Source organism: Streptomyces sp. NPDC086549 (genome assembly GCF_044746205.1).
Lineage (GTDB): Bacteria > Actinomycetota > Actinomycetes > Streptomycetales > Streptomycetaceae > Streptomyces.
On record NZ_JBIVBS010000004.1, the window covers coordinates 219,711 to 446,474 of the forward strand.

The following is a 226,764-nucleotide window of genomic DNA, read 5'->3' on the forward strand; positions in this document are numbered from 1 at the left end:
CCCCGCCCGTACCGCCTTCCGCCGCTTCTGGCCGCTGACCAGAGGTCTGCGCCGCTGGCTGGTGGTCGTCTGGGTGTGCACGGTGATCGCCGCGCTCGCCGAGACCGAGGCCATCCTGCTCTTCAGCGAGCTCACCGACCACGCCCTGCAGAAGGGCTCGCTCAGCGCGTTCTGGAGTCCGGCCGCGAAGTGGCTGGGTGTCGCGGTGGTCGGTGCGGTCGTCGCGTACGGGGGCAACTCCCTCGCCGCATGGGCGACGGAGCGCTTCGTGATGAGATTGCGCGAACACGTCTTCGACCATGTGCAGCGGCTGCCCCCGCACTTCTTCCAGCGTCACCGCCAGGGCGACCTGCTGTCCCGCCTGACCAGCGACGTCGATGCGATCGAGACGATGGTCGTGTCCGGTCTCGTGGGCGCCGCCTCGGCGGCCTTCTCCGCCCTCTTCTACGCGGCCGCCGCGTTCTGGCTGCGCTGGGACCTGGCCGCCGCCACCTTCGTCCTCGCCCCCCTGTTCTGGCTGGCGGCCCGCCGCTTCTCCGGCTCTATCAAGGACGTCTCGCGCGCGGGCCGGGTCGCCGACGGCGCGATCACCTCCGTGGTCGAGGAGTCCCTGGGCAACATCGTGCTGACGCAGGCGTACGACCGCCGGGACGCGGAGCGGCGGCGGCTGAGCGAGGAGGCGAACGCCTGGTTCCGCGCCTCCGTCCGCTCGGCGCGCCTCAACGAGGCGTATGAACAGCTCGTCCAGGTCATCGAGACGGTGTGTGTCCTCGCGGTGATCGGCATCGGCGCCTGGGAGATCTCCACCGGCCGCATGACCCTCGGCCAGCTCCTCGCCTTCTCCGCCTTCCTCGGCTACCTCTACCCGCCCGTGCGCGGCCTCGCCCAGCTCGGCCTCACGATCACGGCGGCCACGGCGGGCGCCGAGCGGCTCATCGAGATCCTCGACGTGAAGCCGTCGGTCACCGACCCCCGGCACGGCGCGGAGACCGGCCGCCCCGACGGCACGGTGGAGGTCCGGGACGTGGCGTTCAGCTACCCCGGCTCCGACACGACGGCCCTGGAGGGCCTCTCCTTCACGGTCAACCCGGGCGAGCTCGTGATCATCACCGGCCCGAGCGGCGCGGGCAAGTCCACGGTGTCCAAGCTCCTGCTCCGCTTCTACGACCCCGACGCGGGCGAGATCCTCCTGGACGGCGTACCGCTGCGGGACTTCCCGCTCGCCCGCCTGCGCGAGTACGTGACTCTGCTCCCGCAGGAGACGCTCGTCCTGCACGACACGGTCCGCGCGAACATCGCCTGCGGCCGCCCCGGCGCCAGCGAGCAGGCGATCATCGAGGCGGCGAAGGCGGCCGACGCGCACGACTTCATCGAGCGCCTCCCCGACGGCTACGACACCAAGGTCGACCCCAACTCGGCCCGCCTGTCCGGCGGCCAGCTCCAGCGCCTCGCCATCGCCCGGGCGATCCTGCGCGACGCGCCGGTCCTCGTCCTCGACGAGCCGACGACCGGTCTGGACGCGATGGCCGCACGCAGGGTGGTGAAGCCGCTCCGCCGCCTGACGGCGGGCCGTACGACCATCATGATCACCCACGACCTCAACCTCGCCCCCGACGCCGACCGCATCCTCGTCGTCGACCGCGGCCGCATCGTGGAGACGGGCCGGCACGAGGAACTGCTGGCGCGGGGTGGGGCGTACTCCCGCCTGCACCGTTCGCAGAACAACGCGGCGATGGACACGGGGGAGCTGCGGCTGCCGCTGTTCGTGGAGGGGGCCGCGCCGGTTCAGGTGCCGGTTCAGGTGCCGGTTTCGGTCCCGGTTTCGGTACCGGTTGCGCAGGAGGCGGCCCAGATGGCGTACGGCGACGGCTACGGGCACGGCAACGGGTATGGCAATGGGCACGGCAACGCGTATGGCAACGCGCATGGCAACGCCTATGGCTACGACCAGGGGCAAGGACCGGAGTACTACAGGTACGACGCCTACGCCGCCGCGGGGCTCTGGGTGCAACCCGCGCCCACGTACGAAGCTCCCGCGACCGTCCCGGGCACGATTCCCGACGGTCTCCCCGACGGTCGTCCCCTGTTCCGTGACGAGGAGCCCTGGCCCGGCATCTGATCTCAGCATCCAGGACAGTTACATAAGTGGTTCACACTCCTGACGAAGTCTATTACCCTGGACTCGGTAGTACATCACGATGAACACACCTTCATCCGAGCCAGCCACCAGGACCGCCCGTGACCACCTCCAGCGCCAGCGCCGGCGCCACCACCCCGTCGTCCTCACCCACCTCCACGACGGACCACGCGCCCACCCCCCTGAGCGGCGCGCCCCGCCGGTTCGGCTCGCTGGGCTCGCTCGGGCCGGTCGGGCTGGTGCTGGCCGGAGGTATCTCGGTCCAGTTCGGCGGAGCGCTCGCCGTGACGCTCATGCCACGGGCCGGCGCGCTGGGCGTGGTGACCCTGCGACTGTTCGCGGCCGCGCTGATCCTGCTGGTGGTCTGCCGCCCCCGCCTGCGCGGCCACTCGCGGACGGACTGGGGCACGGTGATCGCCTTCGGGATCACCATGGGTGCGATGAACGGCCTCTTCTACGAGGCCGTCGCGCGCATCCCTCTCGGTCCCGCCGTCACCCTGGAGGTTCTGGGCCCCCTGGCCCTCTCGGTCCTGGTCTCCCGCCGCGCGGTCAACGCGGTCTGGGCGGGCCTGGCCGTGGCCGGCGTCTTCCTCCTGGGCGGGGGAGGCTTCAGCGACCTGGACGCGGTGGGCGTCGCCTTCGCACTGGGGGCGGGCGCCATGTGGGCGACGTACATCGTTTTCAGCGCCCGCACGGGTCGCCGCTTCCCGCAGGCCGACGGCCTGGCGCTGGCCATGGCGGTGGCCGCGCTGCTGTTCCTCCCGCTGGGGATCGCCGAGTCGGGCACCAGGCTCCTGAACCCGACCACGCTGGCCCTGGGTTCCGGGGTCGCGGTCCTTTCCTCGGTCCTCCCCTACACCCTCGAACTCCTGGCCCTGCGCAGCCTCCCCGCCTCCACCTTCGCCGTCCTCATGAGCCTGGAACCGGCCCTGGCCGCGACAGCGGGCTTCCTCATCCTGCACCAGTCCCTCTCCACCACCCAGACGATCGCGATCGCGCTGGTCATCGGGGCGAGCATGGGGGCGGTGCGGACGCAGGTGGGGCGGGGGAAGACGACGGGGTCGGTGGGGTCGACGGGGCCAGCGGGGTCGACGGGGCCAGCGGGGTCGACGGGCGCTTCCTGACGGTTCCTGACGGTTCCTGCGGCAGGGCCAGGCGTGTGGGGACTAGAGCCGGCCTCGTGCCCTGAACCCGAAGGCGTACCACCGAGCCGAATACCTCGCCCATGTCGCGACCGAGCCGGACGAGGCACGCGAGCATCTGACCACCGCCAGCGGCATCTGTCGTGCCGCCGCCAAGGCGGCGCTCGCGGAGTGACCTGAAGTTGGGAGTACGTCCCGGACGAGGAGACGGCGGCAGCCGGAGCGCCGCCCGGGTTTGTCGCCGAAGTCGAGAAGACAGCGGACGAACTGGTCCGGGCGGCCGAGGCGCTTTACCTTCTCGGCCCCAGGTATCAGGGGGCCGACGAAGGGGCGAAGCACGCGTTCGTGGCGGGCGGATTCTTCGTGTACATGGTCACGCCACGCTCGGAACTCGTCAGTACCTGGCAGATCATGCCCGACCCGCTGTCGTGACCATCGCCAGATGTCGTCGCACGGCGAGGTGAGGCCTCCGCCTCAGGAGGCCGTTTCCACCCACTCCTCGAACGTCGGCCCCGCCAGCCGTGCCTCCGCTCCCGGCAGCAGCCCGCCGTTCTCGAACAGGTCCCGCTCCGGGTTGGCCGGATCGCTCACGGCGACCACCTTCACCGCCGGGTCCCGGTGGGACATCAGCAGCCGCGCCGCCTCCTCCAGGCTCTCCTCGCGCGGGCCGGCCACCTCCGGGAACGGCGACCGCGCCCCCGGTGCCTCGTCGGCCTCCGCCAGGTCCACCAGTGCCTCCGCGACGGCCCGGGCCGCGACCAACTGCGTCCGCATCTGCGGGACGTACACCGTGTCGCCCTGCCGTCCCCACTGCGTCAGCTGCTCCACGAACTCATGGAACTGCGCCGCCCGCAGCACCCGCACCGGCACCGGCCCGGCCAGCACCGCGCGCTCCTGCTCCAGCTTGGCCGCGTTGTAGCCGGCGACCGACCCGTCGATGCCGATGATCGACACGACGACCATCCGGCCGACCCCCGCCTTCGCCCCGGCCTCGTGCAGATTGCGGGCCGTCGCCGTGAAGAACTCCGTCGCCACCTGCTGGTCGGGCGAGGGCGTGCTGGCCGCGTCGATCACGACGTCCACGCCCTCCAACGCCTCCGCCAGCCCCGCACCGGTCACGATGTCGACCCCGGTGGCCCGCGACATCGGCACCACGTCGTGCCCCCGCTCCGTCAGCACGTCCACCACATGCCGCCCGAGCCGCCCGGTCGCCCCGGCCACCGCGATCTTCTTGGCCTCGCTCATCGATGTCTCTCCCTCGGTTTCCGTCCCGTGATTGCGTTGTCATGGGTCTGACGGACGGGAGGGAGGAGATGTGACAGGGGCCCGGGGCTTCGGCGGAGGAGATGTGCCAGGCGCGGCGCCCGGGACTTCGGCGTAGGCGATGGGGTCGGACAACCGGTGGCTGAGTGGTTGCCGTGGGGCCGCCCGCTTCTTTGTCAGTGTCGTGTTTCCGCGCCCCGAGTAAAGGGCGCTCCGCTGTCGCTCCGCGTCGGCTTCGCCGATGGCCCTGCGGGCCACCCTTGACTCGGGCCGCTCCAGCCCGGGTGAGAAGCGAGCGGGCAGCCCGGGGAAAGTGGCCGGCTTGGGGTGTTTGCCCTGGGGTGGGCTGCGTTCTGGGCCGGGGTGGTGGGGGCGCATCGACCGAGTGGCGGCACGCCGGGTGGGTTTGGCGGCGATCGGTTGGTGGTGGGTGGGGGCGGGGTGGCGGCATGCCGGGTGGGTTTGGCGACCTGCGGATGGTGAGTGAGACGGGGGTGCGTCGGCCGGGTGGGCCGGGTCCGGGGCGTTTCGTCGCGTGGGCGCCGCTGAGGGGTGCTGGACGCTCCTCAGGTGGTGAATTGGTCGGTTTGGGTCAGGGATGGAGGCGAGCATGCAGGTGAAAGGGGTGGGGTCTTCTCTGCGGTGGTCCAAAGCGTCCAATTGCTGGTCGACCTGTGGTGGGTGAGGCCGATGTGGCTGGTGGGATGACCGGTCCGTCCGGCCTCCGGGCACCGAGAGTGGCTGGGTAATCGCAATCGAGTGACAGGTTGTGGGAAAACAAATTCATGCAAGCATGCTTGATTGTTTTCATGGCCCCTGCCATGCTCCCCCCATGTCCGATCCGACGCCCGTGTTCGATGATCTGCGTGACGAAAGCGAAGAACTCGACCGGCTCGTGGCCGAGTTGAGCCCGGAACAGTGGGCGCTCGCGACCCCCGCCCCCGGCTGGACCGTCGCCCACCAGATCGCCCACCTCACCTGGACCGACCGCTCCGCTCTACTCGCCGTCACGGACGTCGACGCCTTTCACGGCCTCGTCGAGAAGGCCCTCGCGGCGCCCGAGACGTTCGTGGACGAGGGTGCCGGGGCAGGAGCCCAGCTCCCCTCCTCCGCACTGCTGTCGACGTGGCGCGAGGGGCGGGCCGCGCTCGACCGGGCCCTGCGCGAGTCCCCGGCCGGCGCGCGCTTCCCCTGGTACGGGCCGCCCATGTCCGCCGCCTCCATGGCCACCGGCCGGCTCATGGAGACCTGGGCCCACGGCCAGGACGTCGCCGACACCCTGGGTGTGGTTCGAACCCCCACCGACCGGCTGAAGCATGTGGTCCGCATCGGTGTGCGCGCACGGGACTTCGCCTTCGGGGCGCACGGGCTGCCCGCGCCCGTCGAAGAGTTCCGCGTCGAGATCCTCGGCCCCTCCGGCGACATATGGACCTATGGCCCCGGTGACGCCCCCCAGCGCGTCACCGGCCCTGCCCTCGACTTCTGCCTCCTGGTCACCCAGCGCGCCCACCGCGCCGACCTCGCCGTACGCGCCGAGGGCCCCGACGCCGACCGCTGGCTCGACATCGCCCAGGCCTTCGCGGGCCCGCCCGGCGCCGGACGTCCTCCGAAGGGGGACGCGGAGTGACCCTGCGCATAGGCAACGCCTCCGGCTTCTACGGCGACCGCTTCGACGCCATGCGAGAGATGCTCACCGGCGGCGAGCTGGACGTCCTGACCGGCGACTACCTCGCCGAGCTGACGATGCTGATCCTGGGCCGGGACCGGCTGAAGGACCCCGCCGCCGGATACGCCCGCACCTTCCTGCGGCAGCTGGAGGACTGTCTCGGCCTCGCCCACGAGCGGTCCGTGAAGATCGTGACGAACGCCGGCGGCCTCAACCCGGCCGGACTCGCCGACGCGGTGCGGAAACTGGCCGACCGGCTCGGTATCCCCGTGCGTGTCGCCCACGTCGAGGGCGACGACCTGACCGCCGCGCACCCGGGCAGCCTCGCCGCCCACGCCTACCTCGGCGGCTTCGGTATCGCGGAGTGCCTGCGGGCGGGCGCGGACATCGTGGTCACCGGGCGGGTGACCGACGCGGCCCTCGTCACCGGGCCCGCCGCCGCCCACTTCGGCTGGCAGCCGGGGGAGTACGACCGGCTCGCCGGCGCCGTCGTCGCCGGGCACGTCCTGGAGTGCGGGACGCAGGCCACCGGCGGGAACTACGCCTTCTTCGGTGAGGGGGACGTCCGCCGGCCCGGCTTCCCGCTCGCCGAGATCCAGGCCGACGGCAGCTGCGTTATTACCAAGCACCATGGCACCGGCGGGTTCGTGGACGTCGGTACGGTCACGGCACAGCTGCTGTACGAGACGGCCGGCGCCCGGTACGCCGGGCCCGATGTCACCACCCGCCTCGACACCGTGCGGCTCACCCAGGACGGTCCCGACCGGGTGCGCATCGAGGGGGTGCGCGGGGAGGCGCCGCCGCCCACGCTCAAGGTCGGGCTCAACCGGCTCGGCGGCTTCCGCAACGAGGTCGTCTTCGTGCTGACCGGGCTCGACATCGAGGCCAAGGCAGCGCTCGTGCGGGAGCAGATGACCGACGCGCTCGCCAAGTCGCAGCCCGGTGAGGTGCGGTGGGAGCTGGTCCGGACCGACCGGGCCGACGCGGACACCGAGGAGACGGCGAGCGCGCTGCTGCGCCTCGTCGTACGGGACCCCGATCAGGGAGTCGTGGGGCGTGCGCTGAGCGGGGCCGCGATCGAGCTGGCGCTGGCCAGTTACCCCGGGTTCCATGTGCTGGCGCCACCAGGGAAGGGTGCGCCTTATGGGGTCTTCGAGGATGTGTACGTCCCCCATGGTGCCGTCGACCATGTGGCGGTCCTTGAGGATGGGCGGCGCGTTCATGTGGCTTCGCCCCACGACACCGCCGTACTCACTGACGTACCGCAGCCGCCCCTGCCGGACCCCCTCCCCCCAGGCCCCACGCGCCGCGCCCCCCTCGGTCTGATCGCCGGTGCCCGCAGCGGTGACAAGGGCGGGAACGCCAACGTGGGCGTCTGGGCGCGCACCGACGAGGCCTGGCGGTGGCTCGCCCACGAGCTGACAGTCGAGCGCTTTCGACAGCTGATACCCGAGAGTCGCCCGCTCCCCGTGGTCCGCCATCTCCTGCCCGACCTCCGCGCCCTGAACTTCGTCGTCGAGGGAATCCTCGGCGAGGGCGTCGCCGCCCAGCACCGTTTCGACCCGCAGGCCAAGGCCCTCGGCGAATGGCTGCGCTCCCGCCATCTGGACATCCCGGAGGTCCTCCTGTGACCGTCCTCTCCTCCGCCCTGGACATCAACGGCCAGGACTACCGGGCGAACCGCGAGGCCATGCTCGCCAAGCTCGCCGACCTCGACGCCGAGCACGCCAAGGCCCTCGCGGGCGGCGGCGAGAAGTACGTCCAGCGGCACCGGGGGCGCGGCAAGCTGCTCGCCCGCGAGCGCATCGAGCTGCTCCTGGACCCGGACACGCCGTTCCTGGAGCTGTCGCCGCTGGCCGCCTGGGGCAGTGATTACGCCGTCGGCGCCTCTCTCGTCACCGGCATCGGGGTGGTGGAGGGCGTCGAGTGCCTGATCACCGCCAACGATCCGACCGTGCGCGGCGGCGCCAGCAACCCCTGGAGCCTGAAGAAGGCCCTCCGCGCCAACGACATCGCGCTCGCCAACCGGCTGCCCTGCATCAGCCTCGTCGAGTCCGGGGGCGCCGATCTTCCGTCCCAGAAGGAGATCTTCATCCCCGGTGGTGCCATCTTCCGGGACCTGACCCGGCTTTCCGCCGCCGGAATCCCCACCGTCGCCGTCGTCTTCGGGAACTCCACCGCCGGCGGTGCCTACATCCCCGGCATGTCCGACCACGTGATCATGGTCAAGGAGCGGGCGAAGGTGTTCCTCGGCGGGCCGCCGCTGGTGAAGATGGCGACCGGCGAGGAGAGCGACGACGAGTCCCTGGGCGGTGCTGAGATGCACGCGCGCGTGTCGGGGCTCGCGGACTACTTCGCCGTGGACGAGCAGGACGCGCTGCGGCAGGCGCGGCGCGTGGTCGCCCGCCTCAACCACCGCAAGGCGTACGACGACCCGGGCCCGGCGGCCCCTCCCAAGTACGACCCGGAGGAGCTGCTCGGCATCGTCCCCGGCGATCTGAAGATCCCCTTCGACCCCCGCGAGGTCATCGCACGGATCGTCGACGCCTCCGACTTCGACGAGTTCAAGCCGCTGTACGGGACGAGTCTGGCCACCGGGTGGGCGTCCCTGCACGGCCGTCCCGTCGGGATTCTCGCCAACGCGCAAGGCGTGCTGTTCAGCGAGGAGTCGCAGAAGGCCGCCCAGTTCATCCAGCTGGCCAACCAGCGCGACATCCCGCTGCTCTTCCTGCACAACACCACCGGCTACATGGTCGGCCGGGAGTACGAGCAGGGCGGCATCATCAAGCACGGCTCGATGATGATCAACGCGGTCAGCAACTCCCGCGTCCCCCACCTCTCCGTTCTCATGGGCGCCTCGTACGGAGCCGGGCACTACGGCATGTGCGGGCGGGCCTACGATCCGCGCTTCCTGTTCGCCTGGCCCAGCGCCAAGTCCGCCGTGATGGGCCCGCAGCAGCTCGCCGGCGTGCTGTCGATCGTGGCCCGGCAGTCGGCGGCGGCCAAGGGGCACCCGTACGACGATGACGCCGACGCCGCCCTGCGCGCCATGGTGGAGCAGCAGATCGAGTCCGAGTCGCTGCCGATGTTCCTGTCCGGCCGGCTGTACGACGACGGCGTCATCGACCCGCGCGACACCCGCACCGTCCTCGGGCTGTGCCTGTCCGCCATCCACACGGCGCCCTACGAGGGCGCGCGCGGTGGCTTCGGCGTCTTCCGGATGTGAGGCTCATGATTTCGACTCTGCTCGTCGCCAACCGGGGCGAGATCGCCTGCCGGATCTTCCGTACCTGCCGTGAGTTGGGTATCCGGACCGTCGCCGTCCACTCGGACGCCGACGAGAACGCCCTCCACGCGCGCGTGGCCGACACGGCGGTACGGCTGCCGGGTGCGACGCCCGCCGAGACGTATCTGCGCGGCGACCTGATCGTGAAGGCCGCCGTGGCGGCCGGCGCGGACGCCGTGCACCCCGGCTACGGCTTCCTCTCCGAGAACCCCGACTTCGCGCGCGCCGTCCTCGACGCGGGCCTGGTCTGGATCGGGCCGCCTCCGGAGGCGATCGAGGAGATGGCGTCCAAGACGCGCGCCAAGCAGCTGATGGGGATCGAGCCGCTGCGCGAGGTCACCGAGGCCGACCTGCCGGTGCTGGTGAAGGCGGCGGCGGGCGGCGGCGGGCGCGGGATGCGGATCGTGCGCCGCCTGGAGGAGCTCGACGGCGCGCTGGAGAGCGCGCGCTCCGAGGCCGCGAGCGCCTTCGGGGACGGCGAGGTCTTCGTCGAGCCCTATGTGGAGCGCGGCCGCCACGTCGAGGTGCAGATCCTCGCCGACACCCATGGCACGGTCTGGGCACTCGGCACCCGCGACTGCTCCCTGCAGCGGCGTCACCAGAAGGTCATCGAGGAGGCCCCGGCGCCGGGTCTGACATCCGAACTCACCGATGACCTCTACGGGATGGCCCTGCGCGCCGCCCGCTCCGTCGACTACACCGGCGCCGGCACCGTCGAGTTCCTCGTCGCCGACGGCAAGGCCCACTTCCTGGAGATGAACACCCGCCTCCAGGTCGAACACCCCGTCACGGAAGCCGTGTTCGGCATCGATCTGGTCGCCGAGCAGATCCGGATCGCCGAGGGCCACGCCCTCGCCGCCGACCCCCCACGCGCGCGTGGCCACGCCATCGAGGCCCGCCTCTACGCCGAGGACCCGTCCCGCGACTGGGCCCCGCAGACCGGCACCCTGCACCGCCTCGCCGTACCGGACGGCGTCCGCCTCGACACCGGCTACACCGACGGCGACGAGATCGGCGTCCACTACGACCCGATGCTCGCCAAGACGGTCGCCCACGCTCCCACGCGCGCGGAGGCCCTCCGCAAGCTCGCCGGCGCCCTGGAGCGGGCGCAGGTCCACGGCCCGGCCACCAACCGCGAGCTACTGGTCCGCTCCCTGCGCCACCCGGAGTTCACCGCGGCCCGCATGGACACCGGCTTCTACGACCGCCACCTCAGCGACCTCACCGGGCCCGCTCCCGACCCGTACGCGCCGCTGGCCGCCGCCCTCGCCGACGCCCACGGGCGCTCCCGCTTCGGCGGCTGGCGCAACCTGCCCTCCCAGCCGCAGGCCAAGCGCTACCTCATGGCGGGCGAGGAGCACGAGGTCCACTACCGGCACACCAGGGACGGCCTCGCCGTGGACGGGGTCCGGGTCGTGCGCGCCGACGCGCGTCTGGTCGTACTCGAAGTGGACGGCGTACGGCGGAAGTTCGACGTGACCCGGTACGGCGACCGGGTGCACGTCAACGCCACCACCCTCACCGCCCTGCCCCGCTTCCCCGACCCGGCCGCCCACCACGCCCCCGGCTCCCTGCTCGCCCCCATGCCCGGCACCGTCGTCCGCGTCGCCGACGGCCTGGCCGTGGGCGACGCCGTACGGGCCGGAGAGCCCATCGTCTGGCTGGAGGCGATGAAGATGCAGCACCAGATCACCGCCCCGGCCACCGGCACGCTGAGCGCCCTGCACGCCGCCCCGGGGCAGCAGGTCGAGGTGGGTGCCCTGCTCGCAGTCGTAGAGGAAGTACAGAAGGAGGTTCAGGACCAGTGAGCACCACTCTGGAGACCGAGGAGCACAAGGCCCTGCGATCGGCCGTCGCCGCCCTCGGCAAGCGCTACGGCCGCGAATACCTCGCCCGCGTCGTCGCCGAAGGCGGCCAGCCCACCGAACTCTGGGCGGAAGCCGCCAAGCTCGGCTACCTCGGCGTGAACCTCCCCGAGGAGTACGGGGGCGGAGGCAGCGGTATCTCCGAACTCTCCATCGTCCTCGAAGAGCTGGGCGCCGCGGGCAGTCCCCTCCTCATGCTCGTCGTCTCCCCCGCGATCTGCGGCACCGTCATCTCCCGCTTCGGCACCCAGGAGCAGAAGCGCGCCTGGCTCCCCGGACTCGCCGACGGCACCCGTGTCATGGCCTTCGGCATCACCGAGCCCGACGCCGGCTCCAACTCCCACCGCATCACCACCACCGCCCGCCGGGACGGCGACAGCGGGGACTGGCTCCTCACCGGCCGCAAGGTGTTCATCTCCGGCGTCGACCACGCCGACGCCGTCCTGATCGTCGGCCGCACCGAGGACGCCCGCACCGGCAGCCTCAAGCCCTGCCTGTTCATCGTCCCGCGCGACGCCGAAGGCTTCGAGCGGCGGCAGATCGACATGGAACTGCACGGCGCCGAGAAGCAGTTCGAGCTGGTCCTGGACGACGTACGGCTGCCCGCCGACGCGCTCGTCGGCGACGAGGACGCGGGGCTGCTGCAGCTGTTCGCCGGACTCAACCCCGAGCGGATCATGACGGCCGCCTTCGCGATCGGCATGGGGCGCTACGCCCTCTCCAAGGCGATCGAGTACGCCCGCGACCGCTCCGTCTGGAAGACCCCCATCGGCGCCCACCAGGCCATCGCCCACCCCCTCGCCCAGGCGCACATCGACCTCGAACTGGCCCGCCTGATGATGCAGAAGGCCGCCCACCTGTACGACGCAGGGGACGACATCGGCGCGGGCGAGGCCGCCAACATGGCCAAGTACGCGGCCGGGGAGGCCTGTGTGAAGGCCGTCGACCAGGCCGTGCACACCCTCGGCGGCAACGGGCTCACGCGCGAATTCGGGCTCGCCTCCTTGATAACGGCGGCACGCGTGGCTCGTATAGCACCGGTGAGCCGGGAGATGATTCTCAACTACGTCTCCCACCAGACCCTGGGCCTGCCCAAGTCCTACTAGGCCTTGCCGGTCGTACCAGGCATTGTCGGCGCACACCGTCGTGCGAGGAGGAACCGTGTTCCGCAGTGAGTACGCAGACGTTCCGGCCGTAGAACTCCCCATCCACGAGGCCGTCCTGGGCCGGGCCGCCGAGTTCGGCGAGCTGCCCGCGCTGATCGACGGCACGGACGGCACCACCCTCACGTACGAACAGGTGGACCGGTTCCACCGGCGCGTCGCCGCCGCGCTCGCCGACGCCGGCCTGCGCAAGGGCGACGTCCTCGCGCTGCACAGCCCGAACACCGTCGCCTTCCCGACCGCCTTCTACGCCGCCACGCGCGCGGGTGCCGCCGTCACCACCGTGCACCCGCTCGCCACCCCCGAGGAGTTCGCCAAGCAGCTGCGCGACTCGGCCGCCCGCTGGATCGTCACCGTCTCCCCACTGCTGGAGACGGCCCGCCGGGCGGCCGAACTCGCGGGCGGCATACGGGAGATATTCGTCTGCGACAGCGCGCCGGGACACCGCTCCCTGATCGACATGCTCGCCTGCGACGCGCCCGAACCGGACGTCTTTGTCGACCCGGCCGAGGACATCGCCGCACTGCCGTACTCCTCCGGCACCACCGGCATCCCCAAGGGCGTGATGCTCACCCACCGCCAGATCGCCACCAACCTCGCCCAGCTCGAAGCCGCCGTCGACGCCGGCCCCGGCGACCGCATCCTCGCCGTCCTGCCCTTCTTCCACATCTACGGCCTCACCGCGCTCATGAACGCGCCCCTGCGCAAGGGCGCCACCGTCGTCGTCCTGCCCCGCTTCGACCTGGAGACGTTCCTCGCGGCCATCGAGAACCACCGCATCACCGGCCTGTACGTCGCCCCGCCGATCGTCCTCGCCCTCGCCAAACACCCGGCCGTCGCCCGCTACGACCTGTCCTCCCTGCGGTACATCATCAGCGCCGCCGCCCCCCTGGACGCCCAGCTCGCCGCCGCCTGCTCCGAGCGCCTGGGCCTGCCGCCGGTCGGCCAGGCCTACGGCATGACGGAACTCTCGCCCGGCACCCACGTCGTCCCGCTCGACGCCATGCACCAGGCACCCCCCGGCACGGTCGGCAAACTCATCGCGGGCACCGAGATGCGCATCGTCTCCCTCGACGACCCCGGCAAGGACCTGGGCACCGGCGAGCCCGGCGAGATCCTCATCCGCGGACCCCAGGTCATGAAGGGCTACCTGGGCCGCCCCGACGACACCGCCGCCATGATCGACGCCGACGGCTGGGTGCACACCGGCGACGTCGGCCATGTGGACGCCGACGGCTGGCTGTTCGTCGTCGACCGCGTCAAGGAACTCATCAAGTACAAGGGCTTCCAGGTGGCACCCGCCGAACTGGAGGCCCTGCTCCTCACCCACCCCGGCATCGCGGACGCCGCCGTCATCGGCGTCTACAACGAGGACAACAACGAAGTCCCGCACGCGTTCGTGGTCCGCGGGCCCGGCGCCACCGGCCTCACCGAGGGCGAGGTCATGATGTACGTCGCCGAACGCGTCGCCCCCTACAAGCGCGTCCGGCAGGTCACCTTCATCGACGGCGTGCCCCGGGCCGCCTCCGGCAAGATCCTCCGCCGGGAACTGCGGGAACAGCGCGAACCCAAGGAGCGGCAATGACGTTGATCGGACGCACGCGCGCGCGTGGCATCGAAACCCTCAGCCTGGACTCGGCCGACACCCGCAACGCCCTGTCGGCCGCGCTCGTCGGCGAGCTCGCGGACGCCCTGACCGACTGCGGCAAGGACGGCGACGTACGGGCCGTCGTCCTCACCCACACCGGCAACACCTTCTGCGCCGGAGCCGACCTGCGCGACCCTCCGCACCCCGACGCCCTGGTCGGCCTGCTGCGGCAGATCGTCGAGCTGAGCAAGCCCGTCGTCGCCCGGGTGACCGGGCACGTGCGGGCGGGCGGCCTGGGGCTGCTCGCCGCCTGCGACATCGCGGCCGGGTCCGCCGAGTCCAGCTTCGCGTTCACCGAGGTACGGATCGGGGTCGCGCCCGCCGTCATCTCGCTCCCGGTGATCCCGCGCACCGACCCGCGCGCCCTGGCCCGCTACTACCTCACCGGCGAGCGCTTCGACGCGGCCGAGGCGGCCCGGATCGGCCTCCTGACGGCGGCCGGGGGCGCCGGCGAAGACGTGGACACCGTCCTGGCCCCCATCCTGGACGGCCTGCGCCGATCGTCCCCCCAGGGCCTGGCCGAGACGAAGCGGCTGCTCACGGCTAGGGTGCTGGAGGCCCTCGACCGGGACGCGGCCGACCTGACCGCGCTCTCGGCACGACTGTTCTCCTCAGCGCAGGCACGCGAGGGGATGACGGCCTTCCTGGAACGACGGGATCCCTCATGGGTGATGTGAGCGCAAGATGAGTGTGAGTACGGCCGAACGAGACCGCCTCCCCAAGCAGGAACGCAGCCGGGCCACCCGGCAACGGCTCCTGGAGGCCGCCGTGGCCTGCCTCGCCGAGTACGGCTGGGCAGGCTCCACGGTCTCCGTCGTCGCCGAACACGCCGGCGTGTCCCGGGGCGCCGCCCAGCACCACTTCCGCACCCGCGAGGACCTCTTCACCGCGGCCGTCGAGTACGTGGCCGAGGAACGCTCCACCGCCCTGCGCGCCCTGTTCCCCGAGGGCACCACCGACCGCCGCGCCGTCGTCACCGCCCTCGTCGACCTCTACACCGGCCCGCTCTTCCGCGCCGCCCTCCACCTGTGGGTCGCCGCCTCCAACGAGGAACAGCTGCGGCCCCGCGTCACCGAGCTGGAGGCCCGCGTCGGCCGCGAGACCCACCGCATCGCGGTGGACCTGCTGGACGCGGACGAGTCCCGGCCCGGCGTACGGGAGACCGTCCAGGGACTGCTCGACATGGCCCGTGGCCTGGGCCTGGCCAACCTCCTCACCGACGACGCGGGCCGCCGGGAACGGGTGGTCGCCCAGTGGGCGGCGCTGCTGGAGGAGACGCTGGGCTGAGGGAGGAGACGCCGGGCCGAGGAGGCCGCAGGGGGAGGGCGGGCCGGCGGTGCAGGAGCCGGCCGGGAGCATGAGGTGCGCCACAGTCGTTTCCGCGGACCCGCAGTACCCTTGCCGCATGCTTCCGATGCTCGTTCGACGCCGTCACGTGGACTACGTGCGCGTCACGAGCATGGGCTGTCGGCTTTCGGCCTGAATCAGCCCCTTTCTTCTCCCCTTTCTTACGGCATTCTGGGCGCCGCCCCCTACCCTCGGCGGCCTGCCCGTGGCCCACACACCCTGTGGACGCACCCATGACGACGCACCCCGCGACGACCCCGTCGTACGAACAACTCCCGATCATCGACCTCTCCGCCGCGGACCGCGGCCCCGAGGCCCGCGCCCTCCTCCACGCCCAGCTGCACAGCGCCGCCCACGACGTCGGCTTCTTCCAGCTCGTCGGCCACGGCGTCACCCGGGCCGACACCGACGCGCTCCTCACCGCCATGCGCGCCTTCTTCGCCCTGCCCGAGGCCGACCGCCTCGCCCTGGACAACGTCAACTCGCCCCACTTCCGCGGCTACACCCGCACCGGTGACGAACGCACCCAGGGCGCCCGCGACTGGCGCGACCAGCTCGACATAGGCGCCGAACGCCCCGCCCACGTCCCCGCGCCGGGCGAACCCGCGTACTGGTGGCTGGAGGGCCCCAACCAGTGGCCCGCGGCCCTCCCCGAACTGCGCACCGCCGCACTCGCCTGGATCGACAGGCTCAGCGGCGTCGCCGGCCGGCTCCTGCACGAACTGCTGGCCGCCATCGGCGCCCCCGCCGACTTCTACGACCCGATCTTCGGCGACCGCGCCCACCCGCACCTCAAGCTGGTGCGCTACCCCGGCAGCGCCGGCGACGGCACCGACCAGGGCGTCGGCGCCCACAAGGACTACGGCTTCCTGACACTGCTGCTCCAGGACACCATCGGCGGACTCCAGGTCCAGCGCGAGGACGGCCTCTTCCACGACGTGCCGCCGCTGGACGGCGCCTTCGTGGTCAACCTGGGCGAGCTGCTGGAAGTGGCGACGGACGGCTACCTGATCGCCACCAACCACCGTGTCGTCAGCCCGCCCGGCGCCACCGAACGCTTCTCCGTCCCGTTCTTCTACAACCCGCGCCTGGACGCGCGTGTGGAGCCGCTGTCCTTCCCGTACGCCGCCACCGCCCCCGGCATCACCGAGGACCCGGCCAACCCGCTGTTCGCCGAGTACGGTTACAACGAGCTCAAGGGCAAGCTGAGGGCGCACCCGCTGGCGGCGGAACGGCACCACACGGACCTGCTGGCTCCGGCCTGATCAGCGCCCCCCGCACGAACCCTCAGTGGGCGATGTCCGCGTACCCTTCGATCTCCCGAGGGTTGCGCGGACCCGGCCCCACATACCGAGCGGACGGCCGCACGAGCCGCCCCGTCCGCTTCTGCTCGAGAATGTGCGCCGACCAGCCCGCCGTACGGGCACACGTGAACATCGACGTGAACATGTGCGCCGGAACCTCGGCGAAGTCCAGCATGATCGCCGCCCAGAACTCCACGTTCGTGGCCAGGACCCGGTCCGGACGGCGGTTGTGCAGCTCCTCCAGGGCCGCCTTCTCCAGCGCCTCCGCGATCTCGAACCGCGGCGCGCCCAGCTCGCGCGCCGTGCGGCGCAGCACACGCGCGCGTGGGTCCTCGGCCCGGTACACCCGGTGCCCGAAGCCCATCAGCCGCTCGCCCTTGTCCAGGGCCTTCTTCACGTACGCCTCCGCGTCCCCCGTCCGCTCGATCTCCTCGATCATCCCGAGGACGCGGGACGGGGCGCCGCCGTGCAGCGGCCCGGACATGGCGCCCACCGCACCGGACAGCGCGGCCGCCACATCGGCGCCGGTCGAGGCGATGACCCGGGCGGTGAAGGTGGAGGCGTTCATGCCGTGCTCGGCGGCCGACGTCCAGTAGGCGTCGACGGCCGCCACGTGCTTCGGGTCGGGCTCGCCCCGCCACCGGATCATGAACCGCTCCACGACCGAGTGCGCCTTGTCGATCTCCCGCTGCGGCACCATCGGCAGGCCCTGCCCGCGCGCGGACTGGGCGACGTACGACAGCGCCATGACGGCCGCACGGGCGAGATCGTCACGGGCCCGCTCCGCGTCGATGTCGAGGAGCGGTTTCAGGCCCCACACCGGGGCGAGCATGGCGAGCGCCGACTGTACGTCCACCCGGATGTCACCCGAATGGACGGGAATCGGGAACGGCTCTGCGGGCGGCAGCCCCGGATTGAAGGCGCCGTCGACCAGCAGCCCCCACACGTTGCCGAACGAGACATGACCGACGAGGTCCTCGATGTCGACGCCCCGGTAACGCAGGGCGCCGCCCTCCTTGTCCGGTTCGGCGATCTCCGTCTCGAACGCGATGACTCCTTCGAGCCCGGGTACGAAGTCGGACATCAGGCGGCTCCTAGATGATGTGTGCGGCGCGGCGGACTACCAGGAAGCGGGGTGTCGCAACGGCTCCACGGTCGCTCTCAGGACTCGCGGTCCGAAACGGTCATCCCGGTGATGCCCCGAGCGGCGGGTGGTCACCCCACCGGAACGGCACCACCACGTTAACCCCGAGTGCCACCTTTGGGGAGTGCACACGGCACTCAGTGCCACACAAAGTCGTACGTGCATACGGCAAGATGACCGCGTGACCGACCGTGATCCCATTCTCGACCCTGCCGCCATGCGCAAGCACTACCGGGTCGAAGGCTTCTACGAGAGCGACCTCGCCGCACACCCCATGGACCAGTTCACCCACTGGTTCGAACAGGCCGCGCGGGCCGCGGCGGGCGGCACCATCTTCGAGCCCAACGCGATGATCGTCTCCACGGCGGACGCCGAGGGCCGCCCCAGCTCGCGCACGGTTCTGATGAAGCAGTACGACATCCGGGGCTTCGTCTTCTACACCAACTACGACTCCCGCAAGGCCCAGGACCTGGCCGCGAACCCACACGTCTCCCTGCTCTTCCCCTGGCACGCCGTCGCCCGCCAGGTCATCGTGACCGGCACCGCCCTGCGCACCGGCCGCGACGAGACGGCCGCGTACTTCCGCAGCCGCCCCCACGGCTCCCAGCTGGGCGCCTGGGCCAGCCCCCAGTCCTCGGTGGTCTCCCGCGCCGAACTCGACGCCTCCTACGCCGAACTCGCCGCCCGCTACCCCGAGGGCGAACAGGTACCGGTCCCCCCGAACTGGGGAGGCTTCCGAGTCGCACCGCAGGCGGTGGAGTTCTGGCAGGGCCGCGAGAACCGCCTGCACGACCGGTTGCGCTACACGGCGGAACCGGACGACACCTGGAGAGTGGAACGCCTCAGCCCCTGACCTCCCGGACGGCCGACGCAGCCGCTTCCCGGGCGACCGACGCACCCGCCTCCAGGGCCGCCGCGACCGCCCCCGGAATGTCCGTGACCGGGAACTGCACCTGCCGCACCACGCGGTCCCGGTCGACGACCAGGACCGCCCGCTTCAGCCGCAGGGCCTGCCCTGCCCGGAACGTCGGCAGCCGCAGCGCGGCCGACAGCCGCAGGTCCATGTCCGACAGCAGCGGGAACGGGATCCCCTCCACCGCCGCGAACTCCCGCTGCTCGTCCGGCCGCTGGGTACTGACCCCGCGCACCGCGACCCCGGCGGCCGTGAAATCGGCGTACGAGTCCCGGAACAGCCGGTTCTCCAGCGTGCAGCCGACCGTCCCCGGGATGTCGGACCAGCCGTCCGGCAGCGGAGAGGGGCGGCCGGTCGCCGGGTAACAGAAGAGCACCGTCGCTCCGGCCACCGGGTCGAGGTCCTCCCCGGTGTGCGCGGGCAGGGTCAGTGACGGCAGCCGGGTGCCCGGCAGCGCCGCCATCCTCCGCGCCTCCGCGCTGTCGTCACCGGCCGACGCGGTCAGCGTGCCGTCGCCCAGCAGCCAGCGGTCGGCCCAGTCCTGCATCGACACCAGCACCGGCAGCAGTGCCCGGCCGGTCGGGGTGAGCCGATACTCGTGGCGCACGGGTCCGGTCTGGTACGGCACCTTCTCCAGGACCCCGCTGTCGACGAGTTGCGCCAGCCGTTCCGCGAGCACCTTGCGGGAGACGCCCAGCTCCTCCTGGAGCCCGTCGAAACGGTGGTGCCCGCGCGCCACCTCCCGGACCAGCAGCAGACTCCACCAGTCGCCGATCACCGCCGCCGCCAGTGCCGCGCTGCTGGCCGCGGCCGCCCTGATCCTCCGCATCGGCGAGGCCCGCGCCCGGCGCACGGGAAAACTGAGCCTGGCCTGAAAACGCAGACGACCCGCGAGCTCGGGTCCCTCCGCCTTGCGGCGGGGGAGCCGGCCGGACGTACCGGCGAGCTCGCGGGTCGGGTGACTGCGTTGGATTAGGCCGGCTGCGTGTTTCTCGCACACGCTGGTCCGGCACCGCACTCGGTGTGGTGGCAGGCCGCTAGCCCGCAGCCACCTCTTCCGTCCGGTATGCATACATCTGCCGAACCACCTCCTCTCCGAAGTAACAGCCACTCTAGGAAGCTGCCTGCGATGGCTCAACTGTTTTTCGGCGATGTTGATGCAAGGCATTCCGGCTCGACGCTGTAGCCGTACCTGTCGCCCCGCTGCAGGAGCCGCAGATTCCGGTGAGAGACGTTGAACCGGCCGACCGATGTGGTGAGGCTGTGCTGTCCCATGGCCCATGTTCCCCGCCGGTGCCCCGCGCGGTGGCGGGGTGTCCGTGAGCCGTTTCGTCCCTGCTCCCGGGGATGTCTGCTCTCACGGATTCCAGTGCAGGCTGCTGAGGAAGCACAGCCTGGTGGGTCTGCTCGCCTGCGGGAAACGTAGTCATCGGGGGCACCTCCTTGATCAGTTGATCGTGATGACTTGGGCTGGTCACTCGACAGCCTTGGGGCTGGGGAGCGAGTGACCTCCCTTCTACGTGTGAAGGCGACGCTAGTGATCGAGAGCTGAGCTGTTGCCTGGATCAGCCACAAGTCGCTCGGTCATGCGAATCTGACAAGTTCTCCGAACGTGTAAGTGATTTGGGTGGTATCGACTGACCGGCAGGGGCAGGGCAACCTCAGGCGGCTTTCGTGACGGTCGGCAACGGGTTCCTCGCGCTGCGCATCGAGATCGAGGTGTATGCGCGACGGCCCGCGCGGGCCGTCGGGGCCTCGTAGTGTGCCGGTGTGACTACTGATCTTCGGGATCTTCGGATAGAGGTCGTGGACGGCGACGCCATGCTGGAGCAGTGGCGGCACGTTCATAACGTGATCGTGCCGCCTGCCGCGATGGATCTGGACGACGTTCGTGAGCGGGCGGGGCGTTATCGGCTGGAGAACGCGTACGTGGGGGACGTTGTCGTGGGCTGCTCCACCGTGCGGCCGCCGCAGGGGGAGGAGGCAGCGGCGACGGTGATCGCGCGGGTGCTGCCCGAGCACCGGCGGCGCGGGTACGGGGCCGCGTTGTACGAGAACGGTCTGGCGCACGCGCGTGTGCTGGGGGCCCGGGTCGTCGAGACGTGTGTGCTGGCGGTCAACGAGGACGGGTTGCGGTTCGCCGGGAAGCACGGGTTCGTCGAGGTCGAGCGGTATGTGCTGGACGGGGAGAGTGACCTTTGGGTCGATCTCAGGCTGGCGGCCGACGGAGCCTAGGTTGCGGTCGGCTCGTACAACGATTCCTTCAATCTTGTGGGAACCAAGTGTGTGATGCGTCACGTTCGAGTTGAATGAAGGGGAGTGAGCGAACCTTCGCGTCGTACATGTGGACGCAGCCTGCAGGGGGTCCAGGTGAGTGCTTCCCGGCGTAGTGGGACCACTGATGAGCTGGGGCCCGACGAGCCCGAGCCCGGACGGGGCCATCCTGTGGCCGACGACGGCCCGGACGGCCCGGACCCGGGCGGTTCCGACCTGCTCGCGGCCCTGCTGGACGGGATGGACGCGGCCCTGTGCGCCTTCGACGCGGACGGGGTGGTGACGCACTGGAACCGGGAGGCGGAGCGCATCCTGGGGTGGACCGCGACCGAGGCCGTGGGGCGAAAGGGGTTCGCCGGGTGGGCCGTGCGCGAGGCGGACGCCGAGGAGGTCGAGGGGCGGCTGCTGTCCGTCATGCACGCTCCCGGGCGGCAGGTGCACGAGTTCGCGCTGGTCACCAAGGACGGCGGCCGGGTGCTCGTGCGGACGCAGTCCGCCGCCGTGCGCGGGCCCGACGGGAAGCCCGCAGGGGTGTACTGCGCCTTCAGCGAGGTGCACGCGCAGATCGACCTGGAGCGGTCCATCGCGCTGAGCGAGGCGCTGTTCGAGGACGCGTCGTGGGGTGTCGTGCTGGTCGACGCGGATCTGCGGCCGGCCGTGGTGAACGCGCATGCGGCCCGGGCGCTGGGCATCGGGCGTACGTCGGTGCTGGGGCGGCCGCTCGGCGACCTGCTCGCCCAGGGTGCCGAGGAGCTGGAGAGCGCGCTCACGCATGTGCTGGCCGAGGGTGCTCCGCCCGCGCCCGCCGAGATGTGGGTGAGCGTGCGGACGCCGGAGGGCGACAAGCGGCGGTGCTGGCGGAGCGGGTTCCTGCGGCTGGCCTCGCCGCTGGCGGAGGAGCCGGTGCCGTTGGGGGTCGGCTGGCTGTTCCAGGACGTGACCGAGGCCAAGCAGGGCGAGCAGGAGTCGGCGCTGCTGCGCTTCCGGGCCAACCAGTTGCACCGGGCGGCCCGTGCGGCGGCCGAGTGCGAGGATCCCGCGGAGGCGGCCACCGTCCACCTCGACTTCGCGCTCGCCGGTTTCGCCGACCACGCGCTGATCGACCGGGTGGCGGGCGGCGCGCGGGCCGAGGAGGAGGCGGGGCCGGTACGGCTGGTACGGGCGGCCGCGACGCCCGCCGGGATGCCGGGGCCGAGTCAGCTCACCGGACAGGCCGGGCTGCCCGTGCGCTACGAGGAGGGGCATCCCGCCCTGCAGTGCGTGGAGCGGGCCGGGACGGTGCGGGCGGACGCCGGGTCGGTCCCGGCGGAGCAGGCCCGGGAGTGGGCGCTGGCCCGGCAGTGGCCGGACGACTCCGTGCACGCGCTGTGCGCGGTGCTGCGCAGCCGGGGGCGGACGCTGGGGGTCGTGACCTTTCTGCGTGGGGCCGGGCGGAGCCGGTTCGAGCGGTCCGACGCGACGTACGCGGAGGACGTGGCGGTGCGGATCGGGGTGGCGCTGGATCTGGCCGGGGTGCTGGGGGAGAAGTAGCCCGCCGTAGACCCCGCGGGGGTCCGCGGGGTCTACGGGGTCCGCGTGGGTGGATGGTCAGTGCTGGTAGAAGATCCGGTCGCGGTACTCCTCCATGATCCGGCGGTTCCACTCGTGGCCGCCGTCGACGTTTCCGGAGCGCAGCAGCGGGGGTTCGAAGCCGCGGTCCGCCAGGGTGCAGGCCGTGGTGGCCATGACCGCCTGGAGGAGGGCGGCGGTGACGACCGTGGAGGCGGGGGCGAAGGGTGCCGGGATGGCGTCGAGGGTGAGTTCCGCGTCGCCGACCGCGATCTTCGAGTCGAGGACGATGTCGCAGTGGTCCTTGAGGTACGTCCCGGAGGCGTGCCGGGACTTGGTCTCCGAGGTGTACGCCACCGAGGTCACGCCGATGACCTTGACGCCCAGGGCGCGGGCGTTCATCGCCATCTCCACGGGGAGGGGGTTGCGGCCGGAGAGGGAGATGATCACGAGGGCGTCACCGGAGCGGATCGGCGAGGTGTCCAGGACGGCGGAGGCGAGGCCGTCCACGCGTTCGAGGGCGGAGCCGAGGGTGGCGGGGATGACGTCGACGCCCACGGCGCCGGGGACGGCGAGCAGGTTCATCAGGGCGACGCCGCCGGCGCGGTAGACGACGTCCTGGGCGGCGAGGGAGGAGTGGCCGGCGCCGAAGGCGAACAGGCGGCCGCCTGCTTCGACGGTGTCGGCGAGGAGGGTCCCGGCGGCCGTGATGGTCTCGGACTCCTCGTCGCGGACCCGTCGCAGCAGGCCGATCGCGGCGTCGAAGAACTGGTCGGCCGGCGTGCCGTCGCTCATGCGGTGCCCCTTCGCTGCGTCTGTGTCGCGGATCACCGTGCGGTCTGGACCAGTGTGCTGTCAATACGGCCGGAAGCGCGATGGCCCGCAGCTGTGCGTGGCCGGCGGCCGACGCGGCTGCGGCGTCCCAGGGGTGCGGGGCTGTGTCGATGTGCGGCTCCGCCGCGTGGGCGCGACCGGCCGCATACTGCCTGCAGTCCTCAAGACCGCCGTAGTCCCCGTTTTCCCGGTACCGTCCGCTTGTCAGTGGGGTACGGCAGAATTGGTGCCAGGGCCAGCGCACGCGCCGGGCTACCGGCAGAGGTAATCGAGGGGCACGTATGTCCGGACTGATCGACACCACGGAGATGTATCTCCGCACCATCCTCGAACTCGAAGAGGAAGGCGTCGTCCCCATGCGCGCCCGCATCGCGGAGCGGCTCGACCAGAGCGGGCCGACGGTGAGCCAGACGGTCGCGCGGATGGAGCGGGACGGTCTCGTGTCGGTGGCGAGCGACCGGCATCTGGAGCTGACCGGCGAGGGCCGCCGGCTGGCCACGCGGGTGATGCGCAAGCACCGGCTCGCGGAGTGTCTGCTGGTCGACGTGATCGGTCTGGAGTGGGAGCAGGTGCACGCGGAGGCGTGTCGCTGGGAACACGTGATGAGCGAGGCCGTCGAGCGGCGCGTCCTTGAGCTGCTGCGTCACCCGACCGAGTCGCCGTACGGCAACCCGATCCCCGGCCTGGAGGAGCTCGGGGAGAAGGACGGTGCGGACCCGTTCCTCGACGAGGGCATGGTGTCGCTGGCCGACCTCGACCCGGGCTCCGACGGCAAGACGGTCGTCGTGCGCCGGATCGGCGAGCCCATCCAGACCGACGCCCAGCTGATGTACACGCTGCGCCGGGCGGGTGTGCAGCCCGGTTCGGTGGTGAGCGTGACCGAGTCGGCGGGCGGTGTGCTCGTGGGCAGCGGTGGCGAGGCGGCCGAGCTGGAGGCGGATGTGGCCTCCCATGTGTTCGTCGCCAAGCGCTGATCACTGCCGATCGCCACTGATCACCGCTGATCGTCGCTGACCGCCACTGACCTCAGAAGTCCCCAACTCCTGTGACGTGAGCGGGAGTTGAGGCGTCCCGTGGGGCGCGACGAATCCAAGATTCAGTGCGCCGAATCGCAGCGCTCGGGCGCTTCGCGTGCCAGGCTGTCGCGAGAGGCATATGACCTGAGGGGGGCGGGGAGAATGTGCCGCAGACATGGGGATGGCCCCGGCGCCTTATGGCGCCGGGGCCTGTCCTCCCCTGTGCTGACCCGGAGCCCCGAGCTCTCAGGGTCATCCCCCTCGGACCGTTTTCCCCGAGCGGTCCGCCTCCCGCTGAAGAACTCCCCTCGACGGCGGCGATCAACCCTCGAAAGCTGTCACTCGATTGAGGGGTGTTGCCCACGGAGACAGCTTTTTCGAATGGGCATTCGATAATCTGAGGTCGGAGCAACGGCAACGCAGCGGTACGACGGCAGGATGGCAGCGGTCAGAGCGGAGCTAGGGGGGTGCCAGGCCCATGGCACGGCGCATCGACGTGACGGGAGCGGGTGGCGTACGCCTCGCGGCCTGGGAGTTCGCCGACCCGCCCAAGACGGATCCGGACAGGGCACAGCCCGGCGTGCTGTTACTGCACGGCCTGATGGGCCGCGCCTCGCACTGGGCGTCCACCGCCCGCTGGCTCTCCGAGCGGCACCGCGCCGTCGCCCTCGACCAGCGCGGCCACGGCCAGAGCGAGAAGCCCCCGCAGGCCGCGTTCACCCGTGAGGCCTACGTCGAGGACGCCGAGGCGGCCCTGGAACAGCTCGGCCTCGCCCCGGCCGTCCTCGTCGGACACGCCATGGGCGCGCTGACCGCCTGGCAGCTCGCCGCGAAACGCCCCGACCTCGTACGGGGCCTGGTCATCTGCGACATGCGGGCCTCGGCGCTCGGCGCGGCCTCGCAGCGCGAGTGGGCCGACTGGTTCAAGTCCTGGCCCGTTCCCTTCGCCACGCTCGCCGACGTACGCAAGTGGTTCGGGGAGGGCGACCCCTGGGTGGAGCGCCCGAACCCGGCCCGCGGCGAGTTCTACGCCGAGGTCATGCACGAGTCCGCCGACGGCTGGCGCCCCGTCTTCGAGCCCGAGCAGATGCTCAGGTCCCGGGAGACCTGGGTGTACGACGCGCACTGGGAGGAGCTCGCGCAGGTCCGGTGCCCCGCGCTCGTCGTGCGCGGCCTGGACGGGGAGCTGGGGCGGGCGGAGGCGCAGGAGATGGTGCGGGTGCTGCCGCTCGGCGAGTATGCCGAGGTCGCGGACGCGGGGCACCTTGTTCACTATGACCAGCCGGAGGGCTGGCGAGCCGCGATCGAGCCGTTCCTTGACGGGGTCCTTGCCGGGTGACGCCGGGCGCCCATGAGCTCAGGGGGTTCTGTTGCGTGGCGGGTGCGGGTTGTGCGTGGCTGGTCGCGCAGTTCCCCGCGCCCCTTCGGGGGCGTTGCAGGACCCTGTGCCACGAGGTTCCCTCAGCCTTTGCTCACCGCTGCCAGGATCTCCGGGAGGCGGGCCGAGGTGCGCGGGGCCGCCAGGCGTAGCCCGATGCCGGTGATGCCGGCGCCGTACGCCGCCCCCACCGGCAGCAGCGCCCAGCTCCACGCATCGCCGCCCGCGCTCACGTTCAGCCAGATGGTCAGGGTGATGACGGGCGCGCACAAGAGGGCCGCCGCGACCATGCCGCCGAAGATCGAGATCCAGGCGAGGCCCGCCTGGCCGGGTGCCACGTTCTTGTGGCCCTCCTGGGGGATCGAGTAGGGGAAGCGGGCCGAGGTCCACGCGCCGGTCGCCAGCATCGCTCCGAGCAGGGCGAAGGACAGCCCGAGCGCCTCGGGCAGCCGGGCCCAGTCGCCCAGCAGCGCCGTCGTCAGCACGGTCACGAGCATCGCGTACGGCAGGGTGATCACCAGCAGGGCCAGCGCCCGCCCGCGCAGCTCGACGTACGCGTCCCGCGGCGACGAGATGGCCATCGCCACCATCCAGAACGCGGACGTGTCCTGCCCGAACTGGTTGTACATCTGGATGCCGAGCATCCCGGCGGCGAAGCACGCGAAGTAGATCGAGCCGGTGCCCTGCAGCGCGTTGAACACCGGCACGATCAGGCCGATGGCGAGCGAGGTCACCCACGCGGCCTTGGTCTTGGGGTCGCGCCAGACGTAGCGCAGGCTGCGCTCCATGACCGTACCGGTGCGGCTGGGGGTACCTCCCAGGCTTTTGGCTCTGGGGGAGGGCAGCAGCCGCCCGAGGCCGCTCGACGGGCGGTCCCGGATGCCGGCGTCGGCGGCCTGGAGGGTGGACCCGTCGGGGGAGGTCATCAGCCGGGTCAGACCGCGCGCCCACACCCCGACCAGCAGGGCCGGCGCGGCCACGGACACCAGCAGCTGGGCCGTCGCGACGCCGTACGCCCCCTCGCTCACCGAGTGCACCGCGCCCACGGCCGATGCGGGCGGCAGCCAGCGCAGTACGTCGGCCACCGGGGTCAGCTGTCCGAGCCCGGCCGAACCGAGCCGCTGGGCGCCGAAGTTGACCAGCTGCGCCCCGATCGCGATGACCAGCCCGCTGAGCACGGCCAGGTCCCGGCCCTTGCGGCTGGTCAGCAGGCGCACGTTGGCGGTGGCGACGGCGCGCGCGAGGGCCACGCAGACCAGCAGCGCGAGGGCGACGGCGGCGACGGCGGTGAAATACGCGGCCGTCCCGTGCGCCAAGGAGAGCACGCAGCCCGTCAGCAGGAGCAGGGTGAACAGCGGCCCGATGCCGACCAGGGAGGCCGCCAGCAGGGCCCGCACCAGGGGGCGCGGCCGCAGCGGCAGCATCACCAGACGGGTCGGGTCCAGGGTCTCGTCGCCGCTCGGGAAGAACAGCGGCATCACCGCCCAGCCCAGCGCCAGCACGGACGTCGCCAGGACGGCGACGGCGTCGGCGTGCGCGTTCCCGCGCAGCGCGGTCAGGCCGATCAGCTGCAGGGCCGCGAACAGCAGCGCGACGACGGCCGACGCGACGAACGCGGCCCGCCGGCCGCCCGACTGCCGCAGTCCGTTGCGCAGCAGTGACAGCTTCAGCCGTACGACGGTGGAGGTGATGTCCGTCATCGGGCCCCGCCCCCGAGCCAGTCCAGGTCCGAGGCGGCGTCGCGCCCCCGCGCGCCCACCAGCTCAAGGAACGCGTCCTGGAGGGTGGAGTGCGCACCGCGCACCTCGGCCAGGGGGCCGGTCGCGCGGATACGGCCCGCCGCCAGCACGGCGACCCAGTCGCACAGCGACTCGACGAGCTCCATGACGTGGGAGGAGAAGACGACGGTGGCGCCGGACGCCGTGTACCGCTCCAGGACGCCCCGGATGGTCTGCGCGGACACCGGGTCGACCCCCTCGAACGGTTCGTCGAGGAAGAGGACTTCGGGATTGTGGAGGAGAGCGGCCGCGAGTCCGATCTTCTTGCGCATGCCGGTCGAGTAGTCCACGACGAGCTTGTGCTGGGCCCCGGCCAGATCGAGCACGTCGAGGAGCTGGGAGGCCCGCTTGTCGGTCTCGTCGCCCGGCAGTCCGCGTAACCGCCCGCAGTAGCCGAGCAGTTCCCGCCCCGACAGCCGCTCGAAGAGCCGCAGTCCCTCGGGCAGGACGCCGATGCGCGCCTTGACCGCCACCGGGTCCCGCCACACGTCGTGGCCCACCACCTCGACGGATCCCTGATCGGGCCGCAGCAGCCCGGTCACCATGGAGAGGGTGGTGGTCTTCCCGGCTCCGTTGGGTCCGACGAGCCCGATGAACTTACCCGCGGGCAGGTCGAGATCGATCCCGGCGACAGCGATCTGCTGCCCGAACCGTTTCCAGAGCCCCCGCACACGCACTGCCTCGGTCATGCCAGAACACTATGGCCCCGGGGATTCCCCCGAGAGGGGCGCGTGGACTTACCTGGACCGCCCGCAGGCGTAGGCGAGCGGGGAGATCAGCTCCTCCGCGTCCGGCAGCCAGCGGTTGGCCGGAGTGGGGCGACGGGCCCACTGGACCGCGCCGTTGGAGCCGTAGCGGGTGGGGGGCGCGGCGACGTAATTTCCTTCGCCGAGTGCCACCAGGTCGAGCGACGCCAGGGCCCACCCGAGCCTGCGCACCGAATCCGGCATCTTCGCCGAGGCTCCCGGCAGTACGAAGAAGTGCATCCGCCGGTCCGGGGTGAGCGTCACCGGTCCCAGCGTCAGCTCCATCCGTTCCATCCGGGCCAGCGCGAGGAACCCGGCGGTCTCCGGGACGGACAGCGCGTCGAACGTCCGCCCGGTCGGCAGCAGGATCGACGCCGCCGGCTGCTTCTGCCACATCCGGCGCGCGACGGTCGCACTGCCGGTCGCCTGCGTCTCCCAGTCGGCGCGCGTGGGATGCGCGCCCGGTACGGCGCACGCGGCGTCGTCGCAGGAGCAGCGCTGCACCCCGTCGACGGCTTCCAGCCAGGTGCCCGGGAACACGTCCCAGTGGCGCTCCTCGGCGTAGCGTACGGCGGTCTCCAGCAGCGATTCCCCGCGCTGCTTCGGAATCTGGGCGGCTTCGGTACCTGCGATCGTCTCGTCCACGTTCCACTCAACTCCCGCGCTCACCTGGAGTTACGGGCGTAGCGTGCGCGGGGGAGGAGCATCGATTCGGCGGCTGGGGCGCATGGGTGCACGTGCGGGGGCGCGCGGGAGGAACCGTGGCGTGAGCTGGGTAGCCACGTGTGGGGGTGGCAGCAGCCTTTACCCCGGCAATCCTCGCATGTCCCGCATTTTCGGTATGTACGCGGGGCATCGATCTTCACGGCCGGATCTTTCCGCTTCAGGGGTTCGCAGGGGGTTATGCCATGGCCGCGAGGCCTCTCGTCGCGCGACAGCCGAACGAACGGCTGCAGGCGCTCATCCAGGAGGCGGGGTGCTCGAACGCCGGGCTCGCCCGCCGGGTCAACATGTGCGGCGCCGAGCACGGTCTCGACCTGCGCTACGACAAGACGTCCGTGGCCCGCTGGCTGCGCGGCCAGCAGCCGCGGGGCCGGGCACCCGCGATCATCGCCGAGGCGCTGGGCCGCAAGCTGGGCCGTACGGTCACGATCGACGAGATCGGCATGGCCAACGGCAAGAACCTCGCGTCGGGCGTCGGTCTCCAGTTCTCGCCGACTGTACTGGGGGCCATCGAGCAGGTGTGCGAGCTGTGGCGCAGTGACGTGGGCCGCCGGGACTTCCTGTCCGGCTCCTCCGTCGCCGCGTCCGCACTGGTCGAGCCGAGCCGTGACTGGCTGATCTCGGCACCGGACTCGCAGGTGGCACGCCAGGCGGGACCGCGCGTGGGGCAGTCCGACGTGGCGGCCGTGCGCGCGATGACGCAGGCGCTGACCGACCTCGACCACCAGTTCGGCAGCGGGCACGTGCGCCCGGTCGTCGTGCACTACCTCAACAGCGTCGTCTCCGGGCTGCTCGCCGGCTCCTACCGGGAGGCGGTGGGCCGTGACCTGTTCGCCGCGGTGGCGCGCCTGACCGAGCTGGCCGGGTACATGGCCATCGACACCGGGCAGCCGGGGCTCGCCCAGCGGTACTACATCCAGTCCCTGCGCCTGGCGCAGGCGGCGGGCGACCGCGGGTACGGCGGCTATGTGCTCGCCGCCTCCATGAGCCACCTCGCCGCGCAGCTCGGCAACCCGCGGGAGATCGCGCAGCTGGCACGGGCGGCGCAGGAGGGGGCGCGCGGGCGCGTGACCCCGCGCGCGGAGGCCATGTTCTTCGCGGCCGAGGCGCGCGGGCATGCCCTGCTGGGCGATGTCCGGGCCGCCCAGACGGCGTCCGGGCGGGCGATCACGGCCATGGAGTCGGCCGAGGCCGACTCCGGGGACGACCCGGCGTGGATCGCGCACTTCGACGAGGCCTACCTGGCCGACGAGCTGGCGCACTGCCACCGCGACCTGGGACAGGCCGAGGCGGCGGCGCGGTGCGCCGAGGAGTCGCTGGCCGGGCATCCCGAGACGCGGGCGCGCAGGAGGGCGATCGGCTATGTGCTGCTCGCCACGGCGCAGGTGCAGCAGCGGGAGATCGAACAGGCCTGCAACACCGGGATGAAGGCGGTCGAACTCCTCGAGACGGTCCGCTCCAACCGTGGCGCCGAGTACCTGGAGGACTTCCAGCAGCGGCTGGAGCCGTACCGGGACGAGCCCGTGGTGCGGGAGTTCGGGGCGCGGCTGGACCTGCAACAGGCAGCGTGAACAAGAGCCCCGTCGGTGCGTGAACGGGCGGGAAACGGTCCGTTCACGCACAGGAGGCGCACAGGAGGTGACATGATCAGCGCCCCGCGGGGCGGTTTTGTTACTGCTGTCACAGGAGGGAAGATCACGCCCTGAGCTGCGTGGCACCCGGCTCGGGGGACCCGGTAGCGTGACCCGACGATTCCGAAAGTCCCCCATTCGTAGGAGTCCCGGTGACGCAGAGTGGACAGGGCGAGCCCGCGCGCGAAGGCATCGTGCTGCCCTCCGACGGTGGCGAGCCTGTGCTGCCGGGCATGTCGGGCGGGTCCGCCCCGCTTCCCCCGGCCGCTCCGGCCGAACAGTCCTCCGCCACGGCCCCGAGCGGCGGCCAGGCCTGGGGCCGACCGTGGGGCCCCGAGCAGCAGCAGGCGCACCAGCCCGGCGAGGGCTGGCCCCCGGCCGCGGCCCAGGCGTGGGGCACCCCGGAGCAGCAGCCCGAGCAGTGGAGCCCGCAGGGCGCGTCGACAGCGCCCGGCGCCGGTCCGCTGCCCCCGGAGGGCGCGCCCGCCACGTACGGCGGCCAGAACCCGGCGTACGGCCCCGGGGACCACGGCGCGGGCAGCACGCCGTACGCCTCCGGCGCCCCGCAGTCGCCGTACGGCTCCGACCCGTACCAGCAGCCGTACGCGCAGACCGGCCAGGCGGCCGGGCCTCTGCCGCCCGCCGTGCCCGACGCGTACGCCGGAGCGGGCGGCTACCCGCCGGCCGGCGCCGACGGTGCGACCCAGTACATCCCGCCGGTGCCCGCCGCCCCCGTGGACGAGGGGGCCACCCAGTACCTGCCCCCGGTCCCCGCGGCCGGCCCCGCTCCCGTGGACGAGGGTGCGACCCAGTACATACCCCCGGTGACGCCGGGTTCGATGCCGTCCGTCGGCGGTTCCGACGCCGATGCCACGCAGTACATCGCGCCGGTTGCCGCGCAGTACGGCGGTGGGGACCGGCAGCCGCCGTCCGAGTTCGACAACCTCTTCCGCAGCGGGCCCGGAGCCGAGAGCGCGGCCGGATCCACGCAGCAGCTGCCGCGGGTCCCGGAGGCCCCGGGCGCCTACCCCGGGTACCAGCAGCCGTCGTACACCCCGCCGGGACCCGGCGGAGGGCGGCGCCAGGCACAGGACGGTGACGGTGGCGGCCGGGGCGGCGGCCGTACCGGCTCGAAGCTGCCGCTCATCGCGGCCGTCGGCGTGGGCATCGCCATCCTCGGTATCGGCGCCGGCGCGCTCCTCGGCGGCGGCGGTGGCGGCGACAACACCGACGCCAACAAGAACGTGGCCGCCTCGGCCCCCGCGACGGACGGATCCGCCTCCGCGGCCGCCGATCCGGCCAAGCAGCAGGCCGTCGAGCTGGACAAGCTGCTCGCCGACAGCGGCAGCAGCCGCGCGTCCGTGATCAGGGCGGTGGCCAATGTGAAGGCCTGCAACAACCTGGACTCGGCCGCCTCGGACCTGCGTGACGCCGCCAAGCAGCGCACCGAGCTGGTCACCCGCCTGTCGAAGCTGTCCGTCGACAAGCTGCCGGACAACGCGGCGCTGACCACGGCCCTCACCAAGGCCTGGGAGGCGTCCGCGTCGGCCGACAACCACTACGCGGCCTGGGCCGACCAGAGCTCCGGCAAGGGCTGCAAGAGGGGGCAGGCCCGTTTCACCGGCCAGACCCGGGCGGGCAACAACGCGAGCGGCACCGCCAGCACCCAGAAGGTCACGGCGTCGCAGCTGTGGAACGCGATCGCCGGGAAGTACGGCCTCACCCAGCGCCAGCCCACCCAGCTGTGAGCCGGCGCGCCCCGGGGCCGGTCCGGTCCCGGGGCGCCGACAGGCACTGGCCGTGCCCTATTCGACGTCCGCGTTCGCCAGCGTCTTCGTCACGTCCACGACCCCGCCCTTCCTGGCCGACACCAGCCGGCCGCCCTGCACGACCTGGAGGGTCACGTCGGTGTTGACCATGCGGGAGAAGCCGACGGAGGCGAGCTTGCCGTGGTAGGGCTGCCACTCAAGGGTCGGGGTGAGGCCGTTCGTGCTGACCTTGAGACCCTCGTCGAGCGTCCGCCGCACCGTGTCCGCGCTCACGTCGTCGTCGCCGATCCTCTCCAGCACGGACTTCAGGACGGTGTACGCGATCCACGTGGTCTGCACTCCGGCGTCCGCGGGGTCGATGCGGTTGTCGCCGAAGGCCTGCTCGTTGATCACCTTCTTCATCCGGTCCCAGCGCGCGTCGGAGGCCACCGGGTACCAGCCGGTGATGTACGCCCCCTCGTACGGCCCGCTCGCTCCGCCCGTCGAGTTGATCACGGTCTGGTCGACGCTGCCGAGGACGGTCGCGGTCCGCACCGACGGGAAGCTCTCGCGGGTCCGCCGGAAGGAGTCCATGAAGGTGTCCGTGCGGTCCCCGAGCGCGGGGATCACGCACCCCTTCTTCGCCGGGTCCTTGCTCGCCGCCTGCAGGGCCCGCTCCGACGGGGCGCTGTACTCGGTGGAGTCCTCGGCCGCGAGCTGGTCGTCCGCGGGCGCGTGTCCGCCGGACTTCAGGCCCGAGTCGAGCAGCGGGGCCAGCTCGTCGCCGGCGATGCTGTCGGGCCGGACCAGCGAGACGGGGCCGCAGCTCGCGGCGAGCGCCTTGCCGAGGCCGGCCAGGAGCGTGGGCTGGCCGCCGTTGACGGGGTAGGACGTGCGGCTGGTGAACTCGTCGTTCGTCACGCCGTACCCGCCGATGTACGGGATGCCCGCGCTCTCCAGCGGGGGCAGGAAGGAGTCGCCGAACTGGCTGTAGGAGCCGACGACCGCGACCACCTTCTCGTCGGCCGCGCGCTGGGCGCACTTCGCGGCGTAGACGGTGTCGTTGTGGTCGTTGCAGTACAGGACCTTGAGCTTGCGGCCGTTGATGCCGCCATGGGCGTTGATCCAGCGGGCGTACGCCGCGGCCATGGCGGGCATGCCCGGCTTGTTGGTGGCGTTGGTGTCCTCCGGTGCCCAGGTCATGACCTTGATCGGGTCATCCCCGGAGCCCCCCGTGGCACCGGGGATGACCCCGCATCCGGCGGTGAGCGAGACACACGCCACCAGTGCGCCTAGGGAAAGCGCGGTGGTTCTTCTGGCGGGCCGGGTGAAGGTGGGGAGGAAGGTGCTGCGCGTGAGTCTCCTGCCGGTCATGGACACGCACGATTCCGCCACATCCCTAACCCGGGAGTGATCCTTGGTTAGCCGAGGGTGACGTAAAGGTGAATTAGAGGGGTCGGTGTGACTCCCGGGGCGGGGAACGTACGATCGGTGACCGTGCAAGGTTCGGAGAACTCTTCCCGTCGCGGCCGTCGCTCCTCCACCATGGGCGGCATGCCACTCAACGACATGCCGTGGTGGCGCTGGCGCAGCAATGTGCGCTCCGCGCTGCACATGCTCTCCGATCCGGTGTTCCAGCGGGACGTCTGGCTGGCAGGCGTGGACGGGTACGGCGACGTCACCGACGCCGTGTACCGGCTGGTGGAGGACACCTGGCTGGACAGCTGGTCCGCCGAGAAGTACGTCGGCACGATCTTCCGGGACTCGCAGGAGGCGGCGCTCGTCGACACGGCCGTGCTGCGCGTGCTGCGGATCATGCACCAGGTCGGGCCGGACGCACCGGTCCAGGCCTACCTCGACCACCACGGGTGGCCGGAGGCGGTGCGGGCGGCGCGGGACGCGCACATACGCCTCGCGGCCAGCGACGGCGAGGACCCCGACACGCCGCCGCGGACCCTTGAGGTGCTGCGGATCCTGACCAGGTCCGCGTAGCGGACGACCGCCCGCGGGGCGGGGTTCGTATGGGACGCTGTGCTGCATGAACGAGCAGTCCACGCGAGCCGCGGCCCCCGCCGACCAGTACGTCCTGACCCTTTCCTGCCCGGACAAGCAGGGCATCGTGCACGCCGTGTCGAGCTATCTGTTCATGACCGGCTGCAACATCGAGGACAGCCAGCAGTTCGGCGACCACGACACCGGACTGTTCTTCATGCGCGTCCACTTCTCGGCGGAGGCGCCGGTGACGGTGGACAAGCTGCGGGCGAGCTTCGCGGCGATCGGTGACTCCTTCCAGATGGACTGGCAGCTCAACCGGGCCGACGAGAAGATGCGCATCGTGCTGATGGTCAGCAAGTTCGGGCACTGCCTGAACGACCTGCTGTTCCGCGCCAGCATCGGGGCCCTCCCCGTGGAGATCGCGGCCGTGGTCTCCAACCACATGGACTTCGCCGAGCTGGTGGGCTCGTACCACATTCCCTTCCGTCATATCCCGGTGACGAAGGACACCAAGGCGCAGGCCGAGGCGCAACTGCTGGAGATCGTCCGCGAGGAGCACGTCGAACTGGTCGTCCTCGCCCGCTACATGCAGGTCATCTCGGACGACCTGTGCAAGGAGCTCAGCGGCCGGATCATCAACATCCACCACTCCTTCCTGCCGAGCTTCAAGGGCGCGAAGCCGTATCACCAGGCGCACGCGCGGGGTGTGAAGCTGATCGGCGCCACGGCGCACTACGTCACCGCCGACCTCGACGAGGGCCCGATCATCGAGCAGGAGGTCGAGCGCGTCGCCCACGACGTCACTCCGGACCAGCTGGTCGCCATCGGCCGCGACGTGGAGTGCCAGGCGCTGGCGCGGGCCGTGAAGTGGCATGCGGAGCGCCGGATTCTGCTGAACGGGCGACGGACGGTCGTGTTCGCCTAGCAGCTCGGGGGGTTCTGTCTCGCGGGCGGCTGCGGGTGAGTGGGGGCCGTTCGCGCAGTTCCCCGCGCCCCTGCAGGGGCGCGGGACTGTATCGATATGCGGCTCCGCCGCGTGGGCGCGACCAGCCACCGACTACCCGCAGCCGCCGACGAACCGGACCGACCCCTACATCCGGCTCATCGACGCCGCAGCGAAGAGCACATCCTTGATCGCCTCACGGTCACCGACCTGCCCCGCCGCAGCCTCCGCAGGAGACACGTGGCCCGCGGCCAGCCGGCAGAACTCGACGCCGTCCAGGGCGACATGGGCCACCTCGTGGTCGGCGGAGCCCACCGCGCCCGGGGCGTCGAGCGGGATCAGCCACTCGCCGCCGCCGGAGCCCTCGATCTCCAGGCGGAGAGTGCGTCCCGGGGCGCCCGCGGTGACCAGGTGGCGGGCCGCGCCGGGCGCGGCCAGGCCCGCCCGCCGCCGTGCCGCGAGGACCGCCGGCAGCATGCGGGCCGCCAGGTCGATCATCCGGTTCAGATGACGCGGCGAGGGCGGGTCGTACGGGTAGTCCACCGCCTCCGCGATGTCCTCCGCGTGCACCCAGCACTCGAAGGCCCGGTCGAGCATCGCGTCGTGCAGCGGCAGCTCGAAGTCGCCGTAGGGCACGGCCAGTTTCCCGTCGCCGCCCGTGAAGGACACGGTCCGTACGATGCCGTGGCTCTGCTCCCGCCAGGGTGCCCGCACGGAGCGGGTCGGCGGGAAGTGCGAGGCCCGCCAGAACGCCTCGGTGCGCACGGCCGGTCCCCGTACGGCCCCTGCTCCGGCCTCGCCCAGGGGGTCCTCGAGTCCCAGCGCGACCGCGACCAGCCCGTCGACCGACACCAGGTGTGCGATGACTCCGGCGACGGTCGTGCGGCGGCTCGTCGCCGCGTCGCCCTCGAACCACCGCAGCCGCACCGGCGCGTGCCACTCGGCGTCCCCGATGTCCTGGAGCAGTGCGTCGAGACGCGCGGTCTCGGCGTCGTACGGCGCCGCCCACCCGGGTACCGGGATGCTCGCCGGACGCCGGTCGAGGCAGCTCTCCAGGACCCGGGTGCGCAGCGTCGGGTCGAGGTCGAGGCTCTCGGGCTGGTGCAGCAGGCCGACCGCCTCGCGCAGGCGCAGCGCCTCCTCCGCGCAGGTGCCGCACTCGCCGAGGTGCTCCTCGACGGTCGCCGTCTCCGCGGCCGAGCAGGCGGCCAGCGCCCACGCCCCGAGCAGCGACTTCAGGACGTCGTGCGGCAGGACGAGCGGCGGGTCGGGCAGCGGCAGCCCGGTGTCCTCGACGGAGGCGCGGGGCATCGGTATGCGGGCCGGCCGGTCCGGCCCCTCGCCGCGCCCGCCGTTCCCGTTCCCATTCCCGTTCCCGGGACTGTCGGGTCCGTCGGGTCCGAACGGGCCGCCGTGCCCCTCGTGCCCCTTGTGCTCGTCGTACGCCTCGAAGTCTCCCGCTCCGCTCACGCCGCACCCCCGTATCCCGGCGGCTGCCCGGTGTCGTGGGCGGTGGACAGCAGTTGCAGGCCCAGACGGAGCCGACGGCGGGCCTCGTCCTCGGTGACGCCGAGATCGACCGCGGCCTGGCGGTAGTCGCGGCGCTGGAAGTAGGCCAGTTCGAGGGCGGCGCGCAGCGGGGCGGGCATGGAGTGGACGATGAAGTCGGCGCGGCCGGCGACCGCGGCGTGCCGCACCTTGCTCTCCAGCTCCTCCGTGGAGCCGGCCTCGCCCCGGGTGAGTGCGGCGGTCTCGGTGGCGCGCAGCCGCTGCACGGCGAGCCGGTGGGTCAGCACGGCGATCCAGGAGCGCAGGGGGCTCCGCTGGGGGTCGTAGGCGTCCGGGTGCTCCCAGACCTGGGCGAAGACCTCGCGGGTGATGCCGTCGGCGGCTCGTTCGTCGCCGAGCACGCGGTGGGCGAGGCTGTACACGAGCGAGGCGAACCTGTCGTAGAGCTCACCGAGAGCGGCCGCCTCGCCGCGTGCGAGCCGCTGCTGCATCCTGTGGTCCCAGCGGGGTGGTGCGTCCTTCGTCGCCATACGGCCCCCTCCCCGTGCCCGTGCCCAGCCTGTGTCCACCGTCTCCTCGAATGTAGTCGGCACCATCGGCAGCGCACGCTCCTTTGTGCCAATGTGCGCCCCCTGGCAGGTCGGGGGTGGTAGTGGAACCTGCTCTGCTCTTCTCTCGCTTCCCATCTGTTTCCCGTCCACTTCAGATCGAACAGGATCGACAGTGACCGAAACAAGTCCCTTGGTGATCACTCTCTGTTTGTCGTCCAGGGTTTCAGGGAACCGCCGCTGGGCAGCCGCGCGGAGAGATACGTAGGAACCGCTTCCGTTTCCAGGCGGTTGCGGGAGATCCGGCGAGCGGAGGGCTGGGCCGTGGCATTCAAGGTGACCCGCGTCGAACGCGGCGAATGGGCCGTGCTCCGGGTGGCGGGCGAACTGGACCTGGTGACCTCGCCGACGCTGCGCCAGCGGATCCACGACGTGGTGGCCGAGGGTCACCACGACCTGGTCCTGGACCTCTCGGAGGTCTTCTTCTGCGACTCCAGCGGCGTCGGCGTGCTGATCGCGGCCCGCCGGCTGATCCGCTCCTGCCGGGGCAGACTGCGCCTGATCCTGCCGGCCCTGGGCGCCGCCGACGCCTCCCACGTCAACCGGGTGTTCACCGCGCTGGGCGTGCGCCGCCTGTTCGACGTGTACCCCGACGTCGAGACGGCGGTGTCCGAAGGAACGGAACCGCTGTCGGCCTGAGCGGGCCCCCGGGGTACGCCCGCTCAACGGACCGCAGGTCGTACCGCCACTGCCACACTGTTGTCCCGAAATTCCCCCGGTCTTGGCACAAGCGTCGATTTCCCGGCCCGGACCGGCCCCGGCGTCGTACGCTCCGTGGCGGATGCACCCCCCACATGAGGTAAGGCGGCCCGAAGACATGGTCAGCACCGAGAACGAGCGCAGGATCGCCGCCCGGTTCGCCACGTTCGACCAGGACGGCAACGGCTGGATCGACCGGGAGGACTTCAACGCGGCCGCCAAGGCGCTGCTCGCGGAGTTCGGGACGGCGGCCCGGTCCGCCAAGGGGCAGGCCCTGTACGCGGGCGCCGAGGCCTTCTGGCAGGGCATGGCGGGGATCGCGGACCGGGACGGCGACCAGCGCATCACCCGCGGGGAGTTCGTGAACGGTGCGGTCAAGCGCCTGCACGACAACCCGGACCGGTTCGCCGAGATCGCCCGCCCCTTCCTGCACGCGACCCTGGACCTCGCGGCCACCCCGGACGGCACGGCCACCGTGGCGGACATCACGCGCGTGCTGACGGTCCTCGGCGTCCAGGAGGACATCGCCCGGGCGGCCGTCGACGCGCTCGACACCGACGGCGACGGCAGGGTGGGCGAGGCGGAGGTCGTACCGGCCGTCGCCCGCTACTTCACCGTGCCCGAATAGCGTTCCCGCAGCTTGTACTTGAGCACCTTCCGTAGCGTCTCGTTCCGCGGAAGGGCGTCCACCACCTCCAGCTGCTCCGGCAGCTTGTGCACCGACAGCCCTTCCGCGCGCAGATACGAGGTCACCTTCTCCAGGGTCAGCTCCCCGGCCCCTTCCGGTTGTGCGGCCGGCTCGATGACCGCGCACACCCGCTCCCCGCGCTCGGCGTCCGGCAGCCCGATCACGGCCACGTCCCCGACGCCCGGGTGCCGGTGCAGCACGTCCTCGATCTCCTTCGCGGAGATGTTCTCGCCCTTGCGGATGATCACGTCCTTGGACCGGCCCGTCAGCACCAGGTGACCGCTCCCGGTCACCTGCCCCAGGTCACCGGTGCGCAGGAAGCCGTCCGCGTCGAAGGCCTCCGCCGTCTGCGCCGGGTCCAGATACCCCTGGCAGACGGCCTCCCCGCGCAACCGCACCTCCCCGTCCACGATCCGTATCTCCATCCCCTCCGGCGGCCGCCCCTCCGTCGTCGCGAGGTTCTCCGCCGTGTCGTCCGGTGACCCCATGGTGATCATCGGCACCTCGGTCATCCCGTACCCGTGCGTGAGCTGCACGCCCATCTCGCGGACCACCGAGTGATAGACCTCAGGCGGCTTGGGCGCCCCGCCCCCGGCGAGCAGCCGCAGCGTCGGTATGACCTTCTCGCCGGGCTGTTTGCGCTGCTCGGCCAGGAACATCGAGTAGAACGCCGTGGACCCGCCGGCCACCGTCACCCCGTGCCTGCGGTATTCCTCCAGTGCCCGATCCAGCGCGAACTGCTCGAACAGCACCGCCGGGAAGCCGTAGAGCAGGAGCATCACCGTGTAGTCGGGCCCGGCGATGTGCGCGTACGGGAAGGCCATCGAGCCCACGTCGTCCGCCGACAGCCGCAGCGCGTGGGCCAGGCAGGAGCCGCCCGCGATCAGCGAACGGTCGGTGTGCAGCACGCCCTTGGGATCGGAGGTGGTGCCGGAGGTCCAGTAGATCCAGCGGACGGAGGTCCCCTCGGAGGGCGGGGCGGGGAGCACTCCCGGATCGCCGTCGGGCAGCTCGTCGTACGCCTCGAAGACCCCCTTCGCGCCCAGCCGCCGCGCCATCTCCGTGTGGTCGAAGCCCCGCCAGGTGCCCGGTACGGCGAAGAACTCCGCCCTGGACTCCCGCAGCGCGAAGCCGACCTCCCGGTCCCGGTAGAAGGGGATGACCGGGGACTGCACGGCGCCCAGGCGGGCCAGCGCGAAGGAGAGCAGGGCCGTCTGGATGCGGGTGGGCAGCTGCCAGGCGACGACCGTGCCGGGGCGCACGCCCATGCCGTACAGGCCCGCCGCCACCCGCTCGGCGCGGTCGCGCAGCTCCCCGAAGGTCAGCGCCCGGTCGTCCTGGAGGAACACCGGGCGGTCGGGGGTGAGTCCGGCGCGGCGGACGGCCAGGTCCCAGAGCGTGCGGGACGTGCTCAGTTCGTGTGCGGCGGCGTTCATCCCGGCACCCTCCTCAAGCTGACGAAACGTCAGTTCGTGCGGAGAGCGTAGGGCCGGGCGCCTTGCCGGTCCAGAGGCGCGGGGCTAGCCTGCCGGAGGATCTGACGAAGCATCAGATGGTTGGCCGGGAAGGGACGAGGGACCGAGAAGGGGCGAGTGACCGGGAATGGACCTGTCGTACACGTCCGAGGAGGAGGACTTCCGGGCGCGGCTGCGGGAGTGGCTGGCGAAGGTGCTGCCCGCCCTGCCGCCGAAGCCGTCCCCCGACGACTGGCCGGGGCGGCGCGCGTACGACCTCGGGTGGCAGCGGATGCTGTACGACGCCGGGTACGCGGAGGTGCACTGGGACGGATCACCGAGCGTTCGCCTGATCTTCCTGGAGGAGACGGAGAAGGCGGGCGCGCCCTATGTGGGCGCCAACTTCGTCGGGCTGCTGCACGCCGGGCCGACCATCGCCGCCGAAGGGACCCCGGAGCAGCGGGCGCGCTGGCTGCCGCCCGTGCTGCGCGGCGACGAGGTGTGGTGCCAGGGCTTCAGCGAACCGGACGCCGGATCCGACCTGGCGTCGCTGCGCACGCGCGCGTGGCGGGACGGCGACGACTACGTGGTGAGCGGGTCCAAGATCTGGACCTCGCACGCCGAGGTCGCCGACTGGTGCGAGCTGCTGGTGCGCACCGACCCCGCGGCGCCCAGGCACCGGGGCATCACCTGGCTGGCCATGCCCATGGCCGCACCGGGCGTCACCGTACGGCCGCTGCGGACCCTCGCGGGGTCGGCGGAGTTCGCCGAGGTCTTCCTCGACGAGGTGCGGGTGCCGGTGGCCAACCGGGTGGGCGCGGAGAACGACGGCTGGCGCGTGACCATGGTGACGCTGTCCTTCGAGCGCGGCACGGCCTTCGTCGGCGAGGTGGTCGCCTGCCGCCGTGTCCTGGGCGAACTGGCCCGCGAGGCCCGCGAGAACGGCCGCTGGGACGACCCGGCGCTCCGGCGCCGGCTGGGGCGGCTGAACGCCGAGTTCCGCGCGCTGTGGCGGCTGACGCAGTGGAACGTGAGCGAGGCGGAGGCGAGCGGCGGGGTGCCGGGCACCGGGGGTTCCGTCTTCAAGCTGAGGTATTCGCACGCGCGCCAGGAGCTGTACGACGCGGCGGCGGACGTGCTCGGCACGGAGTCCCTCGACCTCGGCCGGCCCTGGGTCCTCGACCGGCTCTCCTCGCTCTCGTACACCATCGCCGCCGGCACCTCGCAGATCCAGCGGAACATCGTGGCCGAACGGATCCTCGGACTGCCGAAGGGACGGTGACCTGCCGTATGCGCTTCCGACTCACCGAGGATCAGCGGGCGCTGCGAGACGGCGTACGGCAGCTGCTGGCCCGGCGCTTCGACGCGGACGCGCTGCGGGCCGCGGTCACGGAGCCCGGCCTGGACCGTGCCCTGTGGCGGGAGCTGGGCGAGGCGGGCTTCTTCGCGCTGCGCCTGCCGGAGGCGGACGGCGGGGTCGGGCTCGGCCTGCCCGAGGCCGTGCTGGCCTTCGAGGAGGCCGGGCGGGCGCTGCTGCCGGGGCCGCTGGTGGCCACGCACCTCGCGGCCGGGACCGTGCCCGGGGCGGCCACCGGGGAGACGGTCGTGACCGCCGTCGACGGCGGGCCGGTGGAATGGCTGACCGGGGCCGACGTCGTACGCGGGGACGCCTCCGGCGCAGTGCCGCTGCGGTCGGTGGATCCGCTGACACCCCTGCACCGGGTGCCGGACGCCCGCCCGGCCGCCCCCGACCCGCTCGCCGTACTCCTCACCGCGGCCGAACAGCTCGGCACGGCCACGCGCGCGTGCGAGCTGGCCGTGCGGCACGCCCGGACGCGTGAGCAGTTCGGGCAGCCGATCGGGGCGTTCCAGGCGGTCAAACACCTGTGCGCGGACATGCTGGTGCGGGCCGAGACGGCCCGTGCGGCGGTCTACGCGGCGGCCGTCACCGCCGATCCCATGGACATCGCGGCGGCCCGGCTGCTCGCCGACGAGGCCGCCGTGCGCGGCGCCCGCGACTGCCTCCAGGTGCACGGCGGCATGGGCTTCACCTGGGAGGCCGAGGTGCACCTGCACCTGAAGCGGGCCTGGGTCCGGGCGCAGCGTACTGGGGGAATCACGGAGAGTGAGGAAATGCTCGCCGCCGACCTGGTGGGCTGAGTGGCTCGCGACCCCTCTGGGCTGCGGGAACCGTGGTCCGATCGTCGCCGATGTCGCGGATCGTGGCATACCGGAACTACGGAGCGTTGATACCAGGTTGTGTCCAACGCGTGACTCGTCACGGCCTGGAGTCGGCTGTCCGCTCCGGTACCTTCTGTGGGATGCGAGTGGTTCCGGGCACGAGCCATGCCGGAGTCGCCTCTGGGGCGACCCCGCATCCGGCGGTGCGCACGGCCGCACGCGGGGCGGTAAGGGCTTGTGTCCCCGCCTGTTCGACTCCCCGCAGCGAGCGTCGCACAGTATGCCGCACGCGTACTCCTTCGCGCTGGAATATGCCCGAAGCGCTTGTTGGGGTGACTGTACGTCAACCATGCTGTCTCGTAAGGGAATCACGTTCCGTGACCCTTGCTCTGGCCGTTGTTCTGGCCATGCAGAAAATGGCTACGATCGTGGCTCTCGTCGTGGTGCTCGTTGCGACCCTCGTCGTGGCGTTCGCATGGCGTGGGGTCATGTGTCCGCCGGTTCGGATGGTGTGAGCGGTGCAGGTGCTTCAAGTGCAGCTGGAGATCCGGCCCGACCCCGCGGAGGTGGGCCGGGCCAGGCGGTGGGCCCGCTCGCGGCTCGCCGGGTCCGGGATAGGGGCCGACGAGCCGCTGGCCGAGACGCTGATCCTGCTCGTCTCCGAACTGGTCACCAACGCCGTGGTGCACACGGGCTGTCCGGCCGTGCTGCGCCTGTCCCTGCCGGGCGCGGAGGACGGGTCGGCGACGGTGCGCCTGGAGGTGGCCGACACGAGCACCCGCGCCCCGGTGCCGCGGTGCGCGGACGGCGACGCGACCGGGGGGCGCGGGCTGGCGCTCGTCGACGGCCTCGCCGACCGCTGGGGCTGGAGCCCCGACGGCGCGGGCAAGCGCATCTGGTGCGAACTGGACCGCTGTACGCAGCGCGTGGAGAGCACGGCGGCGGCGTACGGGGGCGGGGTCCCCGCATTCGACGGACTGGCGTTCGAAGCCGTGTAGTTCCGGTGCACGGTGATGCGCCGGGTGTGCATCCGTGCGCGTCGGCCACGAACGGGATCTAAGTAATAAATCACCTTACCGGTGTTGACGCCAAGTGACCGTCTGATCACGCTTGTGTTCAGCGATTCGCCGTGAGGGGACGGCGAGGGCCCTGGCGACGGAAGCCCTCGTCGAGTGTGGGTCGAGCCGGATGGCGGCGCGCGGGACCGCGCCCGCGCCGCCAACCGGAGTTCACAGGACGGCCACCGGCGCCACCGGAGTTCCCGTCGCTCCCACGAACGGTTCGGGCATCGCCGACAGCAGGAACGCGTACCGGCCTTCTTCTCCACAGGCTGTGGACAACTCTTCGAGATTCCAGTTCTGCCCCTGGAGCATCCCCATCTCCACCAGGTCCAGGGCGTGCACCGGCAGCCACAGATCCTCGATCTCGGGCGGAAATATCTCGAATGTGAGGGTGTCGTTCGCGACGGCCGCGACATCGCGCGAGTGGAACCACTCCGGAGCCCGCACCGACAGGCCCGGCGACGGATAGCCGTACCCGTGCTTGTCCCCGGCGAGATACACCTGGACCTGCCCGGTCCGCACGAGCACGATGTCGCCGGCCCGCACCCGCGTACCGGCCAGCTCCTCGGCCGCCTCCAGGTCCTCCGGGGTGACCGCGTGCCCGCCGTCCAGCCGGTCCACGCCACGCGCGCGTGCCACGTCGAGCAGCACCCCGCGCGAGACGATGTGCCGCGCCTTGTCGATCCCGCTGAACTCGGCGCCGCCGTGCGCGGTGACGGTGTGGGCGGGGCGGCCGTTGTAGAGCTTGCCGGAGTGCGAGACATGCGTCAGCGCGTCCCAGTGGGTCGCCGCCTGGAGCCCCATCGTCACGGCGTCGTCGCTGCACGCCACCGTGCCCGGCCCGAAGATCTCCTGGTTGATCTGCACCATCGCGTGCAGCGGATTGACCCGCCCCGGGATCATCCCGGTCTGCACGCCGTCCTCGCGCAGCGGCAGCGCGAGCGGCACGCGGCGGCCGGTGCGGACGCAGGCCGCGGCCTCGCGGACCACCTCGTCGGTGATCAGGTTCAGGGTGCCGATCTCGTCGTCCGCGCCCCAGCGCCCCCAGTTGTTGACGCGCTTGGCGATGTCGTGGAACCGGTCCGGCAGTGACATCGGGGCCTCCCCGGGGCTTGTCCTTCGCGGTCTGACGCGCCATAAAATCTAACGGTCCGTCAGAAACCGCGGGAAGGGGCCGGGCGTGGGGAACTTCTTGGCAGGCAAGGTCGTCGCCGTGACGGGCGCGGGACGGGGCATCGGCCGGGCGGTCGCCCTCGCCGCGGCGGCCGAGGGAGCGCGGGTCGTCGTCAACGACTACGGGGTCTCCACCGACGGCACCTCACCGACCAGCGAGGTCGCCGAGTCCGTGGTCAAGGAGATCGAGGCGGCCGGCGGGGACGCGGTCGCGGTGGCCGACGACATCTCCACGATGGTGGGCGGCCAACGCGTCGTCGACACTGCCCTTGAGGCGTACGGCCGCCTCGACGGGGTCGTCTGCGTGGCTGGCATCCTGCGCGAACGGATGCTGTTCAACATGACCGAGGAGGAGTGGGACCCGGTCGTCGCCACCCACCTCAAGGGCACCTTCACGGTGTTCCGCGCGGCCTCCGCGGTCATGCGCAAGCAGAAGTCCGGCACGCTCATCGGCTTCACCAGCGGCAACCACCAGGGCTCGGTGTCCCAGGCCAACTACAGCGCGGCGAAGGGCGGGATCATCTCGCTGGTGCGGAGCGCTGCGCTGGGCCTGAACAAGTACGGAGTGACCGCCAACGCCGTGGCGCCTGTGGCTCGTACGCGGATGTCGGCGGGGGTGCCCATGGAGCTGAAGGAGATCGGCGAGCCGGAGGACGTGGCCGCGATGGTGGTCTATCTGCTGTCCGAGCGGGCTCGTGAGGCTGGGATCACCGGGCAGGTGTACACGGTCGCCGGGCCGAAGATCGCGGTGTGGGCCCAGCCGCGGGAACTGCGTTCGGCTTACGGGGAGGGGGCCTGGACGCCGGAGCGGATCGCGGACTTCCTGCCCGGGTCGGTGGGGGTGGATCCCATGCCGATGCTGGCGCAGCTGGAGGCGATGGAGCGGGCCGCTCGGGACGGGTCTCGGCCCAACGCCCAATAGTTCGGGGGCGCCTCACGTCTGGCGGCTGCGGCTTGTTCGTGGCTTGTCGCGCAGTTCCCCGCGCCCTTTGGGGGCGCGGATGTCGGCCGGTGATTTCAAGGGAGGCCTCATGGACTTCGGGTTCACTGTGGAGGACGACGCGTTCCGTACAGAGGTCAGGGCGTGGCTGGCCGCCCATGCCGATCGTGCCTTGGACCGCCGCACCTGGGAACGCACCCTCGGTCAGGCGGGATGGATAGGACTGGGCTGGCCCGAGGACGGCCACGGCAACCGCACCGCCACCCTCACCCAACAGGTCGCCTGGGCCGAGGAGTACGCCCGCTCGGCCGCACCCCCGCGCTCCGGGCACATCGGCGAGAACCTCCTCGCCCCCACGCTGATCGCCCACGGCACCGACGCCCAGAAATCCCGCTTCCTCCCCCCGGTCGCCGCCGGTGACGAACTCTGGTGCCAGGGTTACAGCGAACCCGGCGCAGGCTCGGACCTGGCCGGCATCCGCACCACGGCCGTACGCGAGCCGCATGAGCCGTACTACCGGATCACCGGCCAGAAGATCTGGACCTCGCTGGCCCACGAGGCCGACTGGTGCTTCGTGCTGGCGCGCACCGACCCGGACTCCCGCCGCCACCACGGTCTGAGCTTCCTGCTGGTCCCCATGGACCAGCCGGGCCGTATCGAGGTCCGCCCCATCCGCCAGATGACCGGCACCAGCGACTTCAACGAGGTCTTCTTCGACGGGGCACGCGCGCGCGTGGAGCACGTGGTGGGTGGCGAGGGAGCGGGCTGGAAGGTCGCGATGAGCCTGCTCGGCTTCGAACGGGGCGTGTCCACCCTCGCCCAGCAGATCGGTTTCGCCCAGGAGCTGGAGCGGATCCTGCGCACGGCCGTCGAGACCGGTGCCGCGTCCGACCCGGTCGTGCGCGATCTGCTCGTGTGCCAGTGGGCCGAGCTGCGCGCCATGCGCTGGAACGCCCTGCGCACGCTGGGCGGTTCGGGCGACCCGGGCGCGCCCAGCGTGGCCAAGCTGCTGTGGGCGGGCTGGCACCAGCGGCTCGGGGAGCTGGCGGTGCGGGTGCGCGGGGCGGCGGCGGGCGTGGGTCCAGCGGACTGGTCGCCGTCGGCGCCGTACGAACTCGACGCGGCGCAGCAGCTGTTCCTGTTCTCCCGGGCCGACACCATCTACGGCGGCTCGGACCAGGTGCAGCGCACGATCATCGCCGAGCGTGTGCTCGGTCTGCCGAGAGAGCCCAAGGGGGTCGTTTGATGCGCGGCGTGGTGTTCGACGGCAAGCAGGTGCAGGTCGTGGACGACCTGGCGGTACGGGATCCGGGGCCGGGCGAGGTGCTGGTCGCGATCTCGGCGGCCGGGCTCTGCCACAGCGACCTGTCGGTGGTGGACGGGACCATACCCTTCCCCGTTCCCGTGGTGCTGGGGCACGAGGGTGCCGGGGTGGTGGAGGCGGTCGGCGCGGGTGTCACCCATGTCGCGCCCGGCGACCACGTGGCCCTGTCCACGCTCGCCAACTGCGGTACGTGCGCGGAGTGCGACCGGGGCCGCCCGACCATGTGCCGGCAGGCCATCGGCCGCCCGGGGAAGCCCTTCAGCAGGGGCGGGCGGCCGGTCCACCAGTTCGCGTCCAACTCCGCCTTCGCGGAGCGTACGGTCGTCAAGGCCGTGCAGGCGGTCCGGATCCCGAAGGACATCCCGATGCCGTCGGCCGCGTTGATGGGCTGCGGTGTGCTGACCGGTGTGGGGGCCGTGCTCAACCGGGCCCGGGTGGACCGCGGGGACACCGTCCTGGTCATCGGCACCGGCGGGATCGGCCTGAACGTCATCCAGGGCGCGCGGATCGCGGGCGCCCTGCGGATCGTGGCGGTGGACGCCAATCCGGCCAAGGAGCCGGTGGCCCGGCAGTTCGGCGCCACGGACTTCCTGACCTCGGCGGAGGGCGTGAAGGACCTCCTGCCCAGCGGCGCCGACCACGCCTTCGAGTGCGTCGGCCGGACCGAACTGATCCGCCAGGCCGTCGACCTCCTCGACCGGCACGGCCAGGCGGTCCTGCTCGGGGTCCCTCCGGCGACGGCGGAGGCCTCCTTCCTGGTCTCCTCCATGTACCTGGACAAGTCCATCCTGGGCTGCCGCTACGGCTCCTCGCGCCCCCAGCGCGACATCGCCCTGTACGCCGAGCTGTACCGCCAGGGGCGGCTGCTGCTGGACGAGCTGGTCACGGAGACGTACCCGGTCGAGGACTTCGAGAAGGCGCGGGCGGACGCGGAGGCGGGGCGGGTGGCGCGGGGGGTGCTCACCTTCTGATCCGCGTGTCCTGATCCGCGTGGCCCGATCCTATTGAATGCTGGCCTTCGGGCCACTCGAACGGAGGACGCGCAGGCCCGAGGCTTTATGTCGTGACCCAGACAACGGAAGCCCCCGCAGACATCGCAGATCCCCTGTCTCCCCGCCGGCCGCGTATCCACCGGGCGTGGTTCGTCGCCGCCGTCACCTTCGTCACGATCATCGGCGCGGCCGCCTTCCGGTCGCTCCCCGGCCTGCTCATCGACCCGCTGCACCGGGACTTCGGCTGGTCACGCGGCACCATCGGCGCGGCGGTCTCCATCAACCTCGCGCTCTACGGGCTCACCGCGCCCTTCGCGGCCGCGCTGATGGACCGCTTCGGCATCCGCCGGGTGGTCGCCGTCGCGCTGACGGTGATCGCGGTCGGCTCGGGCCTGACGGTGTGGATGACGTCGGCCTGGCAGTTGATGCTGTGCTGGGGACTGCTGGTTGGTCTGGGCTCCGGCTCGATGGCGCTCGCCTTCGCGGCGACGGTCACCAACCGCTGGTTCACCACGCGCCGCGGCCTGGTGAGCGGCATCCTGACCGCGGCCTCGGCCTCCGGCCAGCTGATCTTCCTGCCGCTGCTGTCCTGGATGGTCGAGTCGTACGACTGGCGCCCGGCCGCCGTGACGGTCGCCCTCGCCGCCCTCGCGGTCGTCCCCTTCGTCTGGCTGCTGCTGCGCGACCACCCGGCCGACGTGGGCCTGAAGCCGTACGGCGCCGAGGAGTTCGTACCGAAGCCGGAGCCGGTCACCGGCGCGGCCCGCCGGGCCGTCACGGTCCTGCTGTCCGCGGTCCGCACCGGGCCCTTCTGGCTGCTGGCCGGCACCTTCGCGATCTGCGGCGCCTCCACCAACGGCCTGGTGCAGACGCACTTCGTGCCCGCGGCCCACGACCACGGCATGCCGGTCACGGCGGCGGCCTCGCTACTTGCGGTCATCGGGGTGTTCGACGTGGTCGGCACGATCGCCTCCGGCTGGTTCACCGACCGCTTCGAACCGCGCCGGCTGCTGGCCGTCTACTACGCGCTGCGCGGGATCTCGCTCCTGTTCCTGCCGATGCTGCTGGCGCCGAGCGTGCACCCGCCGATGATCTTCTTCATCGTCTTCTACGGCCTCGACTGGGTCGCCACCGTCCCGCCCACCCTCGCCCTGTGCCGGGAGCAGTACGGCGAGGACAGCGCCATCGTCTTCGGCTGGGTGCTCGCCTCCCACCAGGTCGGCGCGGCCCTCGTCGCCTTCCTCGGCGGTGTGGCGCGGGACGTCTTCGGCTCGTACGACATGGTCTGGTACACCTCCGGCGCGCTGTGCGCGGCGGCGGCCCTGATGGCGCTGGTGATCCGCCGGCGTCCGGCGGTCCCCGCAGCGGTGCCGGGCCAAGCGGTGGCGGCTTAGAGAAAGCGTCCCTTGTGGAACAGCAGGGGAGCCGTGTCCTCGTCGGCCGTGCCCAGCGCGTCCACCCGTCCCACGACGATCAGATGGTCACCGCCGGTGTGCACGGCGTGGACGGTGCAGTCGATCCAGGCGAGCGCGCCGGCCAGGCGCGGGGAGCCGGAGACGGGTGCCGCGCCGTACTCGACGCCCGCGAACTTGTCCGCACCCCGCACCGCGAAGCCACGGCACAGCGAGCCCTGGTGGGCGCCCAGGACGTTCACGCAGAAGACTCCCGCGCGGGCGATCCGCGGCCATGTCGTCGACGTACGGCCCACCATGAAGGCGACCAGGGGCGGGTCCAGGGACAGGGACGAGAAAGACTGGCAGGCGAAGCCGGCGGGGCCGTCCTCGCCGTCGGCGGCGGGTGCCGTCACCACGGTCACGCCGGTCGCGAAGTGCCCCAGCACGCGCCGGAACTCGCCCTGGTCCACCGGCGCCCGCTCGTCCTCCCGGACACAGCGCAACTGCGGGCGCGGCAGCGCCTCGACGGGCCCCGAGGGCGGGGCGTCGACCGACCTGAGGTAGCGGACGGCGGCGGCCGCCATCCCTGCGTGTCCCATCACACCGTCCATTGAAGCTGACGGTACGTCAGATGGGAAGGGGTGCGACGGGCGCCGGAAGGGCCGCGCGTACGCTGCCCGGATGGGGTGGGGAAAGATACGCCGGATCACCGGCCTGACCTGGTCGTCCGGCGACCTGAACGCGGCCGCGTCGCTGTGCGCGGCGCAGCTCCCGGCGGTCGGCCTGCTGGCGTGGATCGCGAGCTTCGGCGGCGACGACTACGGTGTCGGCTACGGCGGCGCCCCGGCCGCCCTCGGCGTTCTCTGCCTGCTCGTCTTCGCGCCTCTCCTGCTGCCGTTCCTGGGAGTGGTGCAGGCGCTCACCCTCACCCTGCCCTCGGCGGTGCTCGCCCGACTCGCCGCCCGCCGGTTCGGCGGCCCCGGGTGGGCCTGGAACCTGGCGGCCCCCGTGGTCCCGGCGGCCGCCTGGGGCGGGCTCACGGCGCTGCTGTGGGACTGGCCACCGGTCACCACGGTCGTGTCCCTGACGGCCCTGGGAGCCCTGCCCGCCCTCGGGGTCGGCTACGTCCGCACGCGCGCGTGGCGGCCGTGGGGCGTCTGGTGGCGCTCGGCACTCGCCTCGGTCCCCCTGTTCGTCCTGGCCCTGGGAGGAGGCATCGCGGCCACCGCCGCAGGCCTGGTCCCCGAGTACGAGCCCCCGAAGCTGACCGCCGCCCAGCTGGCCGGGGTCTGGCGCGGCCCGAGCGGGGCGGAGCTGCGGCTGCGTCCCGGCGGGCGGGCCGAGGCCACCAGGCTGGCGACCGAGCCCACCTTCGAGGAGTTCCGCACCAAGGACTTCGTCATGTGCGGCGGCTCCGGTACCTGGGAGCCCGACTCCGACCCGGACAACACCGGGCGGGACGGCGTGCTCCTGCGGCTCGACGGCGACTGCGGCGAGGACACGCACTGGTCCATCGGCGGCACCGAGGACGCTCCCGAGTTGTTCGTGCTCTTCGGCGACCCGGACGCGGGCGAGCTGTGGATCCTCAAGCCGGCGGCGGCCGGCTGAGAGCCTCACCGCCCCCCGAACTCCGGACTCCTGCGCTCCACGAAGGCCCGCAGACCCTCCCGGGCGTCCGCCGTCGTCATGTTGATCTCCTGCGCGGCGGCCTCGGCGGCGAAGGCGGTGGCCCGGTCGCCGTCGAGGGACGCGTTGACGAGCTGCTTGGTCAGGGCGAGCGCCCGGGTGGGACCGGCGGCCAGCCGCGCCGCCCACTCCCGGGCCGTCTTGTCCAACTCCCCGTCCGGTACGACCCGGTTGACCAGCCCGAGCCGCTCGGCGTCGGCCGCGGCGAGCGCGTCGCCGAAGAACATCAGCTCCTTGGCGCGCTGCGGGCCGATCAGACGGGGCAGGAGGTAGGCGCCGCCGCCGTCCGGCACGAGCCCGCGCCGCACGAACACCTCGATGAACCGGGCGGACTCCGCGGCCAGCACGAGATCGCAGGCGAGCGCGAGATGGGCGCCGAGACCGGCCGCCGTGCCGTTGACGGCGGCGATCACCGGCTTCTCGCAGTCCAGTACGGCGGAGAGGAGCCGCTGGGCGCCGAGGCGGAGCGTGCGGGACACGTCGCCCGGGATGCGCTCCCCGCCGGGTGCACCGCCGCGCAGGTCCGCGCCCGCGCAGAAGCCGCGTCCGGTGCCGGTGAGGACCACAGCCCGTGTGCCCGGGTCCGCCGACGCCTCCTCCAGCAGGCCGATCAGGCGGTTCCGGTCTCCGGGTGTCAGGGCGTTCAGGGTCTCGGGGCGATCGAGGGTGACGTACGAGACCCGGCCGTGGGCTTCATGGCGTACCGCGTCACCGCTCACCTGCACACCGCCAACGCGTCCAGTGCCACCGCGCCCTGTCCCCGGGGCAGCACCATCAGCGGGTTGATGTCGAGCTCGGCGAGTTCGTCCCCGAGCTCCAGCGCCATGCGCTGCACCCGCAGGACGACCTCGACGAGCCCGTCGAGATCGGCGGGCGGCCGCCCCCGCACTCCGTCCAGCAGCGCCCGCCCGCGCAGTTCCGCGATCATGTCCCGCGCCTGTTCCTCGCCGAAGGGCGGCACGCGTACGGCGGCGTCCCGCAACACCTCCACCAGCACTCCGCCGAGACCGACGGTCACCGTCGGCCCGAACAGCTCGTCGTGCGTGACGCCGACGACCATCTCCACGCCCCGCTCCACCATCTGGCACACCAGGACGCCGTCCAGCGAGACGCCCTCGTAGCGGGCGATGTCGGTCAGCTCGCGGTAGGCGTCCCGGACCTGGCTGGCCGAGGTCAGGCCGATCTTCACCAGGCCCAGCTCGGTCTTGTGGGCGATCTGCGCGCCGGACGCCTTCATGACCACGGGGTAGCCGACCTGCCCGGCCGCGCGTACGGCAGCCGCCGCGCTGGTCACCAGCTGCTCGCGCGGCACCCGGATCCCGTACGCGCGCAGCAGCTGCTTCGCCGCGTGCTCGCTCAGCTGCTGCCCCGGCCGCATCAGCGCCCGCGCCTTCTTGAAGGACGGGGAGGGGGTGCGGGGTGCCTCGTCGAAGGGGGAGCGGTAGGAACGGACGAAGCGGTGGTGGTCGAGGTAGGCCCGGACGGCGGTGAGGCAGTTGCCGACGGTACGGAAGGTGGCCACGCGGGAGGAGCCGAGCAGGACCTCGCGGTACGCCGGCTCGGTGCCGACCGGCGATCCCCACACCACGCACACCAGCTTGTCGCTCGCCTCGGCCGCGTCGACCAGGTCCCGCACGAGCCGGTCGCTGAGGGGCGGGAAGGGCCCGGTGATCGGGCAGATGAGGACGCCCACCTCCGGGTCGTCGAGGATCGAGTCGATGATCTTCCGGCCGCGCCGGTCCCCGACCGGGTGACCCCCGTTGTCCACCGGGTTGGCCACGTTCAGGTACTCGGGTATCCACTGGTGCAGCTCGGCCTGCCTGTCCTCGGACAGGACCGGCAGCCTGAGCCCCGCTCCCGCGGCCAGGTCGGCGACGTGCGCGCCGGTGCCGCCGGAGATCGAGTAGACGACGACCCCGTCGGCGAGCGGCGCCCGCGCGCGGGCCAGCAGGGCGGCGGTGTCCTGGAGTTCGTCGAGGCCGTCGACCCGGACGATCCCGAACTGCCGCATGGCCGCGTCCACGACGTCGTCGGCCCCGGTCAGCTTGCCGGTGTGTGAGGCGGCGGTACGGGCCCCGGCCTCCGTGCGCCCCACCTTGACGGCGACGACGGGCACCTTGCGGCGGGCGGCGCGGTCGGCGGCGAGCAGGAAGGCACGGCCGTCCTTGAGGCCCTCCACGTAGCAGGCGATGGCGCCGACCTCGGGCCGCTCGGCGAAGTAGGAGATGAAGTCGGCGGTCTCCAGGTCGGCCTCGTTGCCGGTCGGGGCCCAGTGGGAGAGCCGGATGCCCAGCTCCTGGAGGGCGAAGACGGGCCGGCCCTGGTGCCCGGACTGGGTGATCAGGGCGATCGCCGGCCCCTCCAGGTCCTCGCGGAACCGCTCGAAGGCGTTGAGGTTGGTGTTCGGCCCGAGCAGCCGGAGCCCCGACCGCCGTACGGCGGCCGCGAGCCGCGCCTGGGCCTCGGCCCCCTCCTCGCCCGTCTCCGCGAACCCGGAGGCGAAGGCGACGGCGAACTTCACCTTGGCCTCGGCGAGTTCCTCGACCACCGGGAGCGGATCGGCCACCAGCAGCACGGCGAGGTCGACCTGCTCGGGCAGATCGGCGACGCAGGCGACGCAGGGGACGCCGAAGACCGACGGCCGGGCGGGATGCACCGGGTGCACCCGCGCCCCGACCCGCTCGGCCCAGGAGAGCAGTTGCCTTGTGATCCCGGTGTTCGGCCGCCCCTCGGTGTCCGAGGCACCGATCACGGCGACGGACCCGGGCCGGAAGAACCGGTCCAGATCCGGTACGTCCGCGTACAGCGGCCGCCCGCTCACGTCGAGGTCGTCCACGTCGGCGGCCCGGCCGTGGACGGCCGGCCCGGGACGCAGCTCACCGCAGGCGATGACCCGGGCCCGGCGGGAGTCGGTGGTGAGGGTGCCGTGGGTTGATCCAAGCATCGTTCCGCCCGCTCCTGTGTGACAGCACATCCAACTGACGCAGTGTCAGATTACTGAACTGACGCAACGTCAGGAACTGTCCTGCACGCAAAGGTTGACGAACGGGGCGATGCCCGGCCCCCCGGCCCCCCGACCCCCGGAGTCCGCCGTCGGCCCCTACAGCTCCGCCAGCACCTCCTTGGCCGCCCGCTCGCCCGACCGCACCGCTCCGTCCATGAACCCGTTCCAGTACGTGGAGGTCTCGGTCCCGGCCCAGTGGATCCCGCCCACCGGCTTGCGCAGCGCGGCCCCGTACTCGGTCAGCACCCCGGGCGGAGCGTAGGCGACCGGGCCGCCCCGCGAGAACCCCTCGTTGTCCCACCGCTGCAGGACGAAGGAGGCCGGGGACTTCGCCTTGTCCCCGAAGTAGTTCGCGTAGTCCTTCAGCACGGCCGCCTTGACGTCGTCCACGCTCGCGGAGTCGTACGCCCGCATCTCGTCGGCCTCGATGAAGCCCATCAGCGCGCCGTACGACCCGTCGGGCGGCGAGTTGTCGAACGTCGAGCGGACCACGCCGGAGTCGCTGACGGCCTGCCCGTTCAGCCCGTCGGCCCGCCAGAACGGGGTGTCGTAGACGGCGATCGCCTTCCCGATCGACCCCATCGGCATCCGCTGGCACAGCTGGTCGCGCTCGGCCGGCAGCAGCGGGTCGTACGCGATGCGCGCGGCCAGCGGCGGCGGCAGCGCGACGACCACCCGGGCCGCGGTCACCGTGATCCCGTCCGCGGTGACCACGTACTGGCTGCCCGACTGCGCGATGGAGCGCACCGGCGCGCCCAGCACCACCCGGTCCCCGAGCGTCGCCGCCAGCTTGATCGGCACCTGCTGGGAGCCGCCCACGAAGCGGGATTCCTGGGCGCCGTTCGCGGTGTCGGTGAGGCGCTCCAGGGTGCCGGGGTTGGCGGCGTTCCCGGCGGCGGCGATGTAGTACAGCACGTACAGGAGGGACAGTTCGCGCGGCTGGGCCGAGAAGACCGACGTGCAGGCCAGGTCGAGGAGGAACTTGGCCGAGGGGATGACGGCGTTGGCGTTCAGCCAGCTCTCGAAGGTCTGCTTGTCCCACTCGGCGGCCTTGGCCGCGGTCCACGGCGCGTCGACCGGCACCTGTTTGGCCATGCTGTCGAGCTGGGACTGCACGATCGCGGCGTTCGCGAGCCCGGCCGCGTCCACCGGCGGCACGGAGCCGAGCAGCCCGCTGGTGTCGTACGGGGTCCTCTTGCCGTCCTTGTAGAGGAGATTGTTGCCCGTGTTGTAGGTGGTGAAGGTCGCCACGCCGAGGGAGTCGGCCAGGGCCTTGATGCGGTCCTGGGTGGGGCCGATGAACTCGGCTCCGCCCTCCGTGACCCCGCCGTTGGCCAGCTTCAGGTTCACCACCCGGCCGCCGACCCGGTCCCGGGCCTCCAGGACGACCACGGACCTGCCGCCGGCCACCAGGTCGCGGGCCGCGGTGAGGCCCGCCAGCCCGCCGCCGACGACGGCCACGTCGACGGTGCGGGCGGTCGCCGCGGACGCCGTGCCGGCGGTGGTGGCGGTGAGGCCGACGGCTCCTGCGGCGGCCGCCGCACCGCCGAGCAGGGAGCGTCGGGAGAGCTGTCTTTCACGTGCCACGTGCATCCTCCGTCGATGAGCGAGAGGTAGTGAGCTGGAAAGTTGAGCAGTGCTCACATTCTGGCCCCGCACGACGGCGGCGTACAGCTCTTCCGTCACATCTGACTCTCAAGTAACAGGAGGCGTACGTAAGTGAGTTGAGGCCCGCTGTGTCAGCCCGGGATTCGGGAGAGCTTCCCCGCCGAACTCCTGGCTACGGCCTTGGCGATCTTCTCCGCGTCGATCGCCAGCTCGCGGAACATGCCGCTGATGGGGTTGGTGAAGCCGGTGAAATAGAGGTCGGGGGCGTTCTTCGGGGCGCGGGCGCCGTGCACGACCGGTCTGCCCCGGCCGTCGAGCACGTCCAGGTGGCCGACGAGGCCATCGAGGCCGCGGAGGTAGCCGGTGGCGGCGACGACCGCGTCCGGCTCGATGCGGGTGCCGTCGGCGAGGACCACCTTGCCGCCCTCGAAGCTGTCCACGGCGGCGACCACCTCCACCCGCCCCTTGCGCACGGCGTCGATGAGACCGACGTCCAGGACCGGGACCGCGCCCGCCTTCGCCCGGGAGTACAGACCGGTGTCGGGGCGCGGCAGCCCGTGGTCGGCTAGGTCCGGCACGCTGAGCCGGGCCATCGGCCGGGCCAGCCGGTCCACCAGCCCGACGGGCAGCCGCCGTATCAGCACGGACGAGTACTGGGCGGCCCACCCGGCGGTCGACCGGCGCACGATGTGCGGGGTGGTGCGCACCGCCAGCCGCACCCGGGAGGCGCCCCCCTCCACCAGGTCCACGGCGATCTCGGCACCCGTGTTGCCCACACCGACGACGAGGACGTCCCGCCCGGTGTAGGGCTCGGCGTTGCGGTACTCACCGGCGTGCACGAGCTTGCCGTCGTACTCCTGGAGCCCGGGCCACTCGGGTACGCGCGGGGTGTGGTTGAAGCCGGTGGCCACGACCACCGCGCCGCCGGTCAGCTCGCGCCCGCCGGAGGCGTGCAGCAGCCAGCCCGTGCCGTCGGCCCCGCGCTCGACGCGCGAGACCTCGACTCCGGTGACGATCTCCAGTTCATGGTGCTCGGCGTACTTCTCCAGGTACCGCACCACGTTGTCCCGCGACACCCACCGCCCGAACCGGCGCGGCATCGGCAGCCCCGGCAGGGCCGACAGGCGCCGGGTGGTGTGCAGATGGAGCCGGTCGTAGTGGCGCCGCCAGGACGCCCCCACCCGGTCGGACTTCTCCAGGACGATGGCCCGTACGCCCCGGGCGCGCAGCGCGTACGCGGTGGCCAGGCCGCCGGGACCACCGCCGATGACGTAGACGGGACGATCGGCGGTGCGGTCGTCGGTGTGGTCCGCGGGTTGTGCGGGGGGTCTCGCGGGCGTGCTGGAGTCGCTGGAGTCGGCCATGAACGCGAGCGTAATCACATCCCACGTTGATGGGTCTCGGTCAAGACCGGAATTGGTTGCGGATCGATCACGCATGTACGAGGAATAGGGGGAACCGGTGACGTAGAAGACCTGGTTGTGGCCCGATCGTGGGAAAGACCGCGCCGCCGCCCCACAGCCCCATGGCCGTTCCGCAGCCAATTCCGGACCGGGTCTCGGCATTCCCCAGGAACTGACGTACCGTCAGATTCATGGATGCGATCTGGCTCAGTGGCGCGGAGTGGCTGGCGGTGCTGCGCATCGGCCTCGGCCTGTGGTGGCTGGAGAGCTGGCGGCACAAGGACAAGAAGGCCTGGTTCACGGGGAGCGGGATCGCCTGGGCCGCGGACATAGCCGGGAAGCACCGCTGGAACGCGGTCCGCTCCGGCTTCGAGATCGTGGTCAAGCCGCGTCCGAAGGCGATGGCGTACGTCGTCGCGTACGCGGAACTCTCCCTGGGGCTGGGGCTGATCGCGGGCTTCCTCACCCCGGTCGCCCTGCTGGGCGGCCTGCTCCTGAACCTCGTCTACTTCGTCCTCATGATCCACGACTGGGCGGAGCAGGGGCAGAACTCGATGATGGCGCTCATCTCGGTGGTGGGGTTCGGCGGAATGGCGTGGCAGTCGTGGTCGGTGGACGCGGCTCTGGGGTGGTTCTGATGGGCGCGGCGAGGTTCGACCTGCCGGAAGTGGACGCGTTCACCAGGACGTACTGGGAGGCGGCTGCGGAGGAACGGCTGCTGGTACGCCGTTGCGGGGCCCCGGGCTGCGGCCGCGCCCACCACTACCCCCGCGAGTTCTGCCCGTACTGCTGGAGCGAGGACGTGACCTGGGAGGAGGCGAGCGGCCGGGCGACCCTCTACACCTGGTCGGTGGTCCACCGGAACGACCTCCCGCCCTTCGGGCAGCGCACGCCGTACGTCGCCGCCGTGGTCGACCTCGCCGAGGGGCCGCGGATGATGACGGAGGTGGTGGGGGGCGCGCCGGGGGAGCTGCGGGCGGGGGCGGAACTGGTCGCCGCGTTCCGGGAGGGGACACCGGTGTTCCGGCTCGCGGGCGAGTGACACGCGCCGGGGGATTGAATGGGGCCATGGCTCCCGAACATGAACGCATCCCCGCTCGGCGGCGTTCCGAGCTCCACGGTCACGGTCTGCGTCTGCGCCGCTGGGACGCGGGCGCGGACTCCGACGTGGCGGTCTGGCTGCGTGGCCGGTCCGATCCCGAATTCCGGCGCTGGAACACTCCCCTGGCGACGGTGACCGACCTCGACGGAGCACGCGCCTCCCTGCGCAAGCAGGCGGAGAACGAGGCGGACGGCAACTGCGCGCACTTCTGCGTCACGGACGCGGACAGCGGCACCCCGCTGGGGCACATCGGCCTCAACATGATCGACCGCGTCACCCGAGCCGCCCGTGTCGGCTACTGGGTCCTCCCGGAGGCCCGCGGCCACCGCGTGGCCACGCGGGCGCTCACCCTCGTCTCACGCTGGACATTCACGGAACTGGAGCTGCATCGCCTGGAGCTGGGGCACGCCGTCGGGCATGACGCGTCGTGCCGGATCGCGCGGAAGTGCGGGTTTCCGTACGAGGGGACACTGCGCGGCGCGATGTTCGACACGGGACGGTACGACGCGTTCCGGGACGTACACCTGCACGCGCGGATAGCCACGGATCCCGATCCGTACGAGGGTTAATTCGCGGGCGCGGCCCACGTGCTTGCCGGGATCATGAGGCATGGCCCCCGCATACGACTGGCAGCTCACCGAAGACCTGGACGACTTCCTCGCCCGCGCGGGCGGCTTCCTGCGCTCGCGCCCCGCCCTGCACACCGTGCCGCTGACGGTGACGGACGCGCTGCGCGAGCGTGGGCTGCACCTCTACGGTGACCAGGCGCCGCTGTTCGGATTCCTGGGCGAGGAGGGGAACGGCGGAGTCCGCGCGGCGCTCATCCACACACCCCCGCACCAGCTGAACCTCACCCCTCTCACCGCGGACGAGGCCGACTCCCTGGCGGCCCGGCTACTCGCCCTCGGCCACCCCGTCCCCAGTGTCTCGGGCAAGACCGCCACCGCGGCCGCCTTCGCCGAGGCGTGGGAGCGGCGGGCGGGAGCCACCGGGAGGATCCACCAGCGGCAGCGGCTCTACCGGCTCGGCAAGCTGGAGGCACCGGAGCCGATGCCGGAGGGGCGGGCGAGAGTCGCCGGGCCCGCCGACCGGGACCTTCTGATGCGCTGGTTCAAGGAGTTCGGCGAGGCGAGCGGACAACGCGGCTTCATCGCCCCCGGCGAGTGGGCCGACGCCCGCATCGCCTACGGCGGGGCCACCCTCTGGGAAACCCCCGACGGCACCCCCGTCTCCCTGGCCGGCGTCACCCGCCAGGTCGCGGGCCAGGTCCGGGTCGGACCCGTCTACACCCCGGCCCACCTGCGCGGACGCGGATACGCGGGCGCCGCGACCGCCGCGGTGAGCCGGGCCGTGCTGGAGGCCGGGGCGAGTGAGGTCCTGCTGTTCACGGACCTCGCGAACCCCACCAGCAACGCGCTGTACCAGCGGATCGGCTATCGGGAGGTCGCCGACTTCACGGTCTACTGGTTCGGGGACTGAGCGGGCCGGGGCGCGGCCACATGGCTCACGGCCACAGCAGTTCCCTGCTCCAGCCCTCTCCTTCGTGCGCGCGCCGGTAGAGCAGGCGCACATGCCTCCGGTCGGGGTCGCCCTGGAAGAACTCCACCTCCTCCGGCCGCAGCCGGTAGAGCGTCCAGGTGGGGGAGAGGGCGGTCGGGTTGCGGCGGGCCCGTTCCCAGGCGGCCTCCGAGGCCTGCCTCAGCTCCTCCACCGACCCGAGGACCTCGCTCTGCCGGCCGGTCAGGGCCGCCGCCAGCGCCCCCGTCGAACGGGCGTGGAGATCCGCCTGGCTCTCCTCGGAGGGGGCCGACGTGACCGGGCCGCGGACCCGGACCTGGCGGCCCAGGACCGGCCAGTAGAAGGCCAGGGCAGCGTAGGGGTGGGCGGCCAGCTCATGGCCCTTGCGGCTCGTGGCGTGCGTCGCGAAGGCCCAGCCGTCGGCGTCGGCGCCGTGCAGCATCACGATCCGCACGTCCGGGTGGCCGTTCTCGTCCGTCGTCGCCAGCGACATGGTGTGCGGCTCGTCCTGGCCCGCCGCCACCGCCTCCGCGAACCACGTCGTGAAGAGCGGGAGGGGGCTCGCGGGTGCCGTGGCCGGGTCGAAGGGGGGTAGCTCCGTGACACCGGGGGCCCAGACCCGCAGCGACCTCAGGAGTTCATGGAGATCCGTTGCTGCCATGGAGCGAGTATCCCCGGGCGGGCTTCAGTCCCGCCCCAGCACCACCGTCCCCGAGGAGCAGAACCACCCCCCGGTCCCCGAGGCCACCCCCAGCCGCGGCAACTCGCCGCCCTTCACCCGCACCTGCCGCTCCCCGCCCTCCCCGCGCAACTGCCGCACCGCCTCCACCAGCAGGAACAGCCCCCGCATCCCGGGATGTTGGGCCGAAAGGCCACCCCCGTCCGTGTTCACCGGCAGCTCTCCGCCCCGCACCAGCAGCCGGCCCTTCTCCACGAACGCCCCGCCCTCCCCCTTCCCGCAGAACCCCAGGTCCTCCAGGGTGACGAGGGTCATGTAGGTGAACGCGTCGTAGATCTCGGCGAAGTCGATCTCGGCCGGTGACACCCCCGCCCGCTCGAAGGCCAGCCGGCCGCTCACCGCCGCCGGTGACACCGTGAAGTCCGGCCACTCGGACATCGCCGCGTGGGAGACGTGCTCACCGGTGCCGAGGATCCATACGGGGGCCGAGCGGCTGTCCCGCACGTACTCCTCCGCCGCCAGCAGCACCGCCGCGCCCCCGTCGGAGCGTATGCAGCAGTGCAGCTTGGTGAAGGGGTCGGCGATCATCGGGCCGGAGAGGACGTCGTCCGCGGTGATCGGGTCGCGGAACATGGCCTCCGGGTTCAGGGCCGCGTTGGCCCTGGCCTGCACCGCCACCTCCGCGAGCTGCTCGATCCGCGTCCCGTACTCGATCATGTGGCGGCGGGCGGCCATCGCGTACTTGGCGATGAGCGTGTGGCCGTACGGGACCTCGAACTGAAGCGGTCCCCGGGCGCCGAAGGACAGGTTCCCCGTGCGCCTGCCCGCCCGGATGTCCGCCCGTGCCGTCGAGCCGTAGGCCAGCAGGACGGCGTTCGCGTGTCCCGCCGCTATCGCGTCCGCCGCGTGCGCCGCCATGACCTCCCAGGCCGAGCCGCCGACGGAGGTCGAGTCGACCCAGGTCGGGCGCAGGCCCAGGTACTCGGCCACCTCCACCGGTGCCAGGGTCCCCAGGCCCGCCGACGCGAAGCCGTCCACGCGGTCCCGGTCCAGGCCCGAGTCCGCCAGGGCCCGGCGGGCCGCCTGGGCGTGCAGGGCGTACGGGGTGGCGTCGTCCACGCGGCCGCAGTCGGAGAGGGCGACGCCCACCACGGCGACTTTCCTGCTGCTCCCTGGTGACATGAATCTGACGGTACATCAGATCCGGCGCCACGCGGCAGGTGTCGAACCTCTGGGCATCCCGACCCCGCCGCCCTAATATGACGGACCGTCAGATCGGGTGTTCGCAGTGGTCGGATCGGATCGGATCGTCGGATGTCGGATCGGATTCGGATTCGAATTCGGATCGGATTCGGATCGGATTCGGATCGATCGGGCCGGAGGAGAAGAACCATGGACACGCGCCTCACCGCCGAACAGGACGAGATCCGCCGCACCCTGCGCGAACTGCTCCACAAACGCTGCGGCCCGGAGGAACTCCGCACCGCCCTCGACACCCCCGCCGGACACGACCCCGCCCTGTGGACCGCCCTCGCCGAGCAGCTCGGCCTGCCGGGGCTGGCCCTCCCGGAGGCGTACGGCGGGGTCGGCTGCACGGCCACCGAACTCGCCCTCGCCTGCGAGGAGACGGGCCGCGCCCTGGCCCCCACCCCGCTGCTCGCCACGTCCGTCCTCGCCGCGCCGCTGATCCTCGCCCTCGGCACCGAAGCCCAGCGCGCCGGCCTCCTGCCCGGCCTCGCCTCCGGTGCGCTCACCGCCACCCTCGCCGTGCCCGGCACCGCCCTCGCCGCCGTCCTCACCCTGACCGGTGACAACGACGGGGAGTGGGCGGGCGGCGGCCGTGCGGGAGGCGTGCAGGCCAGACGGGCGGGGGACGGGTGGCGGCTGTACGGGGAGGTGGGGCAGGTGCTCGACGGGCACAGCGCCGGGCTGCTCGTGGTGGCCGCCCACACCGGGGGGTTCGCCCGGTCGAGGATCCTGCTCTTCCTCGTGGCGGGGGACGCGGCCGGGCTGGTGCGGGTACGGCAGACTGCCCTCGACGCCACCCGGCCGCAGGGGCGCCTGCAACTCCGCGACGTCGAGGCCCGGTTGCTCGGATCCGCCGACTCCGCCGACTCCGCCGAATCCGGCGAATCCGACGTGCTCGCCGCCCTCTCCGCCCTCGGCGACACCGCCGCCGCCGTGCTCGCCGCCGAAGCCGTCGGGGCCGCCGGCCGGGCCCTGGAGCGGACCGTCGAGTACATGAAGCAGCGCGAGCAGTTCGGCCGGCTGATCGGGTCCTTCCAGGCGGTGAAGCACCGGCTGGCCGATGTGTACGTCCAGGTGCAGGCCGCTCGCTCGGCCGCGTACTACGCCGCCTGGGCGACGGCCGTCCACGGGGAACAGGGGGAACGGGGGGAACGGGTGGGCGGAATCGCTCTCGCGCAGGCCCTGGAGGCGCTGCGGACGGCCGCCGCCGAGGGGATCCAGCTGCACGGCGGGATCGGGTTCACCTGGGAGCACGAGGCCCATCTGTACTTCAAGCGGGCGGCGGGGGACGAGCTGCTGTTCGGGCCGGTGCACCGGCTGCGCGCCCGTGCGGCCGACTCCGCGCGGCTGTTCGAGCAGCGGGAGGTGGCGGTCTGATGGCCGGATTCGCCGGATTCGGAGTGCGCCTGGTGCAGAAGGTCTCCTCCACGCGGGGCTTCGCGAAGGTCGCCCCGCACGTCGTTCCCGCCCTCGACCGGGCCGTCCACCGGATCACCCGCGGCAAGGTGCTGCTCAGCGCGCAGTTGCTGCCCGGCGTCGTGCTGACGACCACTGGCGCCCGCAGCGGGCTGCCGCGCCGGACGCCGCTGGCCTGCATGCCCGAGGAGGGCGGGCGCGGCTGGATCCTCGTCGGGTCCAACTTCGGGCGTACCGACCATCCCGCCTGGACCCACAACCTCCTCGCGCATCCAGATGCCACGGTCAGCTGGAAGGGTGAGGACATTCCCGTCACGGCCACGCTGCTGGCGGGGGAGGAGCGGGCGGCGGCCTGGAAGGCGCTGCTGGTGTTCTGGCCGCCGTACGCGACGTACCAGGCCCGGGTGGAGCGGGAGATCCGGATCTTCCGGATCGTACGGAGGTAGGGCGCGGCAGGCCCTGGCTCACAGCGTCGCCAGCCGCTCCACCAGCAGGAACGCGCCGATTCCGAGCATCGCCGCGCCCGAGGTGCGGGTCACCGCGCGGGCGGCCGCGGGGCGGGCGGCCAGCAGTGCGCGGGACAGGGTGCCGACGGTCAGGTACACGGCGGCACAGCAGGCCATGTGGAGCAGGCCCAGGGCGGCCGTCTGGGCCGGTACGGGCAGATGGGCGCCCCTGAGGGTCAGGAACTGGGGGAGGATCGAGAGGTAGAGCAGCAGGCCCTTGGGGTTGAGGCCGCTGATCGTGGCGCCGCGCAGGAAGACGCCGGAGCCGCGCCCGTCCTCCGCCGCGGCCCCGGGCGCCGCGGGCCTGCGCAGCACTCCCCACCCCAGCCACACCAGATAGCCGGCCCCGCCCACCGTCAGCGCCGTGAGCAGCCGGGGCGAGCCCGCGACCAGGACGGCGAGGCCCGCCGTCGCCAGCGCCGTGTGCAGCGCGTAACCGGAGACCAGGCCGGCCACCGCGCGCAGTACCGAGCGGCCGCGCAGCCCGGCCGCGATCACATACGCCCAGTCGGCGCCCGGCACGCACACCAGCAGCAGGTCCAGGGCCAGGAAAGAAAACAACGCTCCCGCATCCATGGCAGGGACATTAGGCGTGAATGGCCCGAAAGTGTTCCTGAAATTTGCCCATGATCGCGGATTCTGAGCAAATATCTACTTCATGGACGACGTGGACCAGAAAATCCTTGCCGAGCTCCAGCAGGACGGGCGGCTGACCGTGACCGAGCTGGCCGCGCGGGTGCGGCTGAGCGTCTCGCCCTGCCACCGGCGGCTGCGCGAGCTGGAGCGGTCGGGGGCCATCCAGGGGTACCGGGCGGTGGTGGACGCGGCCGCCCTCGGGCTGAACTTCGAGGCGCTGGTCTTCGTGTCCATGAGGCAGGAGGACCGGGACACGGTCGCCGAGTTCGAGCGGGCGGTGAGCGAGGTGGAGTACGTGCTCGACGCGCAGCGGCTGTTCGGCGAGCCGGACTACCTGCTGCGGGTGGCCACCGCCGACCTCGCCGCCTTCCAGCGGCTGTACGACGAGCGGCTGGCGACGCTGCCGGGGGTGCAGCGGCTGACGTCCACGCTGGTGATGAAGCACGTGGTGCGGGACCGGCCGTTGCCCGCATAGCGCGGCGGTGTTGCTCGCATGGCGCGGTGGCCGGTGCCCGTACAGCACGGCGGGCGGTGGCCCACCTGGGTGAACCGCCGCCCGCCTGACAGGACTTGGTACCGGAAAGAGGACGCGAGTGGCCCTTGTTACTTCGTCGGCTTCTTGCCGGTCACGCCCAGGTGGACCAACAGGGCCAGGTTCGGCTTGAGTTCGGCCTGCTTGACACCCCAGGTCTGGAAGCCCTTCTGGTGCCCTGCCACCGCCGCGAGCATCGCGACCAGCGAGCCCGCGATCGCCGCCGGGTTCACGTCCTTGTCGATCCTGCCCTTGGACTGGAGTTCGGCAATCGAGTCCGAGAGGGAGTTGTTCACCGAGTTCAGGATCTTCATGCGGATCTTGTAGAACCGTTTGTCCCCTTCGGCGGCGCCGAGATCGACGACGCGCAGGATCGCGTCGTTCTTGCGCCAGAACTCCAGGAACCCGTCGACGAGTTCCTGAGCGGTCTGCCAGCCCGCCTTGCCGACCCAGGACCGCCCTTCGAGCAGCTCGGTCAACCCGGCGCCCTCGGCGGCCATTTGCTCGGCGATCTCCAGGACGGCACCCTCGACGTCCGGGAAGTACTGGTAGAAGGTCGCGGGCGAAGTGCCCGCCTTCCGGGCGACATCGATGACCTTGACGTCCCGGTAGGGGGAGGAGCTGAGCATCTCGCTGAGGCAGTCGAGCAGCTTCTGCCGGGTCGCCTGCCCACGCCGGCCGGCCACGCGGCCGTCGACGGTACGCACTTGTCCTGTCATGCCGTCAGCTTACCGAGGGGTGATGGGAGCGCGATTCGGCCGACTGCAAATGGGGTGCATGGGGGTGCGGGGGGTGGTGTGCCTGGTCTGCGGGGTGCGCGCGACGCAGTTACTTTGGCGGCATGGCCGAAAACAGGGCATCGGTGTACGGAGAGGGCGTCCCGTGCTGGGTGGACGCGCAGCTTCCCGACGTGGAGGCGGGCAAGCGGTTCTACGGTGAGCTTTTCGGGTGGACCTTCGACGAGGACGTCACGGAGTACGGCTCCACCGTATTGGCCCGCAGGGACGGTGCCGCCGTCGCCTCGCTCGCGCACAAGACGGACGGCCGTATGCCCACCGTCTGGACGGTGTACTTCGCGACGCCGGACGCGGAGGCGCTGTGCCGGCGGATCCTCGCGACGGGCGGACAGGTGATCCTGACACCGCTGCGGGTGGACGACCTGGGCACCGCCGCCCTCGCCACCGACCCCGAGGGCGCCGTCTTCGGGCTGTGGCAGCCGGGCAGCCACCCGGGCTTCGGCGAGCGGCACGCGCCGGGCACCTTCGGCTGGGTCCAGCTGTACACCCGCGACAAGGAGGCGGCCAACGCCTTCTATGGCGGCCTCTTCCACGAGGCCCTGTTCGGCGCGGGCACCGAGCCCGACTTCGGCCGCGCCCTCGTCTCCGAGGTCTTCCCGGCCGAGATGCCGTCCCACTTCCTCGTCCACTTCCGGGTGGCGGACGTGGCGGCCTCGGTGGAGGTAGTGCAGCGGCTCGGAGGGCGGGTGCAGGCGCCGCCATTCGAGACGTCGTACGGCACAGTGGCCGTCGTCACGGACAATCAGGGGGCGTCGTTCGCGCTGCTACGGCGCTGAAATGTCTCACTTATCACGAGACACCCCGATTAATCACCGGGTTCGCAACCTGTGCCCGGGCCAGGAAGAATCAGGGTGCGTGCCGCCATGGCGGTGCGGTGGTGAGACGCTGCACGGGGTCGCGTACATATCTGGGTGACGTGGCCCGTACGGGGAGGTGGCAGGCAAGTGGTGGATCAGCTGACGCAGCACGATCCTCGGCGGATCGGGCCGTTCGAGGTGCTGGGACGGCTGGGTGCCGGTGGCATGGGGCTGGTCTATCTCGCGCGCTCGGCGTCCGGCCGTCGCGTGGCGATCAAGACGGTCCGTACGGAGCTCGCCGAGGACCAGTTGTTCCGCGTCCGCTTCACACGTGAGGTGGAAGCGGCCCGCGCGGTCTCCGGCTTCTACACGGCCGCGGTCGTCGACGCCGACCCGCGCGCCGCCGTGCCGTGGCTGGCCACCGCGTACGTCCCCGCGCCCTCCCTCGAAGAGATAGTGAACGAGTGCGGGCCGCTCCCGGCCCAGGCGGTGCGCTGGCTGGCCGCGGGCGTGGCGGAGGCCCTGCAGTCTATCCACGGCGCCGGACTGGTCCACCGGGACCTCAAGCCCTCCAACGTGCTCGTCGTCGAGGACGGTCCCCGTGTCATCGACTTCGGCATCGCGTCGGGTGTCTCGAACACCCGTTTGACGATGACGAACGTCGCCGTCGGCACGCCCGCCTACATGTCCCCCGAACAGGCGAAGGACTCCCGCAGCGTCACCGGCGCGAGCGACGTCTTCTCGCTCGGCTCGATGCTCGTCTTCGCCGCCACCGGACACCCGCCCTTCCACGGCGCCAACCCCGTCGAGACCGTCTTCATGCTGCTGCGCGAGGGCCCCGACCTGGAGGGCCTCCCGGACGAGCTGCGCCCCCTGATCGAATCCTGCATGCAGATGGAGGCCCCCGGCCGGCCCAACCCCGCCGACCTCCAGTCGCAGCTCGCCCCCCACCTCTTCGGCTCCGGCTCCGACGACAGCGGTACCGCGTCGGCATGGCTGCCCGAGAAGGCGGTCGCCCTGATCGAGTCCCGCCGCGGCGGCCGCCCGGCGGTCAGGCCCGCGCCCGCCGGCCCACGCAGCGGCGGCCGGGCCGCGCTGCCGCCCCCGCCCTCGCACGACCCGGTGATCCCGGCCCCGTCCGTTCCGGTCGGCGCGCCGACGGGGGCGCCCGACACCGGCCCCGTCCGGCTGGCCGGCGCCAAGGTGCCCATCGGTCCCGGCCCACGCGTCGCCGACGCCCGCGCCGCCGCAGTCAAGGCGCCCCCGCCGGAGGCCGGCCTGGTCGCCAACTGGTCCCGCCCCCGCCCCGGCGTCAACGGCACAGACCCTGCCGTAGGCCCGGCCGTACCGGCGCTCCCGCCCGCGCCCCCGGAGGCGGCGGCCGGCTGGCGACCCTGGCGCTTCCGCATGTCCAACGACGTCTGGGGCACCCCGTCCGTCGACGGTGACCTCGTCTACGTCACCTCCTTCGAGGTGCACGCCCTGGACGTGGCCACCGGCCGCCGCCGCTTCAAGACCCGCGACGTGGCCTGGTCGATGGCGGTCGCGGACGGCCGTATCCACGCCTCCGACGGCCCCACCCTGTTCGCCCTGGAGGCCCGTGAGGGCGCCGACCTGTGGCGGCTGTCCACGGACGCCTGGGTGTACTCCCTGTACGCCGACCGGGGCACGGTCGTCACCGGCACCCGCGGCGGCGGCGTCCAGGCCTGGGAGGCCTCCAACGGGCAGAAACTCTGGGAGATCAGCGGCTGCCAGACCGACTTCGAGTCCCCCGAGGCCGGACCCGCCGTCCACGACGGCACGGTCTACGTCTGGCAGGACGCCCGGCTGCGCGCCCTGGAGGCCCGCACCGGCGAGGAGCGCTGGTCGTACCCCATCGGCGACGCGGCGTCCTGCGGCGGAGTCCCCATCCGGCTCACCCACGCGCCCGACGGCAACGTCTACCTCTCGGCCGGCAGCCGCGTGCTCGCCGTCGACGTGGCGAGCGGCATGGTGCGCTGGCACTTCGAGGCCCCGGCGGTCTTCCTCTGCCCGCCCACCTTCGTCCCCGGCCCCGCGGTCACCGGCGGCGGCATCTACCTCGCCGACTACCTCGGCACGGTGTACGCCCTCGACGCCGCCGACGGCCGCGACCGCTGGCGCATCGCCACCGAGTCCCGCGCCTCCATCGAGCCGGTCCTGGTGGCCGCGGGCCACGTCCACGTCGGCAGCGGCAAGGGCCTCTACACACTGGACGCGGTCACCGGCACCCCCAAGTGGCGCTTCCAGTCCGGCGGCGACATCGTGGGCACCCCGGCGGTCGCCGAGGGCCGCATCCACTTCGGCTCCACCGACCACCTGCTCTACACGCTCAAGGCCGACGACGGCCGCCTGAGATGGAAGCTGGCCACCGGCGGCGAGATCACCGGATCGCCCGTGGTGAAGGACGGGGTCGTGTACGCGTGCAGCAAGGACCGCTGTGTCTACGCCCTGGACGCGGAGAAGGGGACGGGGACCGCGCGTACGACGTGATTCCTCAACGGGATCTCACAGTGGGATTCCTCAACGGGGTCCTCAACGGGACTCCTCGGGGACGGCCGCCGTGCCAGTAGTCGCACGGAAGGGGCTGCGGACGGCGGCCGTCGCTCCGGGGAGAGCTCCTCGCTCTCACAGCAGACGCTACGCCCGGCGGACGGTGCCCGCCACGCGTACGGGTGGTGACTCAGCGTGTACGGTACGTCGGTCCGTCTCCGTGGTCCCCGCGGGCTGAGCGGTCCGTCCGGTCCCGCCCGGCGAACAGTTCCGCCTGCCGCTCGCCCGGCAGGTTCCCCAGCGCGATCAGATGCGGCGCCTGCGCGTACCCCTGCGCCCGTGCCGCCTCCTTGGCCGCCCACAGCGCCCGCACCGTCCCCTGCACGGCTTCCGTCGGATACCCGGCGATGACGGTCGCGCACCGCACGGCGGCCCCCAATGCCCCGCCCGGCTCGGTTACTTCGGAGACAAGCCCGATGTTGTGGGCCCGCTCGGCCCCGATCCGCTCGGCGTTCCCCATCAGCACCATCCGCGCGACTTCGCCGTACGGCATGCGCTGTGCCATCAGCACGGATTCATAGGCGCTGACCATGCCGTACGTCGTGTGCGGGTCGAAGAAGGTGGCCGTGCCGTCGGCGACGACGAAGTCCGACTCCCCGAGCAGATAGAAGGCGCCCCCGCAGGCCATCCCGCACACGGCGGCGACGACGGGCTTCCACAGGTCGTTCGCCTTCGGCCCGATCGCGATCAGCGGATCGTCCTGCATGTACGGCGACGAGGGCTGCGGCACGACGGCGTCCCGGTCGAGGCCGGTGCTGAAGGCCCGCTCTCCGGAGCCCGTGAGCACGATGGCCCGTACGGAGTCGTCGAGCCGGAACGCCCGCCAGGTGTCGGCGAGTTCGGCGGCCATGGCGAGGTCGATGGCATTGAGCCGCTCCGGCCGGTCGAGGGTGACGACGGCGACGCCGGTGTCCTTGTCCGCGGTGACGCCGACGCGCGGGGTGCCGCTCATGGCCGCTCCAGGATCCACTGGGGAAGCCCGCTGCCGGGATCGAACACCGCCTGCACCCGCGCCCCGATCCGGATCCGGCTCTCCGCGACGGAGTCGAGAGGGGCCCCGGGCCCGCTGACGAGATTCCCCACGAGCCGTATCCGGGGCAGCCCGTCGAGCTCGACGAGGACGACGTTGTACGGCGCCTGCTCGGCGTAGCCGGCCAGCAGTGGCGGATGGGGACGGACGTACGACCAGATGCGCCCCCGCCCGTCCGTCCGCCGCCACTCGCACGCGAAGGACCGGCAGTGGGGGCAGCAGGGCCGGGGAGGAAAGCGGGCCTCGCCGCAGTCGGCGCACGCCTGGACGCGCAACTCGCCCCGGGCGGCGTACTGCCAGAAGGGTGCGCCGTCGGCGTCGATGACGGGAGACAGCAGGTGCGGCGGGTGCGGCATGTGCGGTCAACTCCTCAGCAGCAGAGCGGACGTGGGGACTCCCTCGCCCGCGGTGACCAGGCAGGTCGAGGCGCCCGGGACCTGGGCGGTACTGGTCCCGCGCAGTTGCTTCACGCCTTCGTTGATGAGGTTGAAGCCGTGGACGTACGCCTCGGAGAGCCCGCCACCCCCGGTGTTGATCGGCAGCCGCCCGCCGATCTCCAGGGCACCCCCCTCGGTGAACGCCCCGCCCTCGCCGCGGCCGCAGAAGCCGTACCCCTCCAGGGAGAGCGGTATGAGCGGGGTGAACGCGTCGTAGATCTGGGCGACGTCCACGTCCTCCGCAGTGAGGTCGGCGTGCTTCCACAGGTGGCGGGCGGCGGTCCAGGCCGGACCGGTGAGGGGATCGTCGTTCCAGTAGTTCACCATGCCGTGGTGCTGGGCAGGCAGCCCCTGGGCGGCGGAGTGGACGTACACGGGCGGTCGTCGGCAGTCCCGCGCCCGTTCGCTCGACACGACGACACAGGCCAGCGCCCCGTCGGTCTCCAGGCAGTTGTCGAAGAGGCAGAGCGGCTCGCTGATCCACCGGGAGGTCATGTACATCTCGCGGGTGAGGGGCCGCTCGTACATGATCGCGTCCGGATTCTGGTTGGCCCGGTTCCGGCAGGCGAGGGCGACGTTGAAGAGGTGATCGCGGGTCGCGCCGTACTCGTGCATATAGCGACGGGCGAGCATGGCGATCTCGTCGGCCGGCCGGAGGAGCCCGAAGGGCCGGGTCCACTGGGCGGGGGTGGGTAGTTGGGCGGTGGTGTTGGTCCAGGGCCGCGGGCCGGATCCGCGTTTTCTCGACCGCCAGGCGACGCCGACCGTGGCCTGCCCGGCGGCGATGGCGGCGGCGAGGTGCGCGACGGTGGCGCAGGATCCGCCGCCTCCGTACCCGATCTTGCTGAAGAAGGTGAGGTCCCCGAGCCCGAGGGACTTGGCGAGCTCTACTTCTTCCGTCTCCTCCATGGTGAAGGAGGCGAGGGCGTCGACCTCGCCGGGGTCGATCCCGGCGTCGTCGAGGGCGGCGAGGACGGCACGGCAGGCGAGGGTCCGCTCGTCTTCCGGGAGGCGTTTGGCGAAGGCCGTCTGTCCGATGCCGACGATGGCGGTGGCGTCCTTGAGCCCCGAACTTCCCATGCCGCGCGCACCTCCGGGCTGAGGTCCATCTGCTGATGGTCTGCTGAAAGTCCTGACGGTCCTGACATTCCGTCCTGACAGTCCGTCAGGTTACAGCTAATCTGACGGTCAGTCAGCTACGTGTGGGTGGGGAGGCTGGTTGGTCGTGCGCGGTGACGTGGAGTGGGGCACCATCCCGGGCCTGGTCCGGTCGGCGGCGGAGCAGCACGCGAACGCCGAGGCGGTGGTGGAGGGCCGTACGAGGATCTCGTACGCGGAGCTGGGCGCGCGGGTGGAGCGCGCGGCGGCGGCCTGCATCACCGGCGGGCTGGAGGTGGGCGACCGGGTGGCCATCTGGGCCCCCAACTCCCTCGACTGGATCGTCTCGGCACTGGGAGCGGTGTCGGCGGGAGCGGTGCTGGTCCCCTTGAACACCCGCTTCAAGGGGACGGAGGCGGCGGACGTACTGCGCCGGAGTGGGGCGCGGTTGTTGTTCGTCACGGGGACGTTCCTGGGGACGTCGTATGTGGCGTCGTTGCGGCGGGCGGCTGGGGAGGGATCCGGTGCCTCCGGCCCGCTGTCGGGGCTTCCGGCACTGGAGCAGGTGGTGGTCCTGTCGGACGACGCGCCGGCCGACTTCCGGACGTGGAAGGACTTCCTGGCGGCAGGGGAGGGCGTGGGCGCGGCGGAGGTACGGCGCCGGGCGGGCGAGGTGGACGGCTCCTCCGTCTCGGACATCATCTTCACGTCGGGTACGACGGGCCGTCCGAAGGGCGCGATGATCACGCACGGGCAGACGCTGAGGGCGTACGAGATCTGGGCGGACCTGGCCGGCCTGCGCTCGTCCGACCGGTACCTGATCGTGAACCCCTTCTTCCACACCTTCGGCTACAAGGCCGGCGTGATCGCCTGCCTGATGCGGGGCGCGACGATGATCCCGCAGCCGGTGTTCAACGTGGACACGGCGCTGGCGAACATAGCGGCGGAACGGGTGTCGGTCCTGCCCGGCCCGCCGACCCTGCACCAGCAGCTCCTGGACCACCCGGCCCGGGACGCCCACGATCTGTCGGCGCTGCGCCTGGTGGTGACGGGCGCGGCGGTGGTGCCCTTGCGGCTGGTGGAACGCCTGCGGGGCGAACTGGGCGTGGACACGGTGCTGACGGCGTACGGCCTGTCGGAGGCAAGCGGAATCGTCACGATGTGCCGCCGCGGAGACGACCCGACGGTGATCGCGTCGACGTCCGGCCGGGCGATACCCGGGACGGAGGTGCGGGTGGTGGACGGCGAGGGTGAGGGTGAGGGCGAGGGCGAGTCGGTGCCTCCCGGCACCCCCGGGGAGGTCCTGGTCCGCGGCTTCAACGTCATGCGGGGCTACTACGAGGACGAGGCGGCGACGGCGGAGACGATGACGCGGGACGGCTGGCTGCGCACGGGTGACGTGGGCGTTCTGGACGAGGCGGGCAATCTGAGGATCACCGACCGCATCAAGGACATGTTCATCGTCGGAGGCTTCAACGCGTACCCGGCGGAGATCGAACAACTCCTGGGCCTGCACCCGGAGGTGGCGGACGTGGCGGTGATCGGCATCCCGGACGCCAGACTGGGTGAGGTCGGCAAGGCGTTCGTGGTGCGCAGGGCGGGGGCCGTACTCACCGGGGACGACCTGATCGCCTGGTCCCGCCGGGAGATGGCCAACTACAAGGTCCCGAGGGCTGTGGAGTTCGTGGCGGAGTTGCCGCGGAACGCGAGCGGGAAGGTGGTGAAGGGGGAGTTGCGGGGGCGGTGACTTGGGAAGTGACCGTGGGGGCCGCCCGCTCCTTGCCAGTGTCGTGCTTCCGCGTCCCGAGTAGAGGGCGCTCCCTCCGGTCGCGTCGCCTGCGGCGATGGCCCTGCGGGCCACCCTTGACTCGGGCCGCTCCAGCACGGGTTGGAAGCGAGCGGGCGGCCGGGGGGAAAGTGGCCGGCTGAGGGCGTTGGCCCTGGGGTGGACTGCGTTCGCGTCCGGGGTGGAGGGCGCGCGGCAGCTGGGTGGCGGCACGCCGGGTGGGCTTGGCGGCTTGCGGTGGGTGGGTGGAGGGGGCGCGGTCGCGTCTCGCCTGCACGCCGGGCCGGTTTAGCGGCTTGCGGCGGGTGGGTGGGGGCGGGATGGAGAAGTGGATTTGGCCCGCCCCCTCGGGCAGGGCGGGCCGCTGGCGGCAGCTCGTTCTTCTGCAACGAAGGAAACAGCGAGAGTGGGCCCCGAGTCCGCGGGTTACCAGGCCGCGGCGCCCCCAGACGCATGGGGTTCCCAAAGCATCAGGTTATTTGCTGCGGCCGATACCCAGCCGTTCGGCAAGCAACCCGAATACGAGGCCGGCCGTGGCCACGGCAAGCGCCGGCGTCATCGAGTGGGCGTGCACTCCCGGTGTCCAGGCCAACAACATCAGACCGACGATAAAGTACGTCACCCAACTGAAAGCAGCCGGGAATCCCACGGGACCGACTCAACCCCGGTCGGCAGTGACGTCCCGCTGTTCCAGTGCGGCCAGCGTCGCCAGCACACCCCGGATCTCCCCGATCATGTGCGCGGGCCGGTGGAAGACATCCTCGGCGTTGTAGCGGAGGAGCCTTCTGATCTCCGGACACTGGTGGAGTTGGTTATAGCGGGCGATGTCCCGTCGGTGGGAGTCGCGGGTGCCGTGATAGGCGTAGCCCTCGATCTCCACGGCAAGGCCTGCCGCCCGGAAGAGGAAGTCGACGAAGCGGCGGCGGCCGTCCGGGGTGTGCACCTCGCCTTGGCTCTCGGGGTGGAGCCCGGCGTCGTACATGCGCAGGCGTACGATGGTCTCGGCCGGTGAGCCTGCGCGAGGGTCGCACAGCGCCAGCCACCTGAGGGCCCTGACCGTACCGCGTGAGGGGACTTCGAGCGCGGCGACGATCGAGTCGAGCCTCGTGAACGGGGCGCGGCGGACGCGTCCGACTGTGCGGTAGGCCAGGGCGGAGTCCACGGCGACGACCGCGTCGTCCCTGGGCCCGTCCCGGAGCAGGTCGATGAGGGTACGGCTGGGCACGGTGACCCGTAGGCCCTGCCGCTCCACCACCTCGGCCGCGGCGAGGGGGATGCGGTGCACGCGCACGCCCGCCCCTCCCCGGCGGAGGGTGAGGGACGGATCGGTGCACTCAAGCGGTCCCTCGGCGGCCGGGGCGAGGGTCTCGATCCGCCAGAGGGCGGCCGCCGACCGGTGGCTCACGACGAGCCGTGGCCTGACGAGCCGCGCAGCCCGGAGCCGGGTGATCAGGTTCGGGGAGCGCCCCGGCTCGATCCAGGTGCCGTTCTGGAGCTGGGCCCACCCCTCGGCTCGGAGGGTCCGGCTGAGCCGACGCGGATGCCAGCCGGCCGTGAGGGCACGCGAGGTGAGGAGGACACCGTCCTCAGCCAACTCCCGTAATCCGATCCGCTCCACCCCGCCAAGATCGCAGACCCGCGCCGGTGAGCGTGGCCCCTGTGGATAACCCCGCCGTCCCCTGGTCGGGCGCGTGGATTGGCCGGTTTGGGACACTTGTGGGGGCGGAATGGATGGGTTTGAGAGGTCAGGGGTGTCCTGAAGCGGCCTATTGCTGTGCCTGGGAAGGGGTTAGTGCCTCAGGGAGGTGACGAACGTGGTCCAGGCGAGTGGGCGGAAGAGCAGTACGGGGCCGTCCTGGGGCCGCTTCGAGTCGCGGACGGGGACAAGGTCGGGGTGAGAGACGGCGACCTCGACGCATTCGCCGCCCGTGCCGTTGCTGTAGCTGCTCTTGCGCCACTGGGCGGCGCTCAGGTCAATCTCGTGGCTTGCCATGTCGATAGTCCTCTGCCGCAGCCTCGATCATCGCAAGGGTCACCTCAGGCGGCAGTGCGGTGGCCCTGAGCAGATCGTACGACTCCCGGTACTGCTTCACGAGCGCCGGATAGTCGATGAGTTGGCCACTGTGCAGGGCTTCGGTGTACACCACGGGAGGCGCTTCCGAGAAGGTCATGAACCTCGTCGTACCCATCATGAACGGGTGCGCGGCGGTGGTTTCCGGGACGATCTGCAAAATGGAGTGCGTGGTCCTGACTAGTTCCGCGATGTGATCCAGCAGCTCAGCCATTTGAGGATTGGGGAGTACCGGTCGACGGATCAGCGACCCGTCGAGGATCGCCCAGAACTTCGGGGGGTTCTCCGAGTCGAAGAGTGTGGCCCGCTTCATCCGGGCAGTGACCTTCTCCTCGACCTCTTCCTCGGTGGCTCGGGGCATGGCTGCTCGTACGATGGCGCGCGTATAGGGCGCTGTCTGCAACAGCCCGGGCACGAGCATCGGAGCCCAGTCCTCAATGGACTCCGCATGCTGCTCCATCTCCGCCACATCCGCGAAGTACTCCGCGTGCCCCGACTGCCGTGCCCTGCGGGCATCTTCACAACGCCGCTCGAAAAAGCCGTCCGTCTTCAGGACCTTGTCGACGTGCCGGGCCAGATCCGCCGGCATGCGCCGCTCACCCCGCTCGATCTGGCTCAGGAACGGGACGCCCCGGAAGCTTCCCTCCGCCAGCTGTTCGAGCGTGAGGCCGGCCAGCTCGCGCTGGTAGCGCAACTCGGCGCCGTAGAAGGAGGGGACGTTCGCTGACGCGTCGGGGTCCTTGCGTGGGGGCACAACTCATCACCGCCGTTTGCCAGATGCGTTTGCGCAGCCGAAACGGCTTCAACGCTACGCGGCTCGACGCCATGGTGTGACTGTTCCGTCACAGAACGCACTGGAAGGTGTAAGCGACCGTGCCCCCACAGCCGTCCTCCCCTGGTTTCGGCGTCTACGACACGACCCTCTGCGTGGAGGGACTGCGCGACGCCCTCGCCGTCCACGGCATCACGCTGCCGTCACTCCGAGTGGACCTGCCGAGCTTCGCGGCGGCGCCTCAGGCATCCGCGGGCCTGGTCGCGCTCGGCAACTGCAACACCGCGACCGCGCGCCAGCTCGCCGCGGCATTGTCGCGGGGGGAGGGCCTGGTGCCGAGTCCGCCGCCTCTGGACCTGGATCTCCTGGCCGTATCCAAGGCGGTGCCGTGCCTGCGCCGTACCGTGCGCCGGTATCTCGGCGCTCCCTGTGCCGACGTCCAGCTCTGTGTCACCGAGCTCGTCACCAATGTCGTCCGGCATGTGGGGGAGGGACCCTCGTCCGCGTACGGGTGGCCCGCACGGACGGCGACCGCATTCGCGTCGAGGTCACAGACCCGGACACGGGTGCCGTCCCGGCGCCGCAGCGCGCCAGGGATGACGCGGAGGCGGGACGGGGGCATCTGCTGCTCGATGCGGTGGCGTTGAGGTGGGGAGTTGAGCAGGGAAGTGCGGGCAAGACGGTGTGGTGCGAGCTGGCGGAGGCGGAGGCGGAGTGAGTGGTGGGCCGATGATGGAGCGGTCAGTCCGTATGTACGAACACTGCGGCCAAGCTCAGTCGCGCTGCTTTCTACGCATACGTCGAGGGGGCCGAGTTTGGTCTCGGCCCCACTCAAGTCGTGCTCACTTCGGCTCCTGTCGAGGAGGGGAGTCCCGGGCGCGAGCCACGCTGGCTCTGTAGGGGCGAATGTTCGATTGGCTCGAACGGTTCACGCCACAGATCGGCTTGGATCTTTCTCCCGACATACCTCGGCCGCGGCGGCTCCCCTCCGTGCCGTCGCGGCCGATCCCGTTGGGAATGAGGCTTACTTGCCGCCCAGATCCAGGGCCGGCGGGACGGGCGCGTGGTTCTCGAGAGTGGTGATCTCCTCGTCGGTCGACGGAGTGGACGTCTGGGTGTCCTTTGCCGTGGTGGCCGTCTTGTCGAGAGCCGGCGGCATGGGTGCGTGGTTCTCCATCGTGGTGACGTCCGTCGTCTGCTTCTCGCTGCTGCTCATGTTCAGGCTCCCCCTGGGAGTGATGTTCAAGTGGTGAGATGCCTCTGTCCGGCGACTCCCCCGAGTATCGCCGGACAGAGGACATGAGCCGGACCCACCCCCCGTGGGCTCGGTACGGCCCTCATGTCCCCCGACACGACGAACCGTTGAGTCGACTCTGTCAGGCGGTCATAAACGTTCGATGAACGCCGCCGACGGCGAGCTCATGGTGCGTCCAGCGGCGCCAGCAGGAGGCGCACTTCGGAAGCCTCGGGTGCTCCCGACTGTTCCAGGAGGAGCAGGGCCTCGTGCCAACAGGCCCGTGCCCGGTCCAACTGGCCCAGTGCGTGAAGGCTCTTGCCCAGCGTGTTCAGCACACTGCCTCGGATTAGATCACCGCCGATGAATCCGATCGCCAGAGCCTGTTCGGCGTGTTGGGCCGCCTGAGCCGGGCGCCGAGCGGCCAGGTGAAGCTGTGCGATGCGGAAGTGTGCCGTCCCCTCCCAGAGGCGTTGCCGGTTGTTCCCGAACATCACCAGTGCATCGGTCAGTTGCACGAGACCCTCGGAGAGGCGTCCGGCTTGGATGAGTGCGACGCCGAGGGCGTAGCGGCCATTTGCGAGACGCAGAGTAAGGCCGAGTTGCTGAAAGATGTTGACGCCCTGCTGCGCCAAAGTTACCGCGTCGGACGTGCGGTTCATGCGCTCGTAGAGCCGCGACAGGTTGCAGAGCGCGCTGGCCTCACCGGGCCGGTTCCCGTCCGCTCGATAACCGTCCCTGGCGGTGGTGAGAAACTCCTCGGCCTCTTCGTAGCGGCCCTGACTGAGAGCGATGATCCCCCGGTCGGTGGAGGCCCAGCTGATGGGTGCGGCGTCTCCCGCTGCGGTGGCTAGTGCGACGGCGCAGCGAGCCTCTTCGTCCGCCTCGGAGTAGCGTCCGGCGGCCAGGTGAACATTGGAGAGCGCCGTCCGGGCATGGCTTTCCGCTCGGACATCGGTGTCCTCCTGCGCGGCATCCCGCAGGGCCACGGCTGCCGATTCGTACTGCTTCGCGTTCGCTCCCGACTCCGCCAGGTCCTTCGCGGCCCACAGCAGATCAACGGCTCGACCGAGCCCGCTGCCGGTCGTCTGCTGCCTGGCACAGGCCAGTAGGCACTGAGCCTCCGCGAAGAGCCAGTCGAGGGCTTCCGCCCGCCCCGTGAACGAAAGGCCCCTGTAGGACGTCGGCGCCAAGTGGACGACCATGCGGTCCCCAGGCCGCTCAATCGCATAGACGCCCGCCGCCGTCGCCAAATAGAAGTCCAGCAACCGCGACATCGCCGCTTCCCGCTCACTCGGCGGCTGCTCATCCCTCTCCGCACAAGCACGCGCGTAGAGCCGGACCAGATCATGGAACCGGTACCGGCCGGGCGCCGCCGATTCCAGCAGCGAGGTGTCGACCAGGGCCTCCAGGAGGTCCTCCGTCTCCTCCACCGGGAGGTTCAGGACCGCTGCCGCCGCCGCCAGTGACATGTCCGGCCCGTCGGCCAGGCCCAGCAGGCGGAACGCCCTCGCCTGGGCCGGTTCCAGCTGGCCGTAGCCCAGTTCGAAGGTCGCCTTCACCGCCAGGTCGCCGGCCTGGAGTTCGTCCAGGCGGCGGCGCTCGTCCGCCAGCTTGGCCGCCAGTACCGACACCGTCCAGGTACGGCGGGCCGCAAGCCGAGACGCCGCGATCCGGATCGCCAGCGGCAGGAAGCCGCACGCCGCGACCACGTCCAGGGCGGCCTTCCGCTCGCTCGCCACCCGCTCCTCGCCCACGATCTTCGTGAACAAGGACAGCGCCTCGTCCGGGGACATCACGTCCAGGTCCACCAGGTGGGCGCCGGCCAGGTCCACCATCCGGACCCGGGAGGTCACCAGCGCCGCGCACCCCTCCGTCCCGGGCAGCAGCGGCCGTATCTGCGCCGCGTCCTTCGCGTTGTCCAGCAGGACCAGGACACGGCGGCCGTCAAGGACCGACCGGTACAGCGCCGCCCGCTCCTCCATGGAGTCGGGGATCGCCGAGTCCGCGGTGCCGAGGGCCCGCAGGAACGAGCCCAGCACCGTCTCCGGCTCCGCCGCCCGAGGCCCCGCGCCCTGCAAGTCCACGTACAGCTGCCCGTCCGGGAACGCCGCCCGTGCCTGGTGGGCCACATGCACCGCCAGCGTCGTCTTCCCGACGCCGCCGATGCCCGCCAGCGCCGATACGGCCATCACCCGGCCCTCGGCCGAGGCCAGCACCTCGCTCAGCTCGGAGACGAAGGACGAACGCCCAGTGAAATCGGGGACCGTCGCGGGAAGTTGCGCCGGACGCACCGGCACCACCGCCGGCTCCGCCACCGGTGCCGAGGGCTCGGCGAGGGCCGGGTCCGCCTGCAGGATCCGTTTCTGGAGCTCCCGTAGGCCAGGGCGCGGGTCCACACCCAGTTCCTCCGCCAGCAGGCGCCGCGTGTCCGCGTACACCGCCAGCGCCTCCGCCTGGCGGCCGCTGCGGTACAGCGCCAGCATCAGCAGCTCGCGCAGGCGTTCCCGGAGGGGGTGCGCCGCCGTCAGCGCCGTCAGCTCCGAGACCGCCTCCGCGTGGCAGCCCTGTTCCAGGTCCATGTCCAGGCGGGACTCCAGCAGTTGGAGGCGCCACTCCTCGAGCCTCACCCGCTGCGCGTCCGCATAGGGACCCGGCACCCCGGCCAGCGGCTCCCCGTCCCACAGCCCCAGCGCCCGCTTCAGCACATCCCGCGCATGGCACAGATCCCCGGAGTTCCGCGCCTTCTCGGCGTCCGCCGCAAGCTCCTGAGCGACCGCGAGGTCCAGCGCACCCTCGCCCAGCGAACGCACCGCGTAGCCGCCCGACTCGCTCACCAGGATCCCGGGGTCGAGGATCTTCCGCAGCCGTGACGCGTACGTCCGTACCGCCGCCAGCGCCTGCGAGGGCGGCTCGGCGCCCCACAGGGCGTCGATCAGCTCGGCCGCGGTCGCCGTCCTGCCCTCGCGCAGCAGCAGGGCGGCGAGCAGGGCGCGTTGCTGCGGGGAGCCGGTGTTGAGGGCCTCCTCGCCGTGCCAGGCGCGCACCGGACCGAGCACGCTGAAGCGCAGCGCCGCCAGCTCCTCCGAGGAGCCAGGGCGCCGCTGCTCCGGTACCCGCGGTACACCGTCCATGCCCGTCCCCTTAGACATCCCGAACCACTCCGTCAGTTTGCCTTGTTCCGGGCTGATGCGTCAGCCGGGCGAGACGCCGATCACAGAGCGGCGCACGGGAGTGCACAAGGCCCTCACAGGCTCTCCGCACAGTTCCGCACAGACCCGGCCATCACGGGCGGCCATGCGTGGTAGGTGACAGGTGGCCGTCAGATAGCTGACGGACCGTCAGATCAGCGCTACCGTGAGCGCCATGGACGCCAACGACACCCGGACCGAACTTCCTCGGATCATCTCCGTCGACGACCACACCGTTGAGCCCGCGAACGTCTGGCAGGACCGGCTCCCCAGGAAATACCGGGACACCGGGCCCCGTATCGTCCGCGCCCCGCTCAAGGAAATGACCTTCCTGGGCGGGCGCTTCAAGCCAGTCATGGGAAAACAGGGCGACGACGGGCCCATCGGCGACTGGTGGGTGTACGAGGACCTGCACCGGCCCATCACCCGCCTCGACACCGCCGTGGGCTACTCCCGCGACGAGATCAAGCTGGAAGTCATCACGTACGAGCAGATGCGGCCCGGCTCGTACGACGTGCCGCAGCGGCTCGCCGACATGGACGTCAACCACGTCCAGTCCGCCCTCTGCTTCCCCACCTTCCCCCGCTTCTGCGGCCAGACCTTCACCGAGGCCGAGGACCGCGAGCTCGCCATGCTCTGCGTCCGTGCCTACAACGACTGGATGGTGGAGGAGTGGTGCGGACCGGACGCGCGCGGGCGGCTCATACCTCTCACCCTCATTCCCCTCTGGGACGCCCGTCTCGCCGCCGCCGAGGTCCGCCGCAACGCCGCCCGTGGCGTCCGCGCCGTCGCCTTCTCCGAGATACCCCCGCACCTCGGGCTCCCCTCCGTCCATGCCGACGACTGGGACCCGTTCCTCGCCGCGTGCGACGAGACCGGCACCGTCGTCGCCATGCACATCGGCTCCAGCAGCCGTATGCCCTCCACCTCCGCGGACGCCCCGCCCGCCGTCGGCTCCACCATCACCTTCGCCAACTGCTGTTTCTCGATGGTGGACTGGCTGATGAGCGGGAAGTTCGAGCGTTTCCCCAACCTCAAGGTCATGTACGCGGAGGGACAGATCGGGTGGATTCCGTACATTCTTGAGCGCGCCGATGTGGTGTGGGAGGAGAACCGGGGATGGGGCGGGGTCGCCGACAAGGTGCACCGGCCGCCCTCCGAGCTCTTCGCCGAGCACGTCTACGGCTGCTTCTTCGACGACGCCTTCGGGCTCCGCAACCTCGACGCCATCGGTGTCGGGAATGTCCTGTACGAGACCGACTACCCCCACTCCGACTCCACGTGGCCGAAGTCGAAGGAGGTCGGCGAGGCCCAGATGGGGCATCTGGCGGCGGACGTCGTCGAGCGGATCGTGCGGGGGAACGCGATCGAGTTGCTGGGGCTGACGGAGGACGGGCTGTGGCCCGGGGGCGGCGCCGGTTAACGATCTGGAAACACCCGCCATCTTCCAGGGCAACCCTGCCGCCACCAGGGGAGTCGTACCGGGCGACGGCGGGAGGATCTTGACTCCTCCGTTGGGCAGGTGCTCTTCCATCGCAGGAGTTGGGTTCCCTATGAGCAAGCGCAGTTTTCGTTCCCGCCTCGGACTCGTGGCCGCCGTGGCCGTCGCCGGAGCCGTCGTCGGCCCGGTGAGCGCGCACGCGGCCGGTACGGGGAGTGCCGGGGCGCAGAGCGTGCGTGCCGACTTCAACGGCGACGGGTACGCGGACCTCGCCGTCGCCGCCTCGTGGGGCACGGTCGGCGGGTACGGCCGCGCGGGGTACGTGAGCGTCGTGTACGGCTCCTCGAAGGGGCTGGACACCACGCACCGGCAGGTCATCAGCCAGAACACGGCCGGCATACCTGGCGCCGCCGAGACCGGCGACTGGTTCGGCTGGGGCCTGTCCCTCGGTGACCTGGACGGCGACGGGTACACGGACCTGGTCGTCGGCGCGCCGGGCGAGGACGTCGGGTCCGTGCAGGAGGCGGGCACCCTGACCGTCGTCTGGGGCGGGAAGACGGGGCTGTCCGGCGGCAAGGTCGTGGCGACCGGCTCCATGCTCGACCAGGTGAGGCCCCGGCACGCCACCGTCGGTGACTTCAACGGAGACGGTCACCTCGACGTGGCCACGGACAACCACCTGCTGACCGGCCCGTTCACCCGCACCGCCGGCGCCGCGGCGTCCGTGGACCTCGCCTTCGACCTCAGCAATGAGGACGCCGGCTTCGCCATCGACGACGTCGCCGCCGGGGACGTCGACCACGACGGCATCACCGACCTTGTCGGGATCATCCACACCTACGACGAGGAGGGGCCGGGCATCGGCTACCGCGTCGCCTACCTCCACGGCACCACGCAGGGGCTGAGCGCCCCGGTCGTCCTGAAGCAGACCGACGGCACCAACGTGCCCGGCGGCTCCAGCCTCGGCATCGGCGACGTGAACAAGGACGGGTACGCCGACCTCGTCATCGGGCGCCCCGTCGACGGCCACGGTGAGGAGTCCGTCGAGCCGGCTCTCCTCGGCGGGCAGGTCGGTGTGGTGTACGGCTCGGCGAGCGGGCCCGACACCTCCCGTACGACGGTGATCAACCAGGACACGGCGGGCGTGCCCGGAGTGTCCGAGAAGGGCGACGACTTCGGCCTGGGCATCTCCGTCGGGGACGTGAACGGCGACGGGTACGCGGACGTCGCCGTCGGCTCCCCGGGTGAGGCCATCGGCACGGTCGCCTCGGCGGGCGGCGTGGCCGTGCTGCGCGGCGGCGCGTCCGGCCTCACCGGCAGCGGCGCGGTGTCCTTCAACCAGAACGCCACGGGTGTGCCCGGCACCGCCGAGAAGAACGACCTCTTCGGCGGGCGCACCGCGCTGGCCGACACCAACCGCGACGGCCGCGCCGAGCTGTACGTCTCCGCGTACGGCGAGAACACCTACGACGGCGCCGTCTGGGGCTTCCGCTCCACCAGCACCGGCCCGACCGCCTCCGGCTCGTTCTCCTTCGGGCCCGCCAACCTCGGCGCGCCCGTCACCGACGCCTGGTTCGGCTACGGCTTCGCCCGCTGACACACCCCACGGGCCCTCTCCCGAGCAACAGCCCCGGCGGACATGTTCCGCCGGGGCTGCCTCTTGTCTGACGGTACGTCAGGCGCGACGATGTGCGAGTCACGGCCTATCTGACGGACCGTCAGTCGACAAGGGGGTCGTCGTGCCCGTCCCGTCCGAGGAACGCCTCGCCTACGGCATCCAGCTACCCGTCCAGTCCCAGAGCACCATTTACACGGAGCCGTGGGAGGCCTCCGCCGGGCCGGCCGACCTCGTCGAGATCGCCCGTACCGCCGACCGCGCCGGGTTCGACTACATCGCCTGCTGCGACCACGTCGCCATCCCGCGCCGGCTGGCCCAGGCCATGAGCACGGTCTGGTACGACCCCGTCGCCACCCTCGCCCACCTCGCCGCCGTCACCGAACGCGTCCGGCTGCTCAGCCACGTCGCCGTCGTCGGGCTCCGGCACCCGCTCCTCACCGCCAAGCAGTACGCCACCCTCGACCACCTCGCGAGCGGCCGCCTGATCCTCGGGGTCGGCGCCGGGCACGTGGAGGAGGAGTTCGCCGCGCTCGGGGCGGACTTCCGGCGCCGGGGGGCCGTGCTGGACGAGACGGTCGATGCGCTGCGGGCGGCGCTCGGGCCCGACGAGTACCCCGAGCACCACGGGAAGCTGTACGACTTCGAAGGGCTCGGGCAGCGGCCCCGGCCGGCCCAGGAGCACGTCCCCCTCTGGATCGGCGGGTCCTCCGCCGCCGCCGTGCGCCGGGCCGCGCTCAAGGGTGACGGCTGGCTGCCGCAGGGGGATCCGCGGGACCGGCTGCCCGCCCAGATCGCCACGCTCAGGCGCCTGCGCGAGGAAGCGGGCCTCGTGGCGTCCCTGACCATCGGCGCCATCACCGAACCCCTGTACATCGGCACACCCTCCTGGGACGTCGGCCGCCGCACCCTCACCGGCGCCCCCGAGGCCCTCGCCGAGTCGCTGAACGCCTACCGGGCCATGGGCGCGCACCAGATCCAGGTGCGGTTCCGCTGTCGCGGCCGCGCCGAACTCACCGACCAGATGACCGCCTTCGGGGCCGAGGTCGCGCCTCATCTCGATTAAGGAGAGCCATGGGCAAGCTGGACGGACGCGTCGTGATCGTCACCGGTGCGGCGCGCGGGCAGGGCGAGCAGGAGGCGCGGCTCTTCGCCGGGGAGGGCGCCAGGGTCGTCCTGGCCGATGTACTGGACGACCAGGGCGAGGATCTCGCCAAGGATCTCGGCGCGCTGTACGTCCACCTCGACGTGGGCAGCGAGGCCGACTGGACCGGTGCCGTGGCGGCGGTCAAGCGGGCGTACGGCCGTGTCGACGGGCTCGTCAACAACGCCGGCATCCTGCGGTTCAACTCCCTCGTGGACACGCCCCTCGACGAGTTCATGCAGGTCGTGCAGGTCAACCAGGTCGGCTGTTTCCTCGGTATGAAGACCGTCGCGCCCGAGATGGCCGACGGGGGCACGATCGTCAACACCGCCTCGTACACCGCGCTGACCGGGATGGCCGCCGTGGGGACGTACGCGGCGACCAAGCACGCCGTCCTGGGGCTCACCCGGGTCGCCGCCCTTGAGCTGGCCGGGCGGAGGATCCGGGTCAACGCCATCTGCCCGGGGGCGATCGACACGGCGATGGCCAACCCGGCCCGGCTCGACCCGGACGCGGATCCCGAGGAGATGACCCGGGCCCTGGACGAGCTGTACCGCAAGCTCGTGCCGCTCGGCCGGATCGGGCGGCCGGAGGAGGTGGCCAGGCTGGCCCTCTTCCTCACCTCGGACGACTCCTCGTACATCACCGGGCAGCCGTTCGTGATCGACGGCGGGTGGCTGGCGGGAGTGTCGGTGATCTGACTGTCGTGATCCGACCGTCGTGATCTGACAGTCCGTCAGCTATTGACGGTGCATGCGGGCGGTGCGACAGTCGGGCGCAGATGAATCTGACGAACCGTCAGAAATTCGTGAAGGCAGACCTGGGACGGTGAACCGCCTTGGAATTCGGGCTCTTTGTACAGGGATACGTGGGCAAGCGAGCCGAGACCGACCCGCTGGCCGAGCACAAGGCACTGATGGAGGAGACCGAGTACGTCATCCAGGCGGACAAGTCCGGTTTCAAGTACGCCTGGGCGTCCGAGCACCACTTCCTGGACGAGTACTCGCACCTCTCCGCCAACGACGTCTTCCTCGGCTACCTCGCCCACGCGACGGAGCGGATCCACCTCGGCTCGGGGATCTTCAACCCCCTCGCCCAGGTCAACCACCCGGTGAAGGTGGCCGAGAAGGTCGCCATGCTCGACCACCTCAGCGGCAACCGCTTCGAGTTCGGCAGCGGGCGGGGGGCCGGCAGCCACGAGATCCTCGGCTTCCTGCCGGGCGTGACCGACATGAACTACACCAAGGAGATCTGGGAAGAGACCATCGCCGAGTTCCCGAAGATGTGGCTCCAGGACGAGTACGTCGGCTTCCAGGGCAAGCACTGGCAGCTGCCGCCGAGGAAGGTCCTGCCCAAGCCGTACGGGAAGTCGCACCCGGCGATGTGGTACGCGGCCGGTTCGCCGCCCTCGTACGCCATGGCCGCCCGCAAGGGCCTCGGCGTGCTCGGCTTCAGCATCCAGAAGGTCTCCGACATGGAGTGGGTCCTTGAGCAGTACAAGACCGCGATCGTGAACGCCGAGCCGGTCGGGGACTTCGTCAACGACAACGTGATGGTGACGACCACCGCGATCTGCGCGCCGACGCACGACGAGGCGATACGGATCGCGGCCGGCGGCGGTCTGCACTACCTGCCCTCGCTGGTGTTCCGGTACCACGACACCTTCCCCCGCCCCGAGGGCTTCCCGGTCTGGCCGGAGACCCTCCCCGAGTACACGCCCGAGTTCGTCGAACTCCTCGTCGAGGAGGAGCTGCTGATCTGCGGCGACCCGGACGAGGTGCTCCGGCAGTGCAAGCGGTGGGAGCAGGCGGGGGCCGACCAGTTGAGCTTCGGGCTGCCGGTGGGGGTGCCGAAGGAGGAGACCCTCCAGACCATCCGGCTCATCGGCGAGCACGTGATCCCGAAGATCGACACGGATCCGGTTCACCGGACTACGCGTTTCCGCCAAGCCGCCTGATCGCCGTCGCGGGGTGCGGGCCGTCTGTGGCTGGTCGCGCAGTTCCCCGCGCCCCTTCAGGGCGCCCCCGGCGCACCGGAACTCAAGGAGGCAACCGGCATGCTCGATCACGTCATCAAAGGCGCGACCGTCGTCGACGGGACGGGCGCGCCCGCGTTCACCGCCGACGTCGGTATACGGGACGGCCGTATCGCCGCCGTCGGATCCGTCACCGAGGAGTCCCGTGCCACCGAGGACGCCACCGGTCTCGTCCTCGCCCCCGGCTTCGTCGACCCGCACACCCACTACGACGCCCAGCTCTTCTGGGACCCGTACGCCACCCCGTCCCTGAACCACGGCGTCACGACGGTCGCGGCGGGCAACTGCGGGTTCACCCTCGCGCCTCTCAACCCGGCCCGCCCCGAGGACGCCGACTACACCCGCCGCATGATGTCCAAGGTGGAGGGCATGTCCCTGGTCGCCCTGGAGGAGGGGGCGCCCTGGGGCTGGCACACGTTCGCCGAATACCTGGCCGCCCTTGAGGGGCGCATAGCCGTCAACGCGGGCTTCATGGTCGGGCACTGCGCGCTGCGGCGGTACGTGATGGGACCGGACGCGGTGGGCGGACAGCCGACGGAGCAGCAGCTCGCGGAGATGCTGCGGATCTTCCACGAGGCCATGGAGGCAGGCGCGTGGGGCTTCTCCACGACCCAGTCCACGACCCACTCGGACGGCGACGGGCAGCCGGTGGCCTCGCGGCACGCGCTCCCCGCCGAGCTGCTGGCCCTGTCCAAGGCCGTCGGGGAGCACGAGGGCACGCAGATCGAGGCGATCGTCGCGGGCTGCCTGGACCAGTTCGGCGACGACGAGATCGACCTGTTCGTGGAGATGAGCGCGGCCGCCGGACGCCCCCTGAACTGGAACGTCCTGACGGTCGACGCGGCGGTCCCCGAGCGGGTGCCCAGGCAGCTGACGGCGAGCGAGCGGGCCCGGAAGGCGGGCGGCCGGATCGTCGCCCTCACCATGCCGATCCTCACGCCGATGAACATGTCCCTCGGCACGTTCTGCGCGCTCAACCTCATCCCCGGGTGGGGACCGGTCCTCGGCCTCCCCGTCCCCGAGCGGATCGCGAAGCTCCGTGACCCGCAGGTGCGGGCGGAGATGCTGCGGCGCGCCCAGTCGAAGGAGGCGGGCGTCTTCCGGCGGTTGGCGAACTTCGGCCGGTACGTCATCGGCGACACCTACAGCGAGGCGAACGCCGGACTGACGGGCCGGGTGGTCCGGGACATCGCGGAGGAGAGGGGCCTGGACCCCTTCACCTGCCTGGTGGAGATCTGCGCGGCCGACGAGCTCCGTACGGTCCTGTGGCCCATGCCGACGGACAACGACCCGGCCTCCTGGGCGCTTCGGGCGGAAACCTGGCAGCACGAGGACGTCATGCTCGGCGGCTCCGACGCGGGCGCGCACCTGGACCGCATGTGCGGAGCCCCGTACACCACCCGCTTCATCGGCGACTGCCTGCGCGGCCGGAAGCTGGTGGGCCTGGAGCAGGCGGTGAAGATGCTGACGGACGACCCGGCACGGCTCTTCGGTCTGCGCGAGCGGGGCCGGATCCGGGAGGGCTGGCATGCGGACCTGGTCCTCTTCGACCCGGACCGGATCGACGCCGGCCAGGCCAGCCTGGTGCACGACCTGCCGGGTGACAGCCCGCGGCTGGACTCCAGGGCGATCGGGGTGCGGGCCGTGTGGGTCAACGGGGTCGAGGCGATCCGGGACGACGTGGTGAGCGGGGCCGTACCCGGGAGGGTGCTGCGTTCCGGGCGGGACACTAGGACGGTGAGCACCAGGTGAGTGCGTCGTCCGGGAGCGCGTCGTCCGGGAGTGCGTCGTCCGACGGGCAGCGGCTGTTCATCGGCGGTGCCTGGGTGGAGCCGGAGTCCGGCCACTACGAGGTGGTGGACCCGGCGACCGAGGAGACCGTCGGCCTGGCGCCGGAGGCCTCGCGGCATCAGGTGCGCGCGGCCTGTGCCGCGGCCCGCGAGGCCCTCGGCTCTTGGTCCCGGAGGACTCCGGAGGAACGGGCGGCCGTCCTCGCCCGGGCCGCGGACATCATCCGCGGCCACCTGGTCCCGTACGCGGAGCTGGCCCAGGCGGAGACCGGTGCCACGACGGGGACGGCACGCGGGATGCAGGTCGGGGTGGCGGCGGCCCGCTTCCGGCGCTACGCGCGCGTCGAACCGGCCGAGTGGGCCGTCCCGCCGCAGATCAACGAGGCGGGCCCGATGGGGAGGGCGGGCGTGATGGGCGCGCTGGCGGTCCGCCAACCGGTCGGGGTTGTCACCTGCATCACCTCCTACAACAACCCGTGGGCCAACCCCGTCGGAAAGGTCGCCCCGGCGCTGGCGATGGGCAACACGGTGGTCGTGAAGCCGGCACCGCAGGACCCGCTGTCCGTCTACCGGATGGCGGAGGCACTGGAGGCGGCGGGCGCCCCGCCCGGGGTGGTGAACGTCGTCTCCGGCCGATCGGTGGAGGTGGGCGAGGAGGCCGTGGCGTCCCCCGACGTCGACATGGTGAGCTTCACCGGCTCCACGGCGGTGGGGCAGCGCATCGCCGAGGTGTGCGGGCGGCAGATGAAGCGGCAGCTGATGGAGCTGGGCGGCAAGGGCGCGGCGGTCGTCTTCGCCGACGCGGACATCGGCTCGGCGGTGGCCGGGATCGGGACGACGTTCTCCTTCTACAGCGGCCAGATCTGCACGGCACCGACGCGAGTGCTCGCGCAGAGGGCGGTGTACGACCGCCTCGTCGAGCAACTCGCGGCCTACGCGGGCAGGTTGAGGGTGGGCGACCCGAGGGGGCCGGACACGGTGGTGGGCCCGGTGATCTCGGCGGAACACCGGGACCGGGTGGAGTCGTACGTCGAACTCGCCCGGAAGGAGGGCGCGACGGTGGTGACGGGCGGCGAACGCCCGCCGCTCGACCGCGGTTTCTACGTCTCCCCGACCCTCCTCGCCGACTGCACGAACGACATGCGGGTGGCCCGGGAGGAGATCTTCGGCCCGGTGGTGTCGGTGATCCCCTTCGACGAGGAGGAAGAGGGCGTGGCCCTCGCCAACGACTCCGACTACGGCCTGATCGACTACGTCTGGTCGGGCGACGTGGCGAAGGCCTTCCGGGTGGCGAGGCGGCTGCGGGCCGGCGGGGTCGGGATCAACACCGTCGGCCGCAACATGGAGGCGCCGTTCGGGGGGTTCAAGAAGAGCGGGGTGGGCCGGGACGTGGGCGTCTACGCCCTGCACGCGTACAGCGAGGTGCAGGCGATCGTCTGGCCGGGGTGAGCGGCGTCCGGGCCAACCGGCCCCTGGGGCGCCCGGACCCCCGGGTCGCCCGGCGCCCGGTCGCCTGGTCGTCCGGGTCACCCGGCCCCCGGACCGCCCGGCCCCCGGACCGCCCGGCCCCCGGCCCACACCTGCCCGCGGCCCACACCGGCCCGCGGCCCACACCGGCCCAGGCCCACACCGGCCCCGGGTCACGCCGGCCCAGGCCCACGCCGGCCCCCGGGTCACCCGGTCGTCAGATCCACCCGCACCGTCAGCAGATCGGTCCCCAGTGCCCGTACCGCCGTGCTGTTCATCCGGGGCAGGCTGCGCAGGCGGGCCACGGCGTCGTCCTCCGGCAGGAGATGCGCCGTGCCCTGGTGCCAGCGGCCCCGGATGCGGACGCGTACCGCCGGGTTCGCCTGGATGTTGCGGACGTACTGCGACTTCACGCCGAACTCCGAGACCAGCCAGAACGAATCGCCGATCCGGCGCCCGCCCAGCGGAGTCTGGCGGGGCAGTCCGGACTTGCGTCCGGTGGTCTCCAGGACCGTCTGGAGCGGGATCCGGCGCAGGACCGGATTGCCGACGTGGCGCTGGAAACGGGTGACGGCCCGGTGCTTCAGGTCGGTGTAGCGGGACATGCGGTCGGAGCCTCTCGCGGCGGGTGACTTCGGTCAATGGGAAGGTACGCCCATGAGTCTCATCGGAGCCCAGCCCATCCGCACTCCCAGGCTGGACCTGCTGCCGCTCCTGGTCGAGCACGCCGAGGAGATGGCCGGGGTGCTGTCCGACCCGGCTCTGCACACCTTCATCGGCGGCACCCCGGACGCACCGCAGGCCCTGCGTTCACGCTACCGGCGCATCACCGCCGGCTCCCCCGATCCCGCCGTCACCTGGCTGAACTGGGTGATCCGGCTCCGCGACGAGGACTGCCTGACGGGCACGGTCCAGGCGACGATCGGCCCGTCCGACGGTGGCCGGGTCGCCGAGATCGCCTGGGTGGTCGGCACCCCCTGGCAGGGCAACGGCATCGCCTCCGAGGCGGCCCGCGCCCTCGCCGACTGGCTGGCCCGGCAGCGGGTGACCGCTGTCGTGGCCCACATCCACCCGGACCACCACGCGTCCGCCGCCGTCGCCACCGCGGCCGGGCTCACGCCCACCGAGGAGTGGCAGGACGGCGAGGCCAGGTGGCGCCGGGGCATCGGCTGAGCGGCACGGGGACCTGGTGACGCCTGCGCGTCAGCACCGCTCACCGGATGCGACCGGGTGTGCGTAGGCTACGGGCGAACAGCGATAAAATTACCCAAATCGGGGAGCGGGGAGCGGCACGGTGGCGAGGTCTCCTGAGGAACGCGGAGTCCCGCACGGCGGTGGTGCGCGGGGCAGGCTGCTGTCCCTGCTGCCTGCACTGTTGCTGATCATCGGCCTGCTCGTCGGCCTCTTCACACCCCGCGATGTCAGGCCGGACGCCTTCCTCGCCACGGCCATGATTTCCGCCGCCGCACTGTTGCCCCTGTGGGGGACCGTGCTCATCGGAGTGGGCGCGTGCGCCGTCTTCGTCGGCCTGACGGTGTACTTCAACGCGCTGCGGGATGCGACCGCCTACTCCGAGCTGGCCACCCTCGTGACGGTCGCGGCGTTCGCCGTCTTCTTCAACCGCCTGCTCGGCCGACGCGCCCATCAGCTGGTCCAGGTCCGCTCGGTGGCCGAGACCGCCCAGCTGGCGGTGCTGCATCCGGTACCGCGACACCTCGGGCACGTCACGCTGGAGAGCCTGTACCTGGCCGCCGCGGCGGAAGCCCGGATCGGCGGCGACCTGTACGAGGCGATCCGCACCCCGCACGGCGTACGGCTGCTCATCGGCGATGTACGCGGCAAGGGCCTGCTCGCGATCCAGACGGCCGCGACGCTGCTCAGCGCCTTCCGCGAGGCCGCCCACGACGCGCCCGACCTGCCCCACCTCGCGTGCCGCCTGGAGACGAGCATGAGCCGCCACGCCTCCCACCACCCGGGGGTCCCGGGCTCGGAGGTCGCCGAACGTTTCATCACCGCGCTGCTCGCCGAGATCCCGGACGACGAACCGGTCGTCCGGACCGTCACCTGCGGCCACCCGCCCCCGCTGCTGCTGCACCGCGGCGACGTCCGGGAGCTGCAGCCTGCCGCCCCCTCGCCACCGCTCAACCTGGGCATGCTGGTGGGCGCCGGGTACCACGTCGACCTCGCCCCCTTCCACCCCGGAGACCAGCTCCTGCTGTACACCGACGGGGTCACCGAGACCCGAGACCGCTCCGGCGTCTTCTACCCCCTCGCCGAACGCATCCGCTCATGGAGCGGCGAGGCGCCCCACCAGCTCCTCGACCATCTCCACCGCGACCTGATCGCATACAGCGGCGGCGAGCTCGACGACGACATCGCGGCCCTGGTCGCCCGCCGGCGCCTGAGCCTCTGATCCTGAGACGGCGCTCCGACCCGCGCAGGCTCGTCATCCTGTACGTCCATCACCCACGCCCCAGAAAGATCGGGTTCGTGAAAGCCGCCAGCGCCCCCGGCACCGGCCCCGCCGCCGTCTCGTGGCGCAACTCCGCCCGTACGTAGGCCGCGTACGCCGGAGTCGTCCGCCACTCGACCACTCCCGTCCCTGACACCGGCAGGGGGTCGCTCGTGAACAGCACCCCTTGGTCGGTCACGAAGCGGACCGCGCAGCGCGGGGCGCCCGAGGCCTCCAGGCGTACGGTCACCTGCGTGTCCTCGTCCGACTCCAGGCGCTCGCCGATCCCCGCGCACCGCGCATCCCCTGCCGTCGCCGTGAAGTCCAGCGTCACGTTCTTCGACTCGGCCACGTAGGAGCGGCCCGAGCGGAGGCCCGTCAGGATCGCCTCTCTCGTCAGGTCGTCGGCCAGGACGACCGTCTGGGGCATGCCGAGCACGTCCGGATCGCGGTGGGCGTCGCTGTTGCCCATCGCCGGGAGCCAGCTCACCGGGCCCGAGCGCGCCGAAGCCACCAGCCGTGCGTCCCAGGCCGCCAGTGCCACCTCGTCGTCGGGTGTGTAGGGGCCGTTCCACACCTCCACCGCGTCCGCCTCCGCGAAGCCGAACTTCCAGGCGCAGCCGACGCAGGTGGCGTGCGGGTGGGCGGGGACCGCCAGGCCGCCGGAGCGGTGGATCGTCCGGGCGAAGCGCGCCCAGTGGTTGTCCCGCGCCCGGTAGCGCCAGTCGACGAATGTGCCGGGGTCCGTGCCCACGGCCAGGACGTGGCCGTTTCTTGTCGTGACCTCCTCGCCCAGGAGGACGAGAAGGTCGTCGCCGGCCGCGTCCGCCCAGTGCGCGTGTGCCGCGTGCGTGTTGTGTTCCGACGAGTTGATGAAGTCCAGGTCCGCCGCCCGCGCCAGCGCCGCGATCTCCGCCGGGGTGCGGCGGCCGTCGGAGTGCCAGGAGTGCAGGTGGCCGTCGCCCCGGTACCAGGCCCGGCCCCGGCCCCCGGCGCGGGCGGGCGGGTACACCGGCGGTGCGGCGGTGCCCGGTTCGCCGTACGTCAGGGTGACCGTCAGCTCGTAACTCAGGCCCTGCGGCGCCACCGTGTAGGGGCCGAGGGCGATGTGCCAGGTGCCCTCCCGCAGCGGGCCGGGGAGGTAGCCGGGTGTCGCCTCGTCCGCGCGGACGAAGAACTCCGTGCGGGCGCCGCCGGACCAGCCCCGGAAGCCGTCGCCGCCCAGCTCGGTGCCGCGTTCGTCGAAGAGGCCGATGTCGAGGGCGTTGCCGGGGGTGCCGGGCGGGACGGCAGGCTTGTCGTAGGTGTAGGAGACCTTCAACTCCGATACGCCTGGGGGGACTTCGACAGGAACGTATACGTAGTCGGGGGAGCCGGGCAGCAGGGTGCCGCGTATCGTCCTCACCCTTCCCAACCTAGACGCGGCGCTCTGTCCCGTCATCGGCGCGCGACTGCCGGAGCGGTGCCTACCGGTCGGTATGGACACGTGGTGCGGGGCTGGGTACACCTGGGACATGCGAATCGCCGTCACGATCTTCCTCAGCGACGAGACCATCACCCCCGTCCGGCTCGCCCGTGAGCTGGAAGAGCGCGGTTTCGCCGGGCTGTACCTGCCCGAGCACACCCACATCCCCGTCGAGCGCACCACCCCGTACCCGGCCGGCGGCGAGCTGCCGCGCGAGTACGGCCGTACCCTCGACCCGTTCGTCGCGCTCGGGCAGGCCGCCGCGGTCACCGAGCGGCTGGGGCTCGGCACCGGCATCACGCTCGTCGCCCAGCACGACCCGATCGATCTGGCCAAGCGGATCGCGACCCTCGACCACCTCTCCGGCGGCCGTTTCACCCTCGGCCTCGGCTACGGCTGGAACGTGGAGGAGGCCGCCGACCACGGCGTGGAGTGGCGTACGCGGCGGGAGCTGGTCCGGGACAGGATGGGGCTCATGCGGGCGCTGTGGTCCGAGGAACCGGTGGGACATGACGGGCAGTTCGGCAGTGTTCGGCCCAGCTTCGCGTTCCCCAAGCCGGCGCAGAAGCCGCGCGGGCCGGTCGTCGGCCCCCGCACCCTCGTCGGCGGGGCGGCCGGGCCCAAGCTGTTCGCGCACATCGCCGAGTACGCGGACGGCTGGCTGCCGATCGGCGGGCGCGGGCTCACCGAGGCGCTGCCGGTGCTGCGCTCGGTGTGGGCGGACGCGGGCCGCGACCCGTCAGCCCTTCAGGTGGTCCCGTTCGCCGTCCTGCCCACTCCTGGAAAGCTCGCTCACTACGCCGAACTGGGCATCGAGGAGACGGTGGTCCAGCTGCCGTCGGCGGGGGAGGCGGAGGTGCTGCGGCTGCTGGACGAGTACGGCGATTTTCTGGCCGACGGCGTGGCAAAAGCCACGCGGCCGCACTGATCAACCCGAACGTATGCTCAAAGAATGACGACTTCCGCGACCTCCGGAACCGGCCCGACCGAGAACTCCATGCGTCGCGCCCTCAAACGCGCCCGGGACGGCGTCGCCCTCGACGTGGGCGAGGCGGCCGTTCTCCTCCAGGCGCGCGGCGAGGCTCTTGACGACCTCGCCGCGTCCGCCGCCCGGGTGCGGGACGCGGGCCTTGAGGCGGCGGGCAGGCCCGGTGTCATCACGTACTCGAAGAGCGTCTTCATCCCCCTCACCCGGCTGTGCCGGGACAAGTGCCACTACTGCACCTTCGTCACCGTCCCCGGCAAGCTGCGGCGCGCAGGGCACGGGATGTTCATGTCCCCGGACGAGGTCCTCGACATCGCCCGCAAGGGCGCCGCGCTCGGCTGCAAGGAAGCCCTGATCACCCTCGGCGACAAGCCCGAGGACCGCTGGCCGGAGGCCAGGGAGTGGCTCGACGCGCACGGCTACGACGACACCATCGCCTACGTCCGCGCCATCTCCATCCGGATCCTGGAGGAGACGGGGCTGCTGCCCCACCTCAACCCGGGCGTCATGACCTGGACCGACTTCCAGCGCCTCAAGCCCGTCGCGCCGAGCATGGGCATGATGCTGGAGACCACCGCGACGCGGTTGTGGTCCGAGCCCGGTGGCCCCCATCACGGCTCCCCGGACAAGGAGCCCGCCGTACGCCTGCGCGTCCTGGAGGAGGCCGGCCGTTCCTCCGTCCCCTTCACCTCGGGCATCCTCATCGGCATCGGTGAGACGTACGAGGAGCGCGCCGAGTCCCTCTTCGCCCTGCGCCGCGTCTCCCGTGCCTACCACGGCATCCAGGAGCTGATCATCCAGAACTTCCGCGCCAAGCCGGACACGGCGATGCGCGGCATGCCGGACGCGGAGCTCGACGAGCTGGTCGCCACGGTGGCGGTGGCGCGCCACATCATGGGCCCGGCCGCCTGCCTCCAGGCGCCGCCCAACCTCGTCGACAGCGAGTACGAGCGGCTGATCGGCGCCGGTATCGACGACTGGGGCGGGGTCTCACCGCTCACCATCGACCACGTCAACCCCGAGCGCCCCTGGCCGCAGATCGAGGAGCTCACCGAGCGGTCCCGGGCGGCCGGGTTCGAGCTGCGCGAGCGCCTGTGCGTGTACCCGGAGTTCGTCCAGCGCGGCGAGCCCTGGCTGGACCCGCGGCTGTGGCCGCACGTACGGGCGCTGGCGGATCCGGAGACGGGCCTGGCGCTGCCGGACGCGGTCGTCGAGGGGCATCCCTGGCAGGAGCCCGAGGAGGCCTTCGTCGCCACCGGCCGCACCGACCTGCACCGCACCATCGACACCGACGGCCGTACGTCCGACCGGCGCGACGACTTCGACGAGGTGTACGGCGACTGGGGCGCCCTGCGCGAGGCGGCCGCCCCGGGGATGGCGCCGGAGCGCATCGACACGGACGTACGCCAGGCCCTCGCGACCGCGGCCGACGACCCGACGAAGCTCACGGACGCCGAGGCCCTGGCCCTCTTCCACGCGGACGGCCCGGCGCTGGACGCGCTGACCCGGATCGCGGACGATGTGCGCCGGGCGGCCGTCGGGGACGACGTCACCTACATCGTCACCCGGAACATCAACTTCACCAATGTCTGCTACACCGGCTGCCGCTTCTGCGCCTTCGCCCAGCGCCGTACGGACGCCGACGCCTACACGCTCTCCCTGGAGCAGGTCGCCGACCGCGCCCAGCAGGCCTGGGACGTGGGCGCGGTCGAGGTGTGCATGCAGGGCGGGATCCATCCGGACCTGCCGGGCACGGCGTACTTCGACATCGCCAAGGCGGTGAAGGAGCGGGTGCCGGGGATGCACGTGCACGCCTTCTCGCCGATGGAGGTGGTCAACGGCGCGACCCGCACCGGCATGTCCGTCCGCGAGTGGCTCACGGCGGCCAAGGAGGCGGGCCTCGACACCATCCCGGGCACGGCGGCGGAGATCCTCGACGACGAGGTCCGCTGGGTGCTGACGAAGGGCAAGCTGCCCGCGGCCACCTGGATCGAGGTCGTCACGACCGCCCACGAGCTGGGCATCCGGTCGAGCTCGACGATGATGTACGGCCATGTCGACCAGCCCCGCCACTGGCTCGGGCACCTCCGCACCCTGGCCCGCATCCAGCAGGAGACGGGCGGCTTCACGGAGTTCGTGACGCTGCCGTTCATCCACACCAACGCCCCCGTCTACCTGGCGGGGATCTCCCGTCCCGGCCCGACGACGCGCGACAACCGGGCGGTGACGGCGATGGCCAGGCTACTGCTGCACCCGCACATCCCCAATATTCAGACAAGTTGGGTGAAACTGGGCGCTGAGGGCGCGGCCGAGATGCTCCGCTCCGGTGCGAACGACCTGGGCGGCACGCTCATGGAGGAGACGATCTCCCGGATGGCGGGCTCGTCCTACGGCTCGTACAAGTCGGTCAAGGAGCTGGTCGCGGTGGCGGAGGCGGCCGGCCGCCCGGCGCGGCCGCGCACGACGCTGTACGGGGAGGTGCCGCAGGAGCGGCAGCGGGCGGCGGAGGTGTCGGACGGGCACCTGCCGGAACTGCTGCCGGTGCTGGACTGAGGCATCCCCCGAGGGCGCTCACAGTACGATGATCCGACCCCTGTTCGATGGGGGACCCGGAGCTGAGGAGATGAGTGCCCGTGCCTGCCCGACTGCCCTCGTGGGCCTGGGTCACCGGCCTTACGGCGGGGGCCACCGCGGCCGTCGTCGCCCTCGCCCTGCAGGCGGACAAGGGGCCGCACCCGACGGCCGCGGCCGTCAAGCCGAGCGCCTCGGCGTCGGCGGGCGCGCACGGGTCCGCCCCGTCGAAGCCGAAGGCGACGTCGAAGCCGAAGACGTCCGCCGCCCCCGCGATACCGGCCGCCTCGGGCACGGGCCGCCGTGTCGTCTACTCGGTCGGGCAGAAGCGGGTGTGGCTGGTCGACGCGAGCGACAAGGCCGGCCGCAGCTTCACGGTGTGGCCGGGCACGGTGAGCCCGGACCCCGGTTCCTACGTGATCTCCAAGACCCTGGCGTCCACCACCGGCTCCGACGGCGTGCAGATCGAGCACATCCTGTACTTCGCCGCGAAGTCGGGCCTGTCGATCGCCTTCTCCAACGCGGTCGACGGCGCGTCCCCGCCGCCCGCCGAGGCTGGCAAGCAGACCGCCGGCATCCGTATGCCCAAGGCGGACGGCACGGCGCTGTGGACCTTCGGCACGGAGCCGAACACCAAGGTGACGGTCGTCAAGTAGCCGACTTCTCGTGCAGCTGCACGACGATCAGGCTGATCCCGGTGAGCACGAGGACCCGGGTCGCCGCGTCCAGTCCGTTCCACGTCTTCGACTGCCACATGGAGAACCACTCACCGCCGATGGCTATGAACCCGGCGCCGAACAGCAGCATGAGCATCAGCAGACCGTAGGTGGAGAGCTGCCGGGCGCGGTCGTGGTCGCGCCGCACCCAGAACCAGGTCCCGGCGAGAAGCACGAGCGCCGCGACGGTCTCCCACACGATGATGGCGATGTACGCGGCGTCCTGAAGCCCCTTGCTCGTGATCGCCCGCCACATCAGGTCGTCGTCCTTGAACGTCGTATCCATGGCGAGAACATGCCGCACGAACTGCTGGTTGGTGCCGAAGTCCGTGATGTTCCCCAGGGCGACGAGGGAGATGTAGAGGGCGACGGTCGCGGTGAGCAGGGCGGCGGTGAGGCGAAGGGCGCGCGAGGCGCCTGAGGTGGGGGTGGCCATAGAGGCGATCTTTCCCCGCCCGGCCCGCCGTGTGCCGCTCGGATTGAGCCAGAATGGAGGGGCGTTGGCTCCGGAGGAGGGGACGGACGGATGGCGCAGGCACGGCCGTCGATGCAGGAGCTGATCGGACGGCGCAGGCGGGCCGGTTTCGTAGGGCGGGGGGCCGAACGGGCCGCGTTCCGGGGGAACTTCGGCATCCCGCCAGAGGACGAGCGGCACCGGTTCCTGTTCCACGTGCACGGCAACGCGGGCGTCGGAAAGACCTTCCTGGTACGGGAGTTGGAGCAGATCGCGAGGGAACGCGGGGCGCTGACCGCGTATGTCGACGAGGGTGTCGGGAGCGTGCCGGAGGCGATGGCCGCGATCGGCCGCCAACTCGCCTCCCAGGGACACCGGTTGAAGGATCTGGACCGGATGCTGGCCGCGCACCGGGAGCGGCGGCACGAGGCGGAGGCGGAGGCGGCCGCCGTCGCCGTACCGGAGCCGGACGAGCCGTCGGCGAGCAGCCTGGCGGTGGCACGGGCGGGTCTGGTGGGCCTCGGCCTGGTCCCGGTCGCCGGTGCGTTGGCGTCGGCGCTGGACGCTGACCGGATCGCCCAGGGGGCCGACCGGCTGCGCGCCGGGCTCAGCGCACGCTTCCGCAACCAGGAGGACGTGCAGCTGGTGCTGTCCCCGGAGCGAGTGCTGACGCCCGTGCTGCTGGGCGAGCTGGCCGGGGTCGCGTCCACGGTCCCGTACCTCGTCCTGTTCTTCGACACGTACGAGCGCACCGGGCCGTTCCTCGACGGCTGGCTGCACGAGCTGATGACCACCGACCGGTACGGCGCCCTGCCCGCCAACGTCGTCGTGGTGACCTCCGGCCAACTCCCCTTCGACACCGCCCGCTGGGGCGGCTTCGCGGACTTCATGACCGACGTGCCGCTCGGAGCGTTCACGGAAGGGGAGGCGCGGGGGCTGCTGGCGGACCGGGGCGTGCGGGACGAGCCCGTCGTCGCCGAGGTGCTGCGGCTGACCGGCGGACTGCCGGTACTCGTCTCCACCCTCGCCGAGGCCCGGCCCGCCGATCCGGACGACGTGGGGGATCCGAGCGCGGACGCCGTGGAGCGGTTCCTGAAGTGGGAGAGGGATCCGGTGCGCCGGGGTGTGGCCCTGGCCTGCGCGCTGCCCCGGCGGCTGGATGCGGACGTGTTCCGGGCGGTGGTGGAGTGCGAGGAGACGGAACTCGACGCCCTGTACGACTGGCTGAGGGGGCTGCCGTTCGTCGACGCGCGCGGTGAGCGGCTGCGGTACCACGATGTCGTCCGGGCGCCGATGCTGCGGCTGCAGCGGACACGGTCGCCGCGGGGGTGGGCCGAGCGGCACGGACGGCTCGCGCAGGTGTTCGGGCGCTGGCGGGAAGAGGCCGAGGCCGGGCTGGACCTCCTCCGCCGGTGGGCGGACGGTGACTGGCGGGAGCTGCGGCTCGCGGAGTCGTACCACGCCTTGTGCGCGGCGCCCCGGGCCGCCCTGCCCGCGGTCCTGGCCGATGTCGTCCACGCCTGCGGGCAGGGCGACGAGGTCGCGCTGCGCTGGGCGCGGGCCTTGGCCGAGGCGGGTGAGGACGCGGACGCGGAGACCGTGCGGGCCTGGGGGAGCGGGCTGACGGAGACGCTCGCGGGGAGCGGGCCGGCCGAGGCGCTCCGGCTACTGCTGAACCGCGCGCGGGGCGACGAGCCGTGGCGGGCGGAGGCGGTGGCGCTGCGGGGTGACGCCTTCGCGCGGGACGGCGACTACGAGCGGGCGCTGGAGGAGTACGACCGTGCCCTCATCCTCGACCCGGACCTGGTGCGGGCGCATCGCGCGAAGGCCTCGACCCGGGGCGGCCTTGGGGATTACGAGGCCGCGGTCGCCGGCCTCGACCGGGTGGTCGCGTTGGAGCCTGACAACCCGTACAACGTCATCCTGCGCGGCGAGTACCACCGCCTTCTGCGTCACCACGACGAGGCGCTCCGGGACCTGACCGAGGGCATCCGCCGCGACCCCACCAGCGAGTTCGCCCGGGCTTCCCGCGGCGCCGCCCAGGAGCGTGCCGGCGACCTCGACGCGGCGCTCGCCGACCTCGACCGCGCGTTGGAACTCAAACCGGACTACGCCTGGGCGCTCGGCCGCCGGGCCCGGGTCTGGCGCGGCCTCGGCGACCACACCCGGCAACTGGCCGACCTCGATCGCGCCCTCGTCCTCTGGCCCGACTGGGGCTGGGGCCACTGCGAACGCGGTGACGCCCTGCGCGTGGCCGGCCGCGACGAGGAGGCCCTCGCCGACTACGATCGCGCGCTCACCATCGACCCCGAGTACGCGTCGGCGTACGCGAGCAGAGGCACCGCCCTGTCCAACCTCGGCCGCTATGAGGAAGCGCTGGCCGACCTGGACCGGGCGGTGGGGCTGAATCCGGAGTACGCCTGGGCACTGTGCCAGCGTGCGAAGGTGCGACTGGAGCTCGACGCCACCGCACAGGCGTTGGAAGACGTTTGCCGGTACCGCGACCTGCTGGAGGGCAGGCGTCCGGAACAGGAGGACCTCGGCCGGGTGCGAGCCGCGCTTGACACCGTGTTCGACGGGATGACGGAGAGGCTCGAAGAGCTGCTCCGCGTTCCGGGAGCCGACAGAGCTCACATCGCCGCGATCCAGGCCGAGCTCAGCGCTGTCCGACGGATCCGCGACCGGCTCGCCTGACCGCTCGGTGCTGATCAGGCGACCTCCTGGGCCCGGACTCCGGCATCGATCCTTGTGCGTGCCGAGGGGGCACCACGCCAGTTCCTTCCCTACGGAACTCGGCGCGGCGCCTGTGCGGGCTAATCGGTGTCTTTGCGGCGTGGAGCACCCTCCGTATCGAGGTGACCGATGCCCGGGGTGACCGGATCCCGCGACTCCCGGACCCGGCGGCCGAGGACGCGGAGACCGGGCGGGGATTACGGATCGTGGCGGCGTACGCGGACCGCTGGGGTGTCGACGAGGCGCCCGCTCACGGCAAGACGGTCTGGGCCGAACTCGTACCGGAGAGCCCGGGTCGCGGGGAGTCGTGACCCGGCGGGTCCCGACGTCAAAGACCAAAGAACCGGGGAAAGAACCGAACCCACCCCCACCGCCCCCGTCGATCACCCGCCGGGGTGAATATGCCCAACTCGGCTGGCGCGGCGAGGCGCTCGTGGTGCAGCGTCAGCCGTGACAAGCCCACACATGCATCGGCCCCCGCCGGGACTGGCATCCCAGTGCGAGGGCCTGATCACCTAGGAAGACAACCCTTCCCGATGACTGACAAGCAGCGTAACGCGCCCAAGCGCGCGAAGTCCGCCAATGCCGCCCATTCCCAATCCGGTGTCATCCACGTCAACGAACCGCACCACGACAACTTCACCGTGGTCGGGAACCACTTGGCCCAGCACCCGGAGCTGTCGCTGACGGCGATCGGCCTGGCGATCCACATCCAGTCGCTGCCCGCCGGAAGCCCGATCGGGATCAAGGCGCTGGCGGCGAAGTTCCCCGAGGGCGAGATCCGGATCGCCGCCGCCTTGCGGGAGCTGGAGGAACACGGGTATCTCACGCGTGCCAGGGAGCGTCTTCAATCGGGGCGAGTGACGACCCGGACGACCTCGTACAACAAGCCCCGGCTCGCGATGGCTGCCGCAGCCGCTCCGCCCTCCGAGTCTCACCCCCCGGCCCCGAAGGCCCCCGCTCCCACCGCCCCGCCGTCACACCGCACGGCCGCCGACCTGCTCTCCGGCCTGCGCGCTGACGACTCGCGCCTGCTGCTCACCGAACGGGACGTGAAGCGCCTGGCCCCCGCCGTGGACACCTGGCTGGAGCGGGGCGTGCCCGTCACCGCCGTACGGCGAACCCTGACGAGTGGCCTGCCCGAGGACCCGATCCGGCACCCGGCGGCCTTCCTGGAGCACCGCCTCGCCACGCTCCTGCCCCCACCCCTCCCCGTCGCTCCACCCCCACCAACCCCTCTTCGCCCGGACCCCCTCCAGAACTGCGACGGCTGCGACCTGGCCTTCCGGGCTCCCGCGCCGGGCCGGTGCCGCAGATGCCGGGCGACCGTGGGAGAGGTGGCGTAGGCATGCCGGGGACGAGTCGTGTGGCCCGTACCGTCCCGGGGGTGCGCCATGGCCCTGATCCCCAGGCCTGAGCCGACTCCGGACGCGCTGAGGACTGCGGTGTCACGCATCGCCCCCAGTCGGCTCCCAGCTCTCACACAGCACCTTTTCGGGGCCACGACCAACGCCCAGCAGACGCAGAGCCTGGCCCCCCTGCTAGCTTTCGTGCATTCCTGGGCTGTGTTCATCGCGATCGAACGCCACCCCGCGCGCGCCGAGCGCCTGCGCGAGCTGGAGCGGATCGTGGACGCCGGAGAGCAGGACCCCTGGGAATATCGCCTGGTACGGCTGACAAGCGGCCTCACCCGCTGACCGGCGCCCCGATCACCACCGGCCGGACCTGTGTCGGTCGGGCCCGACCGGATCCTGGACGGGGTCGAGGCCCTCGTCGCCGCCCGGAACCGACCACTCGGTTTCACCTGGTCCACACCACGCATACAGATCCGCTCCCTGAACGGACCGTTCCCGGTCGAATACAGTGCTGTGCTGTCGTACGTACGGACGGTGCCGTGAGGAGGTCTTGGTGGGTGCGACATCCGGTGCCGTCTGGGGCCGTGCCGAGCAGCAGGACTTCCGCGGCCGGGTACGCGGCACCCTGCTCGGGGCCGCCGTCGGGGACGCGCTGGGCGCTCCGGTCGACGGGCTCACCATGGAGGAGATCCGGGCGTCGTACGGCGTGGAGGGCCTCGCCGACCTGGCCTTCGGGTACGGCAGACGCGGCGCCGTCACCCACCACACCCAGCTCACCCTGTTCACGGTGGACGGGCTGATACGTGCCCAGGTCCGCCGTGACACCGGCGCCTGGCACCCGCCGACCGATCTGCACCGGGCCTATCTGCGCTGGGCGGCCACCCAGCGGGACTGGGGCCCCGACGAGCGCCGCAAGGACGACGGCTGGCTGGCCCGGGAGGAGTGGCTCTACGCCCGGCGTGATCCGTCCCGCGCGCTGCTGGTCGGCTTCGGGGACGAGAACATGGGCACGCTGGAGACGCCGAAGAACCCCGGCGATCTGGGGCCGGAGGCCGTCGCCCGCTCGGCGCCCTTCGGCCTGCTGGTCGGCTGGGAGCCGCAGCTGGTGATGCAGCTGACGGTGGAGTGCGCGGCCCAGACCCACGGCCACCCCACCGCGTATCTGTCGGCGGGCGCGTACGCCGTGATCGTGCACGCGCTGGCCCGCGGCGACAGCCTGGACGGCGCCGTGCAGCGCGCGCTCGCCCTGCTCGCCGCCCGCCCGGGGCACCAGCCCGTCTCGGACGCGCTCCAGTACGCGCTGGGTGCGGTACGGCAGGGGATGCCGGGGCCGGCGCGGGTGGAGGAACTGGCGGGCGACGGGGCCGCGGACGGGCTCCTGGCGGCCGCCGTCTACTGCGCCCTGGTGGGGGAGGACGTACGGCACGGTCTGTGCCTGGCGGTCAACCAGGCCGGCCCGTCCGGCGCGACGGGCGCCCTCACCGGCGGTCTGCTCGGCGCCCTGTACGGCGAGACGGCCCTCCCCCCGGCCTGGCTGACCGAGCTGGAGGGCCGCCCCACGATCCTGGAGCTGGCCGACGACTTCGCGATGGAGATGACCCAGGGCCCCGCGCTGCACGGGCCGGCGGGGGCGTCGCCGGGATGGCTGGCGAGGTACCCGCGGGCCTGAGCCGGGTGCACGACCGCCCGCGGCTGCGCGGGCTCGGTCTCCGCCGCAGCTACGCGGGCTCGGTCTCCGCCGCCGGTACCGGGACCGCCGCCGCGTCGTCGTCGGTGTTGATCTTCTCGATGACCGCGAGCCGCTCCGGGGTGTCCTCCGGCTTCAGGAAGCCGATGAGGATGTACAGGACCAGGGACACGGCCAGCGGTACGGACACCTGGTACTGGAGCGGGACCCCGCCGTCGACGTTCCAGTTGATCGGGTAGTTGACCAGCCAGAAGGCGAGGAGACCGGCGGCCCAGCTGGTGAGCGCGGCCGTCGGGCCGGAGCGGCGGAACGGGCGGAGCAGGCCCAGCATCATCGGGATCGCGATCGGGCCCATCAGACCGGCCACCCACTTGATGACGACGGTGATGATGTCCTTGAACGCGGGCGAGTTGACCTGCGTCGCCACCGACATCGACAGGGCGAGGAACACGACCGTGGTGATACGGGCCGCGATCAGCCCCGACCGCTCGTTCCAGGACCGCGCCCGCGCCGACACCACCGGGGCGACGTCCCGGGTGAAGACCGCGGCGATGGCGTTGGCGTCGGAGGAGCACATGGCCATGGTGTGCGAGAAGAAGCCGACGATGACCAGGCCCAGCAGGCCGTGCGGCAGGAGCTGTTCGGTCATCAGGCCGTAGGAGTCGGAGCCGTCCGGCTTCTGCGCGTGGACGAGGAGCGGGGACATCCACATCGGGAAGAACAGGACCACCGGCCAGATCAGCCACAGGGCGGCCGACAGGCGCGCGGAGCGGGTGGCCTCCCGCGGGCCGGCCGTCGCCATGTAGCGCTGGGCCTGGTTGAGCATGCCGCCGTTGTACTCGAAGAGCTTGATGAAGAGGAACGCGAGGAGGAAGACGGTGCCGTAGGGGCCGACCAGCGGCTTGCCGTGGCCGTGCAGCGCGGGCTGGTCCCAGGCGCCGAAGAAGCTGATGCCCTTGTCGTTCAGCTTCAGCACGACCGCGACGAACATCGACAGTCCGGCCAGCAACTGGATGACGAACTGGCCGAGTTCGGTGAGCGCGTCCGCCCACAGGCCGCCGATCGTGCAGTAGACCGCGGTGATCGCGCCGGTGATGAGGATGCCCTGGTTCAGCGAGATACCGGTGAAGACGGACAGCAGCGTCGCGATCGCGGCCCACTTCGCGCCCACGTCCACGATCTTCAGCAGCATGCCCGACCAGGCCAACGCCTGCTGGGTGGGCAGGTTGTAACGGTTCTTCAGGTACTCCAGCGGGGACGCCACATGCAGGCGCGAGCGCAGCCGGTTGATGCGCGGCGCGAACAGCTTCGAGCCGACGGCGATGCCCAGCGCGATCGGGAAGGACCAGGTGACGAAGGAGGTGACGCCGTAGGTGTAGGCGATGCCCGCGTACCCGGTGAACATGACCGCGCTGTAGCCCGACATGTGGTGCGAGATGCCGGACAGCCACCACGGCATCTTCCCGCCGGCCGTGAAGAAGTCGCTGACGTTGTCCACGCGCTTGTGCGACCAGACTCCGATCGCGACCATCACTCCGAAGTAGCCGATCAGCACGGCCCAGTCGAGACTGTTCATGTGCTCGATCGTGGGTGCGGTCACATGAACACGACAAGCAACCGTAAGGTCAAGTCAGAGTAAAGATGTTCGGTGAGATGACTTCTGTTCATCTATATGAACAGCTATCGCATCAGCTCCCCCGCGTTGACCAGCAGCGACTGTCCCGTGATGGCCCTGGCCCGGTCCGACGCGAGGAACACCGCCGTGTCCGCCACGTCCCCGTCCGTCGCCAGCTCCGGCAGCGCCATCCGGTCCGTCAGCCGCTTCAGCACCTCGGCCTCCGGTACGCCCTCCGTGTGCGCCGTGAACTGGACGTACGCCTGCACCGGCGGGCCCCACATCCAGCCCGGCAGCACCGTGTTGACCCGGATCCGGTACGGCCCGAGCTCCCGGGCCAGCGAGTACATCGCGCTGGTCAGCGCCCCCTTCGAGGCGGCGTACGCGGCCTGCTTCACCTGTGAGGGCGCGGCCACCGCCGACTGCGTGCCGACGAAGACGACCGATCCGCCGCACGACTTCAGCGCCGGCAGACAGGCCCGGGTCATCCGGAGCGTCCCCAGCAGGTTCACGTCGATCACCGACTGCCAGGTCGCGAAGTCCGCGTCCTCGACCCCGCCGAAGTAGGAGTCCCAGGCCGCCACGTGGACCACGGCGTCGATCCCCCCGAACCGCTCCCGCGCCAGCCCCGCGAGGGCCTCGCACTGCCCCTCGTCCGTGATGTCGGTCGCCCGGTACGCCGTGCGCGCCCCCTTCGGATCGATCTCGGCCGCGCTCTTGGCGAGGTTCGCCTCGGTGCGCGCTCCGAGTACGGCGTTCCCCCCGTCCCGTACGACGGCGGCCGCGACCTGGTGCCCGAGTCCGGCCCCGACTCCCGAGACGACGACGGTCTTGCCCGCGAGCAGTGACATTGCGGTCCTCCCGGCCCTGGCGTTTCATCTGACGGTCCGTCAGAGTATGGGCGTCCGGAAGAGGAAGGAAGAGGGAGGAAGGGGAACGGCATGAGCGAGGAGACCCGCAGCGAGCTGTACGCCGAGCTGGCCGCCGCAGGCCCGTACACGGTCCCGTTCGGCCACGCTCTGATCACCATGGTCGAGCCGCACCCCGGCCACGAGTACGCCTACAACCGCTGGTACGAGGACGACCACTACTACGCCGGCGCGATGGCCATGCCCTGGATGTACGCGGGCCGCCGCTGGGTGGCGACCCGGGACCTCCAGCTCCTGCGCTACCCGGAGAAGTCGGCGATAGCCCAGCCCGTCACCGCGGGCTGCTACATCTCCACGTACTGGATCACCGACGGCCGCTACGACGACCACATGAAGTGGACCGTGGCCATCAACAGGCGTCTCAACCGCGACGCCCGTGTCTACCAGGACCGCACCCACGTCTTCACGGCCTTCCAGGACCATGAGGCGACGGTCTACCGGGACGGTGCGGCGGGTCCCCGCGACTTCCACGCCCTCGACCACCCGTACGCCGGGCTCGTGGTCGAGGTCGTCGACGCCGAGTCGGCCGGGCAGCGCGCCGAACTGCTGGAGTGGCTGTGCTCGCGTCATCTGCCGAAGCGCGTCGCGGGTTCACCGGCGGCGATGGTGACCGTCTTCCGGCCGACGCCCCTGCCCGGCGACCGGATGACGTATGTCAAGCAGGTCGAGGGCGTCGACACCCGGCTCACCCTGCTGTGGTTCCTGGAGGCGGACCCGCGGGAGTGCTGGCAGGGGCACTTCACGGGCCTGGACGAGCAGGTGGCGGAGTCGGGGCTGGGCCGGGTCGAGCTGGTGGCACCGTTCATCCCCACGATCCCGGGCACGGACCGCTATGTGACCGAGTTGCGCGTTCCCAGCCCGTCCGGCGATTGAGGACGAGGCCGTTCAGGCCGAAGCGGGGGTCTGGGGGCGGCAGCCCCCAGCAGGCTCGCACCGGCCGACGGTCACTTGAGCTCGTCCGGACACGGAGTGCCTCGCGGCAGCTGGTAGGGCGCGGCCAAGTGGTACGTACCGGCCTTGGGCGCCAGCAACATCGTCCACTTGTCCCCCTTCGCGTCCTCCGGCGTCTCCATCAGGCAGCCGTTGACGTTGTCGTACGTCTTCGGCGTGCCCTCGTCGCGGTGCTTGGAGGCCCGCGTCTCCTGGGGCGGCTTGAGGCTCTTGCCCTGGGCGTCGACGATGCTCAGCCACGGCGAGTACGGGATGCGGATGAGGACGTGGCCGGCCCTGCGGACCTCGATCGTCAGCTCGCCCTGATCGGCGCGGTCGACCACCGCGTTGGGCTCGGCGAGCGGCGCCGGGTCGGTCACCTTGAACAGCTGCCAGTTCGCGTCGCCCCAGACCTGCTTCAGATACGGCATCCCGCGCTGGACGAGGGCCCGCTCACGCTCGCCGCCGTCCCCGTCCGGGTCGTCCTTGGGTACGACGACGAAGTGGACGGCCCAGCGCTGGAGCCATTCGTGGTAGTTCGCCGAGTTGAGCGTGTCGTCGTAGAAGAGCGGGTTGCGCTCCATGTCGGCCTGCCGGTTCCAGCCGCGGGCCAGGTTGACGTACGGCGCGAGCGCGGAGGCCTCGCGGTGCGAGCGGGCCGGGACCACCTCGACGCGGCCCTTCTCGGCGCCGACCTCCTGCAGCTCGTTGACGAGCGGGGCGAGCTCGCGCGCCCAGGACGCGGCCGGGGTCGTGTGGATGATGTCGTCGACCGCCTTGAAGCCGACCCAGCCGACGCTTCCGAGGAACGCCAGCACGATCACGTACCACTTGCGCGAGCGCGGCACCGCGAACGGCAGCGCCGCGATCAGCGTCACACCCGCGAACAGCATCGGCAACCGCGAGATGTTCGACCCGATCTGCGAGCTGACCAGCCAGACCAGCACCACCCCGAGGCTGAAGACCGCCGCGGTCAGCCGGACGGTCGTCCACTCCTTGGGGACGAGGAAGAGGCACAGCAGCCCGTACGACAGGGGAAGGACGACGGAGCCGATCGTCATCGGCTGGGTGCCGGAGAAGGGGAACAGCCAGGCGGAGACGGCGACGACCGCCGCCGGGGCGAGGCCCAGCGCCCAGGCGCCCGGACGGCGCTTCTGCAGGAACAGCGCCGCCGCGATCAGGCCCACGAAGAGGCCCGCGACGGGGGAACCCATGGTGGCGAGCGCCGCGAGCGGGGCCGCGACCAGCGCCTTCGCCCACCGTTTGTGCCGCCAGCGGTAGGGCCAGCAGAACACCGCCGCGACCGCGCCCAGCGCGAACACCGTGCCGAGGCCGAAGGTCACCCGGCCCGAGATCGCGTTGCAGATCAGCGCGAAGACACCGGCCAGCGCGGCCCACAGCGGGTTCTTCACGACCCTGCTGCGGATGAGGACCATCGTCAGCAGGCCCCCGGACACGGTCCCCGCGATCATCATCGTCGTACGGACGCCGAGGACGGACATCAGATACGGCGACACGACGCTGTACGACACCGGGTGCATACCGCCGTACCAGGCGAGGTTGTACGCCGAGTCCGGGTGCCGGCCGACGAACTCGGCCCAGGCGTCCTGGGCCGCGAGGTCGCCGCCGCTGTTGGCGAACGTGAAGAACCAGATGATGTGCAGCACACCGGAGAGCGCGGTCATGGACAGCACGGGGTGCAGCAGCAGCCGCTGCCGAAGGGGCTCGACGGGGGTGAGCAGCCGGGCCCGTCTGCCGGTGCGGCCCTCGTCCTGGCCCTGGTTCCGGCGTTGGTCCTGGTCCCGGCCCTGGTCATGGGCCTGGTCACGGGCCTGGTCATGGCCGTACGACAGGTCGCCGTGACCGTCCGTGTCAGCTTCGGACAGGCGTATTCGCGGGCCGGTCTCCGGGCCCGGATCTGCGTTGTCGGCGCGTGTCGGCTCCGTTGTGGCCACCTGAAGGCACTCCCCGTGTCCCGTCTTCTGTTCTCGGCCGCGTTCCTCGGTGTTCCCGGCCTTTTCCCGTCCAGTTCGCGGCCGAGTCCCTTGACCGGCGACCTGCCCCGATTCGCGACGCTAGCACGCACCCCGCCGCGGGGCCCCCGGGTGGGGCTCCGTCAGCGGGGTGCGGTGACGGATAGTGTGCGGGTCAGCCGAGGCGGGTCAGCTTGCTCGTGAGGACCGGCTCGGCGAGGTCCTTCTTGAGAGCCACCGGGACCTGTACCGCGCCGTTCTTGCCGTCACCGACGGTGAGGGTGCCGACCTTGGTTCCGGCCTTCGCGGTGTGCGGTACGTCATTCGGGGCGAAGGACAGCTTCACCTTGAGCCCGGCCCAGCCGACGGCGGTGACGTCCTTGGTGACGACGACGGGGGTGTGCCCGCCGAGGCCGTCGTCCACGTACCCGACCACGTCGCCCTTCTTCACGATCTTCGCCGACGTCAGCGCGTCCTGGGCGGCGAGCAGCGCCGTCTTGCTGACCGCGTTGACCGTGTCGAGGATCTTCGGCTTGTGCTGGCCGAGGATCGCGCCGACGAGGGTGACCGTCTCGTCGCCGATCTTCTTGCGGGAGGCGAACAGCAGGTTGCCGCCGGCCTTGGTGGTGCTGCCGGTCTTGATGCCGATCGCGCCGATGAGGTAGGGCAGGGTGTTGTAGTTGGTGTGGTTCTGTCCGTGAGGATCGTTCCAGCTGGCCGCGCTGGTGATCGCCACGAGGGCCGGGATCTTCACGACCTCGTTGCCGAGCTTCACCTGGTCCTGGGCCGAGGAGACGGTTGTCTCCTTGAGACCGGAGGGGTCGGTGTACGTCGTGTTGGTCATCCCCAGCTCCTTGGCGGTGGCATTCATCTTCTTGACGAACGCCGCCTCGGAGCCGCCCGCGTCCCAACGGGCCAGCAGACGGGCGATGTTGTTCGCGGATGGGATCATGACGGCCGACAGGGCCTGCTTGAGCGTGAGCTTGTCGCCCGCCTTGACGTTGTTGAGGGTGGACTCGTCGTCCTTGTCGTAGCCGCCCTCCTTCTCGGCGGTGGGGTCGACGGTGATGCTCGGTCCCTCCTCGCCCGGCTTGAGAGGGTGGTCCTTCAGGACGATGTACGCGGTCATCGTCTTGGCCACGGAGCCGATGGCGATGGGTGTCTGCTTGCCGAAGCTGCCCATCGTGCTGATGCCGTTGACGTCCATCCAGCCTTGGCCCTCGGAAGGCCAGGGGAGGGAGAGTTGGTCTCCCTTGAACTGGTACGACTCGTCGGCGGTCAGCGCGAGAGTGGGGGCGGGCAAGGGGCGCAGAGCCTGCGCGACCGCAAAGACGATCACCAGCAGGAGGGCCAGCGGGGTCCAGATCTTGACCCGGCGGACGATCGTGCGGACCGGGGTCTCCGGCGGCGGTGGCGTGTTCGTCAGCTCGGCGAGCAGGTCCAGCGGGGGCTTGGGCGGGAGCGGCTGCTGGGTGGTGCGCTCGGGGCCGACCTGGGGGACGAGGGCGGTCGCCTCGGCGGAGGACGCGGAGGGTGCCTTCGGCTTGCGGGCCGACGAGTCGTCGAGGGGCTTGAGGGCGACGAACTTGCTGGTGCGCTCGGGGTCGGCCGCGGGGGTCTTGGGGGCGGCGGGGGCCTTGGGGGTCGCGGGGGTCTTGGGGGCAGCGGGGGTTGCCGGGGTCTTCGGCTTGGCCGCGCCGCCCAGCTTGAGCATGGTGGTCGGCTGGTCGACCTGGGGCTTGGGCTTGGGGGCCTTGAAGACAGCGGTGGGCTGGTCGACGGGTCCCTTCGGGGATTCAGGAGCGTCGGCCTCGGCTTCGCCTTCGGCCTTGTCGTTCCCACCCGCACGGGGTCCCTGCGGGGGCTTGGCGGCGTCGGCCTCGGCTTCGCCTTCGGCCTTGTCGTTCCCACCCGCACCGCCCGTGCGGGTCTCGTCGTCGGGTGCGGGTGGCCCCTGTGGGGCGTCCTCGGCGTCGGCGGCTCGCGGGTCGGGGGTGGTGGTCTTGGGGGCCGGGGCTGCCTCGGGCGCCGCGCTCGTGTCCGCGTCGGCGTCCGGCTCCGCGTCCTTCTCCGCTTCCGGCTCGGCGTCCTGCTCCGCGTCTGTTTCGGCGTCAGCTTCGCTGTCGGCAGCCTTGGGAGCGGGCTCGTCGGCAACGGTGTCATCGCCGTCGGGCTCGGCCTCGGGCTCGTCCTCCGCGCTGCCGGCGGCCGCGACCGCGTGCTCGTCCTCAGCCTCGCCGTCGGCATCGCCCTCCGCCTCGGAGCCGATCTGCGTCTCAGCGTCGGCCTCGGAGTCGGCCTGCGTGGCAGCCTCGTCGATGTCGTCGTCCGTCCGGTCGGCCGCCTCGTCGGCGTCCGCCTGTGCCTCGCCGTTGGCCTCCGCCTCGCCGTTGGCCTCCGCCTCGCCGTTGGCCTCCGCCTCGGCGTCGGCCTGCGCCTCGACGTCGGTCTCCGCCTCGCCGTCGGTCGCGGAGTCGCCCGAGCGGACCCACGCCGCCACGGCCTCGCGCAGGCGGCTGTCGTTCTTCGTGTCCGGTTCGGCCGTGTCGTCCGTGTCGCCCGTATCGGGGTCCTCGGTACGGGAGTCGGCGGCAGCCACCGCGTCCCGTACCGAGAGCACCCGGGTAGCGGTGTCCACGTTGCCGCGGGACACCGCGAGACGCGGGTCGCGGGCCTCGGGAACCGGACTCGCGCTCCCCGACGTCGGTTCTGCCGACGACTCGCGCTGCTTCGACCTGTCGGGGGACTCGCCCGCCACCGATGCCTCCTCCATGTGCCGCACGTCTTCCGTGCGTCCGCCGAACAACCCGCTAACCGCCGCCCGGACCGCGCCTCCCCGACGCTGTCCGAACCATGTACCAGTGTCCTGTGTGCGGGCTTAACCCCTCCGGTAGACGAGAACGACATACCTGCCGGTTCCCTCACGAACCGGTCACGCCCTCTCGACAGACCAATGTGAGAGGGGTCACCCTGTCATTCATCCACGCGGGGAGGCATGGATGGGCAGGAGCCGCAGAACACTTCCGGAGGAGCTTCTGCTGCTGGCATTGGACCCGGCTACGGGTACCACTGCGCAGCCGCAGTCGCTCGACCTGGGTCTGGCCGGAGCACAGCTAGTGGAGCTGGCGCTGGCCGGACGGATAGCCCCGGACGGGGATCGTATCGCCGTGGTGGCACCACGGCCGACTGGAGATCCGACTCTGGACTGCGCGTTGGAGTTGCTGCGAAGGCGCGGCGCCCCGGTACGCGCCGTCCACTGGATCGGCGGGCCGCGTCTTGGGCTTCGCCAGACCTACCTCTCGCATCTGGAGCGGTGCGGCATGGTTGCCGCCGTGCCGGGGCAGATGTGCGGAGTGCTGCCGACGACTCGTTACCAGGCGACGGACACCGCCATCAGCCGGGAGATCCGTGCCCGGCTGGATTCCGCGATCCGCACCGGCGTACCGCCGGACCCGCGGACCGCGGCGCTCGCCGCCCTGGCGCACGCGGTCGGCCTCGGCAAACACCTGTACCCGGGTAACGAGGGACGCTCCTCTCGTTCTCGGCTGCGGGATCTGATCAGGCACGATCCCATGGGCGGACTCGTCGCGCACGCCGTGATGGACGTCCAGAACGGCGCTGTGGCCCAGCCGCGCCGCAACCCTGCCCCCGTCGGCCGCCAGGCCGGGCCGGGAGTCAGGGCCGCAGCGGAACCCGCTCGTGGTGTTCCGATGCAGCCGCGCCGTGGGTCCATGGCGCGTGCCGTGGTCCACTGAGCCGCAGCCCCACGGCATCGCAAGGCGACGCAACGCACGACAGCCGCGCCGTCAGTCCCCAGACCCGGTACGGGAGCCGCTGGTCCGAGCGGGGCGGTGAGACCCTGTGTCTCACCGCCCCGCTCGGCTGCTTGTGCCCGAACTGACGCGTACCCGCCGCATATCCACCGTTTCCCAGCGGTAGTAAGCACCTTGGTGGCAGTCTGCTCAACAGCAGATACACAAAGTGTCAGGTACAGGCAGGCAGCCGGAGGTGCACGTCCCGTGGCGTCCAATGTCAATCCCACCGTCAGACGGCGCCGGCTGGGCCAGGAGCTGCGCAGGCTCCGTGAGCTCAAGGGCATGACGGCCGAGGAAGTGGCGGAACGACTGCTGGTGTCGCAGTCGAAGATCAGCCGTCTGGAGAACGGCCGGCGCAGCATCAGCCAGCGTGACGTCCGGGACCTGTGCGGGGTGTACGAGGTCGAGGACCAGCGGGTCGTCGACTCGTTGATGGAGATGGCCCGTGACTCGCGGCAGCAGGGGTGGTGGCACGCGTTCGGGGACATTCCGTACAGCGTCTACATCGGCCTGGAGACCGACGCCGAGTCCCTGCGGGTGTACGAACCCCAGCTCGTCACCGGACTGTTGCAGACCCGGGCGTACGCGGAGGCCCTGGTGCAGGGCGCGTTGCCGGAGACCTCGACGTCCGACATCGAGAAGCGTGTCCAGGTGCGGATGCGGCGACAGGAACGTATCGCCGCCGAGAACAACCCGCTCCGGCTGTGGGTGGTGCTGGACGAGGCAGCGCTGCGCCGGGTGGTGGGCAGCGCACTTGTCATGCGCGAACAGCTGGAGCACCTCATCGAGATGTCCCAGCTGCCCCATGTCACCGTGCAGGTGCTGCCGTTCGAGGTGGGCGCGCATCCCGGGCTGAACGGCCAGTACGCGATCCTGGAGTTCGCCGACGCGGCCGACTCCAGTGTGGTGTACCTGGAGGGCGTCACCAGCGACCTGTACCTGGAGAAGGCGCACGACGTCCAGAAGTACGCGGTGATGTACGAGCACTTGCGGGCACAGTCCCTGAATGTGGAGCAATCCCGGCAATTCATCGCAAGTGTGGCAAAAGAGTACGCCCGCTGAGCGGGATCCGCGTGAAGCGCCGGATCTTACCTCGGTGTAACGCTCCAGCGGAAGGCCCACTGGAATATGCCACCCGGTTGAGTGAACGGCCTCTCCAGGAAGGGATGTTGCCGAGTAGCGTCGATCGCGCCAATCGATCGTCAGGGTTGGCGTGAATCGCACTACAGCAACTCGCTACAGGAGTGGAAATGGCACTGCTTCAGGGCGCCACGGAGACGTGGACGAAGTCCTCCTATTCCGCAGGGAACGGGGCATGCGTCGAGGTCAGGTCGGCCGTGACCGTGGAGCTCGCCGTGCGCGACTCCAAGGTCACGGAGGGCCCGACCCTGGCCTTCCCCGCCGACGCCTGGAACGCCTTCGTCGCATCGGTCAAGGCGTAAGGGGGCCTCCCTGACCCTCGCCAATAACACAACTGCACAAGCACCAACCCAGAGCCCTCTCGACCAGCCCGCCGTCCTAGCCGAGGGGGCTCGCCCCTTTATTTTTTGGCTCGGTTCGCCTCCGGGGCGCCAAAGCTCGTGTCGAGAGGGCGATCGTGCTCAGCCCTTCGGGCCTCCGCGCGTTCGCCCTCTCGACACGAGCGTGCCGCTACGGCTCACTCGCCGTAGGTGGCCGTCGGACAGCGCACCGTAGAAGCCGTCGGGCAGCGCACCGTAGAAGCCGCCGCCCCGCCCGTTCTCACTTCACGGGAAACGCCACATCGCACACCGGATCCTCCGCCCCCGACGCCTCCCAGTCGGCGAAGTACACCTCCCGGCAGGGCCCCGCGATCTCCAGGCCCTCCCCGGCCATCCACTGCTCCACCGCCTCGAAGGCGGCCAGGATCTGCGGATGAGCCACCTGCGCCTTGGTGATCCGGGTGAACGCCAGCCGTCGCGCCGGCTCCACCCGCACCTCGGTGTCCCAGGACCGCCCGTGCCGGGCCGCCCACTCGCGGGCGGCCCGCTCGTCCGCGACCGGCACGCACGACTCCGCGGGCCCGTCGCTCTCCATGGACACCTCGGCGTGGTACGCGACGAACGGGGTCCCCGCGACACCCCCGCACTCCCGCGCCGCCGACTCCAGCCGCCCCAGCGACGCCCCGATCCACGCCGGCAGCTCGTCGGCCAGTGTGTGCCGCTTCTCGGTGATCACCACCTGCTCGGGCACGTCCACCGTCTCGACCACGAACTTCCCGTACATCTCCGCACTCCTCCCGGACAGCCGTCCACGGAGGTACTCGGCGAGCGTCCGCTGCCCCGCCACCCGCGCCTCGACGTCCGCCCAGTACGCGGCGATCCGGTCCGCGGCCTCGGCGCCGTCCGCCTCGCCCGCGTCGACCACCTCGGCGATCCGCGCGAGCGGCATGTCCAGCTGCCGCAGCAGGGCCACCAGCCGGGCACGCTCCACCTGGCCGGCCCGGTAGTAGCGGTAACCGCTGGCCTCGTCGACATGCGCCGGGGCCAGCAGTCCGAGGCGGTCGTACAACCGCAGGGCCTTGGCCGACAGCCGGGCCCGCGCCGCGAACGCGCCGATGGTGAGCAGTTCCTCGTCCACGCCCACATCCTCCGTCACCGGGCGCCTTCCGCCCGGTGACAAGGACACTCATCCCTGCCCCAGGGGCAAGGTCAACTCTCGGTCAGGACGACAGGTCCTGGGCGTGTCCTAGGCGAGCTGGGCCTCCACCGCCGCCACCAGCTCCGCCGCCTCCGGCTCCGTCTGCGGGGAGAAGCGGGCGACCACCGTGCCGTCCCGCCCGATCAGGAACTTCTCGAAGTTCCAGCGGATGTCCCCGCTGTGCCCCTCGGCGTCGGAGAAGCCGACCAGGCGGTCGTACAGCGGGTGCCGGTCCTCTCCGTTGACCTCGACCTTCTCGGTGAGCGGGAAGGACACGCCGTACGTCGCGGAGCAGAACTCGGCGATCTCCTCGGCGGTGCCGGGCTCCTGCCCCAGGAACTGGTTGCAGGGCACGCCCAGCACGGTGAAGCCCTGCTCGGCGTAGCGCTCCTGCAGCCGCTCCAGACCGGTGTACTGCGGGGTCAGACCGCACTTGGAGGCCACGTTCACGATGAGCACGGCCTTGCCCGCGTACTGCGGCAGGTTCGCGGAACCGCCCCGGAGGGCGTCGATCTCGATGTTCAGCACGGAGCCGTTGTTGTCAGTAGTCGTCATAAACGGATGCTAACTCCGCTAAGTGTGCCGGAGGTGATCGGAGTGGCGGCGGTCACCGGCCTCGACGAGCACCTGGCCGGCCGCGGTGCGTGAGTACAGCACCGACCGGCCCGCCCGCCGCCGCTCCACCAGCCCCGCGTCCAGCAGCACCTTCAGATGCCGGCCGACCGAGCCGAGTCCCTGCCCGGTCAGCGCGGTCAACTGGCTCGTGCTCATGGGGGAGTCGAGCAGCACCAGCACCCCGGCCCGGGCCGCCCCGAGCAGGGCGCCCAGGCTCGCGGGCACGGCCCTGCCGTGGGCGTCGGCGAGCACGCCCGCGCAGGGGTTGGGGACTGCTGCCGCTCGACCGCACTCAAGTGTGTTGTAGCGAGCATGAGTGACTATCGTCCGTCGGCGGCCCGGAGCCGCGCGGGCGGGCTTTTCGCGGGGGCGAACGGCAGTTTGTGTTCCGAATGCGTGACCTTTGCGGGCGGGGCTGGTTGGTTGCCGTGACGGGATCTTTGGCGCCGGTTGGGGGTGTGGGGTGGGCGGGCTGCGGGAGGTGGCGGAGTCGTTCGTGGTGCCCGCACCGGGTCACCGCCGACCGGGCCGTGGCCTACCGCATCCACCACGACGTGCTGCGCGGCCGCTGGTACGTCACCGCCTCCTGGCAGCGCGCCCCCATTCCGGTGCTGCCGCTGGAGGCGGCCCTGGCCCGGGGTGTGGTGGCGGTGGACATGAACGACGACCACCTGGCCGCCTGGCAGCTCGACCCGCACGGCAACCCGCTCGGCGAGCCCCGCGGCTTCTTCTACGACCTGTCCGGCACCACGACGCACCGCGACGCCCAGATCCGCCACGCCCTGACCCGGCTGCTGCACCACACCCGCCGGTGCGGGGCCGCGGCCATCGCGATCGAGGACCTCGACTTCACCGACGGCAGGACACGCGAACACTTCGGGCGCAGCAAGCGTTTCCGCCGGCTGGTCTCCCGCTTCCCCACCGCCCGCCTCAAGGCCCGGCTGACGGCGATGGCCGCGGAGCAGGGCATCGCGCTCGTCACGGTCGACCCGGCCTACACCTCCCGGTGGGGCGCTCAGCACTGGCAGCAGCCCCTCACCACCACGACCCGTGAGACGACCCGCCACGACGCTGCGGCCGTGGCGATCGGACGACGCGCCCTCGGGCACCCGATCCGGCGTCGGGCGGCACCACCCCGTATCCACCAGAGCGATGGGTACGGGCATCGGACCGTCCAGGCCGGACCAGGTACCCCGGGGCGTGAGGGACCCCGCCCCCGCATTCCCGGACCACGCACGAGATGCGTGCCGCCCGGACGCGGAGCGAACGCGGGCGACCAGCGTGCCCAACACCGCTCGGGGCACACGGCTGAGCAGCAGTCCTGGCACCAGGACTCACTCCCACTCAGTCCCTAGGAACGGTAGATCAGCGCGTACCGGTCCCACCCAGCTCACCTCGCCCGCGCGCGATGACGCTCATGGCGCTCGCGTCACTCGCCGTGACGCTGACGCTGGCTACGGCTGCTCGACGGGAGCGGACGGCTCCGGTGCCGGTTCCTTCGGGGCGGTGAGCTCGGCGGCCGGACCGAACTTGTCGGCGACGGCCGCTATCTGCTCGATGCCGGCCTTGAGCGCGTCGGCGTCCGGCGCGCTCCTGCCGGACTCGTTGCCCTCGATCTCCTGGTCGAGCCGCTTGGTCGCCCGGTCGAAGTACCGCAGCAGCTCCACCGGGAACGGCATCACGAGTGTGGAGTTCTTCTCGGCGGCGACCTCCACTACCGTCTGGAGCAGGCGCAGCTGCATCGCCTCGGGGCTGTCCGACATGATCCGGGACGCGTTGGCGAGCTGCTGCGCGGCCTGGAACTCGCCGTCCGCGGTGATGACCCGGGCCCGCCGCTCGCGCTCCGCCTCCGCCTGCCGGGACATGGACCGCTTCAGCGACTCCGGCAGCTGTACGTCCTTGATCTCGACGCGGTCGATGTGGATGCCCCACCCGGCGGCCGGGCTGTCGATCATCAGCGCCAGCCCCTCGTGCAGCCGCTCCCGGTCGGTGAGCAGGTCGTCGAGGTCGCTCTTGCCGATGATGGACCGCAGGGAGGACTGGGCGACCTGCCCGATGGCGAACACGTAGTCCTGCACCTCGATGGCGGCCCGCACGGGGTCGGTCACCCGGAAGTAGACGACGGCGTCGACCTTGACGGACACGTTGTCCTTGGTGATGCCCTCCTGGGTGGGCACCGGCATGGTGGCCACCTGCGTGTTCACCTTCCGCATCCGATCGACGAACGGGATCAGGAAAGTGATGCCCGGCTGCCGGTACGACGGCAGCGCCTTGCCCAAGCGGAACACCACCCCGCGCTCGACCTGGTTGACCACTCGCATCCCACTGCGCAGCACGAGCAGGGCCAGCCCGACCACCAGCACGACTGCTACGACGGTGCCCTCCATGGCACTCCCATTCTCCGACGTGACTGAGACACCGGTGAGGACACCGGCCGGGGCCGGGCGGATGCGGTGGAGCGTGTTAGGAGTGCGTAAAGAAAAATTCCGAGGCCGCGGCTGTGTCTGGCGCGAACGGCTCCGGTCGCCGCACACTGCGCTGCCGTAGCACAAGGGGGGCCAGGGATGAGCGAGTTGCACGTGTTGGTGGCGGAGAGAACCGCCGAGTCCGGCGGATCCACCGGACTCTTCCTCGTGGCCTGGGGCGTGGGTGCCACGGCGATGGGCCTGACCCTGACGACCGACTTCCGGGGCGCCGCCGGCCGCCTCGCGGCCATGGCGGCCGAGCAGAGGCACCGCCCGCGCCGGAGGCGGGAACCGAGCCCGCGTTCCCGTCGGCGAATGCTCCGCGTCATGGGCGGGGCCTTCGCCCTGTCCGGCCCGCCGACCCTGATCGCGGGCGTCGTACACATGGCGCACCACGGCACGGCGGGGATTCTCCAGGGCAGGCCGGGCGGCATCTCCCTGCCGTTCGTGGTGGCCATGATGCTCGTCGTGGGTTTCGGAATGGTCCAGCAGTGGTCCCCGAGGGGCATGCTGCGCCGGGCCTGGACGACGGGCGGCCCCCTCCGGCGCACCGCCGCCGTGGTGCTCACCTTCTCCATCGCCGGCTTCGCGGCGACGGCGGCCCTCGGGTACGACACCCTCAACGTCCTGTTCTGGCTGGCAGGCGCCCCGGCGGGGGTCGCCCTCCTGCTGTCCCCGGAGTCCGAACGGGCCGACGGACCTACGGAGGGTGGCGGTCCGGCAAAAGACGGCGGTCCGGCAGAGGGTGGCGGCATATATCGGTAGCCGGTATATGCTCGCCCCATGACCGAGCAACCGCTGCGGGAGCCGACGCTCCTGCTCCTGACCGCGCTCGCCGATGCCCCCCGCCACGGCTACGCCCTGATGCAGGAGATCGAGAAGATCTCCGGGGGCCGGGTCCGCCTGCGGGCCGGCACCCTGTACGGCGCGCTGGACCGCCTGCTCAAGGAAGGCCTCGTCCGCGTCGAGCGCGAGGAGATCGTCGACAGCCGGCTGCGCCGTACCTACGCCCTCACCGACGCCGGTTCCGTCCGGCTCGCCGCCGAGGCCGAGCGGCTGCGCGCCACCGCCGACGAGGCGGTGCGCCGCCTGGGTGTCCATGTCGCCCGACCGGACGGAGCCACCGCATGAGCACGCCCCCGCCGCACTGGACCACCCGTGTGTACCCGGCGGCCCACCGTCGTGTGTACGCAGCCGAGATCAGCGACTTCATCGCCCGCGTCACGGCCGACGAGGGGCGGCGGGCCGGCGCCCTGGAGCAGGCCGCCGTCCTCGGTCACGCCCTGCGCCTGCGCACCGGCCTGGACTCCGCCCGCCCCGGCGGCCGCCTGCTGGCGAGGCTGCTGCCCGTGGTCGTGCCGGTCGCCGCGGCCCTCTCCCTGACCCTGCTCGTCGTCCGGTGGATTCCCGCGCTGCCCTGGGACGGTGAGCGCGCCTACACCCCGCTCGCCTACGCCCCCTGGCTCGTCGTCCTCGGCTGCGCGCTCGCGGGCCGCTGGACGGCCGCCCGGACAGCCGCCGGGGCCGCACTGCTCGGGGCTGTCATGTCCCTGCCGCTGGTGCGCTGGACGGACGGAGCGGAGGGGCTCGCACAGAACCGGGCGACACTCGTCGGACTGGCCCTGGCCGCTCTCCTCGTGCTCGCCGCCCCGCCCGACCTGCCGCCCGCCACCGGCGCCGCCCGGCGGACCATGGCGCTGATCGCCCTGGCCCTGGGGGTTCCGCTGCTGGTGGGGTCGGTCACGGTTTTCCAGGCCGTCTCCGGGCCGCACACCACGACGGACGCGCGCGCCGACCCGCTGCGACTGTTCCTCTTCCTCACCCCGCTGGTCCTCGCGCTGCCAGCCGCCCTGGCGATGGCCCGCGCCCGCTTCGGCCCCCTCCTGGCGGCCCTGCTGATCGGCGGGTCGGTGCTCGCGTTCGTCCCGGTCGGATGGCTGGGGGAGTTCCCCTACGCCGCCGGGGGCCTGCTGGCCGAGGTGGTGTTCCTGACCGGCGTGCTGGCCCTGGCCGGATACGCCGTCCGCGCCGTCCGCGACCGACGACGGGCCGCCGCGACCGGCTGAGCCGGAGTCGGCCGAGCCGGAGCCTGACGCGCCGACAGGAAGACAGGAAGAGGTGTCAGGCGGACCGGGGCACGATGCTCAACGCGCGGTATTCGTAGCCGTCCTGTTTGAAGCCGGGGGCCTCCCACGTGAGGTCCACCCGCTGTCCGGGCGACAGGGTGCGGAAGCCGGTCATCTGGATGTCGGAGTAGTGGCCGAAGCAGCCGCCGGGGGTCTCGGGGGAGTCGAGCACGCCCCACCCTTCCTCGTCGCGCCACTCGCGGACAGTCGCAGTCACCATGGGCGGAACCTTACGGGTCGGGGGTGGCGGGAGCTCAGTAGGCGCCGGTGCCCGCCACGACGGCGCGCACCGTGTGAACGAGAACGGCGAGGTCGCCGGCCGGGGACCAGTTGTCCACGTACCTGAGGTCCAGTGCGACCGTCTCGTCCCAGGAGAGGTCCGAGCGGCCGCTGACCTGCCACAGGCCGGTGAGCCCCGGCTTGACGGCCAGCCTGCGCAGCTCCACCTCGTCGTACCCGGCGACCTCGTCGGGCAGCGGCGGTCGAGGACCGACCAGGGACATGTGCCCCTGCACCACGTTGAACAGCTGGGGCAGTTCGTCCAGGGAGGAGCGGCGCAGCACCCGGCCGACGCGGGTGATCCGCGGATCACGGCGGATCTTGAACAGTCGGCCGTCCTGCTCGTTGGTCCCGGTCAGCTGGTGCCTCAGCCGCTCCGCGTCGATGACCATGCTGCGGAACTTGGCCATGGTGAACGGTTTCCCGTAGCGGCCGATACGCGTCTGCCGGTGCACGACCGGGCCCTGGGAGTCCAGTCGTACGGCGAGGGCCACCGCCGCGAACACCGGGGCGAGCAGCACGATCAGCAGCGCCGCGCCCAGCCGGTCCGTCACCGACTTGAGCAGCATCGCGAGGCCACGCCGCAGGGGCGGGGCCACGTTCAGCATGGTGAGTCCGGCCACGGAGTGGACGCCCACCCGGCGCCCGGCAACCTCGGTCAGGCCCGGTACGACCACGAGTGGGCGCTCCTCGCCGTGCAGGGCCCAGGACAGCCGCCGCAGGCGCGTTCCGGTCACGTGCGCTCCCGGCACGACGACCACCACGTCCACGTCGAGCCGCCGGGCCGCCTCCAGCACCGGGGCTGAGTCGGCCGACGGGCGCGACGGTGCCTGCCTGCCGAGGCGGGCGGCGACCGGGGCCAGTGCGTGCGGGTCCTCGTCGCCGACCGGGCACACCCCGACGACGACGAGTTCGTGGTCGGTCCGCTTCGCGAGGTGGCTCACCAGAGCGTCGACAGCGTCCGCCTCCCCGATCACCAGGGCCCGGCGGACGGCCCGGCCGTCGCGGCGCCGGGCGAGCAGATGACGGTGGATCAGCTTGTGCACGACGGCGCTCGTCGGCGCGCAGGGCACCAGTGCGGTGAGTGCGACGAGGAACGGGGACTCCTCGCCGGTCGCGGCCCGCACCACCGCGAGCAGGCCGACCAGTACCAGCCAGTCCTGCAGCGCGGGACCGGTGCTGTCGCACTCACCGAGACGGCTTTCGGCGTAGCGCTTGCGCGAGGCGCGCACGAGCAGCCATGCCACGGCCGCCACCATCGCGTACACCAGGGCGTTCGCGCCGTCGACCGGTGCGAAGGCCAGGAGTACCGGCACGGCGGCGCCGGCCATGTCTCCGATGACGGCGGCGGGCGCGTACCAGGCGGGCTTGCCGGTGCGGCGCCCGGTCGGCGGCTGCTCCCGGACGACCTGTGTCTGCGCAGGTCTTGCCACCGGTACGTGGGGCATCGTGTCCTCGAACAGCCACATTTAGACTCCAAGTGCGTCGAAAAGGACTTGTCGAGTGTGTATGGCTGTCCGATGAAGGGCGGGGCGCGACGCGGGCCGCGGACAACTCTCACCCGATGAGCAGAACTCCCCGCCTCGAACATGTGCGGACGCCGGGCGTGCCGGGTTGTGGCAGAGGTCGCGTTGGTGAGAACGTCAAACGCCGCATATCGGCCAAAGCTGGCATAGCTGGCACAAGTCCCCTTGTGTGGACGAAAGAGCGAGGTACGGGAAACCGCATGCACATCGCCATGATCGGGACGCGAGGCGTTCCGGCGCGGTACGGCGGTTTCGAGACCGCGGTCGAGGAGGTCGGCAGGCGCCTCGTCGCGCGCGGTCACCGAGTGACCGTCTACTGCCGCAACGAGGGCCAGACGATGACCGAACACCTCGGCATGCGGCTCGTGAACCTGCCCGCGCTGCGCAGACGGTCGCTGGAGACACTGAGCCACAGCGCGCTGTCGGCACGCCACGCGACCAGGCCGCAGAACCGCCCGGATGTCGCCGTGGTGTTCAACGCGGCCAACGCGCCGTTCCTCGCCCGGATGCGAAAGCGGGGCATCCCGACCGCCGTTCACATGGACGGTATCGAGTGGAAGCGCCAGAAGTGGGCCGGCGCGGGCGCCGCGTACTACAAGTGGGCCGAGAGGAAGGCCGCCACCGAGGGCCTGGCGCTGATCGCCGACGCCCAGGGCATCGCCGACCATCTGTGGGACACCTACCGTCGGCACTCCTACGTCATCGCGTACGGTGCCCCGATCCTCCACCCCGAGTCGGACCTGCTGAAGCGGTACGGCCTCGGGACAAGTGAGTACCACCTGGTCGTGTCCCGCATGGAGCCCGAGAACCACGTCCACATGATCGTGGAGGGCTACGCCCTGTCCGGCTCGGAGATCCCGCTCGTCGTGGTGGGCGGCACGCCGTACGGCGACCAGTACATCGACCGTGTGAAGCGGCTCGCCGGCCGGTCGGACACCCGGTTCATCGGCGCGGTGTGGGACCAGCGGCTCCTGAACCAGCTCTACGGCAACTGCCGCAGCTACCTGCACGGCCACTCGGTCGGCGGCACCAACCCGTCGCTGCTGCGCGCGCTCGGCTGCGCCGCCCCGGTCTCGGCCTTCGACGTGAACTTCAACCGCGAAGTCACCGCGGGCCACGCCCGGTTCTTCCGTACGCCCAAGGAAGCGGCCGGCGCCGTCCGGGCGGACGACGCCGACGTGGAGGGGGCGCTGCTCCGCGGCAAGGCCGGCCAGGTCCACGCATCGGTGGCCTACCGCTGGGAGGACGTGACCGACGGTTATGAGCGGATGCTGCTGGAGCTCGCGGTGATGGACGGCAATGGATAGCTTGGACGTCTGCTGCCTGCTGATCGCAGGTCTTCTGGTGCACGAATGGATGCTGCGCCGTCGACGCCGCCTCGTCGCGGGGGTCGGGTTCGCGCTCTTCATGACCTGGCTCGGGCAGCAGGGATCGCTGTCGTACCTGGGCGTGCGAGATCCCTCGCCGGAGAGCTGGTACGGCGCGGTGGCAGCGGCCGCGGCCGCGTCCCTGGTCAACCTCGTGGTTCCGGAACGGCGGACTTCGCGCCGCGAGGCGTTCCCCGAACGCCTGCGGGGGCCTCATCTCCGCGCGGCTGTCGCGGTCGGCCTGGCCGGCTCGGCTCTCATGGTGCTCAGGTACGCACAGTACGGAGCCCCTCTGCTCGCACACTCCAGATCCGAGACGGTCGGCTCCGTGTCGCCTCTGCTGTCCTTGACGGCGGCGGCCTGCCTGGCTGCCTCGGTGGCCATGTCGGGCATCCCGTCGGGCAGGCTTCCCGCGGCGACTCGTCTCCTGATCGCGACCGAGCTCGTCCTGGTGGCCCTCAGCGGATCCCGCCTCCTCCTGCTGGCCATGGTGTTGATGTTCGCAACGGCTCGCATGCGGTCGGGCGCGTGGCGACTTTCCCCGAAGGGCGCCACGTGGGCAGGACTGGCGGCCGCCGTCATCGCGTTCGTGGTGCTGCCCGGCGTCTACTCGCTCAGGGCGACTCACGCGGACGGGACCGCTGTCCTCGCTCAGCGCACGCTCTCGGACCCCCGCCTGAGCGAGAACCTCATCCGGATCATCGGTCCCGGCACCTACATCTCGGCCCGGAACGGGGCGGCGGTCACCACTCGACTCGTCGCCATGCGCGCCCGGCCCCGGCACGGGTACGTGGGCGCCGCCGAACTCCACCTTGCCTCGATCGCTCCCGGCACCCCGTACGTCGAGGACCCGGAGATCTTCCTGACCGAGTCGGTGTTCGGCCTCGACCGCTCGGTCGTGGGCAGTACCGCGCTGCCCGTGACCTCGGCCGTCTACCTGGATTTCGGCCTCTGGGCGTGTGCCCTGTTCGGTGGACTCGGGGTCGTCGTGTACGACCGGCTCGGCCGCTTGAACTTCTTCGTGGCGAACTGGTTCGTGTTCGGCCTGGCCATGTCCGCGTACGGCATGTACCTCTTCTCCCCGCAGTTCGTCGCCCTCCTGGCCGCCTTCGGGCTCCTGACGCCTTGGCTGCGCAGGATCGGCGCGGCGGGAGATGGCCGATGAGAGGGATCGGCCTGGGGAGCGCCCGAGTCGGTTACCTGGTGATGTCGGGAGCCGCGTTCTTCGTGGCCGCCCTGCGGGCCGACCCTGCCGAGATGGGCCGCTTCGCGCTCGCGAGCGCCTACGCGGGGATCGCAGTGGTCGTACTGGACATGGGCCTGAGCCGGGTGGTCCTGATGAAGTTCGCAGTCCGCCCCAGGGGGTCGGACGCGATGGCACAGATCGTGCGGGTACGAGCGCCGGTCTATGCCCTGCTGGCCGCGCTGCTGCTCGTCCTGGCCCGGGCCGTACCCGACCTGACCGGGGCGGCCGGGCTCGTGGCGAGCCGGCTCGCCCTGGGCGACGTCGAGGCACTCAACATCGCGGGCCGGCGGTCCACGGCAACGGCGATCGCCACGTTGGTCAACGGGCTGATCACGATGGCCGGCCTCGTCCTGGCAGCCCCCCACGGTGTGGCGGCGATGCTCTGGGCCTCGGTGCTCGGCAACCTCGTGGCACTCACGGTTCTCGTCGTCTCGGCATGGGACGCGCGACCGGATGCCCGGGCAAGTACCGAGCGTCTGCGCTGGCAGGATGCCTGGGCGTTCGGCCTGATGGCCGTTGTCGGCGTCGTCTACCTCCGGTCCAGCATCGCGGTGCTCGGTCCGATCGGGGTACTCGCGGTTCGCATCGCCTCCTTCGCCGTCGCCTTCAAGCTGTTCGAGCTGATCGTCGCGATGCGCGGAGCACTCGTTCAGCGCCTTGCCGTCGACCTGGCCACGACGGCGGATCCAGTGCCGCTCATGCGGCAGTCGATCCTGCAGATCTCGGTGGTCTCCGGCTCGGCAGGTCTCCTCGCCGTGCTCGTCACCCTCGGGCTGCGCACCGGGTCACTGTTGGGCGGCTACCCGCAACTGTGGGACCTGGCCCTGGTCGTCGCGGCCTCCACGCCGCTGATCATGTCCCACTGCGTGACCTCGGCCTGGGTCTATTCGCGTTCGGGTTCCGTGGCGGCGCTGCTGGACAGCGTGCTCCTGGCCCTCGTCGCGTTCACCGGCGCGGCACTCGGCGCACTGGTGGATCTCCGGCTCGTCATGTTCGCCACGTGCGTCATGGAGTACGTGTCGTTCCTGGCCTTCTCAAGACGGGTCAGACCGACATTTCTCCGGTCGACTCGAACGTGGATGCCGCCCCTGCTCACCTCACTGCCGGGACTCGTCGTGGCTTCGGTGGTGATCCGATGACGGTCGCTCTTGTGGGGATGCGCTGGTGGGGGCCCGGGCCGGATGACTTCACCCGGCTGGTCCGCTTCCATTCGATCCGCCCCGTCGTCGTGGCCGATCTCGGACGGCCGGTGCAGCGGCGGATGCTGAGAAGCCGCATGGCATCGGACTCCCTGATCGCGTCGCGTCTCATGGCGCGGGGGAGAGGGGCCGAGGGCTTCATCGTCCTCGCGCCGCATCGCATTCCGCCCTCCCTCCTCGGCTGGATGAAGAAACGGGGCCCGGTGACGGCCTGGCTGGGGGACGAACCCGTGGGGGCGCGAGCGGTCCGCTTCCCGATGTCCGCCTTCACGAGAGTCGCTTGCGCGGATCCGCGATGGGTTCCCGGATCGGCGTGGCTTCCATGGCCGCATCTGGTTCCGCAACCGTTGACCGAGCGGATCTCGGAGGGCACGTCGGACACCTTCGTCATGGTGGGCACCGCGTATCCGGACCGGGTCGAGCTGGCTCGCTCCGTTCACAGAACGGGCCGCCTGAGCATGTGCGTGGGGTCGGGGTGGCCCGACGACCTGCCTGCCGTGCCCCCGATGGGACGCGTCGAGACCCTCGCCTGGTTGAAAGGCCGCGAAGTCACCGTCCTGAACGTCCCCCATCGGCAGATGCTGCGGACCTACAACCCCTTCTTCTTCGACCTGGCGGCAGCCGGGATCCCGCAGATCGTCATGGCGCCCCCCGGTCCCTTCCGCAGCGCACTGGACGTGGCCGATCGTCGCGTCCGCCCAAAGGAGCTTCGAGACGCCCGGGTGGCGCCTTCCGTCACCAGGCAACTGCAGGCGGAGGTGCTGGCGCACCACTCGGTCGACACAAGGCTGGAGACATTGCTGTGAGCAGTACGCCGCTCCCCGTCGCCGTGATCACCTACGGGCACCCTCCGGACATGGTCCGAGAAGCGCTCTCGCCCGCCCTGAAGCTCCAGGCGGACGGCTTCGCGCTGACTCCGTGGATCGTGGACGACTGTTCGGGCCGGGCTCCGCGGCTGCCGGGAGTCAACACCGTGACAACCCCCGGGAACGGCGGCTACGCGGCCGCGGTCAACTTCGCGGCCACCACGTTGGCGGCCGACGCCGAGCGGATCGTCTTCGTCAACCCCGACGCGTCGATGGACCTGGATGCGTTCCGGGCGCTGGTCACATGCCGGTCCAGGGCGGCGGTCGTCGTGCCCTCGATCCCCCACGGCCCACGTCTTGAGAACGTGCGCCGCGTACTCACCGCGTCGCAGGTCCTCTTGATGCTCGTCCTGCCGCGGCTTGCGCGACAGGCCCTGCTCCCGAGGGCCGAGGTGCCCTTGCGAACCGACCTCGGGTCGGGCTGGGTCCCCGCCGGGACCATTGCGTCGTTCGACGCCGCTCACCTTCGCGCGCATCCTCTGCGGCCCGAGATGTTCTGGATCGAGATGAGCTCATGGGCGCGGGACAATCCGCGGGCGGGAGTCGAGGTACTTCCGGTCGTTGCCTCACACACCGGTGCGAGCAGCAAGGAACAAGCGGCCGCGAAGGTCACGGCCAGTCAGCTGGCGGCATACACGGCATACCTCCACGCGTACGGCAATCCGATGGAAAGAGCTCTGCTCCCCGTCGCGTTCGTCCTCGGCCGGCTGGTGCAACTCGCGTGTCGGCGACTGTCGGTCCGCGGAACGGCCGAACTGTTCCGCCTCTACCGGGGGGAGTCGTCGTGGCAGTCGATCCGCACATTGCGCTGATCACCGAGGCGTACTCGGGTCACAACCTGGGAGACCGTGAACTCGTGCTGGCGACCGTCGACGTCGTCCATGAGGCACACCCGTCGATGCGGCCGGTTGTCGTCGCGCTCGAGCCCGAGACCTTCCGCGACGCGCTTTTGCACGCGGATGTTCTGCCGCGCCTGTTCGACCGCCGCAGGCTTGCCGAAGCCACCGCCGTCCGTCGGGCGTGCATGCTTGCCGCCTGGGGCGTGTTCGTCCTGGTGGAGACCGTCCTGGTGGCGTCGAGGACTCCCGCCCGCCTCCGACGCCCTGTCGCTCGCCGGTTGCTGGGCGCGTCCGCCCTGCGCACCTACGACGCGTACTGCCGGGCCGGCAGGCAGTACGCGGTGGGCGGCGGGTACCTCGGTGACCGCTATGTCAAAGAGTCGGCACTGACCTTGTGGACCTGGTGGTGGGCAGTGCGCAGAGGTGTGCCGGTGGCCACCATGCCCGTCAGTGTCGAAGCTCAGGGCCCCACGATGAAACGACTGCTTCGTGGCCTGCTCCCGGGGGTCCAGGTGGCCGTTCGTGACGAGTCGAGCGAATCGGTCCTGCGCGGTCTCGGACTTCGATGCCGGCGGTTCCCGGATCTGGCCTTCCGCAACGCGTTCCGGCCCGCGGAACTTCGTCCGGCGGCCGGTGACCGATGCGTCGTCTTCCCCGTGGGCTCCGACTACTTCGACGAAGCGCTCTGGCGAGCACGGTGGCCGGAAGTGTGCGAAGCGGCCGAGGCCGAGGGCCTGCCGCTGTCGGCGTACGCCATGCACGAGCCGATCCGTGGAGCCCTGGCGGGCCATGACTCGGAAGTGGTCGACCTGCTCGTCGAGCGACACGGCGCGAAGAGACTCGCCGGCGTGGCCTCGTACCAGGACCTGTGTGCGGTCATCGGCAAGGAGGCGCGACTTGTGGTCACGGCCCGGATGCACGCGGCGATCGCCGCGCTCTCCGCGGGCGTTCCGGCGGTTGTGCTGGGGTACGAGGAGAAGCACCGGACCCTCATGCAACTGCTCGGGCTCGCGGACCTGTACATCCCCTTGGACCGGGCGAGCCGGCCGACCGTCGCGAGAGCGATGTCGACCGCCCTCGCGCTGGACCGGACCGACCTGATGAGGCGCGTCCAGGCCTATGCCGCTCCGCTGGAAGGTCTGGTGGCCGCGCTGTGAGGGTCTTGCTGGTCTCGAAGTACCTCCGACAGCTCGGCGGGGTCGAGACATACGTGGGATGGCTGAGTGCCGCGCTGGCCGACGCGGGCCACGAGGTCGCGCTCCTCGGCATGGACGAGCCGGCCGGTTCGTCGGCGCTGTGGAGGCAGGGACAGCGCGTCTGGTTCTCGCCGTCGCGCGACTTCCACGGTTCCTTGTCCCAGAAGGTCGGCGGGGCCGCTCTCTCGGTCTACGCACCGGGCGTTCGCCGTCTGCTGGACGCGGCGCTGCGGGAGTTCCGTCCCGATGCCGTGCACTTCCACGGAACGTGCTACCAACTGACCCCGAGCGTGTTCGCGAGTGTGCGGGCCCAGGGAGTCCCGGCGCTGCTGACAGCCCACGAGTACAAGTTGGTGTGCGCCAATCAGCGCCTGTGGGACGACTCGCGGGGCCAGGAGTGCTACGCGTGCGTGGGGCTGTCCCCGCGTGCGAAGGCCAGGGAAGTGATCCGGAGAAGATGCGTCAAGGCATCCGCCGGTCCGAGCGTCCTGGCGGCTCTTGAGCAACCTCTCTCGCAAGCACTCGTCAGGAAGGCCGGCATTCGCTTCCATGCTCCGTCCCGGTACATGGAGAGCGTGCTTCGGGCGGACGGCTACTCGCCCGAGTCGGTGCACTATGCGGACCTCCCCTGGACCCCGGCGAAACCGGCCGGGAACGTCCGGGCGCGGACCTCGATCGTCTACATCGGGCGGCTCGCCGTGGAAAAGGGCGTCGACCGGCTGCTTCGGGCCTGGCCGACCGTGGCCGCGACGTGGCCCGGTGTCAGACTCCGGGTCGCCGGAGACGGGCCCGAGCGGCCCGCACTGGAGTCCCTCGCCGGGCGACTGGACCTCGACGGAGTCGAATTCACCGGGCGGTACGAGCCGCACGAGCTGGACAGCCTGTTGAGCGACGCACTGGCGACCGTCCATCCGTCCGTCTGGGCCGAGAACAGCCCCTTCACCGTCAGGGAGTCCCTGATGCGGGGCGTTCCCGCTCTCGTCTCCGACCGTGGCGGTCTGCCCGAGATGGTCAGCCCTGCCACGGGATCGGTGGTCGACCCCGACGACGTCGCACACCTGGCTGCCGTCATCGCCCGGGAGATCGCGACGCCGAGGGCGGGGTCGGAGGAACTGGCGGCCGCGGTCGAGCTGCGACGGGTCACCGCGGAGCGGCATCTCGACTGGCTGACAGGACGCTACGCGAACCTGGGTGCCTCGGGCTGACGTGCCGCCCGTCCGTCAGGCCGGAACGAACACCACTTTGAACATCTTGGGCCAGAACTTCCCGGTGATCAGGAACTGATCCGTGCCGGGGACCGCCGCGATGCCGTTCAGCGTGGACCCCGGGACGAGTTCGTCGGCGCGCAGCAGACCGGAGGCGTCGATGCTCGCCGTCACCGCTCCGGTGGCCGGATCGATGCGCACGATGCGGTCGGTGAGGAACACGTTGGCGTACACGGCGTCGCCGACGCACTCCAGCTCGTTCAGCTCCGTCACCGGCCGGCCCCCTTCGGTCACGGCGACCTCGCCCGTCCTCGCGAGCGTCCCGGGGTCGCGGAACGTCAGCCGTGCCGAGCCGTCGCTGGTCACCAGCCGGTGCCGGGCCGGCTGGAGGCACACGCCCCAGCCGTCGTCCGGGTACGGGACGCGACGCAGCTCCGCGAGCGTCCTGGCGTCGCGTTCGATGGCGATCCGGTTCTGCCAGGTGAGCTGCCACAGGGTCCGGCCGAGCACGGTGATGCCCTCACCGAACAAGGGCGCGGGGAGGGCCACGCGGACGTTGGGCTCCTTGCCCGCGGGCCCCGCCCGTACCGAGGACCGGCCGGAGATGCCGGTGCCTTCGTAGAGCGTGTCACCGGCCATCTCCAGTCCCTGGGTGAACGCCTGCGGGTCGTGCGGCAGCGTCTTGAGCACCTTGACCCGCAGGCGCTCGACCCGGTGCGCCGCGGCCTGCCGCCCCTCCAGGGCCCGGCCCGCCCGGGCGTCGGGGGCGCGGTCCGCCGGCGGGCGTGCCGCGAGCAGCAGCACGGCCGCGACCACGGCTCCCGCCGCCCGGCACAGGCGTTCAGGCACGGCAGGCACCTCCCGGCCTGATCGTGGTCCGCAGCGGCCTCACCAGGGACTGCCGCAGCAGGGTCGGCGTGCCGTCCGCGTGCGGCTCCAGCAGGTGCAGCACCAGGGTGCGGCGGGAGCCGGCGGGCAGCTCCAGGTCCTTCGTGAACACGGAGTGGCCGCGTTCGAGGCCGGGCGCGAGCAGCGCGCGGCGGCCGTCCAGGGTCGCGTCCACGAGGGTGGCTCCGACCCCGGCGTAGTACGACACCCGGAGGCGGTTGTCACCCGGCCGGGTGCGGTAGGGAGGGGAGTCCGCCCTGATGGTCACGTATTCGGGCAGGCCGGAGGACGGCGCCCGGTTGGCCAGGGCCATGGTCACGGTGACCGTACGGCCGCCGCCGGAGCAGGCGCCCGCTTCCCAGGTCAGGCTCCGGTCGAGGTAGTAGTCCAGTTTGCCGCCGGCCGCGTTGTTCACCACCAGTCCCGCGAAGGGGCCGGGGGTGTTCGGGAGCGTGCCCGAGTAGGGGCGGGACTCCAGGAGGCGCTGCTCCGCCGCGTGGGCGCTCCAGACCTTCAGCCGTCCGTCCCGCTGGACGTCGTTCACGGCGACGAGCAGCGCGGGCAGCCGGCGTGTGTCGTCGAGCGCCTCCATCAGCCGCCCGGCGGCGGCACGGGCGGCGTCGACGAAGAACGCCTTGCGCCGGGCGACGTCGTCGTACTTCGCGTAGCTGGTCCGCTCGGTGAGGTCCACGACGTTGTCGGCGCTGAGCTCGGTGCCGTCGGCCATGCGGGCCGGGCCGGTGACCCGCAGGAGACGGCTCAGCGTGACCGGATCGACGGCGATCGCCCCGTCCACGCGCTCGCCGGTGTGCTTGCGCCATGCCGCCGCCCAGATGCGGGCCGCGTAGGGGAAGTGCGGGCTCATGTTGGAGTTGGGCCACGTGTGGATGGGGTCGCTGCCCGCATAGCGGGTGCTGAACTCGGCTCCGAGGTCGATGTCCGGTGTCGCCGTCTCCATCTCGGTGTTGTTGCCGAACCGCTCGAAGGACAGCCGGCCCCGGTCGGCCCGCAGCACGGCGAAGGCGCCCGGAAGGCCCCCGGTGCCGCGTGCCTCGGCGAGGTTCTGGAACGCGAGGAAGTAACGCCGTTGTCCTTGCGTGCCGAGCATGGGCGGCAGGACGCGAGCCGCCAGGGAGGCGTCGTCCATCACCGGGGCGAGGCGGTCCAGCTGCCGCTGCAGCCCGGCACGGGCCCGGTCGGCCGCCGGCAGCCAGGTGAACCGGGGCAGACCGCGCACGTCGCTCCGCACCTCGGCGACGACGTCCGCGGCCCGGGCGATTTCCGGCCCGTGCTGCCGCAGTGCCGCGAGGGCCTCGGACATGCCGCCACCGCTCCCGTGCGGTGCGGACGGCGGCAGGACGCCGGTCAGCGGGGGCAGCACGTCGCCGGCCAGCCGGTCCGCCGCGTAGGCGGCGCCGCGCACGGTTCTCACGGGATCCCCGAGAAAGGGCAGTTCGGCGGCGGAGTACCAGACCGGCCCGGTGGTGAGACGACGCGCCCGAGCCGCGTGGAGGGCGGCCGAGCGCACCGCCTGTTCCGCTATGCGGGCGGGCGCGGCCGCCCTGCCGGAGGCGGAGCCGGCCGCCACCGAGTGCCGCAGCGCGTCGAGGTCCCGCTGGGCCGCGAGCAGCTCCCGGCGGGCGAACAGCCCGGTGACACCGATCCAGACGGCGCCGGCCAGCGGGAGCAGCGCGATGGCCAGCAGTGCTGTCCTGACCAGGCGGCGGCGACCCGATGTCCGTGCGCCGGAGCGGTCCGCCCCAGGCATGCGGATGGCGTCCCGGCCGGGGCCGGGACGCCGTTGTACCGCCGTACGGATGTCCTGCTCCGTCATGAACTGCCCGTCATGAGGTGCGGCGACGGCGCACGGCCAGTGTCGTGCCGGCGCCCGCCACGAGCAGCGCCGCCGCGGTGCCGCCGACGGTCAGGGCCTTGTCGTTGCCCGTCTCCGCGAGGCTGTCGGAGCTGTGCTGCTGAGTGGGGTGCTGGTAGCTCACGGGGTCGTCAGCCGCGCCGCCTCCGTGGGATCCGTTGTTTCCGTCGTCACGTCCGTTGTGCCCGCCGGGGTTCTCGGGCTTCTCCGAGTGGGTGGGCCGGCCGGTCGGGCCGTGGGTCGGTTTCGGGGGCTTGGTGGGTTTCGGAGGCTTGGTGGGTTTCGGGGGTCTGGTCGGAGTGGGGGTCGGCGTAGGAGTCGGGGTGCCGACGACCCCGCCCTTCACGTAGACGGTGACGCCGACGCTGTAGTCGGGGTTGTCCCCGGTGAGCCGGAAGACGTGCCAGCCGTGAGGGGCCGACTCCGGGATGTGCACCGTCCCCGCCACCGATCCGTCGGACAGGACCGAGAAATGGCCGAGGACGATCGGCGTCGATTCCAGCAGCGCCGTGATGCTCTGCCCGGGAACGAAAACTCCCGGGGCCGTGTCGAAGCTCAGCGGTCCTCCGGCCGTCACCGTGTTGGTGTTGACGTTCAGGGGCGGAGGCGACCCCGGGTATGGCTGTGCGAACGCGGCCTGCGCCCCCATCAGGGGCGCCGCGACAAGCATGGCGGCCGATGCTGCCGATGCCAGGGCAACCCGCCATCTGGGCGACGTCGTCATCTGCTTCACTCTCCTCGATTCGACTTCAGTCCGGGCCAGGCTGCAGCGCTGGCCGTGATCAAGATTTCGGGTACCAAGCTCTTGATACCTGGAATAAATGGGACATATCGACATCCGCTGGTGTGGCGGCACGGGAAGCCACCGGATGGTGGAGCGGTTGCCCGCCGATGGCCGACGCCGCCGCGTCGAGTGGCGGGACGGTCTGCGGGGGCGGTCTGCGCCACCGGTGTCGTCCGACGGCCCGATGTAGGGGTGGCTCCCCCGGTTCGAGCGCACGAGTCCCTATGTTCGGCTGTGCACAAAGGGAGCAGGACATTTCATTTCGGATGGATCCCTCGGTCTGCGAGGGGTCATGAGGGGTGCAGCTTGGATCTCCACGGATTCCTCAGAGCTCTTGCCAGACGCTGGCCGGCCGTCGTGGCCTGTCTGGTTCTCGGGACCGGGGCCGCGCTCGCCGTGACGGGCCTGAGCGCCCCCGTCTACGAGGCGAGGACCCAGCTCTTCGTCGCCACCCCCACCAGTGAGGACACCGCCCAGCTGAACCAGGGGCAGAACTTCTCGCAGGCGCGCGTGCAGTCGTACGCCTCGATCGTGACGACCCGTCAGGTGACCGTGCCCGTGGTGAAGGAGCTGGGGCTGCGCACCACACCGGAGGAACTGGCGTCCCGGATCGACGCCGTCGCCCCGCTCAACACCGTGCTCATCGACATCACCGTCCGGGACACCGTGCCCGCGCGGGCGGCACGCATCGCCAACGCCGTGGCGGAGCGGTTCAGCCGGGTCGTCGAGCGGCTGGAGACACCCAAGCGCACCGCCCGGCACGCGGGCGACGACCCGCCCGCCTCGCCCGTCTCCCTGGGCGTCACCCAGGAGGCCGTCGCCCCCACCGGTCCGGTCTCGCCCCGCCCGCTGCTGAACCTGGCCGCGGGCGTGCTCGGCGGCCTGCTGCTCGGTGCCGGACTCGTCGCCCTGCGCGAGACCCTCGACACCACGTTCAAGACGAGCGAGGCACTGGGCGAGTTCACCGCGCTGCCGGGTCTCGGCACCATCCCGTACGACAAGAACGCCCCCAGGCAGCCGCTCGTCAGCACCGACGGGCGCTCCAACCGCGCCGAGGCCTTCCGCAAGCTGCGCGCCAACCTCCAGTTCTCCCAGGTCGACAACCCGCCGCGGATCATCGTGGTGACGAGTTCGCTGCCCGGCGAGGGCAAGACCAACACCGCGGTGAACCTCGCCCTCTCGCTCGCCGAGGCGGGCGTGTCCACCTGCCTGGTGGATGCCGACCTGCGCCGCCCGTGCGTGGCCAGGACCTTCGGCCTCGTGCGGGACGCCGGTCTGACCACGGTGCTGATCGGGCAGGCCCGCTTCGAGGACGTGATGCAGCAGGTCGGCGGCCGGCTCTCGGTGCTCGCCAGCGGCGCCGTACCGCCGAACCCCACGGAACTGCTCGCCTCGGCGCGGATGAAGGAGGTGCTGCGCGAGCTGGCGGACACCTACGAGGCCGTGATCGTCGACACCGCGCCGCTGCTGCCGGTCGCCGACACCGTCGGACTCGCCTCGCTCGCCGACGGCGCGCTGCTCGTCGTCCGCGCCGCGAAGACCAGCCGGGAACAGGTCCGCTCCGCCGCGGGGTCGCTGGACCGCCTGGGCGTCCACGTCCTCGGCACCGTCTTCAACATGGCTCCGGCCCCCAGGGGCGACCGCTACGGCGCCTACGGGCCGTACGGCGAACTGCCCGCTCCCCGTGTCTCGGATCGCAGGAAGGAGGCCGCAGAGGCCGCGGCGACGCGTCTCGCGGGCGAGAAATGACCCGGGTCCTGTTCGTCTGCACGGGCAATGTGCACCGCTCGGTGCTCGCCGAGCGTCTGCTGGCCGCGAGGCTTCCGTCCGGCTCGGCCGTGCGGCCGGAGAGCGCCGGCACGCAGGCGTGGCCCCGGCCCGGCATGGAGAGCTCCACCAGGGCGGTGCTGGAGAAGCTCGGCGGTGACGGCTCCGGCTTCGTGGCCCGCCCGCTCACCACACAGCTCGTCGCGGGATCGGCACTGGTCCTCGGGCTCGCGCGTGAGCACCGGGAGGCGGCCGTGCGGCTCGCGCCGTCGGCGATGCGGCGCTGCTTCACCCTGAAGGAGTTCGTGCGTCTCGCCGTGGGAGGAGCCGGCGAAGCGCGGGGCGGGGGAGTGGATGGGGAAGGTGCGGCGACCGTGCACGGCGGCGTACCGGACGGGGCGGGCCCGGGAGCCGTGGACGGCTTCGACGCCGTGGTCGCGGCCGCGGCCGGCCGCCGGGGAGCCGCCGCCCCGGTCCCGTCGGCCGAGGACGACGTCGCGGACCCCTGGGGAAGGCCCCACCGTGTGCTGGACGAGTGCGCCCGCGAGATCGACGGGGTGGTGAGCACGCTGGTCCGGCTGCTGGGCGGCGGGGCGAGCCGCTGAACCGGGGGTCCCCGGAGGCTTCCTCTCCGGCGTGATCACCGTCTCGTACACCGCCGTCGTGGCGTACGAGACGGGACTGATCACCCCGCCCCCGCTGCCGAGCTCCAGCCGCCCGCCGGACACGATGTCGAACGTCGCCGCCATGTTGGCCGGCACCGCCGGATGGCGGTAGTGGATGCCGGTGACCGGCGTGCCGATCCGCAGCCGGCTGGTCGCCTGTGCCAGTGCTGATCGCATGCGGCTACGTGACGTGGCGTCGGCCGTATGCGTCAACTGTTCCGCGAGTACGTGTACTTGGCGAGGACGGCGGCGCCGGCCCCACTCATCGCGCCCGGCGAAAGCCGTCGGAAGAAATCTGCCGGGGCAGGTCGAACGCCTCGAACACGTGCGGATCGGCGAACACGACGTTGCGCGCGACCCGGCCGCCGGTGACCGTGAAGACCTGCAGTGTGTGCAGCCGATGCCCGCCGCCGGGCTCCGGCGCGTACGCGGCGAGCGCGGGCTGCCCGTTGGCGGTCAGGGGCGTCATGGCCCAGCCCGCCCCCCGCATCCGGAACACACGCTCCATGAACAGGCCGTAGTCGCGGCTGCCCCGGTACCACAGCGGCACCGGCGGCATCTCCAGGACCGCCTCGTCCGTGAGCAGCCGCACGAGCGCGGGGACGTCGGCCGCCTCGAAGGCCCGCACATACCGCTGGATCACCGCGCGCACCCCGGGATCGTCCGGCTCCGTGACCTCGTCCACGCCACCCACGCCGGCGAGGGCGGCACGGGCCCGCTGCAACGCGCTGTTGACAGCCGCGGCCGTGGTCCCCAACTGCTCGGCGACCTCGGCCGCGGTGAACTCCAGGACCTCGCGGAGCACCAGCACGGCTCGCTGCCGCGGCGGCAGGACCTGCATCGCCGCCACCAGCGCGAGCCGCATGTCGGTCCGCACCTCCGCATCGAACCGCGCGTCGGGGAACGGTTGCAGCCAGGGGATGTCGAGAGCGGGAGTGAGCGGCGCCCCGGGGTCCTCGCTCGGCGCACCCAGCCCGGACGGCAACGGCCGCCGCGCCCGCCCCTCCAGCGCCGTCAGGCACGCGTTGGTCGCGATCCGGTACAGCCAGGTCCGCACGGACGCGCGTGTGCGGTCGTACCGGTCACGGGCCTTCCAGGCGCGCAGCATCGTCTCCTGCACCAGATCCTCGGCCTCGTCGAACGAGCCCAGCATCCGGTAGCAGTACGCCACCAACTCACCCCGGTACGGCTCGAAGTCCACGGGCTCATCATGGCGCGCTTTGCGGCAGCACAGCCAGCAGCGCTGCCCACACGCCCCTCCTCCACGGCGGCACCGGCGGCGGGGCGTCCGGCGACGATCCGGCCATCGGCCACTACGCCTGCACCCTGCCGATGTGGGCCAAGCCGGACCTGAAGGTCGGCTTCCCGTTCCAGCTGCGCATCGACCGGGGTCGTCCCCGACGCGACGGGCCGCGTCGTCGCCAACGAAACCGCGGTTGGTGCGGGTGACCGCTCAAGTCGCCCGCACCGCCCGGAACCTGGCCGGCTCCGCCGTCGCCCGGTGATCAACCGCCGAAGCGGCTGCGCAGATCCTCGGCGATCTGCGACATCATCCCGACCGCGTCTTGCGGCGGCGTCTCTGCCAGCGGACGTTCCACCTGGGGATCGTAGGCAGTCAGCCCAGTCTCCTTCTCGACGACGGCCGCAAGGGCGAAGACCTTGCCGAGCACGACCGCGGCGTCGTGCCCCGTATGCCAGTAGGGCACGGTGATGCTCACCTCGTCACCGAACAGGGACAGGTGGATGCCGGTGTCCGAGCGGCTCAGATCCCGCGACTCCTGCTCATACTCCGTGAGCTGCACCTCGCCCAGCAGGGTCCGAGCCTGCGGCACTATTCGGTCCCAGGCCTCAAGGAGGCGGGCAGGGATCGGCTCGCTGTCCTCGGCCGCGTCCTCCATCGCCTCCAGGGCCTCATCCCAGGACTGCCCGTCGCGTCGGCTCAGGAAGTAGATGTCGTAGCTCACCGCGCGATCGTAGACGCACGTTCCGCGGTCAGGGCTTGGGGCCCGATTGCCGTCGGCGGGGAGCAGTAGGTGCAGCCGTCGGCCGTGGCCTGCCGATCCGCATGGCCACGGCCGTGCTCGGTCACCTCGTACTCACTCTGTTTGTCCGTGGTTGCTGCTTCTGCCCGCGGGCTATGAAGCATTCATGGGTCTGACTGGTCAAGTGGCGGCGTTGCTCGGAGTGGCGTTGGGCGCCGTCCTGTCGATGGCGACAACCATGATCGTGGAAAGGGCGCGATGGCATCGCGAGCAGTCCGTCCGGTGGGATGAGCGTCGACTCGCCGCCTACGCCGAGTACGCCCACGCCGTGAAGGAACTGGCACACCGCTACAGGCGTATCGCGGTCGCCAAGGGGATGGCTGCGAGCGGAGCCGCGCCGCTGGAGCCCACTGACGAGGTTCTCGCCGAAGCGGCGGAAGCCGAGGTGAAACGCTCGGCGCTCGCGGAGACAGTGTGGCTGCTCGGGGACGTCAAGACGAACACGGCCGCTGTCAGACTGAACCACTGTCTGTGGCATCTGGAGTGGTTGGCCCGTGAGCTTCCGACAAGAGAACAGGGTGGCTGGGACCAGGCGTACGAGGATTTCCGACGGGCGCGGCAGCAATTCCTTGAACTGGCTCGCGCCGGCCTCGGCGTGCGGGGGACGCGCATAGCCGAGGCATTGCCGTGGCCACCCGCTTGGAGGGGCGATCTTTCACAGGGCAGGTAGTCGTCACCGGTCGTTGCCGGCCACCGCCGAGCAGCCTCGGACGGCCCGGACAGCACGCGCTCCGTCTTCGCTACTCGATCCCCTTTTCGCTCCACCGCCCTTCCTCTGGCTCCCGTGCGCCCCTCCGTCACTCTTCCGGGACCGTAACCGGCGCCTCAACAATGGCCCTTCATGCCGCCGCTCGTCGCAGTGGTGGGGTCTGCTCGGTGCCGGGGGGAAAATCGGCACCGGGCAGCAGTAGGCAGACTACGACCGCCCCGACGTCGCCGAAGCCAACCTCCACTGGCTCAAGCAGTTCTACGACGACATCTTCCCCGGCAAGTCGCCCGACCAGGCGTACCAGAACTTCCCCGACCCGACGCTGAAGAACTGGCGGGAGGCCTACTACGGCACGAACTACCCGCGACTGGTCGACGTGAAGCGGAAATACGACCCGACCGGCTTCTTCGACTACCCGCAGGCGATCGGTACGAGGTGAGCCCGGGCGGCGAGGCGGACCGGACTGCCGTCACCCTTCTCGTCCGGGTAGCGGCAGGCCCGTTTCGTCGTCGCTGAGCGCGGTGTAGACGGTAAGGCAGGATGCGACGACATCGACCTGCGAAGGCCCTACGATCCGGAGCCGAACCAGCTCGGGGAGTTCGGCCGAGCGTTCGACGAGACCGATGGCATCGGCAGGCCAGGCATGTGGCAGCCGCGGGAGATGGTCCAGCAGGATCTCGTCGATGAAGGAGCCCCATACCTCGGCCGGTTCAGGCGTATCGACGTAATGCAGATAGGTGAGCGAGACCACGACGTCCGGCTTGTGCGGTCCTTCCCTGAGGAAGACATCCACACAGTCACCGTCGTCCACGGCGCCGACCGAGACGCGCTCGACGAAATAGCTCACGCACGGGGCAAGCATGCGACCGGCCCTCAGACAGCGGTTCCTGAAGGCGTCTCCTGCTTCGAATGCGTCACTCACGGTGTGAGGCTATGGCTCACTGAGGGACCCCGAGGGCCCGTAGTGGCACGTATGTGGCGCGACCTCTGAAACGCCGGAAGGCCGGCCCCGGAGAAAAACCTCCTGAGCCGGCCCTTTTTCTGTGCCCCCGGCAGGATTCGAACCGCACGTGAGCACACCTGGCCGCCGCCCCTAGTCGACGTCCACCGGACCGTCGTTCGACTTCCTGCCCTTGCCGGTGGGCAGCTGGAGCAGGCTGTTGCTCTCGCTCTCGCTCTCCGCGGGGCGGTGGCCGTCGGTGTCCTGGCCGCCGTTCAGGTTCTGTCGGACCGAGTCGAGGATCGTCAGGCCCTGGGACACCAGACCGGCGGCGATCTCGCCGAGGCCGTCCGCACCGTTGAGGACGTTGACGTTCGCGCCCGCGAGGCCGCCGGCGGCCTCCTTGACGATCTGCGGGAGCTGGTCGATCAGCATCCGGTCGAGCGCGACCCGGTCGTACGAGGCAGCCGCCTCCGCCTGGATCTTCATCCGCTGCGCCTCCGCGGCCGCGAGGATCCTGACCCGCTCGGCCTCGGCCTCGGCGGGCTTCACGACCTCGGCCACCAACTGCTGCTGGCGCAGCTTGGCCTGGCGCTGGGCCAGCTCCGTCTGGGCGGCGAGTACCTCCTGCTGGGCGTGTGCCTGCGCCAGCGGTCCGGCCTGCCCGGCCTGCGCCTGGGCACGGTCCACCTCGGCCGAGTACTCGGCCTTGACGATGGCGGTCTGCCGGGCGTACTCCGCCTGCTTGCGGGCCGCCGCCTGTTCCGCCTCGACCGCGGCCTGGGTGGCCTGTGCCTGGGCGATCTGCGCCTGCCGCTGGATGGCCGCCTTGTGCGGCGCGGACATCGCGTCGATGTAACCGGTGTCGCCGTCGTCGATCGACTGGATCTGCAGCGAGTCGACGGTCAGACCGATCTTCGCCATCTCGGTCTTGGAGGTGTCCAGGACCTCCGCGGCGAGCTTCTGCCGCTCGGTGACGATCTCCTCGACCGTCATCGAGCCGATGATGGCCCGCAGGTGACCGGCGAAGATCCGGCCGGTGAGCACCGACATCTGCTCCTGGTCGGAGAGGAACCGCTGGCCGGCGTTGATGATGCTCTCGTGGTCGTTGCCGACCTTGAAGGCGATGACCGCGCGGACGTGCAACGCGATGCCCTGCCTGGTCACACAGGTCTCGGTGACCTCGGACTCACACATGGAGAGAGTGAGGAACCGGACCTTCCGGAACACCGGCAGCACGAACTTCCCGTGCCCCGTGACCACTCGGAACGGCGCGCCCCCCAGTCCCCGCCTGCCCCCCGAGATCAGCATCGCCTCGTCGGGAGCGGGTACGCGGTATCCGAACATTCCTGTTACTCCTCAGCCGGCCTCGGCGGCATCCCCGCCGAGCGCGTCCAATGGATCCACCCACTCGATGACGCCGACCTCGCGGCATCCACGTGATTCGATCACGAGCACCGTCGTGCCCACGGGCAGGGGGGCGTCCGACCAGGCGAGGAAGGTTTCGGAACCGCCTCTGACGCGCACCAGGACTTCGCCGGGGCCGGTGGAACCGCGAGTTCCGATGAGTACCTTCCCCGTGCAGCCGATCACGGCCTCGTCCTGCGGCATCACCGGCCGTCCTCCTCTGCCTGGCCCCATGATTCCGACGATAGACCCAGTCCGGCCGGGACCCAACGGGCGGGAGGGGCTCGGCCTGCGCCACCGGGACGCGGGGGCCCAGCGGCGTCCCCGGGCCATGCGGCGTCCCCGGGCCATGCGGCGTCCCCGGGCCATGCGGCGCCCCCGGGGCCTGCGGCGCCCCGGGCCATGCGGCGCACCTCAATCGCCGGTGGGCACCCACTGACGCGCACCGTGGCTGTTCGTGCCGTACCAGTAGTGGGGCAGGCCCTTGATGCTGCTGGTGCGGAACGGGCGGCCGTGGTCGTCGATGCGGACCGTGCCGGTGCGGCCCTGGGAGGACCACTCGAGTTCCAGGTACCAGTTGCAGTCGTAGGCCTCGGTCGTCGCGGTGACCAGCAGCACCTCCGGGTCCTCGGCGGAGACGCGGTAGGGGAACCGCACCGCGGGGACGGGTTTTCCGGTGTCGTTGCCGGGGCGTGCGTGGGCGATCGGGCGGTCGACGTCCAGGTTCACGGAGAAGGCACGGGGCTCCAGGCCGCCGCCGCAGCCCTCGCCCATGGCGTACGCGTTGCCGGTGACCGGGGTGCCGCGGCTGACGATACGGACCCGGAGGGCCTCCAGGACCACGGCCGTGGACGACTTCCCCTGCACCGAGATCTGCACCATCGTCTGCCGCCCGGGCACCGCCCCCTGCGTCGCCGCCCACACCCCGGCGTCCTGCTCCACCGGCGGCGGGGGCACCTGGGGCGGCTCCTTCCCGATGACGTAGTCGTGCCCGCAACCGTGGTCCCAGATCTGCGAGTCGGCGGTCCAGGCGAGCGGCACACCGGTCGGCACGGGGGCGTCGCTCTTCGTGTCCGCCGACGGTCCGCCCTTCGACTCGGGGCTCCCCGAAGCCCGTACTCCTGCGGAGGGCGAGGCCGACGAACGGCTGGGGGAGGGGCCGGCCGCACTGGCCGAGGGGTGGGGTGACGTACCGGTTCCTGTCGTGCGGGACTGACCGGGGGCCTTGGCGGAGTTGTGGTGAGACCGGTCGGCCGACAGCGCCGACACACTGCCCAGCGTCACCAGCAGCACGGTCGCGGCGGCGGCGCCGACGACGGTGCGGCGACGGCGGTACCAGGGCCGTCCGGTCGAGCGGGCCGCATCCCACTGGCCCGTCGACTCGGGACTGCCCGGTCCGGGAGCGTCGGTAGCGGGCAGTCCGACGTCGGGTGGGCCCGCGTCCAGTCGCTGCGGTGCACCGCTCTTGCCGCCGACTCCGTCACCACCGATGCCGACTCCGTCACCACCGATGCCGCCCGTGTCGCCGCGCATGCTGCCCACACTGCCCGTGTCGCCACCCGCGCCCCGCGCCGTCCGGCTGTCCGGACCCGAAGCCCGCTCGCCCCCTGTCGGCTCCAGCGCCCCCTTGGCCTTTGTCGGCTCCGCCGCCTCCTCGGCCTTTGTCGGCTCCGCCGCCCCCTCACCCGCCCTCGGCCGCTGTCGTGCCGTCACCGCGAGCAACCACAGGCGGTGCAGTTCGAGGCGTTCCTCCTGCGTCGCCCCGCAGAAGGCGGCCAGGCGCTCCACCGGGGCGTAGTCCTGCGGGACCGCCTCGCCCGCGCAGTAGCGGTGCAGCGTGGAGGTGTTCATGTTGAGGCGCCGGGCCAGGGAGCCGTAGCTCCGGTCCGTGCGGTCCTTCAGCCGGCGCAGCAGCGCCGCGAACTGCTCGACGTCGTCCCCGGTCGACACCGTTCCCCGTCCTCCCACGTGTCCCCGTATCCCAGGCGGTCCATATACCTGCACGTCAGATGGGCTGGGATGGTTCCACCGTCGCCGGACGGGCTTTCGGCGTTGCGCCGGGCCGCCGCGGCGCCCGATGCTCTTGGTGTCGCACCGACCAGGGCCGGACCGGCCGGACCGACCAGCCGGCGGCGGGCGACCGACGACACCCATGCACTCATCCACGGGGGACACCCATGCCCAAGCGCACCCGAGCCGGCGCGCTTCTCGCGGACGACCGTCACGGCCGTGAACGAGCTCCGCTGACCGCATGACCGGGGCCGTCCTCCGCCACGGGGGTGGGGAGGGCGGCCCGGCGACCGCCGACAGCGCCATTCGGCGCGATTCCACACGACTCAGAAACGCGATTCCGCACGACCCGGAAAAAGGGGAACACACATGAACAGCAAGACCCGCACCGTCCTGACCGCCGGCGTCCTCGCCCTCACCCTCGGCCTCGGCGCCACCGCCCAGGCCTCCGCCGGCGCCCCGCGCAGCGTCAGCGGCAAGCCGTCCGACAACATCACTCGCATCGCCGACTTCTACGGCACCTACATCGACGCGGTGCTCGACGAGGACAGCGGCCACCTCGGAAAGGCCCTGCGCAGCCACTACCTCACCCCTGCCTTCCAGAAGGAGCTGGCGGCCTGGGAGGACCGGGAGCACGCCGACGGCGTCCTGCGCGCCCAGAACGTCCCGCTCGCCTGGAAGGTCACCGACAACGGCACCACCCGCAACCACACGGAGGCCGTCGTCACCCTCACCTGGAGCCGAGGCGTCACGACCAAGCTGGTCGTCGACATGACCCGCGGCAGCCACAGGATCTTCCACATCGGCGAGAAGAGCGTGGGACACAAGTAGTCACTCCGGCCGCAGCCGCAGCGTGAGGATCTGGAACGGTCGCAGCTCGTAGGCCAAGTCGCGTTCGCGCAGCGGCCGTTCCGGCAGGTCCGTCCCCTCGGCCCGGCTTTCCGAGGGTTTCCGGAGGACGATCCGGGGCGGTGACTGAGCAGGTCTCCTGGCTGGCACTGCAGGACTTCGCAGATTCGGGTGAGGGTGGTGAACCGGATCGCCTTGGCGCGTCCGTTCTTGAGCACGGACAGGTTCACGTTGGTCACGCCGACGCGGTTGGCGAGTTCGGTGAGGGTCATGCCGCGCTCGCTGACGTCCCCGCCCTCATGGCGCGGCAGCACGTTCCCGTCGCCCGTGCCGCGGGCTCAACCTGCATGAGGCCGGGCCAGGCCGTGGTCGTAGGCGAAGATCACCGCCTGGATGCGGTCGCGGGCGCCGATCTTGGACAGCACGCGGCCGACATGCGTCTTCACCGTGGACTCCGACAGGACGAAATGCGTGGCGATCTCACCGTTGGTCCAGCCCTTGCCGATGGCGACGAGGATCTCGCGTTCGCGGTCGGTGAGGGCACTCAGGCGCGGATCCGCGGCGGAGCCGTCGCCGCCGGGTGGCACGAGACGGGCGAACTCGTGCAGCAGACGGCGGGTGAGCGCGGGCGCGATCACCGCGTCGCCGACGGCCACGGCACGGATGCCCGCGAGAAGTTCCTCGGGACGGGCGTCCTTGAGCAGGAAGCCGCTGGCCCCGGCGCGCAAGGCCGCATAGACGTACTCGTCGAGGTCGAAGGTGGTCAGGACGAGGACCCGGGAGCGGTCGCCTGTGGCGACGATGAGGCGGGTGGCCTCGATTCCGTCCATGCCAGGCATGCGTACGTCCATGAGGACGACGTCGGGGCGGAGTTCGGCGGCCTTGCGTACGGCCTCGGCCCCGTGTGCGGCCTCCCCGACCACCTCCGTCTCCGGTACGGAGTCCAGAAGCATGCGAAAGCCGTACCGCTGGAGCGGCTGGTCGTCCACGACGAGCACGGTGGTCACCCGGCAGCACCGCCCTGGGGAGCGAGGTCGAGATCGGCGCGCACCGTCCATCCCGGGCCCGCGGGACCCGCGCTGACGTGTCCGCCGTAGAGAGCTGCTCGTTCTCGCATGCCCACCAGGCCGTGTCCTTCCTCGTTCGCCGTGCCGGGACGCTCGGCCGGTGCGGGTGGGCCGGAGTCCTGGACGGTGATGGTCAGCCGTGTGTCCTCGACGACGATCGCCAGGTTCGCACGGGTACCCGCGCCGGCATGTTTGAGGGTGTTCGTCAGGGCCTCTTGCACGATGCGGTAGACGGTCAGCTGCACCCCGCTGTCGAGGGCGTCGACGTCACCGGCGCTACGGTAGACGACCTCCAGGCCGGCGGCGCGCACTCCCTCGCACAGCGCGTCGATGTCCGCGAGACCGGGCTGCGGGCTCAGCTCGGGCTCGCTGCGCGGGCCGTCCGCCTCGCGCAGCACGCCGAGCACCCGGCGCAGTTCGCCCATGGCCTGGCGACCGGTGTCGCCGATGAGCTGCAGGGCCTCCTTTCCCCGCTCCGGGGCGGCGGCCGTGGCGTAGGCTCCCGCGTCGGCGAGCGTGATGATGACGGACAGGTTGTGGCCGACGATGTCGTGCATCTCCCGGGCCACCCGCGCCCGCTCGGCCGCGACGGCGAGCCTGCCACGCTGGTCCCGTTCGATCTCCAGCCGGGCCGCACGGTCCCGCAGCCCGGCCAGCTGAGCCCGCCGGACGCGGATCATCAGGCCGAGCGCGAGTGCCGCGGTCGCCGTGCTGAGGAGGAAGAACAGCGCGTCCCAGACCGACATCGCCGCCGAGACCCGCGCCGCGACGAGGCCCAGGACAGCTGCCGTGACCGCGCAGGCCCACGGCAGCTGCCGCAGCCGCCCGTGCAGGGCGAGGCTGTACAGGGCGATGAAGAGGGCGACGTCCGCGCGGAGCGCGGCGCCGAGCGACCACTGGAGGACGAACACGGCCGTGACGGCGCCGAAGGCCACGGCGGGCGCCCGGCGTCGCCACAGCAGCGGCAGCACCAGCCCGGCCTGGAGGGCCAGCATGCCCGCCACGGGCAACCGGGTGAACACCAGGCGGAAGCGGCGTGGGCCGTCGCCGTCGCCGTCCCGGCCGATCACGCCGAGCGCGTGCAGCAGGTCCGGCAGACAGAACAACAGGAAGACCAGGAGTACCACCGCGGTGTCCAGCACCCACGGACGGGACCGGTCGGCATGCCGGAGCCGCTGGCCGGCCCGGCCGAGCCGGGCGACCAGCGGCCCCATCCCGCTGAGGTCGTCGGCGGTCACGTGAGGTCGTCGGTGGTCACGGAGGTCACTGATGTCACCAGCCCATGATGCGGGTGGTTGCCGCTCAGACGTCGCTGCGCACCAGCCGGTACGCCGCACCGGCCAGCGTCAGTGCCGTCCAGCCGAGGAAGACCAGCAGCCCGGCGCCCGGCGACAGGGTGGTCGAGTCGTGAGTCAGGGCGAAGACCGACTCTCCCGCGTTGCTGGGGAGGTAGGGGGCTATGTTTCCCTGCCACGAGCTGGGCAGCAGGGAGATCAGCCCGGGTACGAGCATGAGGGCGGCGACGAGCACCGAGATGCCGCCGGCCACCGAGCGCAGCAGCGCGCCCAGGGCGGTGCCGATCACGCCGACCAGGCCGAGGTAGAGCCCGGCGCCCAGGAGGCTGCGGATGACGCCGCTGTGGTCGAGGCCCATGGCGGCGGGCGTGTCGGACACGATCCGGCTGCCGACGAGGAAGGCGACGAACGCGCCGACGGTCGCGATCACCAGGGCGACCAGCCCGTACACCGCGGCCTTCGACCACAGCACGGGCAGCCGGCGCGGCACCGCGGCCAGGGTCGAGCGGATCATGCCGGTGGAGTACTCGCCCGCCGTGATCAGGACGCCGAGCACACCGAGGGCCAGTTGCGCGAAGTTCGTGCCGAAGAGGGACAGGCTCGCGGCCGTCGCCGTGGCGAAGTCGCGGTCCATGTGCCGGCCGGAGTCGAGACTGGACTTGTAGTGGCTCGCGGCGATGACGCCGAAGGCGACGAGGAACAGCAGACCGAGGCCGAGGGTGATCCAGGTGGAGCGCAGGGACCAGAGCTTGGCCCACTCCGAGGCCAGCACGCGTCTGCCGGTCACCCGGTAGGCGGGCCGGACGGGAGCGGCCGGGGCCGCCTCGGGGGTCTCGGGGGTTGCCGTCAGGGTGCTCATGCCGCGCTCCCGGAGGTCTCGATGCCGGTCGTGGAACCGTGGTACTCCACGGCGTCCCTGGTCAGTTCCATGAATGCCTCCTCCAGCGACACCGCCTTCGTGGTCAGCTCGAACAGCGGGATCCCGTGCTCGGCCGCCATCAGCCCGATCTCGCGGGCAGACACCCCGGTCACCTGCAGTTCCTCGGAGCCGATACGGCCGGTGATCTCTACGCCGGGTCCGGCCAGCACGTCCCGCAACCGCGCGGGCTCGTTCGTCGCGACCTTCACGCTGTCGCCGCCCGCCTCGCGCACCAGGTCCTGCACGGTCGTGTCGGCCAGCAGCCGTCCCCGGCCGACGATGATCAGGTGGTCCGCGACCAGCGCGACCTCGCTCATCAGGTGCGAGGAGACGAACACCGTGCGCCCCTCGTCCGCGAGGGAGGTGAGCAGGTTGCGGATCCAGAGGACGCCCTCGGGGTCGAGCCCGTTGACCGGCTCGTCCAGCATCACGGTCTGCGGATCGCCGAGCAGGGCCGCCGCGATGCCGAGCCGCTGGCCCATGCCGAGGGAGAAGGCACCCGCCCGCTTCTTCGCGACGCTGCCGAGACCGGCGAGTTCGACGACCTCGTCGACCCGGCGGCGCGGAATGCCGTGGGTCAGCGCGAGCGCCCGGAGGTGGTCGTAGGCCGAGCGGCCCGGGTGGATCGACTTCGCCTCCAGCAAGGCCCCGACCTCCTGCAGCGGCGCCTGGTGACGGGCGTAGCGCTGTCCGTTCACCGTGACGGAGCCGCTCGTCGGTGCGTCGAGCCCGACGATCATGCGCATCGTCGTGGACTTGCCTGCCCCGTTCGGGCCGAGGAATCCGGTCACCGTACCCGGCTTCACGGTGAAGTCCAGGCTGTCGACGGCTGTCTTCTCCCCGTACCTCTTGGTGAGCTGCTGTGCCTCGATCATTCGCGTTCTCTCTCTCGGACTCCGGCGCCCGACACGCCCGACGCCTCCTCCGTCACGCTAAGACCGCGATCTCCCGGATCCGGTGGTACCGGGGCCTGAAGCCTGCGGGGCAGGTGGTACCGGGGTACTACGACTACGACGCCCCGGCGCTGTGCGCATGGAGCGATGGTGAGGTTGTGCGGCCGACCCGATCGCCGGTCGGGCGGACTGGGCCGGCGGGCGCGAGCAGTGGGCGCGAGGCCGCCGGGGCGTCAGGTCTCAGCGGGCGCGCAGCTCCGCGGCCTGCCGGTACGCCGTACGAGGGCTTTGCATCGCGCCGGCTGGTTCGAGGTCCGGCCGGTTTCCGTCGAAACGGCAATCCAAAAGGGCGTCGCTTACGTAACCAGAATGCAGCCGATGCCTGACCAGAGACGTATGCCCGGTTGGCCTTGGCCGCGATGATCAATTCTTTCCGTAGAGACCCGACGAGCGCGGTGCACCCCCTCGCACTTCGCAGGGGTGGGCAGCGGCCGAATCCCCCCTCGTTGCGCGCGGGAGTGGCGTCGGCGTGAGGGTCTGCAGGCTCCCACTTCCAGTGGAGGTCGGGGTGAAAGTTGTCGTTGATCTTTCCCGATGCGTGGGGTACGCGCAGTGCGCGTTCCTGGCTCCGGAGGTGTTCCGGATGCACGGCGAGGAAGCGCTCATGTACGACCCGAACCCCGACGACGCCCAGCGCGACCAGGTGCTGCGCGCCGCGGCGGCCTGCCCGGTCCAGGCGATCCTGGTCGACCGGCTGGAGGCGTGGCACACTCCGGCGGAGGCGCCGCCGTCATGACCGGTGCCGACAACCTGCAAGCGTTCAAGCGCGATGGCCGCATCGTGGTCGTAGGGGCGTCACTGGCCGGACTGCGGGCCGCGGAGGCACTGCGGGACGAGGGCTTCACCGGATCGCTGACCATGATCGGCGACGAGCTGGGCGAGCCCTACGACCGGCCTCCCCTGTCCAAGCAGGTACTGGCCGGGTGGGTGCCGGCCGGGGGCACCGTTTTGCCCCGCCGTCGTGGCATCGATGCGGAGTGGCTGCTGGGCGTGCCGGCCAGCGGGCTGGACCTCGCGACGAACCACGTGCGACTCGCCGACGGACGCGAGGTTCCCTTCGACCGGGTGCTGATCTCCACCGGGGTACGGGCCCGGCCGTGGTTCGTCGAGTCCGAGGCGGCCCTGGACGGAGTGTTCGTCGTGCATACGCGCGAGCATGCCGAGAGCCTGCGGCGGGCCCTCGCCGCCGGGCCCTCCCGCGTGCTGGTCATCGGTGCGGGATTCACCGGCTCCGAGATCGCCTCCATCTGCCGGGAGCGGGACATCCCGGTGACCGTCGCCGAACTCGGGGCGGCCCCGCTGGTCGGGGCGCTGGGTGCCGTGATCGGTGAGGTTGCGGCCGACATGCAGCGCGCTCACGGCGTCGACCTGCGGTGCGGTGTCGAGGTCACCCGGCTGGAGGGCGACGCGCAGGGGCACTTCCGCCGTGCTCACTTCGACGACGGCAGCACGATCGACGCCGATGTGGCGGTGGTGGCACTCGGGGGCATCCGCAACACCGAGTGGCTGCGGGAGTCGGGACTGGCGGCGGGCGTGTGGGGAATCACCTGCGACACGGGCTGCCGCGCCCTCGACATCAATGGCCGCGTCACCGACGACGTCTTCGCCGCGGGAGACGTGGCACGTTGCCCGAACCCCATCTACGAGTACCGGCTCATCTCGCTGGAGCACTGGGCCAACGCCGTGGAGCAGGCAGAGACCGCAGCACACAACATGGTCAGCGCCCAGGCGGACCGTCGGTCCCACCTGTCCATCCCGCTGTTCTGGTCGATCCAGTTCGGCGTCAACATCAAGTCCGTCGGCGTGCCGACCTTCGCCGACGAGGTGGTCGTCACCCATGGATCGCTGGACGACCGCCGTTTCGTCACCACATATGGCTATCGGGGCCGCGTCACGGCTGCCGTGAGCTTCAACAACGCCAAGTGGCTGGACCACTACCGACGGCTGATCGAGACGGCCGCACCTTTCCCGCCTCCCTGCCCCACGCCGGACCAGCCGGCCGACATGAAACCGGTGCCCGTCGACTTCCCCGGCCCCGCCCTGCTCGCTCAGGGCGCCACCGTGGTCGTCACGGGCCATGACCCGGGTGAGCGCCGCGTCACGGCCGTGCACCGGCATCGGCAGGAGGAAGGCCGGATGGCCACGACCGAGACGCCCGGCACGCTGCAACGGATCTTCGACTACTCCGCTCGGGCCGACCCGTACCCGCTGTATGCCGAGTTGCGCGAGACGCCGGTGGCCCGGCAGGAGGACGGCAGCTACGTCATCAGTACCTATCGTGAGATCACGGACATACTGAATGACCCGCATCTGAGCTCCGACGTGCGCAATCTGTCGCGTCCGATGCCCTCGGCCGAGGGAGCGGCCATGTCGTCGTTCATCCACATGGACCCGCCCGAGCACGATCGCCTGCGGCGTATGGCGATGCGTCACTTCGGCCCCCCGCACACCCCGGGGCTGGTGACCGGTATGGAGGGCGACCTGACCGCCGCAGTCGGCAGCCTGATCGACGGTTTCGCGGGCAAGGAGCAGATCGACATCGTCGACGATTTCGCCTCCCCGCTCCCCGTAACCGTGATCTGTCACCTGCTCGGCGTGCCACGCGAGGACGAGCCGAGGTTCCACCTCTGGGTGAACGACATCATGAACTCGATCGACTACGACCCCGAGACCGACCGGAAGGAGAAACTGGACAAGGGCGTACAGGCCCGCAAGGACTTGCGCCAGCGCCTCGGCGGCCTGGTGGAACAGCGCCACGGCCGGCCGGGCGACGGCCTGTTGAGCCGGCTGGCCAACGACGACGGGCCCGACAGTCGGATGGCCGACGCCGACATCGTCGCCACCGCCAAACTGCTGCTGATCGCCGGCCACGAGACCATCGTCAACCTCATCACCAACGGCATGCTGACGCTGCTGCGCCACCCGCAGGTGCTGCAGCGACTGCGCGACGAACCGGACCTCGTCGTCCCGCTGGTCGAGGAACTGCTGCGCTACGAGCCGCCCGTGCAGATCATTCCCTGGCGAGCGGCGTACAGCGACATCACCGTCGGCGACACCGTCATCCCCAAGGGCTCGCAGATCATGCTCATGCTGGCCTCGGGCAGCCGCGATCCGAAGCGCTTCCGCGATCCCGACCGCTTCGACCCCGACCGGACCGACAACCAGCACCTCGGCTTCGGCAGCGGCATCCACCTGTGCTTCGGCGGCCCGCTGGCCCGACGGGAAGCCCAGATCGCGCTGACCGGGCTGGTACGCCGCCTCGACCGCCCCAGGCTGGTCGCCGACCCGCCACCGTACCGGCGAAGCCCCGTTCTTCGGGGTCCGATCCATCTGCACATCGAGCAGGGTGACGGTTGACGCGGCAGCCGAGGGCAGTCGCAAGGTCGCGCCGCGGACGACCCGGCCGTCAGTGACCGCCCGCGTTGATCTCGGAAGTGCCCCGATCGTTGCCGTGCACCACGTCGTCGGCGCCAAAACCTCCCCTCTCCCGCACAACCCTTCAGGCTCACCAAAGGTCATCTCTGAGTCCGCACGTATGTCCTGGAGAGGAACCCATGTCCCGGCCTCACCACAAGCGTTCCCGGCGTCCCGTCGTCCTGGGCGCCACCTTCGTCGCGGCCGCCCTGGCCGGTGGCCTGCTCATCACCCTGCCCGGCGGCGCGAGTGCCGCCGCGTCGGGCCTCGCCGACGACTTCAACGGTGACGGCTACCGCGATCTGGCGACCGGCGCCCCGGGTGCTGTCGCGGGCGGGAAGGCGAAGGCGGGGGCCGTGGTCGTCAACTACGGTTCGTCGAGCGGTATCAGCGCCGCGCGCCACAAGACCACATCGCAGAGTTCCTCCGGTGTGCCGGGCACCTCGGAGACCTCTGACCGCTTCGGCACCGAACTCGCGCACGGCGACCTCAACAACGACGGCTACGGCGATCTCGTCGTGGGCACACCGCTGGAGGACGTCAGCGGCGATGCCGACGACGGTTCGGTCACGATCCTGTGGGGCAGCTCGTCCGGCCTGTCAGGCGGCACGACGATCAGCGACCCGAACGCGTCCGGCCACGACCGGTTCGGCCAGTCCCTCGCGGTCGGCGACTTCACCGGTGACGGGAAGGCCGATCTGGCGGTCGGTTCCACCGGCAAGGACGTGTGGATCTTCAAGGGCGGCTTCACCAAGTCCGGCGGCGCGGCCGGGAAGCTGCGCTTCGACGCCCAGATCGAGTCCGGCTCGTACCCCAGGGGCGCCGTCCAGCTGGCCGCCGGGGACTTCGACAACGACGGCGTGGACGACGTGGTGGTGGGCTCCTCCGCGGGCAACTTCGTCTACCGGGGCGGCTCGACCGGGCCCACGCTGCAGACCGAGGCGGGCGCGGGGTACGCGGGCGCGCTCGCCGTGGCCGACTTCGACCGGGACGGGCACGACGACCTGGTCGTCGGCTCCGACTTCGTCTCCGTCACGGACCAGACGGCCATGGGCGGCTACGTCACCGTGTTCTACGGCGGTACGGCGGGCGTCGACACCAAGCGCAGCGCCGTCTTCAGCCAGGACACCGCGGGTGTGCCGGGAACGGACGAGTCCAACGACTCGTTCGGCGGCGCGCTCGCCGCGGGCGACGTGAACGGTGACCGCTATCCGGACCTCGCCGTCGGCGCGAACTTCGAGACCATCGGCTCGGCGGCCCAGGCCGGCAACGTGTGGGTGCTGCGCGGCGGCGCCTCCGGCCTGACGGGGACCGGTGCCCAGTCCTTCAACCAGGGCACCTCGGGTGTACCGGGCGCCAACGAGTCGTCGGACATGTTCGGCGACGCCATCCACCTCGCCGACCACAACAAGGACGGCCGCGCCGATCTGTCGGTGGGCGCGGCCGGCGAGAACAGCGACGACGGCGCCGTGTGGGTCCTGCGCGGCTCCACCGGAGGCGTGACGACCACCGGCGCGGTGAGCTTCGGTGCGTCGTCCGTCGGCATCGGGAACTCGGGGGACGACCCCATGTTCGGGCACGCCATGTCGGGCTCCTGAGCACGTGGACAGACAACCGGAAGTGGCGGCACCGGAGGCGCCGGAGCACAGGTGACCGTGCAGCGGGCCGGCACGGGAAAGCCCACAACCGCCCGGCGGGGGACCACATCGGTATGGCTGGGCGGCTTACGTGGCTCAAGCTTACGGAGGCCTGGTCAGAGGGCGTCGACGCCGCTCACCTTCCAGCCGTCGGAGGTGCGGGCGAGCGTCATACGCACCCGGTTCAGGTCCAGCCGGGGCTCCGGGACCTGGGTGCTCCGGGTGACCTGGTTGACGAAGAGCAGGACGACGGCCCGGTCCGGTGTGGCCGACACGACGGAGACCGCCGGGGCGCCGCCGTCGGCGGGTGTGGCCACGGTCGCCTTCACCACGCCGTGGTACTTCGTCGCGGTCGGCTCGACCACCGCCTTCGTGGTCTTGCCGTACTGGTCGCGGAAGTGCCCGGTCAGCAGGGCGCGGGCCCGGGAGAAGTCCCGGTCCAGGTGCCGGTAGTCGTACGACAGCACGACCGGCGCCGCCTTCCGCGCGGCCGCGAGGGCCTCGCCGCGGGCCTGCTCCGCCTGCCGCCCCTGCCGGTACTGCCACCCGAGTACGGCGGCCGCGGCCAGGGCCGCCACGAGGACGACGCCCAGTACCGCGGTGAGCATGCCCCGCCCGGCCTTGCGCGGGGGCGTGCCGTCCTCCGGCTCCCCCTCGAACGGCTCGAACGGCTCGAACGACTCGGGCTCCGGCGGGTCCTCCCAGCCGTTCGCCGGGGGCTCGACGAGCAGGGTGCGCCCGGAGGGAGTCCGCTCTTCCTGGCGGGCACCGCGCTCGGGGCGCGCGGGCCGCCCGGCGCGCTTGGCTGCCGCGCGGGCGGCCGCGGTCATGGTGCGGCGGGCCGGTGAGCCGGTGCCGCGGGTGCGGGAGGTCGGGTTCGCCACGGTGTCTCTCCTGATCGATGGCTTCACGGCTGGGTCAGCCCACGAACGCGACGTCGGAGGTCAGCCAGCGGCCGTCCACGTGCGCGAGGTCGAGCTGGAGCCGGTAGGTGCGCGCCTGGCCCTCGGGCGCGGCGGTGTTGGTCACCTTGCTGTCGGCCACGACCAGGACCCGGGCCGAGCGCGCGTCGGACCGCACGATGCCCGCTTCCAGGACCTGCCCCTCGGACACCGACTTGTTCTGCGCGACCAGCTTCGTCAGTTGTGCGGTCTGCGCGGCGAACTCCTTCTTGAACTCGCCGGTGGCACCCTTCAGCACATTGCCGCTGTCCCGGCCGTAGTGCCGGTAGTCGAGCGAGGTGAAGCTCAGCGCCGACTGGCGAGCCGCCGCCAGGATGTCCTGACGGCGCTGTTCCGCCGCGTGCTGGTCGGACAGCTTCAGGCCCAGCCAGACACACGGCACGGTCGTCAGCACGGTCGCGGCGACGAGCCCCGCCGACAGCAGCCTCATGCGTCCGCCTCTCACACCATCGGTCCCACGAGCAGCCATTGCCACGACTCCTTTCCGAACACCGTCTGTTCCCCGCCCGTCGAGCCGATCTCGACGGGCGTTCCGTCCGGGCCGGTCACGGTGCCGGTCTCCGGGTCGTAGGGGGCCACGAACGCGGCCTGGCCGGCGCTGTACCGACCGGTCGTCGCGCCGGGCGCGTTCTGCGCTCCGCGCACCGAGGTCTTGCTGCCGCGCGGTGCCGTGCAGCGCGCGTCGGTGTTCGCCGGGCGCGTGCCGGTGTCGGCGGGGTCGCGCCGCTGGGTGCCGTAGCCCTGGGTGCATGCGGGAGGGCTGTCGGCGTTCACGGTCAGCCCGAAGTGGGTGGTGCCGTCGCCGGGGATGACCGTGTAGCTGCCCGCGACATTGAGCGGGAGCGTGACCAGGGCCTGTTCGACGCCGGGCAGCCGGGCCACGGTGATCTGGGCGCCGCTGATGAGGTTGCCCAGCATTACCGGCACGTGCGGCCGCGTGGACTTCAGCAGGGAGTCGATCTCCTGCGCGGCGGGCGCAGTGGTGCCGATCAGCCGGCGCAGATCGCCGTCGCTCGACTTCAACTGCTCGGTGAGCTTGGCGAGATCGCGGGAGAACGACTTGATGGCCGAGCCCTGGTCGGCCTGCGTCTTGAGCACCTTCCGCGAGTCCTCGATCAGCGAGACCGTCTGGGGGAGCGACTCGGATGCCGACTCCACCAGCGCGTCGCCGGAGTCCACCAGCCGGCTCAGGTTCGGTCCGGTGCCTGCGAACGCCTTGCCCAGCTCGTCGACGGTGACCTGCAGATCGTCCTTGCCGACCGAGTTGACCAGCCGGTCGAGGCTGAGGACCAGGTCGGTGACCGGCAGTGGGGTCCGGGTGCGGCTGCGTGGGATCGGGCTGCCGTCCTCGAGGTACGGCCCGCCCGACCGACGGGGCTGGAGGTCGACGTACTGCTCGCCCACCGCCGAACGGTCGGCGATCACCGCGAGCGTGTCGGCCGGGATCCTCGGGGCGCCGTCCTGGATCTTCAGCGCCACCGAGATCCCGGACCCGGTCAGCCGCAGATCGCCGACGCGGCCCACCGGCACCCCCCGGTAGGTGACCTCGGCGCCGGGGAAGACGCCCCCGGACTCGGCGAAGTCGGCGCGCACGGTGTAGCCGCGGTGCAGGACGTCGTCCACCAGGCCCGTGTACCGGGCGCCGACGTACGACACCCCGAGGGCGGTTACGGTCGCGAAGGCGAGCAACTGGGCCCTGACCGTACGTGTGATCACGGCAGTATCCCCTTCAGCATCAGCTCGGCGAGGCCGAGGTCGACCCCCGGTGGGAGGCGACGCGAGCCGCCCTTGGTGCCGTAGGCAGCGGTGCACACCGGCGGGCACAGCAGGGTGCTGCCGTCGGAGGGCGTCGAGGGCACGGTGGGCGCGGAGGGCACGGAGGGCGCGGAGGGCACGGACGGGGTGCCCGGCAGGGACGGGATGGACGGGAGAGGGGTGGGAGTGGGGACGCCGGGAAGATGCGGTGTCCCGGGGGCCGGGGACTTCCCGCCGTTGCCCGGCTTGCCGGTGACGTTGCCGTAGAGGTCCGCCAGGTCGAGGTCGGCAGTGATCTTCAGGTTGACGTAGTCGCCCTTGACGGCGTCCGTCGCGTTGCGCGGGAACGGGTAAGTGGTGAGGATCTCCAGGGAGTTGGGCAGGTCGTCGCCCGCCTTGTTCAGCTCCATCAGGATGGGCTGGAGCTTCTTCAGGTTGGCGACGGTGTCGTCGTGGGAGGCGTTCACCACCTTGGTGCCGGTCCTGCCGAGCCTGGACAGGGCGGTGAGCATCCTCGTCAGGTCCTTGCGCTGGTCGGCGAGGGCCTTCAGGGCGGGCGGCATGGTGTCGACGGCCAGGGCGATCGTCTTCTTCTCCTTCTCCAGCCGCTTCGCGAGCCGGTCGACGCCCTTCAGCGCGCGCACGATCTCCGCCCGCTGGTCGTCGAGGCCGCCGAGGAACGTGTCGAGCTGCTTCAGCAGGGACCTGACCCGGTCCTCGCGGCCGCTGAGTGCCTTGTTCAACTCGACGGTGATCGTCTTCAGCTGGGCCACCCCGCCGCCGTTGAGCAGCGCGGACAGGGCCGACAGCACCTCCTCGACCTCCGGGTTGCGGCCGCTGCGGGACAGTGGGATGCGGTCGCCGTCGCGGAGCCGTCCGACGGGCCGTGTGCCGGCCGGCGCGGACAGGGAGACGTACTTCTCGCCGAGCATGCTGGTCTGCCTCAGATCGGCGACCGCGTTGCCGGGCAGCTTCACCGAGTCGGCGATTCTGAGCCGCACGCGGGCGTGCCAGCCGTCCAGTTCCACCTTCTCGACCGTGCCGACGGTGACGTTGTTGACCTTGACCGCCGACTGCGGCACCAGGTCCAGGACGTCCCGGAACTCGACGGTGACGTGGTAGGGGTGACCGCCCGAGGCGGCGCCGCCGGGGAGCGGGACGTCGTACCAGCCGTTGAACTCGCAGCCGGTCAGCAGCAGCGAGCCGACCGCCATCCAGGCGGCCACCCGCCCCTTGCGCTGCACGCTCATGCCGGTGCCCCCAGAATTCCGCCGAGGGTCTTGTCGACCGTGCCCGTCGAAGCCGGGGCCGACGGAACCTCGGGCAGGGAGTCGAAGAGCTTCTTCAGCCCGGCGCAGTTGTCGTGGTCGTCGCCGGTCGTCTTCAGGACCGAGCAGAGAAGGGATGACGGATCCTGCGAGGCTTGCCCGTTGTTGCGGGTGTCGAGGGTGCCGGCGGCGGGGTCGTAGGCGTTCTGCAGGTTCGACAGGCCTGTGGGGGCGACGGTCAACAGCTCCTCCAGAGCGGCCCGTTGGGTGACGAGGACCTTGGTGACCTTGGCCAGGCCCTGCACGTCCGAGGTCAGCGTCTTCTTGTTGCCCTTCACGAAGCCGGACACGTCGCCGAGTGCGGTGGCCAGGTACTTCAGCGCGGCCGCGAGATCCTTGCGCTCCCCGGCGAGCTGCCCGGCCACGTCGGCGAGGTCGGTGTCGAACGACCGCACGCTGGTGTCGTCCGCCGCCAGCGCGGCCGTGAACACCTGAAGGTTCCGCACGGTCCCGAACAGGTCGCCGCGCCCGTCGGACAGTGTGGTGACCGCCTGGGACAGGTCCTCCACCGTCTGGTTGAGGTTCTCGCCCTGCCCGTGGAGGTTGTCCGCGCTCACCCCGAGCAGCCGGGACAGAGAGCCCTTCTCGTTGGCACCGTTCGGGCCGAGCGCCTCGGCGGTGGTGTGCAGGCTGTCGAAGATCCGGTCCAGCTCGACGGGGACGGCCGTACGGGACTCGGGGATGACGGCTCCGTCCCGCAGCACCGCGCCCTTGCGGTACACCGGCAGCAGCTGCACGTAACGGTCGCTGACCACCGAGGAGTTGACGATGGCGGCCTGTGCGTCGGCGGGGACCTTGCGGCCCCGGTCGTATTCCAGCTCCACCCGCACCCGGTCGCCCTCCGGCGTGATCTTCCTGACCTCGCCGATGCGGACGCCGAGGACGCGGACGTCGGAGCCGGGGTAGATGCCGACGGTGCGCGGGAAGTACGCCGTGACGCGGACGGGGCCGGGGCCCGGCCACAGGACGACGGCGAGGCCGACGACGATCGCGAGCGCGGTGAACAGGCCCAGGAGTCTGCGGGTCATCGGGTGCCTCCCGTCCGTGGCGTGACCGGGGCGGCGACCAGGTTCTGGATGTAGGAGTCGAACCAGCGGCCGTTGCCGAGGGTGTTGGTGAAGAGCCGTACGTAGGGGGCGAGCAGCCGGACGCTGCGGTCGAGGCTCGCCTGGTTGCGTTCGAGCATCGTCACGAAGGTGTTCAGGTTCTTCAGCGCGGGCCCGATCTCCTTGCTGTTGTCGTCGACCAGGCCGGACAGCTCGATGCCCAGCAGCGCGGAGCTCTTGAGCAGCTTGTGGATCGCCGCGCGCCGCTTGTCTATCTCCTTGAACAGGGCGTCACCGTCCTTCACCAGCGCGGAGAAGTCCTTCGTGTGACCGGCCAGCACCTCGGTGACTCCGTTCGCATGGTCGAGGAGCCCGCGCAGCGCCTTGTCACGGCCGGCGACGGTCCGGGAGATCCGCGACAGCCCCTTGACCGACGCCCGCACCTCCTCGGGGGAGTCCTGGAAGGTGACGGAGATCGTGTCCAGCGCCTTCGCGAGCCGGTCCGTGTCGACCTCTTCGGTGGTGGTCGTCAGGTCGCTGAAGGCCTGGACGACGTCGTACGCCGACACGGTCCGCCGGAGCGGGATCCGGCTGCCCGGCTTCAACTGGCCGGGCCCCTTCGGGTACAGGGCCAGGTACTTCGCGCCGAGGATCGTCTTGACCCGGATCGACGCACCCGTGTCGGTACCGAACGCCGGGTTGCCCTTCACTTTGAAGGTCACCTTGACGTGGTCGCCGTCCAGGTCGACGCCCTCGACCTTGCCGACCTTGACCCCGGCGATCCGTACCTCGTCGCCCGGCTTGAGCCCGCCGGCCTCCGAGAAGGCCGCGCTGTAGGTGTCGCCGCCGCCGATCAGCGGCAGGCTGTCGGCGTTGAAGGCGGCAACGGTGAGCAGCGCGAGGACGGTGAGGCCGACGGCGCCGACGACGACCGGATTGCGCTCGCGGAAGGGCTTCAGGCGTGGCCGCTTGAGCCGGATCCTGGGCAGCTTCGGCGGCAGGACGCGTACCTTCACGAGGGGTTGGGGGCGGGGTGTGCGCTTGGGCAGCAGCCTGGGGAGTCTGGGCAGCCGGGGCGGCAGGACGTGTACCTTCACGAGGGGTTCGGGGCGGGGTCTGCGCTTCGGCAGCAGCCTGGGAAGTTTCGGCAGCTTCGGCGGCAGGACCCGGACCCTCACCAGCGGCTCGGGGCGGCGGACAGCGCGCCGCCTGATGCGCATGCTCATCCACCACACCTCGCCCGCGCCACGTGCAGCTCCGGGGTGATCACCTGCTTGGTCTTCGGCAGCACGATCCGGCCGTCGAAGTCGCAGAGGTAGAAGTTGAACCACGAGCCGTACGAGGCGGTCCCCGTCAGCTTCTCGAGCTTGTTCGGCAGCCGCTTCAGGACGCCCTCCACGGTGTTCTCGTTCTTGTTCAGCGTTCCGGTGAGATCGCCGAGCCCGGCGATGTCGTCCTTCAGCGGTGGACGCGCGTCCTTCAGCAGCCCCGACGTGGCGTCCGTGAGGTCGCCGATGCTCACCAGCGACTCCCCGATGGGCTTGCGGTCGGCGGACAGCCCCGAGACCACCCGGCGCAGCTGAGTGAGCAGCCCGGAGAAGCGGGAGCCGCGCTTGTCGAGCGTCTCCAGGACGGTGTTGAGGTTGTCGATCACCGATCCGATCAGCTTGTCGCGGTCGGCGAGGGTGCTGGTGAGCGAGGCCGTGTGCGCGAGCAGGCTGTTCACCGTGCCGCCCTCGCCCTGGAGGGTCCGGACGATCTCGGTGGCGAGCTGGTTGACGTCGCTCGGGCTGAGCGCGGCGAACAGCGGCTTGAAGCCGTTCAGCAGGGCGTTGAGGTCCAGCGCCGGCTGGGTCCGGGACAGCGGGATGGTGCCGCCCGGCCGCAGCCGGGCGGTGATGTCGCCCGTGCCCTCGGTGAGCGCGATGTACCGCTGCCCGACCAGGTTGCGGTAGCGGACGACCGCGTGGGTCCCGGCGAGCAGCGGCCGGTCCGCGCTGACGGTGAACGTGACCTCCGCCAGGGTCCGGTCCTTGATCCGGATGCCGTCGACCTCTCCTACCCGCACTCCGGCCACCCGGATGTCGTCGCCGGTCTCCAGGCCGGTGACGTCGGTGAACACCGCGTGATAGGTGTCCTTGGGGGTGAAGGAGACGTTGACGATGGTGGCGGCGAGCAGCGCCGTCGCCGCGATCGTGACCAGCGCGAAGAGGCTGAACTTGACCAGCGGGGCCGCGGTCTGCCGGGCTCCTGACCTGCTCATGCGACACTCACCGCCGTTCCGCGCGCGAGCGGCCCGAACAGCAGGGTCGCCACGGGCGGCACCTGGTCCGCGGGGACGCCCATGACGGGGGCCACGAGCGAGCCGACGGCCCGCTGTTCGGCCCGGGTGGCGGACACGTCGACACCTCCGGGGAGTGCGCCGCCGGAACCTCCGGCCGACGTACCGTCGTCGAGATGGGGCTTCGGCCCGGGCACCTGCGGATGCGGCAGGCCGCGGCAGTTCGGGCCGGACCGCTCGCCGTACACCGGCTCCTCACCGGGCCGGTACCCTCCCTGCGGCCGGACGACCTCAAGGGTGATCCGCATCTCGCCGCCCCGGAACGCGTCCTCCGACGCCTTCTCCTGCCGGGCCAGGCCCTGGAACAGGCACGGGTACTCGGGGGAGTAGCGGGCGAACAGCTCCAGCGTGGGGCGGGAGACCCGGCCCAGGGTGATCAGCCGGTCGCCGTTCTCGGACAGGAAGTCGTTCGCCGTGTCCGCCACGGAGGCGGTCGCGCGCAGAGCCGAGGCCAACTGGTCCCTCTTCTCGACGATCGTCCGGCTGGTGGTGACCGTGTTGCGCAGGATCCGCATCAGGTCGGGCGCGGCGTCGCCGTACACCTCGGCGACGTCCGCGAGCCGTGTGATGTCCTCCTTGAGGGAGGGCATGTGCGGGTTGAGGCGGCGTAGATAGCCCTCGACCCGGACGAGGTTGTCGCCGATCCGGTCGCCGCGGCCCTCCAGAGCCGTGGCGAACGCTGAGAGCGTGGCGTTGAGTTCGCCTGGCTGGACCGTCCGCAGCAGCGGCAGCAGGTCGTTCATCAGCTGCTGTACCTCGATGCCGACCGTGGTGCGGTCCTGCGTGATGACGTCCCCGGCGCGGATGGGCCGGGCGGACGGCCTGGCGGGCGGCACGAGATCGACGTACTTCTCGCCGAAGAGTGTCTTGGGCAGCAGCCGCGCGTGCACGTCCGAGGGGATGTCCGTGACGTACTCCGGCTTGAGCGCGATGTCGAGCGTGGCCTTCGTCCCGTCCGCGTGCACCCCCCGGACCTCGCCGACCAGCAGCCCGCGCAGCTTGACGTCGGCGCGCGGTTCGAGCTGGTTGCCGAGCGTGTCGGCCTGCAGCGTGATGCGCACGACCGGCGTGAACGCCTGCTCGTAGACGGCCACGGCGAGCGACAGCAGCAGCGCGAGCACGGCGACGAACGCGACGCCGTACAACCTGAGTCCCAGTGCTCTCATCGGCCTCACCCCGCGATCCGTACGGTCGTGGTGGCGCCCCAGATCGCGAGGCTCAGGAAGAAGTCCAGGACGTTGATGGCGACGATCGAGGTCCGCACCGCACGGCCGACCGCGACGCCGACGCCCGCCGGGCCTCCGCTCGCGTGGTAGCCGTAGTAGCAGTGCACCAGGATGATCAGGACGGCGAAGACGATCACCTTGCCGAAGGACCAGAAGACGTCGACCGGTGGCAGGTACTGGTGGAAGTAGTGGTCGTACGTGCCCGTCGACTGCCCGTAGTAACCGGTGGTGATAGTGCGGGCGGCGAGGTACGAGGACAGGAGCCCGATCACGTACAGCGGGATCACCGCGACGAAGCCGGCGATCATTCGCGTCGTCACCAGGAACGGCAGCGACGGGACGCCCATCACCTCCAGCGCGTCGGTCTCCTCGCTGATCCGCATCGCACCGAGCTGCGCGGTGAACCCGGCGCCGACCGTCGCGGACAGGGCGAGTCCGGCCACCAGCGGGGCGATCTCCCGGGTGTTGAAGTACGCCGACAGGAACGCGACGAAGTTGGAGGTGCCGAGCTGGTTGAGGGCCGCGTAGCCCTGGAGGCCGACCTCGGTTCCGGTGAAGAAGGAGAGGAAGGCGATCACGCCGACCGTGCCGCCGACGACGGCGAGGGCGCCTCGGCCGAAGCTCACCTCGGCGAGCAGCCGCAGGATCTCCTTCTTGTAGCGGCGCACCGTGCGGCCCGTCCAGGCCAGTGAGCGCCCGTAGAAGGAGAGCTGGGATCCGAGCTCTTCGAGAGAGTCCAGTGGACGGCTGAGAAGTCGCATTGGCTAACCCCTCTGCGGGACGACCTGGAAGTACACCGCGGTCATCACGAAGTTGGTCACGAACAGCAACATGAAGGTGATCACCACCGACTGGTTGACCGCGTCGCCCACGCCCTTCGGCCCGCCCTGCGCGGTCAGCCCCTTGTAGGAGGCGACGATCGCGGCGATCGCCCCGAACACCAGCGCCTTCAGCTCGGCCGCCCACAGGTCGGACAGCTGGGCGAGGGTGGTGAAGGACGCCAGGTAGGCGCCCGGCGTGCCGTGTTGGAGGACGACGTTGAAGAAGTAGCCGCCCGCGACACCGACCACCGAGACCAGGCCGTTGAGCAGCACGGCCACGACCATCGACGCCAGCACCCGCGGTACGACGAGCCGGTGGATCGGGTCGATGCCGAGCACCTGCATCGCGTCGATCTCGTCCCGGATCTTGCGCGCCCCGAGGTCCGCGCAGATCGCCGTGCCGCCCGCGCCCGCGATCAGCAGCGCGGTGACGATCGGCGAGGCCTCCCGCAGCACGGCGAGCACGGACGCGGCACCGGAGAAGGACTGCGCGCCCAACTGCCTGGTCAGGCTGCCGATCTGCAGCGCGATGACCGCCCCGAAGGGGATGGACACGAGGGCGGTGGGCAGGATCGTGACGCTCGCGACGAACCACGCCTGCTGGATGAACTCCCGCGCCTGGAAGGGCCGTCGGGGCAGGGACCGGACGACGTCCAGTGCCATCGCGAAGAGGTTGCCCGAGTGCCGGAGCGCACCCGTCGGGGAGAGCCTCATGCGTCCGTCACCCCCGTCCCGTGCAGCTGTGCCTCGCGTCTGGCGATCGCCTCCCAGCGGGGCGGGCGGGTGATGCCGGGGCCGGGGAGCAGGCGGGGAGTCAGCGCATCGGCCGCGCCGCCCTCGTCGATCTGGGCCAGCTCCTGCTCGACCTGGGCCGCGTCCTTCTCCTCCGCCATGCCGATCGGCCCCTGCATCCGGCCGTTCAGGAACTGCCGTACGACGGGCTCGTCACTGGCCAGCAGCTCCTCGCGGGGCCCGAACATCACCAGCTCGCGCCGGAACAGCAGCCCGATGTTGTCCGGGACCTGGCGGGCCGAGGCGATGTCGTGGGTGACGATCAGGAAGGTCGCGTCGATCTGTGCGTTGAGGTCGACGATGAGCTGATTGAGGTAGGCCACGCGGACCGGGTCCAGGCCCGAGTCCGGCTCGTCGAAGAGGATGATCTCCGGGTCGAGGACCAGGGCACGGGCGAGCCCGGCCCGCTTGCGCATACCGCCGGAGATCTCGCCGGGCAGTTTCCCCTCGGCGCCGATCAGCCCGACCATGTCCATCTTTTCGAGGACGATCCGCTTGATCTCGCTCTCGGACTTGCGGGTGTGCTCGCGCAGCGGGAAGGCGATGTTGTCGTAGAGGTTCATCGAGCCGAACAGCGCGCCGTCCTGGAACAGTACGCCGAACAGCTTCCGCACCTCGTACAGGTCGTGCTCGCGCAGGCGGGTGATGTCCCGGCCCGCGACCTTCACCGAGCCCCGCTCCGGCTTCAGCAGCCCCACGAGCGTCTTGAGGAACACCGACTTGCCCGTCCCCGAGGGGCCGAGCATCACCGAGACCTCCCCGGCGGGCAGCGTCAGCGAGACGTCCTGCCAGATGACCTGGTGGCCGAAGGACTTGGTGAGCCCTTCCACACAGATCTCGACACCCATCCGGTTCCACCCTTCGCCTGTGGAGCAGCTCCGACATCTGCTCTACGGGGAGGGGAGGGGCGTCCGTCGCGGCGGACGAAGAATTTTTTACGGACGCGTGTACGGGGCGCTACGGCAGCTTCGGCGACGGCGTGCGCGAAGTCGTCCTCGGGGCGGGGACGGGGACGGGGACGGGGACGGGGACGGAGAGCGGAGCGGCCGGTACGGCTGAGGCCGGCGGGAGCGACGGGACCGACGAGGCGGCCGACGTCGTCGGCAGGCCCGGCACCTTCGGCAGCTCTGGCACCTGCGGGATCTGCGGCACCGACAGCTCCGGGAGCGGGGGCGCGGACACGTCCGGCAGGGAGGGCACGTGCGCCGGCAGGGACGGCACGTGTACCGGTAGGGACGGCACGTGCACCGGCAGAGACGTTTCCCCGGTGGGTGAGGGTGTCCGGCCCCAGGTCCCGGGCGCCGGGGGCGAGGGGGCGGGCGTTCTGGGGGCGCGCCCCCGGCCCGTGGCCCCGCTGCCCAGGACCTGCGCGTCGCTGGAAACGGCCGGCTGCGGCGTCGGACCGTTCCCGTTTCCGCCCGCGTCGAGCGCGTACGGCAGCACGAACCCCGCCACCGCCAGCGTCACCGCCGTCGAGGTGGCCACGACCGCCTGGGCATTGCCGCCCCCGCGCAGCCGCCCGCGCCCGACCAGGAACAGCACCAGCCCGAACGTCCCGGCCAGCGAGGCGCGCAGCGTCCGCCGGGCCCGGGCGAGCAGCGACTCGACGGTCCGGTAGCTGAGCCCCATCCGCACCGCGACCTGGCTCACGTCCAGGTCCTCGGACCTCAGCCGAAGCGCCTCCGCCTGCCGGGCGGGCAGCTCACCGCTGCGCACGGCGAGCCACTTCGCCTCGGCCCGGTCGCACACCGCCTCCTCGACGGGTACCGGGCCCGGCGCGACGAGTGTGGGGCGGCTGCCCACCTCGGCCTCGCGGTTGACCTGCCGGTGCCGGTCGACGCACAGCCGCATCGTCACCGTCGTCAGCCAGGCGCCGAGCCGCTCGTCGTCGAGGTCCGGGCGCTCCGCGGCCCGCAGCATCGCCTCGTGAACGGCGTCCTCGGCGTCCTCCTGGCTCATGGACCGCCGCCGGGCCACCTTGAGCAGCTGCTCGCGATGGCTCCACATGCGCTGCCAACGCTCCTCGGAGGCCGCTGTGTCCGCAGGCATGTCCGTCGCCATGAGGGCCCCTTCGCACTCACCCGCCGGTCCTGTGCTTCCGGCGGGTGGCGACATTACCGCCGGGTAGTGGCAGTTGTGGAGGGGGAGACGCCCATCGTGTTCCAGCCGTTGCCGGTGGTCAGCGGACCCGCGTCGGGCAGCACACCGCCGCTGGGCAGCGTGAGGGTCGGTTCGGGGACGGGAACCAGCGGCGTCCCGGACTCCTTCGGGACGCCGGCCCTGGGGGACGGGCTGGGGGAGGGTGAGGTGGGCGGCGTCGACGACGTGCGCGAAGGACCAGGGCCCGGCTTCCGCTCGTCCGACGGCTTCGGCGACGAGGGCTTCGGCCTCTTCGGGCGGGACGGCTCCGGCCGGTCCGAACGGGATCCGTCGGACGCGTCCGGCACCACACGGTGTCCGGTCAGGTAGTACGCGTACCACGCCTTGACGGTGCGCAGATAGGCGTCCGAGTGGTTGTAGCCCAGGATCGCCCGGTCCAGGTCGGCGGGGTTCGACAGGTCCCGGCCGCCCGCGCACAGGTAGCGGCCGGCGGCGAGCGCCGCGTCGTAGACGTTGTTCGGGTCCGTACGTCCGTCGCCGTTGCCGTCCGCTCCCCAGCGGGCCCAGGTGGACGGGATGAACTGCATCGGGCCGACCGCGCGGTCGTACACCGTGTCCCCGTCGTACGCGCCGCCGTCGGTGTCCTCCACGACGGCGAAGGCGCCGCCGGTCAGCCGCGGGCCGAGGATGGGCGTCACGGTCGTACCGTCCCGGGTCACCCGGCCGCTCCGTGCCTGCCCGGACTCCACCTGGCCGATCGCGGCCAGCAGCTGCCAGCGCAGCCGGCAGCGTGGCGCGCTGCGCGCCAGCTCCTCCTCGGCACGCCGGTACGCGGCGAACACGCTCGCGGGCAGGGCGCCGCCGACCGGCACTCCCTGTGCCGAGCCCTTCTTCCGCGTTCGCAGCGGGGGAAGATCGGTGCGGTACGGGGTGTCGCCGGACACGCCGAGGCCGTGCTCGGCGGGTGCCGCCTTCCGCGCGGGCTCCGCGGCCTCGGCCGATACCGCCCTCGGCGCCTGCGACGCGGTCAGCACGGCCATCGCCGCCGCCGCGATCGCCGTACCCCTGGCACCCCTCAGTGCCCCCTTGCGTGCACGCGCTATCACTGTGCAGTCCCCTCCGTGGGTGAATCCGTCGTCTGCTCTACGCGGCCGGAGGGCAGGTCCGTCGCGCGGAACCGGGGGGATCGGGCGGGCGCCTCTTCGGGAGATCCAGACCAAGGTCGCCCAGCTGGAGCCAGCACGCGGGAGCTGATGACCCGCATGGGCCACAGCAGCTCGCGCCGCAAGCGCGTACGAACTTGGTACGTCGCTCGTCGCTGGCCCCCAGAGCACGGAAGTTCCTTCGGGCTGCCGTGAGGCTCAGCGCATCACGGCAGCCTGCCCTGCCGCCGATCGCGAGCGAGCGCATAGGAACACATATGCTCTTGCGCTCTTAGAGGGATTGGCGCTGTTTGTCAAGCCACGAGATGCCGGAACGTGATGAAACAAGAGCGGCAGGGCTTAATTGAGTCATGAGGTCAGGCGGAAATGAATGACTCGCCGTTGGGAATGGATCTGGCGGTGAATTTCCAGGAACCGTCCTCACTGTCGAAAGGCTCGCGGTTCACAAGTCTTTCGGTATTCCGCTCAAGTCTTTCTCATTGGAGATGAATCATCATGGCTGGCATCTTCGCGAAGCGTATGGCGCTGCTGACTGCATCGACCGCTCTGGCTGCTGGAGGCGCGCTTCTGCCTTCCGCCGCCTTCGCCGCCTCGGCACCCACCGGTGTTCATGCGATGGCGCATGCCCACGGCAACCACGGCCATAACAAGGGTCATGGGAACGGTGGTACGCGCATCGTGATCATCAACAACAACAATAACAACAACAATGGCGGTGGGGCTGCGAACAACAACAACAACAACAATAACAACAACAACAACGGCGGTGGGGCTGCGAACAACAACAACAACAATAACAACAACAACAACGGCGGTGGGGCTGCGAACAACAACAACAACAACAATAACAACAACAACGGCGGTGGGGCCGCGAACAACAACAACAACAATAACAACAACAACTGAATTTCCAGTCCGGCCGGGTGGTGTCCGCCACCCGGCCGGACTGTCGCGCGTGCGCATCCCGCGGCCTTGAGGAGTGCCGCCGCCTGTCACTGCCAGGGGGATGCTCGCGCGGTCGGCGGTCGGCGGAGCCTCGATGACCGAGCCAAGACGTCAAGCGACAGGGTCGTAGCGCTTAAGTGCGGTCTGATCCGACAGCCCGAGCCGCCTCGCCGTCCATCGGGCATGGCAGGGGCACAGCCCTTCGGCTACTCGTAGACGACGGCCGCGCTGAGAGCCCGCGCAAAGAACGTCCAGTCGCCGTCCGGCGGCATCTCTTCGCCGAGGTACCGGTACGAGCCGGGCGAGTCCGTGATCCACGCGGCGAGCGCACCGAGGTAGTCCTCCAGAGTGCGGTTCTCCCACTCCTCGCCCCGTCGGTGAAAGTCGGCACAAAGGCTGCGGATCACGGCGGCGAGGGACTCTCGCGTCATGACTTCCTTGAAGGGGTCGGGCGCATCGTTCGGCATTGCTGGACCGTAGCGTGATCGGCCCAGTGCCGTCCGTCAATTAGTGCGGCTCCACGCCAGGCTTGACGCGCGGCTCCTGCTGCAGCCTGGGCAGCTTGGCAGGCGCCGGCGAGGTTGTGGCATTCCACGGCGTGGTCACCCTCGCAGCGATCGATGCGAACTACGGGCGGGAAGGTCGCTGAGGTCTCCTGACCTGGTCACGGGGTCCCTATCGGCTGAGGGTGGTCACCTGCGGTCACCACATTTGCTGTACTTCTGTGCTGTACCGCAGGCGGGACATCTCAGTGGTTCCTCAACTCTGCTTCATGGCTTATTGGCTGCGCCGGTGCCCATCGCACTGCCTCTGAGCAGAGGGAGAGCCTTCGTCGTCTGGCATCGTCTGTCGCCGTTGGCTGCTCCGGGACGGCTCACAGACGGCCCGGCGGAAGGGCATCGGGCACGCGGCTGATCAATACGCATGACCTACGCCTGAGGCCTGTCTTCAGTCCCTGATCACCGATGCGTACACTGCCTGCATTTATCGGCGGCCTGCTGAACGGGGCGGGCCTGACCTTCGGGAACGCAATGCGAAGATGGACGTTCGGCTCTGCTCTGCTTGGCTCTCTGGCCATAGCCGCGCTCCTCGCGCCAGGTGCCCAGGCGACTCAGGGCGACCTTCATGTCAGTGACTTCCGGATCACTGGCGGAGGCGGCTCGGGCAACGATGTGGTCCTGGGCATCACCGACTCAAGGACGATCACCGTCAAGCTGACAGTCAGTGACGACTCGGGTATCAAGTCCGCGGATTTCACGCTCTTCCATGGAAGCAGCCTCAGCAAGGCCGACGCGGTGCTGAAGCCCAGCGAAGCGGCGGCGGTGTGCTCAGCCGACGGAACCACTTCCGTCTGCACCAAGCACTACACGATCGAACCCCGGCGTGATCTGAAAAACTCGCTGGCCGGCATCTGGAAGCTCAGCGTCGCAGCCCAGGCCAACGACGGGGAGTCCATGGATGCGGACGGCCTCACCACCTTCTTCATGAAGCGCTACGGGAAGCTGACCGCCAACGCTTCTCCCGAGCCTGTCGCCAAGGGCGGCACCATCACCGTCACGGGCAAGCTCTCCCGGGCCAACTGGGACACCCACGACTACCGCGGCTACACGAACCAGCGCGCCTACCTCGAGTTCCGTCAGCCGGGCGTCAACTACTACGAGTCTCTGGGCTACGTCACCACGAACTCCACCGGGGTCGCCACCGCGAAGGTCACCGCAACCGCCGACCGCTACTGGCGTTATGAGTTCAGAGGGACCATGACAACTAGTGCCGTCAAGGCGACGGGTGACTTCGTGGACGTCCGTTAGGCGTGTCGGGCTCGGTCGATCGGCCGGGCCCAGTGCCCCCTCACAGCGCGGGCGGCGTAGCGACTTTGGCCGGGAGCTGCTTCGGCGCGAGTGATCACGGCCCCGTAAGCTCCCGGCGCGTCGGGGAGTCTGTGGACCCGTCTGTGGACCTGCCCGCTAAAGCACGCTTGTAGGCGATCGCAAGCACGTAGCTCAGGCGCTGCTCGGCCGGCCAGCCACGCAGGACTGGGTCCTGGCCGCTCTCCCCGAACGGTCGGTACCTCGTCTCGGAGCACCTCGCCTTCGACCTCCAGTCGAAGAAGGGATTCTGCTTCGAGGAGACTGACAACAGCAAGCCCCTCAGCTTCGTCTCCGTCACCGACGACGGCATCGCCTACGGCACCTCACTCACGAAGGACAGCAGCCTGACCGGGGCCACGGCACCCGTCCAGCTCCCGTTGGCTACAGGTACCCCTAAGGCCCTGACCGGAGTCGAGGAGGTACCGATCGCCGACTTCGATGGGGTCGGTGTCTTCGCCCACGATGTGGGCAATGTGCCGTACATGGTCGTCTACCGACACAAGGACTAGGGACCATGCCGTTGCTGTACGAGAACTGGGCCGTCACGGGCCCTGCCGGATCTTCTGGTGCTCCCCGGAGGAGGTTGCGGTCCACACCGTCCGAGCGCGTCCGACTTGCACACCGAAGGGCCCGAACCAAAGTGGCTCCGTAAAGCCGTGGAGCTGACCGCCCCAGCCACGACGTATCCCTTCTCTGACGTCAAGCGGCTGATTGCTGTGCGTGCGGCACGGGCGCCGGCCGGGCTGGAGCGGGGCGGAGGCAGGAGCGCAGGCCCGGCCGGGGGCCGGACCGCGCGCGGGGAGCGGAGCGAGCCGCCTTGAACCAGTAGAGACGCTCCCACCATCCCTACGCCTGTACGCCTTCCGTCGCCCTCCGCAGCTCCTCGAACAGCTCGTCGTACCTGCGGGCCTGCTCGAGCGTCCAGCCGGGCGTCTCTGGCCGGCCGCTGTGCTCCTTGCCCCATTCGGTGCCCTCAAGCCACCCGGGGTGCGGCTCACGAGACCACGGGAGCGTCTTCTGGTAGACGTGGAGCAGCAAGTACAGCTCGGCGGCCTTGCGCAAGAACGCGCGCTCCCTGCTCACCAGCGCCCAGGCCGTCTTGGACGCGCACCAGTGGCCGGCATCCTCTTCCTTCGCCGCGCCAAGGCTGATGGGCATCGCGCGCGAGGGGGATGGCAACGCCGGCACCGTCCCTGACGGTGGTGCCGCAAGAGACACGCGCTAGAGGCCGACCCCGGCTCGGGGGCGGACGGTCATCCGCAGGTTGCGCGGCCGTACTGTGAGCCGGGCGACCTGGCGGATGACCTGGCCCTCGGCGAGTTCCAACCGTACCGAACGCAGCATCGTCGCGAGCGCCGTGACCATCTCGGTGAGGGAGAAACGGTCCCCCATGCACTTGTGCTTGCCGTCCCCGAAGGGCACGAACGCGCCCGGCGGAGGCTCCTGAGCGGCGTCGGTCCACCGGTCCGGGTCGAAGGTGAGCGGGTCGGGGAAGCGCTCGGGGTCGCGGTGCAGGGCGTGCTGGCAGTAGGCCAGCTCGGTGCCGGCGGGCAGCGTCCACTCGCCGAGCCGGGTCTCCTTGGTGGTGCGGCGGGTGATCAGCCAGCCGGGGTGGTGCAGCCGCAGGGTCTCGGTGATCACCCGGTCCAGGTACGGCAGCCGGATCATGTCGTCGAAGGCGACCGGCCGTTCGCCGAGGACCTCGTCCAGCTCGGCCAGGACCCGGGCCTCGATGCTGGGGTTGCGGGCGAGCTCGTACAGGGTCCAGGACAGCAAGGACGCGGTCGTCTCGGTGCCCGCCACGGCCAGGAGGAAGATCTCGGAGCAGATCTGATGCCCGGTCAGCGGCTCGCCGGTCTCCTCGTCGATGGTGCGCAGCAGCATGGAGAGCATGTCCCCGGTGTCGTGCCCGGAGGCCTGCAGTTCGTCGACGGCGGTGCCGATGGTGGCGCGCACCCCGGCCCGGGCCCGGTTGAAGCGGCGGTTGAAGGGCAGCGGCAGGTGCTCGGCCCAGTCGGGCAGCATCATGCGCAAACCGACGCCGCTCATCACCACCGACACGTCGCTGCGCAGCCGGCGGAAGACGGCGTCATCGAGGCTACCGGCGAACACCGTCTTGGCCAGCATGTCGAGACTGAGCCCGACCATCGCCTCGTGTACGTCGAGGGGCCGCCCGCGCTCCCAGGCGGCGACGGTGGCCGTCACCTCGGCGCGCATGAGGTCGACGTACCGGCTGATCTCGGTGTGGGCGAACGCGGGTTGAAGCTGGCGGCGTTTGCGTACGTGGTCGCGGCCGGTGGCGGTGACGACGCTGTCGCCCAGCAGCTGGCCCAGCTTGTCGTAGAGCCGGCCCTTGTCGAGGCTGGGTCCCAGGCCCTTGAGCATCTGGTGGATCAGGGCCGGGTCCTGGACCACGATCGTGCGCGTCCCGGGTTGCAGGACGATCTCGACGAGTGGTTCCCGTGTCTCGCGCAGCGAGTCGATGAAGCCGAGGTTGTCGCGCATCTTCAGTGCGTGGCCGATGAGCGGAAACGATCCTGCGGCTCGGGGTATGGGGGGAGGCGCAGTGGACGTCACGGGTCACCCCTTCACGGCAGTCATGGGCGCCTCCAAGACTTCCCTGAACCTTCCCAGCGCAATCCTGTCATGAACGTGTCCTGCGCCACGTGGGACAAGGAGGCACACGTCCGGCTCTACCTGGTGCCCCTCCTCGGCGCCAAGCGGCTCGAATCCCTCGGCGTCGCCGACGTCCGACGCTTCCTCGTCCGCCTGGAGAAGGAGGCCACCGCCGCAACCGCCAAGGAGTCGCACCGAGTTCTGCGCTCCGCACTGTCCTCAGCCTGCCGGGAGGAACTGATCACGCGCAACGTCGCCAAGCTCGTCGAGCCGCCCCGCACGGACACCCCCGAACTGCGCCCCTGGACCCTGGACGAGACGCTCGACTTCCTCGCCGCCGCCCGTAAGGACCCGTTGTACGCGGCCTTCGTGCTTGCCATCGCGATGGGTCTGCGCCGGGGAGAGATCGTCGGGCTCCGGTGGTCTGACGTCGACCTCGACAACCGCGTCCTCTACGTCCGTCACCAGGTCCAGCGCCGCCGTGGCGTCCTGTACGACGACGATCCCAAGAGCCGCCGTCGCCGAGCCGTCCCGCTGCCCGCTCTCTGTATCGCGCCGTTGCGCTGGCACCGCATGCGGCAAGCAGCCGCCCGGACCAAGGCTGGGGAGAGGTGGCAGGCGTCGGACTGCGTCTTCGCCACCCGCACCGGTCGCCCCGTCGAGCCGCGTAACCTCTACCGCTCCTTCACCCGCGTCGCTGAGTCCGCCGGCCTCCGAGTCATCCGGCTGCACGACGCCCGCCACGGCACCGCCACTCTCCTCACGGCGGCAGGGGTCGCGCCCCGCGTCGTGATGGAGATCCTCGGACACTCCCAGATCAGCATCACCATGGACGTGTACACGCACGTCGTGCAGGACACCCAGCGCGAAGCCATGAGCCACATGGACCGGCTGCTGAGGAACAGGAAGAGGCGCCCTGGCCGGGACTGACCGCCCCCGTTGATGTCAAAACTGGATGTCAAAGGCCCCGGACCAAGATCGGTCCGGGGCCTTTTGCCTGGTGCCCCCGGCAGGATTCGAACCTGCGACACCCGCTTTAGGAGCGAGGTGAGGTGAGTGCGGCTCTGACCTGCGAAACAGCTACGTGGGCGGAGAGGGGTATCAGATGCCTGCTGGCCCCGCCGTTCCTCGTGGCTCCCCGCTGGATCTGCCACGGCTGTGGCACGGGACTGCTTCGTCCCGAAACAATGCCGACGACCGCGCGGCCTGAGGCGCCGCGCGTCACTCAGCGGACGTCAACGTAGTCGCCAGCAGCCTTGACCTCCGGAGTGGTCGTCGTACCGGCGAACCAGTAGCGCCAGTAGCCGTCCACGGAGGCCCTCACTGTGGTTTTCAGGTTGCCGGAGGAGTCGGTATACGTCGTCTTCACCGTGGTGTAGGTGGCTGTGCCCGCTTTGCGGAACTGGAGCTTGACTGGCTGGTTGGCATAGCCGTGGTACTCGAGGTCGTCCCACCAGCTCGCGCGGCTCAACTTGCCGGCAATGGTGATTGTCTTGCCCTTGCCGACTGGCTCCGGCGATGCGTTTACCGTCAGAAGGGATTTGCGCTGGATGCGGACACTGGAGTACGGGTCAGCGTCTGCCCAGCTGCCGTCCTTGGCGACGACTGAGATGTAGGCCTTCCAAGTCCCCGCTGTGGCATTCTTCAGCAAGGTCGGATTTCCGCTGATGGTGAGCTTGCACGTGGAGGTCGTGCCGTTGACCGTCCGGCAGTCGGCCTGGTTCGAGGTCGGATTCAGAACACCGTCGAAGTCATCGGTGTTCAGATGGGTTCCGTGGAAGAGCACCAGCGACACGTTCTTGATGTTGGACGGAGCGGTCGACGTCACCGTGGCCGTTATTGTCTTGGTGGTCGTACCGATCACTATGTCCTTGCCACCGTTGACCGTCGCGCTCAAGATCCTGATGTCGCTGCTGCCACCCACGGTCGCATGGGCGGTGGGCGCGATCAGCGCGGTCAGGGCCAGTGCGCCGACGGCGCTGATCAGGGTGGATACGCGCATGAAGTTCCCTGGAACGAGCTGGGGATCGGTGCACCTAGTGGTGATCACCGATTGGCCCGCTGAGTTTAGGTCAGCAGTCGTCAACACAGGGCAAAGCGAGGGTAGTCAGTGCCGAGACATGCTGACGTAGCGCCGGCATCTGGCTAGCGACTCTTTGGCCAACACGCCGTACCTCGGCTTGGTGGTGAAGGCGTCCGGCGCCGTTGTCCGGGTGTTCGGCCTCACGTTGATCGACCTGGCTGACCGGAGCCGCGGCGCCGCTGACCCTCTGCCTCAGCCCGCCACTCTCCCCAGCTGCTCGTCCTCCTGGCAGCTTTCACCACCCTCCGCTTCGGCGAGCTGGCGGCCCTGCGGCGCAAGGACGTCGATATGGAGGGGCGGACCGTCACCGTCCGCCGTGCACGGGCCGAGTTGCAGGACGGGTGGCTTCTCGACAAGGCGCCGAAGTCCGCGGCCGGCGCGCGCGGCCTCGTTCCCCGCCGAGCTGCTCGACGAGATCACGAGCCACCTGGAGGCGTTCGCCGCACCTGGTCGTGATGGTCACGTCTTCGTCGGACCGCAGGGAGGCCAGTTACGCCGTAGCAACTTCCGGGACGACTGGGTCAAGGCACGGAAGGCTGCGGGCGTCACGGCCGAGCTGCACTTTCACGACCTGCGGCACACGGGCGACACCCTCGCCTCCACGGCCGGAGCCAGCACACGGGAGCTGATGACCCGCATGGGCCACAGCAGCTCGCGAGCCGCGCTGATCTATCAGCACATGACCAGCGACCGGGATCGGGCCATCGCGGATCGGCTCGGCTCGATGATCCGCAAGACACGGGGAGGGACGGACGCCTAACTAGGGCCTGCCCGGCGGATCATGATCAATTCTGGGTAGCGTCAATGGAATTTGGCCGGTGGCCACCCAGGACCTGATGGCCAGCTCGGTGGGTGATCCGAAGGCGCCCGCCAGCAGGATGTGGAGCAGGAGCTCGACGGCCGTCGCGAACAGCACCGGGGAGGACTCCTTCTCGTAGCCCGCTCGGTCAATCACCAGTCGGCCGGCCGGTAGGGCCCCTCTGTTGAGCTCTGCGTGCAGGCCGTCCAACACGCCATGATCCACCAGCCTTTCGGGCAGGCCCGGCAGCAGCGCACCGCGCAACAGCCCTTGCTGGAGCGTAGGCCGGACCGTCTCCCAGAACCTGACTCGCCAGGCCAGCCGGTCGCCCTCTCCCGGCGCGAACTCGCCACCCACCAGAGCCGTGAACCGCGCGCGGCCGCGGTTCTGCTGCAGTTCCAAGACCGCGCGGGACCGGACGCCCGTGGCAACCGGGCGGGCGAGCACCAGCCCGCTGCTCTGGCGCTTGCCCAGGAGAGTGAACTCGCGGCGGTCGTCGTCGACCGCCGCGCTTCGGCCGAACGCCCTCACCACGAACACGCAGAACTCCTCCGTCTCACGCAAGGCCGGAATCCGTGACGTGAGCACGCCTTGCAGTCACATGATCTGCCGGACAGAACCTAGTCGGGCTTGTGGCACGGGCGTGGCACGGCCGTGATCACAGCGAAGGGCCAGTTCGAGAGGATCAAGCCTCTGAACTGGCCCTTCATCGTGTGCCCCCGGCAGGATTCGAACCTGCGACACCCGCTTTAGGAGTGGGATCGAATCCTTGCCGGGTAGTGCCGGAGACTGCCGGGTGGAGCTGTTGCACCTGGTCAGCGCCACGCGGCCTCGTGCTCAGTCCCGCTCGTTGACACCTCGTGCCGGACTGTTCGCTCACGCATCGCTCACGCGCCCGGGTGCTTTCGCCCACGGTGGAGCGGGCACTGACGCTCGCGAGCCCAGCAAGATCCACAAGGAGCCGGCTAGCTGCGTTGACGCAGCTGTTGGACTACCGGTACCACGGCGAAGCAGAGCAGCGCGGTTCCTCCGAACGCCGCACCTGCCGAGAGCAGGGCTCCGGAAACCGGGGTGCCGTCGAGGACCTTGAGAAACCCGACGCATACCGCGACAAGGGCAGAGCACAGCGCCATGACCAGCAGCCAGGGAATCCAGGAACTGTTCGCGGGCTCCGAGGCCGACGTGGTAGGGGTTGTCGGAGCGGACGATCGGTGCTGGGCGTTCACAGTGACGCTTCCTTCTCGAATCGGCGGCGAGCGATGATGCCAGGGGAGGGTTCGGTAGACGGGCCCAGCAGCGCACCGGCCAAGGCGATGCGGGTGTGCCGCACGGAGGCAGCGACGGCCAGATGTGCGCGGTCCAGCTCGTCAAGGCCGTTCAGCGCGGCCACGATCTTCTGCTGCTCGGCCAGTTCCGGCAGTGGAATGCGCAGCGACCCGAGGGATTCGGATCGGAGTGACGGGGCAGCGGTGGCGGCGGCCCGGTCCCGCATCCAGGCGACGGACTCGTCCAGGCGCAGATAGTGGAGCAGGTACTCCGGCAGTACCCGTTTCTCCTGCGGCTCCGACACGCGGAGCCGGATGACATTGGGGCTCATCAGCCAGCCGGCTTGATGCTGCTGCACCAGCGCCGGCGGAACGATCGCACCGGAGCGGACACACACGATGTCCTTGTGCCACAGCTCGAAGTTCCTCAGCCGACGGGCCGTCTCCTCTGTCACTCGCTCGTCCGCCTCGTCACTGATGCACCGGTCCTTGAGATGCCGCGGGAACACGACGGGAACGGGGCCGCAGGTGCTGCGCTGCTTCTTGCCCAGCTTGGAATAGGACGGTCCGGCCTGGATCTCGCACAGCGAGTCGAGGCTGGCCAGGGAGGCCGGCTGGTTCCTCCGGCGCAGCGGTCCCTGGTCCCCGACGAACGGCAGCTGAGCGGCGGCGTCCCGTACATCCCGTAGGTGCTCTTCGGCGTCACTCAGCCGCTCCCGGGCGGACACGAGCTCGTGCTCGATGCCTTCTCCTCCGTCGCTCCGGCGTTCGACATGGTCAAGAGGGTTGAGCGAGTAGTCGCTGCGTCGCAGTTCCTCCCGGGATACCAGGGCGGTAGGCACGTGGTGCTCCGTGGTCGTCGTCCCGAGGGGAGGAGCGGCCCCTGCCGCGTTCCTGTGAGCGCGGTAGGCGTCGAGAAGAGATTCGGCGTCCAGGGCGCTGAGGACCCGACGCGATCCGTTCTTCGCTCCCATGTGCCGTGCGTCGAGGAACAGTGTGCTGTCGCAGGGGTTGTCGGGGTGGCGCAGTATCCACACAGAGACCGGTACGGCAGTGCCGGTGAACAACTGGGCCGGCAGGGCGACGACACAGTCGACGACTCCGCGCTCCACCAGATTCCGCCGAATGCTCTGCTCGGCTTTGTGACCGGAGTTGCCTGCCTTGTTGGGCATGATGATCCCGGCTCGGCCCCCCTCGCGCAGCTTCGCCAGACAGTGCTGGACCCAGGCAAGGTTGTCGTTGTCGAGCGGCGGAGCCCCGTACGCCCACTGCCCCTCGCCGCGCTCCCCGCGGCCGGGGTCGCTCATGTTGAACGGTGGGTTGGTGAGCACGATGTCGAACGACTCCAGCGGAGCCCGCCCCGGGCCGTCGTGCCAGGGCGGTGAGCGCTTCAGGTCGAGAGCAGGGGAGACGCCATGAAGAAGGAGATTCATGGTCGCCAGTCGCCATGTATCGGCGCGCCGTGTCTCGCCGTACGTCCGCAGCGTCTTCTCACGAGGCAGACCGTCCTCGTCCAAGGCGCAGGCGGCCGTGGCCTCGATGAGGAATCCTCCGTCGCGGGCGTACGGGTCGTAGACGGACTCCGGTTCGCCCGGGCCGAACTCCGAGCAGGCCAGCCGTGTCATCAGCCGGACCACAGGGCGAGGAGTGAAGAACTCGCCGCTCCCCAGCGCGGCTCGCTGCTCGTACTCGTCGAGGATGAGCCCGAACACGTCCTCGGTGAGGCGGCTCATCGCATCCACGACATTGCGAAGGTCACGAGCGGTCCGCGGCTCCAGGCGCCCCAACGCCTCCTGCATGCTCGAATGGACGCCGAGGTCACGCATGTCCTCATCGGCCGCGCGGCCGACGTCCCGGAGCAACTGGGTCGCCTCGTCGAGACTGTTGAGAGTGCGGGCGCGGGCGGCCAATGTGTCGAAACGGTCCGCGGCGGCGCCGCGGAGATAGTGGAGGCAAGCCAGCAGGTTCAGATAGTCGAGCACACTGGCCGCCCCCCGTACCCGGTCGATGAGGCTGCCCATCAGATCGTTTGCGATCTGTCGGTTCTCCGGGCGGGGTTCATCGACAGCGCCGGTCGGCATGCGGTACGACGACCCGGCGCCGAGACGGCGCTTCGCCGCGTGGGCTGGAGGCTTACCGGCTTGTTCCCCCTTCCGGGCACGGTTCCCGTAGCTGGTGCCGACGGGCTCTCCTGCGACGAGTCGCTCGGGCGGCACCGGCCTCCGGTCCAGCCACTCCATGATCTCCGACCGTCGAAAGTAGTCCTGTCCGTTGGAGCGCCGCGCCGAGGGGAAGTCGGTCTCCTGCCTTTCCCAGGCTGTCACGGTCGGTCGGCTTACGCCTGCGAGCGCGGGCCCCCTTCAACTGCGCCATGAGAAGTGGTTGTTGGAGAGTGAGCCTAAAAGCGCACGACTCCGCGACCAACTGCGCACCAGGAGTGCGCAGATTGTGGAGTCGTTAGGATCAGGGGTGCTCGTGAGTCAACCAGCCCTCTGTGACACTGTTCTAGTGGCTCTCTCAGGGGATTCGATAGCCGCACACCGATTGAATAGGGTATTGGGATCAGGCTGCCCGCTCGAGCGCATGGTGCCTGTCAGGGCCTTGTCGCCGGACGGGCCACCTCCCAACGGGCGCGGCGTGTACCAGCCTGTTGGGTAGGGCGCTGCCTCATCTATGCAAGATGACCATGGACGCGTCTTTCCGAACGAACGTGGTCACTGCGTCGTTCTCGGTACGGCGGGCAGCGGCACGAACACGTTGGCGGTCCACCGGGCTCACTGCCTGGCCGCAGCTCCAGGAATCGGAGGCGGCGCCCTTCTCGTCGCCTTCAACAAGGCGCCCGTTATCTACCTCGGGCATGGGCACGCCGCCGCCGAACCTGCAGATCGAGACGTACCACACCTTCGCACGCCGCTCCGGCAGCCGGCATGACCACCCGTAGCGGAGGGCGCCCGTCGGTGTACGGCCGGCAGGCGGTCGGGGAGCCGACGAGTAGCCGGAGTCAGGCGCGGGTGGTGTTTCGTCAGACCTTCTCGACTCGCACGGAGTGTCCCGCGAGGAGTTGATTCATGTCGTCGGTGTCGGAGGTGAAGACGGTTGCCTCAGCTCCCTGCGCGGCTTCCCGCCCGGCCACAGCCGCCAGAACCGCGGCGATGGCGTATTTGTGCCCGTGCAGGCCCGCTGTCTTCAGCATGTTGCGTGCCAGGGCGATCACCTGATCGTCTGTGTGCACGACGCGGATCCAGGACAACGTCCAGCTCCACAGTGCCTGCCTCGACGTTTCGCGAGGGTCCCATGCTTCCAAGGTCGTGAGCGCCGAGGTGACGATCGGGATGTCGAGCCGCGGAGCCGTCTTGATCAGCGCAGACATCTCCCGATCGCCCTGAACCGCCTTGGAGAGGGCCTCGGAGTCGAACACGAAGAGGCGCTGTCGCGGCCGCTGTAGCTTCGCTCGGTCGGTGCGGCTCACGCAGCCTCGTCCGAATGTGAACGCTGCTCGTCATGCCAGCCGTCAATGGCGGCGATGCGGTCCAGCGCTGCCTGCTGCTCGTCGTCCGTCACGGCGCCGTGCTCTTCTTCGAGGCGTTCGGCCAGCTCGCGCAGTCGGTCCATGGCGTCCTGATGGGCGGCAGCGGCCGCGATGTAGCCGGACACCCCGCGTGCGTCGACACGCTCCTTGATCGATTCCACTAGCTCTTCCGGCACGGTGATAGTGATCTTCCGGGTTGCCATACTTCAAGTATGCCATGCCGGACCGGCTCGGAGCCCGTGCCGGATGATGCAGATCCTTTGGGAGATATTCGGGAGATCAACTCTCCGCCCGCTCACGCAAAACGGCCCCGGACGGGGAGTCCGAGGCCGAATAAAGTGCCTCCCTGGGGGAGAAACCCCAGGTCATCGGCGTAATGCGCTGTGCCCCCGGCAGGATTCGAACCTGCGACACCCGCTTTAGGAGTTTTCCCTGGGCGAGGCTGTGAACTGCGTAAATGTAGCCTCCAGTGCACCTGACCTGCGAAATCACTCCTCCACGGTTCTCGCGTGTTCCCAGCCATTCCCGGCCTCATGTGTGCCGAATCCGTTCCGGCCGGCCACTTGGTTGGGGGCGGTACCTGTTGACGAGGACGATCAGGCGGACGCCGTAAGAACTGCCGCTGTCGCTCGGCGGCCAGGCTGACGGATGCCCCGCTCTCGTCCCAAAGTTGTGAGCGGGCAGGCGGAAACCCGTAGCCTGGGACCAGCAGCAGTACGCAGCCCGATGCATGCGGAGGGGATGCCGATGACCACAGCTCCGAGCGGTGTGCCTCACCCGCCGCGCCCGTCGTCGCATCCGCTGCGGACCATCCGTGACATCCGGGAGTCCCTGCCTGAGGACCAGCGTCGGCACTTCGACGCGGAGCTCGCCGACACGGAGATCGAGGCTCTGCCCGAGATGCTGCACCGCTGGGTGACGCTGAGCAACGACGGCTTCGAGGAATTCCTGCTCTCCCGGCCCTTCGAGGGTCTGGAGTTCGGCGCCCGCTCCTACGATGCGCAGACGGACGTCGAGTGATCTACCTGTTCGACACCAATGTCGTCGCCGAGCTCACGACCCGGGCGAAGCCCGACCCGCGCGTCCTGGCCTGGTTCCGGTCCACGGCCCGCCCCAACCGCTTCTTGAGCGTGATCACCGTGGCCGAGATCGAGGCCGGCGTTGCCGCCGCCCCGGATCCCGTAAGGCAAGCCCGCTACGCACAAGCCCTCGCTGCGGTACGGCACGAATTCCGTGACCGCATCGCACCTATCGGCGAACCGGAAGCGGCCGCCTACCTCACCATCCACAAGACGCTCAAGGCCGCCGGCACCAGCATCGACCCACCGGACGCCCTGATCGCCGCCACTGCCCTGGCCAACGGCTGGACGGTGGCCACACGCAACATCAAGCACATAGCCCGAGCCGGGGCACTGGTGGTCAATCCGTGGGAGCAGCAACTGTAGGTGGCCGCGGCGTCGGTGCCGTACGTGTGCTGCAACCGCAGAGGCCCTCCCGTCCGACGGACGGAAGGGCCTCTGACCAGGCGTTTCTCTGTGCCCCCGGCAGGATTCGAACCTGCGACACCCGCTTTAGGAGAGCGGTGCTCTATCCCCTGAGCTACGAAGGCTGATCATGGCCGCGTGAGCCACAGGCGTCAGCGTACCGGATTCGGTGGGCGGGGTGCGGGGGGTCAGGACAGCGGGACGTGCGTGAAGCGGGATGCCGTGTGGAAGTCGGACTGGATGCGGGCGGCCGTGGTGGACAGTTCGGGGAGGACGGTCGTCACGCAGTCCTCCAGGGTGCGGCGAGCGGCGTGGGTGGCCACGTTCACCGCGGCGACCACCCGGCCCGCGCGGTCCCGGACCGGTACCGCGATCGAGCGGAGGCCGGATTCCAGTTCCTGGTCCACCAGGGCGTAGCCCTGGGCGTGGACGTCGGGGAAGGCGTCCGTCAGGAGGACGCGGCCCAGGGACGTGGCGTCGGCGGGCAGGCGGGTGCCCACCGTGATGTCGACCGTCAGGACGCGGGACGTCGTGGCGCCGGCCGTGTACTGGATCTCCGGAGCCGGGCCCGAGCGCGTCAGTACGGCCAGGGCGGTCGGTTCGTCCAGGCGGTCCGCCAGGGACCTCAGGTGCGGGGTCGCCAGGTGGGGGAGCGTCGTACGGGACAGGGGCGGGAAGCCCAGGGAGAGGACCCGGGGGGTGAGGGTGAACCCGCGGTCGCGTGTCGGGGTCACCAGGCCCAGGTGTTCGTACGTGATCAGTGCCCGGCGGGCCGTCGCCCGCGCCAGCCCCGTCGCCTTGGACACCTCTGTCAGGGTCAGCGCCGAACGGCCCTCGCCGAAGGCGGTCAGGACGGTGAGGCCGCGGGCCAGGGACTCGATGAAGTCGCTGCCCAGCTCGTGTTTGGACGCAGTCGTCCAGGTCGCCAGGCCGGAGGGGGCCGGTCCGGGGCCGGGCGGCGGGGCGTCGTGCAGGGTCGCCTCCATCGTCGCGACCGCCGCGCGGAGGCGGGGGAGGAGGGTGTCGCGCAGGTCTGCGGCGGAGTGCCGGCTGGTGTGGCTCACCACGTTTGCCGCGCAGGCGATCTGGCCTGTGTGCGGGTCCCGTACGGGGACGGAGACCGCGACCAGGCCCGGTTCGATCAGTTGGTCGTCCAGTGCCCAGCCCTCGGTGGCGGCTTGCGCGGCCTGGCGTACGAACGCCCTGTCGTCCGAGGCCGAGCGCGCGCGGTCCCGTGGTGGTACGGCCGTGAACGTGCGGTCCTCCGGGTCCGCCGCTCGGCGTTCACGCCAGCGGGTCCAGTCCTCGTCGGTCCACTCGGCGGCGAACAGCGCGCCGGGGGCGGTGCGTTCGGCGGGGAGCAGGTCGCCGATGCGGAAGCTCAGGGACATCGCGCGGCGGCGGGTGGCCTGGTGGATGAAGCGGATGCCGTCCCGGTCGGAGACGGCCAGCGACACCGACTCGTCGAGTTCGTCGGCCAGGGCGTCGGCGTGCGGGTCCAGCAGGGCCGGCAGACGCAGGGCGGCCAGGTAGGCGTTGCCCAGGTCCATCACCCGGGGGGCGAAGATCGCGTCCCGGCCGTCGAGGCGGACGTATCCCATGCGGGCGAGTGTCGAGGTGATGCGGTCGACCGTGGAGCGGGCGAGTCCGGTGCTCCGTTCGAGGGCGCTGAGGCTGAGGATGCCGCCCGACTCGGTGAGCCGCCGCAGTACGGCGATCCCGCGGATGAGGGGGGTGACCGCTTCGGACGGCGGCACGGCGGCTTCCGGCACCCGGGGGGCCGGGGCCTGGGCGTCCTGTGCGGTGTCGGTGGGCATCGGTTCTCCGGTACGGCGGTGCGGCACGGCACGCCTACCGTAATCCCCGCCCTGCCCCCGTCCCGTCCCCGTCCCGTCCCCGTGCCCTTCCTGCCCCGTCCCCTTCCTGCCCCTCCCTGCCTGTCTGTCCCCGCTGTCCCCGCTACCCCCGCGTCACCCGCACCGTGTAGTCGCCGGTCAGGTTCGCCCCCGTCACCTCGACGGTGATCTTCTTGCGCGGGTCCTTGAAGGTCTCGCCGGGCGAGAAGGTCGCGTCGGACAGCTCCGCGTGGACGTTGGGGCTGCGGGTGCAGCCGTCGGTGCCGCGGTGGGCGTCGAAGACGGTGATGGGGCCGCGCCCGGTGTCGACGTTCGCGTCGACCCGGTAGATGAGGATGCCGGGGTGGCACACGACCTCGTCGTTGCCGCCCTGGGCGCGCAGCTCGATCGCGTACCCGGTGCGGGCGCCGATCGGCACGAAGACGAGCTTGTGGCCGCCGGTGCGGAACAGCGGCGTCAGCGTGTACTCCTTGCTGCCCCGGCCCGTCGCGCAGCTCACCTGGTTCGCGTCCAGCCAGCCCAGTTTCCACTTGTGCCAGCCGAGCAGGTCGTTGTCGGCGCCCCAGTCCTCGCTCATGATGTCCCAGTGGCCGACGGCGCTCCCGCCCTCCTGGGTGTAGAGGTCGGGCAGGCCGAAGACATGGCCGTTCTCGTGGGGGAGCACGCGGTAGCCGGTGCGGTCGTAGCCGCCTGAGCCGTCGTCCTGGCGGGAGTAGACGAAGGACGCGTTGGCGACGGGGATGCCGTCGGCGACCGGGGCCTCGGCGTTGCCGGCGAAGGTCACGGACAGGACGGTGTCCAGGGCGGACGGGCCCGCGTTGGGAGTCACCAGCACGTTCAGCAGGTCGTACGAGCGGAAGTCCACCTCCGGGTCTGCGGCGGCCACGATGTCCTGGACCAGCTCGCGGTAGCCGGGGTCGAAGGGGGCGCCGCGCTCTATGCCGTACGCCGTGAACGGCTTGGGCATCCGCAGCCAGTGCTGGACCGGGGCCTCGGGGCGGTAGTCGAGGTGGCCGTAGGAGGCGGTGCGGAACCACTCCTGGGTCTGCGGGACGAACTCGCGGTAGCGGTCGAGCGCGTCGCCCTCGCCGGGCGCGTCGGGGAAGTCGACCATCAGGGTCAGCGCGCGGACGGTGCCGGTGGAGCGGGAGTAGCCGCCCGGGGTGGGGATGCCCTCGGTCATCTGGACGTCGTGGCCGCCGTTGATCAGGCAGGGGGTGAGGGCGGGAATGCGGGCCAGGGCGATCGAGCCCGCCCCGGGCGCGCTAGGGCCCTCGGAGGGGTGCCCGGTGCCGCCCGAGGTGCTGACCGCGAGGGTCAGGGCGGTCACGGACGCGAAGGCGGCCACGCGGCGCGGGGATATCCGGCGGGTGCGCGGGGATATCCGTCGGGCGATCGGCGGCGGCTGCATGCATGGGCCTTTCGCTCCACGGCAGCCGCCGGTCTCCGGCTGCACCCTTGCGATCACCCTCAGTCGAGGGGGCGGAGGCCGCGCGCTGGAGGGGCCGATCGTGGGTTTCCCGTCGGTATGGATGTGATGCAGGTCACAGGGAATCTTCTCGGGGGTGGGAAATAACCGGGGATCGTTTCCCCGTTTAGACGTGTGTCCGAGCGAAACGGGGACTTCTTCCCCGGATCGCCGCCAGCAAGCAAGTCGACCGAGGAGTGCGCCGTGCAGACCGTGACTTCACCGCGCCCCGAAGCGCGCAAGGCAGTCCGGCCCCGGGCCGACGCCCTGCGCAACCGGGAGCGGATCGTCGCCGCCGCCCGGGAGATGTTCGTCGAGCACGGCCCCGACGTGCCGCTCGACGAGATCGCCCGCCGGGCCGGCGTCGGCAACGCCACGGTCTACCGTAACTTCCCGGACCGCGACGCCCTCGTCCGCGAGGTCGTCTGCTCCGTGCTGGACCGCACGGTGCGGGCGGCCGAGCAGGCCCTCGCCGAGGGCGGCGACGCCTTCGAGGCGCTGGAGCGCTTCGTGCACGTCTCTGCCGACGAGCGGATCAGCGCTCTGTGCCCGATGGTCTCCAGCACCTTCGACGAGCACCACCCCGATCTGGAGACCGCTCGGGAACGCGTCGAGCGGATCGTCGGAGAGCTCATGGACCGGGCCAAGGGGGCCGGACTGCTCCGCCGTGACGTGGGCGTCGGGGATCTGATGGTCGCCGTGGCACAGCTCAGCCGGCCCCCGGCCGGCACGGGCTGTCTCAGCGCCGACCGTTTCGTACACCGTCATCTGCAGCTGTTCCTGGACGGACTGCGGGCCCCGGCCCGATCCGTCCTGCCGGGCACGGCCGTGACCATGGAGGACCTGCGCCAAGCCTGACGACGCCACATCCGACGACGCCATGCCAGACGACGCCACATCCGACGACGCCATGCCAGACGACGCCATGCCCGACGAGGCCACGCCCGAAGACGCCAAGTCCGAAGACTCAAGCCCGACGATCCACCGTCCGACGACGCATCGCCCGACCGATTAGTTGAGGGCCGTACTCCGGTCACTCACCACCGACGCTTCCTTTTGCATCACCGACCTCACCGACCCCTTTTTCCGTCACGAAGTCCCGAAGTGGGTACCCCCATGTCCGAAACAGCCTTCAAGGCTCCCGGCGCCGTTGAGCAGAGCGGCGACGCCAACCGCTGGAAAGCGCTCATCTTCATCGCGCTCGCCCAGCTGATGGTCGTCCTCGACGCGACCATCGTGAACATCGCCCTGCCCTCCGCCCAGACCGACCTGGGCATATCCGACGGCAACCGCCAGTGGGTCGTCACGGCCTACGCCCTCGCCTTCGGCGGTCTGCTCCTGTTCGGCGGCCGGATCGCCGACCTGTGGGGCCGTAAGCGGGCCTTCGTCGTAGGCCTGACCGGCTTCGCCGCCGCCTCCGCGCTCGGTGGCGCGGCGACCAGCGGCGCGATGATGTTCGGCGCCCGCGCCCTCCAGGGCGTCTTCGGCGCCATGCTCGCCCCGGCCGCGCTCTCCCTGCTCGCCGTGATGTTCACGGACGCCAAGGAGCGCGCCAAGGCCTTCGGCATCTACGGCGCGATCGCCGGTGGCGGCGGCGCCGTCGGCTTCATCCTCGGTGGTGTGCTCACCGAGTACCTGGACTGGCGCTGGACGTTCTTCGTGAACATCCCGTTCGCCGTGGTCGCCGCGCTCGGCGCGTACTTCGTCATCCGCGAGCCGGAGGGCGGCCGCAACCGCAACCCGCTCGACATCCCCGGCGTGCTCCTGTCCACCCTCGGCCTGGTCTCCCTGGTGTACGGCTTCACCCGCGCCGAGTCCGACGGCTGGGGCCACGCCACCACCATCGGCCTGTTCGTCGCCTCCGCGGTGCTGCTGATCGCGTTCGTCGTCACCGAGACCCGGGTCAAGGCCCCGCTGCTGCCCCTGCGCGTGGTCCTCGACCGCAACCGCGGCGGAATCTACCTCTCCCTGGGTATCGCGGTCATCGCGATGTTCGGCACCTTCCTCTTCCTGACCTACTACCTGCAGGTCATCAAGGGCTTCTCGCCGATCAAGACCGGCTTCGCCTTCCTGCCGATGATCGCGGGCATGATGGTCGGCTCCACCCAGATCGGCACCCGCCTGATGACCAGGGTCCCGGCCCGCCTGCTGATGGGCCCCGGCTTCCTGGTCGCCGCCGTCGGCATGCTGCTGATGACCCGTCTGGAGATCGGCTCGTCGTACGCCTCGACGGTCCTGCCGTCGATGCTGCTGCTCGGCCTCGGCATGGGTACGGCGTTCATGCCGGCCATGTCCCTGGCCACCCTGGGCGTCGAGCCCCGGGACGCCGGTGTCGCCTCCGCGATGGTCAACACCTCGCAGCAGGTGGGTGGCGCGATCGGCACGGCCCTGCTGAACACGATCGCCGCCTCCGCGACGACCTCGTACATCAAGGACCACATCGCCACTGCCGCGACGAAGCCGCAGCAGCAGCTGGTCCAGCTCGAGGGCATGGTGCACGGCTACACCAACGCGATCTGGTTCGCCGTCGGCATGCTGGTGCTCGCCTCGGTGATCGTCGTGGCCTTCGTCAACGCCGGCACCCCGGGCAGCGCCCCGGTCGCCTCCGGCGAGGGCGTCGAGGACGAGGTGGCGGTGCCGGTCATCGCCCACTGAGGCCGATGGCGTAACGGCGTACCCCTTCGGACCCGCCGTACGTACGAGGACGGGGAAACCCCGTACGCACGGCGCCCAGGACCGGCCCCGGCTCCGCGAGTGAGCGGCTCAGCGGAGCCAGGGCAGGTCCGCACCCGCTTCGTCCGGCTGCAGACCCTCGGCGACGATCTCCATGATCTCGCCGAGGGTCTTCTGCTGTTCCGGGCTGAGCCGGTCGAACAGTGCCTGGCGGACGGCGCCCACATGGCCCGGCGCGGCGCGCCGCAGCACCTCGGTGCCGGCCTCGGTGAGCACCGCGAACTGGCCCCGCTTGTCGGAGGGGCAGTCCTCCCGGGACACCCAGCCGTTCCGCTCCAGGCGGGTGATCGCGTGCGAGAGGCGGGACCGGGTGATCTTCGCCTTCTTGGCCAGCTCGGTCATCCGCAGCCGACGGCGCGGGGCCTCGGAGAGCTGGACGAGGAGGCCGTAGTAGATGTGTGGCATGCCCGCGTCGCGCTGCAGCTGACGGTCGAGGTGGTCTTCGAGCAGCGTGGCGGCGTGCATGAACGAACGCCAGACGCGCTGCTCCTCGTCGGTGAGCCAGCGGACGTGCGCGGCGGATTCGGATGCCGTGTTCATGCGGTCCACTGTACGAGCCATCTCCTTGAAAGTTGAACAAGCGGGGCGTACTCTGTTGCGCAGGAAAGCTTGAGAGTTAAAGCAGTTGCATCAGCCAGAGCAAAGCAGTCGGAGCAACGGGTCTGTGGGATCCACCGGAGGGAGCCGCCGTCATGTCCGCCGCCGCCCAGGAGCGCATGCCCGCCCTCTATCTCAGCCACGGTGCCCCGCCACTCGCCGACGACCCGATCTGGCCCGGCCAGCTCGCCGCCTGGTCCGCGGACCTGCCCCGCCCCAAGGCGATCCTCATGGTCTCCGCCCACTGGGAGGAGGCACCCCTCGCCATCGGTGCCACGCAGACCGTCCCCCTCGTGTACGACTTCTGGGGTTTCCCCGAGCACTACTACCGGGTGAAGTACGGGGCTCCCGGCGCGCCTGAGCTCGCCGAGTCGGTACGGAAGCTGCTGCGCGCCCCCGGCATGCCCGTCCAGGACATCCCGGACCGCGGCCTCGACCACGGCGCGTACGTCCCGCTGGTGGAGATGTTCCCCGAGGCCGACATCCCTGTCCTGCAGATCTCCATGCCGACCCTCGACCCGGTCAGGCTGATGGAGATCGGCCGCAGGATCGCCCCGCTGCGCGACGAGGGTGTGCTGATCGTCGGCTCGGGCTTCTTCACCCACAACCTGGCCGCGCTGCGGCACACGGGAGGCGGTGTGCCCAGCTGGTCCTCCGAGTTCGACGACTGGGGCCGGCGCGCCCTGGAGACCCACGACTGGGACGCCCTGCTGGACTTCCTCGACAAGGCCCCGGCCGGCCGGTACGCCCACCCGCGCACCGAGCACTTCGCGCCGCTCTTCGTCACCATGGGCGCGGCGGAGGCCGGCGGTGAGCCGACCGCCCAGAAGTCGGTGATCGACGGGTTCTGGATGGGGATGGCGAAGCGGTCGGTGCAGTTCGGCTGATCCTTTCCGGGGTCAGGTCGCTGATTCCTCCCGGGGGCAGAGGTCCCTCCCGGGGGGCACAGGTTCCTCCCCGGGTCACAGGTCCTTCTCGTACCAGGCCACGTCCCAGTACCGGCCGAACTTCCGGCCCACCTCCCGGTACGTGCCGACGTACCGGAACCCGAAGCGTTCGTGCAGCCGCGTGGACGCTTCGTTGGGCTGGGCGATGCCGGCGTACGCGCGGTGCAGGTCCTCGTCGGCCAGGGCCTCGAAGAGGGCCTTGTAGAGGAGCGTGCCGACGCCGCGCCGTCCGGCGTGCGGGGCGACGTAGACCGTGGCCTCCACGGAGGTGGAGTAGGCGGGCTTCGGCCGGTAAGGGCTGGATGTGGCGTAGCCCAGAATCTCCTGTGAGTCCGCGTCCACGGCAACCATCAGCCGGTACGGGCCGTCTTCCGGGTGGGAGATCAGCCAAGGGCGTCGCTCTTCCGGCGTGAAGACCGCGGTGTCGAAGGTGATGGGGCTCTCGCGCACGTAGTGGTTGTAGATGTTCGTGAGGGCTTCGAGGTCGTTCTCGACTCCTGGCCTGACCTGCACCTCTGCATGTACCGACGGCATCTCGCCTCCCATGTGGTGCCGCAGGGTACTGCATGATCAGAAAAATTGCGGGACGCGTTGGGAATTCTGTCCTGATTCCAGTCGTTGTTTCCATCGGATGCAGGGCACCCGAGGACAGTCCCAAGGAGTTCTCGGAGCGCCGGGCGTCCAGGACCACCCGCTGACCCACCATCGCAAGGGAGCACGCATGGCAACCCGTGCCGTCGCCCGTCGTAAGTCCGCCACCGGCGAGACGCCCGACGCGGCAAGCAGTGTTCGCACCCATGGCGGCGAGATCGCCGACCGCGACCTGGTCGGCATGTATCTCGACGAGATCGCGCGGACACCGCTGCTCGACGCCGCCAAAGAAGTCGAGCTGTCCCAGACCATAGAGGCGGGTGTTTTCGCGCGACAGGTCCTCGACGGGTACGAGGAGTCCGCCACGGACGCCAGCCGCGAGGAACTCGAGGCACTGGTCGCCGCGGGGGAGCACGCCAAGGACATCTTCATCCGCTCCAACCTCCGGCTGGTCGTGGCGGTGGCCCGGCGCTACCCGCGCAGCGGCCTGCCCCTGCTCGACCTGGTCCAGGAGGGCAACGCGGGCCTGGTGCGCGCGGTCGAGAAGTTCGACTACCGCAAGGGCTTCAAGTTCTCGACGTACGCCACCTGGTGGATCCGTCAGGCGATCACCCGCTCCATCGCGGACCAGTCCCGCACGATCCGGCTGCCCGTCCACCTGGTCGAGGAGCTCGGCCGGATCCGGCGCGTGCAGCGCGAGTTCAACCGTGAGCACGGGCGCGAGCCGGAGCCCGCGGAGATCGCCGCGGAGCTCGGTTCCACGCCGGAGCGCGTCACCGACGTGCTCGACTGGGCCCGTGACCCGGTCTCGCTGAACATGGCGGTGGACGACGAGGGCGAGACCCAGTTCGGTGACCTGCTGGAGGACACCTCGGCGGTCTCCCCCGAGCAGTCGGTGCTCACGCTCCTGCGCAGCGAGGAACTCGACGACCTCATCGGCCGCCTCGACCAGCGCACGGCCTCCATCATCAAGATGCGGTACGGCATCGAGGACGGCCGGGAGCGCACGCTGACCGAGGTCGGCAAGGAGCACGGCCTGACGCGCGAACGCATCCGCCAGATCGAGAAGCACGCGCTGCTCGAACTGAAGAAGCTGGCGCGCGACACCGGGTTCGACGCGGCGGCGTAAGCGGGGCAAACGGCACCGGCGCTCACCGGAGCGGAACGCGTGGGGGCGCGTGTGGTTCGACGGGCGCCGAGTGACGTACGGCCACTGTCGCCCGCGTACGCCGGGTGGCGCAAGACAGCGCAAACATGGCTCTGTACCGCCGCTTCAACTCGCGGGGCCCCGGGAACAACCCTTCAGGGCCCAGGAGTTCGAGGTCCGGGACCGGACCGTACTCGCACGCCCTTATGACAACCCTGAGCCACGTCCCGTCGCAATTCCCCCCCGGCGCCGGGACCTTCACAGAGCCGGGCTTCGGCGCCACTCCCCCCGGGTGCCGGAGCTCGGCTCTTCTTCCTGCCCGGACACGCTCTTCTTCATGCCCGGACACGTCGGAGTTCGTATGTCCGGACACCTTGCCGTTCTCATGTCCGGACGCCTTGGCTTTCCATGTCCGGACACGTGGGAGTGGCGGGTCACCCCGTACCTGAACCCCGGGGTGGCCCGCCGAATGGCAGATTCTGCCACATGGGCATACCCTGCCGCCGTGAGCGCCCCCAACCCCGCCGGCAACACCCCAGGTAAGCCCTTTCCCCCCGTCCCTCCCGCGTCCCTGACGGAGCGCCGCAAGGCGGAAACCCGGATGGAGATCGCCCGGGCGGCGGCCGCGCTCTTCGTCGGCCAAGGCCTGCGTGCCACCCGCGCCGAGGACATCGCCCAGGCCGCGGGAGTCGCCCCGCGCACCTTCTACCGCTACTTCGCCACCAAGGAGGAGGCGGTGGCCCCCCTCTACGCGGCGGGCGCCCAGCTTTGGGTGGAAGCGGTCCGCGCGGCCCCCGCCGCGCTGTCGGTACCGGAGGTCCTGGAGCACGCGGTGCGCCACACCCTGACTCCCGGCGCCTGCGTCTCCGCCGCCTCCTGGGAATGGGTGCGCACCCTCGTCCGCCTGGCCCGCACGAGCCCCGCGCTGGGCAAGGTGTGGGGGGAGGTGTGCCTGGCGTCGGAGCAGACCCTGGCGGAGGTCCTGGCGGAGCGGACGGCCCCCGCCGAGGTGGCCGACAATGTTGCCGACGCGGCCGCGCACACCCTCGAACTCCGCTTCACCGCCGCGGTCGTCGGCGCCGTCGTACGTGTGGCGGTCGAGTCCTGGGCCGGGACGCCCGCCCCGCCCTCGGGCCCGGAGGGCCCCGCGGCGCTGGCCCTGCGCAACCTCGGGGCGCTGCGGGACTTTCCCTGGGGGGAGGGGAGGAGGGGCGGGTAGGGGACGCCGTACGACCGCTCAAGTGCCCCCGGCCCGGCTCGGCTTCTGCCGGACCCGGCCTCCGCCCGATTCAACCGCGCGCCCGATTCAACCGCGCGCCCGACTCAACCGCCCGCCCGACTCAACCGCCCGCCCAACTCCCGTACGCACTCGACGAGTTCCGCGGGCTCCCGGACGACGAAATCGACCCCGGCCATCGCCAGGCGGATCGCGAGCCACTCCACGGGATCCCCGGTGGCGCCCCGCACGACGCAGCCCCGCTCGCCGTCCGGCTCCGGCGTGCCGAGCCACCCGGGCAGCCGCGCGGCGACGACGTCCGCCGGAGCGGCGAAGGCGACCGTGAACTCGTATGTCTCCTGCCGCCGTTGGATGGACCGCCGCAGGTATTCCGCCGCGCTTCCCGTCGGCAGTTCCCGCGGGGCGAACCGCGCCCCGGTGGCGAACGGATCGCTGACCCGGTCGACGCGGAACGTGCGCCAGTCGTCCCGGTCCAGGTCGTAGGCGACGAGGTACCAGCGGCGCCCCGTCGACACCAGCCGGTACGGCTCCGTCAGCCGCCGTGACTCGGTCCCGTCCCCGGCCCGGTAGGCGAAGCGCAACCGCTCGTGCCCGGCCACGGTGGACGCCATCACGGTCAGCGTCTCGGGCGCGATGCGCGCCCCGTCCCCGCTGGTCAGCGGCGTTGTCGCGGCCTGGAGGGTGGACACCCGGTGCCGCAGCCGCGAGGGCAGCACCTGCTCCAGCTTCGCCAGTGCCCGTACCGACGCCTCGTCGACCCCCTCCACCGCGTGCCCGGCGCCGGCCCGCAGTCCGACCGCGATGGCCACCGCCTCCTCGTCGTCGAGCACGAGCGGCGGCATCGCCTTGCCCGCGACAAGGCGGTACCCGCCGTCGGCCCCCAGGGTGGCCTGTACGGGATAACCCAGCTCACGCAGCCGGTCGATGTCCCGCCGCACCGTACGGCGGGAGACCCCGAGCCGCTCGGCGAGCTCGCCGCCGGGCCATTCGCGGGGCGTCTGGAGGAGGGAGAGGAGTTGCAGCAGCCGGGCCGGTGTGTCCGTCGTCATGTATCCGAGGATGCCGCAGAACTAGGACACGATCTGACCTAGTGAGGTCCTACCTTGAATGCATGACCTCCACCGAACCCCTTGTGGACAGCACCGACAGCACCGACAGCACCGACAGCACCGACAGCACCGACAGCACCGACAGCACCACCCCCGCGGCGGACCGGCGTCGCTGGTTCGCCCTTGCCATCGTGATGACCGCGGCCTTCATGGACCTCGTCGACGTCACGATCGTCAACATCGCGATCCCGTCGATCCAGCGGGACGCCGGCGCCTCCGTCAGCCAGATCCAGTGGATAACCGCCGGTTACGCCCTCGCCTTCGCCACCGGTCTGATCACCGGCGGACGCCTCGGCGACATCCACGGCCGCAGGCGGCTGTTCCTGCTCGGTGTCGGTGGCTTCACGGTCGCGTCGGCCCTGTGCGGCTTCGCCGCGAACCCGGAGATGCTGGTCGCCTCCCGCATCCTGCAGGGCGGGATGGCGGCGATGATGGTGCCGCAGGTCCTCTCGATCGTGCACGCCACCTTCCCGGCCCATGAGCGCGGCAAGGTCTTCGGCCTCTTCGGCGCGATCGTGGGCCTGGGCGCGGTCTCGGGCCCGCTGCTCGGCGCGCTGCTGACGGAGTGGAACCTGTTCGGCCTGGAGTGGCGCCCGATCTTCCTCATCAACCTGCCGGTCGGCATCGTGGCCTTCCTTCTGGGCCGCCGCTTCATCACGGAGTCGAAGGCGCCGAAGGCGCTGAAGCTGGACCTCGTCGGCGTCGCGCTGGTGGCGCTGGGCCTGCTGATGCTGCTCTACCCGCTTACCCGCGGCCGCGAGCTGGGCTGGCCGCTGTGGGGGTACGTCTCGATGGCGGGCTCGCTCGTCGTCTTCGCGGCGCTGGTGGCGTACGAGCGGCGCAAGGGCGCGCGGGACGGTTCCCCGCTGGTCGAGCTGTCCCTGTTCCGGGTGAAGAGCTTCGCGGCGGGCATCGCGGTGCAGACGGTGTTCGGGATCTCGCTCGGCTTCTTCTTCCTGGTGTGGACGCTGTACATGCAGTTCGGCCTCGGCTGGAGCCCGCTGCGGGCCGGTCTGACCGGGGTGCCCTTCTCGATCTCCGTCTCCGTGGCGGCCGGGATGTCGGTCCAGAAGCTGGTCCCGCGGTTCGGGCGCAAGGTGCTCCAGGCGGGCGCGCTGGTGATGGCGGCCGGTGTCCTGATCTACATGGCAGAGTCCGAGCGGTACGGCCTCGGCATCACCTCCTGGCAGATGGCGCTCCCGCTGGTCGTCATGGGTGCCGGCATGGGCCTGATCGTCGCCCCGCTGACGGACGCGGTGCTCTCCGGGGTGCCGCGCGAGCACGCCGGTTCGGCCTCCGGTCTGATCAACACCGTGCAGCAGATGGGCAACGCGCTCGGGCTCGGCCTGGTGTCGGTGGTGTTCTTCGGTGAGATCCCTGACCGGCTGACCCGGGCCCAGGTGGGACCGGCCTTCGTGCACGCCTTCCAGCACGCGCTGGGCTGGGTCGCCGCGGTGCTGGGCGTGATCTTCCTGCTGATGTTCGCGCTGCCGAAGCGGCCGGCGCAGCATCTGGAGGGCGGCGGGGACGGCGCCGACGAGCGGCTCCTGGTGGAGGCGGAGCCCGAGCTCGTGCACTGATCCCCGGCCCCGGAAGGGCCCGGCACCCGACGGTGCCGGGCCCTTCCGCATGCCCCGAGCAGCCGGAAGTTCGTGCCTGAGCAGCCGGAAGTCGGTGCCCCGGATGGGGCGGAAGTCCGTGCCTGAGCAGCTGGAAGTCCGGTCATGCCCGAATCGGGTCCGAACCTGTTTACTTTCCGGAAATCCGGGCGTAGCCTCGCAGCGAAACCACAAGTTCGGGCATCAGTCGGAGGCAAACGGACATGTACGCACCGGAGCGGCAGCAGGAGATCCTCCGGCTCGCCCGCGAGGGCGGCCGGGTGGACGTGGTGTCGCTCGCCGAGGAGTTCCAGGTGACGGCGGAAACGATTCGCCGCGACCTGAAGGCCCTCGACCGCGCCGGCCTCGTCCGCCGGGTGCACGGTGGTGCCATACCGGCCGGACGCCTCGACTTCGAGCCGGACCTCGCCGAACGCGAGTCCACCTCGACCGACGAGAAGGACCGCATCGCCAAGGCGGCCGTCACCGAGCTGCCGACCGAGGGGACGATGATCCTCGACGCCGGTACGACGATCGCCCGCCTGGCCGGGGCCATCCCCCTGGAGGCGTCGCTCACCGTCGTCACGCACAGCCTGCCGATCGCGGCCCGCCTCGCGGACCACCCGGGCATCCAGCTCCACCTCGTCGGCGGACGCGTACGCCACCGCACCCGCGCGGCCGTCGACGCCTGGGCGCTGCGCGCATACGGCGAGATCAGGGCGGACGTCCTCTTCGTGGCCGCCAACGGCTTCTCCGTCGAGCACGGTCTGACCACCCCCGACCTCGCCGAGGCCGCGGTGAAGCGCGCGGCGGTCGCCGCTGCCCGCCGCGTGGTGCTGCTCGCCGACTCCGTCAAGCACGGCCAGGAGCACTTCGCCCGCTTCGGCGACCTGAGCGACGTGGACCTGCTGATCACCGACAGCGGGCTGAGCCCCGAGGACGCCGCCGCCATCGAGCGCGGCGGCACGGAAGTAGTACGCGCATGATCGTCACCGTCACCCCCAACCCGTCCCTGGACCGCACCTACGAGGTTCCCTCGCTGGAGCGCGGCGAGGTCATCCGTGCCACCGGCGAGCGCATGGACCCCGGCGGCAAGGGCGTCAACGTCTCGCGCGCCGTCGCGGCCGCCGGACGGCGCACGGTCGCCGTTCTGCCCCTGGGTGGCGCGCCGGGCGCGCTCATCGCCGAGCTGCTCGACGCGCAGGGCATCGAGGTCGCGCCCGTGCCGATCGCCGGAGCCACTCGCTCGAACATCGCGCTCGCGGAGGCGGACGGGGTGCTCACCAAGATCAACGCGCCGGGGCCCGAGCTGTCGGGGGCCGAGCAGGAGCTGCTGCTGGACACGGTGCGGGCGCAGTCGGCCGGTGCCGACTGGATCGCCTGCTGCGGGAGCCTGCCGAGGGGGCTCACGCCGGCCTGGTACGCCGACCTGGTCGCGCGGGCGCACGCCGCGGGCGTACGTATCGCGCTGGACACCTCCGGGCCCGCGCTCCTGGAGGCGCTTCGGGAGCGTCCCGACGTGGTGAAGCCGAACGCCGAGGAGCTCGCGGAGGCCGTCGGGCGCCCCCTGGCGACCGTGGGCGACGCGGTGAAGGCGGCCGAGGAACTGCGCGAGATGGGTGCGCGTGCCGTGCTCGCGAGCCTGGGCGCCGACGGTCAGCTGCTCGTGGACGACGCGGGCGCCTGGTTCGGCAGCGCGCACGTGGACGTCGTACGCAGCAACGTCGGAGCGGGCGACTCCTCCCTCGCCGGCTTCCTGATCGCGGGCGGCGGCGGGCCCGAGGCGCTCGCCTCCGCCGTCGCGCACGGCGCGGCCGCCGTCCAGCTGCCCGGCAGCGTGATGCCCACGCCGGCCGATCTGGACCCGGCGGCGGTGACGGTGACGGCGGAGGTCCCGGTGGACCGCGAACTGACGGAGCCCGTGTCATGAACGTCCGTACGACCGTGCCGTCGACCGCGCTCGTGCCTGCCCCGGCGCCCGCGCCCCATAGTCCGGCCATGAAGCGGCGAGGCTCCCCGTTACTCGCCGCGGCCGTGGACCGACAGGGCTCTCCAAGCCGTCCTGCCGGTCCGAGGAGGCGGGGTCTCCCCGGCCCCGCCTCCGCCCACCCCGCCCCCCACAGCACCCCCGTCCCCACCCTCGCCCACCCCACTCCCCGGGCGATACGCGTGCATAGGAGCCCGCGATGAGCGACATGATCACCGCGGACCTGGTCGATCTCGACCTGTCCGCCGATACCAAGGAAGCGGCGGCGCGTGCCCTCGCCGAGCGCATGGTGACCTTGGGCCGGGTGACCGACCTGGAGGGCTTCCTCGCCGATGTGGCCGCCCGGGAGGCGCAGATGCCGACCGGCCTGGACGGCGGTATCGGCATCCCGCACTGCCGCAGCGAGCACGTCACCGAGCCGACGCTCGCCTTCGGGCGCAGCGCCGCCGGCGTCGACTTCGGTGCGGCGGACGGCCCCGCCGACCTCATCTTCCTGATCGCGGCCCCGGCCGGTGCCGACGACGCCCATCTGACGATCCTGTCGTCGCTGGCCCGGCAGCTGATGAACGCCGAGTTCACCTCCGCGCTGCGGTCGGTGGGCGACGCGGCTGCGGCGGCCGCGCTGATCCGCGGAGACGGGGCGAGCACCGCGCCGGCTGCCACCAAGGGTGCGACTGCGGGCGCCCACGGCGCTTCTGACGGCGCGAAGAGCGCCGCGAGCGCCTCCGAAAACTCCGCTGCGGCGCCGGCGGCGGCCTCCGCCGACGCCGCGGCGGGCAGCACGGCGCAGGGCGCCGCTTCCGGCGCGGGCGAGCGTCCGTTCCGTATCGTCGCCGTCACCTCCTGCCCGACCGGCATCGCGCACACCTACATGGCGGCCGAGTCGCTGGAGAGCGCGGGCCGCGAGGCGGGCGTCGAGGTCCTCGTCGAGACGCAGGGCTCGGCCGGCTTCACCCGGCTCGACCCGGCCGTGATCGCGGCGGCGGACGGCGTGATCTTCGCGCACGACGTACCGGTCCGGGACAAGGACCGCTTCGCCGGGAAGCCCACGGTCGACGTCGGCGTGAAGGCGGGCATCAACCGCCCCGCCGAGCTGATAGCCGAGGTCCGCGGCAAGGCGGAGCGCGGCGAGGTGACGGCGGCGGCCACCTCCGGCGGCACGCCGGTCGAGCGCGCGGGCGACTCCACCGAGGGCTACGGCACCAAGCTCCGCAAGTGGCTGATGTCCGGCGTGAGCTACATGGTCCCGTTCGTCGCGGCGGGCGGTCTGCTGATCGCCCTCGGCTTCGCGATCGGCGGCTACAAGATCAACAAGGCGCCGTCGGTGATGGACCACTTCGTGTGGACCCAGGGCGACAGCTGGGCCGCGCTGCTCTTCCAGATCGGCGTGGTGTCCTTCGGCTTCCTGGTCCCGGTGCTGGCCGGCTACATCGCGTACGGCATGGCGGACCGGCCCGGTCTGGTTCCCGGTTTCGTGGGCGGCATGATCGCGTCCACGATCAACGCGGGCTTCCTCGGCGGCCTGGCGGCCGGTCTGATCGCCGGTGGTGTCGTGCTCGCGATCCAGAAGGTCGACATCCCACCGGCGCTGCGCGGCATCATGCCGGTGGTGGTGATCCCCCTGATCTCCTCGGCGATCGTCGGATTCCTGATGTTCGTCGTGATCGGCAAGCCCATCGCCTCCGCCCAGAAGGGCATGACCGACTGGCTGAACGGCCTCTCCGGCACCAACGCCGTCCTGCTCGGCACGCTGCTCGGCCTGATGATGTGCTTCGACCTCGGCGGCCCCGTCAACAAGGTCGCGTACACCTTCGCCACCGCCGGCATCGCGGTCTCCAACCCGAGCGACTCCGCGATGAAGATCATGGCCGCGGTGATGGCGGCCGGCATGGTCCCGCCGCTGGCGATGGCCCTGGCCACCACCGTGCGCGGCAAGCTCTTCACCACGACCGAGCGTGAGAACGGCAAGGCCGCCTGGGTCCTGGGCGCCTCCTTCATCTCGGAGGGCGCGATCCCGTTCGCGGCCGCGGACCCGCTGCGCGTCATCCCCTCCTCGATGGCCGGCGGCGCGGTCACCGGCGCCCTGTCGATGGCCTTCGGCGCCACCCTGCGCGCCCCGCACGGCGGCATCTTCGTGGTCCCGCTGATCGGCAACCCGTTCCTCTACCTGGTCGCCATCGCGGCGGGCGTGGGTGTCACGACGGCGCTGGTGGTCATCCTGAAGGGCATGCGCAAGCAGGCTCCGGAGGCCACGGCCGGCGGGGAGACGGCGAACCCGGCGGCGACGGCGGAGGCGAAGCAGCCGGTCGCGGCGTAACCGTCCGCCACCCTTGCCCCTTTGGGATGCTGTGAGTTGTTCACGGCACCTGCGAGATACGTCACGGTCCGGGACCAAAGTCCCGGACCGTGGTGTCTACTGGGCCGTATGCCTGAGCACGTCTCGATCCTCCAGCTGGCCGGCGTGGTCGGCCTGGTCCTGGTGACCGCGGCCTGGATGATCCTTCTGATGCATACCGTGCGCCGCCCTCACCCCGCCGCACGGCGCTCGGGCCGCGCACCGCACGCCCTGCCGCTGCAGACCCTCCCGCCCCAGCGCCAGGCCCCTCCTCAGGTCGAGTCCGTCGAACTGACCCCGGCGGAGCAGGACGCGTTCGCGGGCCTGGTACGGCGGCTCGGGGAGCGCTAGCCGAGAGCCTTTACGCGCGGGCCGGAGCCGGGGCGGATCGCTCAGGCCTGCCGCGTCGCCCGCCGCTCCATGGCCTCCCGGGCCGCGTCCTCCGTCATGTAGACCTCGCACATGTGCCGCCCGTCGGGTGTCGCCGTGTGCTCGACCTCCCAGAGGGAGAGTTCCTCGCCGTCGCGCAGCAGGAACGCGTGCTCGTAGAGCGAGAAGCACAACCCCGCCCGGCCGGCCCGCCCGGGGCGGCCGAAGGCCTGGGTGATCTGGTGCGCGAACGCCGTCGTCAGCAGCGCGGCCATCTCCGCGCCCGGCCGGTCCGGGTTCTCCGCGCGGCGCAGGAGCCGGCGCGCGTGGTCCGCCGAGTCGTCCGGAACGTACACGTGTCGCGCCTCGAGGATCGGCGACAGCTGCATCAGTACCGGCAGCTCGAAATCCGGGGTCTCCGGCGGCAGCGGCAGCCGGGCGGTCGCCGTGCGCAGCTCCTCCTCGTCGACGTACACCTCGTGCTGCGGGTCGCTGCCCGGCGCGGTGTTGTGGACGAGCTCCCAGAGCGTGACGGCCGAGCCGTCGGCGAGCAGCCAGGTGTGCCGGTACGTCTCGCGGTGCAGCCCCGCGCTGTGGTGCGCGGAGTGCAGGGAACTGTCGTGCGCCAGCGCACAGTCGAGCTGTCGTATCGCCTCGTCGGGCAGCTCGAAGGAGTTCAGGGCACGGCCGAGGAGTCGCGCGAGGTGCTCCTCCGGAGACTCGGGCGACTCGGCTGGTTCGTACGCTGCCGTCTCGTACGGAACGCTCAAGACTTCTCCCGGCGTTGCTGCATGTCACTTTGTGGGTGCATACCGTAGCCCCTCGGTCGGACATCATGTCCCGGAACCGAGAAAACGTGCGCCAGGAAAACGCGCGGGCCGCGCGGAGAGTTCCCGCACGGCCCGACACTCCGTCAAAAACCAGCCGGTCAGGCGGCGCTGCCCGCGCCCCACTCGCTCCACGACATGTTCCAGCCGTTGAGCCCGTTGTCCGGGGCCACCGTCCTGTCGGGGGAGTTCTTCACGATCACGACGTCCCCGATGAGCGAGTTGTCGTAGAACCACTTGCCGGTGGTGTCCCCCTGTGCGCCCTGGGCGTCCTGGAGCCCGACGCAGCCGTGGCTGGTGCCCTGGCGGCCGAAGGGCGGGTTGCCCTTGTTGTACCAGTAGTTTCCGTGGACGAACGTGCCGGACGTCGTCAGCCGCATCGCGTGCGGCACGTCCGAGATGTCGTACTCGCCGCCGTAGCCCACCGTCGATCCGTTCATGCGCGTCTGCTCGAACTTCTCGGAGATCACCATCTGCCCGTTGTACGTGGTGTGCTCCGGGCTGCCCGACGAGATCGGAACCGACTTGAACGTCTTGCCGTCCCGGACCACCGTCATGGTCTGCGTGTTCACGTCGACCGTGGAGACCTGCGAGCGCCCGACGGTGAAGGTCACCGTCTTCTTCTGCACCCCGTAGACGCCGTTCGCGCCCTGGACCCCGTCCAGGTCGATCTTCATCGTGACCTTGGAGCCGGCCTTCCAGTACTCCTGGGGCCGGAAGTCGAGCCGCTGCGTCCCGAACCAGTGCCCGACCACCTGCCGGCCGCTGCTGGAGCTCACCGTGATGTGCGACTGCACGGCCTTCTTGTCGGTGATGGCCTTGTCGAAGGTGAACGACACCGGCATGCCGACACCGACCGTCGTGCCGTTGTCCGGCGTGTACGTCCCGATGAAGCTGTTCGACGTCGTGACCGTGGTGAAGATGGAGTTGGCCGCGGCGGTGCGCCCGTCGGAGTCCTTCGCGGTCGCCGCGATCCGGTACTTGGTCCCGCGCTCCAGCTGGTCCTTCGGCTTCCAGTTGCTGCCGTCGGCCGACACCGTGCCAGGCACGGCCTGACCCGACCCCGCCACGGTCATCTTCACGTCGGTCAGCTTGCCGCCGCTGACCTTCACGCCGGTCGCGTTGATGGACGCGCTGGTCGAACCGTCCTCGGCCGAGATGGCTATCTTCGCCGCGGACGTCCTGGCCGACTCCTTGCCGCCCTTGCCGTCGTCGTTTGTGGCGTTGGCGCTGCCGCCGCAGGCGGTGAGCGTGAGGGCGCCGACCATCAGGGCGGCACAGGCCCCCAGTACGCGCCGCGCTGCAATGTCCGGCGTTGTCACGGGCTGCTCCAGGTTCATGTGATGTGGGTGATCCGCTTCAGTGCGTGGGAAGAGAGGGAACCGGCGGCCGAGAAGGTTCCCTCCGGCTTCCCTGAACGCGATCACGTGACAGAACCGGGACAGTCCAGCGGCACACCGGTCGCATCACGCGGCCGGGCACCCGTCGAGGCGCGCGTCGGCTACCGGGCCCCGTACAACTCCTCGTAGGACGGCCACATCCCGCCCGGCCCGTCCACCGACTCGGCGGCGCGCACGGCGCGCACGATCGCGCGCGTCACGAGGTCCGCGCCTGCAGCGAGGATGTCGTTGAGCGCGAGGGGGCGCTCGGCGTCGAGCGGGCGCTCCCCTGTGGCCAGCGCGAACACCGTGTCGCCGTCGTTCAGCAGATGCACCGGGCGCACGGCGCGCGCGATGCCGTCGTGCGCGGTGCCGGCCACCTTCTGCGCCTGTGCCTTGGAGAGCTCCGCGTCGGTGGCGACCACGGCGAGCGTGGTGTTGAGCACCGGCGGCGCGTTCTTCGCGGCGGCCTCGGAAAGGCGTCGGCGTGCGGCCTCGTGCACGCGCGCCTCCGGATACTTCACGCGCCCCTGGAAGAACTCGCCGTACAGCACGCCCGTTTCCGGGTCCATCACCGAGCCCACGGCGTTGACGACCACCAGCGCGGCCACCGTGACACCCGAGCCGAGGACGGTGCTCGCGGTGCCGACCCCGCCCTTCAGCCACCCCGCCGCGGCGCCCGTGCCGGCCCCCACGCACCCCTCCGGCACCCGCGCGCCCAGCGCACTCGCCGCGGCCGCCTCGACCGCCGCGCGCCCCGTGGACGCGTCCGGTCTGGCCCGGAAGTTCCCGCCCCGCCCCAGGTCGTAGACGCAGGCGGCGGGGACCACCGGCACGACGTGTGCCGGGTCCGCCCCGACCGGGACTCCGCGCCCCTGCTCCTCCAGCCAGGCCATCACCCCCGACGCCGCGTCCAGCCCGTACGCGCTGCCGCCGGTCAGCACCACCGCCTCGACCTTCTGCACCGCGTTGCGCGGGTCGAGGGCGTCGGTCTCCTTGGTGCCGGGACCGCCGCCGCGCACGTCCACGGCGGCGACGGCCCCACCCCGCGGAGCGAGGACGACCGTGGTGCCGGTGAGCCGGCCGTCGCCGCCGAGGGTCGCGTGCCCCACCCGCACTCCGGCGACATCCGTCAATGCGTCAACTGTCATGGCAGCCAGTCTGTCCCAGCCCCGGTCGCGTCAGGAGGGGGCAGGCGGCGGGAGGCGGTCAGACGGCACGAGGCGGTCAGGCGGCGGTCGCGGTCTGTCTCGCCCCGCGCTCGCGCGCGACCGTCCGGGCCGTCAGCACCACTCCGGCCACCACGGCCAGCGCCGACACGAGGCCCGCCGCGAGCACCGCCCAGTCGCGCAGGAAGGTGCAGCCGATCACCAGCAGCGCCGCGACCGGCAGCAGCGTCTGCTGCGCGAGGCCGATCTTGAAGTAGCGTGAGTGCAGCGCCCAGACGGTGACCAGATAGAGCGCCGTCGGGAGGGTCACGGCGGCCGAGGCGGACAGCGTCGAGATGTGCGCCTTGCCGACCGCCTGCTCGACGGCCACTTGAAGACCGGCGCCGATGGCGGCCGCCGACGCGAAGATCAGGTAGTGGCCGTAGCCCCACAGGAACGCCTGCTTGCTGGAACGCAGATGACCGTGGATCGGCACCGCGAAGTAGATCCACCAGGCGGAGAAGACGATCAGCAGGCCGCCCGCCGCGATCGGCAGCAGCTCGCCCAGCGCATCGTGCTCGTCCATGGCCGACTTCACGGCCACCGTGGAGGCGGCGATCGTCTCGCCGAGCACGATGATCGTGAACAGCCCGTACCGTTCGGCGATGTGATGCGGATGCCAGGACGTGGGGTGGACCTTCTCCGCGTACAGCGGCACGCACAGCTCCGCGATCACCATGACGAGATACACCCAGGGGCGCGCGGGTTCCGGCAGGAGCACCAGCCCGAGCCAGCCGACCTGGCACAGCAGCACGCCACCCGCGTACCGCAGCGCCATGGTTCGCTCCGCGCCCTGCGCCGATCTCGCGGCACGCAGCCACTGCGCGGCGAGCGCCACCCGCATGATCACGTAGCCGAGCACGACCACCCGGTAGTCGTGGTCCCGGAACGCCGACGAGACACCGGCGGCCAGGACCAGCACGCCGAAGATCTGGACCAGCGTGACGGCCCGGTAGAGCATGTCGTCGTTGTCGTACGCCGAGGCGAACCAGGTGAAGTTCATCCACGCCCACCAGATGGCGAAGAACAGCATTGCGTAGCTCAGGATGCCGTCGCCCGCGTGTCCCGCGACCACGGCGCGCACGAGCTCGATGCCCGCCTGCGCGATGGCCACGACGAAACACAGGTCGAAGAAGAGCTCGAGCGGTGACGCGACCCGGTGCGCCTCGCCGCGTCCGCGGGCGGTGAGCCGACGCAGGGGCCGGAGGGGGTGGTGCGCGCCCTGGGAGGCGGGCGGTGTCGGAGCGGAACTCGACGTCATGCCTCCCAGCACAGCAGAAAAACCGACGGGACGGGATCTTCGGGGCTCGAACGAGGAACCGTACCCTTGAGGCATGAGCACCGACCCCGCCCCCGAGCCGCGCGACCCGAAGCCCACGCTGGTCTTCGACGACCCGCTGAACCAGCAGTCCTCGGACGACACGGACCGCGGGTGGGGCGAGCGCGGTGACGGCGACGGTGCCGCCGACCTGAAGCGCTTCCTCGACGAGAAGCCGCCCCACCACCTCTGAGCCCGCCCCCGGCGAGACCTCTTCTACCGCGGCCCGCGGCCCGCGGCGGCGCGCTGCGCGACCAGCTCGTCGCGGATCTGCTTGAGCACCTCCAGCTCGGTCACCTCGATGACCTCGTGCGTGCCCTCCCTCGCCTTGCGGCGGGCCTCCATCCGGGCCAGGTACTTCGCCATCGGCAGGACCATCAGGAAGTAGACCACCGCCGCGGTGATCACGAAGCTGAGCGTGGCTCCCAGGACGGAGCCCCACATGATCTGGACGCCGCTCGTGACCGTGCCGTCCGCGGCCACCTTGCAGGGTTCCTTCAGGCAGGTGCTGTAGCCGTCCAGGTTCTTGGTGCCGATCGCTCCGACGACGGGATTGATGATCCCCTTCACCAACGCGTTGACTATGTTGGTGAAGGCGGCGCCGATGACCACCGCCACGGCCAGATCGACGACGTTCCCGCGCATCAGGAAGGCCTTGAAGCCCTCCCAGACGCCCGTCTCCTTCTTCTTGCTCACCTCGGGGACTCTCCTCGCACGCGCACGGTCTGGAACGAAACGCTCCGCAACCTACGGCACGATGCCGCCATCCTGTCCAGTTCCATAACTTGATCCGGTTCAAAGGCCCGGCCCGGCGACTGGACAGCAGGTCGCCGAGAAGACGGCCGAGGGCGCTCAGCACAGCGTCACCGCCAGCCGAGATGTAGCGCTCGCGCCGACGAGACGTGCCGCCGTGGGACGCGGCACCGAGAGCACGACCAGCGCCCCGCTCTCCGCGGCGCCGTCCGGGAACTCCGGCAACTTCGTCACACGCGCCCCGCGCGCGATCACCCGGGCGTCGCCGCCCGTGACCGGATCCTCGGCGGCGATGACGTCGACCCGGTCCCCGGGCCGCAGCAGCCGGACGGTGGCGGCGTCGGCGATCCGCACCGGCGCGGCGACGACGTCGACCGCGCGATGCCGTCGCGTGGGCTCCGCCACCGGATGCCCGCGCGGCCGCTCGCCGTGGCCCGGATCTGTGGCGGCGCTCGGCCCGGCCGCCACGAGCGCGGCCGCGGTGACGGCGAGACCGGCCGCCACGGCCCGCCGGCGATGCCGCACGAGCCGTTGCAGCTGATACCGCCCGCCGCGCACCCGCACCGGCGCGAAGTGCGGGACCTCGCAGGTGGCGGGGGCGTCGGTGCCCAGCGGGCGCGGGGAGGGAAGAGGAGGCGGGGAGGGCGGAGAAGCGGCGAAGGGCGAGGGAGGAACGACGGACACGGGAACCACCACCTGCGACGAGGAATCGGCTTGCGATGCCACGATGAGGCCTCGCGCCGATTCCCGCCGGGGCCGGTGAGCTACTGGCGGGTTGTGGACAACTCGCTCACTCGACCGTGGAGTTCCACCGCACTACGGCAGCTCGAACCCCGGATCCATCCCGCCGAGCGCGTTCGCACACAGGCAGTCCCGCTCCCCGTTGGCCGGCAGTGCCGCCACCGCGTCGAACAGGACGCCCCGCATCCGGTCCACGTTGGCCGCGAACACCCGCAGCACCTCCTCGTGCGAGACACCCTCGCCGGTCTCCGCTCCGGCGTCGAGGTCGGTGACGAGCGTCAACGACGTGTAGCAGAGCTCCAGTTCACGGGCGAGCGCCGCCTCCGGATGTCCGGTCATGCCCACCACCGACCAGCCCTGCGCCTGGTGCCACAGCGATTCGGCACGGGTCGAGAAGCGCGGCCCCTCGACCACGACCAGGGTGCCGCCGTCCACGGGCTCCCAGTCCCGGCCACGAGCCGCCTTCAGCGCGGCGACCCGTCCGGCGGGGCAGTAGGGGTCGGCCAGGGACACGTGCACCACGTTCGGCACGGTGCCGTCGGGCAGCGGCAGCCCGTCGAAGTACGTCCCCACCCGCGACTTCGTGCGGTCCACCAGCTGGTCCGGCACGAGCAGCGTGCCGGGGCCGTACTCGGGGCGCAGACCGCCGACCGCGCACGGGCCGAGGACCTGGCGGACGCCCAGGGACCGCAGTGCCCAGAGGTTGGCCCGGTAGTTGATGCGGTGCGGCGGCAGATGGTGTCCGCGCCCGTGCCGCGGCAGGAAGGCGACCCGTCGCCCGGCGATCTCGCCGAGGAAGAGGGAGTCGCTGGGTGCGCCGTAGGGGGTGTCCACCTGGACCTCGGTCACCTCGTCGAGGAACGAGTAGAAGCCGGACCCGCCGATGACACCGATCTCTGCGTTCGCCATGACGAGCACATTAGCTGCCCGCCGGAACACGGCGGAGCCGGTGCCCGGGAACGCCGAAAACCCTGCCGTCGGGCGACGGCAGGGTTCCGTGGAGGAGTCTCAGGCGGCGGAGCTGCTGCTGGTGGTGCTCGACGACGACTTCGAGTCGGACGACGACGAGCTGGATGAGCTCGACGAGTCCGACGAACCCGAAGACGAAGAACCCGTCGAGGAGGAGTTCGAAGTCGAGGACTTCGACGCCGGGCTGCTGCTCGACGAGGAGCCGCGGCTGTCATTGCGGTAGAAGCCGGAGCCCTTGAAGACGATGCCGACCGCGGAGAACACCTTCTTCAGGCGGCCACCGCAGTTGGGGCACTCGGTCAGGGCGTCGTCGGTGAACTTCTGCACCGCCTCGAGGCCCTCGCCGCACTCGGTGCACTGGTACTGGTAGGTCGGCACTGTCTTCCTCCTGGCACTCTGACTCGATGAGTGCTAACGACGGTCAATACTGACGTATTCCAGGGGATCAGTCCACCGTCACGGGCACGCGGTGACCGACGCCACGTGCGACGGTCAGGGCTCGGGGGCGGGCGATCAGCCGCGAGCGCAGGGTCACCAGGGTCGCCAGGGCGAGCAGGGTTCCGGCCATCGGCACCAGGAATCCGGCGCCGTCCCAGAGGCGGTCCTCCAGCTGCCCGGCGGCCGTGACCGCGGCCGCCTGGCCCAGCGCAACCGCGCCGGTCAGCCAGGTGAAGGCCTCCGTGCGGGCGCCGGCCGGGGCCAGGCTCTCGACCAGGGTGTAGCCGGTGATCAGGGCGGGCGCGATGCACATGCCGACCAGCAGGCCGAGGCCGGCCAGGACGAGCACCGAGTGGGCGGTCCACAGGGCGGACGCGGTCAGCGCGAGGGCCGCGTAGCCGACGACGAGACGCCGCTGCGGGGCGACCTTCCAGGCGATCGTGCCACAGGCGATGCCGGAGAGCATGTTGCCCGCCGCGAAGGTGCCGTACAGGACGCCGTTCAGGCCGGGCTCGCCGATCGACTCGGTGAACGCGGCGAGCCCGACCTGCATGCCGCCGAAGACCGACCCGATGCCGAGGAAGGTCACCGCCAGCACGCGCACCCCGGGGACGCGGAGCGCGGAAGCCTGCTTCACGCGCGCGTGCCCGGCTTCGGTCACCAGCGGCTGCGTGCTCTTCCGCGCGGCGAACAGCAGACCGCCGACCAGCGTCAGCGCGGCCTCCGTGACCAGACCGGCGGCCGGGTCCACGGCGGTGCAGAGCGCGGTCGCGAGCAGCGGGCCGACGACGAAGGTCAGCTCGTCCGTGACGGACTCGAAGGCGGCCGCGGTGGCCATCAGGGGGGAGTCCTGGAGCTTCACGCCCCAGCGGGCGCGCACCATGGGGCCGATCTGGGGCACCGAGGCGCCGGTCGGCACGGCCGCCGCGAACAGCGCCCAGAGCGGCGCGTGGGCCAGCGCGAGCGCCGTCAGGGCCAGGGCGGACAGCGTGTGCACGAGGATGCCGGGGACCAGCACGGCGCGCTGGCCGTAGCGGTCGGCCAGGCGGCCGCTGTAGGGCGCGAACAGTGCCATGGAAACGCCGGTGGCGGCCGCGGCGGCGCCGGCGGCGCCGTACGAGCCGGTGGTGTGCTGCACGAGCAGCACGATGGAGAGGGTGAGCATCGCGAACGGCTGGCGCGCCGCGAAGCCGGGGAGCAGGAACGTCCAGGCGCCGCGGGTGCGCAGCAGCTGTCCGTATCCCGGGCGGGACGGCGCCGCCGAGTTCTCCGACGGCTCGGTGGTGACCGTGGATGCCACGGCCCGTGCCTTTCTGCCGCCTGGTAGCGCGGGCCCCTTTGCCGGGGCCCGGAGCGCCGAGAGCTGTCCTCTTGCGCGGAACTGCGGTAGATACCGGGGCCCACAGGTGAGGAGAGCGTTCCGGCCGCCATACGGTCGCGCCAGCTCTGCGTCAGGCAGAGTTGGTTCGATCAGGGTGCCTTCATCGTACAGGGGGTAACTTCGCGTACACCTGTGAAAATGAGCACCATCGGACGCGTTCACCTGGGATTGGAAGTGGTGTGAACCGTACGAAACACACCCTTAACGTGAACCCGCATCCTTGACGTGAACCCACACCCTTAACGCAAGTCCGTGCCGTTCCTGCCGAGCCCGAGCCACCCGGCGAGCTTGCCGCCCTGGCCGACCGCGCGCAGGCGCCGCTCCGCGGCGTCCCGGACGGGGTCCGTGGCGACCACGAGCAGTTCGTCCCCGCGTCGCAGCACCGTCGTCGGCAGGGGCACAAACGATTCTCCCTCGCGTACGACGAGGGTGACGGCGGCCCCGGCCGGCAGCCGCAGCTCGTTGACCTCGACGCCGTGCATCAACGAGCCCTCGGGGATCGAGACGGACAGCAGATGCCCGCGCAGCCGCTCCAGCGGTGCCGACTCGATGCCCAGGTCGGCGGCCTCCGGGCCCTCGCCGAGCCGCAGCTTGTGTGCCAGCCAGGGGAGCGTGGGCCCCTGGACGAGGGTGTAGACGACGACCAGGACGAAGACGATGTTGAAGATGCGGTGGCTGGCGTCGACGCCGTTCACCATGGGGATCGTCGCCAGGATGATGGGCACGGCGCCGCGGAGCCCGGCCCAGGACATCAGGGTCTGCTCCTGCCACGGCACCCGGAACGGCGCCAGGCTGAGGATCACGCTCAGCGGACGCGCCACCATGGTGAGCACGAGCCCGATGACGACGGCGGGCCAGATGTCGTCGCCCAGTTCGTGCGGGGTGACCAGCAGGCCGAGCAGGACGAACATGCCGATCTGGGCGATCCAGCCGAGCCCGTCGGCGAAGCCGCGGGTGGCGGGCCAGTGCGGCAGCTTGGCGTTGCCGAGCACCATCGACGCGAGGTAGACCGCCAGGAAGCCGCTGCCGTGTGCCAGCGCGCCGCCCGCGTACGCCGTGACCGCGATCGCCATCACGGCGATCGGGTAGAGGCCGGAGGCCGGCAGTGCCACGTGTCTCAGCCCCCAGGCTCCGAGCCAGCCCACGGCGAGACCGATGGCCATGCCGATCCCCAGTTCCAGCGCTATCTCGCCCACCAGCACGTACCAGTGCGCGAACGGGCCCGCCTGGGAGAAGGCCACGACCAGGATGACCACAGGGGCGTCGTTGAAGCCGGACTCCGCCTCCAGGGTGCCCGTCACGCGCGCGGGGAGGGGAATTCTGCGCAGTACAGAGAAGACCGCGGCCGCGTCCGTCGAGGAGACCACCGCGCCGATGATGAGCGCCTGCCGCCACTCCAGTCCGATCAGATAGTGCGCGCCCGCCGCCGTGACCCCGACGCTGATCGCGACACCCACCAGCGCCAGTGTGGAGGCGGCCGGCAGGGCCGGCTCGATCTCCTTCCACTTCGTGCCCAGACCGCCCTCGGCCAGGATCACGACCAGGGCGGCGTATCCGATGAGCTGGGTCAGCTCGGCGTTGTTGAAGTGGATGTTCCCGATGCCGTCCTGGCCCATGAGGACGCCGATCCCCAGGTAGACGAGCAGGCTGGGGAGCCCGCTGCGCGAGGAGATCCGGACCGCCGCGACGGCGACGAGCAGGACGAGGGAGCAGACGAGCAGGAGCTGGTTGAGGTGGTCGACGGTCAGCGGCGGTTCCCTTCACTGGCCCGCGCGCGGGGGCGCGCGGGCACGCGTACAGAAGACCCGAGGCTGCGGCACTCCGCACCCAAGTACTTCGTTACCTTACCTAACTCTTGACGTTTTCTTGACGCTCGGCAAGGCAAGATCGAACGTCCGTCCGCGCTCGTTCCCGACTCCGCGTCAAGTGGCTCGGGGCCCTGCGCCTATGGTTGCTCCAGCACTCCAGGACCGCCTGCCGCTCGCGTTAGGACAGCAAGGACAGCGATGCCCCCCAACACCACCGCCTCAACGGGTGACAAGCCCGGCAAGTCCGGCAGGAAAAAGGGGCGCAAAGCCCGACTGATCGTGCTCGTACTGGTGCTGGCCATCATCGGAGGCGTCGCCTACGGGGCGTACTGGTCCATCAGCACGGTCCGTGCCTCCTTCCCGCAGACCACCGGTTCGATCACGCTCGACGGCCTGTCGGGGCCCGTCGAAGTGAAGCGGGACGGCTACGGCATCCCGCAGATCTACGCCTCGTCCGACGAGGACCTCTTCATGGCGCAGGGCTTCGTCCAGGCGCAGGACCGGTTCTACGAGATGGACGTGCGCCGGCACATGACCTCCGGGCGCCTGTCGGAGATGTTCGGGAAGGACCAGGTCAAGAACGACGAGTTCCTGCGCACTCTGGGCTGGGACCGGATCGCCGGGCAGGAGTACGACCACACGCTGTCGGCCTCCACGAAGAAGTACCTCCAGGCCTACGCCAAGGGAGTCAACGCCTACCTCAAGGGCAAGGACGGCGAGGACATCTCCCTGGAGTACGCGGCTCTCGGGTTCGTCAGCGACTACAAGCCCGCGCAGTGGACCCCGGTCGACTCGGTCTCCTGGCTGAAGGCGATGGCCTGGGACCTGCGCGGCAACATGCAGGACGAGATCGACCGCGCCCTGATGACCAGCCGCCTCGGCCCGCAGCAGATCGCCGACCTGTACCCCGAGTACCCGTACAGCCGCAACAAGGCGATCGTCCGGGAGGGCCAGTACGACGAGATCGCCAAGGCGTTCGCGCAGGGCGGCTCCACGAGCGGCACGCAGACCACCACGGGTACCACGGGCACCACAGGTACGACGGGCACCACGGGCACGACCGGCTCCTCGACGTCGTCCACGGCCGGTTCGGCCCTCACGAGCCAGCTGGGCGGCCTCTACAAGGTCCTGGACAACGTTCCCGCGGCCGTCGGTGTGAACGGCCAGGGCATCGGCTCCAACTCCTGGGTCGTCTCCGGGAAGTACACGATCACCAACAAGCCGCTGCTGGCCAACGACCCGCACCTGTCGGCCTCGCTGCCGTCCGTCTGGTACCAGATGGGCCTGCACTGCCGTGCCGTCTCCGCGAAGTGCCAGTACGACGTCACCGGCTACACCTTCGCCGGCATGCCGGGCGTCATAATCGGCCACAACGCGGACATCGCGTGGGGCATGACCAACTCCGGGGTCGACGTCACCGACCTCTACCTGGAGAAGCTCAGCGGCGACGGCTACCAGTACGACCGCAAGGTCAAGCCCTTCACGTCCCGTGAGGAGACCATCAAGGTCGCCGGAGGCGAGTCCAAGAAGATCGTTGTCCGGCAGACCGCGGACGGGATGCCTCTGCTGTCCGACCGCGACGACGAGCTCGTCAAGGTCGGCAAGAAGGCCACCGTCGACACCGCCGCCCCGGACCGCGGCGACGGCTACGGCATCGCCCTGAAGTGGACCGCCCTGCAGCCGGGCACCTCCATGGACGCCGTCTTCGCCCTGGACAAGGCGTCCGACTGGACCGGCTTCCGCTCGGCGGCCGCGCTGTTCGACGTGCCCTCGCAGAACCTGGTCTACGCCGACAGCAAGCACATCGGCTACACGCTGCCCGGCAAGATCCCCACCCGCGCGGCCGGTGACGACGGCTCCGTCCCGGCCCCGGGCTGGAACTCCAAGTACAAGTGGACCGGCTACATCAAGCAGGGCGAGCTGCCGTACGAGCTCGACCCCAAGCGCGGCTACATCGTCACGGCCAACCAGGCCGTGGTCGACAAGGACAAGTACCCCTACACGCTCACCACGGACTGGGGCTACGGCACCCGCAGCCAGCGGATCAGCGACCTGATCGAGTCGAAGATCAAGGGCGGCGGCAAGATCTCGACCGACGACATGCGCCAGATGCAGCTGGACAACAGCAGTGAGATCGCCAAGCTGCTCGTGCCCAAGCTGCTGAAGATCAACCTCAAGGACAAGGACGTCCGCGAGGCGCAGAAGCTGCTGGAGGGCTGGGACTACACCCAGGACGCCGACTCCGCTGCCGCCGCCTACTTCAACGCCGTCTGGCGCAACATCCTCAAGCTCGCCTTCGGCAACAAGCTGCCCAAGGAGCTGCGGGTCAAGGGCCAGTGCCTGTGGGTGGACAAGATCGACGGCACCGGTCCGGTGGACGACGACACCAAGGTGCGCGAGTGCGGCCAGCGCGACGCCGACCAGGCGCAGCCGGACGGCGGCGACCGCTGGTTCGAGGTGGTCCGCACCCAGATGGACAAGCCCGACAGCGACTGGTGGAAGACGCCGGCCGGAGTGGGCGACCGTCCCAAGGCCGACAACCGCGACAAGCTGTTCGAGCGCGCCATGATCGACGCACGCTGGGAGCTGACCGCCAAGCTCGGCAAGGACATCGACACCTGGAGCTGGGGCCGGCTGCACCGCCTGTTCCTGAAGAACCAGACCCTGGGCACCGAGGGTCCGGGCATCGTCCAGTACGTCCTCAACCGCGGCCCGTGGAAGCTCAGTGGCGGCGAGGCGACGGTGAACGCGACCGGCTGGAACGCGGCCGGCGGCTACGGCGTCGTGTGGGTGCCGTCGATGCGGATGGTGGTCAACCTCGCCGACCTCGACAAGTCCAAGTGGATCAACCTCACCGGAGCCTCCGGGCACGCCTACAGCGCCCACTACACCGACCAGACGGGCAAGTGGGCCGAGGGCGAGCTGCTGCCGTGGTCGTTCTCGGCGAAGGCGGTCGACAAGAGCACGAGCGACACGCTCACCCTCAAACCGTGAGGCCACTGGCGGCACGTCCCTGAAAGTCCCCGGAAGTCTCCGATTGGGCCCTCCACGCGCGCGTGGAGGGCCCAATCGGGTGAGGGGGGGCGTCCGTCAGGCGTCCTTGAAGCGGCGCACGCCCGACGGCGTCACCACCGCGTGGACCGGCCGGTCGTGCGCCTCCTCGGGGATGTGCTCGACGATCTCCGAGTCGTACAGCAGCACCACGCGCGCGGGGTGCACGCCCGCGTGCTCCAGGCGGGCCAGTACGCGGTCGTACGACCCTCCGCCGCGCCCCAGGCGCATCCCGCGCTCGTCCACCGCGAGACCGGGCAGCAGGACGACGTCGGCGGACGCCACGGCGTCCGGCCCGAGGCGTTCGCCCGCGGGTTCGAAGAGTGCCATCTTCCCGCCGTGTTGGACGCGGGCGAGTGAGCCCTCGCCGGTATACGCGCCCCAGTCCAGGTCGTTGTCCGGCAGGAGCGCCGGAAGGAGGACGCGCACGCCCCGCGCGTGCAGCGCGTCCAGGAGCGTGAGGGTGCCGGGCTCGTTCTCCACGGAGACGTACGCCGCCACCGTCCGCGCACGCATCAGCTCGGGCAGCCCCAGCGCGTGTTCGGCCAGCGCCGTGGCCGCTTCCCTGACGACATCAGCCGTCAACCTGTTCCTCACTGTGAGGAATCCTCTCCGCAACAATCGCTTGTCAGGATCCCCCGGACGTCCGACGTGTTCCACAGGTCTTTCTCGCACCTTTCTCAATCGGCTCATATGAGAGCTAATTAACCGGACCCACAGATTCCTTGCAAAGGCACCGGATAAGGTTGCGGGCATGACTCAGTCGCACCTCAGGATCAGCAAGGCCGTCATTCCCGCAGCAGGCCTCGGCACCCGGTTCCTGCCGGCCACCAAGGCCACTCCCAAGGAGATGCTGCCGGTCGTGGACAAGCCGGCGATCCAGTACGTGGTCGAGGAGGCCGTCGCCGCGGGCCTCGACGACGTCCTCATGATCACGGGACGCAACAAGCGCCCCCTCGAGGACCACTTCGACCGCAACTACGAGCTTGAGTCGGCCCTCCAGAAGAAGGGCGACGCCGGACGGCTGGCCAAGGTCCAGGAGTCCAGCGACCTCGCGACCATGCACTACGTGCGCCAGGGCGACCCCAGGGGCCTCGGTCACGCCGTCCTGTGCGCCGCCCCGCACGTCGGGCACGAGCCCTTCGCCGTCCTGCTCGGCGACGACCTGATCGACCCGCGCGACCCCCTGCTCCAGCGCATGATCGAGGTCCAGGAGCAGCACGGCGGCAGCGTGATCGCGCTCATGGAGGTCGCACCCGAGCAGATTCACCTCTACGGCTGCGCGGCCGTCGAGGCCACCGAGGACGGCGACGTCGTCAAGGTGACCGGACTGGTCGAGAAGCCGGACGCGGCGGACGCCCCGTCGCACTACGCCGTCATCGGCCGCTACGTCCTCGACCCGCACATCTTCGACATACTGCGACAGACCGAGCCGGGCCGCGGCGGCGAGATCCAGCTGACCGACGCCCTCCAGCAGCTCGCGCAGGACGAGAAGGTCGGCGGTCCGGTGCACGGCGTCGTCTTCAAGGGCCGCCGCTATGACACCGGCGATCGTGGCGACTACCTGCGTGCCATTGTCAGACTCGCGTGCGAACGTGAAGACCTGGGCCCGGACTTCCGGACCTGGCTTCGCAGTTACGTAGCCGAGGAGATGTAACAACGTTGAGCAGCGCCGTGACCCGCACCGCCGGCCCCGACCACCTGTGGTCGGTGGACGAGCACCTGGAGGACGTCCTCGCCACCGTCCGCCCCCTCGAACCCATCGAGCTGCAACTGCTCGACGCCCAGGGCTGTGTCCTGGTCGACGACGTCACGGTGCCGGTCTCCCTGCCGCCGTTCGACAACAGTTCCATGGACGGGTACGCGGTACGGGTCGCGGACGTCGCGGGTGCCGGCGAGGAGTTCCCCGCCGTCCTGGAGGTCGTCGGGGACGTCGCGGCGGGCGCGGCCGGGCTGCCGGGCGTCGGCCCCGGTCAGGCCGCCCGCATCATGACCGGCGCCCCGCTGCCGCCCGGCGCCGAGGCCGTCGTCCCCGTGGAGTGGACCGACGGAGGGCTCGGCGAGGGGCCCGTGACCGGGATGCGCGCCCGCAGCCTGGCCCCCGAGGGTGCCGCCGGGCACGTGAGCGTGTACCGGCCGGCCGAGGCACGCGCGCATGTGCGTGCGACGGGCAGCGACGTGAAGGCCGGCGACCTCGCCCTGGAGGCCGGTACGGTCCTCGGCCCGCCGCAGATCGCGCTGCTCGCCGCGATCGGCCGTGGCACGGTCCGCGTGCGCCCGCGCCCGCGCGTGGTCGTGATGTCCACCGGCAGCGAGCTCGTCCAGCCCAGTGAGTCACTGGGCAGCGGCCAGATCTACGACTCCAACAGCTTCGCCCTCACCGCCGCCGCCCGGGACGCCGGAGCCATCGCCTACCGGGTGGGCGCCGTCGCCGACGACGCCGAGATCCTCCGGTCCACCATCGAGGACCAGCTCGTCCGCGCCGACCTGCTGGTCACCACGGGCGGCGTGAGCGTGGGGGCGTACGACGTGGTCAAGGAGGCGCTGTCACACCTCGGCGACGAGGATGAGGCGGGCGGCGGCGTCGAGTTCCGCAAGCTCGCCATGCAGCCCGGCAAGCCCCAGGGCTTCGGCTCCGTCGGCCCCGACCACACGCCCCTGCTCGCACTGCCGGGCAACCCCGTGTCGTCGTACGTCTCCTTCGAGCTGTTCGTCCGCCCCGCCATCCGCGCCCTGATGGGCCTGGAGGACGTCCACCGGCCGACGGTCCGGGCGACCCTGAAGGCGGACAAGGCGCTGAGCTCCCCGAAGGGGCGCAGACAGTTCCTGCGGGGGACGTACGAGGACGGCGAGGTCACGCCCGTGGGCGGTGCGGGGTCCCACCTGGTCGCGGCCCTGGCGCACGCCGACGCGCTCATCGTCGTGCCCGAGGACGTCGAGTCCGCGGAGCCGGGCACCGAGGTCGACGTGGTCCTGCTCGGCTGAGCCCCCGGGGGTCCTGCTCGGCTGAGCCCCTCCGGGGGGTCCTGCTCCGCTGTGCGCACCGACTTGGCGGTACCGTGTCGCGCACAACAGGCCCGTGCGTCGCACCGCCACGGGCCCGGACCGGGAGCGCCACACACCATGACCGTGCCTTCCCGGGGGGAGACCCCCGGACCCTCCGCTCAGGACCGACTGACGCACATCGACGAGGCGGGCGCGGCCCGCATGGTCGACGTGTCCGGGAAGGACGTGACCGCGCGCACCGCCCGCGCCAGCGGCCGCGTCCTCGTCTCGCCCCGCGTGGTCGAGCTGCTGCGCGGCGAAGGGGTTCCCAAGGGGGACGCCCTCGCCACCGCGCGCATCGCGGGAATCATGGGCGCCAAGCGCACCCCGGACCTGATCCCGCTGTGCCACCCGCTGTCGGTCTCCGGTGTGAAACTGGACCTGTCGGTCGCGGACGACGCTGTCGAGATCCTGGCCACCGTGAAGACCACGGACCGCACGGGTGTCGAGATGGAGGCCCTCACCGCCGTGTCGGTCGCCGCGCTCACCGTGATCGACATGGTCAAGGCCGTCGACAAGGGAGCGGTGATCACCGACGTACGGGTGGAGGAGAAGACGGGCGGCAAGTCGGGCGACTGGAGTCGGGCATGAGCCTTGACGCGTCCACCGGCGGTGCGCTGCCGGCGCCGTACAGCGCGCTGGTCGTCACCGCCTCCAACCGGGCAGCCGCGGGTGTCTACGAGGACAGGGGCGGCCCGCTGATCGCGGACGGCCTGAAGCGTTTCGGGTTCGCGGTCGACGGACCCCGGGTCGTCCCGGACGGTGATCCGGTCGAGGCCGCGCTCCGGGCGGGGGTGGAGGCCGGTTTCGACGTGATCGTCACCACCGGCGGCACCGGCATCTCGCCCACCGACCGCACCCCCGAGGCGACCCGCAGGGTGATCGACCACGAGGTGCCGGGCATAGCGGAGGCCATCAGGGCGTTCGGAAGGGAGAAGGTACCGACCGCCGTGCTCTCCCGGGGCCTGGCCGGAGTGGCGGGGCGGACACTGATCGTCAACCTGCCGGGTTCGACCGGCGGGGTGAAGGACGGGCTGGCCGTCCTGGAGCCTCTGCTGGTCCACGCCGTCGACCAGATCCGCGGCGGCGACCACCCCGGACCCGGCGCCACCAGTGGGGGTGCGAGCTGAACAGCCCATCCTGGCCCGTCGTGCTGGCGGACGGCGACATCGTCCTCCGGCCGATAAAGCCGCGCGACCAGCGGGCCTGGCGCGAGGTGAACCGGCGCAACCGGGACTGGCTGCGCCCCTGGGAGGCCACGATTCCGCCGCCCACGCCCGGCGGGCCGATGGCGCACAGGCCGACCTACCGGCAGATGGTCCGGCATCTGCGGTCCGAGGCGAACTCGGGCCGGATGCTGCCCTTCGTCATCGAGTACCAAGGGCGTCTGGTCGGACAGTTGACGGTCGCCGGGATCACCTGGGGCTCCATGTGCTCGGGGCACATCGGCTACTGGGTCGACGAGGAGGTGGCCGGCCGCGGGGTGATGCCGACGGCCGTCGCGCTCGTGGTGGACCACTGTTTCCGCGCCGTCGGACTGCACCGCATCGAGGTCTGCATTCGCCCCGAGAACCGGCCCAGCCGCCGCGTGGTGGAGAAACTCGGATTCCGCGAGGAGGGTCTTCGCCCCCGTTATCTCCACATCGACGGAGCCTGGCGCGACCACCTCGTCTTCGCGCTGACGGCGGAAGAGGTGCCCGAAGGGTTGCTGAGCCGCTGGCAGCGGGCACGCTCTCAGCGGACGCCGAACACCCGCAGCACGCCCCGGAATCCGCAGAACACCCAGGGGAATCCCGCGTAGCCCCCGGGGAATCCCGCGGGGCCCGTAAAAATTGAATGTGTGTTCGAAATTGATCGGCCGATGTCCGTCTCGGGGCAATGAATTCGCGGCTCGGACGGCCTGCTGATCGCATCGGTCACAAAAAAAGTTCGAAATATCAGCCAGATCGTGCGACACACCGGCCCAATTGGCAGATGGCCTCACGCAAACCCCTCTACCGTGTGAGACGTGAGCAGCAGCGGCCTCATCTACGCAGTCATTGTCGGGGCCTGGGCCGCCTACTTGGTGCCGATGTGGCTCCGTAGGCAGGACGAGCTGAACGAGGCCCGTCCGACGGAACGCTTCAGCACCGCCATCCGGCTGCTGTCCGGACGGGCGGGGATGGAGCGCCGGTACGCCAGGGACCTGCGCGCGCGCTCCGCCGAAGAGGGGGAGCCCGACGCCCCGGACGCCGCCACCGACTCGGTGGACGTCCGGGCCTTCGCCATGCCTCCGACCCGTCGTCAGGTACGGGCGGATGCCGGGCCGGAGGCTCCCGGGCGCCCGGAACCGGCGCGCGAGCAGGCGACCGTGCCGGCACCGAAATCCGCCTCCGCACCGGCGCAGCCCAAGTCGTCCTCCGCGCCCAAGTCCCCTTCCGCATCCCCGTCCCCGCAGAAGCGTGTGCAGGGGGCGCGGCGCGCGCCCTCTGCCCAGGCGGCCGCAGCGCGCGCCCAGCGCTCGAAGGCGCTCGCGCGCCGTCGCCGCACAACGGTGATGCTCTTCCTCGCCTTCACGCTCGGCGCCATCGTCGCGGCCGTCGGCGGGCTCGCGTTCCTGTGGGCGCCCGCCGTGCCCGCCGTCCTGCTCAGCACGTACATCGCGTACCTGCGTGCCCAGGAACGCCGCCGCTTCGCCTACCAGATGGACCGGCGCCAGGCCGAGGCCGCGGCGCAGCGGCTGCGGGAGCGCGCACGCCAGCCGCGCCGGCGGCCGTCCCTGGACGCGGAGGCCGCCGCCGACGAACCGGACGAGGGACCGGAGACCGAGACCGACCCCGGAATGTCCGCGCTCGCCGCGGACCGCCGCGCCCTCGTCGAGCAGACCGACCACGCGGAGTGGGTCGACCAGCAGCGCGAACGTCAGCAGCGCCCGGAGCACGGTGACAGCTGGGACCCGGTGCCGGTGCCGCTGCCGACCTATGTGACCGCGCCGGTCGCGCCGCGGGCCACGTCCGACGTGGACCTGGAGGCGCCCGACGCGTGGAGTTCGGCACGGTCCAGCTCCGTCGCGCCTGAGCAGGAGGCGAAGCCGGACGCGGAGACGCGGGAACCCGAGCCCGCGGCCGAGGACAAGCCGGCCGCCGACGGCCGCGGTGACGCGCGGCGGCGTGCCGCCTCCGCCCGCCGCGCACGCGAACGTGGTCGCACGCCGCTCTTCGACCAGTACGACGACGGCGACCGCCCGCGCGCGGCCAACGAGTGACGGCCGTCACCCGGCGGGAGCCCGCCCTGACCAGTCAGGGAACGGATTTCCAAGCACCCCGACGGGGGTGCTAGAGTTTCACTCGTTGCAAGGGCCTGTGGCGCAGTCCGGTAGCGCACCTCGTTCGCATCGAGGGGGCCAGGGGTTCAAATCCCCTCAGGTCCACGCAGCATGAAGCCCTGGTCGGCGAAAGCCGACCAGGGCTTCATCGTGTTCACAGTGACTTTGCGTAGCAGCGGCTCTCCTCGAAGGTGCGGTAGTAGCCGAACTTGGTGCAGGACTCGTAACCGCTGGTCGTGTACAGGGCGATGGCCTCCGGCTGCTTGGTGCCTGTCTCCAGCACCATGCGGATACGGCCGGCCGCGCGGGCGTCCTCCTCCAGGGCCGCCAGCATGCGGCGGGCCAGACCGCGGCCGCGCATCTCTCCGATCACGTACATGCGCTTGAGTTCGGCGTCGCCGTTCTCGTTGCCCTCGCCGTTCTCCTCCTGGCTGCGCCAGCCGCCGGTGGCCACGGGTCGGCTGTCCTCGTCGTACGCGATCAGGTACACGCCCCTGGGCGGCTCGAAGTCCGACGTGTCCAGGGGCGTGGAGTCGCCACCGTCGCCGTAGCGCAGGTGGTACTCGGCCTGGACCTCGTCGTTGAGCCTGACGGCGTCGGGGTGGTCGAAGGGAACGCGACGTATATTCATACTGGGTATCGTACATTCATGCAGGCGGAGGCCCGGCGGACGTCCGGGCTCCGTCCAGTGTGCCGGTATCGTGCCCTGGTGCTGACTGTGACCTCGGTGAATGTGAACGGACTGCGGGCCGCCGCGAAGAAGGGCTTCGTGGAGTGGCTCGCGGAGACCTCCGCGGACGTGCTCTGCTTGCAGGAGGTGCGTGCCGAGCCGCAGCAGCTGCCCGAAGGGGTGCGGCAGCCGGACGGCTGGCACGTCGTGCACGCCCCGGCCGCCGCCAAGGGCCGCGCGGGCGTCTCCCTCTACACGCGGCGCGAACCCGACCGCATCCAGGTGGGCTTCGGATCGGCCGAGTTCGACGGCAGCGGCCGCTACGTCGAGGCCGACCTGCCCGGCGTCACCGTCGCCTCCCTCTACCTCCCCTCCGGGGAGGTGGGAACCGAGCGGCAGGACGAGAAGGTCCGGTTCATGGGCGAGTTCCTCGCCTACCTGAAGGGCCTGCGCGAGCGCGCCGCCGCCGAGGGGCGGGAGGTCCTGGTGGTCGGCGACTGGAACATCGCCCATCAGCAGGCCGACCTCAAGAACTGGCGCGGCAACACCAAGAACTCCGGCTTCCTGCCGGAGGAACGGGAGTGGCTCGGCAGCGTCCTCGACCCGGCCGACGGCGGGTACGTCGACGTGGTGCGCGCCCTGCACCCGAACGCCGAGGGGCCGTACACGTGGTGGTCGTACCGGGGGCGGGCCTTCGACAACGATTCAGGGTGGCGCATCGACCATCACGTCGCGACGCCCGGGCTCGCGGCCAAGGCCGTCAAGGGCTTCGTCGAGCGGGCGGCCACACACGCCGAGCGGTGGTCCGACCACGCGCCGGTGACCGTGGTCTACGACCTCTAGGCCGACCGGGACCCGGATCGGTCGATCTCCAGGGCGACCGGGACCGGGATCAGTCCCGTTTGCGCAGTCGCCGGTCCAGTGCGAGGGACAGTTCCGCCTCCACCACGCTCCGGGCCAGCGGGCGCAGGCGTTCCAGGTCCTCCTCGGGGCCGTGGCGCAGGATGATCTCGGTGAAGAGCTCGGCCAGGGCGTCCGCGTGTTCGCGCACGCGCCTGCCCGCCGCCAGCACCTCCGCGAGCGGGATGCCCTCGCGCACCAGTGCGGAGGACACGTCCAGCAGGCGGCGGCTGATGTGGACGATCTCGTCGCCGTCGGTGCCCAGGTAGCCCAGGTCCATGGCGGCGGCGAGGTTCTCCGGGGTGACCTCGCCCTCGAAGCGGGCGGCGAGTTCCTCGGGGGTGAGGCGGACCGGCTCCTCCTCGGTGGGGGCGCCCACGCCGAGCAGGTCGGCGACGTCGCGGCCCTGGTCGAGGGCCTCCGCGAGCTCCGCGATGCCGTTCAGGGTGTGGCCGCGCTCCAGCAGGGCCGAGATCGTGCGCAGGCGGGCCAGGTGGTGGTCGTCGTACCAGGCGATACGGCCCTGACGGCGGGGCGGCGGGATCAGCTTGCGCTCGCGGTAGAAGCGCAGGGTGCGCACCGTGATGCCGGCCAGCCGGGCCAGCTCCTCCATCCGGTACTCATGCCGCTCGCCGGGTCGTCCTGCGTCTTCAGCCACGCGAGCAGCCTATGTTGTGCCGCTGTTGTTGTACCGCGGGTAACTTCGTTCCCTCTACCCCTACCGCTCGGTACGGAGCTGCTCTACCCTCCCATTGCGCCAGTGTTCACTGGCATGGTTCAACGAGTCCTATTGCGATGCCTGGAGGCTTCGGGATGGCCGAGCACGAGCATGTACGGGTGGCGGTGATCGGGTCCGGCTTCGGCGGGCTGGGCGCGGCCGTGCGGCTGCGCCGCGAGGGGATCACCGACTTCGTCGTCCTGGAGCGCGCGGACGGCGTCGGCGGCACCTGGCGGGACAACAGCTACCCCGGGTGCGCCTGCGACGTACCGTCCCACCTGTACTCCTTCTCCTTCGCGCCCAACCCCGACTGGCCGCGCACCTTCTCCGGCCAGGAGCACATCCGCGCCTACCTGGAGCACGTCACCGACGTCTTCCGCCTTCGGCCGCACATGCGCTTCGGCGCCGAGGTGAAGCGGATGACCTGGAACACCGCGGAGCTGCGCTGGGACATCGAGACGGCGAGCGGGGCGCTCTCCGCCGACATCGTCGTCTCCGCCACCGGGCCGCTGTCCGACCCGAAGATCCCGGACATCCCGGGCCTGGACTCCTTCCCGGGCAAGGTCTTCCACTCGGCCCGCTGGGACCACGACTACGACCTGAGCGGCAAGCGGGTCGCGATGGTCGGTACGGGCGCGTCCGCCATCCAGATCGTGCCGGCGGTCCAGCCGCGGGTCGCCAGGCTCACCCTCTTCCAGCGCACCCCGCCGTGGGTGATGCCCCGCGTCGACCGCGCCATCAGCGGCGCCGAGCGCCGGCTCCACCGCTCCCTGCCGTTCACCACCCAGCTCCGGCGCGGACTGCTGTGGGGCATCAGGGAGTTGCAGGTCCAGGCGTTCACCAGGCACCCCGACGAGCTCGGCTTCGTCGAGCAGCTGGCCAGGCGCAACATGGCCCGCGCAGTCAAGGATCCGGCCCTGCGCGCCAAGCTCACCCCGGACTACCGCATCGGCTGCAAGCGGATCCTGCTCTCCAGCACCTACTACCCGGCTCTCACCCGGCCCAATGTGGACGTGGTGGCGAGCGGGCTCAGCGAGATCAGGGGCTCGACCGTCGTCGCCGCCGACGGCAGCGAGGCGGAGGTCGACGCGATCGTCTTCGGTACGGGCTTCCATGTCACCGACATGCCGATCGCCGAGCGGGTCGTCGGGGCGGAGGGCAGGACCCTCGCCGAGAGCTGGAAGAACGGGATGCAGGCCCTGCGCGGGGCCTCCGCGGCCGGCTTTCCGAACTGGATGACGATCATCGGGCCCAACACCGGGCTCGGGAACTCCTCCATGATCCTGATGATCGAGTCCCAGCTGAACTACATGGCCGACTTCGTACGGCAGCTGGACGTCCTCGGCGGCCGTGCCGCCCTCGACGCCCGGCCCGGCGCCGTCGAGGCGTGGAACCACATGGTGCAGGAGCGCATGAAGCGCACGGTGTGGAACACCGGTGGCTGCACCAGCTGGTACATGGACGCGAGCGGCCGCAACACCACCATCTGGCCCGGTACGACGACGGAGTTCCGGCGGGCCACACGACGGGTCGACCTCTCGGAGTACGCCGTCATCCGCACGCCCGTGAAGAAGAACGCCGACGAGAGCACCGCCGACACCACCGCCGACACCACCGACAAGAGCGCCGAGGTCACCGCATGAGCCGCCTCAACCGCCCCCGAGCTCACATCGCCACCGGCCCCTACGCCCCGCCCGCCCCCGCCCGCGAACTCACCGCGGTCTCCGCCGACGGCGCGCGCCTGCACGTCGAGGTGCACGGCCCCGAGGACGCGCCCCCCGTCGTCCTCGCCCACGGCTGGACCTGCTCGACCGCCTTCTGGGCGGCGCAGATCCGGGACCTGGCGGCGGACCACCGGGTCATCGCGTACGACCAGCGGGGGCACGGACGCAGCGCCGCGAGCTCCGCCTGCACCACCGAGGCGCTGGCCGACGACCTGGAGGCGGTGCTCGCCGAGACCCTCGCGCCCGGCGAGCAGGCCGTGATCGTCGGCCACTCCATGGGCGGGATGACGGTGATGGCCGCGGCCACGCGCCCCCGCTTCCGGGAGCACGCGGCCGCCGTCCTGCTGTGCAGCACGGGCAGTTCGAGGCTGGTGGCGGAGGCGCGCGTCGTACCGCTGCGCGCCGGGCGCGCGCGCACCTGGCTCACGGCCCGCGTCCTGGGCTCGCGCGCCCCGCTCGGGCCGGTCACGCCGGTCGCCAAGGGGATCCTCAAGTACGCGACGATGGGCGCCGGTTCCGCCCCGCACATGGTGGAGGCGTGCGCCCGTATCGTGCACGCCTGCCCGCGCACCGTGCGCCATGCCTGGTCCCAGGTGCTGGAGCGGCTCGACCTCGACCACGGTGTACGGGAGTTGAGGGTCCCGACAGCGGTGCTGGCCGGCACCGACGACCGTCTCACACCGCCGGCGCACGCCCGTTCCCTCGCCGCCGCGCTGCCGAACTGCCTCGGCCTCACCGAGCTCCCCGGGCTCGGCCACATGACTCCGGTGGAGGCTCCCGAGCTGGTCTCCGGGAAGATCCGGGAACTCGTCACCACGTACGTACACGTCGCACAGGTCAAGCAGGTCAAGCAGGTCAAGCAGGTCAAGGAGGGCGCATGAGCAGGGTGAGCCTGGACGGACAGGTCGCGGTCGTCACCGGAGCCGCGCGGGGCGTCGGCGAGCTGCTCGCGCGCAAACTCTCCGCGCGCGGTGCCAAGGTGGCGCTGGTCGGGCTGGAGGCGGAGGCGCTCAAGGAGGTGTCCGGGCGGCTGCACAGCGACAGCGACCACTGGTACGCCGACGTCACCGACCACGAGGCGATGACGCGGGTGGCCCGGGAGGTCAAGGAGCGTTTCGGCAAGGTCGACATCGTCGTCGCCAACGCCGGGGTCGCGACCGGCGGGCCCTTCGCCGACTCCGATCCGGAGGCCTGGCGGCGGGTGATCGAGGTCAATCTGATCGGCTCGGCGGTGACGGCCCGCGCCTTCCTGCCGGTGCTCACGGAGAGCCGCGGCTACCTGCTGCAGGTCGCCTCGCTCGCCGCGATCACCCCGGCGCCGATGATGACGGCGTACTGCGCGTCCAAGTCGGGCGTGGAGGCGTACGCGCACTGCCTGCGCGCCGAGGTCGGCCACCAGGGTGTGAAGGTCGGCGTCGCGTATCTGTCGTGGACCGACACGGACATGGTGCGCGGCGCCGATCAGGAGGACGTCATGCGGGAGTTGAGGCAGCGGCTGCCGTGGCCGGCCGGCAAGACGTACCCGCTGGGCCCCGCGGTGGACCGGATCGTCGCCGGCATCGAGCGGCGCTCCGCCCATGTGTACGGGCAGGGGTGGCTGCGCGGGATGCAGGGCGTGCGCGGCTATCTGCCGGGGCTCATCGGGACCGTGGGGCAGCGCGAGATGCGCCGCTTCGCGCCGCGGCTCCAGGGGATGCGCACGGGGCTGGTGGGCGCGGGCGGGGCGGCCGACGAGCGGGAGCGGTCCGCCCGACAGGGCTGATCGAGGCCGCGTGATCGAGCCCGGGTGATCGCCCCCGCACCCGGCCCAAGCCCGTA

202 protein-coding genes, 2 tRNA genes and 6 pseudogenes (1 of these 210 cut by a window edge) are annotated in these 226,764 nt (G+C 71.1%); 112 read left to right on the forward strand and 98 right to left on the reverse strand.

The features are described 5' to 3' along the window. Nucleotides 1-2,119: the 3' portion of an ABC transporter ATP-binding protein gene (locus ACIPSA_RS15915; RefSeq protein ID WP_402634396.1), read on the forward strand. Its footprint begins 53 nt before the window's first position; 2,119 of the gene's 2,172 nt are visible here — the last part of the coding sequence; its start codon lies beyond the left edge, outside the window; its stop codon occupies nt 2,117-2,119. 119 nt (nt 2,120-2,238) lie between these two features. Next, nucleotides 2,239-3,261, forward strand: coding sequence for an EamA family transporter (locus ACIPSA_RS15920; RefSeq protein WP_402634399.1), 1,023 nt, complete (start codon nt 2,239-2,241; stop codon nt 3,259-3,261). 492 nt (nt 3,262-3,753) lie between these two features. Here ACIPSA_RS15920 and ACIPSA_RS15925 read toward each other — a convergent pair whose 3' ends face one another. After that, complete coding sequence (locus ACIPSA_RS15925) at nt 3,754-4,524, reverse strand: SDR family oxidoreductase (RefSeq protein ID WP_402634401.1); 771 nt, start codon at nt 4,522-4,524, stop codon at nt 3,754-3,756. An 850-nt stretch (nt 4,525-5,374) separates the two neighbouring features. On the opposite strand from ACIPSA_RS15925, the gene ACIPSA_RS15930 reads away from it, so the two are divergent. The 9 genes from ACIPSA_RS15930 to ACIPSA_RS15970 all read left to right on the forward strand — a co-directional run bounded on the left by ACIPSA_RS15930 (nt 5,375) and on the right by ACIPSA_RS15970 (nt 16,782). Continuing rightward, nucleotides 5,375-6,169, forward strand: coding sequence for a TIGR03084 family metal-binding protein (locus ACIPSA_RS15930; protein WP_402634404.1), 795 nt, complete (start codon nt 5,375-5,377; stop codon nt 6,167-6,169). Then, complete coding sequence (locus ACIPSA_RS15935) at nt 6,166-7,839, forward strand: acyclic terpene utilization AtuA family protein (protein ID WP_402634407.1); 1,674 nt, start codon at nt 6,166-6,168, stop codon at nt 7,837-7,839. The genes ACIPSA_RS15930 and ACIPSA_RS15935 overlap by 4 nt, the downstream gene beginning before the upstream one ends. Next, nucleotides 7,836-9,434, forward strand: coding sequence for an acyl-CoA carboxylase subunit beta (locus ACIPSA_RS15940; protein WP_402634409.1), 1,599 nt, complete (start codon nt 7,836-7,838; stop codon nt 9,432-9,434). The genes ACIPSA_RS15935 and ACIPSA_RS15940 overlap by 4 nt, the downstream gene beginning before the upstream one ends. A 5-nt stretch (nt 9,435-9,439) precedes the next feature. Then, a complete protein-coding gene (locus ACIPSA_RS15945) occupies nt 9,440-11,302 on the forward strand; it encodes a biotin carboxylase N-terminal domain-containing protein (RefSeq protein ID WP_402634411.1) in 1,863 nt (620 codons plus the stop codon). Beyond that, nucleotides 11,299-12,465, forward strand: a complete 1,167-nt coding sequence (locus ACIPSA_RS15950; RefSeq protein WP_402634414.1) for an acyl-CoA dehydrogenase family protein — start codon at nt 11,299-11,301, stop codon at nt 12,463-12,465. The genes ACIPSA_RS15945 and ACIPSA_RS15950 overlap by 4 nt, the downstream gene beginning before the upstream one ends. Before the next feature lie 55 nt (nt 12,466-12,520). After that, entirely contained in the window at nt 12,521-14,107 is a 1,587-nt protein-coding gene (locus tag ACIPSA_RS15955; RefSeq protein WP_402634416.1) for a 4-coumarate--CoA ligase family protein, read from the forward strand. Next, the gene (locus tag ACIPSA_RS15960; protein ID WP_402634419.1) at nt 14,104-14,847 is read left to right on the forward strand and encodes an enoyl-CoA hydratase family protein; all 744 of its coding nucleotides are present in this window, start codon (nt 14,104-14,106) and stop codon (nt 14,845-14,847) included. Before ACIPSA_RS15955 ends, ACIPSA_RS15960 begins: the two co-directional genes overlap by 4 nt. Nucleotides 14,848-14,854: 7 nt before the next feature. After that, entirely contained in the window at nt 14,855-15,457 is a 603-nt protein-coding gene (locus ACIPSA_RS15965; protein WP_402634422.1) for a TetR/AcrR family transcriptional regulator, read from the forward strand. 293 nt (nt 15,458-15,750) lie between these two features. Continuing rightward, nucleotides 15,751-16,782 carry an isopenicillin N synthase family dioxygenase gene (locus ACIPSA_RS15970; RefSeq protein WP_402634424.1) on the forward strand — a complete coding sequence of 344 codons (1,032 nt, stop codon included), beginning with the start codon at nt 15,751-15,753 and terminating at the stop codon, nt 16,780-16,782. 22 nt (nt 16,783-16,804) lie between these two features. Here ACIPSA_RS15970 and ACIPSA_RS15975 read toward each other — a convergent pair whose 3' ends face one another. Continuing rightward, entirely contained in the window at nt 16,805-17,905 is a 1,101-nt protein-coding gene (locus ACIPSA_RS15975) for a citrate synthase 2 (RefSeq protein WP_402634427.1), read from the reverse strand. Between the two features lie 241 nt (nt 17,906-18,146). Between ACIPSA_RS15975 and pdxH the strand changes: the two genes are divergently transcribed. After that, on the forward strand, nt 18,147-18,818 hold the full coding sequence (gene pdxH, locus ACIPSA_RS15980) for a pyridoxamine 5'-phosphate oxidase (protein WP_402634430.1): 672 nt from the start codon (nt 18,147-18,149) through the stop codon (nt 18,816-18,818). Here pdxH and ACIPSA_RS15985 read toward each other — a convergent pair. Continuing rightward, complete coding sequence (locus ACIPSA_RS15985) at nt 18,808-19,707, reverse strand: winged helix-turn-helix transcriptional regulator (RefSeq protein ID WP_402634433.1); 900 nt, start codon at nt 19,705-19,707, stop codon at nt 18,808-18,810. The genes pdxH and ACIPSA_RS15985 overlap by 11 nt on opposite strands. Nucleotides 19,708-20,699: 992 nt before the next feature. On the opposite strand from ACIPSA_RS15985, the gene ACIPSA_RS15990 reads away from it, so the two are divergent. Together ACIPSA_RS15990 and ACIPSA_RS15995 are read left to right on the forward strand one after the other, a co-directional pair. Continuing rightward, nucleotides 20,700-21,113, forward strand: a complete 414-nt coding sequence (locus ACIPSA_RS15990) for a GNAT family N-acetyltransferase (protein WP_402635407.1) — start codon at nt 20,700-20,702, stop codon at nt 21,111-21,113. Nucleotides 21,114-21,248: 135 nt separating this feature from the next. Continuing rightward, on the forward strand, nt 21,249-22,682 hold the full coding sequence (locus ACIPSA_RS15995; RefSeq protein ID WP_402634436.1) for a PAS domain-containing protein: 1,434 nt from the start codon (nt 21,249-21,251) through the stop codon (nt 22,680-22,682). Nucleotides 22,683-22,739: 57 nt separating this feature from the next. Here ACIPSA_RS15995 and ACIPSA_RS16000 read toward each other — a convergent pair whose 3' ends face one another. Beyond that, a complete protein-coding gene (locus tag ACIPSA_RS16000; protein ID WP_402634439.1) occupies nt 22,740-23,495 on the reverse strand; it encodes an SIS domain-containing protein in 756 nt (251 codons plus the stop codon). A gap of 320 nt (nt 23,496-23,815) precedes the next feature. On the opposite strand from ACIPSA_RS16000, the gene ACIPSA_RS16005 reads away from it, so the two are divergent. Together ACIPSA_RS16005 and ACIPSA_RS16010 are read left to right on the forward strand one after the other, a co-directional pair. Next, complete coding sequence (locus tag ACIPSA_RS16005; protein ID WP_402634442.1) at nt 23,816-24,508, forward strand: metal-dependent transcriptional regulator; 693 nt, start codon at nt 23,816-23,818, stop codon at nt 24,506-24,508. 520 nt (nt 24,509-25,028) lie between these two features. Then, entirely contained in the window at nt 25,029-25,889 is an 861-nt protein-coding gene (locus tag ACIPSA_RS16010) for an alpha/beta fold hydrolase (protein WP_402634444.1), read from the forward strand. A 122-nt stretch (nt 25,890-26,011) separates the two neighbouring features. Here ACIPSA_RS16010 and ACIPSA_RS16015 read toward each other — a convergent pair whose 3' ends face one another. From ACIPSA_RS16015 to ACIPSA_RS16025, 3 genes are read right to left on the reverse strand one after another with little or no spacing between them, the layout of a single operon-like run. Continuing rightward, the gene (locus ACIPSA_RS16015) at nt 26,012-27,628 is read right to left on the reverse strand and encodes a transporter (RefSeq protein ID WP_402634447.1); all 1,617 of its coding nucleotides are present in this window, start codon (nt 27,626-27,628) and stop codon (nt 26,012-26,014) included. Then, complete coding sequence (locus tag ACIPSA_RS16020; RefSeq protein ID WP_402634450.1) at nt 27,625-28,395, reverse strand: ABC transporter ATP-binding protein; 771 nt, start codon at nt 28,393-28,395, stop codon at nt 27,625-27,627. Before ACIPSA_RS16020 ends, ACIPSA_RS16015 begins: the two co-directional genes overlap by 4 nt. A gap of 48 nt (nt 28,396-28,443) precedes the next feature. Further along, entirely contained in the window at nt 28,444-29,097 is a 654-nt protein-coding gene (locus ACIPSA_RS16025) for a bifunctional DNA primase/polymerase (RefSeq protein WP_402634452.1), read from the reverse strand. A 263-nt stretch (nt 29,098-29,360) separates the two neighbouring features. On the opposite strand from ACIPSA_RS16025, the gene ACIPSA_RS16030 reads away from it, so the two are divergent. Continuing rightward, the gene (locus tag ACIPSA_RS16030) at nt 29,361-30,746 is read left to right on the forward strand and encodes a transcriptional regulator (RefSeq protein ID WP_402634455.1); all 1,386 of its coding nucleotides are present in this window, start codon (nt 29,361-29,363) and stop codon (nt 30,744-30,746) included. 212 nt (nt 30,747-30,958) lie between these two features. After that, nucleotides 30,959-32,554 (forward strand): hypothetical protein, encoded by a 1,596-nt coding sequence (locus tag ACIPSA_RS16035; RefSeq protein ID WP_402634457.1) that lies wholly within the window; start codon nt 30,959-30,961, stop codon nt 32,552-32,554. A gap of 57 nt (nt 32,555-32,611) precedes the next feature. Here ACIPSA_RS16035 and ACIPSA_RS16040 read toward each other — a convergent pair whose 3' ends face one another. Then, nucleotides 32,612-33,928 carry an ABC transporter substrate-binding protein gene (locus ACIPSA_RS16040; RefSeq protein WP_402634460.1) on the reverse strand — a complete coding sequence of 439 codons (1,317 nt, stop codon included), beginning with the start codon at nt 33,926-33,928 and terminating at the stop codon, nt 32,612-32,614. A 117-nt stretch (nt 33,929-34,045) separates the two neighbouring features. Between ACIPSA_RS16040 and ACIPSA_RS16045 the strand changes: the two genes are divergently transcribed. After that, nucleotides 34,046-34,546 (forward strand): hypothetical protein, encoded by a 501-nt coding sequence (locus ACIPSA_RS16045; protein WP_402634463.1) that lies wholly within the window; start codon nt 34,046-34,048, stop codon nt 34,544-34,546. A 46-nt stretch (nt 34,547-34,592) separates the two neighbouring features. After that, nucleotides 34,593-35,474 carry a formyltetrahydrofolate deformylase gene (gene purU, locus ACIPSA_RS16050; RefSeq protein WP_402634466.1) on the forward strand — a complete coding sequence of 294 codons (882 nt, stop codon included), beginning with the start codon at nt 34,593-34,595 and terminating at the stop codon, nt 35,472-35,474. A 165-nt stretch (nt 35,475-35,639) separates the two neighbouring features. Here the strand turns inward: purU and ACIPSA_RS16055 are convergent, their stop codons facing one another. Then, a complete protein-coding gene (locus ACIPSA_RS16055) occupies nt 35,640-36,962 on the reverse strand; it encodes a maleylpyruvate isomerase N-terminal domain-containing protein (RefSeq protein ID WP_402634469.1) in 1,323 nt (440 codons plus the stop codon). Continuing rightward, on the reverse strand, nt 36,959-37,531 hold the full coding sequence (locus tag ACIPSA_RS16060; protein WP_402634472.1) for a sigma-70 family RNA polymerase sigma factor: 573 nt from the start codon (nt 37,529-37,531) through the stop codon (nt 36,959-36,961). The genes ACIPSA_RS16055 and ACIPSA_RS16060 overlap by 4 nt, the downstream gene beginning before the upstream one ends. A 342-nt stretch (nt 37,532-37,873) precedes the next feature. Here ACIPSA_RS16060 and ACIPSA_RS16065 point away from each other — a divergent pair, with 342 nt between their 5' ends. Both ACIPSA_RS16065 and ACIPSA_RS16070 read left to right on the forward strand, forming a co-directional pair. After that, nucleotides 37,874-38,248: an STAS domain-containing protein gene (locus ACIPSA_RS16065; protein ID WP_402634475.1), complete on the forward strand. Its 375-nt coding sequence runs from the start codon at nt 37,874-37,876 to the stop codon at nt 38,246-38,248. 178 nt (nt 38,249-38,426) lie between these two features. Next, the gene (locus tag ACIPSA_RS16070) at nt 38,427-38,936 is read left to right on the forward strand and encodes an EF-hand domain-containing protein (protein ID WP_402634478.1); all 510 of its coding nucleotides are present in this window, start codon (nt 38,427-38,429) and stop codon (nt 38,934-38,936) included. Here the strand turns inward: ACIPSA_RS16070 and ACIPSA_RS16075 are convergent. Then, entirely contained in the window at nt 38,915-40,432 is a 1,518-nt protein-coding gene (locus ACIPSA_RS16075) for a class I adenylate-forming enzyme family protein (RefSeq protein WP_402634481.1), read from the reverse strand. The two genes, ACIPSA_RS16070 and ACIPSA_RS16075, sit on opposite strands and share 22 nt — an antisense overlap. A gap of 166 nt (nt 40,433-40,598) precedes the next feature. Here ACIPSA_RS16075 and ACIPSA_RS16080 point away from each other — a divergent pair, with 166 nt between their 5' ends. The 3 genes from ACIPSA_RS16080 (at nt 40,599) to ACIPSA_RS16090 (ending at nt 43,629) form a co-directional block, all read left to right on the forward strand. After that, nucleotides 40,599-41,732 carry an acyl-CoA dehydrogenase gene (locus tag ACIPSA_RS16080; RefSeq protein WP_402634484.1) on the forward strand — a complete coding sequence of 378 codons (1,134 nt, stop codon included), beginning with the start codon at nt 40,599-40,601 and terminating at the stop codon, nt 41,730-41,732. A gap of 8 nt (nt 41,733-41,740) precedes the next feature. After that, the gene (locus ACIPSA_RS16085; protein ID WP_402634487.1) at nt 41,741-42,610 is read left to right on the forward strand and encodes an acyl-CoA dehydrogenase family protein; all 870 of its coding nucleotides are present in this window, start codon (nt 41,741-41,743) and stop codon (nt 42,608-42,610) included. Nucleotides 42,611-43,164: 554 nt separating this feature from the next. After that, the gene (locus tag ACIPSA_RS16090) at nt 43,165-43,629 is read left to right on the forward strand and encodes an ATP-binding protein (RefSeq protein ID WP_402635410.1); all 465 of its coding nucleotides are present in this window, start codon (nt 43,165-43,167) and stop codon (nt 43,627-43,629) included. Between the two features lie 231 nt (nt 43,630-43,860). On the opposite strand, the gene ACIPSA_RS16095 is transcribed toward ACIPSA_RS16090, so the two are convergent. After that, complete coding sequence (locus ACIPSA_RS16095; protein WP_402634490.1) at nt 43,861-44,787, reverse strand: cyclase family protein; 927 nt, start codon at nt 44,785-44,787, stop codon at nt 43,861-43,863. 85 nt (nt 44,788-44,872) lie between these two features. On the opposite strand from ACIPSA_RS16095, the gene ACIPSA_RS16100 reads away from it, so the two are divergent. The 4 genes from ACIPSA_RS16100 to ACIPSA_RS16115 all read left to right on the forward strand — a co-directional run bounded on the left by ACIPSA_RS16100 (nt 44,873) and on the right by ACIPSA_RS16115 (nt 49,515). After that, complete coding sequence (locus ACIPSA_RS16100; RefSeq protein WP_402634493.1) at nt 44,873-45,787, forward strand: SDR family oxidoreductase; 915 nt, start codon at nt 44,873-44,875, stop codon at nt 45,785-45,787. A 109-nt stretch (nt 45,788-45,896) separates the two neighbouring features. Then, nucleotides 45,897-47,051: an acyl-CoA dehydrogenase family protein gene (locus tag ACIPSA_RS16105; RefSeq protein ID WP_402634496.1), complete on the forward strand. Its 1,155-nt coding sequence runs from the start codon at nt 45,897-45,899 to the stop codon at nt 47,049-47,051. Continuing rightward, complete coding sequence (locus ACIPSA_RS16110; protein WP_402634499.1) at nt 47,051-48,100, forward strand: Zn-dependent alcohol dehydrogenase; 1,050 nt, start codon at nt 47,051-47,053, stop codon at nt 48,098-48,100. Before ACIPSA_RS16105 ends, ACIPSA_RS16110 begins: the two co-directional genes overlap by 1 nt. 92 nt (nt 48,101-48,192) lie before the next feature. Beyond that, complete coding sequence (locus ACIPSA_RS16115) at nt 48,193-49,515, forward strand: MFS transporter (RefSeq protein WP_402634502.1); 1,323 nt, start codon at nt 48,193-48,195, stop codon at nt 49,513-49,515. On the opposite strand, the gene ACIPSA_RS16120 is transcribed toward ACIPSA_RS16115, so the two are convergent. Further along, complete coding sequence (locus tag ACIPSA_RS16120) at nt 49,512-50,114, reverse strand: flavin reductase family protein (protein ID WP_402634505.1); 603 nt, start codon at nt 50,112-50,114, stop codon at nt 49,512-49,514. The genes ACIPSA_RS16115 and ACIPSA_RS16120 overlap by 4 nt on opposite strands. A gap of 82 nt (nt 50,115-50,196) precedes the next feature. Between ACIPSA_RS16120 and ACIPSA_RS16125 the strand changes: the two genes are divergently transcribed. Further along, the gene (locus tag ACIPSA_RS16125; RefSeq protein ID WP_402634508.1) at nt 50,197-51,123 is read left to right on the forward strand and encodes a hypothetical protein; all 927 of its coding nucleotides are present in this window, start codon (nt 50,197-50,199) and stop codon (nt 51,121-51,123) included. 5 nt (nt 51,124-51,128) lie between these two features. On the opposite strand, the gene ACIPSA_RS16130 is transcribed toward ACIPSA_RS16125, so the two are convergent. From ACIPSA_RS16130 to ACIPSA_RS16145, 4 genes are all read right to left on the reverse strand, one after another. Next, complete coding sequence (locus ACIPSA_RS16130; protein WP_402634510.1) at nt 51,129-51,920, reverse strand: enoyl-CoA hydratase/isomerase family protein; 792 nt, start codon at nt 51,918-51,920, stop codon at nt 51,129-51,131. Continuing rightward, a complete protein-coding gene (locus ACIPSA_RS16135) occupies nt 51,917-54,145 on the reverse strand; it encodes an acetate--CoA ligase family protein (RefSeq protein ID WP_402634513.1) in 2,229 nt (742 codons plus the stop codon). The genes ACIPSA_RS16130 and ACIPSA_RS16135 overlap by 4 nt, the downstream gene beginning before the upstream one ends. Nucleotides 54,146-54,301: 156 nt before the next feature. Then, on the reverse strand, nt 54,302-55,792 hold the full coding sequence (locus tag ACIPSA_RS16140) for a flavin monoamine oxidase family protein (protein ID WP_402634516.1): 1,491 nt from the start codon (nt 55,790-55,792) through the stop codon (nt 54,302-54,304). A 152-nt stretch (nt 55,793-55,944) separates the two neighbouring features. Continuing rightward, nucleotides 55,945-57,177 carry a flavin-containing monooxygenase gene (locus ACIPSA_RS16145; RefSeq protein ID WP_402634518.1) on the reverse strand — a complete coding sequence of 411 codons (1,233 nt, stop codon included), beginning with the start codon at nt 57,175-57,177 and terminating at the stop codon, nt 55,945-55,947. Between the two features lie 230 nt (nt 57,178-57,407). Here ACIPSA_RS16145 and ACIPSA_RS16150 point away from each other — a divergent pair, with 230 nt between their 5' ends. Genes ACIPSA_RS16150 through ACIPSA_RS16165 form a run of 4 tightly spaced genes read left to right on the forward strand, consistent with a single transcriptional unit; the run spans nt 57,408 to nt 59,797 of the window. Then, the gene (locus tag ACIPSA_RS16150) at nt 57,408-57,854 is read left to right on the forward strand and encodes a DoxX family membrane protein (RefSeq protein ID WP_402634521.1); all 447 of its coding nucleotides are present in this window, start codon (nt 57,408-57,410) and stop codon (nt 57,852-57,854) included. Beyond that, nucleotides 57,854-58,258, forward strand: a complete 405-nt coding sequence (locus ACIPSA_RS16155; protein ID WP_402634523.1) for a Zn-ribbon domain-containing OB-fold protein — start codon at nt 57,854-57,856, stop codon at nt 58,256-58,258. Before ACIPSA_RS16150 ends, ACIPSA_RS16155 begins: the two co-directional genes overlap by 1 nt. Nucleotides 58,259-58,284: 26 nt before the next feature. Further along, complete coding sequence (locus ACIPSA_RS16160; protein ID WP_402634526.1) at nt 58,285-58,887, forward strand: GNAT family N-acetyltransferase; 603 nt, start codon at nt 58,285-58,287, stop codon at nt 58,885-58,887. A 40-nt stretch (nt 58,888-58,927) separates the two neighbouring features. Then, on the forward strand, nt 58,928-59,797 hold the full coding sequence (locus tag ACIPSA_RS16165) for a GNAT family N-acetyltransferase (protein ID WP_402634529.1): 870 nt from the start codon (nt 58,928-58,930) through the stop codon (nt 59,795-59,797). 25 nt (nt 59,798-59,822) lie between these two features. Here ACIPSA_RS16165 and ACIPSA_RS16170 read toward each other — a convergent pair whose 3' ends face one another. Next, nucleotides 59,823-60,497 (reverse strand): pyridoxal 5'-phosphate synthase, encoded by a 675-nt coding sequence (locus tag ACIPSA_RS16170; protein WP_402634532.1) that lies wholly within the window; start codon nt 60,495-60,497, stop codon nt 59,823-59,825. Between the two features lie 24 nt (nt 60,498-60,521). Then, nucleotides 60,522-61,697, reverse strand: a complete 1,176-nt coding sequence (locus ACIPSA_RS16175; protein ID WP_402634535.1) for a thiolase C-terminal domain-containing protein — start codon at nt 61,695-61,697, stop codon at nt 60,522-60,524. A gap of 210 nt (nt 61,698-61,907) precedes the next feature. Between ACIPSA_RS16175 and ACIPSA_RS16180 the strand changes: the two genes are divergently transcribed. Then, on the forward strand, nt 61,908-63,140 hold the full coding sequence (locus ACIPSA_RS16180; RefSeq protein ID WP_402634538.1) for an acyl-CoA dehydrogenase family protein: 1,233 nt from the start codon (nt 61,908-61,910) through the stop codon (nt 63,138-63,140). Further along, complete coding sequence (locus ACIPSA_RS16185) at nt 63,140-63,625, forward strand: nitroreductase family deazaflavin-dependent oxidoreductase (RefSeq protein ID WP_402634541.1); 486 nt, start codon at nt 63,140-63,142, stop codon at nt 63,623-63,625. Before ACIPSA_RS16180 ends, ACIPSA_RS16185 begins: the two co-directional genes overlap by 1 nt. A gap of 18 nt (nt 63,626-63,643) precedes the next feature. Here ACIPSA_RS16185 and ACIPSA_RS16190 read toward each other — a convergent pair whose 3' ends face one another. After that, nucleotides 63,644-64,261 carry a LysE family translocator gene (locus tag ACIPSA_RS16190; protein WP_402634543.1) on the reverse strand — a complete coding sequence of 206 codons (618 nt, stop codon included), beginning with the start codon at nt 64,259-64,261 and terminating at the stop codon, nt 63,644-63,646. Nucleotides 64,262-64,343: 82 nt separating this feature from the next. On the opposite strand from ACIPSA_RS16190, the gene ACIPSA_RS16195 reads away from it, so the two are divergent. Then, nucleotides 64,344-64,796 carry an Lrp/AsnC family transcriptional regulator gene (locus ACIPSA_RS16195; RefSeq protein ID WP_402634546.1) on the forward strand — a complete coding sequence of 151 codons (453 nt, stop codon included), beginning with the start codon at nt 64,344-64,346 and terminating at the stop codon, nt 64,794-64,796. A gap of 128 nt (nt 64,797-64,924) precedes the next feature. Here the strand turns inward: ACIPSA_RS16195 and ACIPSA_RS16200 are convergent, their stop codons facing one another. Next, a complete protein-coding gene (locus ACIPSA_RS16200) occupies nt 64,925-65,560 on the reverse strand; it encodes a TetR family transcriptional regulator (RefSeq protein ID WP_402635413.1) in 636 nt (211 codons plus the stop codon). 134 nt (nt 65,561-65,694) lie between these two features. Between ACIPSA_RS16200 and ACIPSA_RS16205 the strand changes: the two genes are divergently transcribed. After that, complete coding sequence (locus ACIPSA_RS16205) at nt 65,695-66,426, forward strand: VOC family protein (protein ID WP_402634548.1); 732 nt, start codon at nt 65,695-65,697, stop codon at nt 66,424-66,426. Nucleotides 66,427-66,594: 168 nt separating this feature from the next. Beyond that, on the forward strand, nt 66,595-68,958 hold the full coding sequence (locus ACIPSA_RS16210; protein WP_402634551.1) for a PQQ-binding-like beta-propeller repeat protein: 2,364 nt from the start codon (nt 66,595-66,597) through the stop codon (nt 68,956-68,958). Nucleotides 68,959-69,148: 190 nt separating this feature from the next. Here ACIPSA_RS16210 and ACIPSA_RS16215 read toward each other — a convergent pair whose 3' ends face one another. Genes ACIPSA_RS16215 through ACIPSA_RS16225 form a run of 3 tightly spaced genes read right to left on the reverse strand, consistent with a single transcriptional unit; the run spans nt 69,149 to nt 71,565 of the window. Then, on the reverse strand, nt 69,149-69,970 hold the full coding sequence (locus tag ACIPSA_RS16215; RefSeq protein WP_402634554.1) for an enoyl-CoA hydratase/isomerase family protein: 822 nt from the start codon (nt 69,968-69,970) through the stop codon (nt 69,149-69,151). Further along, nucleotides 69,967-70,386: a Zn-ribbon domain-containing OB-fold protein gene (locus tag ACIPSA_RS16220; RefSeq protein WP_402635416.1), complete on the reverse strand. Its 420-nt coding sequence runs from the start codon at nt 70,384-70,386 to the stop codon at nt 69,967-69,969. The genes ACIPSA_RS16215 and ACIPSA_RS16220 overlap by 4 nt, the downstream gene beginning before the upstream one ends. Nucleotides 70,387-70,410: 24 nt before the next feature. Beyond that, a complete protein-coding gene (locus ACIPSA_RS16225) occupies nt 70,411-71,565 on the reverse strand; it encodes a lipid-transfer protein (RefSeq protein ID WP_402634557.1) in 1,155 nt (384 codons plus the stop codon). Nucleotides 71,566-71,710: 145 nt separating this feature from the next. On the opposite strand from ACIPSA_RS16225, the gene ACIPSA_RS16230 reads away from it, so the two are divergent. Beyond that, on the forward strand, nt 71,711-73,330 hold the full coding sequence (locus ACIPSA_RS16230; RefSeq protein WP_402634559.1) for a FadD3 family acyl-CoA ligase: 1,620 nt from the start codon (nt 71,711-71,713) through the stop codon (nt 73,328-73,330). Between the two features lie 514 nt (nt 73,331-73,844). Here ACIPSA_RS16230 and ACIPSA_RS16235 read toward each other — a convergent pair. From ACIPSA_RS16235 to ACIPSA_RS16250, 4 genes are all read right to left on the reverse strand, one after another. Continuing rightward, nucleotides 73,845-73,991 (reverse strand): hypothetical protein, encoded by a 147-nt coding sequence (locus ACIPSA_RS16235; protein WP_402634562.1) that lies wholly within the window; start codon nt 73,989-73,991, stop codon nt 73,845-73,847. Nucleotides 73,992-74,027: 36 nt separating this feature from the next. Further along, a complete protein-coding gene (locus tag ACIPSA_RS16240; protein ID WP_402634565.1) occupies nt 74,028-74,987 on the reverse strand; it encodes a hypothetical protein in 960 nt (319 codons plus the stop codon). 171 nt (nt 74,988-75,158) lie between these two features. Then, a complete protein-coding gene (locus ACIPSA_RS16245) occupies nt 75,159-75,362 on the reverse strand; it encodes a DUF397 domain-containing protein (RefSeq protein ID WP_402634568.1) in 204 nt (67 codons plus the stop codon). Further along, a complete protein-coding gene (locus ACIPSA_RS16250; protein WP_402634571.1) occupies nt 75,343-76,194 on the reverse strand; it encodes a helix-turn-helix domain-containing protein in 852 nt (283 codons plus the stop codon). Before ACIPSA_RS16250 ends, ACIPSA_RS16245 begins: the two co-directional genes overlap by 20 nt. A gap of 119 nt (nt 76,195-76,313) precedes the next feature. On the opposite strand from ACIPSA_RS16250, the pseudogene ACIPSA_RS16255 reads away from it, so the two are divergent. Then, nucleotides 76,314-76,532 (forward strand): annotated as a pseudogene (locus ACIPSA_RS16255) (hypothetical protein); the annotation flags it as partial. A gap of 704 nt (nt 76,533-77,236) precedes the next feature. On the opposite strand, the gene ACIPSA_RS16260 reads toward ACIPSA_RS16255, so the two are convergent. After that, the gene (locus ACIPSA_RS16260; protein WP_402634574.1) at nt 77,237-77,428 is read right to left on the reverse strand and encodes a sigma-like protein; all 192 of its coding nucleotides are present in this window, start codon (nt 77,426-77,428) and stop codon (nt 77,237-77,239) included. 203 nt (nt 77,429-77,631) lie between these two features. Beyond that, nucleotides 77,632-80,580 carry an AfsR/SARP family transcriptional regulator gene (locus tag ACIPSA_RS16265; RefSeq protein ID WP_402634576.1) on the reverse strand — a complete coding sequence of 983 codons (2,949 nt, stop codon included), beginning with the start codon at nt 80,578-80,580 and terminating at the stop codon, nt 77,632-77,634. 232 nt (nt 80,581-80,812) lie between these two features. On the opposite strand from ACIPSA_RS16265, the gene ACIPSA_RS16270 reads away from it, so the two are divergent. From ACIPSA_RS16270 to ACIPSA_RS16300, 7 genes are all read left to right on the forward strand, one after another. Continuing rightward, complete coding sequence (locus ACIPSA_RS16270; protein ID WP_402634579.1) at nt 80,813-82,060, forward strand: amidohydrolase family protein; 1,248 nt, start codon at nt 80,813-80,815, stop codon at nt 82,058-82,060. A gap of 130 nt (nt 82,061-82,190) precedes the next feature. Then, complete coding sequence (locus tag ACIPSA_RS16275; protein WP_402634581.1) at nt 82,191-83,675, forward strand: VCBS repeat-containing protein; 1,485 nt, start codon at nt 82,191-82,193, stop codon at nt 83,673-83,675. 142 nt (nt 83,676-83,817) lie between these two features. Next, complete coding sequence (locus ACIPSA_RS16280) at nt 83,818-84,759, forward strand: TIGR03619 family F420-dependent LLM class oxidoreductase (RefSeq protein ID WP_402634584.1); 942 nt, start codon at nt 83,818-83,820, stop codon at nt 84,757-84,759. An 8-nt stretch (nt 84,760-84,767) separates the two neighbouring features. Beyond that, nucleotides 84,768-85,538: an SDR family NAD(P)-dependent oxidoreductase gene (locus ACIPSA_RS16285; RefSeq protein ID WP_402634587.1), complete on the forward strand. Its 771-nt coding sequence runs from the start codon at nt 84,768-84,770 to the stop codon at nt 85,536-85,538. Between the two features lie 137 nt (nt 85,539-85,675). Further along, nucleotides 85,676-86,794, forward strand: a complete 1,119-nt coding sequence (locus ACIPSA_RS16290; RefSeq protein ID WP_402634589.1) for an LLM class flavin-dependent oxidoreductase — start codon at nt 85,676-85,678, stop codon at nt 86,792-86,794. Nucleotides 86,795-86,824: 30 nt separating this feature from the next. Beyond that, nucleotides 86,825-88,624 carry an amidohydrolase family protein gene (locus tag ACIPSA_RS16295; RefSeq protein WP_402635419.1) on the forward strand — a complete coding sequence of 600 codons (1,800 nt, stop codon included), beginning with the start codon at nt 86,825-86,827 and terminating at the stop codon, nt 88,622-88,624. Further along, entirely contained in the window at nt 88,621-90,111 is a 1,491-nt protein-coding gene (locus tag ACIPSA_RS16300) for an aldehyde dehydrogenase family protein (protein WP_402634592.1), read from the forward strand. Before ACIPSA_RS16295 ends, ACIPSA_RS16300 begins: the two co-directional genes overlap by 4 nt. Nucleotides 90,112-90,335: 224 nt before the next feature. Here the strand turns inward: ACIPSA_RS16300 and ACIPSA_RS16305 are convergent, their stop codons facing one another. Beyond that, complete coding sequence (locus ACIPSA_RS16305; protein ID WP_402634595.1) at nt 90,336-90,734, reverse strand: nitroreductase/quinone reductase family protein; 399 nt, start codon at nt 90,732-90,734, stop codon at nt 90,336-90,338. A 52-nt stretch (nt 90,735-90,786) separates the two neighbouring features. On the opposite strand from ACIPSA_RS16305, the gene ACIPSA_RS16310 reads away from it, so the two are divergent. Together ACIPSA_RS16310 and ACIPSA_RS16315 are read left to right on the forward strand one after the other, a co-directional pair. Then, nucleotides 90,787-91,302 (forward strand): GNAT family N-acetyltransferase, encoded by a 516-nt coding sequence (locus ACIPSA_RS16310; RefSeq protein WP_402634597.1) that lies wholly within the window; start codon nt 90,787-90,789, stop codon nt 91,300-91,302. Nucleotides 91,303-91,423: 121 nt separating this feature from the next. Beyond that, nucleotides 91,424-92,542, forward strand: coding sequence for a PP2C family protein-serine/threonine phosphatase (locus ACIPSA_RS16315; RefSeq protein ID WP_402634600.1), 1,119 nt, complete (start codon nt 91,424-91,426; stop codon nt 92,540-92,542). Nucleotides 92,543-92,591: 49 nt separating this feature from the next. On the opposite strand, the gene ACIPSA_RS16320 is transcribed toward ACIPSA_RS16315, so the two are convergent. Further along, a complete protein-coding gene (locus tag ACIPSA_RS16320) occupies nt 92,592-94,022 on the reverse strand; it encodes a CehA/McbA family metallohydrolase (protein WP_402634602.1) in 1,431 nt (476 codons plus the stop codon). Nucleotides 94,023-94,095: 73 nt separating this feature from the next. Here ACIPSA_RS16320 and ACIPSA_RS16325 point away from each other — a divergent pair, with 73 nt between their 5' ends. The 3 genes from ACIPSA_RS16325 to ACIPSA_RS16335 all read left to right on the forward strand — a co-directional run bounded on the left by ACIPSA_RS16325 (nt 94,096) and on the right by ACIPSA_RS16335 (nt 98,258). Next, nucleotides 94,096-94,974 (forward strand): LLM class F420-dependent oxidoreductase, encoded by an 879-nt coding sequence (locus ACIPSA_RS16325; RefSeq protein WP_402634605.1) that lies wholly within the window; start codon nt 94,096-94,098, stop codon nt 94,972-94,974. Nucleotides 94,975-94,998: 24 nt separating this feature from the next. Further along, on the forward strand, nt 94,999-97,584 hold the full coding sequence (locus ACIPSA_RS16330) for a bifunctional FO biosynthesis protein CofGH (RefSeq protein ID WP_402634608.1): 2,586 nt from the start codon (nt 94,999-95,001) through the stop codon (nt 97,582-97,584). A gap of 80 nt (nt 97,585-97,664) precedes the next feature. Next, nucleotides 97,665-98,258, forward strand: a complete 594-nt coding sequence (locus tag ACIPSA_RS16335; protein ID WP_402634611.1) for a hypothetical protein — start codon at nt 97,665-97,667, stop codon at nt 98,256-98,258. Here the strand turns inward: ACIPSA_RS16335 and ACIPSA_RS16340 are convergent. Further along, the gene (locus ACIPSA_RS16340; protein ID WP_402634614.1) at nt 98,251-98,754 is read right to left on the reverse strand and encodes a DUF2165 domain-containing protein; all 504 of its coding nucleotides are present in this window, start codon (nt 98,752-98,754) and stop codon (nt 98,251-98,253) included. The two genes, ACIPSA_RS16335 and ACIPSA_RS16340, sit on opposite strands and share 8 nt — an antisense overlap. Nucleotides 98,755-98,844: 90 nt before the next feature. On the opposite strand from ACIPSA_RS16340, the gene ACIPSA_RS16345 reads away from it, so the two are divergent. The 5 genes from ACIPSA_RS16345 to ACIPSA_RS16365 all read left to right on the forward strand — a co-directional run bounded on the left by ACIPSA_RS16345 (nt 98,845) and on the right by ACIPSA_RS16365 (nt 104,529). Then, nucleotides 98,845-101,466: a tetratricopeptide repeat protein gene (locus ACIPSA_RS16345; protein WP_402634617.1), complete on the forward strand. Its 2,622-nt coding sequence runs from the start codon at nt 98,845-98,847 to the stop codon at nt 101,464-101,466. A gap of 161 nt (nt 101,467-101,627) precedes the next feature. Then, the gene (locus ACIPSA_RS16350) at nt 101,628-101,816 is read left to right on the forward strand and encodes an ATP-binding protein (protein ID WP_402634620.1); all 189 of its coding nucleotides are present in this window, start codon (nt 101,628-101,630) and stop codon (nt 101,814-101,816) included. 225 nt (nt 101,817-102,041) lie between these two features. Continuing rightward, complete coding sequence (locus ACIPSA_RS16355; RefSeq protein WP_402634623.1) at nt 102,042-102,851, forward strand: helix-turn-helix domain-containing protein; 810 nt, start codon at nt 102,042-102,044, stop codon at nt 102,849-102,851. 219 nt (nt 102,852-103,070) lie between these two features. Continuing rightward, the gene (locus ACIPSA_RS16360) at nt 103,071-103,202 is read left to right on the forward strand and encodes a hypothetical protein (protein ID WP_402634625.1); all 132 of its coding nucleotides are present in this window, start codon (nt 103,071-103,073) and stop codon (nt 103,200-103,202) included. 211 nt (nt 103,203-103,413) lie between these two features. Next, nucleotides 103,414-104,529 carry an ADP-ribosylglycohydrolase family protein gene (locus ACIPSA_RS16365; RefSeq protein WP_402634628.1) on the forward strand — a complete coding sequence of 372 codons (1,116 nt, stop codon included), beginning with the start codon at nt 103,414-103,416 and terminating at the stop codon, nt 104,527-104,529. A gap of 49 nt (nt 104,530-104,578) precedes the next feature. On the opposite strand, the gene ACIPSA_RS16370 is transcribed toward ACIPSA_RS16365, so the two are convergent. Together ACIPSA_RS16370 and ACIPSA_RS16375 are read right to left on the reverse strand one after the other, a co-directional pair. Next, entirely contained in the window at nt 104,579-106,123 is a 1,545-nt protein-coding gene (locus tag ACIPSA_RS16370) for a sodium:solute symporter family protein (RefSeq protein ID WP_402635421.1), read from the reverse strand. A 104-nt stretch (nt 106,124-106,227) separates the two neighbouring features. Next, the gene (locus tag ACIPSA_RS16375; RefSeq protein WP_402634630.1) at nt 106,228-107,013 is read right to left on the reverse strand and encodes an SDR family oxidoreductase; all 786 of its coding nucleotides are present in this window, start codon (nt 107,011-107,013) and stop codon (nt 106,228-106,230) included. Between the two features lie 90 nt (nt 107,014-107,103). Between ACIPSA_RS16375 and ACIPSA_RS16380 the strand changes: the two genes are divergently transcribed. Beyond that, nucleotides 107,104-107,964 (forward strand): hypothetical protein, encoded by an 861-nt coding sequence (locus tag ACIPSA_RS16380; protein ID WP_402634633.1) that lies wholly within the window; start codon nt 107,104-107,106, stop codon nt 107,962-107,964. A gap of 71 nt (nt 107,965-108,035) precedes the next feature. Here the strand turns inward: ACIPSA_RS16380 and ACIPSA_RS16385 are convergent, their stop codons facing one another. Further along, nucleotides 108,036-109,976: an MFS transporter gene (locus tag ACIPSA_RS16385; RefSeq protein WP_402634636.1), complete on the reverse strand. Its 1,941-nt coding sequence runs from the start codon at nt 109,974-109,976 to the stop codon at nt 108,036-108,038. A gap of 193 nt (nt 109,977-110,169) precedes the next feature. Next, nucleotides 110,170-112,767: a D-alanyl-D-alanine carboxypeptidase gene (locus ACIPSA_RS16390; protein WP_402634639.1), complete on the reverse strand. Its 2,598-nt coding sequence runs from the start codon at nt 112,765-112,767 to the stop codon at nt 110,170-110,172. A gap of 226 nt (nt 112,768-112,993) precedes the next feature. On the opposite strand from ACIPSA_RS16390, the gene ACIPSA_RS16395 reads away from it, so the two are divergent. The 3 genes from ACIPSA_RS16395 (at nt 112,994) to ACIPSA_RS16405 (ending at nt 115,251) form a co-directional block, all read left to right on the forward strand. Next, nucleotides 112,994-113,749, forward strand: coding sequence for a GPP34 family phosphoprotein (locus tag ACIPSA_RS16395; protein WP_402634642.1), 756 nt, complete (start codon nt 112,994-112,996; stop codon nt 113,747-113,749). Nucleotides 113,750-114,013: 264 nt separating this feature from the next. After that, the gene (locus ACIPSA_RS16400) at nt 114,014-114,871 is read left to right on the forward strand and encodes a helix-turn-helix domain-containing protein (RefSeq protein ID WP_402634645.1); all 858 of its coding nucleotides are present in this window, start codon (nt 114,014-114,016) and stop codon (nt 114,869-114,871) included. A 188-nt stretch (nt 114,872-115,059) separates the two neighbouring features. Then, nucleotides 115,060-115,251 (forward strand): DUF397 domain-containing protein, encoded by a 192-nt coding sequence (locus ACIPSA_RS16405; protein WP_402634647.1) that lies wholly within the window; start codon nt 115,060-115,062, stop codon nt 115,249-115,251. A 298-nt stretch (nt 115,252-115,549) separates the two neighbouring features. Here ACIPSA_RS16405 and ACIPSA_RS16410 read toward each other — a convergent pair whose 3' ends face one another. The 3 genes and pseudogenes from ACIPSA_RS16410 to ACIPSA_RS16420 form a co-directional block, all read right to left on the reverse strand. Beyond that, nucleotides 115,550-116,425 (reverse strand): MerR family transcriptional regulator, encoded by an 876-nt coding sequence (locus ACIPSA_RS16410; RefSeq protein WP_402634650.1) that lies wholly within the window; start codon nt 116,423-116,425, stop codon nt 115,550-115,552. Between the two features lie 90 nt (nt 116,426-116,515). After that, on the reverse strand, nt 116,516-117,022 hold the full coding sequence (locus ACIPSA_RS16415) for a glutathione peroxidase (RefSeq protein WP_402634653.1): 507 nt from the start codon (nt 117,020-117,022) through the stop codon (nt 116,516-116,518). Between the two features lie 18 nt (nt 117,023-117,040). Then, nucleotides 117,041-117,358: pseudogene (locus ACIPSA_RS16420) on the reverse strand (winged helix-turn-helix domain-containing protein); the annotation flags it as partial. Between the two features lie 230 nt (nt 117,359-117,588). On the opposite strand from ACIPSA_RS16420, the pseudogene ACIPSA_RS16425 reads away from it, so the two are divergent. Then, nucleotides 117,589-118,437: pseudogene (locus tag ACIPSA_RS16425) on the forward strand (IS200/IS605 family accessory protein TnpB-related protein); the annotation flags it as partial. Between the two features lie 99 nt (nt 118,438-118,536). Here ACIPSA_RS16425 and ACIPSA_RS16430 read toward each other — a convergent pair. Further along, complete coding sequence (locus ACIPSA_RS16430) at nt 118,537-119,469, reverse strand: slipin family protein (RefSeq protein WP_402634656.1); 933 nt, start codon at nt 119,467-119,469, stop codon at nt 118,537-118,539. A 177-nt stretch (nt 119,470-119,646) separates the two neighbouring features. Here ACIPSA_RS16430 and ACIPSA_RS16435 point away from each other — a divergent pair, with 177 nt between their 5' ends. The 3 genes from ACIPSA_RS16435 to ACIPSA_RS16445 are packed head-to-tail and all read left to right on the forward strand — an operon-like array spanning nt 119,647 to nt 121,613. Further along, a complete protein-coding gene (locus ACIPSA_RS16435) occupies nt 119,647-120,312 on the forward strand; it encodes a hypothetical protein (RefSeq protein ID WP_402634659.1) in 666 nt (221 codons plus the stop codon). Between the two features lie 18 nt (nt 120,313-120,330). Continuing rightward, nucleotides 120,331-120,678 (forward strand): PadR family transcriptional regulator, encoded by a 348-nt coding sequence (locus tag ACIPSA_RS16440; RefSeq protein WP_402634662.1) that lies wholly within the window; start codon nt 120,331-120,333, stop codon nt 120,676-120,678. Further along, entirely contained in the window at nt 120,675-121,613 is a 939-nt protein-coding gene (locus tag ACIPSA_RS16445) for a hypothetical protein (RefSeq protein ID WP_402634664.1), read from the forward strand. The genes ACIPSA_RS16440 and ACIPSA_RS16445 overlap by 4 nt, the downstream gene beginning before the upstream one ends. A 55-nt stretch (nt 121,614-121,668) precedes the next feature. Here ACIPSA_RS16445 and ACIPSA_RS16450 read toward each other — a convergent pair whose 3' ends face one another. Together ACIPSA_RS16450 and ACIPSA_RS16455 are read right to left on the reverse strand one after the other, a co-directional pair. Beyond that, entirely contained in the window at nt 121,669-121,893 is a 225-nt protein-coding gene (locus tag ACIPSA_RS16450) for a cold-shock protein (RefSeq protein WP_402634667.1), read from the reverse strand. A 34-nt stretch (nt 121,894-121,927) separates the two neighbouring features. Further along, a complete protein-coding gene (locus ACIPSA_RS16455) occupies nt 121,928-123,421 on the reverse strand; it encodes a sugar transferase (RefSeq protein ID WP_402634670.1) in 1,494 nt (497 codons plus the stop codon). Between the two features lie 257 nt (nt 123,422-123,678). On the opposite strand from ACIPSA_RS16455, the gene ACIPSA_RS16460 reads away from it, so the two are divergent. From ACIPSA_RS16460 to ACIPSA_RS16490, 7 genes are read left to right on the forward strand one after another with little or no spacing between them, the layout of a single operon-like run. Further along, on the forward strand, nt 123,679-124,785 hold the full coding sequence (locus ACIPSA_RS16460; RefSeq protein WP_402634673.1) for a DUF1972 domain-containing protein: 1,107 nt from the start codon (nt 123,679-123,681) through the stop codon (nt 124,783-124,785). Next, complete coding sequence (locus tag ACIPSA_RS16465; protein WP_402634676.1) at nt 124,778-126,010, forward strand: hypothetical protein; 1,233 nt, start codon at nt 124,778-124,780, stop codon at nt 126,008-126,010. Before ACIPSA_RS16460 ends, ACIPSA_RS16465 begins: the two co-directional genes overlap by 8 nt. After that, nucleotides 126,007-127,230: a hypothetical protein gene (locus tag ACIPSA_RS16470; RefSeq protein WP_402634679.1), complete on the forward strand. Its 1,224-nt coding sequence runs from the start codon at nt 126,007-126,009 to the stop codon at nt 127,228-127,230. Before ACIPSA_RS16465 ends, ACIPSA_RS16470 begins: the two co-directional genes overlap by 4 nt. An 11-nt stretch (nt 127,231-127,241) precedes the next feature. Continuing rightward, nucleotides 127,242-128,096: a hypothetical protein gene (locus ACIPSA_RS16475; RefSeq protein ID WP_402634681.1), complete on the forward strand. Its 855-nt coding sequence runs from the start codon at nt 127,242-127,244 to the stop codon at nt 128,094-128,096. Further along, nucleotides 128,093-128,968, forward strand: coding sequence for a glycosyltransferase family 2 protein (locus ACIPSA_RS16480; RefSeq protein ID WP_402634685.1), 876 nt, complete (start codon nt 128,093-128,095; stop codon nt 128,966-128,968). Before ACIPSA_RS16475 ends, ACIPSA_RS16480 begins: the two co-directional genes overlap by 4 nt. Continuing rightward, entirely contained in the window at nt 128,941-130,152 is a 1,212-nt protein-coding gene (locus ACIPSA_RS16485; protein ID WP_402634688.1) for a polysaccharide pyruvyl transferase family protein, read from the forward strand. The genes ACIPSA_RS16480 and ACIPSA_RS16485 overlap by 28 nt, the downstream gene beginning before the upstream one ends. Next, complete coding sequence (locus tag ACIPSA_RS16490) at nt 130,149-131,396, forward strand: glycosyltransferase (RefSeq protein ID WP_402634690.1); 1,248 nt, start codon at nt 130,149-130,151, stop codon at nt 131,394-131,396. Before ACIPSA_RS16485 ends, ACIPSA_RS16490 begins: the two co-directional genes overlap by 4 nt. A 15-nt stretch (nt 131,397-131,411) precedes the next feature. On the opposite strand, the gene ACIPSA_RS16495 is transcribed toward ACIPSA_RS16490, so the two are convergent. The 3 genes from ACIPSA_RS16495 to ACIPSA_RS16505 are packed head-to-tail and all read right to left on the reverse strand — an operon-like array spanning nt 131,412 to nt 134,881. Continuing rightward, on the reverse strand, nt 131,412-132,245 hold the full coding sequence (locus tag ACIPSA_RS16495; protein WP_402634693.1) for a glutaminyl-peptide cyclotransferase: 834 nt from the start codon (nt 132,243-132,245) through the stop codon (nt 131,412-131,414). After that, nucleotides 132,238-134,118: a DUF4012 domain-containing protein gene (locus ACIPSA_RS16500; protein WP_402634696.1), complete on the reverse strand. Its 1,881-nt coding sequence runs from the start codon at nt 134,116-134,118 to the stop codon at nt 132,238-132,240. Before ACIPSA_RS16500 ends, ACIPSA_RS16495 begins: the two co-directional genes overlap by 8 nt. 10 nt (nt 134,119-134,128) lie before the next feature. Continuing rightward, nucleotides 134,129-134,881, reverse strand: coding sequence for a hypothetical protein (locus ACIPSA_RS16505; RefSeq protein ID WP_402634699.1), 753 nt, complete (start codon nt 134,879-134,881; stop codon nt 134,129-134,131). Between the two features lie 366 nt (nt 134,882-135,247). Between ACIPSA_RS16505 and ACIPSA_RS16510 the strand changes: the two genes are divergently transcribed. Genes ACIPSA_RS16510 through ACIPSA_RS16520 form a run of 3 tightly spaced genes read left to right on the forward strand, consistent with a single transcriptional unit; the run spans nt 135,248 to nt 137,485 of the window. After that, the gene (locus ACIPSA_RS16510) at nt 135,248-136,690 is read left to right on the forward strand and encodes a polysaccharide biosynthesis tyrosine autokinase (protein ID WP_402634702.1); all 1,443 of its coding nucleotides are present in this window, start codon (nt 135,248-135,250) and stop codon (nt 136,688-136,690) included. Beyond that, the gene (locus ACIPSA_RS16515; RefSeq protein ID WP_402634704.1) at nt 136,687-137,313 is read left to right on the forward strand and encodes a low molecular weight phosphatase family protein; all 627 of its coding nucleotides are present in this window, start codon (nt 136,687-136,689) and stop codon (nt 137,311-137,313) included. The genes ACIPSA_RS16510 and ACIPSA_RS16515 overlap by 4 nt, the downstream gene beginning before the upstream one ends. 31 nt (nt 137,314-137,344) lie before the next feature. Then, complete coding sequence (locus tag ACIPSA_RS16520) at nt 137,345-137,485, forward strand: hypothetical protein (protein WP_402634706.1); 141 nt, start codon at nt 137,345-137,347, stop codon at nt 137,483-137,485. Here the strand turns inward: ACIPSA_RS16520 and ACIPSA_RS16525 are convergent. The 3 genes and pseudogenes from ACIPSA_RS16525 to ACIPSA_RS16535 all read right to left on the reverse strand — a co-directional run. Then, nucleotides 137,455-137,550, reverse strand: a pseudogene (locus ACIPSA_RS16525) (hypothetical protein); the annotation flags it as partial. The gene ACIPSA_RS16520 and the pseudogene ACIPSA_RS16525 overlap by 31 nt on opposite strands. 85 nt (nt 137,551-137,635) lie before the next feature. Then, entirely contained in the window at nt 137,636-138,574 is a 939-nt protein-coding gene (locus tag ACIPSA_RS16530) for a sigma-70 family RNA polymerase sigma factor (RefSeq protein WP_402634709.1), read from the reverse strand. Between the two features lie 304 nt (nt 138,575-138,878). Next, a complete protein-coding gene (locus ACIPSA_RS16535) occupies nt 138,879-139,337 on the reverse strand; it encodes a hypothetical protein (RefSeq protein ID WP_402634712.1) in 459 nt (152 codons plus the stop codon). A 184-nt stretch (nt 139,338-139,521) separates the two neighbouring features. Between ACIPSA_RS16535 and ACIPSA_RS16540 the strand changes: the two genes are divergently transcribed. Both ACIPSA_RS16540 and ACIPSA_RS16545 read left to right on the forward strand, forming a co-directional pair. Further along, entirely contained in the window at nt 139,522-140,085 is a 564-nt protein-coding gene (locus tag ACIPSA_RS16540) for a hypothetical protein (protein WP_402634715.1), read from the forward strand. 307 nt (nt 140,086-140,392) lie between these two features. Next, nucleotides 140,393-140,563: a BBE domain-containing protein gene (locus ACIPSA_RS16545; RefSeq protein WP_402635424.1), complete on the forward strand. Its 171-nt coding sequence runs from the start codon at nt 140,393-140,395 to the stop codon at nt 140,561-140,563. A 30-nt stretch (nt 140,564-140,593) separates the two neighbouring features. Here the strand turns inward: ACIPSA_RS16545 and ACIPSA_RS16550 are convergent, their stop codons facing one another. The 4 genes from ACIPSA_RS16550 to ACIPSA_RS16565 form a co-directional block, all read right to left on the reverse strand. Beyond that, the gene (locus tag ACIPSA_RS16550) at nt 140,594-140,971 is read right to left on the reverse strand and encodes a hypothetical protein (protein WP_402634717.1); all 378 of its coding nucleotides are present in this window, start codon (nt 140,969-140,971) and stop codon (nt 140,594-140,596) included. Between the two features lie 246 nt (nt 140,972-141,217). Continuing rightward, a complete protein-coding gene (locus ACIPSA_RS16555; protein ID WP_402634719.1) occupies nt 141,218-142,411 on the reverse strand; it encodes a flotillin family protein in 1,194 nt (397 codons plus the stop codon). A 12-nt stretch (nt 142,412-142,423) separates the two neighbouring features. Continuing rightward, a complete protein-coding gene (locus ACIPSA_RS16560) occupies nt 142,424-142,675 on the reverse strand; it encodes a hypothetical protein (RefSeq protein WP_402634722.1) in 252 nt (83 codons plus the stop codon). Between the two features lie 210 nt (nt 142,676-142,885). Further along, nucleotides 142,886-144,421 carry a helix-turn-helix domain-containing protein gene (locus ACIPSA_RS16565; protein ID WP_402634724.1) on the reverse strand — a complete coding sequence of 512 codons (1,536 nt, stop codon included), beginning with the start codon at nt 144,419-144,421 and terminating at the stop codon, nt 142,886-142,888. A gap of 429 nt (nt 144,422-144,850) precedes the next feature. Between ACIPSA_RS16565 and ACIPSA_RS16570 the strand changes: the two genes are divergently transcribed. After that, the gene (locus ACIPSA_RS16570; RefSeq protein ID WP_402634727.1) at nt 144,851-145,312 is read left to right on the forward strand and encodes a hypothetical protein; all 462 of its coding nucleotides are present in this window, start codon (nt 144,851-144,853) and stop codon (nt 145,310-145,312) included. A gap of 134 nt (nt 145,313-145,446) precedes the next feature. On the opposite strand, the pseudogene ACIPSA_RS16575 reads toward ACIPSA_RS16570, so the two are convergent. The 5 genes and pseudogenes from ACIPSA_RS16575 to ACIPSA_RS16595 form a co-directional block, all read right to left on the reverse strand. After that, a pseudogene (locus ACIPSA_RS16575) lies at nt 145,447-145,602 on the reverse strand (helix-turn-helix domain-containing protein); the annotation flags it as partial. Nucleotides 145,603-145,668: 66 nt separating this feature from the next. Beyond that, entirely contained in the window at nt 145,669-146,337 is a 669-nt protein-coding gene (locus tag ACIPSA_RS16580; protein ID WP_402634729.1) for a response regulator, read from the reverse strand. Further along, nucleotides 146,334-147,635 carry a histidine kinase gene (locus ACIPSA_RS16585; protein WP_402634732.1) on the reverse strand — a complete coding sequence of 434 codons (1,302 nt, stop codon included), beginning with the start codon at nt 147,633-147,635 and terminating at the stop codon, nt 146,334-146,336. The genes ACIPSA_RS16580 and ACIPSA_RS16585 overlap by 4 nt, the downstream gene beginning before the upstream one ends. A gap of 64 nt (nt 147,636-147,699) precedes the next feature. Then, complete coding sequence (locus ACIPSA_RS16590; RefSeq protein ID WP_402634735.1) at nt 147,700-148,551, reverse strand: ABC transporter permease; 852 nt, start codon at nt 148,549-148,551, stop codon at nt 147,700-147,702. Beyond that, nucleotides 148,548-149,486, reverse strand: coding sequence for an ATP-binding cassette domain-containing protein (locus ACIPSA_RS16595; protein ID WP_402634738.1), 939 nt, complete (start codon nt 149,484-149,486; stop codon nt 148,548-148,550). Before ACIPSA_RS16595 ends, ACIPSA_RS16590 begins: the two co-directional genes overlap by 4 nt. Before the next feature lie 586 nt (nt 149,487-150,072). On the opposite strand from ACIPSA_RS16595, the gene ACIPSA_RS16600 reads away from it, so the two are divergent. From ACIPSA_RS16600 to ACIPSA_RS16615, 4 genes and pseudogenes are all read left to right on the forward strand, one after another. Continuing rightward, nucleotides 150,073-150,300 carry a ferredoxin gene (locus ACIPSA_RS16600; RefSeq protein WP_402634740.1) on the forward strand — a complete coding sequence of 76 codons (228 nt, stop codon included), beginning with the start codon at nt 150,073-150,075 and terminating at the stop codon, nt 150,298-150,300. Then, nucleotides 150,297-151,667, forward strand: a pseudogene (locus ACIPSA_RS16605) (NAD(P)/FAD-dependent oxidoreductase); the annotation flags it as partial. The gene ACIPSA_RS16600 and the pseudogene ACIPSA_RS16605, both read left to right, overlap by 4 nt. A 33-nt stretch (nt 151,668-151,700) precedes the next feature. Beyond that, entirely contained in the window at nt 151,701-152,921 is a 1,221-nt protein-coding gene (locus ACIPSA_RS16610; protein ID WP_402635427.1) for a cytochrome P450, read from the forward strand. Nucleotides 152,922-153,118: 197 nt separating this feature from the next. After that, nucleotides 153,119-154,576: an FG-GAP and VCBS repeat-containing protein gene (locus ACIPSA_RS16615; RefSeq protein ID WP_402634743.1), complete on the forward strand. Its 1,458-nt coding sequence runs from the start codon at nt 153,119-153,121 to the stop codon at nt 154,574-154,576. A gap of 155 nt (nt 154,577-154,731) precedes the next feature. Here the strand turns inward: ACIPSA_RS16615 and ACIPSA_RS16620 are convergent, their stop codons facing one another. The 13 genes from ACIPSA_RS16620 to ACIPSA_RS16680 all read right to left on the reverse strand — a co-directional run bounded on the left by ACIPSA_RS16620 (nt 154,732) and on the right by ACIPSA_RS16680 (nt 168,092). Next, nucleotides 154,732-155,499 (reverse strand): hypothetical protein, encoded by a 768-nt coding sequence (locus ACIPSA_RS16620; RefSeq protein ID WP_402634746.1) that lies wholly within the window; start codon nt 155,497-155,499, stop codon nt 154,732-154,734. Nucleotides 155,500-155,533: 34 nt separating this feature from the next. Continuing rightward, nucleotides 155,534-156,007: a hypothetical protein gene (locus ACIPSA_RS16625; protein ID WP_402634749.1), complete on the reverse strand. Its 474-nt coding sequence runs from the start codon at nt 156,005-156,007 to the stop codon at nt 155,534-155,536. A gap of 11 nt (nt 156,008-156,018) precedes the next feature. Beyond that, complete coding sequence (locus tag ACIPSA_RS16630; RefSeq protein ID WP_402634752.1) at nt 156,019-157,293, reverse strand: MCE family protein; 1,275 nt, start codon at nt 157,291-157,293, stop codon at nt 156,019-156,021. Next, complete coding sequence (locus tag ACIPSA_RS16635) at nt 157,290-158,582, reverse strand: MCE family protein (RefSeq protein ID WP_402634755.1); 1,293 nt, start codon at nt 158,580-158,582, stop codon at nt 157,290-157,292. The genes ACIPSA_RS16630 and ACIPSA_RS16635 overlap by 4 nt, the downstream gene beginning before the upstream one ends. Then, nucleotides 158,579-159,688 carry an MCE family protein gene (locus ACIPSA_RS16640; protein ID WP_402634757.1) on the reverse strand — a complete coding sequence of 370 codons (1,110 nt, stop codon included), beginning with the start codon at nt 159,686-159,688 and terminating at the stop codon, nt 158,579-158,581. The genes ACIPSA_RS16635 and ACIPSA_RS16640 overlap by 4 nt, the downstream gene beginning before the upstream one ends. Next, on the reverse strand, nt 159,685-160,707 hold the full coding sequence (locus ACIPSA_RS16645) for an MCE family protein (protein WP_402635429.1): 1,023 nt from the start codon (nt 160,705-160,707) through the stop codon (nt 159,685-159,687). Before ACIPSA_RS16645 ends, ACIPSA_RS16640 begins: the two co-directional genes overlap by 4 nt. A 221-nt stretch (nt 160,708-160,928) precedes the next feature. Beyond that, nucleotides 160,929-161,969 carry an MCE family protein gene (locus ACIPSA_RS16650; RefSeq protein WP_402634759.1) on the reverse strand — a complete coding sequence of 347 codons (1,041 nt, stop codon included), beginning with the start codon at nt 161,967-161,969 and terminating at the stop codon, nt 160,929-160,931. Then, nucleotides 161,966-163,213 carry an MCE family protein gene (locus ACIPSA_RS16655; protein ID WP_402634761.1) on the reverse strand — a complete coding sequence of 416 codons (1,248 nt, stop codon included), beginning with the start codon at nt 163,211-163,213 and terminating at the stop codon, nt 161,966-161,968. The genes ACIPSA_RS16650 and ACIPSA_RS16655 overlap by 4 nt, the downstream gene beginning before the upstream one ends. A 5-nt stretch (nt 163,214-163,218) precedes the next feature. Continuing rightward, the gene (locus ACIPSA_RS16660) at nt 163,219-164,034 is read right to left on the reverse strand and encodes an MlaE family ABC transporter permease (protein ID WP_402634764.1); all 816 of its coding nucleotides are present in this window, start codon (nt 164,032-164,034) and stop codon (nt 163,219-163,221) included. Between the two features lie 3 nt (nt 164,035-164,037). Next, a complete protein-coding gene (locus ACIPSA_RS16665) occupies nt 164,038-164,808 on the reverse strand; it encodes an ABC transporter permease (protein ID WP_362680938.1) in 771 nt (256 codons plus the stop codon). After that, entirely contained in the window at nt 164,805-165,734 is a 930-nt protein-coding gene (locus tag ACIPSA_RS16670) for an ABC transporter ATP-binding protein (RefSeq protein WP_402634767.1), read from the reverse strand. Before ACIPSA_RS16670 ends, ACIPSA_RS16665 begins: the two co-directional genes overlap by 4 nt. 109 nt (nt 165,735-165,843) lie before the next feature. Further along, entirely contained in the window at nt 165,844-166,947 is a 1,104-nt protein-coding gene (locus tag ACIPSA_RS16675) for a sigma-70 family RNA polymerase sigma factor (protein ID WP_402634770.1), read from the reverse strand. A 53-nt stretch (nt 166,948-167,000) separates the two neighbouring features. Beyond that, nucleotides 167,001-168,092 (reverse strand): lytic murein transglycosylase, encoded by a 1,092-nt coding sequence (locus ACIPSA_RS16680; protein WP_402634773.1) that lies wholly within the window; start codon nt 168,090-168,092, stop codon nt 167,001-167,003. Between the two features lie 552 nt (nt 168,093-168,644). Here ACIPSA_RS16680 and ACIPSA_RS16685 point away from each other — a divergent pair. Beyond that, nucleotides 168,645-169,055 carry a hypothetical protein gene (locus ACIPSA_RS16685; protein WP_402634776.1) on the forward strand — a complete coding sequence of 137 codons (411 nt, stop codon included), beginning with the start codon at nt 168,645-168,647 and terminating at the stop codon, nt 169,053-169,055. Nucleotides 169,056-169,300: 245 nt separating this feature from the next. On the opposite strand, the gene ACIPSA_RS16690 is transcribed toward ACIPSA_RS16685, so the two are convergent. After that, entirely contained in the window at nt 169,301-169,561 is a 261-nt protein-coding gene (locus ACIPSA_RS16690; RefSeq protein ID WP_402634777.1) for a hypothetical protein, read from the reverse strand. A 498-nt stretch (nt 169,562-170,059) separates the two neighbouring features. Here ACIPSA_RS16690 and ACIPSA_RS16695 point away from each other — a divergent pair, with 498 nt between their 5' ends. After that, complete coding sequence (locus tag ACIPSA_RS16695) at nt 170,060-170,902, forward strand: DUF5707 domain-containing protein (RefSeq protein ID WP_402634779.1); 843 nt, start codon at nt 170,060-170,062, stop codon at nt 170,900-170,902. 906 nt (nt 170,903-171,808) lie between these two features. Here the strand turns inward: ACIPSA_RS16695 and ACIPSA_RS16700 are convergent. After that, nucleotides 171,809-172,120 carry a hypothetical protein gene (locus tag ACIPSA_RS16700; protein WP_402634781.1) on the reverse strand — a complete coding sequence of 104 codons (312 nt, stop codon included), beginning with the start codon at nt 172,118-172,120 and terminating at the stop codon, nt 171,809-171,811. Nucleotides 172,121-172,183: 63 nt separating this feature from the next. Then, complete coding sequence (locus ACIPSA_RS16705; protein ID WP_402634783.1) at nt 172,184-173,539, reverse strand: cytochrome P450; 1,356 nt, start codon at nt 173,537-173,539, stop codon at nt 172,184-172,186. 69 nt (nt 173,540-173,608) lie between these two features. On the opposite strand from ACIPSA_RS16705, the gene ACIPSA_RS16710 reads away from it, so the two are divergent. Further along, entirely contained in the window at nt 173,609-174,508 is a 900-nt protein-coding gene (locus ACIPSA_RS16710) for a tyrosine-type recombinase/integrase (RefSeq protein ID WP_402634785.1), read from the forward strand. A gap of 295 nt (nt 174,509-174,803) precedes the next feature. Here ACIPSA_RS16710 and ACIPSA_RS16715 read toward each other — a convergent pair whose 3' ends face one another. Beyond that, nucleotides 174,804-175,580 carry a calcium-binding protein gene (locus ACIPSA_RS16715; protein ID WP_402634788.1) on the reverse strand — a complete coding sequence of 259 codons (777 nt, stop codon included), beginning with the start codon at nt 175,578-175,580 and terminating at the stop codon, nt 174,804-174,806. 397 nt (nt 175,581-175,977) lie between these two features. Here ACIPSA_RS16715 and ACIPSA_RS16720 point away from each other — a divergent pair, with 397 nt between their 5' ends. After that, on the forward strand, nt 175,978-176,421 hold the full coding sequence (locus ACIPSA_RS16720; protein WP_402634790.1) for a tyrosine-type recombinase/integrase: 444 nt from the start codon (nt 175,978-175,980) through the stop codon (nt 176,419-176,421). Here the strand turns inward: ACIPSA_RS16720 and ACIPSA_RS16725 are convergent, their stop codons facing one another. The 4 genes from ACIPSA_RS16725 to ACIPSA_RS16740 form a co-directional block, all read right to left on the reverse strand. Continuing rightward, entirely contained in the window at nt 176,422-177,024 is a 603-nt protein-coding gene (locus tag ACIPSA_RS16725) for a hypothetical protein (protein WP_402634793.1), read from the reverse strand. Nucleotides 177,025-177,682: 658 nt separating this feature from the next. Next, nucleotides 177,683-180,049: an N-6 DNA methylase gene (locus ACIPSA_RS16730; protein WP_402634795.1), complete on the reverse strand. Its 2,367-nt coding sequence runs from the start codon at nt 180,047-180,049 to the stop codon at nt 177,683-177,685. A gap of 698 nt (nt 180,050-180,747) precedes the next feature. Next, nucleotides 180,748-181,194 (reverse strand): hypothetical protein, encoded by a 447-nt coding sequence (locus ACIPSA_RS16735; protein ID WP_402634797.1) that lies wholly within the window; start codon nt 181,192-181,194, stop codon nt 180,748-180,750. Beyond that, nucleotides 181,191-181,457, reverse strand: coding sequence for a hypothetical protein (locus ACIPSA_RS16740; RefSeq protein ID WP_180685965.1), 267 nt, complete (start codon nt 181,455-181,457; stop codon nt 181,191-181,193). Before ACIPSA_RS16740 ends, ACIPSA_RS16735 begins: the two co-directional genes overlap by 4 nt. A gap of 544 nt (nt 181,458-182,001) precedes the next feature. On the opposite strand from ACIPSA_RS16740, the gene ACIPSA_RS16745 reads away from it, so the two are divergent. Both ACIPSA_RS16745 and ACIPSA_RS16750 read left to right on the forward strand, forming a co-directional pair. Continuing rightward, complete coding sequence (locus ACIPSA_RS16745; RefSeq protein WP_402634799.1) at nt 182,002-182,274, forward strand: hypothetical protein; 273 nt, start codon at nt 182,002-182,004, stop codon at nt 182,272-182,274. Next, on the forward strand, nt 182,271-182,699 hold the full coding sequence (locus ACIPSA_RS16750) for a type II toxin-antitoxin system VapC family toxin (protein WP_402634802.1): 429 nt from the start codon (nt 182,271-182,273) through the stop codon (nt 182,697-182,699). Before ACIPSA_RS16745 ends, ACIPSA_RS16750 begins: the two co-directional genes overlap by 4 nt. A 91-nt stretch (nt 182,700-182,790) precedes the next feature. On the opposite strand, the gene ACIPSA_RS16755 is transcribed toward ACIPSA_RS16750, so the two are convergent. The 3 genes from ACIPSA_RS16755 to ACIPSA_RS16765 all read right to left on the reverse strand — a co-directional run bounded on the left by ACIPSA_RS16755 (nt 182,791) and on the right by ACIPSA_RS16765 (nt 186,005). Continuing rightward, nucleotides 182,791-182,863 (reverse strand) — tRNA-Arg (locus ACIPSA_RS16755). Between the two features lie 63 nt (nt 182,864-182,926). Further along, nucleotides 182,927-184,555: an IclR family transcriptional regulator C-terminal domain-containing protein gene (locus ACIPSA_RS16760; protein WP_402634805.1), complete on the reverse strand. Its 1,629-nt coding sequence runs from the start codon at nt 184,553-184,555 to the stop codon at nt 182,927-182,929. Between the two features lie 142 nt (nt 184,556-184,697). After that, nucleotides 184,698-186,005, reverse strand: a complete 1,308-nt coding sequence (locus ACIPSA_RS16765) for a M6 family metalloprotease domain-containing protein (protein WP_402634808.1) — start codon at nt 186,003-186,005, stop codon at nt 184,698-184,700. 261 nt (nt 186,006-186,266) lie between these two features. On the opposite strand from ACIPSA_RS16765, the gene ACIPSA_RS16770 reads away from it, so the two are divergent. Both ACIPSA_RS16770 and ACIPSA_RS16775 read left to right on the forward strand, forming a co-directional pair. Continuing rightward, nucleotides 186,267-186,920: a TetR/AcrR family transcriptional regulator gene (locus tag ACIPSA_RS16770; protein ID WP_402634811.1), complete on the forward strand. Its 654-nt coding sequence runs from the start codon at nt 186,267-186,269 to the stop codon at nt 186,918-186,920. A gap of 258 nt (nt 186,921-187,178) precedes the next feature. Further along, a complete protein-coding gene (locus ACIPSA_RS16775; protein ID WP_402634813.1) occupies nt 187,179-188,717 on the forward strand; it encodes an MFS transporter in 1,539 nt (512 codons plus the stop codon). 108 nt (nt 188,718-188,825) lie between these two features. Here ACIPSA_RS16775 and ACIPSA_RS16780 read toward each other — a convergent pair whose 3' ends face one another. Next, complete coding sequence (locus ACIPSA_RS16780) at nt 188,826-189,335, reverse strand: MarR family winged helix-turn-helix transcriptional regulator (RefSeq protein WP_402634815.1); 510 nt, start codon at nt 189,333-189,335, stop codon at nt 188,826-188,828. A gap of 152 nt (nt 189,336-189,487) precedes the next feature. On the opposite strand from ACIPSA_RS16780, the gene ACIPSA_RS16785 reads away from it, so the two are divergent. Continuing rightward, nucleotides 189,488-190,279 (forward strand): dioxygenase, encoded by a 792-nt coding sequence (locus tag ACIPSA_RS16785; protein WP_402634818.1) that lies wholly within the window; start codon nt 189,488-189,490, stop codon nt 190,277-190,279. 75 nt (nt 190,280-190,354) lie between these two features. Here ACIPSA_RS16785 and ACIPSA_RS16790 read toward each other — a convergent pair whose 3' ends face one another. Continuing rightward, complete coding sequence (locus ACIPSA_RS16790) at nt 190,355-190,873, reverse strand: GNAT family N-acetyltransferase (RefSeq protein ID WP_402634820.1); 519 nt, start codon at nt 190,871-190,873, stop codon at nt 190,355-190,357. Nucleotides 190,874-191,060: 187 nt separating this feature from the next. Here ACIPSA_RS16790 and ACIPSA_RS16795 point away from each other — a divergent pair, with 187 nt between their 5' ends. Beyond that, complete coding sequence (locus ACIPSA_RS16795) at nt 191,061-192,059, forward strand: RNA polymerase sigma factor RpoD/SigA (protein WP_402634822.1); 999 nt, start codon at nt 191,061-191,063, stop codon at nt 192,057-192,059. A 523-nt stretch (nt 192,060-192,582) separates the two neighbouring features. Continuing rightward, entirely contained in the window at nt 192,583-193,296 is a 714-nt protein-coding gene (locus ACIPSA_RS16800) for a TetR/AcrR family transcriptional regulator (RefSeq protein ID WP_402634825.1), read from the forward strand. A 104-nt stretch (nt 193,297-193,400) separates the two neighbouring features. On the opposite strand, the gene ACIPSA_RS16805 is transcribed toward ACIPSA_RS16800, so the two are convergent. Beyond that, nucleotides 193,401-194,363 carry a helix-turn-helix transcriptional regulator gene (locus tag ACIPSA_RS16805; protein WP_402634828.1) on the reverse strand — a complete coding sequence of 321 codons (963 nt, stop codon included), beginning with the start codon at nt 194,361-194,363 and terminating at the stop codon, nt 193,401-193,403. A gap of 194 nt (nt 194,364-194,557) precedes the next feature. Between ACIPSA_RS16805 and ACIPSA_RS16810 the strand changes: the two genes are divergently transcribed. From ACIPSA_RS16810 to ACIPSA_RS16830, 5 genes are all read left to right on the forward strand, one after another. Beyond that, on the forward strand, nt 194,558-196,003 hold the full coding sequence (locus tag ACIPSA_RS16810; RefSeq protein ID WP_402635432.1) for an MFS transporter: 1,446 nt from the start codon (nt 194,558-194,560) through the stop codon (nt 196,001-196,003). A gap of 242 nt (nt 196,004-196,245) precedes the next feature. Further along, complete coding sequence (locus ACIPSA_RS16815) at nt 196,246-197,007, forward strand: DeoR/GlpR family DNA-binding transcription regulator (RefSeq protein ID WP_402634830.1); 762 nt, start codon at nt 196,246-196,248, stop codon at nt 197,005-197,007. Continuing rightward, entirely contained in the window at nt 197,004-197,951 is a 948-nt protein-coding gene (pfkB, locus tag ACIPSA_RS16820; RefSeq protein WP_402634832.1) for a 1-phosphofructokinase, read from the forward strand. Before ACIPSA_RS16815 ends, pfkB begins: the two co-directional genes overlap by 4 nt. Before the next feature lie 256 nt (nt 197,952-198,207). Then, nucleotides 198,208-200,325 carry a fructose-specific PTS transporter subunit EIIC gene (locus ACIPSA_RS16825; RefSeq protein WP_402634834.1) on the forward strand — a complete coding sequence of 706 codons (2,118 nt, stop codon included), beginning with the start codon at nt 198,208-198,210 and terminating at the stop codon, nt 200,323-200,325. Nucleotides 200,326-200,433: 108 nt separating this feature from the next. Next, a complete protein-coding gene (locus ACIPSA_RS16830) occupies nt 200,434-200,694 on the forward strand; it encodes a hypothetical protein (protein ID WP_402634837.1) in 261 nt (86 codons plus the stop codon). Nucleotides 200,695-200,735: 41 nt separating this feature from the next. Here ACIPSA_RS16830 and ACIPSA_RS16835 read toward each other — a convergent pair whose 3' ends face one another. The 4 genes from ACIPSA_RS16835 to ACIPSA_RS16850 form a co-directional block, all read right to left on the reverse strand. Beyond that, complete coding sequence (locus ACIPSA_RS16835) at nt 200,736-201,482, reverse strand: DUF6227 family protein (protein ID WP_402634840.1); 747 nt, start codon at nt 201,480-201,482, stop codon at nt 200,736-200,738. 158 nt (nt 201,483-201,640) lie between these two features. Continuing rightward, nucleotides 201,641-202,861 (reverse strand): Ig-like domain-containing protein, encoded by a 1,221-nt coding sequence (locus ACIPSA_RS16840; RefSeq protein WP_402635435.1) that lies wholly within the window; start codon nt 202,859-202,861, stop codon nt 201,641-201,643. Nucleotides 202,862-203,040: 179 nt separating this feature from the next. Further along, the gene (locus ACIPSA_RS16845) at nt 203,041-204,069 is read right to left on the reverse strand and encodes a P1 family peptidase (RefSeq protein WP_402634843.1); all 1,029 of its coding nucleotides are present in this window, start codon (nt 204,067-204,069) and stop codon (nt 203,041-203,043) included. 76 nt (nt 204,070-204,145) lie between these two features. After that, nucleotides 204,146-205,387 carry a low temperature requirement protein A gene (locus ACIPSA_RS16850; RefSeq protein WP_402634846.1) on the reverse strand — a complete coding sequence of 414 codons (1,242 nt, stop codon included), beginning with the start codon at nt 205,385-205,387 and terminating at the stop codon, nt 204,146-204,148. A gap of 73 nt (nt 205,388-205,460) precedes the next feature. Here ACIPSA_RS16850 and ACIPSA_RS16855 point away from each other — a divergent pair, with 73 nt between their 5' ends. Continuing rightward, complete coding sequence (locus tag ACIPSA_RS16855; protein ID WP_402634849.1) at nt 205,461-205,637, forward strand: hypothetical protein; 177 nt, start codon at nt 205,461-205,463, stop codon at nt 205,635-205,637. A gap of 23 nt (nt 205,638-205,660) precedes the next feature. Here ACIPSA_RS16855 and mscL read toward each other — a convergent pair whose 3' ends face one another. The 6 genes from mscL to ACIPSA_RS16885 all read right to left on the reverse strand — a co-directional run bounded on the left by mscL (nt 205,661) and on the right by ACIPSA_RS16885 (nt 211,474). Next, a complete protein-coding gene (gene mscL / locus ACIPSA_RS16860) occupies nt 205,661-206,140 on the reverse strand; it encodes a large conductance mechanosensitive channel protein MscL (RefSeq protein ID WP_402634851.1) in 480 nt (159 codons plus the stop codon). Nucleotides 206,141-206,296: 156 nt separating this feature from the next. Next, on the reverse strand, nt 206,297-206,881 hold the full coding sequence (locus ACIPSA_RS16865) for a hypothetical protein (protein ID WP_402634854.1): 585 nt from the start codon (nt 206,879-206,881) through the stop codon (nt 206,297-206,299). Between the two features lie 132 nt (nt 206,882-207,013). Next, nucleotides 207,014-207,847: an S-methyl-5'-thioadenosine phosphorylase gene (locus ACIPSA_RS16870; protein ID WP_402634856.1), complete on the reverse strand. Its 834-nt coding sequence runs from the start codon at nt 207,845-207,847 to the stop codon at nt 207,014-207,016. A 99-nt stretch (nt 207,848-207,946) separates the two neighbouring features. Further along, nucleotides 207,947-208,285, reverse strand: a complete 339-nt coding sequence (locus ACIPSA_RS16875) for an FmdB family zinc ribbon protein (RefSeq protein WP_402634859.1) — start codon at nt 208,283-208,285, stop codon at nt 207,947-207,949. 67 nt (nt 208,286-208,352) lie between these two features. Further along, entirely contained in the window at nt 208,353-209,645 is a 1,293-nt protein-coding gene (locus ACIPSA_RS16880) for an MFS transporter (RefSeq protein WP_402634862.1), read from the reverse strand. Nucleotides 209,646-209,965: 320 nt separating this feature from the next. Then, nucleotides 209,966-211,474 carry a potassium/proton antiporter gene (locus ACIPSA_RS16885; protein ID WP_402635438.1) on the reverse strand — a complete coding sequence of 503 codons (1,509 nt, stop codon included), beginning with the start codon at nt 211,472-211,474 and terminating at the stop codon, nt 209,966-209,968. 258 nt (nt 211,475-211,732) lie between these two features. Between ACIPSA_RS16885 and ACIPSA_RS16890 the strand changes: the two genes are divergently transcribed. Beyond that, nucleotides 211,733-214,528: a penicillin acylase family protein gene (locus ACIPSA_RS16890; protein ID WP_402634865.1), complete on the forward strand. Its 2,796-nt coding sequence runs from the start codon at nt 211,733-211,735 to the stop codon at nt 214,526-214,528. 96 nt (nt 214,529-214,624) lie between these two features. On the opposite strand, the gene ACIPSA_RS16895 is transcribed toward ACIPSA_RS16890, so the two are convergent. Continuing rightward, nucleotides 214,625-215,278, reverse strand: a complete 654-nt coding sequence (locus ACIPSA_RS16895) for a 5-formyltetrahydrofolate cyclo-ligase (RefSeq protein WP_402634869.1) — start codon at nt 215,276-215,278, stop codon at nt 214,625-214,627. A 61-nt stretch (nt 215,279-215,339) separates the two neighbouring features. On the opposite strand from ACIPSA_RS16895, the gene galU reads away from it, so the two are divergent. From galU to ACIPSA_RS16930, 7 genes are all read left to right on the forward strand, one after another. Then, entirely contained in the window at nt 215,340-216,242 is a 903-nt protein-coding gene (gene galU / locus ACIPSA_RS16900; protein WP_402634872.1) for a UTP--glucose-1-phosphate uridylyltransferase GalU, read from the forward strand. Nucleotides 216,243-216,247: 5 nt separating this feature from the next. Then, entirely contained in the window at nt 216,248-217,570 is a 1,323-nt protein-coding gene (glp, locus tag ACIPSA_RS16905) for a gephyrin-like molybdotransferase Glp (RefSeq protein ID WP_402634874.1), read from the forward strand. 138 nt (nt 217,571-217,708) lie between these two features. After that, nucleotides 217,709-218,221, forward strand: coding sequence for a cyclic pyranopterin monophosphate synthase MoaC (gene moaC, locus ACIPSA_RS16910; RefSeq protein ID WP_402634877.1), 513 nt, complete (start codon nt 217,709-217,711; stop codon nt 218,219-218,221). Further along, nucleotides 218,218-218,760: a molybdenum cofactor biosynthesis protein B gene (locus ACIPSA_RS16915; protein ID WP_402634880.1), complete on the forward strand. Its 543-nt coding sequence runs from the start codon at nt 218,218-218,220 to the stop codon at nt 218,758-218,760. Before moaC ends, ACIPSA_RS16915 begins: the two co-directional genes overlap by 4 nt. 20 nt (nt 218,761-218,780) lie before the next feature. Further along, entirely contained in the window at nt 218,781-219,431 is a 651-nt protein-coding gene (locus tag ACIPSA_RS16920) for a GNAT family N-acetyltransferase (protein WP_402634883.1), read from the forward strand. A gap of 207 nt (nt 219,432-219,638) precedes the next feature. Continuing rightward, nucleotides 219,639-220,874, forward strand: coding sequence for a gephyrin-like molybdotransferase receptor GlpR (glpR, locus tag ACIPSA_RS16925; protein WP_402634885.1), 1,236 nt, complete (start codon nt 219,639-219,641; stop codon nt 220,872-220,874). A 91-nt stretch (nt 220,875-220,965) separates the two neighbouring features. Beyond that, nucleotides 220,966-221,039, forward strand: a tRNA-Ala gene (locus tag ACIPSA_RS16930). A gap of 49 nt (nt 221,040-221,088) precedes the next feature. Here ACIPSA_RS16930 and ACIPSA_RS16935 read toward each other — a convergent pair. Continuing rightward, nucleotides 221,089-221,565 carry a GNAT family N-acetyltransferase gene (locus tag ACIPSA_RS16935; protein WP_402634888.1) on the reverse strand — a complete coding sequence of 159 codons (477 nt, stop codon included), beginning with the start codon at nt 221,563-221,565 and terminating at the stop codon, nt 221,089-221,091. 78 nt (nt 221,566-221,643) lie between these two features. Between ACIPSA_RS16935 and ACIPSA_RS16940 the strand changes: the two genes are divergently transcribed. Further along, entirely contained in the window at nt 221,644-222,447 is an 804-nt protein-coding gene (locus tag ACIPSA_RS16940) for an exodeoxyribonuclease III (protein ID WP_402634891.1), read from the forward strand. 49 nt (nt 222,448-222,496) lie between these two features. Here the strand turns inward: ACIPSA_RS16940 and ACIPSA_RS16945 are convergent, their stop codons facing one another. Next, complete coding sequence (locus tag ACIPSA_RS16945; protein WP_402635441.1) at nt 222,497-223,117, reverse strand: MerR family transcriptional regulator; 621 nt, start codon at nt 223,115-223,117, stop codon at nt 222,497-222,499. 200 nt (nt 223,118-223,317) lie between these two features. On the opposite strand from ACIPSA_RS16945, the gene ACIPSA_RS16950 reads away from it, so the two are divergent. The 3 genes from ACIPSA_RS16950 to ACIPSA_RS16960 are packed head-to-tail and all read left to right on the forward strand — an operon-like array spanning nt 223,318 to nt 226,708. Continuing rightward, on the forward strand, nt 223,318-224,865 hold the full coding sequence (locus tag ACIPSA_RS16950; RefSeq protein ID WP_402634894.1) for a flavin-containing monooxygenase: 1,548 nt from the start codon (nt 223,318-223,320) through the stop codon (nt 224,863-224,865). Then, a complete protein-coding gene (locus ACIPSA_RS16955) occupies nt 224,862-225,827 on the forward strand; it encodes an alpha/beta fold hydrolase (protein WP_402634896.1) in 966 nt (321 codons plus the stop codon). The genes ACIPSA_RS16950 and ACIPSA_RS16955 overlap by 4 nt, the downstream gene beginning before the upstream one ends. After that, complete coding sequence (locus ACIPSA_RS16960) at nt 225,824-226,708, forward strand: SDR family oxidoreductase (RefSeq protein ID WP_402634899.1); 885 nt, start codon at nt 225,824-225,826, stop codon at nt 226,706-226,708. Before ACIPSA_RS16955 ends, ACIPSA_RS16960 begins: the two co-directional genes overlap by 4 nt. The last annotated feature ends 56 nt before the right edge of the window (nt 226,709-226,764 follow it).

Bases quoted from the DNA above. Each gene is read 5' to 3' on its own strand.
- ACIPSA_RS16950 (WP_402634894.1), top strand. From the start codon at position 223,318: ATGGCCGAGCACGAGCATGTACGGGTGGCGGTGATCGGGTCCGGCTTC.
- ACIPSA_RS16855 (WP_402634849.1), top strand. From the start codon at position 205,461: ATGAGCACCGACCCCGCCCCCGAGCCGCGCGACCCGAAGCCCACGCTG.
- ACIPSA_RS16120 (WP_402634505.1), bottom strand. From the start codon at position 50,114: ATGGGACACGCAGGGATGGCGGCCGCCGCCGTCCGCTACCTCAGGTCG.
- ACIPSA_RS16180 (WP_402634538.1), top strand. From the start codon at position 61,908: ATGGACACGCGCCTCACCGCCGAACAGGACGAGATCCGCCGCACCCTG.
- ACIPSA_RS16810 (WP_402635432.1), top strand. From the start codon at position 194,558: ATGACCGCGGCCTTCATGGACCTCGTCGACGTCACGATCGTCAACATC.
- ACIPSA_RS16110 (WP_402634499.1), top strand. From the start codon at position 47,051: ATGCGCGGCGTGGTGTTCGACGGCAAGCAGGTGCAGGTCGTGGACGAC.
- ACIPSA_RS16170 (WP_402634532.1), bottom strand. From the start codon at position 60,497: ATGGCAGCAACGGATCTCCATGAACTCCTGAGGTCGCTGCGGGTCTGG.
- ACIPSA_RS16500 (WP_402634696.1), bottom strand. From the start codon at position 134,118: ATGACGGAGCAGGACATCCGTACGGCGGTACAACGGCGTCCCGGCCCC.
- ACIPSA_RS16655 (WP_402634761.1), bottom strand. From the start codon at position 163,213: ATGAGAGCACTGGGACTCAGGTTGTACGGCGTCGCGTTCGTCGCCGTG.
- ACIPSA_RS16215 (WP_402634554.1), bottom strand. From the start codon at position 69,970: ATGAGCGGCACCCCGCGCGTCGGCGTCACCGCGGACAAGGACACCGGC.
- ACIPSA_RS16075 (WP_402634481.1), bottom strand. From the start codon at position 40,432: ATGAACGCCGCCGCACACGAACTGAGCACGTCCCGCACGCTCTGGGAC.
- ACIPSA_RS16175 (WP_402634535.1), bottom strand. From the start codon at position 61,697: ATGTCACCAGGGAGCAGCAGGAAAGTCGCCGTGGTGGGCGTCGCCCTC.
- ACIPSA_RS15975 (WP_402634427.1), bottom strand. From the start codon at position 17,905: ATGTCCGACTTCGTACCCGGGCTCGAAGGAGTCATCGCGTTCGAGACG.
- ACIPSA_RS16960 (WP_402634899.1), top strand. From the start codon at position 225,824: ATGAGCAGGGTGAGCCTGGACGGACAGGTCGCGGTCGTCACCGGAGCC.
- ACIPSA_RS16005 (WP_402634442.1), top strand. From the start codon at position 23,816: ATGTCCGGACTGATCGACACCACGGAGATGTATCTCCGCACCATCCTC.
- ACIPSA_RS16590 (WP_402634735.1), bottom strand. From the start codon at position 148,551: ATGAGCACCCTGACGGCAACCCCCGAGACCCCCGAGGCGGCCCCGGCC.
- ACIPSA_RS16190 (WP_402634543.1), bottom strand. From the start codon at position 64,261: ATGGATGCGGGAGCGTTGTTTTCTTTCCTGGCCCTGGACCTGCTGCTG.
- ACIPSA_RS16245 (WP_402634568.1), bottom strand. From the start codon at position 75,362: ATGGCAAGCCACGAGATTGACCTGAGCGCCGCCCAGTGGCGCAAGAGC.
- ACIPSA_RS16275 (WP_402634581.1), top strand. From the start codon at position 82,191: ATGAGCAAGCGCAGTTTTCGTTCCCGCCTCGGACTCGTGGCCGCCGTG.
- ACIPSA_RS16355 (WP_402634623.1), top strand. From the start codon at position 102,042: ATGACTGACAAGCAGCGTAACGCGCCCAAGCGCGCGAAGTCCGCCAAT.
- ACIPSA_RS16715 (WP_402634788.1), bottom strand. From the start codon at position 175,580: ATGCGCGTATCCACCCTGATCAGCGCCGTCGGCGCACTGGCCCTGACC.
- ACIPSA_RS16805 (WP_402634828.1), bottom strand. From the start codon at position 194,363: ATGACGACGGACACACCGGCCCGGCTGCTGCAACTCCTCTCCCTCCTC.
- ACIPSA_RS16850 (WP_402634846.1), bottom strand. From the start codon at position 205,387: ATGACGTCGAGTTCCGCTCCGACACCGCCCGCCTCCCAGGGCGCGCAC.
- ACIPSA_RS16195 (WP_402634546.1), top strand. From the start codon at position 64,344: ATGGACGACGTGGACCAGAAAATCCTTGCCGAGCTCCAGCAGGACGGG.
- ACIPSA_RS16795 (WP_402634822.1), top strand. From the start codon at position 191,061: ATGGCAACCCGTGCCGTCGCCCGTCGTAAGTCCGCCACCGGCGAGACG.
- ACIPSA_RS16745 (WP_402634799.1), top strand. From the start codon at position 182,002: ATGACCACAGCTCCGAGCGGTGTGCCTCACCCGCCGCGCCCGTCGTCG.
- ACIPSA_RS16105 (WP_402634496.1), top strand. From the start codon at position 45,897: ATGGACTTCGGGTTCACTGTGGAGGACGACGCGTTCCGTACAGAGGTC.
- ACIPSA_RS16325 (WP_402634605.1), top strand. From the start codon at position 94,096: ATGCGAATCGCCGTCACGATCTTCCTCAGCGACGAGACCATCACCCCC.
- ACIPSA_RS16285 (WP_402634587.1), top strand. From the start codon at position 84,768: ATGGGCAAGCTGGACGGACGCGTCGTGATCGTCACCGGTGCGGCGCGC.
- ACIPSA_RS16405 (WP_402634647.1), top strand. From the start codon at position 115,060: ATGGCACTGCTTCAGGGCGCCACGGAGACGTGGACGAAGTCCTCCTAT.
- ACIPSA_RS16690 (WP_402634777.1), bottom strand. From the start codon at position 169,561: ATGCCGAACGATGCGCCCGACCCCTTCAAGGAAGTCATGACGCGAGAG.
- ACIPSA_RS16160 (WP_402634526.1), top strand. From the start codon at position 58,285: ATGGCTCCCGAACATGAACGCATCCCCGCTCGGCGGCGTTCCGAGCTC.
- ACIPSA_RS16435 (WP_402634659.1), top strand. From the start codon at position 119,647: ATGAGCGAGTTGCACGTGTTGGTGGCGGAGAGAACCGCCGAGTCCGGC.
- ACIPSA_RS16030 (WP_402634455.1), top strand. From the start codon at position 29,361: ATGGCCGCGAGGCCTCTCGTCGCGCGACAGCCGAACGAACGGCTGCAG.
- ACIPSA_RS16010 (WP_402634444.1), top strand. From the start codon at position 25,029: ATGGCACGGCGCATCGACGTGACGGGAGCGGGTGGCGTACGCCTCGCG.
- ACIPSA_RS16145 (WP_402634518.1), bottom strand. From the start codon at position 57,177: ATGGCCGACTCCAGCGACTCCAGCACGCCCGCGAGACCCCCCGCACAA.
- ACIPSA_RS16330 (WP_402634608.1), top strand. From the start codon at position 94,999: ATGACGACTTCCGCGACCTCCGGAACCGGCCCGACCGAGAACTCCATG.
- ACIPSA_RS16310 (WP_402634597.1), top strand. From the start codon at position 90,787: ATGAGTCTCATCGGAGCCCAGCCCATCCGCACTCCCAGGCTGGACCTG.
- ACIPSA_RS16515 (WP_402634704.1), top strand. From the start codon at position 136,687: ATGACCCGGGTCCTGTTCGTCTGCACGGGCAATGTGCACCGCTCGGTG.
- ACIPSA_RS16390 (WP_402634639.1), bottom strand. From the start codon at position 112,767: ATGGAGGAGGCATCGGTGGCGGGCGAGTCCCCCGACAGGTCGAAGCAG.
- ACIPSA_RS16785 (WP_402634818.1), top strand. From the start codon at position 189,488: ATGTCCGCCGCCGCCCAGGAGCGCATGCCCGCCCTCTATCTCAGCCAC.
- ACIPSA_RS16955 (WP_402634896.1), top strand. From the start codon at position 224,862: ATGAGCCGCCTCAACCGCCCCCGAGCTCACATCGCCACCGGCCCCTAC.
- ACIPSA_RS16685 (WP_402634776.1), top strand. From the start codon at position 168,645: ATGGCTGGCATCTTCGCGAAGCGTATGGCGCTGCTGACTGCATCGACC.
- ACIPSA_RS16370 (WP_402635421.1), bottom strand. From the start codon at position 106,123: ATGAACAGTCTCGACTGGGCCGTGCTGATCGGCTACTTCGGAGTGATG.
- ACIPSA_RS16380 (WP_402634633.1), top strand. From the start codon at position 107,104: ATGAGCGAGGAGACCCGCAGCGAGCTGTACGCCGAGCTGGCCGCCGCA.
- ACIPSA_RS16445 (WP_402634664.1), top strand. From the start codon at position 120,675: ATGAGCACGCCCCCGCCGCACTGGACCACCCGTGTGTACCCGGCGGCC.
- ACIPSA_RS16560 (WP_402634722.1), bottom strand. From the start codon at position 142,675: ATGCCGCAGGACGAGGCCGTGATCGGCTGCACGGGGAAGGTACTCATC.
- ACIPSA_RS16765 (WP_402634808.1), bottom strand. From the start codon at position 186,005: ATGCAGCCGCCGCCGATCGCCCGACGGATATCCCCGCGCACCCGCCGG.
- ACIPSA_RS16660 (WP_402634764.1), bottom strand. From the start codon at position 164,034: ATGCGACTTCTCAGCCGTCCACTGGACTCTCTCGAAGAGCTCGGATCC.
- ACIPSA_RS16020 (WP_402634450.1), bottom strand. From the start codon at position 28,395: ATGACCGAGGCAGTGCGTGTGCGGGGGCTCTGGAAACGGTTCGGGCAG.
- ACIPSA_RS16460 (WP_402634673.1), top strand. From the start codon at position 123,679: ATGCACATCGCCATGATCGGGACGCGAGGCGTTCCGGCGCGGTACGGC.
- ACIPSA_RS16080 (WP_402634484.1), top strand. From the start codon at position 40,599: ATGGACCTGTCGTACACGTCCGAGGAGGAGGACTTCCGGGCGCGGCTG.
- ACIPSA_RS16415 (WP_402634653.1), bottom strand. From the start codon at position 117,022: ATGACGACTACTGACAACAACGGCTCCGTGCTGAACATCGAGATCGAC.
- ACIPSA_RS16155 (WP_402634523.1), top strand. From the start codon at position 57,854: ATGGGCGCGGCGAGGTTCGACCTGCCGGAAGTGGACGCGTTCACCAGG.
- ACIPSA_RS16610 (WP_402635427.1), top strand. From the start codon at position 151,701: ATGGCCACGACCGAGACGCCCGGCACGCTGCAACGGATCTTCGACTAC.
- ACIPSA_RS16710 (WP_402634785.1), top strand. From the start codon at position 173,609: ATGAACGTGTCCTGCGCCACGTGGGACAAGGAGGCACACGTCCGGCTC.
- ACIPSA_RS16825 (WP_402634834.1), top strand. From the start codon at position 198,208: ATGAGCGACATGATCACCGCGGACCTGGTCGATCTCGACCTGTCCGCC.
- ACIPSA_RS16695 (WP_402634779.1), top strand. From the start codon at position 170,060: ATGCGTACACTGCCTGCATTTATCGGCGGCCTGCTGAACGGGGCGGGC.
- ACIPSA_RS16625 (WP_402634749.1), bottom strand. From the start codon at position 156,007: ATGAGGCTGCTGTCGGCGGGGCTCGTCGCCGCGACCGTGCTGACGACC.
- ACIPSA_RS16225 (WP_402634557.1), bottom strand. From the start codon at position 71,565: ATGGGAAGTTCGGGGCTCAAGGACGCCACCGCCATCGTCGGCATCGGA.
- ACIPSA_RS16635 (WP_402634755.1), bottom strand. From the start codon at position 158,582: ATGAGCGTGCAGCGCAAGGGGCGGGTGGCCGCCTGGATGGCGGTCGGC.
- ACIPSA_RS16265 (WP_402634576.1), bottom strand. From the start codon at position 80,580: ATGGACGGTGTACCGCGGGTACCGGAGCAGCGGCGCCCTGGCTCCTCG.
- ACIPSA_RS16040 (WP_402634460.1), bottom strand. From the start codon at position 33,928: ATGACCGGCAGGAGACTCACGCGCAGCACCTTCCTCCCCACCTTCACC.
- ACIPSA_RS16945 (WP_402635441.1), bottom strand. From the start codon at position 223,117: ATGGAGGAGCTGGCCCGGCTGGCCGGCATCACGGTGCGCACCCTGCGC.
- ACIPSA_RS16375 (WP_402634630.1), bottom strand. From the start codon at position 107,013: ATGTCACTGCTCGCGGGCAAGACCGTCGTCGTCTCGGGAGTCGGGGCC.
- ACIPSA_RS16780 (WP_402634815.1), bottom strand. From the start codon at position 189,335: ATGAACACGGCATCCGAATCCGCCGCGCACGTCCGCTGGCTCACCGAC.
- ACIPSA_RS16915 (WP_402634880.1), top strand. From the start codon at position 218,218: ATGAGCCTTGACGCGTCCACCGGCGGTGCGCTGCCGGCGCCGTACAGC.
- ACIPSA_RS15960 (WP_402634419.1), top strand. From the start codon at position 14,104: ATGACGTTGATCGGACGCACGCGCGCGCGTGGCATCGAAACCCTCAGC.
- ACIPSA_RS16205 (WP_402634548.1), top strand. From the start codon at position 65,695: ATGGCCGAAAACAGGGCATCGGTGTACGGAGAGGGCGTCCCGTGCTGG.
- ACIPSA_RS16440 (WP_402634662.1), top strand. From the start codon at position 120,331: ATGACCGAGCAACCGCTGCGGGAGCCGACGCTCCTGCTCCTGACCGCG.
- ACIPSA_RS16125 (WP_402634508.1), top strand. From the start codon at position 50,197: ATGGGGTGGGGAAAGATACGCCGGATCACCGGCCTGACCTGGTCGTCC.
- ACIPSA_RS16095 (WP_402634490.1), bottom strand. From the start codon at position 44,787: ATGTCACTGCCGGACCGGTTCCACGACATCGCCAAGCGCGTCAACAAC.
- ACIPSA_RS16890 (WP_402634865.1), top strand. From the start codon at position 211,733: ATGCCCCCCAACACCACCGCCTCAACGGGTGACAAGCCCGGCAAGTCC.
- ACIPSA_RS16450 (WP_402634667.1), bottom strand. From the start codon at position 121,893: ATGGTGACTGCGACTGTCCGCGAGTGGCGCGACGAGGAAGGGTGGGGC.
- ACIPSA_RS15965 (WP_402634422.1), top strand. From the start codon at position 14,855: ATGAGTGTGAGTACGGCCGAACGAGACCGCCTCCCCAAGCAGGAACGC.
- ACIPSA_RS16345 (WP_402634617.1), top strand. From the start codon at position 98,845: ATGGCGCAGGCACGGCCGTCGATGCAGGAGCTGATCGGACGGCGCAGG.
- ACIPSA_RS16740 (WP_180685965.1), bottom strand. From the start codon at position 181,457: ATGGCAACCCGGAAGATCACTATCACCGTGCCGGAAGAGCTAGTGGAA.
- ACIPSA_RS16670 (WP_402634767.1), bottom strand. From the start codon at position 165,734: ATGGGTGTCGAGATCTGTGTGGAAGGGCTCACCAAGTCCTTCGGCCAC.
- ACIPSA_RS16595 (WP_402634738.1), bottom strand. From the start codon at position 149,486: ATGATCGAGGCACAGCAGCTCACCAAGAGGTACGGGGAGAAGACAGCC.
- ACIPSA_RS16185 (WP_402634541.1), top strand. From the start codon at position 63,140: ATGGCCGGATTCGCCGGATTCGGAGTGCGCCTGGTGCAGAAGGTCTCC.
- ACIPSA_RS16540 (WP_402634715.1), top strand. From the start codon at position 139,522: ATGGGTCTGACTGGTCAAGTGGCGGCGTTGCTCGGAGTGGCGTTGGGC.
- ACIPSA_RS16935 (WP_402634888.1), bottom strand. From the start codon at position 221,565: ATGAATATACGTCGCGTTCCCTTCGACCACCCCGACGCCGTCAGGCTC.
- purU (WP_402634466.1), top strand. From the start codon at position 34,593: ATGAACGAGCAGTCCACGCGAGCCGCGGCCCCCGCCGACCAGTACGTC.
- ACIPSA_RS15925 (WP_402634401.1), bottom strand. From the start codon at position 4,524: ATGAGCGAGGCCAAGAAGATCGCGGTGGCCGGGGCGACCGGGCGGCTC.
- ACIPSA_RS16465 (WP_402634676.1), top strand. From the start codon at position 124,778: ATGGATAGCTTGGACGTCTGCTGCCTGCTGATCGCAGGTCTTCTGGTG.
- ACIPSA_RS15970 (WP_402634424.1), top strand. From the start codon at position 15,751: ATGACGACGCACCCCGCGACGACCCCGTCGTACGAACAACTCCCGATC.
- ACIPSA_RS16270 (WP_402634579.1), top strand. From the start codon at position 80,813: ATGGACGCCAACGACACCCGGACCGAACTTCCTCGGATCATCTCCGTC.
- ACIPSA_RS16815 (WP_402634830.1), top strand. From the start codon at position 196,246: ATGTACGCACCGGAGCGGCAGCAGGAGATCCTCCGGCTCGCCCGCGAG.
- ACIPSA_RS16640 (WP_402634757.1), bottom strand. From the start codon at position 159,688: ATGACCCGCAGACTCCTGGGCCTGTTCACCGCGCTCGCGATCGTCGTC.
- ACIPSA_RS16895 (WP_402634869.1), bottom strand. From the start codon at position 215,278: ATGAGCCGATTGAGAAAGGTGCGAGAAAGACCTGTGGAACACGTCGGA.
- ACIPSA_RS15985 (WP_402634433.1), bottom strand. From the start codon at position 19,707: ATGCGGAGGATCAGGGCGGCCGCGGCCAGCAGCGCGGCACTGGCGGCG.
- ACIPSA_RS16760 (WP_402634805.1), bottom strand. From the start codon at position 184,555: ATGCCCACCGACACCGCACAGGACGCCCAGGCCCCGGCCCCCCGGGTG.
- ACIPSA_RS16870 (WP_402634856.1), bottom strand. From the start codon at position 207,847: ATGGCGAACGCAGAGATCGGTGTCATCGGCGGGTCCGGCTTCTACTCG.
- galU (WP_402634872.1), top strand. From the start codon at position 215,340: ATGACTCAGTCGCACCTCAGGATCAGCAAGGCCGTCATTCCCGCAGCA.
- ACIPSA_RS16165 (WP_402634529.1), top strand. From the start codon at position 58,928: ATGGCCCCCGCATACGACTGGCAGCTCACCGAAGACCTGGACGACTTC.
- ACIPSA_RS16015 (WP_402634447.1), bottom strand. From the start codon at position 27,628: ATGACGGACATCACCTCCACCGTCGTACGGCTGAAGCTGTCACTGCTG.
- ACIPSA_RS16470 (WP_402634679.1), top strand. From the start codon at position 126,007: ATGAGAGGGATCGGCCTGGGGAGCGCCCGAGTCGGTTACCTGGTGATG.
- ACIPSA_RS15945 (WP_402634411.1), top strand. From the start codon at position 9,440: ATGATTTCGACTCTGCTCGTCGCCAACCGGGGCGAGATCGCCTGCCGG.
- ACIPSA_RS16555 (WP_402634719.1), bottom strand. From the start codon at position 142,411: ATGTTCGGATACCGCGTACCCGCTCCCGACGAGGCGATGCTGATCTCG.
- ACIPSA_RS16320 (WP_402634602.1), bottom strand. From the start codon at position 94,022: ATGACGGGACAGAGCGCCGCGTCTAGGTTGGGAAGGGTGAGGACGATA.
- ACIPSA_RS16455 (WP_402634670.1), bottom strand. From the start codon at position 123,421: ATGTGGCTGTTCGAGGACACGATGCCCCACGTACCGGTGGCAAGACCT.
- ACIPSA_RS16775 (WP_402634813.1), top strand. From the start codon at position 187,179: ATGTCCGAAACAGCCTTCAAGGCTCCCGGCGCCGTTGAGCAGAGCGGC.
- ACIPSA_RS16650 (WP_402634759.1), bottom strand. From the start codon at position 161,969: ATGAGCAGGTCAGGAGCCCGGCAGACCGCGGCCCCGCTGGTCAAGTTC.
- ACIPSA_RS16150 (WP_402634521.1), top strand. From the start codon at position 57,408: ATGGATGCGATCTGGCTCAGTGGCGCGGAGTGGCTGGCGGTGCTGCGC.
- ACIPSA_RS16700 (WP_402634781.1), bottom strand. From the start codon at position 172,120: ATGCCCATCAGCCTTGGCGCGGCGAAGGAAGAGGATGCCGGCCACTGG.
- ACIPSA_RS16430 (WP_402634656.1), bottom strand. From the start codon at position 119,469: ATGGAGGGCACCGTCGTAGCAGTCGTGCTGGTGGTCGGGCTGGCCCTG.
- ACIPSA_RS16570 (WP_402634727.1), top strand. From the start codon at position 144,851: ATGAACAGCAAGACCCGCACCGTCCTGACCGCCGGCGTCCTCGCCCTC.
- ACIPSA_RS16340 (WP_402634614.1), bottom strand. From the start codon at position 98,754: ATGGCCACCCCCACCTCAGGCGCCTCGCGCGCCCTTCGCCTCACCGCC.
- ACIPSA_RS16395 (WP_402634642.1), top strand. From the start codon at position 112,994: ATGGGCAGGAGCCGCAGAACACTTCCGGAGGAGCTTCTGCTGCTGGCA.
- ACIPSA_RS16070 (WP_402634478.1), top strand. From the start codon at position 38,427: ATGGTCAGCACCGAGAACGAGCGCAGGATCGCCGCCCGGTTCGCCACG.
- pfkB (WP_402634832.1), top strand. From the start codon at position 197,004: ATGATCGTCACCGTCACCCCCAACCCGTCCCTGGACCGCACCTACGAG.
- moaC (WP_402634877.1), top strand. From the start codon at position 217,709: ATGACCGTGCCTTCCCGGGGGGAGACCCCCGGACCCTCCGCTCAGGAC.
- ACIPSA_RS16000 (WP_402634439.1), bottom strand. From the start codon at position 23,495: ATGAGCGACGGCACGCCGGCCGACCAGTTCTTCGACGCCGCGATCGGC.
- ACIPSA_RS16085 (WP_402634487.1), top strand. From the start codon at position 41,741: ATGCGCTTCCGACTCACCGAGGATCAGCGGGCGCTGCGAGACGGCGTA.
- ACIPSA_RS15930 (WP_402634404.1), top strand. From the start codon at position 5,375: ATGTCCGATCCGACGCCCGTGTTCGATGATCTGCGTGACGAAAGCGAA.
- ACIPSA_RS16845 (WP_402634843.1), bottom strand. From the start codon at position 204,069: ATGACAGTTGACGCATTGACGGATGTCGCCGGAGTGCGGGTGGGGCAC.
- ACIPSA_RS16135 (WP_402634513.1), bottom strand. From the start codon at position 54,145: ATGCTTGGATCAACCCACGGCACCCTCACCACCGACTCCCGCCGGGCC.
- ACIPSA_RS16260 (WP_402634574.1), bottom strand. From the start codon at position 77,428: ATGAGCAGCAGCGAGAAGCAGACGACGGACGTCACCACGATGGAGAAC.
- ACIPSA_RS16505 (WP_402634699.1), bottom strand. From the start codon at position 134,881: ATGACGACGTCGCCCAGATGGCGGGTTGCCCTGGCATCGGCAGCATCG.
- ACIPSA_RS15990 (WP_402635407.1), top strand. From the start codon at position 20,700: ATGCTGGAGCAGTGGCGGCACGTTCATAACGTGATCGTGCCGCCTGCC.
- ACIPSA_RS16675 (WP_402634770.1), bottom strand. From the start codon at position 166,947: ATGGCGACGGACATGCCTGCGGACACAGCGGCCTCCGAGGAGCGTTGG.
- ACIPSA_RS16060 (WP_402634472.1), bottom strand. From the start codon at position 37,531: ATGGCGACGAAGGACGCACCACCCCGCTGGGACCACAGGATGCAGCAG.
- ACIPSA_RS16830 (WP_402634837.1), top strand. From the start codon at position 200,434: ATGCCTGAGCACGTCTCGATCCTCCAGCTGGCCGGCGTGGTCGGCCTG.
- ACIPSA_RS16665 (WP_362680938.1), bottom strand. From the start codon at position 164,808: ATGAGGCTCTCCCCGACGGGTGCGCTCCGGCACTCGGGCAACCTCTTC.
- ACIPSA_RS16615 (WP_402634743.1), top strand. From the start codon at position 153,119: ATGTCCCGGCCTCACCACAAGCGTTCCCGGCGTCCCGTCGTCCTGGGC.
- ACIPSA_RS16790 (WP_402634820.1), bottom strand. From the start codon at position 190,873: ATGCCGTCGGTACATGCAGAGGTGCAGGTCAGGCCAGGAGTCGAGAAC.
- ACIPSA_RS16305 (WP_402634595.1), bottom strand. From the start codon at position 90,734: ATGTCCCGCTACACCGACCTGAAGCACCGGGCCGTCACCCGTTTCCAG.